At 69.0% G+C, this 228410-nt stretch carries 215 protein-coding genes, 9 tRNA genes, 1 other RNA gene and 1 pseudogene (2 of these 226 running past the window's edge); 87 read left to right on the plus strand and 139 right to left on the minus strand.

The window, feature by feature from the left end:
- Window positions 1–614 carry the 3' portion of a formate/nitrite transporter family protein gene (locus AB0269_RS04765; RefSeq protein ID WP_366210109.1) on the plus strand. It extends 283 nt beyond the left edge of the window, so the window shows 614 of its 897 coding nt (coding positions 284–897); its start codon lies off the left edge, out of view; the stop codon is at window positions 612–614.
- Window positions 615–646: 32 nt separating this feature from the next.
- Here the strand turns inward: AB0269_RS04765 and AB0269_RS04770 are convergent, their stop codons facing one another.
- From AB0269_RS04770 to nirB, 5 genes are read right to left on the minus strand one after another with little or no spacing between them, the layout of a single operon-like run.
- Entirely contained in the window at window positions 647–1336 is a 690-nt protein-coding gene (locus AB0269_RS04770) for a CbiX/SirB N-terminal domain-containing protein (RefSeq protein WP_366210110.1), read from the minus strand.
- Window positions 1333–2466, minus strand: coding sequence for a uroporphyrinogen-III synthase (locus tag AB0269_RS04775; RefSeq protein ID WP_366210111.1), 1134 nt, complete (start codon window positions 2464–2466; stop codon window positions 1333–1335). Before AB0269_RS04775 ends, AB0269_RS04770 begins: the two co-directional genes overlap by 4 nt.
- Window positions 2463–3701 (minus strand): uroporphyrinogen-III C-methyltransferase, encoded by a 1239-nt coding sequence (gene cobA, locus AB0269_RS04780; protein WP_366210112.1) that lies wholly within the window; start codon window positions 3699–3701, stop codon window positions 2463–2465. Before cobA ends, AB0269_RS04775 begins: the two co-directional genes overlap by 4 nt.
- Window position 3702: 1 nt before the next feature.
- Complete coding sequence (gene nirD / locus AB0269_RS04785; protein WP_366210113.1) at window positions 3703–4080, minus strand: nitrite reductase small subunit NirD; 378 nt, start codon at window positions 4078–4080, stop codon at window positions 3703–3705.
- Entirely contained in the window at window positions 4077–6656 is a 2580-nt protein-coding gene (gene nirB / locus AB0269_RS04790; protein ID WP_366210114.1) for a nitrite reductase large subunit NirB, read from the minus strand. Before nirB ends, nirD begins: the two co-directional genes overlap by 4 nt.
- 224 nt (window positions 6657–6880) lie before the next feature.
- Between nirB and AB0269_RS04795 the strand changes: the two genes are divergently transcribed.
- On the plus strand, window positions 6881–8233 hold the full coding sequence (locus AB0269_RS04795; protein ID WP_366210115.1) for a DUF349 domain-containing protein: 1353 nt from the start codon (window positions 6881–6883) through the stop codon (window positions 8231–8233).
- Window positions 8234–8283: 50 nt separating this feature from the next.
- On the plus strand, window positions 8284–8850 hold the full coding sequence (locus tag AB0269_RS04800) for a hypothetical protein (protein WP_366210116.1): 567 nt from the start codon (window positions 8284–8286) through the stop codon (window positions 8848–8850).
- On the opposite strand, the gene AB0269_RS04805 is transcribed toward AB0269_RS04800, so the two are convergent.
- From AB0269_RS04805 to pdxS, 11 genes are all read right to left on the minus strand, one after another.
- Window positions 8829–11078 carry a bifunctional (p)ppGpp synthetase/guanosine-3',5'-bis(diphosphate) 3'-pyrophosphohydrolase gene (locus AB0269_RS04805; protein WP_366210117.1) on the minus strand — a complete coding sequence of 750 codons (2250 nt, stop codon included), beginning with the start codon at window positions 11076–11078 and terminating at the stop codon, window positions 8829–8831. The genes AB0269_RS04800 and AB0269_RS04805 overlap by 22 nt on opposite strands.
- Window positions 11079–11146: 68 nt before the next feature.
- Entirely contained in the window at window positions 11147–12136 is a 990-nt protein-coding gene (gene secF, locus AB0269_RS04810) for a protein translocase subunit SecF (protein ID WP_366210118.1), read from the minus strand.
- On the minus strand, window positions 12136–13866 hold the full coding sequence (gene secD, locus AB0269_RS04815; protein WP_366210119.1) for a protein translocase subunit SecD: 1731 nt from the start codon (window positions 13864–13866) through the stop codon (window positions 12136–12138). Before secD ends, secF begins: the two co-directional genes overlap by 1 nt.
- Before the next feature lie 52 nt (window positions 13867–13918).
- Complete coding sequence (locus AB0269_RS04820; protein WP_366210120.1) at window positions 13919–14320, minus strand: preprotein translocase subunit YajC; 402 nt, start codon at window positions 14318–14320, stop codon at window positions 13919–13921.
- Window positions 14321–14393: 73 nt separating this feature from the next.
- A complete protein-coding gene (gene ruvB / locus AB0269_RS04825) occupies window positions 14394–15434 on the minus strand; it encodes a Holliday junction branch migration DNA helicase RuvB (RefSeq protein ID WP_227530171.1) in 1041 nt (346 codons plus the stop codon).
- Window positions 15427–16050: a Holliday junction branch migration protein RuvA gene (gene ruvA / locus AB0269_RS04830; protein ID WP_366210121.1), complete on the minus strand. Its 624-nt coding sequence runs from the start codon at window positions 16048–16050 to the stop codon at window positions 15427–15429. The genes ruvB and ruvA overlap by 8 nt, the downstream gene beginning before the upstream one ends.
- A 9-nt stretch (window positions 16051–16059) precedes the next feature.
- Window positions 16060–16644, minus strand: a complete 585-nt coding sequence (gene ruvC, locus AB0269_RS04835; RefSeq protein ID WP_366210122.1) for a crossover junction endodeoxyribonuclease RuvC — start codon at window positions 16642–16644, stop codon at window positions 16060–16062.
- Between the two features lie 61 nt (window positions 16645–16705).
- Window positions 16706–17464, minus strand: coding sequence for a YebC/PmpR family DNA-binding transcriptional regulator (locus AB0269_RS04840; protein ID WP_227530694.1), 759 nt, complete (start codon window positions 17462–17464; stop codon window positions 16706–16708).
- A 93-nt stretch (window positions 17465–17557) separates the two neighbouring features.
- Window positions 17558–18436 (minus strand): DUF402 domain-containing protein, encoded by an 879-nt coding sequence (locus tag AB0269_RS04845; RefSeq protein WP_366210123.1) that lies wholly within the window; start codon window positions 18434–18436, stop codon window positions 17558–17560.
- Window positions 18437–18446: 10 nt separating this feature from the next.
- Window positions 18447–19031, minus strand: a complete 585-nt coding sequence (gene pdxT, locus AB0269_RS04850) for a pyridoxal 5'-phosphate synthase glutaminase subunit PdxT (RefSeq protein WP_366210124.1) — start codon at window positions 19029–19031, stop codon at window positions 18447–18449.
- A complete protein-coding gene (gene pdxS, locus AB0269_RS04855; RefSeq protein ID WP_366210125.1) occupies window positions 19021–19920 on the minus strand; it encodes a pyridoxal 5'-phosphate synthase lyase subunit PdxS in 900 nt (299 codons plus the stop codon). Before pdxS ends, pdxT begins: the two co-directional genes overlap by 11 nt.
- 79 nt (window positions 19921–19999) lie before the next feature.
- On the opposite strand from pdxS, the gene AB0269_RS04860 reads away from it, so the two are divergent.
- Window positions 20000–21322, plus strand: coding sequence for an aminotransferase class I/II-fold pyridoxal phosphate-dependent enzyme (locus AB0269_RS04860; protein WP_366210126.1), 1323 nt, complete (start codon window positions 20000–20002; stop codon window positions 21320–21322).
- A gap of 29 nt (window positions 21323–21351) precedes the next feature.
- On the plus strand, window positions 21352–22203 hold the full coding sequence (gene pdxY, locus AB0269_RS04865) for a pyridoxal kinase PdxY (RefSeq protein ID WP_366210127.1): 852 nt from the start codon (window positions 21352–21354) through the stop codon (window positions 22201–22203).
- On the opposite strand, the gene AB0269_RS04870 is transcribed toward pdxY, so the two are convergent.
- Window positions 22196–22732: an HIT domain-containing protein gene (locus AB0269_RS04870; protein ID WP_366210128.1), complete on the minus strand. Its 537-nt coding sequence runs from the start codon at window positions 22730–22732 to the stop codon at window positions 22196–22198. The two genes, pdxY and AB0269_RS04870, sit on opposite strands and share 8 nt — an antisense overlap.
- A gap of 27 nt (window positions 22733–22759) precedes the next feature.
- Window positions 22760–24697 (minus strand): threonine--tRNA ligase, encoded by a 1938-nt coding sequence (gene thrS / locus AB0269_RS04875; RefSeq protein WP_366210505.1) that lies wholly within the window; start codon window positions 24695–24697, stop codon window positions 22760–22762.
- A gap of 218 nt (window positions 24698–24915) precedes the next feature.
- On the opposite strand from thrS, the gene AB0269_RS04880 reads away from it, so the two are divergent.
- Entirely contained in the window at window positions 24916–26271 is a 1356-nt protein-coding gene (locus AB0269_RS04880; protein WP_366210129.1) for a deoxyribodipyrimidine photo-lyase, read from the plus strand.
- Between the two features lie 81 nt (window positions 26272–26352).
- Here AB0269_RS04880 and AB0269_RS04885 read toward each other — a convergent pair.
- The 3 genes from AB0269_RS04885 to AB0269_RS04895 all read right to left on the minus strand — a co-directional run bounded on the left by AB0269_RS04885 (window position 26353) and on the right by AB0269_RS04895 (window position 26650).
- A tRNA-Val gene (locus AB0269_RS04885) sits at window positions 26353–26424 on the minus strand.
- A 27-nt stretch (window positions 26425–26451) separates the two neighbouring features.
- Window positions 26452–26522, minus strand: a tRNA-Cys gene (locus AB0269_RS04890).
- Between the two features lie 56 nt (window positions 26523–26578).
- A tRNA-Gly gene (locus tag AB0269_RS04895) sits at window positions 26579–26650 on the minus strand.
- A gap of 150 nt (window positions 26651–26800) precedes the next feature.
- Here AB0269_RS04895 and AB0269_RS04900 point away from each other — a divergent pair.
- The 3 genes from AB0269_RS04900 (at window position 26801) to AB0269_RS04910 (ending at window position 27577) form a co-directional block, all read left to right on the plus strand.
- Window positions 26801–26876 (plus strand) — tRNA-Val (locus AB0269_RS04900).
- 129 nt (window positions 26877–27005) lie between these two features.
- Entirely contained in the window at window positions 27006–27197 is a 192-nt protein-coding gene (locus tag AB0269_RS04905) for a hypothetical protein (RefSeq protein WP_366210130.1), read from the plus strand.
- On the plus strand, window positions 27194–27577 hold the full coding sequence (locus tag AB0269_RS04910) for a hypothetical protein (RefSeq protein WP_366210131.1): 384 nt from the start codon (window positions 27194–27196) through the stop codon (window positions 27575–27577). The genes AB0269_RS04905 and AB0269_RS04910 overlap by 4 nt, the downstream gene beginning before the upstream one ends.
- Before the next feature lie 64 nt (window positions 27578–27641).
- Here AB0269_RS04910 and AB0269_RS04915 read toward each other — a convergent pair whose 3' ends face one another.
- The 4 genes from AB0269_RS04915 to zapE all read right to left on the minus strand — a co-directional run bounded on the left by AB0269_RS04915 (window position 27642) and on the right by zapE (window position 31092).
- Window positions 27642–28031 (minus strand): SPW repeat protein, encoded by a 390-nt coding sequence (locus AB0269_RS04915; protein WP_366210132.1) that lies wholly within the window; start codon window positions 28029–28031, stop codon window positions 27642–27644.
- A gap of 86 nt (window positions 28032–28117) precedes the next feature.
- Complete coding sequence (locus AB0269_RS04920; RefSeq protein WP_366210133.1) at window positions 28118–28672, minus strand: type II toxin-antitoxin system PemK/MazF family toxin; 555 nt, start codon at window positions 28670–28672, stop codon at window positions 28118–28120.
- Between the two features lie 33 nt (window positions 28673–28705).
- Entirely contained in the window at window positions 28706–29944 is a 1239-nt protein-coding gene (locus AB0269_RS04925; RefSeq protein ID WP_366210134.1) for an ammonium transporter, read from the minus strand.
- Window positions 29945–30060: 116 nt separating this feature from the next.
- Window positions 30061–31092, minus strand: coding sequence for a cell division protein ZapE (gene zapE, locus AB0269_RS04930; RefSeq protein WP_366210135.1), 1032 nt, complete (start codon window positions 31090–31092; stop codon window positions 30061–30063).
- A gap of 120 nt (window positions 31093–31212) precedes the next feature.
- On the opposite strand from zapE, the gene AB0269_RS04935 reads away from it, so the two are divergent.
- Window positions 31213–32109, plus strand: coding sequence for a sulfurtransferase (locus AB0269_RS04935; protein ID WP_366210136.1), 897 nt, complete (start codon window positions 31213–31215; stop codon window positions 32107–32109).
- 34 nt (window positions 32110–32143) lie between these two features.
- The gene (locus tag AB0269_RS04940) at window positions 32144–32575 is read left to right on the plus strand and encodes a SufE family protein (RefSeq protein WP_175986245.1); all 432 of its coding nucleotides are present in this window, start codon (window positions 32144–32146) and stop codon (window positions 32573–32575) included.
- Here the strand turns inward: AB0269_RS04940 and AB0269_RS04945 are convergent, their stop codons facing one another.
- Window positions 32576–33730, minus strand: coding sequence for an alpha/beta hydrolase (locus tag AB0269_RS04945; RefSeq protein ID WP_366210137.1), 1155 nt, complete (start codon window positions 33728–33730; stop codon window positions 32576–32578).
- A 25-nt stretch (window positions 33731–33755) separates the two neighbouring features.
- On the opposite strand from AB0269_RS04945, the gene AB0269_RS04950 reads away from it, so the two are divergent.
- The 5 genes from AB0269_RS04950 to AB0269_RS04970 all read left to right on the plus strand — a co-directional run bounded on the left by AB0269_RS04950 (window position 33756) and on the right by AB0269_RS04970 (window position 39798).
- Window positions 33756–34337, plus strand: coding sequence for a DUF3000 domain-containing protein (locus AB0269_RS04950; RefSeq protein ID WP_366210138.1), 582 nt, complete (start codon window positions 33756–33758; stop codon window positions 34335–34337).
- Window positions 34330–35523 carry an HRDC domain-containing protein gene (locus tag AB0269_RS04955; protein ID WP_366210139.1) on the plus strand — a complete coding sequence of 398 codons (1194 nt, stop codon included), beginning with the start codon at window positions 34330–34332 and terminating at the stop codon, window positions 35521–35523. The genes AB0269_RS04950 and AB0269_RS04955 overlap by 8 nt, the downstream gene beginning before the upstream one ends.
- A 73-nt stretch (window positions 35524–35596) precedes the next feature.
- On the plus strand, window positions 35597–36802 hold the full coding sequence (locus AB0269_RS04960) for a thiolase family protein (RefSeq protein ID WP_366210140.1): 1206 nt from the start codon (window positions 35597–35599) through the stop codon (window positions 36800–36802).
- 11 nt (window positions 36803–36813) lie between these two features.
- On the plus strand, window positions 36814–38961 hold the full coding sequence (locus tag AB0269_RS04965) for a 3-hydroxyacyl-CoA dehydrogenase NAD-binding domain-containing protein (protein WP_366210141.1): 2148 nt from the start codon (window positions 36814–36816) through the stop codon (window positions 38959–38961).
- A 141-nt stretch (window positions 38962–39102) separates the two neighbouring features.
- Window positions 39103–39798 carry an SPFH domain-containing protein gene (locus tag AB0269_RS04970; RefSeq protein ID WP_366210142.1) on the plus strand — a complete coding sequence of 232 codons (696 nt, stop codon included), beginning with the start codon at window positions 39103–39105 and terminating at the stop codon, window positions 39796–39798.
- A 16-nt stretch (window positions 39799–39814) separates the two neighbouring features.
- On the opposite strand, the gene dxs is transcribed toward AB0269_RS04970, so the two are convergent.
- The 5 genes from dxs to dut all read right to left on the minus strand — a co-directional run bounded on the left by dxs (window position 39815) and on the right by dut (window position 46666).
- Window positions 39815–41755 carry a 1-deoxy-D-xylulose-5-phosphate synthase gene (dxs, locus tag AB0269_RS04975; RefSeq protein WP_366210143.1) on the minus strand — a complete coding sequence of 647 codons (1941 nt, stop codon included), beginning with the start codon at window positions 41753–41755 and terminating at the stop codon, window positions 39815–39817.
- A 143-nt stretch (window positions 41756–41898) separates the two neighbouring features.
- The gene (locus AB0269_RS04980) at window positions 41899–44730 is read right to left on the minus strand and encodes an aconitate hydratase (RefSeq protein WP_366210144.1); all 2832 of its coding nucleotides are present in this window, start codon (window positions 44728–44730) and stop codon (window positions 41899–41901) included.
- Between the two features lie 150 nt (window positions 44731–44880).
- A complete protein-coding gene (locus tag AB0269_RS04985; RefSeq protein WP_366210145.1) occupies window positions 44881–45612 on the minus strand; it encodes a DUF3159 domain-containing protein in 732 nt (243 codons plus the stop codon).
- On the minus strand, window positions 45609–46202 hold the full coding sequence (locus AB0269_RS04990) for a DUF3710 domain-containing protein (RefSeq protein WP_366210146.1): 594 nt from the start codon (window positions 46200–46202) through the stop codon (window positions 45609–45611). The genes AB0269_RS04985 and AB0269_RS04990 overlap by 4 nt, the downstream gene beginning before the upstream one ends.
- Window positions 46199–46666 (minus strand): dUTP diphosphatase, encoded by a 468-nt coding sequence (gene dut / locus AB0269_RS04995; protein ID WP_366210147.1) that lies wholly within the window; start codon window positions 46664–46666, stop codon window positions 46199–46201. Before dut ends, AB0269_RS04990 begins: the two co-directional genes overlap by 4 nt.
- 12 nt (window positions 46667–46678) lie before the next feature.
- Between dut and AB0269_RS05000 the strand changes: the two genes are divergently transcribed.
- Entirely contained in the window at window positions 46679–47152 is a 474-nt protein-coding gene (locus tag AB0269_RS05000) for a DUF3093 domain-containing protein (RefSeq protein WP_366210148.1), read from the plus strand.
- A 58-nt stretch (window positions 47153–47210) separates the two neighbouring features.
- Here the strand turns inward: AB0269_RS05000 and AB0269_RS05005 are convergent, their stop codons facing one another.
- On the minus strand, window positions 47211–47504 hold the full coding sequence (locus AB0269_RS05005) for a DUF4193 domain-containing protein (RefSeq protein ID WP_147038819.1): 294 nt from the start codon (window positions 47502–47504) through the stop codon (window positions 47211–47213).
- A gap of 198 nt (window positions 47505–47702) precedes the next feature.
- Here AB0269_RS05005 and sepH point away from each other — a divergent pair, with 198 nt between their 5' ends.
- The gene (sepH, locus tag AB0269_RS05010; RefSeq protein ID WP_366210149.1) at window positions 47703–48755 is read left to right on the plus strand and encodes a septation protein SepH; all 1053 of its coding nucleotides are present in this window, start codon (window positions 47703–47705) and stop codon (window positions 48753–48755) included.
- 29 nt (window positions 48756–48784) lie between these two features.
- On the opposite strand, the gene AB0269_RS05015 is transcribed toward sepH, so the two are convergent.
- Entirely contained in the window at window positions 48785–49912 is a 1128-nt protein-coding gene (locus AB0269_RS05015; RefSeq protein ID WP_366210150.1) for a nucleotide pyrophosphatase/phosphodiesterase family protein, read from the minus strand.
- Window positions 49913–49955: 43 nt separating this feature from the next.
- Between AB0269_RS05015 and AB0269_RS05020 the strand changes: the two genes are divergently transcribed.
- Window positions 49956–52400: a DNA topoisomerase (ATP-hydrolyzing) gene (locus AB0269_RS05020; protein ID WP_366210151.1), complete on the plus strand. Its 2445-nt coding sequence runs from the start codon at window positions 49956–49958 to the stop codon at window positions 52398–52400.
- A 23-nt stretch (window positions 52401–52423) separates the two neighbouring features.
- Here AB0269_RS05020 and AB0269_RS05025 read toward each other — a convergent pair whose 3' ends face one another.
- Complete coding sequence (locus AB0269_RS05025) at window positions 52424–54514, minus strand: DNA topoisomerase IV subunit B (protein WP_366210152.1); 2091 nt, start codon at window positions 54512–54514, stop codon at window positions 52424–52426.
- A 182-nt stretch (window positions 54515–54696) separates the two neighbouring features.
- Between AB0269_RS05025 and AB0269_RS05030 the strand changes: the two genes are divergently transcribed.
- Entirely contained in the window at window positions 54697–54915 is a 219-nt protein-coding gene (locus tag AB0269_RS05030) for a hypothetical protein (RefSeq protein WP_175986229.1), read from the plus strand.
- A 49-nt stretch (window positions 54916–54964) separates the two neighbouring features.
- On the opposite strand, the gene AB0269_RS05035 is transcribed toward AB0269_RS05030, so the two are convergent.
- A complete protein-coding gene (locus tag AB0269_RS05035) occupies window positions 54965–56014 on the minus strand; it encodes an alanine racemase (RefSeq protein ID WP_366210153.1) in 1050 nt (349 codons plus the stop codon).
- On the minus strand, window positions 56015–56719 hold the full coding sequence (locus AB0269_RS05040; protein ID WP_366210154.1) for an alanine racemase C-terminal domain-containing protein: 705 nt from the start codon (window positions 56717–56719) through the stop codon (window positions 56015–56017).
- 98 nt (window positions 56720–56817) lie between these two features.
- Between AB0269_RS05040 and AB0269_RS05045 the strand changes: the two genes are divergently transcribed.
- A complete protein-coding gene (locus AB0269_RS05045; protein WP_366210155.1) occupies window positions 56818–57843 on the plus strand; it encodes a sugar-transfer associated ATP-grasp domain-containing protein in 1026 nt (341 codons plus the stop codon).
- Window positions 57844–57864: 21 nt separating this feature from the next.
- Here AB0269_RS05045 and murJ read toward each other — a convergent pair whose 3' ends face one another.
- From murJ to AB0269_RS05065, 4 genes are all read right to left on the minus strand, one after another.
- Entirely contained in the window at window positions 57865–59448 is a 1584-nt protein-coding gene (murJ, locus tag AB0269_RS05050; protein WP_366210156.1) for a murein biosynthesis integral membrane protein MurJ, read from the minus strand.
- Window positions 59448–60140: a coenzyme F420-0:L-glutamate ligase gene (locus AB0269_RS05055; RefSeq protein WP_366210506.1), complete on the minus strand. Its 693-nt coding sequence runs from the start codon at window positions 60138–60140 to the stop codon at window positions 59448–59450. The genes murJ and AB0269_RS05055 overlap by 1 nt, the downstream gene beginning before the upstream one ends.
- The gene (locus tag AB0269_RS05060) at window positions 60140–61390 is read right to left on the minus strand and encodes an RNA polymerase sigma factor (RefSeq protein ID WP_366210157.1); all 1251 of its coding nucleotides are present in this window, start codon (window positions 61388–61390) and stop codon (window positions 60140–60142) included. Before AB0269_RS05060 ends, AB0269_RS05055 begins: the two co-directional genes overlap by 1 nt.
- Window positions 61391–61549: 159 nt before the next feature.
- The gene (locus tag AB0269_RS05065; protein ID WP_366210158.1) at window positions 61550–62494 is read right to left on the minus strand and encodes a PAC2 family protein; all 945 of its coding nucleotides are present in this window, start codon (window positions 62492–62494) and stop codon (window positions 61550–61552) included.
- Window positions 62495–62596: 102 nt separating this feature from the next.
- Between AB0269_RS05065 and AB0269_RS05070 the strand changes: the two genes are divergently transcribed.
- The 3 genes from AB0269_RS05070 to sucB all read left to right on the plus strand — a co-directional run bounded on the left by AB0269_RS05070 (window position 62597) and on the right by sucB (window position 67301).
- Window positions 62597–64072 (plus strand): leucyl aminopeptidase, encoded by a 1476-nt coding sequence (locus AB0269_RS05070; protein WP_366210159.1) that lies wholly within the window; start codon window positions 62597–62599, stop codon window positions 64070–64072.
- Complete coding sequence (lpdA, locus tag AB0269_RS05075; RefSeq protein ID WP_366210160.1) at window positions 64072–65445, plus strand: dihydrolipoyl dehydrogenase; 1374 nt, start codon at window positions 64072–64074, stop codon at window positions 65443–65445. The genes AB0269_RS05070 and lpdA overlap by 1 nt, the downstream gene beginning before the upstream one ends.
- 65 nt (window positions 65446–65510) lie before the next feature.
- Window positions 65511–67301, plus strand: coding sequence for a 2-oxoglutarate dehydrogenase, E2 component, dihydrolipoamide succinyltransferase (gene sucB / locus AB0269_RS05080; RefSeq protein ID WP_366210161.1), 1791 nt, complete (start codon window positions 65511–65513; stop codon window positions 67299–67301).
- Window positions 67302–67315: 14 nt separating this feature from the next.
- Here the strand turns inward: sucB and AB0269_RS05085 are convergent, their stop codons facing one another.
- Window positions 67316–68785, minus strand: a complete 1470-nt coding sequence (locus tag AB0269_RS05085; protein WP_366210162.1) for a hypothetical protein — start codon at window positions 68783–68785, stop codon at window positions 67316–67318.
- Between the two features lie 106 nt (window positions 68786–68891).
- On the opposite strand from AB0269_RS05085, the gene AB0269_RS05090 reads away from it, so the two are divergent.
- Window positions 68892–69602 carry a DUF4191 domain-containing protein gene (locus AB0269_RS05090; RefSeq protein WP_175986221.1) on the plus strand — a complete coding sequence of 237 codons (711 nt, stop codon included), beginning with the start codon at window positions 68892–68894 and terminating at the stop codon, window positions 69600–69602.
- 27 nt (window positions 69603–69629) lie between these two features.
- On the opposite strand, the gene AB0269_RS05095 is transcribed toward AB0269_RS05090, so the two are convergent.
- A complete protein-coding gene (locus AB0269_RS05095; protein WP_175986220.1) occupies window positions 69630–70814 on the minus strand; it encodes a RimK family alpha-L-glutamate ligase in 1185 nt (394 codons plus the stop codon).
- A gap of 17 nt (window positions 70815–70831) precedes the next feature.
- On the opposite strand from AB0269_RS05095, the gene AB0269_RS05100 reads away from it, so the two are divergent.
- Entirely contained in the window at window positions 70832–71320 is a 489-nt protein-coding gene (locus tag AB0269_RS05100) for a RimK/LysX family protein (RefSeq protein ID WP_366210163.1), read from the plus strand.
- Window positions 71321–71341: 21 nt separating this feature from the next.
- Here AB0269_RS05100 and AB0269_RS05105 read toward each other — a convergent pair whose 3' ends face one another.
- Window positions 71342–71737: an RDD family protein gene (locus tag AB0269_RS05105; RefSeq protein ID WP_227530929.1), complete on the minus strand. Its 396-nt coding sequence runs from the start codon at window positions 71735–71737 to the stop codon at window positions 71342–71344.
- Window positions 71738–71859: 122 nt separating this feature from the next.
- On the opposite strand from AB0269_RS05105, the gene glnA (AB0269_RS05110) reads away from it, so the two are divergent.
- Window positions 71860–73284 (plus strand): type I glutamate--ammonia ligase, encoded by a 1425-nt coding sequence (gene glnA, locus AB0269_RS05110; protein WP_366210164.1) that lies wholly within the window; start codon window positions 71860–71862, stop codon window positions 73282–73284.
- Window positions 73285–73338: 54 nt separating this feature from the next.
- Here the strand turns inward: glnA (AB0269_RS05110) and AB0269_RS05115 are convergent, their stop codons facing one another.
- The 4 genes from AB0269_RS05115 to AB0269_RS05130 are packed head-to-tail and all read right to left on the minus strand — an operon-like array spanning window position 73339 to window position 78833.
- Complete coding sequence (locus AB0269_RS05115) at window positions 73339–74256, minus strand: diacylglycerol kinase family protein (protein WP_366210165.1); 918 nt, start codon at window positions 74254–74256, stop codon at window positions 73339–73341.
- A 4-nt stretch (window positions 74257–74260) separates the two neighbouring features.
- The gene (locus AB0269_RS05120) at window positions 74261–77236 is read right to left on the minus strand and encodes a bifunctional [glutamine synthetase] adenylyltransferase/[glutamine synthetase]-adenylyl-L-tyrosine phosphorylase (protein WP_366210166.1); all 2976 of its coding nucleotides are present in this window, start codon (window positions 77234–77236) and stop codon (window positions 74261–74263) included.
- 4 nt (window positions 77237–77240) lie between these two features.
- Window positions 77241–78578, minus strand: a complete 1338-nt coding sequence (gene glnA, locus AB0269_RS05125; protein WP_366210507.1) for a type I glutamate--ammonia ligase — start codon at window positions 78576–78578, stop codon at window positions 77241–77243.
- A gap of 15 nt (window positions 78579–78593) precedes the next feature.
- Window positions 78594–78833, minus strand: coding sequence for an SPOR domain-containing protein (locus AB0269_RS05130; protein ID WP_366210167.1), 240 nt, complete (start codon window positions 78831–78833; stop codon window positions 78594–78596).
- A 69-nt stretch (window positions 78834–78902) separates the two neighbouring features.
- On the opposite strand from AB0269_RS05130, the gene ppgK reads away from it, so the two are divergent.
- Window positions 78903–79646 carry a polyphosphate--glucose phosphotransferase gene (gene ppgK, locus AB0269_RS05135; protein WP_366210168.1) on the plus strand — a complete coding sequence of 248 codons (744 nt, stop codon included), beginning with the start codon at window positions 78903–78905 and terminating at the stop codon, window positions 79644–79646.
- Between the two features lie 74 nt (window positions 79647–79720).
- Here the strand turns inward: ppgK and rnpB are convergent.
- The 4 genes from rnpB to AB0269_RS05155 form a co-directional block, all read right to left on the minus strand.
- Window positions 79721–80095: RNase P RNA component class A (gene rnpB / locus AB0269_RS05140), an RNA gene on the minus strand.
- A 14-nt stretch (window positions 80096–80109) separates the two neighbouring features.
- Window positions 80110–81801 carry a bifunctional 3'-5' exonuclease/DNA polymerase gene (locus AB0269_RS05145; RefSeq protein ID WP_366210169.1) on the minus strand — a complete coding sequence of 564 codons (1692 nt, stop codon included), beginning with the start codon at window positions 81799–81801 and terminating at the stop codon, window positions 80110–80112.
- Window positions 81798–82529 (minus strand): C4-type zinc ribbon domain-containing protein, encoded by a 732-nt coding sequence (locus tag AB0269_RS05150; protein WP_366210170.1) that lies wholly within the window; start codon window positions 82527–82529, stop codon window positions 81798–81800. The genes AB0269_RS05145 and AB0269_RS05150 overlap by 4 nt, the downstream gene beginning before the upstream one ends.
- A complete protein-coding gene (locus AB0269_RS05155; RefSeq protein WP_366210171.1) occupies window positions 82526–82903 on the minus strand; it encodes a YchJ family metal-binding protein in 378 nt (125 codons plus the stop codon). Before AB0269_RS05155 ends, AB0269_RS05150 begins: the two co-directional genes overlap by 4 nt.
- A 58-nt stretch (window positions 82904–82961) precedes the next feature.
- Here AB0269_RS05155 and AB0269_RS05160 point away from each other — a divergent pair, with 58 nt between their 5' ends.
- A complete protein-coding gene (locus tag AB0269_RS05160) occupies window positions 82962–83801 on the plus strand; it encodes an aldo/keto reductase (protein ID WP_366210172.1) in 840 nt (279 codons plus the stop codon).
- Between the two features lie 13 nt (window positions 83802–83814).
- On the opposite strand, the gene AB0269_RS05165 is transcribed toward AB0269_RS05160, so the two are convergent.
- Window positions 83815–83887, minus strand: a tRNA-Val gene (locus AB0269_RS05165).
- Between the two features lie 155 nt (window positions 83888–84042).
- On the opposite strand from AB0269_RS05165, the gene aceE reads away from it, so the two are divergent.
- From aceE to AB0269_RS05200, 7 genes are all read left to right on the plus strand, one after another.
- Entirely contained in the window at window positions 84043–86769 is a 2727-nt protein-coding gene (gene aceE, locus AB0269_RS05170) for a pyruvate dehydrogenase (acetyl-transferring), homodimeric type (RefSeq protein WP_366210173.1), read from the plus strand.
- Between the two features lie 31 nt (window positions 86770–86800).
- Window positions 86801–87994 carry a helix-turn-helix domain-containing protein gene (locus AB0269_RS05175; protein WP_366210508.1) on the plus strand — a complete coding sequence of 398 codons (1194 nt, stop codon included), beginning with the start codon at window positions 86801–86803 and terminating at the stop codon, window positions 87992–87994.
- 90 nt (window positions 87995–88084) lie between these two features.
- Window positions 88085–89005, plus strand: coding sequence for an ACP S-malonyltransferase (locus tag AB0269_RS05180; RefSeq protein WP_366210174.1), 921 nt, complete (start codon window positions 88085–88087; stop codon window positions 89003–89005).
- A complete protein-coding gene (locus AB0269_RS05185) occupies window positions 89002–90009 on the plus strand; it encodes a beta-ketoacyl-ACP synthase III (protein WP_366210175.1) in 1008 nt (335 codons plus the stop codon). The genes AB0269_RS05180 and AB0269_RS05185 overlap by 4 nt, the downstream gene beginning before the upstream one ends.
- Before the next feature lie 66 nt (window positions 90010–90075).
- On the plus strand, window positions 90076–90324 hold the full coding sequence (locus AB0269_RS05190) for an acyl carrier protein (protein WP_175986183.1): 249 nt from the start codon (window positions 90076–90078) through the stop codon (window positions 90322–90324).
- Between the two features lie 75 nt (window positions 90325–90399).
- Window positions 90400–91641 (plus strand): beta-ketoacyl-[acyl-carrier-protein] synthase family protein, encoded by a 1242-nt coding sequence (locus tag AB0269_RS05195; RefSeq protein ID WP_366210176.1) that lies wholly within the window; start codon window positions 90400–90402, stop codon window positions 91639–91641.
- Window positions 91641–92102 (plus strand): ASCH domain-containing protein, encoded by a 462-nt coding sequence (locus AB0269_RS05200; protein WP_366210177.1) that lies wholly within the window; start codon window positions 91641–91643, stop codon window positions 92100–92102. Before AB0269_RS05195 ends, AB0269_RS05200 begins: the two co-directional genes overlap by 1 nt.
- Window positions 92103–92211: 109 nt before the next feature.
- On the opposite strand, the gene AB0269_RS05205 is transcribed toward AB0269_RS05200, so the two are convergent.
- The gene (locus AB0269_RS05205) at window positions 92212–92715 is read right to left on the minus strand and encodes a DUF3145 domain-containing protein (protein ID WP_366210178.1); all 504 of its coding nucleotides are present in this window, start codon (window positions 92713–92715) and stop codon (window positions 92212–92214) included.
- Between the two features lie 155 nt (window positions 92716–92870).
- A complete protein-coding gene (locus AB0269_RS05210) occupies window positions 92871–93644 on the minus strand; it encodes a hypothetical protein (RefSeq protein WP_366210179.1) in 774 nt (257 codons plus the stop codon).
- A gap of 176 nt (window positions 93645–93820) precedes the next feature.
- Here AB0269_RS05210 and AB0269_RS05215 point away from each other — a divergent pair, with 176 nt between their 5' ends.
- Both AB0269_RS05215 and AB0269_RS05220 read left to right on the plus strand, forming a co-directional pair.
- Entirely contained in the window at window positions 93821–95818 is a 1998-nt protein-coding gene (locus AB0269_RS05215; RefSeq protein WP_366210180.1) for a DUF262 domain-containing protein, read from the plus strand.
- Between the two features lie 17 nt (window positions 95819–95835).
- Window positions 95836–96078, plus strand: a complete 243-nt coding sequence (locus AB0269_RS05220) for a hypothetical protein (RefSeq protein ID WP_175986177.1) — start codon at window positions 95836–95838, stop codon at window positions 96076–96078.
- A gap of 11 nt (window positions 96079–96089) precedes the next feature.
- On the opposite strand, the gene AB0269_RS05225 is transcribed toward AB0269_RS05220, so the two are convergent.
- Both AB0269_RS05225 and AB0269_RS05230 read right to left on the minus strand, forming a co-directional pair.
- Window positions 96090–96163, minus strand: a tRNA-Ile gene (locus AB0269_RS05225).
- A 13-nt stretch (window positions 96164–96176) separates the two neighbouring features.
- On the minus strand, window positions 96177–96716 hold the full coding sequence (locus AB0269_RS05230; RefSeq protein WP_366210181.1) for a gamma carbonic anhydrase family protein: 540 nt from the start codon (window positions 96714–96716) through the stop codon (window positions 96177–96179).
- Between the two features lie 140 nt (window positions 96717–96856).
- Between AB0269_RS05230 and AB0269_RS05235 the strand changes: the two genes are divergently transcribed.
- Window positions 96857–97342, plus strand: a complete 486-nt coding sequence (locus AB0269_RS05235; RefSeq protein ID WP_230102801.1) for a DNA starvation/stationary phase protection protein — start codon at window positions 96857–96859, stop codon at window positions 97340–97342.
- 63 nt (window positions 97343–97405) lie between these two features.
- Here AB0269_RS05235 and AB0269_RS05240 read toward each other — a convergent pair whose 3' ends face one another.
- From AB0269_RS05240 to AB0269_RS05280, 9 genes are all read right to left on the minus strand, one after another.
- Window positions 97406–99523 (minus strand): acyltransferase family protein, encoded by a 2118-nt coding sequence (locus AB0269_RS05240; RefSeq protein ID WP_366210182.1) that lies wholly within the window; start codon window positions 99521–99523, stop codon window positions 97406–97408.
- Between the two features lie 63 nt (window positions 99524–99586).
- Window positions 99587–100219, minus strand: coding sequence for a hypothetical protein (locus AB0269_RS05245; RefSeq protein WP_366210183.1), 633 nt, complete (start codon window positions 100217–100219; stop codon window positions 99587–99589).
- A gap of 49 nt (window positions 100220–100268) precedes the next feature.
- Window positions 100269–101579: a DUF222 domain-containing protein gene (locus AB0269_RS05250; RefSeq protein ID WP_366210184.1), complete on the minus strand. Its 1311-nt coding sequence runs from the start codon at window positions 101577–101579 to the stop codon at window positions 100269–100271.
- Between the two features lie 76 nt (window positions 101580–101655).
- Complete coding sequence (locus AB0269_RS05255; protein ID WP_366210185.1) at window positions 101656–103131, minus strand: amidohydrolase family protein; 1476 nt, start codon at window positions 103129–103131, stop codon at window positions 101656–101658.
- On the minus strand, window positions 103128–103784 hold the full coding sequence (locus AB0269_RS05260) for an FMN-binding negative transcriptional regulator (protein ID WP_366210186.1): 657 nt from the start codon (window positions 103782–103784) through the stop codon (window positions 103128–103130). Before AB0269_RS05260 ends, AB0269_RS05255 begins: the two co-directional genes overlap by 4 nt.
- Window positions 103785–103828: 44 nt before the next feature.
- A complete protein-coding gene (locus tag AB0269_RS05265) occupies window positions 103829–105307 on the minus strand; it encodes a sodium:alanine symporter family protein (RefSeq protein ID WP_366210187.1) in 1479 nt (492 codons plus the stop codon).
- 45 nt (window positions 105308–105352) lie between these two features.
- Complete coding sequence (locus tag AB0269_RS05270; RefSeq protein WP_366210188.1) at window positions 105353–106351, minus strand: DNA-formamidopyrimidine glycosylase family protein; 999 nt, start codon at window positions 106349–106351, stop codon at window positions 105353–105355.
- 1 nt (window position 106352) lies between these two features.
- On the minus strand, window positions 106353–106838 hold the full coding sequence (locus tag AB0269_RS05275; protein ID WP_366210189.1) for a ribose-5-phosphate isomerase: 486 nt from the start codon (window positions 106836–106838) through the stop codon (window positions 106353–106355).
- Window positions 106839–106858: 20 nt separating this feature from the next.
- Window positions 106859–108040, minus strand: a complete 1182-nt coding sequence (locus AB0269_RS05280) for a ferrochelatase (protein WP_366210190.1) — start codon at window positions 108038–108040, stop codon at window positions 106859–106861.
- Between the two features lie 123 nt (window positions 108041–108163).
- Between AB0269_RS05280 and pepN the strand changes: the two genes are divergently transcribed.
- The 4 genes from pepN to AB0269_RS05300 are packed head-to-tail and all read left to right on the plus strand — an operon-like array spanning window position 108164 to window position 113947.
- Window positions 108164–110722, plus strand: coding sequence for an aminopeptidase N (gene pepN / locus AB0269_RS05285; RefSeq protein WP_366210191.1), 2559 nt, complete (start codon window positions 108164–108166; stop codon window positions 110720–110722).
- A 41-nt stretch (window positions 110723–110763) separates the two neighbouring features.
- Entirely contained in the window at window positions 110764–111843 is a 1080-nt protein-coding gene (locus AB0269_RS05290; RefSeq protein ID WP_366210509.1) for a mechanosensitive ion channel family protein, read from the plus strand.
- On the plus strand, window positions 111840–112292 hold the full coding sequence (locus AB0269_RS05295; protein WP_366210192.1) for a globin: 453 nt from the start codon (window positions 111840–111842) through the stop codon (window positions 112290–112292). The genes AB0269_RS05290 and AB0269_RS05295 overlap by 4 nt, the downstream gene beginning before the upstream one ends.
- Window positions 112289–113947, plus strand: a complete 1659-nt coding sequence (locus AB0269_RS05300) for an FAD-binding dehydrogenase (protein WP_366210193.1) — start codon at window positions 112289–112291, stop codon at window positions 113945–113947. The genes AB0269_RS05295 and AB0269_RS05300 overlap by 4 nt, the downstream gene beginning before the upstream one ends.
- A gap of 2 nt (window positions 113948–113949) precedes the next feature.
- Here AB0269_RS05300 and AB0269_RS05305 read toward each other — a convergent pair whose 3' ends face one another.
- Window positions 113950–114633 carry a hypothetical protein gene (locus AB0269_RS05305; protein ID WP_366210194.1) on the minus strand — a complete coding sequence of 228 codons (684 nt, stop codon included), beginning with the start codon at window positions 114631–114633 and terminating at the stop codon, window positions 113950–113952.
- Between the two features lie 65 nt (window positions 114634–114698).
- On the opposite strand from AB0269_RS05305, the gene AB0269_RS05310 reads away from it, so the two are divergent.
- Window positions 114699–115586: an acyl-CoA thioesterase II gene (locus AB0269_RS05310; protein WP_366210195.1), complete on the plus strand. Its 888-nt coding sequence runs from the start codon at window positions 114699–114701 to the stop codon at window positions 115584–115586.
- A 9-nt stretch (window positions 115587–115595) separates the two neighbouring features.
- Here AB0269_RS05310 and AB0269_RS05315 read toward each other — a convergent pair whose 3' ends face one another.
- From AB0269_RS05315 to AB0269_RS05330, 4 genes are all read right to left on the minus strand, one after another.
- A complete protein-coding gene (locus AB0269_RS05315) occupies window positions 115596–116096 on the minus strand; it encodes a thioesterase family protein (protein ID WP_366210196.1) in 501 nt (166 codons plus the stop codon).
- Window positions 116089–117768, minus strand: a complete 1680-nt coding sequence (gene ettA / locus AB0269_RS05320) for an energy-dependent translational throttle protein EttA (protein ID WP_366210197.1) — start codon at window positions 117766–117768, stop codon at window positions 116089–116091. Before ettA ends, AB0269_RS05315 begins: the two co-directional genes overlap by 8 nt.
- Before the next feature lie 58 nt (window positions 117769–117826).
- Window positions 117827–118336: a hypothetical protein gene (locus AB0269_RS05325; protein ID WP_366210198.1), complete on the minus strand. Its 510-nt coding sequence runs from the start codon at window positions 118334–118336 to the stop codon at window positions 117827–117829.
- A gap of 62 nt (window positions 118337–118398) precedes the next feature.
- Window positions 118399–118890: a single-stranded DNA-binding protein gene (locus tag AB0269_RS05330; protein ID WP_366210199.1), complete on the minus strand. Its 492-nt coding sequence runs from the start codon at window positions 118888–118890 to the stop codon at window positions 118399–118401.
- 190 nt (window positions 118891–119080) lie between these two features.
- On the opposite strand from AB0269_RS05330, the gene AB0269_RS05335 reads away from it, so the two are divergent.
- Window positions 119081–119350, plus strand: coding sequence for a hypothetical protein (locus AB0269_RS05335; protein ID WP_366210200.1), 270 nt, complete (start codon window positions 119081–119083; stop codon window positions 119348–119350).
- A 2-nt stretch (window positions 119351–119352) separates the two neighbouring features.
- Here the strand turns inward: AB0269_RS05335 and AB0269_RS05340 are convergent.
- Window positions 119353–119424: transfer RNA gene (locus tag AB0269_RS05340), tRNA-Arg, on the minus strand.
- 53 nt (window positions 119425–119477) lie between these two features.
- On the opposite strand from AB0269_RS05340, the gene orn reads away from it, so the two are divergent.
- The 6 genes from orn (at window position 119478) to AB0269_RS05370 (ending at window position 122110) form a co-directional block, all read left to right on the plus strand.
- Window positions 119478–120104, plus strand: coding sequence for an oligoribonuclease (orn, locus tag AB0269_RS05345; protein ID WP_366210201.1), 627 nt, complete (start codon window positions 119478–119480; stop codon window positions 120102–120104).
- Between the two features lie 35 nt (window positions 120105–120139).
- A tRNA-His gene (locus AB0269_RS05350) sits at window positions 120140–120212 on the plus strand.
- Window positions 120213–120315: 103 nt separating this feature from the next.
- A complete protein-coding gene (locus AB0269_RS05355) occupies window positions 120316–120942 on the plus strand; it encodes a LysE family transporter (RefSeq protein WP_366210202.1) in 627 nt (208 codons plus the stop codon).
- Between the two features lie 27 nt (window positions 120943–120969).
- The gene (locus AB0269_RS05360) at window positions 120970–121317 is read left to right on the plus strand and encodes a metallopeptidase family protein (protein WP_366210203.1); all 348 of its coding nucleotides are present in this window, start codon (window positions 120970–120972) and stop codon (window positions 121315–121317) included.
- Window positions 121314–121610: an ATP-dependent Clp protease adapter ClpS gene (gene clpS, locus AB0269_RS05365; protein WP_366210204.1), complete on the plus strand. Its 297-nt coding sequence runs from the start codon at window positions 121314–121316 to the stop codon at window positions 121608–121610. The genes AB0269_RS05360 and clpS overlap by 4 nt, the downstream gene beginning before the upstream one ends.
- On the plus strand, window positions 121607–122110 hold the full coding sequence (locus AB0269_RS05370; protein WP_366210205.1) for a DUF2017 family protein: 504 nt from the start codon (window positions 121607–121609) through the stop codon (window positions 122108–122110). The genes clpS and AB0269_RS05370 overlap by 4 nt, the downstream gene beginning before the upstream one ends.
- 6 nt (window positions 122111–122116) lie before the next feature.
- On the opposite strand, the gene AB0269_RS05375 is transcribed toward AB0269_RS05370, so the two are convergent.
- The 6 genes from AB0269_RS05375 to gatC form a co-directional block, all read right to left on the minus strand.
- A complete protein-coding gene (locus tag AB0269_RS05375; RefSeq protein ID WP_366210206.1) occupies window positions 122117–122698 on the minus strand; it encodes a hypothetical protein in 582 nt (193 codons plus the stop codon).
- Window positions 122682–123002, minus strand: coding sequence for a hypothetical protein (locus AB0269_RS05380; RefSeq protein ID WP_175988726.1), 321 nt, complete (start codon window positions 123000–123002; stop codon window positions 122682–122684). Before AB0269_RS05380 ends, AB0269_RS05375 begins: the two co-directional genes overlap by 17 nt.
- Window positions 123003–123040: 38 nt before the next feature.
- Window positions 123041–124297: a DNA polymerase IV gene (gene dinB / locus AB0269_RS05385; RefSeq protein WP_366210207.1), complete on the minus strand. Its 1257-nt coding sequence runs from the start codon at window positions 124295–124297 to the stop codon at window positions 123041–123043.
- A 162-nt stretch (window positions 124298–124459) separates the two neighbouring features.
- On the minus strand, window positions 124460–125998 hold the full coding sequence (gene gatB / locus AB0269_RS05390; RefSeq protein ID WP_366210208.1) for an Asp-tRNA(Asn)/Glu-tRNA(Gln) amidotransferase subunit GatB: 1539 nt from the start codon (window positions 125996–125998) through the stop codon (window positions 124460–124462).
- Window positions 125998–127515, minus strand: coding sequence for an Asp-tRNA(Asn)/Glu-tRNA(Gln) amidotransferase subunit GatA (gene gatA / locus AB0269_RS05395; protein WP_366210209.1), 1518 nt, complete (start codon window positions 127513–127515; stop codon window positions 125998–126000). The genes gatB and gatA overlap by 1 nt, the downstream gene beginning before the upstream one ends.
- Window positions 127512–127811: an Asp-tRNA(Asn)/Glu-tRNA(Gln) amidotransferase subunit GatC gene (gene gatC, locus AB0269_RS05400; protein WP_366210210.1), complete on the minus strand. Its 300-nt coding sequence runs from the start codon at window positions 127809–127811 to the stop codon at window positions 127512–127514. Before gatC ends, gatA begins: the two co-directional genes overlap by 4 nt.
- A 115-nt stretch (window positions 127812–127926) precedes the next feature.
- Here gatC and AB0269_RS05405 point away from each other — a divergent pair, with 115 nt between their 5' ends.
- From AB0269_RS05405 to AB0269_RS05425, 5 genes are all read left to right on the plus strand, one after another.
- The gene (locus AB0269_RS05405; protein WP_366210211.1) at window positions 127927–128352 is read left to right on the plus strand and encodes an SRPBCC domain-containing protein; all 426 of its coding nucleotides are present in this window, start codon (window positions 127927–127929) and stop codon (window positions 128350–128352) included.
- Window positions 128330–128674 (plus strand): metalloregulator ArsR/SmtB family transcription factor, encoded by a 345-nt coding sequence (locus AB0269_RS05410; RefSeq protein ID WP_366210212.1) that lies wholly within the window; start codon window positions 128330–128332, stop codon window positions 128672–128674. Before AB0269_RS05405 ends, AB0269_RS05410 begins: the two co-directional genes overlap by 23 nt.
- A gap of 21 nt (window positions 128675–128695) precedes the next feature.
- Window positions 128696–130393 (plus strand): long-chain-fatty-acid--CoA ligase, encoded by a 1698-nt coding sequence (locus tag AB0269_RS05415; protein WP_366210213.1) that lies wholly within the window; start codon window positions 128696–128698, stop codon window positions 130391–130393.
- A gap of 48 nt (window positions 130394–130441) precedes the next feature.
- Window positions 130442–132256 carry a DEAD/DEAH box helicase gene (locus tag AB0269_RS05420; protein ID WP_366210214.1) on the plus strand — a complete coding sequence of 605 codons (1815 nt, stop codon included), beginning with the start codon at window positions 130442–130444 and terminating at the stop codon, window positions 132254–132256.
- 115 nt (window positions 132257–132371) lie between these two features.
- Complete coding sequence (locus AB0269_RS05425; RefSeq protein ID WP_366210215.1) at window positions 132372–132644, plus strand: acylphosphatase; 273 nt, start codon at window positions 132372–132374, stop codon at window positions 132642–132644.
- A 75-nt stretch (window positions 132645–132719) separates the two neighbouring features.
- On the opposite strand, the gene ligA is transcribed toward AB0269_RS05425, so the two are convergent.
- The 3 genes from ligA to AB0269_RS05440 are packed head-to-tail and all read right to left on the minus strand — an operon-like array spanning window position 132720 to window position 137368.
- Window positions 132720–135035: an NAD-dependent DNA ligase LigA gene (gene ligA, locus AB0269_RS05430; protein ID WP_366210216.1), complete on the minus strand. Its 2316-nt coding sequence runs from the start codon at window positions 135033–135035 to the stop codon at window positions 132720–132722.
- A gap of 31 nt (window positions 135036–135066) precedes the next feature.
- Complete coding sequence (mnmA, locus tag AB0269_RS05435; protein WP_366210217.1) at window positions 135067–136164, minus strand: tRNA 2-thiouridine(34) synthase MnmA; 1098 nt, start codon at window positions 136162–136164, stop codon at window positions 135067–135069.
- 34 nt (window positions 136165–136198) lie between these two features.
- Window positions 136199–137368: a cysteine desulfurase family protein gene (locus tag AB0269_RS05440; protein ID WP_366210218.1), complete on the minus strand. Its 1170-nt coding sequence runs from the start codon at window positions 137366–137368 to the stop codon at window positions 136199–136201.
- 92 nt (window positions 137369–137460) lie between these two features.
- Between AB0269_RS05440 and glgX the strand changes: the two genes are divergently transcribed.
- From glgX to glgB, 3 genes are all read left to right on the plus strand, one after another.
- Entirely contained in the window at window positions 137461–139521 is a 2061-nt protein-coding gene (glgX, locus tag AB0269_RS05445; RefSeq protein ID WP_366210219.1) for a glycogen debranching protein GlgX, read from the plus strand.
- 162 nt (window positions 139522–139683) lie between these two features.
- A complete protein-coding gene (locus AB0269_RS05450) occupies window positions 139684–141648 on the plus strand; it encodes a maltotransferase domain-containing protein (RefSeq protein WP_366210510.1) in 1965 nt (654 codons plus the stop codon).
- Entirely contained in the window at window positions 141645–143831 is a 2187-nt protein-coding gene (glgB, locus tag AB0269_RS05455; protein WP_366210220.1) for a 1,4-alpha-glucan branching protein GlgB, read from the plus strand. Before AB0269_RS05450 ends, glgB begins: the two co-directional genes overlap by 4 nt.
- Before the next feature lie 9 nt (window positions 143832–143840).
- On the opposite strand, the gene AB0269_RS05460 is transcribed toward glgB, so the two are convergent.
- Together AB0269_RS05460 and AB0269_RS05465 are read right to left on the minus strand one after the other, a co-directional pair.
- On the minus strand, window positions 143841–144788 hold the full coding sequence (locus AB0269_RS05460) for a tetratricopeptide repeat protein (RefSeq protein WP_366210221.1): 948 nt from the start codon (window positions 144786–144788) through the stop codon (window positions 143841–143843).
- A complete protein-coding gene (locus tag AB0269_RS05465) occupies window positions 144785–146680 on the minus strand; it encodes a glycosyl transferase (protein ID WP_366210222.1) in 1896 nt (631 codons plus the stop codon). Before AB0269_RS05465 ends, AB0269_RS05460 begins: the two co-directional genes overlap by 4 nt.
- A gap of 171 nt (window positions 146681–146851) precedes the next feature.
- Here AB0269_RS05465 and AB0269_RS05470 point away from each other — a divergent pair, with 171 nt between their 5' ends.
- On the plus strand, window positions 146852–147901 hold the full coding sequence (locus tag AB0269_RS05470; protein ID WP_366210223.1) for an AI-2E family transporter: 1050 nt from the start codon (window positions 146852–146854) through the stop codon (window positions 147899–147901).
- Window positions 147902–147917: 16 nt separating this feature from the next.
- Here AB0269_RS05470 and AB0269_RS05475 read toward each other — a convergent pair whose 3' ends face one another.
- From AB0269_RS05475 to rpsB, 9 genes are all read right to left on the minus strand, one after another.
- Window positions 147918–148628 (minus strand): alpha/beta hydrolase, encoded by a 711-nt coding sequence (locus AB0269_RS05475; RefSeq protein WP_366210511.1) that lies wholly within the window; start codon window positions 148626–148628, stop codon window positions 147918–147920.
- A 2-nt stretch (window positions 148629–148630) separates the two neighbouring features.
- Window positions 148631–148918 (minus strand): hypothetical protein, encoded by a 288-nt coding sequence (locus AB0269_RS05480; protein ID WP_366210224.1) that lies wholly within the window; start codon window positions 148916–148918, stop codon window positions 148631–148633.
- A gap of 9 nt (window positions 148919–148927) precedes the next feature.
- On the minus strand, window positions 148928–149614 hold the full coding sequence (locus tag AB0269_RS05485) for a transglycosylase SLT domain-containing protein (protein WP_366210225.1): 687 nt from the start codon (window positions 149612–149614) through the stop codon (window positions 148928–148930).
- A gap of 48 nt (window positions 149615–149662) precedes the next feature.
- The gene (locus AB0269_RS05490; protein ID WP_366210512.1) at window positions 149663–150244 is read right to left on the minus strand and encodes a DivIVA domain-containing protein; all 582 of its coding nucleotides are present in this window, start codon (window positions 150242–150244) and stop codon (window positions 149663–149665) included.
- Window positions 150244–151356, minus strand: coding sequence for a phosphatidate cytidylyltransferase (locus tag AB0269_RS05495; RefSeq protein WP_366210226.1), 1113 nt, complete (start codon window positions 151354–151356; stop codon window positions 150244–150246). Before AB0269_RS05495 ends, AB0269_RS05490 begins: the two co-directional genes overlap by 1 nt.
- Window positions 151357–151362: 6 nt before the next feature.
- A complete protein-coding gene (frr, locus tag AB0269_RS05500; protein WP_366210227.1) occupies window positions 151363–151917 on the minus strand; it encodes a ribosome recycling factor in 555 nt (184 codons plus the stop codon).
- Between the two features lie 70 nt (window positions 151918–151987).
- Window positions 151988–152704: a UMP kinase gene (pyrH, locus tag AB0269_RS05505; protein WP_366210228.1), complete on the minus strand. Its 717-nt coding sequence runs from the start codon at window positions 152702–152704 to the stop codon at window positions 151988–151990.
- Between the two features lie 93 nt (window positions 152705–152797).
- Window positions 152798–153625 (minus strand): translation elongation factor Ts, encoded by an 828-nt coding sequence (tsf, locus tag AB0269_RS05510; RefSeq protein WP_366210229.1) that lies wholly within the window; start codon window positions 153623–153625, stop codon window positions 152798–152800.
- Window positions 153626–153665: 40 nt separating this feature from the next.
- Complete coding sequence (rpsB, locus tag AB0269_RS05515) at window positions 153666–154547, minus strand: 30S ribosomal protein S2 (RefSeq protein WP_366210230.1); 882 nt, start codon at window positions 154545–154547, stop codon at window positions 153666–153668.
- Window positions 154548–154862: 315 nt separating this feature from the next.
- On the opposite strand from rpsB, the gene AB0269_RS05520 reads away from it, so the two are divergent.
- Window positions 154863–155435: a M23 family metallopeptidase gene (locus tag AB0269_RS05520; RefSeq protein WP_366210231.1), complete on the plus strand. Its 573-nt coding sequence runs from the start codon at window positions 154863–154865 to the stop codon at window positions 155433–155435.
- 3 nt (window positions 155436–155438) lie between these two features.
- Here the strand turns inward: AB0269_RS05520 and AB0269_RS05525 are convergent, their stop codons facing one another.
- The 3 genes from AB0269_RS05525 to AB0269_RS05535 form a co-directional block, all read right to left on the minus strand.
- Entirely contained in the window at window positions 155439–156341 is a 903-nt protein-coding gene (locus tag AB0269_RS05525; protein WP_366210232.1) for a tyrosine-type recombinase/integrase, read from the minus strand.
- A 129-nt stretch (window positions 156342–156470) separates the two neighbouring features.
- Window positions 156471–156902 (minus strand): hypothetical protein, encoded by a 432-nt coding sequence (locus AB0269_RS05530; protein WP_366210233.1) that lies wholly within the window; start codon window positions 156900–156902, stop codon window positions 156471–156473.
- 100 nt (window positions 156903–157002) lie between these two features.
- Window positions 157003–158106 carry a phosphotransferase gene (locus tag AB0269_RS05535; RefSeq protein ID WP_366210234.1) on the minus strand — a complete coding sequence of 368 codons (1104 nt, stop codon included), beginning with the start codon at window positions 158104–158106 and terminating at the stop codon, window positions 157003–157005.
- Between the two features lie 91 nt (window positions 158107–158197).
- Here AB0269_RS05535 and AB0269_RS05540 point away from each other — a divergent pair, with 91 nt between their 5' ends.
- Window positions 158198–159730, plus strand: coding sequence for a HAMP domain-containing sensor histidine kinase (locus tag AB0269_RS05540; RefSeq protein WP_366210235.1), 1533 nt, complete (start codon window positions 158198–158200; stop codon window positions 159728–159730).
- Window positions 159731–159732: 2 nt separating this feature from the next.
- Entirely contained in the window at window positions 159733–160389 is a 657-nt protein-coding gene (locus tag AB0269_RS05545) for a response regulator transcription factor (protein WP_366210236.1), read from the plus strand.
- Between the two features lie 14 nt (window positions 160390–160403).
- Here the strand turns inward: AB0269_RS05545 and dprA are convergent, their stop codons facing one another.
- From dprA to AB0269_RS05585, 8 genes are all read right to left on the minus strand, one after another.
- Complete coding sequence (gene dprA, locus AB0269_RS05550; RefSeq protein WP_366210237.1) at window positions 160404–161561, minus strand: DNA-processing protein DprA; 1158 nt, start codon at window positions 161559–161561, stop codon at window positions 160404–160406.
- Window positions 161558–163087, minus strand: a complete 1530-nt coding sequence (locus AB0269_RS05555) for a YifB family Mg chelatase-like AAA ATPase (RefSeq protein ID WP_366210238.1) — start codon at window positions 163085–163087, stop codon at window positions 161558–161560. Before AB0269_RS05555 ends, dprA begins: the two co-directional genes overlap by 4 nt.
- A complete protein-coding gene (locus AB0269_RS05560; RefSeq protein WP_366210239.1) occupies window positions 163084–163446 on the minus strand; it encodes a YraN family protein in 363 nt (120 codons plus the stop codon). The genes AB0269_RS05555 and AB0269_RS05560 overlap by 4 nt, the downstream gene beginning before the upstream one ends.
- Before the next feature lie 92 nt (window positions 163447–163538).
- Entirely contained in the window at window positions 163539–163865 is a 327-nt protein-coding gene (locus tag AB0269_RS05565) for a DUF2469 family protein (RefSeq protein WP_175988262.1), read from the minus strand.
- Window positions 163866–163884: 19 nt separating this feature from the next.
- Entirely contained in the window at window positions 163885–164544 is a 660-nt protein-coding gene (locus AB0269_RS05570) for a ribonuclease HII (RefSeq protein WP_366210240.1), read from the minus strand.
- Window positions 164541–165272: a signal peptidase I gene (gene lepB, locus AB0269_RS05575; protein ID WP_366210241.1), complete on the minus strand. Its 732-nt coding sequence runs from the start codon at window positions 165270–165272 to the stop codon at window positions 164541–164543. Before lepB ends, AB0269_RS05570 begins: the two co-directional genes overlap by 4 nt.
- Before the next feature lie 121 nt (window positions 165273–165393).
- Window positions 165394–165741 (minus strand): 50S ribosomal protein L19, encoded by a 348-nt coding sequence (rplS, locus tag AB0269_RS05580; protein ID WP_175988256.1) that lies wholly within the window; start codon window positions 165739–165741, stop codon window positions 165394–165396.
- A gap of 166 nt (window positions 165742–165907) precedes the next feature.
- The gene (locus AB0269_RS05585) at window positions 165908–166402 is read right to left on the minus strand and encodes an MFS transporter permease (RefSeq protein ID WP_366210242.1); all 495 of its coding nucleotides are present in this window, start codon (window positions 166400–166402) and stop codon (window positions 165908–165910) included.
- A 98-nt stretch (window positions 166403–166500) separates the two neighbouring features.
- Here AB0269_RS05585 and map point away from each other — a divergent pair, with 98 nt between their 5' ends.
- On the plus strand, window positions 166501–167283 hold the full coding sequence (gene map / locus AB0269_RS05590; RefSeq protein ID WP_366210243.1) for a type I methionyl aminopeptidase: 783 nt from the start codon (window positions 166501–166503) through the stop codon (window positions 167281–167283).
- Window positions 167284–167382: 99 nt separating this feature from the next.
- Here the strand turns inward: map and AB0269_RS05595 are convergent.
- The 3 genes and pseudogenes from AB0269_RS05595 to AB0269_RS05605 all read right to left on the minus strand — a co-directional run.
- Window positions 167383–167807 (minus strand): annotated as a pseudogene (locus AB0269_RS05595) (pyrimidine dimer DNA glycosylase/endonuclease V); the annotation flags it as partial.
- The gene (locus tag AB0269_RS05600; protein WP_366210244.1) at window positions 167804–168553 is read right to left on the minus strand and encodes a class I SAM-dependent methyltransferase; all 750 of its coding nucleotides are present in this window, start codon (window positions 168551–168553) and stop codon (window positions 167804–167806) included. The gene AB0269_RS05600 and the pseudogene AB0269_RS05595, both read right to left, overlap by 4 nt.
- A gap of 103 nt (window positions 168554–168656) precedes the next feature.
- Window positions 168657–170255, minus strand: a complete 1599-nt coding sequence (locus tag AB0269_RS05605; RefSeq protein ID WP_366210245.1) for an ABC-F family ATP-binding cassette domain-containing protein — start codon at window positions 170253–170255, stop codon at window positions 168657–168659.
- Between the two features lie 162 nt (window positions 170256–170417).
- Between AB0269_RS05605 and AB0269_RS05610 the strand changes: the two genes are divergently transcribed.
- From AB0269_RS05610 to AB0269_RS05625, 4 genes are all read left to right on the plus strand, one after another.
- Window positions 170418–171089 carry a DedA family protein gene (locus tag AB0269_RS05610; protein WP_366210246.1) on the plus strand — a complete coding sequence of 224 codons (672 nt, stop codon included), beginning with the start codon at window positions 170418–170420 and terminating at the stop codon, window positions 171087–171089.
- Between the two features lie 5 nt (window positions 171090–171094).
- On the plus strand, window positions 171095–172315 hold the full coding sequence (locus AB0269_RS05615; RefSeq protein WP_366210247.1) for a histidine kinase: 1221 nt from the start codon (window positions 171095–171097) through the stop codon (window positions 172313–172315).
- Entirely contained in the window at window positions 172312–172980 is a 669-nt protein-coding gene (locus AB0269_RS05620; RefSeq protein WP_366210248.1) for a response regulator transcription factor, read from the plus strand. The genes AB0269_RS05615 and AB0269_RS05620 overlap by 4 nt, the downstream gene beginning before the upstream one ends.
- 94 nt (window positions 172981–173074) lie before the next feature.
- Complete coding sequence (locus AB0269_RS05625; RefSeq protein WP_366210249.1) at window positions 173075–174439, plus strand: acyltransferase; 1365 nt, start codon at window positions 173075–173077, stop codon at window positions 174437–174439.
- Here AB0269_RS05625 and AB0269_RS05630 read toward each other — a convergent pair.
- The 7 genes from AB0269_RS05630 to sufB are packed head-to-tail and all read right to left on the minus strand — an operon-like array spanning window position 174343 to window position 180875.
- Complete coding sequence (locus tag AB0269_RS05630) at window positions 174343–175704, minus strand: MFS transporter (protein ID WP_366210250.1); 1362 nt, start codon at window positions 175702–175704, stop codon at window positions 174343–174345. The genes AB0269_RS05625 and AB0269_RS05630 overlap by 97 nt on opposite strands.
- Window positions 175701–176858: an aminotransferase class I/II-fold pyridoxal phosphate-dependent enzyme gene (locus tag AB0269_RS05635; protein WP_366210251.1), complete on the minus strand. Its 1158-nt coding sequence runs from the start codon at window positions 176856–176858 to the stop codon at window positions 175701–175703. The genes AB0269_RS05630 and AB0269_RS05635 overlap by 4 nt, the downstream gene beginning before the upstream one ends.
- A gap of 7 nt (window positions 176859–176865) precedes the next feature.
- Window positions 176866–177195 (minus strand): metal-sulfur cluster assembly factor, encoded by a 330-nt coding sequence (locus AB0269_RS05640; RefSeq protein WP_175988239.1) that lies wholly within the window; start codon window positions 177193–177195, stop codon window positions 176866–176868.
- A 9-nt stretch (window positions 177196–177204) separates the two neighbouring features.
- Window positions 177205–177975, minus strand: a complete 771-nt coding sequence (gene sufC / locus AB0269_RS05645) for a Fe-S cluster assembly ATPase SufC (protein WP_366210252.1) — start codon at window positions 177973–177975, stop codon at window positions 177205–177207.
- Window position 177976: 1 nt separating this feature from the next.
- Window positions 177977–178303, minus strand: coding sequence for a non-heme iron oxygenase ferredoxin subunit (locus AB0269_RS05650; protein ID WP_366210253.1), 327 nt, complete (start codon window positions 178301–178303; stop codon window positions 177977–177979).
- A complete protein-coding gene (gene sufD / locus AB0269_RS05655) occupies window positions 178300–179454 on the minus strand; it encodes a Fe-S cluster assembly protein SufD (protein ID WP_366210254.1) in 1155 nt (384 codons plus the stop codon). Before sufD ends, AB0269_RS05650 begins: the two co-directional genes overlap by 4 nt.
- 2 nt (window positions 179455–179456) lie before the next feature.
- Window positions 179457–180875 (minus strand): Fe-S cluster assembly protein SufB, encoded by a 1419-nt coding sequence (gene sufB, locus AB0269_RS05660; protein ID WP_366210255.1) that lies wholly within the window; start codon window positions 180873–180875, stop codon window positions 179457–179459.
- Window positions 180876–181106: 231 nt separating this feature from the next.
- Between sufB and AB0269_RS05665 the strand changes: the two genes are divergently transcribed.
- Together AB0269_RS05665 and AB0269_RS05670 are read left to right on the plus strand one after the other, a co-directional pair.
- Entirely contained in the window at window positions 181107–182204 is a 1098-nt protein-coding gene (locus AB0269_RS05665) for a heme A synthase (RefSeq protein ID WP_366210256.1), read from the plus strand.
- A 33-nt stretch (window positions 182205–182237) separates the two neighbouring features.
- Entirely contained in the window at window positions 182238–182702 is a 465-nt protein-coding gene (locus tag AB0269_RS05670; RefSeq protein ID WP_366210257.1) for a hypothetical protein, read from the plus strand.
- Here the strand turns inward: AB0269_RS05670 and AB0269_RS05675 are convergent.
- On the minus strand, window positions 182648–183553 hold the full coding sequence (locus tag AB0269_RS05675; RefSeq protein WP_366210258.1) for a heme o synthase: 906 nt from the start codon (window positions 183551–183553) through the stop codon (window positions 182648–182650). The two genes, AB0269_RS05670 and AB0269_RS05675, sit on opposite strands and share 55 nt — an antisense overlap.
- Before the next feature lie 228 nt (window positions 183554–183781).
- Between AB0269_RS05675 and tkt the strand changes: the two genes are divergently transcribed.
- From tkt to pgl, 6 genes are read left to right on the plus strand one after another with little or no spacing between them, the layout of a single operon-like run.
- A complete protein-coding gene (tkt, locus tag AB0269_RS05680) occupies window positions 183782–185878 on the plus strand; it encodes a transketolase (RefSeq protein ID WP_366210513.1) in 2097 nt (698 codons plus the stop codon).
- A complete protein-coding gene (tal, locus tag AB0269_RS05685; RefSeq protein WP_366210259.1) occupies window positions 185875–186987 on the plus strand; it encodes a transaldolase in 1113 nt (370 codons plus the stop codon). Before tkt ends, tal begins: the two co-directional genes overlap by 4 nt.
- Complete coding sequence (locus AB0269_RS05690; RefSeq protein WP_366210260.1) at window positions 186984–188591, plus strand: glucose-6-phosphate isomerase; 1608 nt, start codon at window positions 186984–186986, stop codon at window positions 188589–188591. Before tal ends, AB0269_RS05690 begins: the two co-directional genes overlap by 4 nt.
- A 26-nt stretch (window positions 188592–188617) precedes the next feature.
- Window positions 188618–190165 (plus strand): glucose-6-phosphate dehydrogenase, encoded by a 1548-nt coding sequence (gene zwf / locus AB0269_RS05695; protein WP_366210261.1) that lies wholly within the window; start codon window positions 188618–188620, stop codon window positions 190163–190165.
- On the plus strand, window positions 190162–191097 hold the full coding sequence (locus AB0269_RS05700) for a glucose-6-phosphate dehydrogenase assembly protein OpcA (RefSeq protein ID WP_366210262.1): 936 nt from the start codon (window positions 190162–190164) through the stop codon (window positions 191095–191097). The genes zwf and AB0269_RS05700 overlap by 4 nt, the downstream gene beginning before the upstream one ends.
- Window positions 191098–191102: 5 nt before the next feature.
- Window positions 191103–191882, plus strand: coding sequence for a 6-phosphogluconolactonase (gene pgl, locus AB0269_RS05705; protein WP_366210263.1), 780 nt, complete (start codon window positions 191103–191105; stop codon window positions 191880–191882).
- A gap of 66 nt (window positions 191883–191948) precedes the next feature.
- Here pgl and AB0269_RS05710 read toward each other — a convergent pair whose 3' ends face one another.
- A complete protein-coding gene (locus AB0269_RS05710; RefSeq protein ID WP_366210514.1) occupies window positions 191949–192947 on the minus strand; it encodes a DMT family transporter in 999 nt (332 codons plus the stop codon).
- Between the two features lie 61 nt (window positions 192948–193008).
- On the opposite strand from AB0269_RS05710, the gene def reads away from it, so the two are divergent.
- Both def and AB0269_RS05720 read left to right on the plus strand, forming a co-directional pair.
- Complete coding sequence (gene def, locus AB0269_RS05715; protein WP_366210264.1) at window positions 193009–193575, plus strand: peptide deformylase; 567 nt, start codon at window positions 193009–193011, stop codon at window positions 193573–193575.
- Window positions 193576–193631: 56 nt separating this feature from the next.
- Window positions 193632–194171 carry a septum formation family protein gene (locus AB0269_RS05720; RefSeq protein ID WP_366210265.1) on the plus strand — a complete coding sequence of 180 codons (540 nt, stop codon included), beginning with the start codon at window positions 193632–193634 and terminating at the stop codon, window positions 194169–194171.
- 52 nt (window positions 194172–194223) lie between these two features.
- Here AB0269_RS05720 and AB0269_RS05725 read toward each other — a convergent pair.
- The 5 genes from AB0269_RS05725 to dusB form a co-directional block, all read right to left on the minus strand.
- Window positions 194224–194299 (minus strand) — tRNA-Asn (locus AB0269_RS05725).
- Between the two features lie 95 nt (window positions 194300–194394).
- Entirely contained in the window at window positions 194395–195171 is a 777-nt protein-coding gene (locus AB0269_RS05730; protein ID WP_366210266.1) for an ATP-binding cassette domain-containing protein, read from the minus strand.
- A gap of 14 nt (window positions 195172–195185) precedes the next feature.
- Complete coding sequence (dnaG, locus tag AB0269_RS05735; RefSeq protein ID WP_366210267.1) at window positions 195186–197036, minus strand: DNA primase; 1851 nt, start codon at window positions 197034–197036, stop codon at window positions 195186–195188.
- Window positions 197036–198400, minus strand: coding sequence for a deoxyguanosinetriphosphate triphosphohydrolase (locus AB0269_RS05740; protein WP_366210268.1), 1365 nt, complete (start codon window positions 198398–198400; stop codon window positions 197036–197038). Before AB0269_RS05740 ends, dnaG begins: the two co-directional genes overlap by 1 nt.
- Window positions 198390–199544, minus strand: coding sequence for a tRNA dihydrouridine synthase DusB (gene dusB / locus AB0269_RS05745; protein WP_366210269.1), 1155 nt, complete (start codon window positions 199542–199544; stop codon window positions 198390–198392). The genes AB0269_RS05740 and dusB overlap by 11 nt, the downstream gene beginning before the upstream one ends.
- A 62-nt stretch (window positions 199545–199606) precedes the next feature.
- Between dusB and AB0269_RS05750 the strand changes: the two genes are divergently transcribed.
- Complete coding sequence (locus AB0269_RS05750) at window positions 199607–200131, plus strand: glutathione peroxidase (RefSeq protein WP_366210270.1); 525 nt, start codon at window positions 199607–199609, stop codon at window positions 200129–200131.
- 6 nt (window positions 200132–200137) lie between these two features.
- Here AB0269_RS05750 and AB0269_RS05755 read toward each other — a convergent pair whose 3' ends face one another.
- Window positions 200138–200824 (minus strand): DsbA family oxidoreductase, encoded by a 687-nt coding sequence (locus tag AB0269_RS05755; protein ID WP_366210271.1) that lies wholly within the window; start codon window positions 200822–200824, stop codon window positions 200138–200140.
- A 53-nt stretch (window positions 200825–200877) separates the two neighbouring features.
- Between AB0269_RS05755 and AB0269_RS05760 the strand changes: the two genes are divergently transcribed.
- Complete coding sequence (locus AB0269_RS05760) at window positions 200878–201009, plus strand: hypothetical protein (RefSeq protein ID WP_366210272.1); 132 nt, start codon at window positions 200878–200880, stop codon at window positions 201007–201009.
- A gap of 124 nt (window positions 201010–201133) precedes the next feature.
- Here the strand turns inward: AB0269_RS05760 and AB0269_RS05765 are convergent, their stop codons facing one another.
- Genes AB0269_RS05765 through leuA form a run of 3 tightly spaced genes read right to left on the minus strand, consistent with a single transcriptional unit; the run spans window position 201134 to window position 204462 of the window.
- Window positions 201134–201934, minus strand: coding sequence for an isoprenyl transferase (locus AB0269_RS05765; protein ID WP_366210273.1), 801 nt, complete (start codon window positions 201932–201934; stop codon window positions 201134–201136).
- Entirely contained in the window at window positions 201931–202671 is a 741-nt protein-coding gene (recO, locus tag AB0269_RS05770) for a DNA repair protein RecO (protein ID WP_227530848.1), read from the minus strand. Before recO ends, AB0269_RS05765 begins: the two co-directional genes overlap by 4 nt.
- 36 nt (window positions 202672–202707) lie before the next feature.
- Window positions 202708–204462 carry a 2-isopropylmalate synthase gene (gene leuA / locus AB0269_RS05775; RefSeq protein ID WP_366210274.1) on the minus strand — a complete coding sequence of 585 codons (1755 nt, stop codon included), beginning with the start codon at window positions 204460–204462 and terminating at the stop codon, window positions 202708–202710.
- 200 nt (window positions 204463–204662) lie between these two features.
- On the opposite strand from leuA, the gene AB0269_RS05780 reads away from it, so the two are divergent.
- Window positions 204663–205319: a hypothetical protein gene (locus AB0269_RS05780; RefSeq protein WP_366210275.1), complete on the plus strand. Its 657-nt coding sequence runs from the start codon at window positions 204663–204665 to the stop codon at window positions 205317–205319.
- A gap of 3 nt (window positions 205320–205322) precedes the next feature.
- Here the strand turns inward: AB0269_RS05780 and AB0269_RS05785 are convergent, their stop codons facing one another.
- From AB0269_RS05785 to lepA, 12 genes are all read right to left on the minus strand, one after another.
- Window positions 205323–206258 (minus strand): NADP-dependent oxidoreductase, encoded by a 936-nt coding sequence (locus AB0269_RS05785; protein ID WP_366210276.1) that lies wholly within the window; start codon window positions 206256–206258, stop codon window positions 205323–205325.
- Window position 206259: 1 nt separating this feature from the next.
- Window positions 206260–207156: a GTPase Era gene (era, locus tag AB0269_RS05790; RefSeq protein ID WP_366210277.1), complete on the minus strand. Its 897-nt coding sequence runs from the start codon at window positions 207154–207156 to the stop codon at window positions 206260–206262.
- Window positions 207149–208426 carry a hemolysin family protein gene (locus AB0269_RS05795; RefSeq protein WP_366210278.1) on the minus strand — a complete coding sequence of 426 codons (1278 nt, stop codon included), beginning with the start codon at window positions 208424–208426 and terminating at the stop codon, window positions 207149–207151. Before AB0269_RS05795 ends, era begins: the two co-directional genes overlap by 8 nt.
- Window positions 208423–208884 (minus strand): rRNA maturation RNase YbeY, encoded by a 462-nt coding sequence (ybeY, locus tag AB0269_RS05800; RefSeq protein WP_175988311.1) that lies wholly within the window; start codon window positions 208882–208884, stop codon window positions 208423–208425. Before ybeY ends, AB0269_RS05795 begins: the two co-directional genes overlap by 4 nt.
- Window positions 208878–209906 (minus strand): PhoH family protein, encoded by a 1029-nt coding sequence (locus tag AB0269_RS05805; protein WP_366210515.1) that lies wholly within the window; start codon window positions 209904–209906, stop codon window positions 208878–208880. The genes ybeY and AB0269_RS05805 overlap by 7 nt, the downstream gene beginning before the upstream one ends.
- A gap of 52 nt (window positions 209907–209958) precedes the next feature.
- Window positions 209959–210306 carry an HIT domain-containing protein gene (locus AB0269_RS05810; RefSeq protein WP_366210279.1) on the minus strand — a complete coding sequence of 116 codons (348 nt, stop codon included), beginning with the start codon at window positions 210304–210306 and terminating at the stop codon, window positions 209959–209961.
- A 192-nt stretch (window positions 210307–210498) separates the two neighbouring features.
- Window positions 210499–211227, minus strand: a complete 729-nt coding sequence (locus AB0269_RS05815) for a 16S rRNA (uracil(1498)-N(3))-methyltransferase (protein WP_366210280.1) — start codon at window positions 211225–211227, stop codon at window positions 210499–210501.
- Window positions 211228–211251: 24 nt separating this feature from the next.
- Window positions 211252–212361: a molecular chaperone DnaJ gene (dnaJ, locus tag AB0269_RS05820; RefSeq protein ID WP_366210281.1), complete on the minus strand. Its 1110-nt coding sequence runs from the start codon at window positions 212359–212361 to the stop codon at window positions 211252–211254.
- Between the two features lie 39 nt (window positions 212362–212400).
- On the minus strand, window positions 212401–213435 hold the full coding sequence (gene hrcA / locus AB0269_RS05825) for a heat-inducible transcriptional repressor HrcA (RefSeq protein WP_366210282.1): 1035 nt from the start codon (window positions 213433–213435) through the stop codon (window positions 212401–212403).
- Window positions 213436–213492: 57 nt separating this feature from the next.
- Complete coding sequence (hemW, locus tag AB0269_RS05830) at window positions 213493–214728, minus strand: radical SAM family heme chaperone HemW (RefSeq protein ID WP_366210283.1); 1236 nt, start codon at window positions 214726–214728, stop codon at window positions 213493–213495.
- Window positions 214728–215378, minus strand: a complete 651-nt coding sequence (locus AB0269_RS05835) for a DUF1990 family protein (RefSeq protein ID WP_366210284.1) — start codon at window positions 215376–215378, stop codon at window positions 214728–214730. The genes hemW and AB0269_RS05835 overlap by 1 nt, the downstream gene beginning before the upstream one ends.
- A 51-nt stretch (window positions 215379–215429) precedes the next feature.
- Window positions 215430–217295, minus strand: a complete 1866-nt coding sequence (gene lepA, locus AB0269_RS05840; RefSeq protein WP_366210285.1) for a translation elongation factor 4 — start codon at window positions 217293–217295, stop codon at window positions 215430–215432.
- Between the two features lie 232 nt (window positions 217296–217527).
- On the opposite strand from lepA, the gene AB0269_RS05845 reads away from it, so the two are divergent.
- The 5 genes from AB0269_RS05845 (at window position 217528) to AB0269_RS05865 (ending at window position 224047) form a co-directional block, all read left to right on the plus strand.
- Window positions 217528–218511, plus strand: a complete 984-nt coding sequence (locus AB0269_RS05845; RefSeq protein WP_366210286.1) for an ABC transporter permease — start codon at window positions 217528–217530, stop codon at window positions 218509–218511.
- Between the two features lie 11 nt (window positions 218512–218522).
- Window positions 218523–219443, plus strand: coding sequence for an ABC transporter permease (locus tag AB0269_RS05850; protein WP_366210287.1), 921 nt, complete (start codon window positions 218523–218525; stop codon window positions 219441–219443).
- Window positions 219440–221368 (plus strand): ABC transporter ATP-binding protein, encoded by a 1929-nt coding sequence (locus tag AB0269_RS05855; RefSeq protein ID WP_366210288.1) that lies wholly within the window; start codon window positions 219440–219442, stop codon window positions 221366–221368. Before AB0269_RS05850 ends, AB0269_RS05855 begins: the two co-directional genes overlap by 4 nt.
- Before the next feature lie 133 nt (window positions 221369–221501).
- Window positions 221502–223211 carry an ABC transporter family substrate-binding protein gene (locus tag AB0269_RS05860; protein WP_366210289.1) on the plus strand — a complete coding sequence of 570 codons (1710 nt, stop codon included), beginning with the start codon at window positions 221502–221504 and terminating at the stop codon, window positions 223209–223211.
- 83 nt (window positions 223212–223294) lie between these two features.
- Window positions 223295–224047 (plus strand): alpha/beta hydrolase, encoded by a 753-nt coding sequence (locus AB0269_RS05865; protein ID WP_366210290.1) that lies wholly within the window; start codon window positions 223295–223297, stop codon window positions 224045–224047.
- Here the strand turns inward: AB0269_RS05865 and AB0269_RS05870 are convergent.
- Window positions 223968–225263: an MFS transporter gene (locus AB0269_RS05870; RefSeq protein ID WP_366210291.1), complete on the minus strand. Its 1296-nt coding sequence runs from the start codon at window positions 225261–225263 to the stop codon at window positions 223968–223970. The genes AB0269_RS05865 and AB0269_RS05870 overlap by 80 nt on opposite strands.
- A complete protein-coding gene (locus tag AB0269_RS05875; RefSeq protein WP_366210292.1) occupies window positions 225260–226642 on the minus strand; it encodes a GH1 family beta-glucosidase in 1383 nt (460 codons plus the stop codon). Before AB0269_RS05875 ends, AB0269_RS05870 begins: the two co-directional genes overlap by 4 nt.
- Before the next feature lie 164 nt (window positions 226643–226806).
- On the opposite strand from AB0269_RS05875, the gene rpsT reads away from it, so the two are divergent.
- Entirely contained in the window at window positions 226807–227067 is a 261-nt protein-coding gene (gene rpsT / locus AB0269_RS05880; protein ID WP_366210293.1) for a 30S ribosomal protein S20, read from the plus strand.
- Window positions 227068–227125: 58 nt separating this feature from the next.
- On the opposite strand, the gene AB0269_RS05885 is transcribed toward rpsT, so the two are convergent.
- Window positions 227126–227809 (minus strand): histidine phosphatase family protein, encoded by a 684-nt coding sequence (locus AB0269_RS05885; protein ID WP_366210294.1) that lies wholly within the window; start codon window positions 227807–227809, stop codon window positions 227126–227128.
- Between the two features lie 22 nt (window positions 227810–227831).
- Window positions 227832–228410: the 3' portion of a DNA polymerase III subunit delta gene (holA, locus tag AB0269_RS05890; RefSeq protein WP_366210295.1), read on the minus strand. 480 nt of this gene lie beyond the right edge of the window; 579 of the gene's 1059 nt are visible here — the last part of the coding sequence; its start codon lies off the right edge, out of view; the stop codon is at window positions 227832–227834.

Genomic DNA, 228410 nt, shown 5'->3' on the forward strand with positions numbered 1-228410 from the left:
GCGCGACCGTGGGCGCCCTGTTCCGCAACTGGGGCCTGGTGTTCATCGGGAACTTCGGCGGCGCGTTCATGGTGGCGATCCTCATGGCCGTCTATTTCACGTACGGCTTCTCCACCGAACCCAGCGCCGTCGGCCACGCGATCGGAGAGATCGGCCACGGCCGCACCGTCGGCTACGCGGACCACGGGGCAGCGGGCATGCTGACGCTGTTCATCCGCGGCGTCCTGTGCAACTGGATGGTCTCCACCGGCGTGGTGCTCTCGATGGTCTCCGACAACGTCATCGCCAAGATGGCCGCGATGTGGCTCCCGATCATGCTCTTCTTCTACATGGGCTTCGAGCACTCGATCGTGAACATGTTCCTGTTCCCCTCCGGCCTGCTGCTCGGCGCCGACTTCACGATCATGGACTACCTCATCTGGAACGAGATCCCCACCGTGATCGGCAACCTCGTCGGCGGTCTGCTGTTCGTCGCCCTGCCTCTGTACATCACGTACGCCAGGCCGACGACGCGCCGGATCCGCGTGAAGAAGGCCAAGGCGGAAGCGCCCGCAGCCGCGGGCATCACCACCGTGCCGACGACACCGGCACGCGAGCCCGTCAGCGTCGTCTGAGGACGCTCATGTGCGCCCCGGTGAGCAGCTGCTCACCGGGGCGCACGAGCGTCGCGGAACCTCTCGACCACGACCGCCGCGATACGGGCGTCGGGGGCGAGCGGCGCGGACACCACGTCGCCGCCGGCCCCGGCGACGAGCCGGGCGAAGAAGCCGGGGGCGAGAACATGACTGGCCACGACGACACGCCGCGCACCCGCGCCGCGTGCGGCTGCGACCGCCTCGCGCACACGCGGAGTGCTGGCAGAGGCGTAGCCGATGCTCACCGGCACAGGCAGCCGGTGGCGCAGCGCCGCCGCGACCTGCGCGACATCCGCTTCAGCGGCGGGATCGGTCGAGCCGGCCGCCGCGAGGACGACGTGGTCCCCCTCTAGCCATCCTCCGGGCACGGCGCTGTGCAAGCGATCGAGGAGCACGTCCACGATGAGCGGGTGGGTGCCCAGCGGGAGCGTTTGGCGGGCGCCGGGATGTGCCTGGACGGCCTGAGCGATGTCGACCCCTGTGTGGTATCCGACGGAGAGCAGCAGGGGGACGACCACGACGTCGTCGGCGATGATCTCGCGCTGGAGCACCTCGGGGATCTGCGGCTCTTCGACGTCGACGACGGTCCCCACGACGCGGATGCCCGGCAGAAGCGAGCGCACGTCGTCGATCACCGCCCGGATCGCCTCCTGCCCCGATGCATCGGCGGTGCCGTGCGAGCACGCGATCAGTGTGGTCATCCGGGTTCCTCCACGGCCAGGCGGTATCCCCGCTTCACCACGGTCTGCACGACGTCCGCGCGGCCCAGCGCTTCGCGCACCCGCGCGACGGCCATCTCGACGGCATGGGAGTTCTGTCCGCCCCGCGGAAGGTGCCCCGCGATCTCATCGCGGGTGAGGACGCGACCGCCGCCGTCGAAGAGCGCGCCGATGAGCCCGGCTCCGGCTCGCGAAAGAGGAATGAAGGCGCCTGACAGCACCACGCCGCCGCTGCGCACCGACAGGACGCCGGCTGCGGTGTGCAGTCGTGGTGCCCCGCCGTCCTCGCCGAAGAAGGCGATCACGCAGCGGGCCAGCGATCCGAGTCGGCCTCGATCCGCAATCACCGTCCGCAGCCGCTCCGCGTGCAACGGCGCAGCGGTGATGGGTCCCACGGCTGCGATGAGGAGCCGCCCGCGCTCGGCACGTGCCCTGATCGCCTCCGTCGCGTCGAGGGCGGCGGCCGTCCGCAGCCATTCGCGCGCCGCCGGCGCCGACGTGAACAGGACGGCGTCGACCTCGCCGATCGCGGCCTGCAGCACCGAACGGCGCACGAGCTCCGGCTCCGGCGGCGGCCCCCAGCGGTAGACCGTGAGCGCGACAACGTCGGCGCCCGCGGCGATCAGCATCGAGTCGAGACCGTCAGATCCGGCACCATGATGCTGGACGGCGACGCGTGCGCCTTGCAGCGGCGTGGTCAGCAGGTACTCCCCGACCTCTGCCGCCGTCTCGGATTCGGCCACCCAGTCCGCGATGAACCCCGCCTGCTGGATCGCGCCGTGCGCTTTGGGCCCGCGCGCGATGAAGACCGCGCCGCTCAGCGCCGAGGTCAGCTGCTCGTCCAGCCCGTGCTCGTGCGCCGCATCGATCCATCCCCGGAAGCCGACGCCCGTGGTCACCACGACGACGTCCGGAGGATGCGCGATGAGCTCCTGGGTACGGCGGATCAGTTCCTCGTCGTCCGCGTTCGGGACGATGCTCAGCGCGGGTGCGCGCTGGACCTGCGCACCGCGCCGCTGCAGTGCGGAAGCCAGGTCGCCGGCACGTCGATCTGCGGCCACGATGATCGTGCATCCCGCCAGGGCTGTGTCGAGGATCCGGCCGGGGGTCACTGCAGGACGCCCCCGACCGCCGGCGCAGACGCGGGCACGAGCAGATCCGCCCGCGCGACATCACCGAACACGATGACCGCGGGATTGCGCACCTGCGCGCGCGCTGCGTCTTCCACGGCCGCTGCGAGCGTCGTGCGCGTCGTGCGCTGGCGCGCCGTGTGGCCGTTCTCGACGATCGCGACCGGCAGATCGGCGCGGATGCCGTGGCGGAGAGCCGCGCTCACCACGCGGGGAATCGCGGCCACGCCCATGAGCATCACGGTCGTGGTCTGAGCATCCCCCAGCGTGTTCAGCGTCGCCGCGGACACCTCGCCGTGGCCGCTCACGACGTGCACGGACGTGGCCGTGCCCCGGTGCGTGACGGGTATCCCTGCGGCCTGAGGCACGGCGATGGCGCTGGAGATGCCCGGGGTCACCTCGACGGTGACACCGGCACGGCGACAGGCGATGACCTCCTCACCGCCGCGGCCGTACACGAACGGATCGCCGCCTTTGAGCCGCACGACGCGCTTGCCCGTCCTGGCGTGCCCGACCAGCAGCGCGTTGATCTCCTCCTGCGGGACGGGGTGATGGTCGGGACGCTTGCCGACGTCGATCACGAGGACCCCCGGGTCGAGCTCGGCGAGCACCTCGGCGGTGGGGCCGAGGCGGTCGGTCACGACGACATCGGCCTCGGCGATGAGGCGTCGCGCGCGGACGGTCATGAGGTCGATCGGCCCTGGGCCTCCCCCGATCAGATCCACGCGACCGCTGAGACCGGGCCGGCGTCTGCGCAGCGGCAGGCTCCCGGCGTCGGCGAGCCCGGCGACCGCATCGCGGACGGCGACGACGCGACGCGGGTCGGCCCCCACTTCGCTCGCGACGGCGATCACGACGTCGCCGGCCGACGTCTGCGCGGTCATGCGCGCGGTGCCGTGGGCGCCGTCGCCGGCGTTGATGCAGAACACGCGGCGCTGCTCGCAGGCGTCCGCGACCTCGCGGTCGACAGCGGGTACCCCTGTGGCGGTGTGCACCAGCCAGGCGTCGTCGATGTCAGCGGGCTCGAACGTCCGCGGCATCCACTCGACCGCGTGCTCGACGACGAGCGCGCGCGTCTGCGGTGCGAGGTCGGGAGCCACCAGCCGCACCAGGGCGCCTTCGGCGAGGAATCCGCCGAGGCGACGTGCCGCGACGGCGCCGCCGCCGACGAGCACGACCCGTCTTCCGGTCAGCGAGAGTCCGAGAATCGTCGTCATGTCAGTTCCCTCCCCGGGACTCGGCCGGCGGAAGCACCAGGACGTCGCCGCCCTCGATCACCACCTGCCAGACCGGCAGATGCTTCGGGTCCTTGCCCTGACTTTCGAGGCATTCGCCCGTGCGCAGGTCGAAGATCTGCTTGTGCATCGGCGAGGCGATCGTCGGCACCGCTCCCCTGGTGCCGACGATGCCGCGCGAGATGACATGGGCTCCGCTGTACGGATCGAGGTTGGACACCGCGTGCACGCCGCCGTCGGCGAGACGGAACAGCGCGACCTGCTCATCGCCGACGAGTGCCGCACTGCCCCGTTCGACCACGAGTTCGTCGATCGTGCACACCCGGACGGCGATGCTGCGGGCCGCCGCGGGGACGCTCATCGCCGCACCGCCAGCGTCGAGCCGGCGATGAGCACATCGCCCGCCGCCCTCTCCTGCGCGGAGGCGGGCCGCACCTGACCGCGCGTGGCCACATAGGCGAGGGAGGGGTCCGGCGTGTCCGCCGCGTTGATGAACGATCGGAAGCGCGCGAGTTTCTCGGGATCGCGGAGGGTCGCCGCCCATTCGTCCTCGTACGCGTCCACGTGCCCGGCCATCGCGCGATCCAGATCGGCGCAGATCCCGAGCGCGTCATCGAAGATCACCGAGCGGAGTCCGTCGAGGCCTCCCTCAAGCTCCTCGCACCACGGCGCGGTCCGCTGCAGCCGGTCCGCCGTTCGGATGTAGTACATGAAGAAGCGGTCGATCGCCCGGATGAGCTCGTCGTCCGAGAGATCGGAGGCGAGCAGCTCGGCGTGGCGGGGCGAGAACCCTCCGTTGCCGCCGACGTACATGTTCCAGCCGTTCTCGGTCGCGATGACGCCGACGTCCTTCGACCGCGCCTCGGCGCACTCGCGCGCGCATCCAGAGACCCCGATCTTGAGCTTGTGCGGAGCCCGCAGGCCGCGATAGCGCAGTTCCAGGTGCACAGCCATGCCGACGGCATCCTGGACGCCGAACCGGCACCATGTCGACCCGACGCAGGACTTCACCGTGCGCAGCGACTTCCCGTAGGCGTGACCGGATTCGAATCCGGCATCCACGAGCCGTCCCCAGATCACCGGCAGCTGCTCCAGCCTCGCGCCGAACATGTCGATGCGCTGTCCGCCGGTGAGCTTGGTGTACAGGCCGAACTCCTCCGCGATCCGTCCGATCGCGACCAGGCCCGCCGGCGTCACCTCTCCCCCGGGCATGCGCGGCACGACCGAGTACGTGCCGTCCTTCTGCATGTTCGCCATGACGTGGTCGTTGGTGTCCTGGAGTGCGGCGTTCTCGCCGTCGAGGACGTGGGCGCCGACGAGGACGGAGAGGATGCTCGCCAGGGCCGGCTTGCACACATCGCAGCCGCGTCCGCGTCCGAAGCGTTCGATGATCGCGCTGAACGTGGTGAGCTCCGAGACCCGCACGGCGTCGAAGAGCTGCCGCCTCGACAGGTCGAAGTGCTCGCACAGCGCCTGCGAGACGTTCTCGCCGAGGGCCGTGAGCTCCCGGCCGACGATCTTCTTCACCATCAGCACGCACGACCCGCACGTCGCTCCGGCCTTCGTGCAGGCCTTGACCGCCCCGGCGTCCCGGCATCCCTCGTCGTGCACGGCCTCGCGGATGCGTCCGGCCGTCACATTCGAGCACGAGCACACGACGGCGTCGTCGGGGAGATCGGCGGTCGGGGCCTCCACCCCGCCCGCGGGCAGGAGGTACGCGGCGGGATCGCCGCCCAGACGCGCCCCGACGAGAGGGCGCAGCGCCCCGTACGCCGACGCATCGCCGATGAGGATCCCGCCCAGGAGCGTCTGGGCGTCGTCCGACAGCACGAGCTTCTTGTACACCCCGGCCACCGGGTCGGCGTAGACGACGTCGAGCGCCTTCGGCGTCTCGGCCATGGCATCGCCGAAGCTGGCCACCTCGACGCCGGACAGCTTGAGCTTGGCGGACTCGTCGTAGCCGGGGAACGCCGCCTCACCGCCGAGGATCCCGGTCGCCGCGACCTCGGCCATCGCGTACCCCGGCGCGACCAGACCCACGCTGCGTCCGTCGAAATTCGCCACCTCGCCGATCGCGAGGATCGAGTCGTCGCTCGTCCGGCATCTCTCGTCGATGACGACACCGCCGAGTGGATGCACATCGAGCAGCGCGTTGCGCGCCAACTCATCGCGCGGGCGGACGCCCACGGTGAACACGACCACGTCGGCGCGCTGGAAGCTGCCGTCCTGGAACTCCAAGGCGGTGACGGCGCCGGATTCGTCCGGGTCCAGTCGCGTGGTGCGGCACTGCGTCCGCACGCCGATGCCCCTGGTCTCGATCAGCCTGCGCAGCATCCCCCCGCCCGCGCCGTCGAGCTGAGCGGACATCAGACGGTCTGAGGACTGGATGACGGTGCAGTCGACGTCGAGGCTCTGCAGAGCTCCCGCGGCTTCGAGTCCCAGCAGCCCTCCTCCGATCACGGCACCGCGCAACGACCGGCCGAGTTCGGCCGAGCGCTCCTGGACGAACCGGCGCAGCGCCTGCACATCGTCGAGGGTGCGGTACACGAAGCATCCGGGAAGATCGGACCCGTCGACGGCCACGCGAGCCGCGTACGAACCGGTGGCGAGAACGAGCGAGTCGTACCCGAGCGTGCGCCGCTCGCGCGTCGTGACCGTCTTCGCCGACGGGTCGATGCGCACGACGCGCTCTCCGGCCAGGAACTCCACGCGCTCATCACGGAGGACCTTCGCGTCGAGCGCGAGCTCGTCGGGCGTCGTTCCGCCGAAGTACGAGGTGAGACCGACGCGGTCGTACGGAGCGCGGCCCTCGTCGCCGATCACCGTCACGTGCAGGGAATCGTCCGCCCGGCTCAGCAGACTCTCCACGAAGCGATGCGCGACCATGCCCGCGCCCACCACGATGATCCGCGTGATGCTCTCTGTCCGGTCGCTCATGCCGCCTCCTGCCGTCGGTGATGACCAGACACTACGAGCGCGATGTTTCGGGGAAGTCGCGGCGGCTGTTACGCGCGTCGAAAGTTCTCCTCACAAACGTGTAACGGTGTTGTGAGGAGGCGGAGGACTCCGGTGCGCTCGCTGTCGGATGCGAGGCGCGCGCATACTAGGCTGAACGAAGTCCTTTCCACCCTCACGCGGGCTGACCGCGCAAGGAGCACATCGTGTCTGCAGACGAGACCCCGAAGCCGACCCCGCCCGTCCCCGCGCCCCCGCGCGTGCCGATGCCCCCGCGCACTCCGGCGCCGGCGGCTGCGCCTGCCGCACCGGCATCTCCTGTCGCGGCCGCCGACTCCGCCGACTGGGGTCGTGTCACCGAGGACGGAACCGTCGAGGTCCGCGAGGGCGACGACTGGCGCGTCGTCGGCCAGTACCCGGACGGAACGCACGAGGAGGCGCTCGCCTACTACGTGCGCAAGTTCGACGACCTGGCCTTCAAGGTGCACACGCTCGAGCAGCGTCACCAGTCCGGAGGCGCATCCGCGAGCGACCTGACCTCGCAGGCTCAGAAGCTCGTCACCGAGATCACCGGTGCTGCGGCGGTCGGCGATCTCGCCTCGCTGCACGCACGACTGACCGGGCTCACCGAGACACTCTCCGAGGCCCGCGAGGCCGAGGCCCGCGAGGCCAAGGAGCTCGTCGACAAGGCGATCGCCGACCGCACGGTCGTCGTCGAGGCCATCGAGGCCATCGCCGCGCGCGACCTCGGCAAGGTGCAGTGGAAGCAGGTGACCGAAGAGGTGAGCGCACTCTTCGACACCTGGCAGTCCCAGCAGCAGAACGGGCCGCGGCTGCCCAAGGGGATCTCGCAGCAGCTCTGGAAACGGTTCCGCGATGCGCGCGCCGTGGTCGACAAGGGCCGTCGCGCGTTCTACGCCGAACTCGACGAGACCCACAAGGCCGCCCGCGATCGCAAGAACGCCCTGATCGAGCGGGCCGAGGCGCTCGCTCCCAAGGGCGTCGACGGCATCCCCGCGTACCGCGCGCTTCTGGATGACTGGAAGGCCGCCGGTCGCGCAGGTCGCAAGGCCGACGACGCGCTGTGGGCTCGGTTCAAGGCCGCCGGTGACGCGCTCTACGCCGCGCGCGCCGAGCAGTCCGCCGCGGAGGAGGCCGAGTCGGCGCCGAAGATCGAGGCGCGCAAGGCGCTCCTCGAAGAGGCGAAGGCCGTCGCCGACGAGGCGAACATCAAGCAGGCGCGAGCGCTGCTGACGCGGATCCAGCGTCAGTGGGACGAGGTCGGCCGCATCTTCCCACGCGAGCAGGAGCGTGCGCTCGACGACAAGCTCCGCGTCATCGAGCAGGCGCTCAAGTCGCGCGAAGAGGTCGACTGGAAGCGCAACAACCCCGAGACCAAGGCACGCGCGAACGACATGAGCCAGCAGCTCCAGGACGCGATCGAGAAGCTCGAGTCCGAGCTCGCCGCAGCCGAGAAGTCGGGGAACAAGAAGGCTGCCAAGGAGGCCGCAGACGCCCTCGAGGCGCGTCGCGCCTGGCTGAACGCCCTCGGCGGCTGAGCTTATCCACAGACGCCCCGGGGCGAGGACCCGCCGGGCACACTGAGAGTGTGCATCCGACGTTGTTCTACCGCCCCGGGGCGCTGCTGTCCGCCTCGGAGCTCAGCGCCGCGCGCATCGACGGCGTGCTGATCGAGGTCGGTGAGGGCTACATGCCCCCGGACGTCCCCGAGGACGCCGCCGCGCGCGCCGCGTCCCTGCTCCCCGTCCTCGCAGACGGATACGCGCTGTGCGGCCCGACAGCCGCCTGGGTGCACGGGGTCGGCGACGCTCCCCCGTCGTGCCACCACCTGCAGCGCATCGTCGAGCGACGGCGGCGCGTCACCGGTGAGCGCACGGTGATCCTGCACGAGCGCAGGATCGAGGCATCCGACATCCAGTGCCTCGGCGGCGTGCCGGTGACGACGCCCGTGCGCACCCTCACCGACCTCGTGCTCGGCTCCGACGCGCCGCACTCCGAATGGATGCGCGGGCTGGCAGCGCTGTCGCCGGGGCTCGTCGGTCAGGTGCGAGAGCTCATCGCCGCACGGCATCGGATGCCGGGCAAGCGCGCCGCGCTGCACCGACTGGCCGCACTCGCAGAGCAGCCGCCGGGCTACGAGGACGTCACGCGATAGACGTCGTAGACCGCGTCGATGCGGCGGACCGCGTTGAGCACCCGATCGAGGTGCACGGAGTCGCCCATTTCGAAGACGAACCGGCTGATCGCGAGACGGTCGTCGTTCGTGTTGACGGTGGCGGAGAGGATGTTCACATGATGCTCGCTGAGCACCCGCGTCACATCCGAGAGGAGCCCCGAGCGGTCCAGCGCCTCGACCTGGATCTGCACGCGGAACACGCTCTTGGTCGTCGGCGCCCACTCGACCTCGATGAAGCGCTGCTCCTGGTCGCCGAGGGCCTTGACATTCACGCAGTCCGCACGGTGGACCGAGACGCCGCTGCCGCGCGTCACGAACCCCACGATGGGGTCGCCGGGCACGGGCGTGCAGCACTTGGCGAGCTTGACGAGGATGTCGGCCGCCCCGCGGACGAGGATGCCGGAGTCACCGGCGCGCGGCACATGCGTGCGCGGCTGCGTCGGCAGGTCGATCGCGCCGGTGCTCGTGTCGTTCGCGGCGACCAGCGCGGTGACCTTCTCGAGCACGGACTGGGTCGACACGTGCCCTTCGCCGACCGCCGCGTACAGCGCCGAGACGTCCTCGTAGCGCAACTGGTGCGCGACATCCGCGAAGGAGTCCTGGCTCATCATGCGCTGCAGGGGAAGGTTCTGACGGCGCATGGCGCGCGCGATCGACTCCTTGCCCTGCTCGATCGCCTCTTCGCGGCGCTCCTTGGTGAACCAGCCCTTGATCTTGTTGCGCGCCCTCGTGCTCTTGACGAAGGTGAGCCAGTCCTGACTGGGTCCGGCATCGGGGTTCTTCGACGTGAACACCTCGACGACGTCTCCAGTGCGCACCTCGGTCTCGAGCGGCACCAGGCGCCCGTTGACCTTCGCGCCCATGGTGCGGTGGCCGATCTCGGTGTGCACGGCATAGGCGAAGTCGACGGTCGTGGCCCCCGCCGGCAGGCCGATCACGCGCCCCTTCGGGGTGAAGACGTAGACCTCCTTCGCGCCGATCTCGAACCGCAGCGAGTCGAGGAACTCGCTGGGATCGGCCGTCTCGGCCTGCCAGTCCGAGATGTGCGCGAGCCAGGTCATGTCGGTGTCGGTCGGACCGTCGACGGGCTTGCCGCCGGCCATCCGCTCCTTGTACATCCAGTGCGCCGCGACGCCGAACTCGGCCTGCTGATGCATCTCGTGCGTGCGGATCTGGATCTCGACCGTCCGCCCGCTCGGCCCGATCACGGTCGTGTGCAGCGACTGGTAGAGGTTGAACTTCGGCGTGGCGATGTAGTCCTTGAACCGGCCGGGCAGCGGCGTCCATCGCGCGTGGATGGCACCGAGGACCGCGTAGCAGTCCCGGACCGAGTTCACGATCACGCGGATGCCGATGAGGTCGTAGATGTCGTCGAACTCGCGGCCCCGGATGACCATCTTCTGGTACACCGAGTACAGCTGCTTGGGGCGGCCGCCGACCTTGCCGCGGATGCGCAGGTCGTGCAGATCCTCATTGATCGACTCGATGACCTGCTTCAGGTACTTCTCGCGCTGCGGCGTGCGCTGTGCGATGAGGCTGTTGATCTCGGCGTAGATCTTCGGGTGCAGGACCGCGAAGGAGAGGTCCTCCAGCTCCGATTTGATCGCCTGGATGCCGAGTCGATTGGCCAGCGGCGCGTAGATCTCGAGCGTCTCGCGGGCCTTCGGCTCGGCCTTCTCGGGCGGCACGAACCCCCACGTGCGGGCGTTGTGCAGCCGGTCGGCGAGTTTGATGAGCAGGACGCGGATGTCCTTGGACATCGCGACGATCATCTTGCGGACCGTCTCGGCCTGCGCGCTCTCGCCGTACTTGACCTTGTCGAGCTTGGTCACCCCGTCGACGAGCATGGCGACCTCGTCGCCGAACTCGTCGCTGAGCTCCGAGAGCGCGTAGCCCGTGTCCTCGACCGTGTCGTGCAGGAGCGCCGCGGCGATCGCGCGGGGGCCGAGCCCCATCTCGGCGAGGATCTGCGCGACTGCGAGCGGATGCGTGATGTAGGGCTCGCCGCTGCGGCGCTTCTGCCCCTCGTGCTTGTCCTTGGCGACCTGGTAGGCGCGCTCGATGATCGCGAGGTCGCCCTTGGGGTGGTTCACCCGGACAGAGCGGATGAGGTTGTCGAGGTCGTTGATGCGGGGGGCGCGCGAGAAGATGCGGGGTACGAGTCGTCTCAGGCTCGATCCCTGCGTCTGTGCGGTCGCCTCCGCCATCCATTCACCTCCGGGTCAGATCATCCTACGCGCACGGACGGGGCCTCAGCCGCGCCCCTGGCGCGGCCTCAGGCGCCGACGGCCGCACGCTCGCGCAGCTCGAGAACGCGACGGTCGCGCTCGACGATCTGCGGCTCGCGTTCGCGGAACAGCGAGTACAGCGGCGCCGCGACGAACAGCGTCGAGTAGGTCGCCACCAGGATGCCGACGAAGATCGACAGCGAGATGTCGGTGAGGGTCTCGGCGCCCAGCCAGAACGACCCGATGAACAGGATCGCGCCGACCGGAAGGGCTGCGACGATCGATGTGTTGATCGAACGCACCAGCGTCTGGTTCACGGCGAGGTTGACGGATTCGCCGAACGTCCGGGCGGAGTTCTCCCCGTCTTCCGTCGTGTTCTCCCTCACCTTGTCGAAGACGACGGTGGTGTCGTACAGGGAGTACGCGAGGATCGTCAGGAATCCGATCACAGCAGCCGGCGAGATCTCGAATCCGGCAAGGGCGTACACGCCGATGGTGATGACGAGCACGTCGAGCAGACCGAGGATGGCCGCGACGGACATCTTCCAGGTGCGGAAGTAGATCGCGAGGATCAGGAAGGTCAGTGCGAGGAAGATCGCCAGGCCCCACAGCGACTGCCGGGTGACGTTCTCTCCCCACACCGGGCCGATGAACGACGAGGTGACCTCGTCGGCGGGCACGTCGTAAGCCTCGGCGAGGGCGGCGGCGACCGCCTGCGTCTGCTCCGGCGTCATCTGCGAGGTCTGCACGCGCACATCCGTGCCGTTGACGATCGCGACCTTCGCCGCGGCCTCCGCGACGACGGATTCGACGGCTCCGGCCGCGACGGACTGGTCCGTGGACTCCGGCCCGACCACGGTGAACTGCGAACCGCCGGTGAACTCGATGGAGAACTGGACAGGACGCAGCAGCGGGACGAGGGCCGATGCGAGCACCAGCGCGATCGCGATGATGAACCACAGGCGGCGCTTCGCGACGAACGGGAAGGACGTCTTGCCCGTGTAGAGGTTGTTGCCGAACTCATTCATGGAGGCCATCAGCGCTCTCCCTCGCTTCCGGCGTCGGTGGATCTGTCGCCCGCGAGCGCCTCGGCCCGCTTGCGCTCGGCAATCGTCTGGCGGCGCTCCGCCTCGCCTCGCGAACGCGTGTTCCTGGCTGCTCGTCCGCCCTTCGCCGGCGTGATCTGCCGGAACTGCGAGCGGGTGTGGTACACGGCGCCGAGCGCGTCGGGGTCGAGCCCCGAGAGCTTGTGGCCACCGCCGAAGAATTTCGTCCTGGCGAGGATCTGCATCACCGGGTGCGTGAAGATCACGAAGATGAAGACGTCGATCAGCGTGGTCAGTCCGAGGGTGAACGCGAAGCCCTTCACCGTGGAGTCGGCGAGGATGTAGAGCACCACGGCGGCGAGGATGTTGATCGACTTCGAGATGTAGATCGTCCGCTTCGCACGGCCCCAGCCGTCCTCGACCGCGCCGGTGATGGACTTCCCGTCGCGCAGCTCGTCGCGTATGCGCTCGAAGTACACGATGAAGGAGTCCGCAGTGAATCCGATCGACACGATCAGGCCGGCGACGCCCGCGAGCGACAGGCGGAAGCCCATCCGCCACGCAAGGATGCAGATGATGATGTACGTCAGCACGCCCATCACGGCGATCGAGGCGATGATCACGGTGCCGAGGGCCCGGTAGCTGATCAGCGAGTAGACCGCGACGAGCGCAAGACCGATGAGGCCGGCGATGAGGCCGACCTGCAGCTGCTGGCTGCCGAGGGTGGCCGAGACGGTGTCGGAGCTCTCGGTGGTGAAGCTCAGCGGCAGCGCGCCGTACTTGAGCTGGTCGGCGAGCGTCTGCGCGGTCTCCTGCGTGAACGACCCAGAGATGCTGGGGCGGCCGTCGAGGATCTGCGCGTTCATCTGCGGCGCGGAGATGACCTTGCCGTCGAGGACGAAGGCGAACTGGTCGCGCGGGCTGAGCCCGTCGAGCTGGTTCTGGTACAGGCGCTGGCTGATCTCGCCGAAGACCTCGGTGCCGTGGCCGTTGAGGCTCAGGTTCACGGTCCAGGCGCCGGACTGCTGGTCGCGGCCGCTCGTGGCGTCGTCGATCGCGTCACCGGTGAGTTCGGTCGGTCCGAGGATGTACTTGACGGGCTGCTCGGCGTCGCACGTGATCAGGGGCTGATCGGCCGGAGCCCCGGAGGGGTCGTTCTCGGGATCGGCGCAGTCGTAGGCGAGGAATTCGGCCTGCAGCTTCGGCGTGATCCACGACGTGTCGCTGCCGTCGGTCGGCTCGGCCGTCGGCGTGGCCTCGAGCGTGGGGTCGGGCGTCGGGTACGGCGTCTCGTTGCCGTCCTCGCCGACGAACTGCGTGGCCGGGTCGCCCGCGTAGAGCACGGAGCGGAACTCCAGCTGCGCGCTGGCCTGGATGCGCGCCCGCGTCTCGTCGTCGGCGACCCCCGGGATCTGGACGACGATGTTGCGGCCGCCCTCGGTGGTGATGTCGGCCTCGGCGACACCCGACGCGTCCACGCGCTGGCGGATGATCGACACCGCCTGAGCGAGCTGCTCCGGCGTCGGGTCTGCGCCGTCCTCGGTCACGGCGCTGAGGACGATCTGCGTTCCGCCCTGCAGGTCGAGGGCGAGTTCAGGCGTCCAGGAGCTCTTCTGGAAGCCGTACACCCCCAGCGCATTGATGCCGAACAGGGCGGCCGTCACGAGGAGCAGACCGAGGAGCACCTTCCACGCATGGCGGACAGGAGAGGATGAGGCCACGTACGTTCAGCTTTCTGAGAGTCCGATCGAACCGAGTCGGTGCAGCGCGGGACTACTTGCCGTCGGAGTCGCGGTCGAGGCGGGCGCGCGTCTCCTCCGGAGTCTCGAGCGCGACCTCGGGTGCGGTCTCCTCGACGACGGCGTCGTGCGACGAGGCCGCGAGGTCGGCGTCCGCGACGGTGTCGGTCGGCTCGACGACGCGGAGGATCGCCTGGCTGTGCACCTCGATCACTGTGCCGGGCGCGATCTGGACGAGCGCCGGGGAGTCGAGGTCGTCGTGGTCGTAGGCGACGATCGTTCCATAGAGACCGCCCTGCAGCAGCACCTTGGCGCCGGGGACGGTCTTGGTCGCCTTCTCCTCCTGCTCGGCCTTCATCTGCTTCTGACGCTTGCGCGTGTTGAAGAACATGAAGACGAGAAGAACGGCGAGGAGGCCGAAGAGGACGATTTCCATCAGGCGGAGCCTTTCACAGTGCGCACGCCGACGATGGACGCGCTGAGGGTTCGGGGGGTGAAGTCTTCAGCGATTATAGGTCATCGAACAATGCGGCCCCGTCGGGGTGCGGGAGCCCGAGGTGCCGGTAGGCGTCGGGCATCGCGACGCGTCCGCGCGGCGTGCGGCCGAGGAACCCGATGCGGACGAGATACGGCTCGACGACGCTCTCGACGGTCTCCGCCTCTTCGCCGACGGCGACGGCGAGTGTGCTCAGGCCCACCGGGCCGCCGCGGAACCGGCGCACCAGGATGTCGAGGACGGCGCGGTCGAGGCGGTCGAGGCCGATGGGGTCCACATCGTAGAGCTCGAGGGCCGCGTTGACATCGGCCACCGCGGCGCTTCCCTGCGCTCCGTGCACCAGCGCGTAGTCGCGCACGCGTCGGAGCAGCCGGTTCGCGATCCGGGGCGTCCCGCGCGAGCGTCGCGCGATCTCGTGACGCGCATCGTCGGGGAGTTCGACGCCGAGCACGCGCGAGGAGCGGTGGATCACCTTCTCGAGATCCGTGTCCTCGTAGAACTCCAGGTGGCCGGTGAACCCGAACCGGTCGCGGAGCGGATTCGGGAGGAGCCCGGAGCGCGTCGTCGCGCCGACGAGAGTGAAGGGCGCGAGATCCAGCGGAATGCTGGTGGCACCGGCGCCCTTGCCGACCATGATGTCGATGCGGAAGTCCTCCATGGCGAGGTAGAGCATCTCCTCCGCGGAGCGCGCCATGCGGTGGATCTCGTCGATGAACAGCACCTCGCCGGGCACGAGGCTCGACAGCAGGGCGGCGAGGTCGCCCGCGTGCTGGATCGCCGGTCCGCTCGACAGCCGCAGCGGTCGCTCGCTCTCGTGTGCCACGATCATCGCGAGCGTCGTCTTGCCGAGGCCCGGAGGCCCTGCGAGCAGGATGTGGTCGGGCGGTCGGTTCTGGATGCGGGCAGCGTCCAGGAGCAGCTGCAGCTGCCCGCGCACCTTGGGCTGGCCGACGAACTCGCCCAGGCTCGCGGGGCGCAGCGCGCCCTCGATCGCGAGCTCGGTCTCGTCGATGGCCTCGGCGGGATTGCGCCCGCCCTCGTACTCGTCAGCCACGTGCCCCGCCCGTCTTCGCAGGCCCCAGGGCGGCCAGAGTCTGCCGCAGCAGCGCGGGCACCGAGGCGCGGTCGGCGTCGCTCGCGGCATCCGCGGTCTCTGCGGCCGCGTCCGTGGCCACCTTCTCCGACCAGCCCAGCCCGACCAGGGCCGCGGTGACCTGAGCGATCACGGCGTCCGCCGCAGGGCCCGAGCGGCCCGCGGGCGTCGCCGTCGGCGGCTGCAGCTTGCCGGCGAGCTGCACGACGATGAGCTTCGCCGTCTTGGGGCCGATGCCCGACACCCTCCGGAACGGGGCGTCGTCGTCATCGGCGACCGCAGCGGCGATCTGATCGACCGTGAGGTGGCCGAGGACGCCGAGTGCGGACTTCGGGCCGACACCGGTGACGCTGAGCAACTGGGTGAACACGTCGAGCTCTGCGCGCTCTGTGAAGCCGAACAGCGTGAGCGCGTCCTCGCGCACGATCAGACTCGTGTGCAGTCGCAGCTCGGAACCCGCGCGCGCCGTGTGCGCCACGTCGCCGGGCACGAACACGAAGAAGCCCACGCCGCCGACCTCGACGATCACATGGTCGGCACCGGTGGACAGCACGGTGCCGCGCAGGGAGGAGATCATTCCCCCACCCTACGTCGTGGATCGTATGTATGTTCGAGCGACACGCTCCGCCTCGGCCCAGGCACGCTGCGCGGGGGTCTGGGCGCCGCCGTCCTGCCGCGTGTCCGCTCCGCGGCGCCAGGCGTGGCACAGGGCGATCGCGAGAGCATCGGCGGCGTCGGCGGGCTGCGGCGGAGCATCCAGCCGCAGGATGCGGGCGATCATCGCCTGCACCTGCTTCTTGTCGGCCGAACCGTAACCGGTCACGGCCGCCTTGACCTCGCTGGGCGTGTGGGTCGCCGCGGGCAGGCCCGCCTCTGCCGCCAGCAGCAGGGCCACGCCGCTCGCCTGGGCCGTTCCCATGACAGTGTGGCTGTTGTGCTGCGCGAAGACACGCTCGACGGCGACGGCGTCCGGCGCGTGCTCGACGAGGACGGAGCGGATGCCCTCGGCCACGGCGGCCAGCCGCTCTCCGATCGGCGCGTCGACGGGCGTGCGGATCACGCCGACGTGCACGAGGTCGGCGCGCCGGGATCGATCCACGTCGACGATGCCGACGCCGCACCGGGTCAGGCCGGGGTCGATCCCGAGCACCCGAAGAGAAGAAGCCGCCACTCCCCCAGGCTATGCGCGCGGGGGGCGGCGGCTTCGCAGACTCGCAGGTGTCGGGTGCGACTTACTCGTCGTCCTCGAGCTCGGCCTGGACCTCGGCCGACAGGTCGAAGTTGCTGAAGACGTTCTGCACGTCCTCGCTGTCCTCGAGGGCGTCGATGAGACGGAAGACCTTGCGCGCGGTGTCGGCGTCGATCTCGACCTTGAGGTTGGGCACGAACTCCACATCTGCGGAGTTGTAGTCGATGCCGGCGTCCACGAGCGCCGAGCGCACCGCGACCACGGAGGAGGCGTCGGTGATGACCTCGAACCCGTCGGCGTGGGGCTCGATCTCCTCGGCGCCCGCCTCGAGCGCCGCCATCATGACGTCGTCCTCGGTGGTTCCCTCGCCGCTCACGACGATGACGCCCTTGCGCTCGAAGTTGTAGGCCACGCTGCCGGGGTCCGCGAGGTTGCCGCCGTTGCGGCTGAGAGCCGTGCGCACCTCGGCAGCAGCACGGTTCTTGTTGTCGGTCAGACACTCGATCATGAGCGCCACGCCGTTCGGGCCGTAGCCTTCGTACATGATCGAGGTGTACTCGACGGCCTCTCCGCCGATACCGGCGCCGCGCTTGATCGCGCGGTCGATGTTGTCCTTCGGGACAGAGGTCTTCTTCGCCTTGAGCACCGCGTCGTAGAGCGTCGGGTTGCCCGCCAGGTCAGCGCCGCCGAGCTTCGCGGCGACTTCGATGTTTTTGATGAGCTTGGCCCACGACTTCGCACGGCGCGCGTCGATGACGGCCTTCTTGTGCTTGGTCGTCGCCCATTTGGAGTGCCCGGACATATGTCTCCGCTCGTCGAATCCGCCCGAGGCGTCGCCAAGGGCATCGTCCATTCTAACGAACGGCACCGCCCGGGCGTGCGCCGCCCGCCCGCGTCACCCCTCGAGGCTGGTGCGTCCTGTGCGCGCGCGTGCCGCCCGCATGGCCTCGATGTCCGGCAGCGGCACCGGCGCATCCATCGCGGCATCCGTCATCCAGCGATCCCAGCCCTCGTCGAGCGGCCACCCTCCGTCGGCGATGAATTCGCGCGAGGCATGGTCGGCGATGGCCCGGATCGCCTCCGCCTGCTCCGCCGTGAACCGCCCCTGGACGACCACCTCATCGAGCTCGTCGGCATCCTTGAGCCACATGTCCTCCGAGCCTGCGTGCTCTGCGTCGATCCAGACATCCAGCACGAGGTCGCGCGTGAAGATCGCAGGCGCCTCTCCCCCGATCCGGCGGTGCGGCAGTTCAAGATTCACGTAGGCGCCGTCCGGCGTGCCGTCGGCGCGGCGGAAGAACCACACCGACCACGGCCGTCCTGCAGGCGCGACGCGCACGACGCCGGGCCCGCGCCACCGGTTCTGCGTCATCACCCACGGCGCGCGGAATCGCTCAGCCAGCGGGACGTCGCGGTGGCGGCGGCCATCCGCCGGCGCAGGCTCCAGGCGTGCCGATCCGGAGGGGATCCAGACCACCAGCCCTCTGGCATCGTCGCGGACGACGCGCACTGCTTCGATGTGACGCCCGTAGCGCCACAGTATCTCCTGACCCAGCGCGAACCGCGGCACGTCGTCGCCCGCGGAGAGGACGGCTGCCTCGAACGCGGGGTCGTCGTGCGCCGGTCCCTGCTCCGCCTCCCCGAGAACCGCCACGGCCTCAGCCAGCGGCATGCCGTGCGCCGCGATCCGCTGCCATCCGTCGCCTCGTCGGCCGATCAGCTCGACGCTGCCGCCGCTCGCACTGACATCCGTGGATCCGATCGGCAGGCGCATGGGTCACACGCTACAGGGCGGCGAGCAGTCTCCTGTGGAAGCGATCCTCGCCGCTGATCTCGGGATGGAAGCTCAGCCCGATGAGACCGCCCTGCTCCACGCCGACGATGCGTCCGTCCGGGAGCGAGGCGAGGACAGAGGCCGAACCGCCCACCGTTTCGATCACGGGACCGCGGATGAAGGCGGCGCGCACGGGATCGCCCTCGATGCCGGACGTGACGAGCTCCGCCTCGAAGGAGTCGACCTGCCGCCCGAAGGCATTGCGTCGGACGACGGCGTCGAGCCCGCCGAACGACTCCTGCCCGTCGATCGCATCGATCACGGTGTCCGCGAGCATGATGAGTCCGGCGCACGTGCCGAGCATCGGCATGCCGTCCGCGATGGCCGCGCGGATCGGGCCTCGGAGCCCGAACGTGCGCGACAGCTTGTCGATCACGGTCGATTCACCGCCGGGGATGACGAGCGCCTGCACACGATCGAGCTCTTCCGGGCGCCGGACGCGCAGAGTGTCGGCTCCGAGCGCCTGCAGGACGTGCTCGTGCTCTCGCACGTCGCCCTGCAGGGCCAGGATGCCGACGCGCGGACTACCAGCCACGCTCGGCGAGGCGGTGCGGGGCCGGCAGGTCCGACACGTTGATGCCGACCATGGCTTCGCCGAGGCCCCGCGAGACGTCCGCGATCACCTTGGCGTCGTCGTAGAAGGTCGTCGCCTTGACGATCGCGGCGGCGCGCGCGGCGGGGTTGCCGGACTTGAAGATGCCCGAGCCGACGAACACGCCATCCGCACCGAGCTGCATCATCATCGCGGCATCCGCGGGGGTCGCCACGCCGCCGGCGACGAACAGCACGACGGGGAGCTCGCCGGTCTCGGCGATCTCGGCGACGAGCTCGTACGGCGCCTGCAGATCCTTGGCGGCGACGTAGAGCTCGTCCTTGGACAGTGCGCCGAGGGCCGCGATCTCGCCGCGGATCTTGCGGATGTGCTTCATCGCCTCCGAGACGTCGCCGGTGCCCGCCTCGCCCTTGGAGCGGATCATCGCCGCCCCCTCGTTGATGCGCCGCAGCGCCTCGCCGAGGTTCGTGGCGCCGCACACGAACGGCACGGTGAAGTCGTACTTGTCGATGTGGTTGACGTAGTCGGCGGGCGAGAGCACCTCGGACTCGTCGATGTAGTCGACGCCGAGCTCCTGCAGCACCTGCGCTTCGACGAAGTGCCCGATGCGCGCCTTCGCCATCACGGGGATGGAGACGGCGTCGATGATGCTGTCGATCATGTCGGGGTCGCTCATGCGCGAGACCCCGCCCTGTGCACGGATGTCGGCGGGCACGCGCTCGAGGGCCATCACCGCGACGGCTCCCGCGTCCTCGGCGATCTTCGCCTGCTCGGCGGTGACGACGTCCATGATCACGCCGCCCTTGAGCATCTCGGCGAGTCCGCGCTTGACGCGGGCCGACCCGGTGGTGGTGTTCTGCTCTGCGGCCATGGTGGATCCCTTCGTGCATCCAAACGTGCTTTTGATCTATGCCAAAAGATACCACCGCGCGACCGCACCCTAGACTCGGATGACGGGAGGTGTCGTGAACGAGCAGATCACCGGGCGAACGGCCAGCGAGATCGCCACCAGCGTGCGCGAGATGCGGGAACGCGGCGTGCTCTCCCCCGGCACGGTGCTGCCACCGGTCCGCGAGCTCGCGGCTCGCCTCGGCGTCAACCGCAACACCACGGTCGCCGCCTACCGTCAGCTCTCGCAGGCCGGGCTCGTCGTCACCCGCGGCCGCGCAGGGACCATGCTCGTCGAGCACGACGCCGTGGCGCAGGAGGGATATGCGCAGGACACCGTGCTGCGCGACGTCGGAACCGGCAACCCGGACCCCGCTCTCATCCCCGATCCGTCGAACGTGCTCAGTCGTGTGCTCGGCCGCCCCGTCCTCTACGGCGAGCCCGTCATCGATCCGTCGCTCGACGCGTGGGCGCGCGAGTGGGTCGCCCCCGACCTCCAGGCGCCGGATTTCCGCGTGACGATCACGAGCGGAGCGGTGGATGCCGTCGAGCGCCTGCTCGCGCAGGCTCTGATGCGCGACGACGCGGTCGCGCTGGAGGACCCGTGCTTCCTCGCCAGCATCCACACGGTTCGTCTGGGCGGTTACCGCGCCGTGCCCGTGCCCGTCGACGACGAGGGCATGACCGTCGACGGGCTGCGCGCGGCGCTCGATGCCGGAGTGCGGGCCGTCATCTCCACACCGCGCGCTCAGAACCCGACCGGTGTCAGTCTCTCCCCCGAACGGGCTGCTGCTCTGCGCGCACTGCTCTCGGAGCATCCGTATGTCCTGATCATCGAGGACGACCACTTCTCGATGCTGTCCGAGCGGCCGTACGAGAGCCTGATCGGCCCGGAGCACCGACGGTTCGCGCTGCTGCGATCGGTGTCGAAGTTCCTCGGGCCCGACATGTGCCTGGCGATCGCGGCGACCGATCCCGAGACGGCTGAGCGCCTCGCGATGCGCCTCAGCCCCGGCACCACGTGGGTGAGTCATCTGCTGCAGAGGTTGACGATCGGCATGCTGACCGACGAGACGTCCGCCGCGACCATCCGCGAGGCCCGCGCCCACTACGCGGAACGCAACCGCGCGTTCGCGGCCCGCCTCCGAGACCACGGAATCGACGCCGAGTACGTCGACGGCATGAATCTGTGGGTGGGGCTTCCGCGTCCGGCCCGCGCTGTCTCGGAGCAGCTGATGCGTCGCGGATGGCTGGCGCGCACCGGCGACGAGTTCCTTCTCGACGAGGGCGCAGGCCCCTCCCATCACATGCGTCTCACCGTTCATGCACTGAGCGATGAGGACGCCGAACAGCTGGCGGCAGACATCAGCGGCGCTGTGCGGTGATCATGCGGCGCGGGTGAGAGGATCGAGGGATGAAGATCCTCTCGATCCAGTCCGCTGTCGCCTACGGTCACGTCGGCAACTCCGCCGCCGTCTTCCCGCTGCAGCGCATCGGCGTCGACGTTCTGCCGGTCTACACCGTGAACTTCTCCAACCACACCGGCTACGGCGCCTGGCGCGGACCGCTCATCGATCCTGCTGACGTCCGCGACGTCATCACCGGCATCGAGGAGCGCGGCGTCTTCGGGCAGGTCGACGCGATCCTCTCCGGATACCAGGGCGGCGAGGGCATCGGCGACGTGATCATCGACGCCGTCGCCCGGGTGAAGGCCGCGAACCCGGACGCCGTCTACGCGTGCGACCCGGTGATGGGCAATGCGAAGAGCGGATGCTTCGTGGCGCCGGCGATCCCCGAGCTCCTGCGCGAGAAGGTCGTCCCCGTCGCCGACATCATCACCCCGAACCAGTTCGAGCTGGGCTTCCTCACCCGCACGGAGCCGGACACGCTCGAATCGACCCTTGAGTCCGTGGATCTCGCCCGCGCCATGGGACCCCGAACCGTGCTGGTGACGAGCGTCGAGCGCCCCGACCGCGACGAGGGGACGATCGAGATGCTCGCGGTCGACGACCAGGGCGCATGGATCGTGCAGACGCCGTTCCTGCCCATGAAGGCGAACGGTTCGGGCGATGTGACCGCGGCGCTGTTCACGGCGCACTACGTCGCGACCCGGAGCGCGCAGGTGGCGCTGGAGCGCACGGCGTCCAGCGTGTTCGACCTGCTGACGCTGACTCTGGACTCGGGTGAGCGCGAGCTGGCGCTCATCGAGGCGCAGGAGTCCTACGCGCACCCGAAGATGCAGTTCGCCGCGCGTCAGGTCAGGTAGTCGGCCAGGCGTTCGCGACGGCCTCGCGGACGTCGCCGAGCAGCTGCGGCAGCGCCTTCGTCTTCGCGATGATCGGGAAGAAATTCGCGTCCGAGCGCCAGCGCGGCACGATGTGCTGGTGCAGATGCGCGTCGACGCCGGCGCCGGCGACGGCGCCCTGGTTCATGCCGAGGTTGAAGCCGTCGCAGTTCGACACCTCGCGCAGCACCCGCATGCCGGTCTGAGTCAGTGCGCCGATCTCGGCGACCTCCTCGGGGCTCGCCTCGTCGTAGGTCGCGATGTGCCGGTACGGGCAGACGAGCAGGTGCCCCGAGTTGTACGGGAACAGGTTCAGCAGCACGTACGCCGTCTCGCCGCGGGCGACGATCAGGCGCTCCGCATCGGGATGCTTCGGAGCCTCGCAGAACGGGCACTCCTCGCGCAGCGGCTCGGGCCCCGCTTGGATGTACGCCATTCGGTGCGGCGTCCACAGTCGCTGGAACTCGTCGGGAACGCCGGCGAGATGCCCGGCATCCTCTGCCTCAGTCACGAATCGGTCCCTGAGCCTGTCGAAGGGTCACGCGAGGTCCTCGACCGTGTGCACGAGCGCGTGCGAGTCGATCGCCGCGCGGATCCGGGCCACGGCATCCGCGATCGGCACGCCGTTCTGCTGCGTGCCGTCGCGGAAGCGGAACGAGACCGTCCCGGCATCCCGGTCCTTCTCACCCGCGATGAGCATGAGCGGCACCTTGCCGGTGGTGTGGTTGCGGATCTTCTTCTGCATCCGGTCGTCGGACGTGTCGAGCTCGGCGCGCACGCCGCTCTCGCGCAGCGTGCGGATCACGTCGCCGAGGTAGTCGGTGAAGTCCTCGGCGACGGGGATGCCGACGACCTGCACCGGCGAGAGCCAGACGGGGAAGTCGCCGGCGTAGTGCTCGAGCAGAATGGCGAAGAAGCGCTCGATCGACCCGAACAGCGCGCGGTGGATCATGATCGGCCGCTTCTTCTGACCGTCGCGGTCCATGAACTCGAGGTCGAAGCGGTCAGGCAGGTTCGGGTCGACCTGGACGGTCGACAGCTGCCAGGTGCGACCGATGGCGTCACGGGTCTTCAGGTCGATCTTGGGCCCGTAGAAGGCGGCTTCGCCCGGTACCTCGGTCAGCTTCAGTCCGGATGCGACGGCCACCCGGCGCAGCGCATCGGTCGAGCTCTCCCAGAACTCGTCCGTGCCGATCCACTTGGACTTCTCATCGTCCTTCATCGAGAGTTCGAGCTCGAAGTCGGTCAGGCCGAAGTCGCGCAGCATCGACAGGATGAACTCCAGGACCTTGCCGACCTCCTCCTCGAGCTGATCCGGGGTGACGAACAGGTGCGAGTCGTCCTGGGTGAAGCCGCGGACGCGGGTGAGGCCGTGCAGAGCGCCGGAGAGCTCGTTGCGGTACACCGTGCCGTTCTCGGCCAGACGCAGCGGCAGATCGCGGTAGCTGCGCGCGCGCTCCTTGTAGATGAGGATGTGCATCGGGCAGTTCATGGGCTTCAGGTAGTAGTCCTGGCCCTGCTTGGTGATGTTGCCCTCGTCGTCGCGCTCCTCGTCCATGACGATCGGCGGGAACATCCCGTCCTTGTAGGTGACGAGGTGGTTCGAGGTGAGGAAGAGGTCCTCCTTCGAGATGTGCGGCGTGTACACGTAGGTGTAGCCGCCCTCGATGTGGCGCTTGCGGGCGTGCTGCTCCATCTCACCGCGCACGACGCCCCCGCGGGGGTGCCAGACGCTCAGGCCCGAGCCGATCTCCTCGGGGAACGAGAACAGGTCGAGCTCCTTGCCGAGCCGGCGGTGGTCGCGCTTGGCGGCCTCCTCGAGGCGGTGCTGGTACGCGCGCAGCTCGTCCTTCGACGGCCATGCGGTGCCGTAGATGCGCTGCAGCTGCGGGTTCTTCTCGCTGCCGCGCCAGTAGGCGGCGGCGATGCGGGTGAGGTCCCAGCCGTTGCCGATCATGCGGGTGCTCGGGAGGTGCGGGCCGCGGCAGAGGTCCTTCCAGACGACCTCGCCGTCGCGGGTGGTGTTCTCGTAGATCGTCAGGTCGCCGGCGCCGATCTCCGCCGAGGCGCCCTCGGCCGCGTTCGCGCCCGAGCCGGGCCCGCCGGCCAGGTCGATGAGCTCGAGCTTGAACGGCTCATCGGCCATCGCCGCTCGTGCCTCGTCCTCGGTGACCACGCGACGGACGAACCGCTGGCCCTCGCGGATGATGCGCTGCATCTCCTTCGAGATCGCCTTTATGTCCTCGGGTGTGAACGGGGTCTCGACGCCGAAGTCGTAGTAGAAGCCGTCGGTGACCGGCGGTCCGATGCCGAGGTTCGCCTGCGGGTTGATGCGCTGCACCGCCTGGGCGAGGACGTGAGCGCTCGAGTGCCGCAGGATCGCGAGCCCGTCTTCGCTGTCGATCGTGACCGGCTCGACGTCGTCGGTCTCGGTCAGGGTCGTCGCGAGATCCCTGAGCTCGCCGTTCACGCGCATCGCGACGACGGATCGGTCAGAGAACAGGGCGAAGCCGTCGCGGGCGGCGGCGGCGGGCTCGTCGATTTCAGGCACAGGTCACTCCATCTGGGTCGCCCTCTAGGCTACTCGCCCTCCGAGGGCGGACCGCGCGCCCGCGGCCCTGGCGGATCACCGCGAAGTGTCGGGACTTCGCGTGGGTTCCCGGACTCAGCCGCAGCGTTCGCAACAATGGGGAGATGTCTTCCGCATCGCTTGTCTGGCTCCGCGACGATCTTCGTCTGGCCGACAACCCCGCGCTCAGGGCAGCGATCGACAGGAACGAGCCGGTCGTCGTGCTGTTCATTCTCGACGAGGAGTCCCCCGGTTTTCGCCCGCTGGGGGGCGCCGCCCGGTGGTGGCTCCACTACTCGCTCGCCTCCCTGACCGAGCGGCTGAAGAGTGTCGGCGCGTCTCTGGTGCTGCGTCGAGGACCCGCCGCCCGTGTGCTGCATGAGACGGTGACGGACACCGACGCCGGTGCGGTGTTCTGGAATCGGCGGTATGGCGGAGCAGAGCGCGCCGTGGATGCCGCGCTCAAGGATGCTCTGCGGGCGGAAGGGCGAGAAGTCACATCGTTCGCGGCCTCGCTGCTGCACGAGCCGTGGACGGTGAGGACCGGAAACGGCACGCACTTCTCGGTGTTCACTCCGTTCTGGCGCGCCTGTCTTGCGCTGCCCGCGCCGCGCGCGCCATTGCCGGAGCCACGGTCCATCGACGGGGTTCGTCGCTCACCGGCATCCGACGATCTGGACGACTGGAAACTGCTCCCGACCCGCCCCGACTGGGCCGAGGGTCTCCGCGAGACGTGGGAGCCCGGCGAACCCGCGGCACGCGCGCGGCTACGGTCTTTCCTCACCGAGGATCTGACAGCATACGACGACGCTCGAGACGTACCGTCTGCCGGCTCCACCTCGATGCTGTCACCCCGCCTGCGCTGGGGCGAGATCAGCCCGTACACCGTGTGGCAGGAGGCGATCGCTGCTGAGGGCGCCGGCGGATTCCTGTCCGAACTAGGATGGCGCGAGTTCGCCTGGCACACGACATACCACCATCCGGACCTCGCAACCCGCAACCTGCGCCGGGAGTTCGACGCGTTCCCGTGGCCGAGGATGAAACCGACGCACTTGTCCGCGTGGCAGCGCGGCGAGACCGGCGTCCCCTTCGTCGACGCCGGTATGCGCGAGCTCTGGCGAACCGGGTTCATGCACAATCGCGTGCGCATGGTCGCCGCCTCGTTCCTCACGAAGAATCTGCTCATCGATTGGCGGCACGGCGAGCAGTGGTTCTGGGACACTCTGGTGGACGCCGACGGGGCGAACAACCCGTTCAATTGGCAATGGGTCGCCGGTTCAGGTGTCGACGCCGCCCCGTACTTCCGCATCTTCAATCCGGAACTGCAGGCCAAGAAGTTCGACCCGCAGGGACTGTACACGACGCAGTGGGCGGCGGACGCTCCCCGGACGCCGATCGTCGATCTCGGCGAGACCCGCAAGGCCGCGCTCGCTGCGTATGACATCGTCAAACGGGCCGGCAGGGCTGACGCTCCCGACTGAGGACAAGCCTGATGAACGCGGGAGCGGATTCACCGCCCCGTCAAACGAAGAAACCCTCGGCGAACCGAGGGTTTCAAAGTGTGCGCGATACTGGGATCGAACCAGTGACCTCTTCCGTGTCAGGGAAGCGCGCTACCGCTGCGCCAATCGCGCCCGTTGGGGCTTGTTCAATTGTATGAGAGGTGGCGACGGGATTCGAACCCGTGTAAACGGCTTTGCAGGCCGGTGCCTAGCCTCTCGGCCACGCCACCGCGAGGTGGATTCGAACCCACATGCCGAAACCCCCTTGCGGGGGCTCCTGCACTCGAGCGGATGACGAGATTCGAACTCGCGACCCTCACCTTGGCAAGGTGATGCGCTACCACTGCGCTACATCCGCATTTCGTGTTCCGGCGTCCCGGGCACTTGTAAAACATTAGCCGATGATTCCCGACCTGCAAAACCGGACACGGATCTCGCGCGTGTCCGGCGGAATGGTCCGGAGCGGCTCGAACGTTCCGGTAGTATCGATTCTCGACCCCAGGTCATTGGGCGATTGGCGCAGTTGGTAGCGCGCTTCCTTCACACGGAAGAGGTCGTCGGTTCGAGTCCGGCATCGCCCACCACATCTTCTCATCGATCGACCAGTCGGTTGTCCCTGCCTCCGCGTAATCTCGGCGCATGCCGAACGACACCGCGCTTCCCGGTCCGTGCCAGCTCTGCGGCGGCATCCGCGGTGCGCGTCGGCGCGACCGATGGTTCTGCGTCGCATGATCGAACAGCGGCGCCACCGCGAATTCGCATCCATCCGCGAGGGCGGCGAGTGGTTCACCTTCACGCCGGATCTCGAGGCTCATATCAACGCGCTGCGACGAGGCGGTGACCCCTGGATCCTCTACGCCCGCTGGCTCAGCGCCGCGCTGCAAGCAGGTACCGTGAACGGATGATCCGACACATCGCACGGTGGGCTCTTGCACTCGGTCTCGCCTTCATGGGCGTCATGCACTTCGTGCAGACGCGCGGGTTCCGGGGTCTCATCCCGGACTGGGCCACCCGCGTCACCGGGCTCGACAAGGACGGCGTCGTCGTCGCATCCGGTGCCGCAGAGCTCGCCCTCGCGACAGGACTCATCGCCCTGCCGAAGGAGCGCCGGCGCATCGGCTGGGCGACCGCCGTGTTCTTCGTGGCCGTCTTCCCCGGAAACATCGAGCAGTGGCGCACCCACCGATCCGCTCCAGGGCTCGACACGGACACGAGGCGGCTCGTCCGCCTCTTCCTGCAGCCGGTGCTCATTCTGTGGGCGCTCTGGAGCACGCGGGCTCGCTGACGTACCACGGCGCGCACCTCACCCGTCTCATCGACGGGGAGATGCGCGCCGGGGCCCCCGTTTCTCAGGCGCGCGCGGCGGTCCGCGACGCGGTCCCCTCCGGCTGAGGCTTCGAGAAGATCACGACCACGATGACGGCGGCACCGACGACGACGTGCGGCAGCCAGACGTTCACCGCCGCGCCCGCGAACCCGAAGATCCACGGCGACAGCGCGAGGAAGAGGCTCGCGACGATGTCGAACACGAGATGCACCGGCATCGGGATGAACCCGAAGGGTCCCCATTCGTACTTCGTGAACAGGCTGTAGACGATGAGCCCGACGCCCAGGACGATCGGGATGACGACGGCGGGACCGCCGACGCCGGCGAAACCGAACAGCCAGGGGGCGACGATCAGGGCGATGCCGACGAGGTAGTCGAGGACACCGTGGACCTTGGTGGGGATGAAGCGCATGATTCTCCTCCTTGCGTGAGGCCGCGGGAAGCGGCTGACACAGAGAGTTCGGAGCGCTCGGCGATTCGGATCGGATCGCGCCGCGCTCAGCGCCTGGCCCACCCGTAGCGGCGCACCAGCGCTTCGGCCACGCGATCGTATCGCCCGTGGTCCAGGACCGCCGCCTCGCGGCGCATCCCGCTCTCGTGCACGCTGTACAGCTGCTCGATGTCGACCCAGGACTCGCGTCCCTGGGAGTCCCATCCCCCGCTGCCGATCGACAGATAGTCGCGATCTCGATCATGCGGCTTGCTGGTCATCCGCACGGCATACACGCGATCGGCGGACTCGCGTCCGATCACGAGCACTGGACGGTCCTTGCCGCGGCCGTCGTTCTCCTCGTACGGCACCCAGGTCCAGATCACCTCGCCGGAATCGGGAGCGCCGTCCCGCGACGGCGAGTACTCGACTTTCAGACCGCGAATGCCGTCCGGGTCGATGCGAACGGTCTCTCTCCCCCGCATGCGCCCCGGCTCGTCCGCGCGGACGGACGCAGCAGAACGTCCCGGCTCCTCTGCGTGGGGAGTCCGGGACGTCCTGCTGCTGAACGACTTCAGAAGGAGGTCGAGGAGCTGACCGAGGATGTTCTGGGAGGAACTCACCCCGTCACTGTATCGATCAGCATCCGGTCGCGCTCAGGCGTCGACCAGCGCGTAGCCCTCCTCGCCGTGAACCACCGAATCGACACCGGCGATCTCGTCTTCGTTCGTGACGCGGAACCCGATCGTCTTCTGGATGGCGAAGCCGATGATGAACGCGACGACGAACGAGTAGATCAGCACACCGAGGGCCGCGATCACCTGGACGACCAGCTGGCGGGCGTCGCCGCCCACGAACAGGCCGGTGCCGGTGGCGAAGAAGCCCAGGTACACGGTTCCGATGAGGCCGCCGACCAGGTGGATGCCGACCACGTCGAGCGAGTCGTCGAAGCCGAGGCGGAACTTCAGCTCGACGGCCAGGGCGCACACGATACCGGAGATCGCTCCGAGCAGCAGCGCCCAGCCGGGGGTCAGGTTGGCGCAGGCGGGGGTGATCGCGACGAGACCGGCGACGGCACCGGATGCGGCGCCGACCGAGGTGGGCTTGCCGTCCTTGATCTTCTCGATGAGGATCCAGCCGAGGATGGCCGCCGCGGTGGCACCCAGGGTGTTCAGACCGATCAGGCCGACACCGCCCATGTCCTCCGCGAGCCACTCCGCACCGGCATTGAAGCCGAACCAGCCGAACCACAGCAGAGCGGCGCCGAGGAGCGTCAGCGGCACGTTGTGGGGCTTGAGGATGCCCTTCTGGAAGCCGATGCGCTTGCCGAGGACGAGCGCGAGGGCGAGAGCTGCCGCGCCGGCGTTGATGTGGACTGCCGTTCCTCCGGCGTAGTCGATCACGCCGATTCCGCTGTCGGCGCCGAACATCGTCGTGCCGAGCTCCATGATCCAGCCGCCGCCCCAGACCCATGCGGCGATCGGGAAGTAGCCGACGGTCGCGAAGACGCCCGCGAAGATCAGCCAGCTGCCGAACTTCGCACGATCCGCGATGGCACCGGAGATCAGGGCTACGGTGATGATCGCGAACGTGGCGCCGTACGCGACGCCGATGAGCGCGACGTTCGAGCCTTCACCCGACGCGAGTCCGCTCAGGCCGAAGTCGGCGAACGGGTTGCCGGCGAACGCGGTCGGGCTGTCGACGGCACTCATCGAGAAGCCGTACAGGATCCACAGCACGGCGACGAGGCCGATCGACCCGAAGCTCATCATCATCATGCTGACGACGCTCTTCGCCTTGACGAGTCCGCCGTAGAAGAAGGCGACGCCGGGCGTCATGAGCAGCACGAGCGCCGTGGCGGTAATACCCCAGGAGATGTTGCCGGGAGCATCCATAGGAAAACCTCACATCCGAAGTAGTTGAGAGCTTCAGTGTGACGAGGCTCCGTTTCCGGAATGCGCGCTCCCCGTTTCGAGGGTGTTACAGCGCAGGCGCCCGTGTGAACATCGCGTTACGGCGCGCTTTGCAGCTGCGCAGAATGAGTCAGCGCGTTCAGCCGCGATATGGCGCGCAGGTACTTCTTGCGGTATCCGCCGCCGAGCATCTCCTCCGCGAAGACCTGGTCAAGGGATGTGCCGGTGGCGATGATCGGCACCTGCGCGTCGTACACGCGGTCGACGAACGCCACGAACCGCAGCGCCTCGGACTGGTCGGTCAGAACCTGGACGTCGCGCAGTCCCACCATCGAGACGCCGTCGATGAGGCGGATGTACCGCGAAGGGTGCACCTTCGCGAGGTGGCGGACCACGTCGGCGAACGCGTCGTCGGACGCCGTGCCTTCGGTCGCCAAGAGCTCGCGCTGATAGGCGGCGTCGTCGAGGACGACGGCCTTGCCGTCGAGCGCGCGCTGGCGGAAGTCGACGCCGTCGATGCGGATCGTCTGAAAGCTGTCCGACATCGCGTGGATCTCGCGGAGGAAGTCCTGCGCGGCGAACCGCCCCTCGCCGAGCGCGTTCGGCGGCGTGTTCGAGGTCGCCGCCAGGCGCGTGCCCGATGTGACGAGCTCGCCGAGCAGCCGGGTCATGACCATCGTGTCGCCCGGGTCGTCGAGCTCGAACTCGTCGATGCAGAGCAGATCCGCGCCGCGCAGCAGATCGACGGTGTTCTTGTAGCCCAGCGCGCCGACGAGCGCTGTGTATTCGATGAACGAGCCGAAGTACTTCCGTCGCGCAGGCATCGCGTGGTAGATCGACGCAAGCAGATGCGTCTTGCCCACGCCGAATCCACCGTCGAGGTAGACGCCGGGCTTCATATCCGGCTCCTTCTTCGCACGACTGAAGAATCCGGCCTTCTTCGCGGGGGCGCCGCGGCCGGCGAACCGCTGCAGCAGTTCCTTCGCCTCGGCCTGCGACGGATAGGCGTCATCGGATCGATAGCTGTCGAAGGTGGCGCCGTCGAACTGCGGCGGCGGCACGAGGCTCGCCAGCATCTCGGGTCCCGTGACGACGGGTTCGCGCGAGGTGAGGTGGATCGGTTCGGTCATGCGATTCCTGTGTCGAAGTCTTACGGATCCGGCGCCGGGCGCACCGAACGGCTCTAGGGTCGAGGGGACGGGTCAACACTACGCCGTCCTGCACCCCTGCCACCCACCCGAGGAGCACCCATGACCATCGAGTCCGACACGAGTGTCGCGAAGTTCGCCGAGTACGCCGAACCGGGTCGCCTGGTGAGCACCGAGTGGCTGGCCGCGCACCTCGGCGATCCCGGCCTCGTCGTCGTCGAATCCGATGAGGACGTGCTTCTCTACGAGACGGGCCACATCCCCGGCGCCGTCAAGGTCGATTGGCACACCGAGCTCAACGACCCCGTCGTCCGCGACTACGTCGACGGGGAGGGCTTCGCCGACCTGCTCGGCCGCAAGGGCATCGAACGCTCCGACACCGTCGTCATCTACGGCGACAAGAACAACTGGTGGGCCGCGTACGCCCTGTGGGTGTTCTCGCTGTTCGGGCACGAGGACGTGCGCCTGCTCGACGGCGGACGCGATCGCTGGATCGCGGAGGGCCGTGAGATCACGACCGCGCCCGCAGACCGCCCCGTGACCGAATACCCGGTCGTCGCCCGCGACGACTCGGTCCTCCGCGCGTACAAGGACGATGTGGTCGCCTTCATCGGCACCGGCCCCCTCATCGACGTCCGCTCCCCCGAGGAGTACAGCGGCGAACGGACGAGCGCACCCGCCTACCCGGAGGAGGGCGCGCTGCGCGCCGGACACATCCCCACAGCGCAGAGCGTTCCGTGGGCGAAGGCGGTCGCCGAGGACGGCGGGTTCAAGAGCCGGGCCGAGCTCGACGCGATCTACCGAGAGGGCGCCGGCATCGCCGACGGCGACGATGTGATCGCCTACTGCCGGATCGGCGAGCGGTCCAGCCACACCTGGTTCGTGCTCAAGCACCTGCTCGGCATCGAGAACGTCCGCAACTACGACGGCTCGTGGACGGAGTGGGGCAGCGCCGTCCGCGTCCCGATCGTCACGGGAGCCGAGCCCGGCACGCTGTGAGCCTCGTTCGTGGGGCCGTGGGAGGATTGAGGGGATGAGCACCACGCACGTTCCCGAGACTCTCGCGGAGATCCGCGACGACTTCCTCGAGCTGCCGGAGGCCGAGCGCCTGCAGCTGCTGCTGGAGTTCTCGAACGAGCTGCCCGCCGTCTCCGACGAGGTGGCGAGCCATCCCGAGATGTACGAGCGCGTCGCGGAGTGCCAGTCGCCGGTGTACATCCACGTCGACGTCCAGGACGATGTCGTCACGATGCACGCGACCGCACCTCCCGAGGCGCCGACCACCCGCGGGTTCGCGAGCATCCTCGTCCAGGGCATCACCGGCCTCAGCGCGGACGAGGTCATCGCGATCCCGGACGACTATCCGCAGTCGATCGGCCTGACGCGTGCTGTCTCTCCCCTGCGCATCGCCGGGATGACGGGCATGCTCCTGCGGGTCAAGCGGCAGGTCGCGCAGAAGCGCTGATCAGCCGGCGTCGGCGAATCCGTTCGCGCTCATCCACTCGGTGATGGCGGCCGTCCACCCGACCTGGTCGTAGTTCCAGAGCTTGGTGTGGCGGGCGACCGAGAAGGTCGGCATCGTGACGAGGTCGGGGCGCGCCGCAGCGAGAGCGTGCGATGCGTCGGCCGGGACGAAGCCGTCGTCGTCGCTGTGCAGGATCAGGGTGGGAACCGTCAGCTCGCCCGCCCGAGCCACCATGTCCAGCCGGTCGAAGGGGATCGCATCCTCCGCGCCGCTCAGACGTGCCGTGAGCGGCGAGGAGAGTGCATTCATCGCCAGTGCCGGCAAGGGATCGACGATGCCGGACTCGTGCGCCTGGAACTTCAGCACGGTGCGCCAGTCGACGACGGGCGAATCGAGGATGAGGCCGGCGATCGCCTGGCGGTTGCCGGAGGACAGGGCGGTCTGCAGCGCGATCGCGCCGCCCATCGACCAGCCCATCAACAGCACGCGCACGGCGCCGTGCCGCAGCGCGTACGCGATCGCTGCATCGACATCCCGCCATTCCGAAGCGCCCAGCGCGTAGGATCCGCCACGGCTGCGCGGAGCCTCGCCGTCGTTGCGGTACGAGACCACGAGGTTCGGCAGACCCAGGGCGTGGAAGACCGGGACCGCCCGGAGGCACTCGGCCCTGGTGACGCCGCGGCCGTGCACCTGGACGACCCAGGTCGACGAGTCCGCCGGGAAGAACCAGGCAGGGCACGGTCCTGCCGGCGATCCGATCAGCACCGGTTCCCATGGCAGATGCAGTTCCGTCGGCGAGGAGTAGTACCACCCGCTGAATCCGGCGGCGCGATCGATCTTCGCGCCCGGCTCGATCTGCGTGAGCAGCTTGCGCCGGACGCTCTTGGCATCCGCGCTGAGCACGGCGCCGAGCTTGACGTATCCGTACGTCCCCGTCGTGAACAGACCGTACCTGCCGGGAAGCTCGGTGTCGGGATTCCGGGTCAGCTCGATCGTCTGCGCGCCGGTGTCGACCGACAGGATCTCGGTGTCGGCGACCCGCGAGCGCGGGGTGACGACCCGGCGGCCGATCGAGAACACGAGCAGCGCCGCGCCGGTCGCGAACGCGAGCAGCGCGGGCACCAGGAATGCAACGGCGTGCCTGAGACTCTTCATCGCCTCCTGACTCTAGCCTGACACCGTGAGCGCACACCCTGACGCCGGAGCGTGGTTCGACCGCGTCGCCGACGACCTGCGCGCGACGACCTTCCGCAGCGACATCGTGGTGCACGAGATCGCCGCGCCTCAGGGCCTCGCGCCGTTCTCGATCGCCCTCGCCGCCGAGGTCAGGCCCGACGAGCACGGCACCTCGATCTACGGGAGCGGACGCTTCGTACTGCTGCACGATCCGGACGAGCCCGGAGCATGGGGCGGCCCGTGGCGCATCGTCGCCTTCGCGCAGGCCCCGCTCGAGCCCGAGATCGGCACGGACCCGCTCCTCGCCGATGTCACATGGTCATGGCTCGTCGATGCCCTCGACTCACGGGATGCCGGGTATCACTCGGCATCCGGAACGTCGACGAAGACCCTCTCGAAGGGATTCGGCGCTCTGGCGTCGGAGGGCGACGGCGCCCAGATCGAACTACGCTCGTCTTGGACGCCGGAAGAGCCGTTCCGGCCGCATGTCGAAGCATGGGCCGAACTGGTCGGCATGCTCGCCGGTCTCCCACCCGGCTCAGAGAACATCGCCGTGTTCGGCGCGCGAAAGGCAGGTCGTGACTGAGTACTCCGTCATCGACGAATTCTCCCGTTTCGAAGAGGCATGCCGGATCCTGGCCGCAGGCACGGGCCCGGTCGCCGTGGACGTCGAACGCGCGTCCGGCTTCCGCTACTCGCAGCGTGCATACCTCGTGCAGGTGTACCGCCGCGACGCCGGGGTCTTCCTGTTCGATCCCCCGGCGCTGGGCGACTTCTCCCCCTTGCAGGCAGCCATCGGCGACGCCGAATGGGTGTTCCACGCCGCCAGTCAGGATCTCCCCTCGCTGCGCGAGCTCGGACTCGAGCCGTCCGTCATCTTCGACACGGAGCTCGCGGCGCGTCTGCTCGGTCACGAGCGCGTCGGCCTCGCGGCGGTCGTCGAGGACACCATCGGCATCACGCTGAAGAAGGAGCACTCCGCGGCGGACTGGTCGACCCGCCCGCTCCCCGCCTCCTGGCTGGAGTACGCGGCCCTCGACGTCCTGCACCTCGTCGACGTGCGCGACCGGATCGCCGAGGAGCTCGAGGAGCAGCAGAAGGTCGAGTTCGCCGCCCAGGAGTTCGCCGCCATACTCGCCCAGCCCCCGCGTCCTCCCCGTGAGGATCCGTGGCGCCGGCTGAGCGGTCTGCACCAGGTCAAGGGTGCGCGCAATCTGGCCGTGGCACGGTCGCTGTGGGAGGCGCGCGAGGAGTACGCGCAGCAGCAGGACACGTCGCCCGGTCGGCTGGTCCCCGACCGCGCGCTCGTCGCCGCGGTTCTCGCCGGTCCCCAGTCCAAGCAGGCGCTGGCGGGCGTCTCCGCGTTCACCGGGCGCGCCAGCCGGACCGAGCTCGACCGCTGGTGGAAGGCGATCGTCCGCGGGCGCGAGACCGAGGACCTCCCCAAGACCCGAGTGCCGAGCGACGCGCTCCCCCCGCCTCGTGCCTGGTCGGACCGCAACCCGGAGGCCGACGCGCGCCTCAAGCTCGCTCGCCCGGCGATCGAAGAGGTCGCCGAGGGTCTGCACATGCCGACGGAGAACCTTCTGAAGCCGGAATCGCTGCGCAGACTCGCCTGGGCTCCCCCGGCGCTGACGACGGACGCGGTCGCCGCGGCACTCGAAGCACTGGGTGCTCGCCCCTGGCAGATTGAGCAGACTGCACAGAAGATCGTGGATGCCTTTGTAGAAGCTGCTCAATCGCCTGACCCGGCCCTCGCTCCCGGATCGTAGGTTCGATCCAACCGATTCCTGCCGCCCCGCACCGGCTCCTAGGCTGAGATCAATCCCAACCCTTGGAGGCAGAGTGGCCGAGATCTCGGACGTCTACTTCGTCGATGGAATGCGTACGCCTTTCGGCCGCGCCGGCGAAAAAGGCATGTACTGGAACACCCGCGCGGACGACCTCGCCGTGAAGGCGACGATCGGCCTGATGGAGCGGAACACCGCGGTCCCCGCCGACCGCATCGATGATGTCGCGATCGCCGCGACCTCGCAGACCGGCGACCAGGGCCTCACGCTCGGACGCTCCGTCGCGATCCTCGCCGGGCTCCCGAACACCGTGCCCGGCCTCGCCGTCGAGCGCATGTGCGCCGGAGCGATGACGAGCGTGACGACCATGGCCGCGTCCATCGGCATCGGCATGTACGACTTCGCCCTCGCCGGCGGCGTCGAGCACATGGGCCACCACCCGATCGGCGTCAACGCGGATCCGAACCCCCGCTTCGTCGCGGAGAAGATGGTCGACCCCGGAGCGCTCAACATGGGCGTCACCGCCGAGCGCATCTTCGACCGCTTCCCGCACTTGACCAAGGAGCGCTCGGACCGCTTCGGCATGCTCAGCCAGCACAAGGTGCAGGCCGCGTACGACGCCGGCAAGATCCAGCCCGATCTCGTCCCGGTCGCAGTGAAGGATGCCGCGGGCTCGTGGGGTCTCGCCACCGAGGATGAGGGCCGCCGCCCGCAGACCACGATGGAGGACCTCGCGGCTCTCAAGACGCCGTTCCGTCCGCACGGGCGCGTCACGGCCGGAACCTCCTCGCCGCTCACCGACGGCGCGACCATGTCGCTGCTCGCCGGCGGAGGCGCCGTGAAGGAGTTCGGCCTGCAGCCGAAGATGAAGCTCGTCTCGTTCGCCTTCGCGGGCGTGCAGCCGGAGATCATGGGCATCGGTCCGATCCCGTCGACGGAGAAGGCCCTGAAGAAGGCCGGCCTCACGATCGACGACATCGGACTGTTCGAGCTCAACGAGGCATTCGCCATCCAGGTGATCTCGCTGCTCGACCACTTCGGCATCGCCGACGACGACCCTCGGGTCAACCAGTGGGGCGGTGCGATCGCGCTGGGCCACCCGCTCGCGGCATCCGGCGTCCGCCTGATGATCCAGCTGGCGGCTCAGTTCGCCGAGCGCCCGGACGTCCGCTACGGCCTGACCGCGATGTGCGTCGGTCTCGGGCAGGGCGGTTCGGTCATCTGGGAGAACCCGTTCTACGACGGCAAGAAGCGCAAGTGAGGGATGCAGGAATGACCGACTACGACAAGATCGACTTCTCGTCCATCGTCGACCCGGCCGAGGGCGTCGAGGTCGTCACGCACTCCACCGTGCGCGACGTCCGCCTGCCCTCGGGCAAGGTCCTCGCTCTGATCACGCTCGACAACGGGCGCGACCACACCCGGCCGAACACCCTGGGTCCCGCGACGCTCACCGAACTCGGCAAGACGCTCGAATCCGTGAAGGCCAGGGTCGCCGCAGGCGAGATCCAGGCGGTCGGCATCACCGGCAAGCAGTACATCCTCGCCGCCGGTGCCGACCTGTCCGACATCTCTATGCTCAAGTCCAAGGAGCAGGCGCTGCTCATCGCGCAGCTGGGCCACAAGGTCATCGGGTCGCTGAGCGACCTCGGCGTGCCCTCTTTCGCGTTCGTGAACGGGCTGGCGCTCGGCGGCGGTCTCGAGATCGCCTTGAACTCGACTTACCGCACGGTGGATGCCTCGGCCGCGGCCATCGCTCTCCCCGAGGTGTTCCTCGGCATCATCCCGGGCTGGGGCGGTGCCTACCTGCTGCCGAACCTCATCGGCATCGAGAACGCCCTCGAGGTCGTGATCTCCAACCCGCTCAAGCAGAACCGCATGCTGAAGCCTCAGCAGGCGTTCGACCTGGGCATCATGGACGCGATCTTCCCTGCCGCGAACTACCTCGAGAACTCGCTCGCATGGGCCGACAGCGTGCTCAGCGGCAAGACCAAGGTCGAGCGCAAGAATGAACCGGGCAAGATCGAGCGGCTGACCAAGTGGCCGATCGCGATCAAGGTCGCGCGAGGCATGCTCGAGTCGAAGATCGGCACCATGCCCAAGTCTCCGTACGCGGCTCTGGACCTGCTCGACAAGGCCAAGAGCGGCACGAAGGCCGAGGGCTTCGCCCGCGAGGACCAGGCGCTCGCCGAACTCGTCACGGGCGATCAGTTCGCGGCATCCATGTACGCGTTCGATCTCGTGCAGAAGCGGGCGAAGCGTCCGGTCGGGGCCCCGGACAAGGCGCTGGCGAAGAAGGTCACCAAGGTCGGCATCATCGGTGCGGGTCTCATGGCCAGCCAGTTCGCGCTGCTGTTCGTGCGCAAGCTGCAGGTTCCGGTACTCATCACCGATCTCGATCAGGCGCGCGTCGACAAGGGCGTCGCCTACATCCACGACGAGATCGGCAAGCTCGAGCAGAAGGGCCGTCTCGACTCCGATTCGGCCAACAAGCTGCGAGCTCTCGTGACCGGCACGACGGACAAGACCCAGTACGCGGACTGCGACTTCGTGATCGAGGCCGTGTTCGAGGAGGTCGGCGTCAAGCAGCAGGTGTTCGGCGAGATCGAGAAGATCGTCGCCGAGGACGCGATCCTCGCCACGAACACGTCCTCGCTGTCGGTCGAGGAGATCGGCGCGAAGCTCGCTCACCCCGAGCGCCTCGTCGGCTTCCACTTCTTCAACCCGGTCGCAGTCATGCCGCTGATCGAGATCGTGAAGACGCCGACCACCGATGAGCAGACCCTGTCGACCGCGTTCGTCGTGGCGAAGGGGCTCGGCAAGAACGCCGTCCTCACCGCCGACGCCCCCGGGTTCGTCGTGAACCGCCTGCTCGCGAAGGTCATGGGCGAGGCCGCACGCGCCGTCTACGAAGGAACGCCGGTCGCCGACGTCGAGAAGGCGTTCGCGCCGCTCGGCCTGCCGATGGGGCCGTTCCAGCTCATCGATCTCGTCGGCTGGAAGGTCGCGGCCCACGTGCAGGACACCATGGTCCGCCACTTCCCCGACCGGTTCTACGCGAACGAGAACTTCCACTCCCTCGCCGAGCTCGACCAGGTCGTCGAGAAGGATAAGGGCGGTCGTGTGACCGGCTGGACGAAGACCGCGGAGAAGACGATCAAGGGCGCGGTGGGATCGTCCCCCGCATCGGCCGAGACGATCCTCACCCGTGTCCAGGACGGTCTCGCTCAGGAGATCAAGCTCATGCTGGACGAGAAGGTCGTGCCCGAGGTCGAGGACATCGACCTGTGCCTGATCCTCGGCGCCGGCTGGCCGTTCATCGACGGCGGGGCCTCGCCGTACCTCGATCGTGAAGGAGCATCCGAGCGCGTGTTCGGGGCGAGCTTCCACACCCCGCAGATCCGCGGCATCGGGGACTGACGCTCACACGGACGGGGCGGGGTCGGGCGTTTCGCCCGGCCCCGCCCTTCTTGCGTAACACCGGGGAAAATCATGGTGAACACCTCGTCGTGAAGGCGCCGGGCGGCATCAGCGCACCGCGGAATGGGCGAAGGTGGAGCCATGGACGCGTTCTTCTCGATCTTCAGCAACGCCGGGATGTCCACGCTCGTGAAGAGCGGAACCGCGGTTCTCACCACGCTGCTGGTCGTCCCGATGCTCCTGAAGCTCTTCCTCGTCACGGTGGACGAGGGGTGGGCGGCGATCCGGACGCGCAACGGCAAGCCGATCATCCGGCGGGCGAGCTCCCGGGCGGTGCGCACCGGACGCGGGACGGCCGGTGAGGTCGTGGTCCTGCAGCCGGGCACGCACGGCGCGTTCCCGATGTTCTACTGGTACAAGCTCATCGACGTGCGGGTGCGATCGACCGATCTGCCGGCCAGACAGCTCACCGGGGCGACGGGCCACCAGCACCTCGTGCACGCCTCCTTCGAGTGGCGTCCGATCGCCACGGGGCGCGACCTGCGCGTGTTCGAGCTCGACGTCGTCAACGTCAAGGAGCGCGCAGCGAACATCGTCAGTGCCGCGCTGCGCGACGTCATCCGCACGCTCGAGGGCGACGAGCTGCCGCACAACTCCGAGCTCGGCATCCGCGTGCTCCAGGAGTGCGCCGAGAAGACCCTGCACGCGTGCGGCGTCGAGGTGCTCTCCGTCATGATCACCGGCGACGCGCTGACCGACGGGCATCTGCTGTCGCAGGCGATGCGCGCCGGCGACCGCCACCACGAGGCCGTGGCCGCCCTGCACGCCCTGAACTGAGCGGCGCCGTCCAGCCTCAGTGGCGCTCGTGAAGCGGCAGGTCGATCGCGCCGGTCTCCCCCGCGTTGCGAGCGACCGGGATGCGGGTGCCGAGCACCTGTGCGACGACGTCCTGCGCGATCTTGGGGGCCGTGAGCCCGGCATCCGCAAGGATCTGATCGCGCGAGGCGTGATCGATGAATTCGTCGGGAAGGCCCAGCTCGTCGACGGCGGTGTCGATGCCCGCCTCGCGCAGTACCTGGCGCACGCGGGTGCCGATGCCTCCGACGCGGATGCCGTCCTCGAGGGTGATCACGAGGCGGTGCCGCGCTGCGAGCTCGACGATCGAGGGCTGCACGGGGATCGCCCAGCGCGGGTCCACCACGGTCGCGCCGATGCCCTGCGCACGCAGCCGCGCCGCGACGTCCATCGCGAGGGCCGCGAACGGACCGATGCCCACGATGAGGACGTCCTCGCTCTCACCGCGCGAGAGCACGTCCACGCCGTCGTCCAGCCGCTCGATCGCGTCGATGTCGTCGGCGACCGCGCCCTTGGGGAATCGGATCACGGTGGGTGCGTCATCCACGGCGACGGCTTCGTCCAGGGCCTCGGCGAGACGCACCCCGTCCCGCGGCGCGGCGATCCGGATGCTCGGAACGATCTGCAGCATCGCGAGGTCCCACATGCCGTGATGGCTCGGACCGTCCGGCCCGGTGACTCCGGCGCGGTCGAGGACGAACGTCACCCCTGCCTTGTGCAGGGCGACGTCCATGAGCACCTGGTCGAACGCGCGCCCCATGAAGGTCGCGTACAGCGCGACGACGGGATGCAGACCGCCGAACGCGAGGCCGGCGGCCGAGGCGACCGCGTGCTGCTCGGCGATGCCGACGTCGTACACGCGATCGGGGAGCCGCTCGGCGAACGGCGCGAGACCTGTCGGACGCAGCATCGCGGCCGTCATGGCGATCACGCGAGGGTCCCGTTCTCCGACGCGGACGAGCGCGTCGGAGAACACGTCGGTCCATCCCGTGCTGCTCGAGCCCAGAGGCTCGCCCGTGGCCGGATCGATCCGGTTGACGGCGTGGAACTGATCCGCCTCATCGTCGAGGGCCGGCTGGTAACCGCGGCCCTTCTCGGTGATGGCGTGAACGATCACGGGCGCACCGTAGGACTTCGCCAGTTCGAGCGTCTCGATGAGCGCCCGGATGTCGTGCCCGTCGACCGGGCCGAGGTACTTGATGTCGAGGTTGGAGTACAGCGCCTCGTTGTTCGTGAAGCGCGAGAGGAACCCGTGCGTACCGCCGCGGACGCCGCGGAAGAGGGCACGGCCCACCGGTCCGAAGGCGCGGAACAGCCGATCCGAGCGGTGGTGCAGGTCCTTGTAGGCCGCAGCCGTGCGCACACGGTTCAGGTACCGGGACATGCCGCCGATCGTCGGCGCGTAGGAGCGGCCGTTGTCGTTGACGACGATGACCAGGTTGCGGTCGTTGTCGTCCGTGATGTTGTTGAGCGCCTCCCACGTCATGCCGCCCGTCAGCGCGCCGTCGCCGACGACGGCGACGACGTGGCGGTCGTCGCGGCCGGTGGCCGAGAGCGCACGGGAGACGCCATCGGCCCAGCTGAGCGAACTGGACGCGTGCGAGGACTCGACGACGTCGTGCGGGCTCTCGCTGCGCTGGGGGTAGCCGGCGAGGCCACCGCGCACGCGCAGGGCGGAGAAGTCCTGGCGGCCGGTCAGGAGCTTGTGGACGTAAGACTGATGCCCGGTGTCGAAGATGATCGGATCGTCGGGCGACTCGAAGACCCGATGCAGCGCGATCGTCAATTCGACGACCCCGAGGTTGGGGCCCAGATGCCCACCCGTGCGCGAGACGTTCTCGACGAGGAACGTCCGTATCTCACCGGCGAGCGTCGTGAGCTGAGACGTGCTCAGCCGGTCGAGATCGCGCGGTCCGGTGATGCCGGGAAGAATGGGCATCAGCACCTCCTGAACGTCTTCACCGGTCGTCTTCTCGGGATGGAGGACGACCTCTCGATGCTACCGCCGGCACCCGGGAATACCCCGAGCGGGAAACGCGGAAGGGGTTCGGATGCCGGAGCATCCGAACCCCTCCTGCGGTGTCAGACCAGCGAACGCAGCACGTACTGCAGGATGCCGCCGTTGCGGTAGTAGTCGGCCTCACCGGGTGTGTCGATGCGGACGACCGCGTCGAACTCGACCGTCTGCTTGCCCTCGGGCGAGTGCTCGCTCGGCTCCGCCGTCACGCGGACGGTCTTGGGCGTGGTGCCGTTGTTGAGCTCCTCGAGACCCGTGATCGAGACGATCTCGGTGCCGTCGAGTCCCAGCGACTCCCAGCTCTCGCCGGCGGGGAACTGGAGCGGGACGACGCCCATGCCGATCAGGTTCGAGCGGTGGATGCGCTCGAAGCTCTCGGTGATGACGGCCTTGACGCCCAGCAGGCTCGTGCCCTTGGCTGCCCAGTCGCGCGACGAGCCGGAGCCGTACTCCTTGCCGCCGAACACGACCAGCGGGGTGCCCTCCGCCTGGTAGTTCTGGCAGGCGTCGAAGATGTACGACTGCGGAGCATCCGGCTTCGTGAAGTCGCGGGTGAAGCCGCCCTCGACCTCGACGCCGTCGTTGACGGCACGGACGAGCTGGTTCTTCAGACGGATGTTCGCGAACGTGCCGCGGATCATCACCTCGTGGTTGCCTCGGCGCGAGCCGAACGAGTTGAAGTCCTTCTGGCGCACGCCGTGCTCCTCGAGGTACTTCGCCGCGGGCGTTCCGATCTTGATGTTTCCGGCCGGGCTGATGTGGTCGGTCGTGACCGAGTCGCCGAGCGTCGCCATGACGCGCGCGCCGGTGATGTCGGTGACCGGGGTGAGGTCCATCGACATGCCGTCGAAGTACGGCGCCTTGCGGACGTACGTCGAGTCCTGGTCCCACTCGAAGACCGGGCCGGTCGGCGTGGGCAGGTTCTTCCAGCGCTCGTCGCCGTCGAACACGGTGGCGTACTGGTTGATGAACTGCTCGCGCGAGATCGACGAGTCGATGATGTCCTGGATCTCGGCCGGGGCGGGCCAGATGTCCTTGAGGAACACCTCGTTGCCATCGGCGTCGGTGCCCAGGGCATCCGCCTCGAAGTCGAAGTGCATGGAACCGGCCAGCGCGTACGCGACCACGAGCGGCGGCGAGGCGAGGTAGTTCATCTTCACGTCGGGGCTGATGCGTCCCTCGAAGTTGCGGTTTCCGGAGAGGACGGCCGTGACCGCGAGGTCGTGCTCGTTGACCGCGGTGGAGACCTCTTCGATCAGCGGACCGGAGTTGCCGATGCAGATCGTGCAGCCGTAGCCGACCGTGTAGAAGCCGAGGCCCTCGAGGTCCTTGTCGAGGCCGGACTTCTCGTAGTAGTCCGTGACGACCTTCGAACCGGGGCCGAGCGTCGTCTTGACCCAGGGCTTCTGCTTCAGGCCCTTCTCGCGCGCCTTGCGTGCCAGGAGGCCGGCGGCGATCATGACCGACGGGTTGGACGTGTTCGTGCACGAGGTGATGGCCGCGAGGGTCACCGCACCGTGGTCGAGGATGTAGCTCTCGCCGTCGGGCGTGGTGACCGGCACGGGCTTGGAGGTGCCGTTGACGCCGCTGGAGATGTGCACGGGACGGGTGTCGTGGTCCTCATCGCCGGGACCGGCGCCCGGGTCGGATGCCGGGAAGGAGTGCTTCGACTCGAGGTCGACGAGCGAGTCCGAGGTGGACGGCTCGGCGTAGTTGACGATGTCCTGCTCGAACTGGCTCTTCGCCTCGGAGAGGAGGATGCGGTCCTGCGGACGCTTGGGGCCGGCGATAGACGGCACCACGGTGCCGAGGTCGAGCTCCATGTACTCGCTGAAGACCGGCTCGTTGTCGGCGTCGTGCCACAGACCCTGCAGCTTCGCGTACTCCTCGACGAGGGCGACGGCCTGCTCGTCGCGGCCGGTCAGGCGCAGGTAGTCCGTGGTGACGTCGTCGATCGGGAAGATCGCGGCGGTCGAGCCGAACTCCGGCGACATGTTGCCGATCGTGGCGCGGTTGGCCAGCGGCACGGATGCCACGCCTGCTCCGTAGAACTCGACGAACTTGCCGACGACGCCGTGCTTGCGCAGCATGTCGGTGATCGTGAGGACCACGTCGGTGGCGGTGACGCCGGCGGGGATCTCGCCGGTGAGCTTGAAGCCGACCACGCGCGGGATGAGCATGGAGACGGGCTGGCCGAGCATCGCGGCCTCGGCCTCGATGCCGCCGACGCCCCAGCCGAGCACACCGAGGCCGTTGACCATGGTCGTGTGCGAGTCGGTGCCGACGCAGGTGTCGGGGTAGGCCTGCAGGACGCCGCCGTTGGTGCGGTCGTAGATGACCTTCGCCAGGTGCTCGATGTTGACCTGGTGGACGATGCCGGTTCCCGGGGGGACGACCTTGAAGTCGTTGAACGCGGTCTGGCCCCAGCGCAGGAACTGATAGCGCTCGCCGTTGCGCTCGTACTCGATCTCGACGTTGCGCTCGAGGGCGTTCTCGGTGCCGAACAGGTCGGCGATCACGGAGTGGTCGATGACCATCTCGGCGGGCGAGAGCGGGTTGATCTTGTTCGGGTCGCCGCCGAGGGCGGTGACTGCCTCGCGCATGGTGGCGAGGTCGACGATGCAGGGCACACCGGTGAAGTCCTGCATGACCACGCGGGCCGGCGAGAACTGGATCTCGGTGTTGGGCTCGGCGGCGGCATCCCAGGATCCCAGCGCCTCGATCTGCTCCTTGGTGACGTTCGCACCGTCCTCGGTGCGGAGCAGGTTCTCCAGTAGCACCTTCAGGCTGAACGGCAGCTTGTCGAAGCCGGGAACCGTGTCGATCCTGAAGATCTCGTAGTCGGTGCTGCCGACCGTCAGGGTGCTCTTGGCACCGAAGCTGTTCACCGTGGACACGAATCCGTCTCCTTCTCATCTGTGGGAGCGACAGGCGCTTCCATCTTGCTCGCCCGGGCCGCCCGCGGCTAGCAAGGGGCACCTAACAGTGTGCGCCTGAGCTGACCGCGGCGGAAGACCGTAATTTATCTTGATGTCAAGATAAATCTATCACGGCTGCGATGCCGGTTCCTCCGTCGACGCGCGGGGGTAGAGCGCGCGGACCACGAGCCAGGTCACGGCGATGAGAGGTGCGAACAGCGGAAGACCCATCACGAGTTTGAGTGTGCCGAGCGCCGTGACCTGATCGGTCAGGTACAGCGGGAGCTGCACGGCGAGGCGGGCGAAGAACAGCGCCGCCCAGGCGATCGCGAGCCAGCGGAACGCGCGGCGCTTGCGGCGGTCGGAGCGCCAGCCCGTGGCATCCCCCATGAGGAACCCGGCGGCGATCCCGATCAGCGACCAGCCGATCAGCGCGGAGACGAGGAACGCCGTGCCGTACACGGCGTTGGTGATGAGGCCGGGGACGAAGTTGTCCGCTCCGCGGCCGGTGAACAGCGCGAGCGCGGCCGCCGCGGCAGCGGCGATGAGCCCGCCCAGCGCCGCGGACGGCGGAGACTTCTGGATCAGACGCACGATCGTGAACACCGCGGCGAGTCCGACCGAGACGCCGAGGGAGAGGATGAGCGGTTCGGGGCTGATCGTGAAGAGCGTGACGAAGGCGAGGCTCGGGAGCACCGACTCCAGGATGCCGCGCCACCCGCCCATGGCGGACCAGACGACCTTCTGGGTGCTGGCATCCTCGGCAGGATCGAGCCCCGCCTTGCGCGCCGCACCGCCCAGGGCCGCCCCGATGATGTCGGACGCGGATGCCGGCGGGGGTGTCTGGTCGTCCGAGGTCACGCCGAGCCCGGAGTCGCCGGCATCTTCAGCGGGATCAGATCACGCGGCGGCATCGGAGAGCCGCCGCGGACGACGACGATCGAGCGGAACAGGTCCTCGACCTTGGCCGCTGCTTCGGGGTCCGACGCGGCAGCGCCGCCGATGACGCCGCGCAGGAACCAGCGGGGGCCGTCCACGCCGACGAACCGGGCCAGGTGCAGGTTCGATCCCTCGGAGGCGGGGCCGGGGACCTCGGCGAGGAGCTCCTTGCCGAGCGGACCCTCGCGCTCCTCGACGCGCCCGCCCTGCTGACGGACCTGGTCGACGAGCTGCATCCGGGTCTCGTGCCACAGGCCGAGCGAGCGGGGTGCCGCGAACGGCTGCACCTGCAGCGAGGAATCGGCGTAGTCGAGACCGACCGCGACGATGCGCTTGGACTGCTCCTCGACCTCGAGGCGCAGGTTCAGCCCCTCCCGGGGCAGGATCTTGATGCCGCCGAGGTCGATGTACGGCCGGACCGGGTTGGCCTCGGACTCGTCGAACGGGCCTTCGCTCGCGCGGTTCGCCGGAGCGGACTTGGAGGTCGGCTGGGTGGTCTCTTCTTCAGTCATCTCGTGGTTCCTGCCTGGTCGGCGCTCTGCGCCTGGTACCCCGTCGAGCCGAAGCCCGAAGCGCCGCGCGCGCTGTCGTCGAGTTCGTCGACCGGGATGAATCTCGCTCGGGTGACCGGCATGATGATCAGCTGCGCGATCCGGTCCCCGACCGCCACATCGTACGCGCTCGAGCTGTCGGTGTTGAGCAGACTCACCTTGATCTCGCCGCGGTAGCCGGCATCCACCGTGCCGGGAGAGTTCACGATCGTGATGCCGTGCTTGGCCGCGAGGCCGCTGCGCGGGACGACGAACGCGGCGTAGCCGTCCGGGAGCGCGATCCGCACGCCGGTGGGCACGAGCGCCCGCTCCCCCGGCTCGAGGCGCACGGCCTCGGCCGCGACCAGATCCGCACCGGCGTCGCCGGGGTGCGCGTATGCGGGCGGGACAGACGCGATAATGGGGAGATCAATGGAATCGCTCACCCCACGAGGCTAATGCAGAACCCCACCGCCGAAACCCGCATCCGCTATCGAGAGCGGCTGTCGCCGAGCCTGTGGATGCTCGTCACGGCCGCCGTCGCAGCGCCCATGGTGATGCTGACGTTCACGCCGCTCGGCTCTCTGCCGGCGCTGCTCATCGGCATCGCTGCGGCGCTCGCGCTGATCGTGGCGCTCATCGCGGGCTCTCCGGCCATACGCATCGAGGGGACCACCCTGCACGCGGGCCGCGCGAAGATCGATGCGCGCTGGCTCGGCGATGTGACGGAGCATACCGGTGAGGAAGCACGCACTGCCCGCGGCATCGGCCTTCCGGCCCGCGGCTGGCACCTGCTCCGCGGTGGCATAGACGGCGTCGTGGTCGTCGAGAACACGGACCCTGACGATCCTGTGCCCAGCTGGACGATCTCCACACGGACGCCCGACCGGCTGGCCGCGGCGATCCGCGAGGCCGAGGCCGACGCCCGCTGAGACGACGATGCGCCCTGGCCCGAGGGGCCGGGGCGCATGAACGTCAGCGCGTCTGCGGTCAGGCAGCGCACTCCTTGCAGATGGGACCGTCTGCACCTTCGTGGTCCAGCTGCGAGCGGTGCTTCACGAGGAAGCAGCTCATGCAGGTGAACTCGTCCTGCTGTGCGGGCAGCACGACGACGTCGAGCTCGAGGTCCGAGAGGTCCGCTCCCGGGAGGTCGAAGCTGGACGGGTTGTCCGAGTCCTCATCCCCGGTCGCGCCGGACAGCTTGTCCGGCACACGCTCCTTCAGGGCTTCGATCGACTCGGAGTCGTCTTCGCTCTTTCGGGGGGCGTCGTAATCGGTTGCCATGCGGTAGATCTCCACTTTCATGGTGCTAGTGGGCGGTGCGCCGTCGGGTAAGCGGCGGCCATAGTTTGCACGATGACGGCACGTTTGGCAAATGCCGCTTCGCGTCACTGATCAAACTGACGGCGCGCCCGGTGTATTCCCGTTCCCATCCGACCTTGCGTGGCACCATGAACGGACAGCCATCAGAGGGGCATTCGCATGGAAAACGTCACGATCGTCGGCACGGAAGACGACCTGCTGATCCTCGCCACCGGTTCCGGCGAGCGGTTCGCGCTCGCCATCGACGATGTGCTGCACCGCGAGATCCGCCGGGCCCGCCGCCGCGACGACGATGAGAAGCCGCGCGTCACCGTCAGCCCGCGCGAGATCCAGGCGCACATCCGCTCCGGACTCTCGGCCGCCGAAACCGCCGAGCTGCTGGGAGTCGGCGTCGAACTGGTCGAGCGCTTCGAGGGCCCCGTGCTCGCCGAGCGCGAGCACGTCGTCGGTCAGGCGCTCGCCGTTCCGGTCCTCATCGGCAGCGAGGTCGAGCCCGATGCGCAGCCGACGTTCGGCGCCGCGATCCGGGCCAAGCTCTCGGATGTCTCGGCCGAGGCCGAACGCTGGGCGAGCTGGAAGGAGGAGTCCGGCTGGATCATCAAGCTGGAGTTCACCGCGAACGAGGTCGCCCACGACGCCCGCTGGAGCTTCGATCCACGACGCAGCGTGCTCTCGCCGCTGAACGCCGATGCGACGCAGCTCTCCCGTCAGGGATCGCTCCCCGACGGGCTCATCCCGCGGCTGCGCGCGGTGGATCCGGCGAAGACGGAATCCCCGTACAAGGACGACAGCAGGTTCGACTCCGGCGCCTTCGGGCCTCGGCTGCTGCCTGCACCCGAGGCCGAGGTCGAGGAGCCGTCGCTTCCCGAGCGCTCGGACCCTGCCGCCCAGGCCGCCGCGATCAACCGGGCGCCCGATCAGACCACCACGAGCGCCGAGACTGCCGACCTGCTCGAGGCCCTGCGGCGTCGCCGCGGGCAGCGCGAGAGCGCGCCGATCGTCGACGAGTTCGACGAGGATGCCGCGCCCGCGCGCACGTCCAGCCCGATCGCGCTGTTCGACGCTCTCGACGAACCCGACGACGAGCCTGAGGTCCCCGAGGAGCGCCCGGCGGCGAATGAGTCCGCACAGGACTCCGGCGGTCGCCGCCGGCGCCGCAACGCCATGCCGTCCTGGGACGAGATCGTCTTCGGCGCGCGGACCGACGACTGACCCGCTGCCGGCGAGGAGAAACCCGCCGTTCAGGTTGCGAACGCACCCCTGCGGATGAACGGAACCTGTCGCTCCTCCGGCGTGACCGATCCGTGCTGACCGATCATGCCGCGTGAGCGCTGGTCCTGCGCTGTTCCGTCGTAGAAGGCCTTGTTGCCGCGTGCGGCGACGAGCAGGTCTCCGATCCGCTCCTGCGCGGCATCCGTCACCTCGGTGCCGAAGAGTCCGGCCGCGATCGCTTCTGAGCGGGAGACGACGTCCGCGTCGCCCTCGCTGAGGGCGCGCCAGCGCTCCAGTGCTGCGATTGGATCGGCGTCGGGCTTGAGATAGACATGGAGCATCCGGGGCTCTCCGCCGATGTGGCGGATGCCGTCCAGGCGGACGTCGCCCTCGTCGAGCACCACCTGGCGGTGCGCGGGCACGTCGACCATGCCGTGATCGGCGGTGATGAGCACGCCGACGCCCGCAGGAGGATGCGGCGCCAGCGCCTGGTCGACATCCTCGAGCGCCGCGATCCATTCCGGCGAGTCGACGCCGTACCGGTGCCCCGCCTTGTCGATCTCCGGCACGTAGCAGTAGATGAGCGATCCCGGAACGTCCGCCGCCAACTGGTAGGCGACGCTCAGGCGCTCGGCGGCGGTGGTGACCCCGACGAACTCGGCGCCGCGGAGGGTCGCCTGGGAGAATCCGCTGCGAGCGTAGGCGGCCAGTCCGATCGCGTACGCGGGGTTCCCGCCTGCCGAAGCCGTCTCGAAGATCGTGGGGCGGGGCTGCCAGGCGAGCGGGTCGATGTGATCGCTCTCCCATCCGGAGAGCAGGTTCACCAGGCGGTCGCGGGTTCGGTCGAGCACGCGGTAGCCGACGAGACCATGGCTGCCGGGGTCGGCACCCGTCAGCAGCGATGTCAGGGCCGAGGCCGTCGTGCTCGGGAAGACGGAGTGCGCGACGTCCTTCCTGCCCACCCCCGCCGTGAGCCGACGGGCATGCCCTGCATGCGCGCGCAGCTGGATGGCACCCAGCCCGTCCACGACGACGATCACGACAGAACGCGCCGGTGCGAGGGATCCCGTCCCGCCGCGCAGAGCACCGAGGAGGTCGGCCGCCACCCCGCTGATATGCCGGGCCGTGGCTGAGGTGATCGGTAGAATCGAAGACACCCGAGTCAGTCTTTCACAGGCTCCGCGACGTTCCAGGAAGTCCATGCCCCGCACCGAATCAGCCGAGCCCGTCGAGGAGCGCATCCAGGACATCGACCTGGAAGGCGAGATGCAGGGCTCGTTCCTCGAGTACGCCTACTCGGTGATCTACTCCCGAGCGCTCCCCGATGCACGCGACGGCCTCAAGCCCGTGCAGCGCCGCATCCTGTACCAGATGGCCGAGATGGGGCTGCGCCCCGACCGGGGGCACGTCAAGAGCGCCCGCGTCGTCGGCGAAGTGATGGGAAAGCTGCACCCGCACGGCGACTCGGCGATCTACGACGCGCTCGTGCGCCTGTCTCAGGACTTCGCCCTGCGCGTCCCGCTCGTCGACGGTCATGGCAACTTCGGCTCGCTGGATGACGGGCCGGCGGCGTCCCGCTACACCGAAGCGCGTCTCGCGGCCCCGGCGCTCTCCCTCACCGAGAGCCTCGATGAGGATGTCGTCGATTTCGTGCCGAACTACGACGGCCAGTTCCAGCAGCCGTCCGTGCTTCCGGCCGCCTTCCCGAACCTGCTCGTCAACGGCGCGAGCGGCATCGCGGTCGGCATGGCCACGAACATGGCCCCGCACAACCTCATCGAGGTCGTGGCCGCAGCCATCCACCTGCTCGAGAACCCGGATGCCACGACCGAAGAGCTCATGGAATACGTGCCGGGCCCGGACTTCCCGTCCGGCGGCATCCTCATGGGCCTCGACGGGGTCAAGGACGCCTACGCGAACGGCCGAGGCGCTCTGCGCGTGCGCGGAAAGGTTGCCGTCGAGCAGATCGGTCCGCGGCGCACCGGCATCATCGTGACCGAACTGCCCTACATGGTCGGACCGGAGCGGCTGATCGAGAAGATCCGGGATGCCGTCCAGGCGAAGAAGCTGCAGGGCATCAGCGACGTCAACGATCTGACCGACCGGCAGCATGGTCTGCGCGTGCAGATCGGCATCAAGACCGGGTTCGATCCGAACGCCGTCCTCGAGCAGCTGTACCGGCTGACTCCGCTGGAGGACTCCTTCAGCATCAACAACGTCGCCCTCGTCGACGGTCAGCCCCGCACGCTCGGGCTCAAGGAGATGCTGAGCGTGTACGTCGGCCACCGCCTCGAGGTGATCACGCGTCGCAGCCGCTTCCGTCTGGCGCGCCGTGAAGAGCGTCTGCATCTCGTCGAGGGGCTCCTGATCGCGATCCTCGACATCGACGAGGTCATCCAGGTCATCCGTTCCTCCGACGACTCGGATCAGGCGCGCAGTCGGCTGCGCCAGGTGTTCGACCTGTCGGAACTCCAGGCCGAGTACATCCTCGAGCTGCGGCTGCGCCGGCTGACGAAGTTCTCCCGCATCGAGCTGGAGGCCGAGCGCGACAAGCTGCAGGCCGAGATCGCCGAGCTGCGCGAGCTGCTGGCGAGCGAGCAACTGCTGCGCGCCCAGGTCGCCAGAGAGCTCGACGCCGCCGCAGAGGCGCACGGCACGCCCCGGCGCACGCTGCTCCTCAACGCCGCTCCCCCGAAGGCGCGCAGCGCCAAGGGACCGATCGACCTGCAGATCGCCGACAGCCCGACCGTCGTGGTGCTGTCCACCACGGGCAAGGCCGTGCGCGTCGATCTCGCAGACGGGCAGGTGCTCACGCCGGCGGCTCGCCGCAGCAAGCACGACGCCGTCCTGGCATCGATCGCGACGACGACCCGTGGCGAGATCGGCGCGGTCACGAGCGCCGGCCGCGTGCTGCGCTTCTCGCCCGTCGACCTCCCGTCCGTGCCGTCGTCGTCAGTGCACCTGTCGGCCGGCGTCGCCCTGCGCGACTACATCGGCCTGCTCGACAAGAGCGAGCGCGTGATCGGCCTGCTGCGCTTCGACGACGACACGCCGTACGCGATGGGCACACGCACCGGCGTCGTGAAGCGGATCGTGCCGAGCGCCCTTCCTGTGCGCCCGGAGACCGAGGTCATCGGCCTCAAGGCCGGGGACGCCCTCGTCGGCGCGGCATCCGCCCCGGACGCGGCCGAGATCGTCTTCGTCACATCGGATGCCCAGTTGCTGCACTACTCGGCGTCCTCCGTTCGCCCGCAGGGCGGGCCGGCCGGCGGCATGGCCGGCGTCAAGCTGGGCTCGGGTGCGGACGTCATCGCCTTCTCCGTCGTCGCGAGCACCGCGGACGCGATCGTCGTGACGATCTCGGGAGCGGACGGCACGATCGCCGGGACGGATGCCGGACGCGCGAAGGTCTCGGCCTTCGCGGAGTTCCCCGCCAAGGGACGCGCGACCGGCGGCGTCCGTGCGCATGCGTTCCTCAAGGGCGAGGACCGGCTGCGCCTCGCGTGGGCGGGACCCGCCGACGCACTCGCCGTCGGAACGGACGGAGCCGCGCGCACACTTCCGGAGTCCGGTGCGAAACGCGACGGATCCGGTCAGCCGCTGGACGCCGTCATCGGGTCCGTGGGGACGCAGCTCGGCGCCTGAGCGTCACGGCCTGCGCCCGCCGCTCAGGCGTCGATCGACTCGCGCGAGAGCTGGTCGGCCGATTCGATGATGAACTCGCGGCGCGGGGCGACCTCGTTGCCCATCAGCAGCTCGAAGACCCGGCCGGCGGCCTCGGCATCCTCCATCCGCACACGGCGGAGCAGGCGGCCCGACTTGTCCATCGTGGTGTTCGCGAGCTGGTCGGCGTCCATCTCGCCGAGACCCTTGTACCGCTGGATCGGCTCGTGCCAGCGCTTGTTCTGCTTGCGCAGCTTCGCCAGCAGGGCGTGCAGCTCCTGCTCTGTGTACGTGTAGATCGTCTCATTGGGCTTGGAGCCGGGGTTGATCACGATCACCCGGTGCAGCGGGGGCACGGCCGCGAACACGCGGCCCTCCTCGATCAGCGGACGCATGTAGCGGAAGAACAGCGTGAGCAGCAGCGTGCGGATGTGCGCGCCGTCGACGTCGGCGTCGCTCATCAGGATCACCTTGCCGTAGCGGGCCTGCTCGATGTCGAAAGTGCGTCCGGAGCCGGCGCCGATCACCTGGATGATCGCGGCGCACTCCGCGTTGGAGAGCATGTCCCCGATCGACGCCCGCTGCACGTTGAGGATCTTGCCTCGGATGGGCAGGAGCGCCTGGAACTCGCTGTTGCGGGCGCGACGGGCCGTCCCCAGCGCCGAGTCGCCCTCGACGATGAACAGCTCGCTGCGGGTGACGTCGCTCGAACGGCAGTCGACGAGCTTGGCGGGCAGCGACGAGGACTCCAGCGCGTTCTTGCGCCGCTGGGTCTCCTTGTGAGCCCTGGCGGACACACGCGCCTTCATCTCCGACACGACCTTGTCCAGCAGCTGGCTGGCCTGGTTCTTGTCGTCGCGCTTGGTGGAGCTGAACCGGGCGCCGAGCTCCTTGCGCAGGACCTGAGCGACGATCTGACGGACCGCGGGAGTGCCGAGCACCTCCTTGGTCTGGCCCTCGAACTGCGGCTCGGGAACCTCGACCGTGAGCACCGCGGTCAGCCCCGCGAGCACGTCGTCCTTCTCGAGCTTGTCATTACCGACCTTCAGACGCCGCGCGTTCTGCTCGACCTGGGCGCGCAGCACCTTGAGCAGCTCCTGCTCGAAGCCCTGCTGGTGCGTGCCGCCCTTCGGCGTGGCGATGATGTTCACGAACGACCGGGTCACGGTCTCGTACCCGGTCCCCCAGCGCATCGCGAGGTCCACCCGGCACTCGCGCTCGACCTCGGTGGAGACCATGTGCCCATCCGGCTGCAGGACCGGAACCGTCTCCTTGAAGGTTCCGGAGCCCTGGATGCGCCAGGTGTCGGTGATCGGCGGGTCGATCGCGAGGTAGTCCACGAACTCGGAGATCCCGCCGTCGTAGTGGAACGACGTCTCCTTCGCCTCGCCGCCCTCGGCGGTCTCGCGCTCGTCGCGGATGACGAGCTCGAGGCCCGGGACGAGGAACGCGGTCTGGCGAGCTCGCGTCTCGAGCTCGCCGACCTGGAACGCCGCGTCCTTGGTGAAGATCTGGCGGTCGGCCCAGTACCGCACACGGGTGCCGGTGACTCCGCGGGGCGCCTTGCCGACCACGCGCAGCTCGCTGCTCTTCTCGAAGGGCGTGAAGGGCGCATCCGGACGCTTCTCGCCCGAGTCCTGGAAGAGACCCGGCTCACCGCGGTGGAACGACATCGCGTACGTCTTGCCGCCGCGGTCGACCTCGACGTCGAGTCGCTCGGAGAGCGCATTCACGACCGACGCGCCGACGCCGTGCAGACCGCCGGAGGCGGCGTACGAGCCGCCGCCGAACTTCCCACCGGCGTGCAGCTTGGTGTAGACCACCTCGACGCCGGTCAGACCCGTGCGCGGCTCGATGTCGACGGGGATACCGCGACCGCGGTCGTGCACCTCGACGCTGCCGTCGGGGTGCAGGATCGTGTCGATGCGCGAGCCGTTGCCGGCGACGGCCTCGTCCACGGCGTTGTCGATGATCTCCCACAGGCAGTGCATGAGGCCCGGCGAACCGTTCGACCCGATGTACATGCCTGGGCGCTTGCGGACCGCTTCGAGCCCTTCAAGCACCTGAAGATGGTGGGCGGAATACTCGGCGGTCACAAGGATCGATTCTATTCGCGCATGCACCTGCGCGCCCGCAGACACTCCCCGGTGCGCCTGGACCCGGAGCCGGCGCGTACGCGGTGAGCGAAACACGCCGTCTTCCGGGCATGACTCCCAGCCCGGCGTGGTTGTATTGAGCACATTCCCGAACGGAAGCCGATACCCGAGGAGGCACCGAGATGAACGCGACAACCGAACGTGAGACCTCCACCGTCGAGTACCGACTGACGGCCATGGACCGTTGCGACTCGTGCGGCGCACAGGCGTACATCGCCGCAGAGGTCAACGGCTCGGAGCTCCTGTTCTGCGCTCACCACGGGCGCAAGTACGAGGAGAAGCTCCGCAGCATCGCCACGTCGTGGCACGACGAGACGGCTCGTCTCGTCGATGCCGTCTGACAGACGCCGTCGATCGCAGATCCGACGCCCGGGCCGCAGGCTCCGGGCGTCAACTGTATCTGCGGGGAACCAGCGGCGACACCCGGGTGAGGATCTCCTCACCGACCGTGTCGATGCGCTCGGCCAGGTCGGTCGCGCTCGGACCGTCTCCGCCGAACACGGTGACGCTGTCGCCTGTTGAGGCCCCTGCCCACCTGCTGAGGTCCGTCCAGGTCCCGTCCACGTGCAGGATCCGCGGCGCGTCCGGTCCGCCCAGAGCCGCACTGCCCAGGACCGCACCGCCCAGGACCGCACCAGCCAGATTCGACGGCAGCCCGTCCAGCGCTCCCACGTCGATCCTCACGCGATCGTCCTGCACGTCCACGGTGTCGGCACGAAGCGACGCGGCGGGCCTGATGCCGTCGAGGTCGGGGCCGTCGGCAGAGCGGATGCCGTAGCAGAATGCGCCGATCCGGCTCAGCGTGCCACGCAGCTCGGGACGCGCCCAGGAGGCGGCGGATGCGGTCAGGTGCAGGTGCTCCGGTGTCCCGCCGGCATCGCGGAGGACATCGACGGCGTGGGCGAACTCACCCCTCGCGGCGTCGTCCTCGTCATCGCTCGCCTCCGCGAGATGACTCCACACTCCCGCGACGTGGAGCAGACCGGCATCCTCGGCGCGCCGCGCCTCGGTGACGGCATCCGCCCAGTCCTCGGGGCGGATGCCGTTGCGGTGCAGCCCCGTGTCGATCTTCAGGTGGACCAGGGCACGGCGCCCGGTCCGCTCCGCCTCGGCGATGACGCGTCGCAGATACCCGGCTGTGCCGACACCGAGATCGACGCCGGCCCGGATCGCCTCGGCGACCTCATCCGCCGACGACGTCTCCCACGCGAAGATGCGGACGTCGGGCAGAAGGGCCCGGACCCGCAGCGCCGACGGCACGTCGTAGGACCCGATCCAGCGGGCGCCGACGGCGTACGCCTCCCGCACCGCCCACTCCAGCCCGTGCCCGTAGGCGTCGTCCTTGGTGACGAGCATCATCTCGCCCGGCGCGACGCGCCCCATGACGGCCCTGACGTTGTCGCGGAAGATGCTCGTGCTGATCTCGAGGCGCGCGGGCATTCAGTTCTCCTCGGTCCTCGTGGCGTGGAGCCCTGCGGCGCAGGCGAGTTCCGCCGCGGTGAGCCCGGTCGCCGACACCCACTCCGCGAGGAAGCCGCGCGCGGGTCCTGCTCCCCCGAAGTAGGTCACCTCGTCGCCCTCGACAGCTGCGGCATCCGGCGACTCCAGGTCGATCACGCACACGTCCATGGCCACGCGCCCGACGATCGGGTGCGCGCGCCCGTTCAGTTCGACATGAGCGCGGTTGCCGAGCGCCCGCACGACCGCCTGCGCGTATCCGCCCGTCACGAGCGCGACCGTCGTGTCCCGCTCCGCGCGGTGCGTGTAGCCGTAGGAGACGGCCTCGCCCAGGCGCAGCGGCTTGGTGGACATCACCCGCCCGGTCAGGCGCATCGCCGGGCGCTGGTCCGTGCCGGTCGCGGCCGGGAAGCCGTACAGCACGGCCGGGTCCATGTCCGGCTCGGCGGTCGCGCTCGCGCTGAGGCCCTCGGCGCTCAGCATCCGCACGGCGTCCTCGTCATCGACGCGCACGCCGTCCGCACCCGCGAGAAGCACTTCTCGCGCCACGGTGAGCAGGCCGTGCCCGTACGCGTCCCTGCGCAGATCGGCGACGCGGCCGCCGTCCTCGACGAGGCTCTTCGCGTGTGCGGCCAGGGCAGAGCGGGAGATCACGGCGCGAGTCGCCGTGCTGCGAGGAATGACCACCCGTCGAGTCTACGGGCCCTCGGCCGCGCGGCCTGTGAAGCGGTCTCGCAGGAGCGGCCCGCCTAGAATGAAGAGTCCGCGACGAATCTGGAGAATCCATGCCTGCCCAGGGCCTCGGCGTCATGCCCCGCCTGCGATACCTCATAGACCGCGCTCGCCGCATCGATGTCGGATCGGTGTTCGAGCGCGCCGGCGAGGTGCGCGATCAGCACGGCAAGGCTGTTCCGCTCGTGGTCGTCGACATGCTCTGGAGCGCGGCATCCAAGAACGTCGGGTTCCAGGACTACGTCGACTACGACTTCGCGATGCTCACCGCCGCCGAGCGCGCGACGTACATGACGCATCCGGTGTCGAACCAGCTCTCGCAGCGCTACGACGCCGAGCCGTACCGTCACATCTTCCACGACAAGCTCGAGTTCAACCGCCGCTTCGACGCGTACCTGCGCCGCGAATGGCTCGAGGTGACCGCCGGCAACGCCGCCGAGCTCGAGGAGTTCACCCGCAAGCACGGCACGATCATCGCGAAGACCCGGATGGGCCAGGCCGGCAGCGGCGTCAAGCGCTACCACGCGGCCGACGTCTCCGACTGGGCCGGGTTCCACAGCGGACTGTTCGAACGCGGCGAGGTCGTCATCGAGCAGGTCATCTCGCAGCACGCCGATCTCGCGGCCGTCTGCCCGGGAACCGTGAACACCACTCGGGTGACCGCGTTCTTCGACGGGCAGAAGACCCACATCCTCGCCGTCGCGCAGAAGTTCGGCCGCGGCGAGGTCAGCGACCAGATGTCCTTCGGCGGCTTCTACACGATGCTCGATCCCGAGACCGGGCACGCCCGCTCGGCCGGCTACGACTCGCACGGCCACGTGCACGTCGACCACCCCGACTCCGGGTTCCGCATCGCCGACTTCCAGCTGCCGCTGTTCGACGAGGTGGTCGCTTTCGTCGACACCGTCGCGCGGGTCGTTCCGCAGATCCAGTACGTGGGCTGGGACATCGTCGTGGGTCCGGACGGCCCCGTGCTCGTCGAGGGCAACTGGGGTGCGGGCGTGTACGAGAACAAGCCCTCCGTGTCGGGCATCCGCACCGGCAACAAGCCCCGCTACCGCGCCGCGATCGGATTCTGACGCGCCGGACGGGTGCGGGCGTCAGCGGCGCCGCAGCATCCGGATCGCGGTCGTCAGCTCCGGCACGCGGAACAGCGCCAGCAGCGCGACGAACACGATGCCCGTGACGACGGCGATGAGCGCGGCTCCCAGCGCGCCCTGCAGCATGCCGCCGAGCATCCAGCCGTCGACACTCCCCATCAGCAGGAAGAGCCCCCACCCCGCGCCTGCGGCCGGAATCGCGAGCAGGACGAAGCGTCCGAGGGCCAGCATCGTGCCGCCGAGACCGAACGAGCCGAACTTCCGCCTGAGCATCACCGCCGCGATGACGGTCTGAACCGTGCTCGCCACCGATTGAGCGAGCGCGACCATCGCCGCACGCTGTTCGAGCGGCGTCGTCACGGCGACCACGAGAGTCAGCACGACGAGCAGCGCCGCCTGGATGAGGGTGTAGACGAACGGAGTGCGCGCGTCGCCGTAGGCGTAGAACGTGCGCTGGACGATGAAGAGGACGGCGAGGGGCAGCAGGCTGACCAGGTAGGCGAGGAGGACGGGCGCGATGAGCACCGCCTCGTCGGCCGAGCTGCTGAAGATCCGCGCCGCCGGGACCGAGGCGACCGAGATCGCGGCCGTCGCGACGATCACCAGCAGCCCGAGGATCCGGATCGCCTGCCGGGCCGTCTCGCGCAGCTCCTCATGCTTCTCGGCGGCCGCGTGCTCGCTGATCCGGGTGAAGTACGGAGTGCCGATTGCGAGGACGATCGTGGAATAGGCGACCATGAAGACGAGCCAGGTGTATTGGGATGCCGCGACAGACGCGTTCTCGCCGGACGCGGGAGTGATCACCCTGGACTGCACGAGCCCGACCACCTGACCGGCGAGCGTGGTCAGGAACGTCCAGAACGCGAGCTTGCCCATGTGGCCGAGGCCCATGCCGCGCCATTGGAAGTCGAGTCGCAGCGGGATGCCGATCCGGCGCCAGAACAGGAGCAGCACCACGGTCTGCGCGACCACGCCGAGGGTCGCCGCCCCCGCCAGCAGCGTGATCATCTCGGTGCTCCAGCCATCGAGACCTGCACGGCTCTGGCCGAACAGGACCATGAACAGTGCGAATCCGGCGATCGAGACGATGTTGTTGATGATCGGCGCCCACGCGTACGGGCCGAACACGCGGCGGGCGTTGAGGATCTCCCCCAGCAGTGCGAACATCCCGTAGAAGAACAGCTGGGGCACGCACCAGTACGCGAAGCGGACGGCCAAGGCCGACTGCTCAGGGCCGAAGCCCGGGGCGTACAGGTCGATCAGCAGCGGCGCGCCGATCGTCGCCACGAGGGTGATCGAGCCGACGATGAGCGTGCCGAGGGTCAGCAGTTTCGCGAGGAAGGCATGACCGCCGTCCTTCTGCGCGCTGGCCCTGACCACCTGAGGCACGATCACACCGGTCAGGACTCCGGCGGAGATGACCTGGTAGATGCTGTTGGGCAGCTGATTCGCGACCGCGAACGCGTCGGACGCCATACCGACGGAGCCGATCGCCGCGACGAGCACGACGGCGCGCAGCAGACCGGTGAGCCGGGACACCAGGGTCCCGGCTGCGATCACAGCGCTGGCGCGTCCGATCCCCATCAGGCGGCGCGGATGATGCCCATCGGGGTCGACTGGTGCCCCTGTCCGAGCGGATTGTCCTTCAGGATGCGGACCAGGCGATCCTCGCCGGCACGATCGAGCGTCGAACCCAGGATGTTGCCGCCGAGATCGTTGATGTCGACGACGGCGACGTCCGCCTTCCCGCCGATCAGCGTCTTGACGTGGGCGGCGACGCCGTTCGGGTCGGTCGGACCCAGGACGACGGCCTGGTTGTAGGGCGGGATCGTCCCGGAGGTCGGGCCGTCGATCGCACGGGCCTTGTCGCCGGCGATGCGGTAGAAGTCGCCCTTGCGGCCGAACGCCTTCGTGACGGCGGCCACTGCGGCGGCGAACAGGATGCGCGGCGTGCCGCACTCCCGCAGCGCCATCTCCATCGTCTCCGGCATCCCGAGGCCGATCCCGTGCGGCGTGCGCGTGACGTACTTCGAGAGGAACAGCGCCAGCCTGCGGGGCTGGATCTCGTCGAGGCGGTAGGAGCGCCCCTGCGTGATCGCGACGATCTTCTCGGTGACGAAGAGGATGTCCCCCGGCTCGACCGCGTCCGCGGCGTACTCGGTGATCACGGCATCCAGGTCGTCATCGGGCATGACGACCCTGGTCTTCAGCGGGATGCGCGCGTAGCTCGTGCCATCGACGCTCGCCTCGAGCGCCTTGCCGTCGTTCGGCTGCATCACTCGAGGTAGTCCCGCAGCGACTGCGAGCGGCTCGGGTGGCGCAGCTTCGCCATCGTCTTCGACTCAATCTGGCGGATGCGCTCGCGCGTGACGCCGAACGTGTCGCCGATCTGGTCGAGCGTCTTGGGCTGGCCGTCGCCGAGGCCGAAGCGCATGCGGATCACGCCGGCCTCGCGCTCGGAGAGCGAGTCGAGCAGCTGCTCGAGCTGACGCTGCAGCATCGTGAATCCGACGGCATCCGCCGGGACCACGGCCTCCGTGTCCTCGATGAGGTCACCGAACTCGCTGTCGCCGTCCTCGCCGAGCGGGGTGTGCAGCGAGATGGGCTCACGGCCGTACTTCTGCACCTCGACGACCTTCTCGGGCGTCATGTCGAGTTCGCGGCTGAGCTCCTCGGGGGTGGGCTCGCGCCCCAGGTCCTGCAGCATCTGCCGCTGAACGCGGGCGAGCTTGTTGATGACCTCGACCATGTGCACCGGGATGCGGATCGTACGGGCCTGGTCGGCCATGGCGCGCGTGATCGCCTGACGGATCCACCAGGTCGCGTAGGTCGAGAACTTGAAGCCCTTGGTGTAGTCGAACTTCTCGACGGCGCGGATGAGACCGAGGTTGCCCTCCTGGATCAGATCCAGGAACTGCATGCCGCGACCCGTGTAGCGCTTGGCGAGCGAGACGACGAGGCGCAGGTTGGCGCCGAGCAGGTGGCTCTTGGCGCGCTGACCGTCGCGGGCGACCCACTGCAGGTCGAGCCCGAGCTGGCCGGTCTTCTCGGCCGCCGACATCGCCGACAGCTTCTCCTCGGCGAACAGACCCGCCTCGATGCGCATCGCGAGCTCGACCTCTTCGGCCGCGTTCAGCAGCGCGACCTTTCCGATCTGCTTCAGGTAGTCCTTGACCGGGTCGGCCGTCGCGCCGGTGATCTGGGTCGAGTAGACGGGAACGTCGTCCTCGTCCTTCGAGGTCAGGACGATCGCGCCGGTGGGCAGCGGCTCGGTGAAGACCGGCTTCTTGTCCTCTTCCTCGGAGTCCTCGGGAACGACGTCGGCCTCGGCCTGGGCCTGATCGACGATGTCGTCCGCCTTCTTGCGGCGTGCGGGAGCCTTCTTGGCCGCCGGCTTCTTCGCCGCGGCAGGCTTCTTCGCGGCCGTCTTGTCGGCAGCGGCCGTCTCTTCCGCGGCTGCGGCGTCGACGTCGGGCTCGGCCGTCGTCTTCTTCGTCCGGGTGTTCTTGGTCGCGGCAGGAGTCACGTTTCGCCTTTCACGGGGCGGGCGCGCAGCCCCGGGACATTTCGGACACTAGTAAGACCCTTGTCAAGTCCGCAGCGCAAGCGCGGGCCATTGACAATGGGTCGGATAACCAGTATCGCACACGAATCGGGCGCAGGACGCATCCGACCGGAAGTCGGCTCAGGAGCGGGGGCGCTTGTCGTCGTCGCCGGGCGGACGGGTCGCGAGATAGCGTTCCAGTTCGGCCGCGAGCTCGTCGGCGCTGGGCAGGTCCCGCTCGTCGAATCCGCCCTCGTCGAAGCGGTCGGCGTCCTCCGGATCGCGACCGGCCATGTAGGCGTCGTAGCGGTTCTCCAGGGTCTGCACCATCTGACGCAGCTCGTCGTTGCCGGCGACCTGCTCGTCGACCTTGGTGAGGAAGTCCTCGCGGCTCTCGCGCAGGTCGTCGAGCGAGAGGACCAGGCCCGTCGCGCCCATGACGCGATCGGCGGCCGCGATGACGGCTTCCGGGTTCTCGGTCTCGGCGAGATAGTGCGGCACGAGGAGGACGAATCCGACCACGCGGTCGCCGCGCTCGGCGAACCGGTACTCGAGGAGATGGCCCGCCGTACCGGGGACCTGCGTCCGCGGGCGCCATACCGACAGGCTCGCCGTGATCTCCTTGCGATTGCCGCTGACGGTCGTGCTGATCGGTCGGGTGTGCGGCACCGGCATCGCGATCGAGTGCACCCAGCTGACGCCGGACACCTCGAACTCGTCGGCGAAGTCGAGCACGCTCTGCGCGAAGGCGTTCCACGCGAAGTCCGGCTCGTACCCCGACAGGAGCAGGAATCTCTGCCCGAGAGCATCGTGCGCGATGGAGAGTTCGAGCCGGGCGGGGCGAAGCTCGGTGAGGTGGTCCTGCTCGAACACGAAGATGGGCCGACGCGCCCGGTAATCCAGGAGCAGGTCGTTGTCGTACACCGCGACCGGCTGCGGGTCCGCCACGTCGCGCAGGTGGTCGATCAGACCGGATACGGCGCTGCCGGCATCCGTGAATCCGGTGAGCAGGATGACCAGGGGCAGTCCCTGCGGGACGGCGGGCGCGTTCGCGACGCGTTCGTACAGCTCTCCGGAGACGGGCATGCCTCCATGCTACGAGCCGGAGCGGATGCGGGGCGCGCCGCGGTCTTGCTCACAGCGAACAGGCCTGGGGGCCGCACCCGCGGCGGTGCCTAGGATGGAGGCATGACGCTTCCTGCGCTCTCGCACACCGACAGTCCATTTCCCGGGAGCGCTGCCGACGCCGCAGTGCTCGTCGTCCCGGATCTCGAGGCGTTCCCCGACGCTCTGGACGCGTTCCCGGGCCTGAAGGACGTGCTGCAGGCCATCGGCTTCACGGGCGCCGCATCCTCGTTCACCCGCGTCCACGCCCCCGAGGTGACCACGCTCCCGTTCGCCGTCGTCGGCGCGGGCAAGACCGCGGACGCCGCATCCGTGAGGGATGCCGCCGGCACGGCGCTGCGCTCGCTCACCGGGTTCGCCGATGTCGCCCTGGCGGTCGCCGCACCGCTCGACGATTTCGCTCCTGCCGCGGCCGAGGGGGCTGTCTACGGCGGCTACCGCTTCGACGGCTACCGCGCGAAGCCCGGCAAGAGCCGCGCCGAGTCCGTCACCGTGCACAGCTCCTCGATCACAGCGGCCGACATCGAGCGCGCCCGCGTGCTCGGGGACGCGCTCGGGCTCGTGAAGGACCTCGTCTCGGTCCCCGCCGAGTGGCAGAGCCCGGCTGATCTCGCCCAGAGCGCGGTGGATGCCGTCGCAGATCTCGACGTCTCCGTCGACGTCCTCGACGAGCAGATGCTCGCCGAGCAGGGATTCGGCGGCGTGCTCGGCGTCGCGCAGGGCTCCGACCGCCCGCCGCGGGTCGTCCACCTCGACTACTCCCCTGCCGGCGCCACGACCCACATCGCCCTCGTCGGCAAGGGCATCACGTTCGACACCGGCGGGCTCTCCCTCAAGCCCGCAGCCTCCATGGTCGGCATGAAGTTCGACATGGCGGGATCGGCGACCGTCCTCGCCGCACTGCGCGCGATCGCCGAGCTGAAGCTCCCCGTCCGCGTGACGGCGTGGATGTGCATCACCGACAACATGCCCTCGGGCAGTGCGACCAGGCCCGGTGACGTGCTGCGCATGCTGGACGGCCAGACCGTCGAGGTGCTCAACACGGACGCCGAGGGCCGGCTGGTCCTCGCCGACGGGCTCGTGTCGGCCAGCCGCGAGAATCCCGACGTGATCTTCGACGTCGCCACCCTCACCGGCGCGATCCTCGTGGCCTTGGGACACCGCCACACCGGTGTCATGGGCGACGACGATGCGGTCGCCGAGTACCTGGCAGCCGCTGAGTCGGCCGACGAGCTCGCGTGGGCGCTGCCGCTGCCGGAGTACATGGAGGACTCGCTCGAGAGCCCCATCGCCGACATGATCAACGCCAACATGGGCGACCGCTCCGGCGGCTCGATGTTCGCGGGCCTCTTCCTGCGGCGCTTCGTCGGCCGCACCGGTGAGGCCGAGGACGCCCCGCGCATCCCGTGGGTGCACCTGGACATCGCCGGCTCGTCGGAGCACGCCGGCTCCCCCTACGGATTCACGGACAAGGGCGCGACCGGCGCGACCGTCCGCTCGCTCGTCGCGTTCGCCGAAGCACGCGCCAAGGAGGCCTGATGACCACGCACACCTTCGATCTCGTCGTCCTCGGCGGCGGCAGCGGCGGGTACGCCGCAGCGCTCCGGGCCGCCGAACTCGGCAAGAGCGTCGCCCTGATCGAGAAGGACAAGGTCGGCGGCACGTGTCTGCACCGCGGCTGCATCCCGACCAAGGCGCTGCTCCACGCGGCAGAGGTCGCCGATCATGTGCGCGATGCCGCTTCGGTCGGCGTCGGCGCGACGTTCGACGGAGTGGATGCCGCCGGGGTCCGCACCTACCGCGAGAACATCGTCGCCAAGAAGTACAAGGGACTCGAGGGCCTCATCAAGGCGCGCGGGATCACGACCGTGTCCGGCACCGGTCGGTTGAACGCCGACCGAACGGTGTCGGTCGGCGACGACGTGTACTCCGGCACCGACGTCGTGCTGGCGACGGGGTCGTACAGCCGCTCGCTGCCCGGGCTCGACATCGGCGGGCGCATCCTCACCAGCGAGCAGGCCCTGGCCCTCGACGTGGTCCCCGAGCGCGTCCTCGTACTCGGCGGAGGCGTCATCGGCGTCGAGTTCGCCAGTGTCTGGCGCTCGTTCGGCGCCGAGGTGACGATCATCGAGGCCCTGCCGCACCTCGTCCCCAACGAGGACATCGCCCTGAGCAAGGGGCTCGAGCGGGCGTTCCGCCGCCGCGGCATCCAGTACTCGCTCGGCACCCGCTTCCAGACCGCGACGCAGGACGACCAGAGCGTCACGGTCACGCTGGAGGACGGCAAGACGTTCGCCGGCGACTACCTGCTCGTGGCCGTCGGGCGGGGCCCCGCGACCGCGGACCTGGGCTTCGAGGAGGCGGGCGTCACGCTCGACCGCGGCTTCGTGATCGTCGATGAGGAGTTGCGCACCGGCGTCCCGAACCTGTGGGCCGTCGGCGACATCGTGCCGGGCCTGCAGCTCGCGCACCGCGGATTCCTGCAGGGAATCGCGGTCGCCGAACGCATCGCCGGCCTCTCCCCTGCGCCGATCCCCGAGTCGCAGATCCCGAAGATCACGTACTGCAACCCGGAGGTCGCCTCGGTGGGCGTCACGGAGCAGGCCGCCGTCGACGAGCACGGCGCGGATGCCGTCGTCTCGTACGAGTACAACCTCGCCGGCAACGGCAAGAGCGAGATCATCGGAACGGCGGGCCTCGTCAAGGTCGTCCGCCTCAAGGACGGCCCCGTCCTCGGCGTCCACCTGCTCGGCGATCGTGTCGGCGAGCTGATCACCGAGGGTCAGCTGGCCGTCGCGTGGGAGGCCCACCCCGAGGACATCGCTCCGCTCGTCCACGCGCACCCGACCCAGAGCGAGGCGCTCGGCGAGGCCTTCCTCGCCCTCGCCGGAAAACCACTGCACGCCCTCTGACACCAACCGGTGCCAGGGTCACTAAGCTTGAACACGTCATTCACATTCTTGAAGGAGACTCCGTCATGAGCACATCCGTGGTCCTCCCCGCTCTCGGAGAGAGCGTCACAGAGGGTACGGTCACCCGCTGGCTGAAGCAGGTCGGAGACACCGTCCAGGCGGATGAGGGCCTGCTCGAGATCTCGACCGACAAGGTCGACACCGAGATCCCCTCGCCTGTCAGCGGCGTGATCGAGGAGATCCTCGTCGCCGAGGACGAGACCGTCGAGGTCGGGGCCCTTCTCGCCCGTATCGGCGACGGCAGCGCCGCTGCCCCGGCTTCGGATGCTCCGGCCGCCGCTGAGCCGGCCGCCGAAGAGGCACCTGCCGAGGCCGCGCCTGCGCAGGAGGCGCCCGTTGAGGCGGCCCCCGCCGCGGAGGCACCTGCTGCGGAGGCGCCCGTGCCTGCCGCCGCGCCGTCCGGCGACGCGACCGACATCCGCCTGCCGGAGCTCGGAGAGAGCGTCACCGAGGGCACCGTGACCCGCTGGCTGAAGCAGGTCGGCGATGAGGTCGCTGTCGACGAGCCGCTGCTGGAGATCTCGACCGACAAGGTCGACACCGAGATCCCCTCGCCGGTCGCAGGCGTCCTGCAGGAGATCGTCGCTGGCGAGGACGAGACCGTCGAGGTCGGCGGCGTTCTGGCTCGCGTCGGCTCCGGCGCGGCACCCGCGGCTCCCGCCGCTGAGGCTCCGGCGCCCGCTGCCGAGGCTCCCGCCGCTCCGGCGCCCGCTGCCGAGGCCGCCCCGGCCGCCGAAGCTTCGCCGGCTCCCGCAGCCGAGCCGGCTCCTGCACCCGCAGCGGCCGCGCCCGCTCCTGCACCCGCCGCGCCCGCTCCTGCACCCGCCGCGCCCGCGGCACCGGCCCCAGCGGCTCCCGCCGCGGAGTCCGCTTCGTCGGGCGACGACAAGGGCTCGCTCTACGTGACGCCGCTCGTGCGCCGCCTCGCCTCCCAGCAGGGCGTCGATCTCGCAACCGTCACCGGTTCGGGCGTCGGCGGACGCATCCGCAAGGAGGACGTCCTCAAGGCCGCCGAGACGAAGGGAGCCGCGCCCGCTGCCGCAGCCGCAGCGCCCGCTCCGGCCCCGCTCGAGGTCTCGCCGCTGCGCGGCACGACGCAGAAGATGTCGCGTCTGCGCAAGGTCGTCGCCGAGCGCGCCGTCGCCTCGATGCAGCAGACGGCGCAGCTGACGACCTTCGTCGAGGTCGATGTCACGGCCCTCGCGAACTACCGCACCAGCGTCAAGGACGACTTCCAGAAGAAGACCGGCGACAAGCTGTCCTTCCTGCCGTTCTTCACGCTCGCGGCCGCCGAGGCGCTGCAGGCATTCCCGATCATCAACGCGACCGTCGACGGCGAGAACATCGTCTACCCGGCGACCGAGAACATCTCGATCGCCGTCGACACCGAGCGCGGCCTGCTCACTCCCGTCGTCCGCGACGCGGCGACGAAGAACCTGGCCCAGCTCGCGCACGAGATCGCCGATCTCGCTGCCCGCACCCGCGACAACAAGCTCAAGCCCGACGAGCTCGCCGGCGGCACCTTCACCGTGACGAACACGGGTTCGCGCGGCGCGCTGTTCGACACGCCGCTGGTGTTCCTGCCGCAGTCCGCGATCCTCGGAACCGGAACGGTCTTCAAGCGTCCCGGTGTCGTGACGGTCGACGGTGTCGACGCGATCGCGATCCGCTCGTACGTGTACCTCGCGATCTCGTACGACCACCGGATCATCGACGGTGCGGACGCCGCTCGCTTCCTCGGTGCGATCAAGCAGCGTCTCGAGTCCGCGGACTTCGCGGGCAACCTCGGGGCCTGATCACAGCTCAGCATCTATTCCGGCTGGTGCGCGACGTCGTAGACGTCGCGCACCAGCCATTTCTCGTCCCGGCGCTCGAGCACGAGCATCTGCTCCGCTGCTGAGGATCCGGCCGCGGTCGCGGTGAGCCGCACCACGGCGACATCCCCGTAGTCGTCGACCAGTGTCGCCGTGCTGGCGTCCGCTCCCTGCGCCGCCAGCCCGTCCGTCGGCGCGGCGACCCCGTCGCCCAGCGCTGACGGACATGTCTCAACCTCAGCCGCAGCGCAGGTCTCGAGCGCATCGAGGATCGCGGGGACGGCCGACAGCGCGTCCTCGGGGTCGTCGACCGGTTTCGGTGCTTCGGAGTCGTCCGTCTCGGGTTCGTCCGTCTCGGGTTCGCCTTCAGGCTCCGCGGTGTCCGGAGCGGGACCAGCGCTCGGCTCGGGTGCCGTCCCACCGACGTCCGCCGAGTGCTGGGCGGCTTCCGCCGCCCCGGTGTCCTCTCCCTGCGGCCACATCAGGCCGGCGATCAGCACGACGGCCGCGAGGGATACAGCGAGCATCAGCGGGCGTCGATGAGATCGCCGCGCAGGGGCAGGAGCCCTACCGCGCGTCCGCCAGCCGGGCCGGGGGAAGCGAGTGAAGAGCAGAGACAGCCGTTCGACGACGCCCAGCGCGGCGGCTCGCGCCGTCTCGACGAGGCGGCGGTACGGCGAGGGATGCGCGCGCGTCGGCCGGTGCCGAACCCGCACGGCGCTCCTCCCACCCGTCGCCGGGCCGGCATCCCTGCGCGCTCCGACGTCGAGGGCGCGTTCGGGGGCGAACACATCCAGACGCAGCGCACGGGGCGCCGCCTGCGCGAAGAGCTCCTGTTCCCAACGGATCTCGTCGTCTGCGTGATGACGACGTTCCCGCAGCGCACCGGCCATCTCGTCGATCACCCTGATCGTCGGGCGATCTGCGGTGTGCTCCCCGACGCGGTCGAGGAGCGCGGCCGTCTGCGCCCTGGCCGCACCGCCCTCGCCCTGCACGAACAGCGGCCGTCCTTCGCCGGTCAGCCACCAGTCGCCGCAGATGCCCTCCGCGTCGGATCCGAGTTCGCGGATGCCGCGCAGAAGGCTCGCCACGAGCGTGGCGATCTCGCCGGGTGACAGCTTCTCGCCTGCCGCCTGCCTCTTGCCGAGGAACGCCTCGACCCGCTGCGTGCACCATGGCAGAAGCGCTTCGTGCCCGTCGCGTGTGCGGCGCACGTCAAGCACTCCGCACACGTGATCGGCGCCGGAGCGGGCCCACCCGTCCCACCCCGCCAGCTCTGCGACGTCGACGCTCACCGCGACGCCGTCCTCATGCCCCACGAGTGCGCCCTCGAACGGCCCCTCACTCCCGCGGAGCGCACGGATCAGTCGGTGCGCCCCCGGTACGAGGCCGGTGCGGTCGGCGTCGGCATCCATCTCGGTCATCGCATCATCGAACCGCAGCCCGCCGGCGGCCACGACGCCCACCCCCACGAATGTGGACAGCGCACATGGCGCGGCGCCCGGTGCAGAACGAGTGCGCCGCCCGCGAACGCGCGCGTGGGCCGGCCCCGGACTCGGTATCCTGGTCGGTATGGCTAAGCGTGCTCCCGAACCCGAAAAGCGTCCTGGGTTCTTCTCCCAGATCAAGTCCCTCTTCCGGTTCACACGTGAGGTCTACCCCTGGCTGCCGTGGGTGCAGATCGCGATCCTCGTCGCCGGCATCCTGCTCGGCCTCGTCGTCGGCTACCTGATCCCGCCGTTCCAGATCTGGTCTCTCATCCTCTGGGCGATCACGGGTCTGATGGTCGGCGTGCTCGGCGCGCTCTTCCTCATGACACGTCTGTCGACGACGGCGATGTACCAGAAGATCGACGGAATGCCCGGCGCGACCGGTCACATCCTCAGCACGAGCCTCGGCCGCAAGTGGCAGGCCTCCGACACTCCGGTCGGCATCAACCCGAAGACGCAGGAGGCCGTGTACCGCGCGATCGGCCGCGGCGGCATCGTCGTCGTCGGCGAGGGCGCCCGTGGCCGCCTGACCCGCCTCATCAACGAGGAGCGGTCCAAGGCGCAGCGCGTGGCGAACGGCGTGCCCGTGAACGTCTACTACGTCGGTCACGGAGACGACGACGTGTCGATCTCCGACCTGTCCAAGACGATCAAGAAGCTGCCGAACGCCATCGACAAGACGACCATGGCGGCCGTCATCCGCCGGATCGACTCGGTGTCGCAGTCGGTGAGCTCCCTCCCCATCCCGAAGGGCATCGACCCGACCAAGGTCCGCGCTCAGCGTCCGCGCTGAGCCTCGACGGGCCCAGCGAGACTGCGCTCAGCTGAGCGCTTCCTTGGGGAGCCTGCGCACCTTGGCGCGGCGGCGCCTGCGCTCGGGGATCATCGAGCGCATCTCGTCGAGCTTGCCGAAGCACAGCAGGCGGTCGTCCGCCTCCAGCACCACGTGCTTGCGCGGGTTCGGGATCACGCTCACGCCGCGGTGCAGCGTCAGCACCGTGATGTCCCGCTCCCACAGCCCTGACTCCCCCAGCGTCTTGCCGACGAGTTCGGCGGCGTTGTGCACGAGCAGCTCTGCGACGCCGTACCCGGTCGACACCGTCAGCCGTTGCCGGACATCGATCTCGGGGAAGGCGACCTGGTTCGCGATGTAGTCGATGATGGCGCCGGCGACGTCGAGCTTGGTCGCCTGCTCGATCCCCTGCAGGCCGGGTGAGGAGTTGACCTCCATCACGAGGGGCCCGTCGTCGCCTTCGAGCATGTCGACGCCAGCGACGCGCAGACCCATGATCTGCGCCGAGCGGACGGCCGCCTGCTCGTAGACCGGGTCGAGCTGCACGGCCTCGACACTGCCGCCGCGGTGGACGTTCGAGCGGAACTCGTCTCCGGCCGCCACCCGGCGCATGGCTGCAACGACGCGGTCACCGACCACGAGCGCGCGGATGTCGCGGCCGCGGCTCTCGGAGATGAACTTCTGGATCAGCACGTTCTGCTTGGTCGAGTGCAGCGTCTCGATGATCGCCTCGGCGACCTTCACCTGCGGGGCGAGGATCACGCCGATGCCCTGGGTGCCCTCGAGCAGCTTGATGACAACAGGAGCGCCGCCCACGCGTTCGATCGCCGGGCGCACATCGGCGCGGTTGCGGACGAAAGCCGTCGCCGGCATCGCGATGTTGTGCCGGGAGAGGATCTGACTCGCCCGCAGCTTGTCGCGTGCGCTGGAGATGCCGTTGGCCGTGTTCGGAGTGTAGACGTCCATCTGCTCGAACTGCCGCACCACCGCCGTGCCGAAGTACGTGATCGAGCTGCCGATGCGGGGAAGGATCGCGTCGTAGTCGCTGAGCGGCTTGCCGCGGAAATGCAGATCGGGCTCATCCGCGGTGAGGTCGATCGCGAACTTGAGCGTGTTGAGCACCTTCACGTGGTGTCCGCGTTGCAGTGCGGCTGCGCGCAGCCGCTGCGTGGAGTATGCCTGGGGGGCGCGGGAGAGTACGGCGAGCTTCACGTGGTTTTCCTGCCAAGATGTATCGCGTGGTTAAGACATCTCATTCAAACACTCTTACGGGGTGGCGTGAATGGGTGAGCCTGCCCGACGCCGGCGTCGATTGGATCAAAGCGAAGATCGACACCGGCGCGCGCACCTCATCGCTGCACGCGTTCGACGTGGTCGAGTTCGAGCGCGAGGGCGAGGCCTGGGTGCGGTTCCGCGTGAACCCCTGGCAGGACACGAACGCGGACGCCACGATCGTCGAGTGCCCCATCCACGACCGCCGGGAGGTGCGCAGCTCCTCGGGGCATGCTCAGGAGCGCCTGGTCGTGCTCCTCGCGATCCGCATCGTCGACCAGCTCGTGGTCTCGGAGGTCACGCTCAGCAAGCGCGACGAGATGGGATTCCGGATGCTCATCGGTCGCGAGGCGCTCCGCCGCGGATTCATCGTGGACCCCGCCCGTTCGTTCCTGGGCGGACGCGCTCCGAAGGAGATGCGCCGCCGGAACCGCGGACGCGTGTGAGCCCCTCGACAGGCTCAGGGATCACGCCCTGATGAGGGCCGTTCCGACGGCCTTGTCGTGCAGGCCCCGCTGATCGGCGTCCCAGATCACGGCCGGGATGACGAGGGCCAGCAGGACCGTGCGCACGATGGGCCGCCAGAGCCCCACCCAGGCGCCGTTGACAAGCACCAGTCGCATGCCGAGGATGCGGTGACCGGGGCTGCCGCCGAGTGTCGGGATGAAGAGGATCTGCACCACGACGAAGATCAGGAGCGTCGCCAGCGAGTCGTACTGGAAGAACGCGATCGAGATGACCACCGCAGCGGCCCAGTCGATGGCCAGGGCGCCGATTCGGCGACCGATCCGAGCGATGCTTCCCGGGCCCTCCGCGGGGTAGCCGAGACGCTCTCCTGGGTACGTGTTCACCGGGTCAGCCACAGATCGATCCTATCGGCGGTCTGTAACATGGCCGAAACAAAGCGGACACGGGAGGGAAATCCCCTCGCCCTACTGTTCAGGCAGGCCTGAAGGCCCCGATCCGCGTCATCCAGGAGTGATACATGTTCACCGATTCGTCCGAGGTGCTGAGCTACATCAAGGAGAACGACGTCAAATTCCTTGACATTCGTTTCACCGATCTGCCGGGGGTGCAGCAGCACTTCAACATCCCGGCATCGACCGTCGATGAGGCGTTCTTCACCGATGGTCAGCTGTTCGACGGCTCCTCGATCCGCGGCTTCGCCAGCATCCACGAATCGGACATGCAGCTGATCCCCGACGTGTCGACCGCCTATCTCGACCCGTTCCGCGAGGCGAAGACCCTCGTGATGATCTTCGACATCTACAACCCGCGCACCGGTGAGATCTACTCGAAGGACCCGCGTCAGGTCGCCAAGAAGGCCGAGAAGTACCTCGCATCCACCGGCATCGCCGACACCGCGTTCTTCGCCCCCGAGGCGGAGTTCTACATCTTCGACGACGTGCGCTATTCGGTGACCGCCGGCGAGAGCTTCTACAAGGTCGACTCCGAGGAGGCCGCGTGGAACACCGGCCGCGAGGAGGAGGGCGGCAACCTCGCCAACAAGACCCCGTACAAGGGCGGCTACTTCCCCGTCTCCCCCGTCGACAAGACGGCCGATCTGCGCGATGACATCACGCTGAAGCTCATCGACGCCGGTTTCGTCCTGGAGCGCTCGCATCACGAGGTGGGAACGGCCGGTCAGCAGGAGATCAACTACCGCTTCGACACGATGGTGCACTCGGCGGACGACATCCTGAAGTTCAAGTACATCGTCAAGAACACGTGCGAGCAGTGGGACAAGGTCGCGACCTTCATGCCCAAGCCGCTCTACGGCGACAACGGCTCCGGCATGCACACGCACCAGTCGCTGTGGAACGACGGCAAGCCGCTCTTCTACGACGAGGCCGGCTACGGCCAGCTCAGCGACATCGCCCGCTGGTACATCGGCGGCATCCTCAAGCACGCCCCGGCGCTGCTCGCCTTCACCAACCCGACCCTGAACAGCTACCACCGTCTGGTGAAGGGCTTCGAGGCCCCGGTCAACCTCGTCTACTCAGCCGGAAACCGCTCCGCGGCCATCCGCATCCCGATCACCGGCTCGAACCCGAAGGCCAAGCGCATCGAGTTCCGCGCTCCGGATGCCTCGGGCAACCCGTACCTCGCGTTCGCCGCGCAGCTCATGGCCGGCCTGGACGGGATCAAGAACCGCATCGAACCCCACGAGCCGGTCGACAAGGACCTCTACGAGCTGCCGCCCGAGGAGGCCAAGAACATCCCGCAGGTGCCGAACTCGCTGCTGGACTCCCTGGAGGCCCTGCGCGAGGACCACGCGTTCCTCACCGAGGGCGGCGTGTTCACCGAGGAGCTCATCGAGACCTGGATCTCGTACAAGATCGAGAACGAGATCCTCCCGATCGCCCAGCGTCCGCACCCGTTCGAGTACGAGCTCTACTTCGGCGTCTGACGCCCGATCAGCGCAGAGGCCGCCCCGGTTCGATCGGGGCGGCCTCTGCGCGTCTCAGAGCACGCGCAGCGCGCCTGCCTGCACCCGGACCTCGAACGCCGAGACCTCTCCGACCTCCTCGCCGTCGATCTCGAACTGCTGAGGCCGCGCCAGCTCGACCCGCACGCGCTCGGCCGTGTGGAAGTGCGTCGAGTCCGTGCTCACGGCGGACTCGCCCCCGGTGAGAAGGCGGCGGATGCCGTTCTCCCACACGACGGAGCGGACCGTATCGATCCACTGGAGCGCGCCCTCCGAGCTCACCAGCAGCAGATCCAGGCGGCCGTCGTCGAGCTTCGCATCCGGCAGCAGGCGCAGACCGCCCTGGACCATGCCGCAGTTCCCGATCAGCATCGTGTGTCCGCGCACCTCCCGCGGCTCGTCGTCGTCGATCGTGACCGACACGTCGGTCATCTCCGTGCCGGCCATCGCGCGCCCCATGGCCTCGACGTACGCGAGCCAGCCGGCCTTGCTCTTGAGGTCGTCGTCGGTCTCGACGAGCATCTGCGCGTCGACGCCGAAGCCGACCATGACGGCGAACGCGCGCTCGTCCTCGTCGCCGTGACGCACCCACCCGAGGTCGATCCGACGCTCGTCGCCCTGTGCGATCCGCCGCAGGGCGGCCGGGATGTCATCCAGCGGCACCTCGAGGTTGCGCGCGAGCAGGTTGCCCGTTCCCTGCGGGACGATGCCCAGCGCCGCGTCCGTCCCGGCGAGGGCCTCGGCGACCGCGCGCACGGTGCCGTCGCCGCCGACGGCGATCACCGTGGAGCATCCGTCCGCGGCGGCGTACTCGGCCATTCCGCGTCCCGGGTCCTCCTCGCTGGTCTCCCACCAGCGCACGTCATCGCCGAGATGATCGGCGACCGCCGCCCTGAGAGTGTCCTCGTCGATCTTCGAAGGGTTCCACACGATGCCGTAGGAGTGCGCAGTCATGTGCTCAACCGTAGAACAACTGCTCGAAGACACGGCGCGCACGGCGCGTCGTCCCGAGATAGTCCTCCTCCACGGCGCTCGCCGAGCGCTCGGGATACCCGAGCAGCCGTCCGAGCGCATCGAGCTCCCGCCGGTCCCAGGGGAGGACGTCGCTGGTCCTTCCCGTCTGCAGCGTGATCGCCGAGCGCAGTCGCGACGCGAGGCGCCAGGCCTCACGCAGCAGCTCCGCATCCGTCTCATCCATGAGCCCCGCAGCGACGGAGGCCTCCAGAGCCCCGAAGGTGGACGTCGTGCGCAGCGCGGGAACACTGTGCGCATGCTGCAACTGGATGAGCTGCACGAGCCACTCCACGTCGCTCAGGCCACCGGGCCCGAGCTTGAGGTGCCGATGCGGATCGGCACCCTGCGGCAGGCGCTCGCCCTCGACGCGTGCCTTGATGCGCTTGATCTCGCGCACGCCCTGATCGTCGACCTCGGCGGGATAGCGGATGCTGTCCGCCATGGCCATGAACCGCGCGATGAGTCCTTCGCTGCCGGCGACCCCTCGCGCGCGCAGGAGCGCCTGGGCCTCCCACGACACCGACCACCGGCGGTAGTACTCCGTGTACGCGCCCAGAGAGCGCACGACGGGCCCGCTCCGGCCCTCCGGCCGCAGGTCGGCGTCCAGGTCGAGCGGCACGCGGTTGTCGGTGAGGTGCTCGCGGAGCCCTGCGACGATCTGCGTCGCGAACTGCTGCGCCCTCTCGGGCGCCACATCCGCGGCGTCGTAGACGAAGAGGATGTCGGCATCCGACCCGAATCCGAGCTCGGCGCCACCGAACCGGCCCATCCCGATGATCGCGAACTCGAACGCGTCGTCCTCGGGCGGGACGACCTCGCGACGCACGGCTCGAAGCGCCGCCTGGATCGTCGCCTCGGTGATGGAGGTGAGGGCCGCAGCGACCTCTTCGATCGTGATGACGTCGAGGACCCCGCCCATCGCGGTCCGCAGCAGCTCACGCCGTCGCAGTGCCCGCACCGCCTTCAGGGCCGAGGTCACCGAGGCGTGCCTGGTCTGGATCGCGCGCGCCTCCTCGTCGAGCTTCTCGGGGCTCCTGGGCCGCAGCCGATCGGTGCTGTCCAGCCAGGCGACCGACTCGGGGATGCCCTCGAGGAGCTCTCCGATGTACCGCGACGACGCCAGCAGCATGGTGAGGCTCTCGGCCGCTCCGGCGGAGTCGCGCAGCATCCGCAGGAACCACGACGTGTCGCCCAGGCGCTCGCTGATGCGGCGGAACGCGAGCAGCCCGTAGTCGGGGTCGCTGCCGTCGGCGAACCAGCGGACCATGACCGGCATGAGATGCCGCTGGATCGTGACCTTGCGGCTGATCCCGGACGTGAGCGCCCCGATGTGCCGCAGCGCGCCGGCGGGATCGCGGAAGCCGATCGCGGCGAGGCGGTCGTGCGCCTGCTCGGTCGACAGGGTCCTCTCCCCCTCCGGCAGAGCCGCCACGGCGCTGAGCAGCGGCCGGTAGAACAGCCGGGTGTGGATGTCGCGGACTTCGCGGCGCACCTGCTCCCACAGGCTCCAGATGCCTTCGGCCGTGTCGGCCAGGCCCGTGGCACGCGCGAGCTCCCGCTGTCCCTCCGGCGTGCGCGGCATCAGGTGCGTGCGCGTGAGGTCCTTCAGCTGAGCCCGGTGCTCCATGAGACGCAGCGTGCGGTAGTCGGCCGCGAACGTCGCGGCGTCCGCGCGGCCGATGTACCCGCCGGCGACGAGCGCGTCGAGGCTCTCGAGCGTGCCGCGGGTGCGGATCGTCTCGTCCGTCAGACCGTGGACGAGCTGCAGCAGCTGCACGGTGAACTCGATGTCCCGCAGCCCCCCGATGCCGAGTTTCAACTGGAACGGGGCATCCTCGGGGTCGACGTGCTCGGTCACGCGCTCGCGCATCCGCTGCACGCTGTCGACGAAGTCCTCGCGCGCCGCGCTCGACCAGATCTTGGGCTGCACCGCTTCGAGGTACGCCGCTCCCAGCGCCTCGTCGCCTGCGATCGGGCGGGCCTTCAGCAGCGCCTGGAACTCCCAGCTCTTCGCCCAGCGGTCGTAATAGGCCAGGTGCGAGCCGAGCGACCGGACGAGTGCGCCCTGCTTGCCCTCCGGGCGCAGGTTCGCATCGACTTCCCACAGCGGCGGCTCCACCTCGATGCCGGAGATGCCCTTGATCGTCTCGCGGGCGAGCCGTGTCGCGATGTCGATCGCCCTGCCCTCCTCGAGGGCCTCTTCGTCGACGCTGCCCCCGACGAAGATGACGTCCACGTCGCTGACGTAATTGAGCTCTCGCGCTCCGGCCTTGCCCATCCCGATGATCGCCAGCTGCGTGCGCGCGACGTCCTCGGCCGGGTACGCCGATGACACCCGGACGCGGGCCACGGCCAGCGACGCCTCGAGCGCTGCGCCCGCAGCATCGGCGAGGGCCGCCGAGATGGCGGCGATCCGGGATGCCGGCTCCGGGGTGCACAGGTCGATGGCCGCGATCTCGGCGATCGCGCGGCGGTAGGCGATCCGCAGGGCCACCCACGCCGACTCGTCACCGGAGGATGCGACCCCGTCTACTGCGCCCACCGCTGCCAGCATCCGCTCGCTGAGCGCGGGCGCACTGGGCACGAGCGAACCCACCTCGGCGAGGATCGAGAGCTCGTGCGGATGCCGCAGGAAGAAGTCGGCCAGGCCGTTCGAGGCGCCGAACACGCGCCACGCGATCGGACGCGTGCGTCCGTCAGCGAGCAGCTCCGCGAGCGGACTCGTCGCACGACGCGCGATCCGCAGCATCCGGGCGACCGCCGCATCGGGGTCGGCGGCGACTGCACCGTCGATGAGGTCGGCAGGTTCCACGCCCAGCGTCGTCGACAGGTCGTCGATTGCCTCGGCGCCGGTGCTCAGCCCGGTGAAGCCGAGCCTGGCCAGCGCAGACCGCGACAGCGCCGATTCCGAGCGAGCCATCCTCTCAGAGCAGCTCGAGGTTGCTCTTGAGCTCGAACGGCGTGACCTGCCCGCGGTAGGCCTCCCACTCCTTGCGCTTGTTCAGCAGCACGTAGTTGAAGACCTGCTCGCCGAGAGTCTCGGCGACGAGCTCCGACGCCTCCATGTACTCGAGCGCGTGGTCGAGGCTGGCCGGCAGCGACGAGTATCCCAGCGCCCGGCGCTCGGCATCGCTGAGCGACCACACGTTGTTCTCGGCTTCTGCGGGCAGCTCGTACTCGTCCTCGATGCCCTTGAGGCCGGCGGCCAGCAGGAGCGCGTAGGCGAGATACGGGTTCGCAGCCGAATCCAGTGCGCGGTACTCGACACGCGAGGACTGGCTCTTGTTCGGCTTGTACATCGGCACGCGGACGAGCGCGGAGCGGTTGGCATGACCCCACGTGACGAAGCTCGGCGCCTCGTCGCCGCCCCACAGCCGCTTGTACGAGTTCACGAACTGGTTGGTCACGGCCGAGATCTCGTGCGCGTGCCGGAGGAGACCGGCGATGAAGTGTCTGCCGACCTTGGAGAGCTGGTACTCGGCGCCCTCCTCCCAGAAGGCGTTCTGGTCGCCCTCGAACAGCGACATGTGCGTGTGCATGCCGCTGCCCGGCTGGTCGCTCATCGGCTTGGGCATGAACGTGGCGTAGACGCCCTGCTCGATCGCGACCTCCTTGACCACGGTGCGGAAGGTCATGACGTTGTCGGCCGTCGTCAGTGCGTCGGCGTAGCGGAGGTCGATCTCGTTCTGACCGGGCCCGCCCTCGTGGTGGCTGTACTCGACGGAGATGCCGAGGTCCTCGAGCATCCGCACCGAGCGGCGGCGGAAGTCGTGCGCTGTGCCGCCTGGCACGTTGTCGAAGTAGCCGGCGGAGTCGACGGGGACGGGGCCCTCGGGGCCGATGACCGACGACTTCAGCAGGTAGAACTCGATCTCGGGGTGCGTGTAGAACGTGAACCCGGCATCCGCGGCCTTCGCGAGCGTGCGCTTGAGCACGTTGCGGGGGTCGGCCACCGCGGGCTGACCGTCGGGGGTGGTCAGGTCGCAGAACATGCGCGCGGTCGGGTCGATCTCGCCCCGCCACGGCAGGATCTGGAACGTGGTCGGGTCGGGCTGGGCGAGAAGATCGGACTCGTACGTGCGCGTCAGACCCTCGATCGCCGAGCCGTCGAAGCCGATGCCCTCCGCGAAGGCGCCCTCGACCTCGGCCGGGGCGATCGCCACCGACTTGAGCGTGCCGATCACGTCGGTGAACCAGAGTCGGACGAACTTGACGCCGCGCTCCTCGATGGTGCGGAGAACGAAGTCCCGCTGCTTGTCCATGCTCATGGGGCGCTGCTACTTCCCGTCCACATCGGTGGCCTTGCGCCAGTCGTCGTCGATGCGCTCCTCGACGGCCCACGCCTCCGAGCGCTCGCGCAGGGTCTGCATCGCGTTCGCCGCCGCCTCGGCGGTGTCGAACGGACCGACACGGTCGACGGACGGCGAGATGTACCCGTACTCGACCTCGCCCGAGGTCGTGTTGTACCAGTACTTGCGCTCACCGCTCGACATGTACGAATCTTCTCCCCGAGTCATGGCAAATCCCTTCGTAAAGGCTTCGTCACGATCCTAGTGGCGCCGCCGGCTCTGGCTAGGCTATTCACCATGGCAAAAGCGATTGGCGTCGACATCGGCGGCACAGGCATCAAGGCAGGAATCGTCGACCTCGAGCACGGCACGATGGCGTCGGACCGCGTGCGCGTCCCCACCCCTGAGGGCGCGTCCCCAGAGGACGTGCTCACGGCCGTGAAGACCGTCCTCGAGAAGCTCGACGTCAAGACCGCGATGCCGCTCGGCGTCGCCTTCCCCGCGATCGTCAAGCGCGGCAAGACGCTGTCCGCGGCGAACGTCTCGAAGCAGTGGCTGGACTTCGACGCCGAGCGCTTCTTCCGCGACGGCCTCGAGCGCAACATCGTCTTCGTCAACGACGCCGATGCGGCTGGAGTCGCGGAGGCGCGGCACGGCGCTGCGCGGGATGTCCGCGGCCTGACCCTGATGACGACGCTCGGCACGGGCATCGGCTCGGCGTTCATCTACGACGGCGTGCTCCTTCCCAACACCGAGCTCGGACACCTCAACTTCCGCGAGTTCGAGTCCGTCGAGCAGTGGGCGGCGACGTCGGCGCGCGAGCGCGAAGGCCTCAGCTGGGCCGAGTGGGCGGAGCGCCTCCAGGCGTTCTACTCGCACATCGAGTTCCTGTTCAGCCCCGACCTGTTCGTCGTGGGCGGCGGCGTCTCCAAGAACGCCGACGACTTCCTGCCGCTGCTGGAGCTGAACACTCCGATCGTGCCGGCCATCCACCGCAACAACTCCGGCATCATCGGCGCAGCCTCCCTCGCGGGCGACTGACCCTCCAACCTGCAAGGCCGCGCCGAGACTGCGCCGATTCGGCGCAGTCTCGGCGCGGCCTTGCGGTGTGGGTGCGAATGGGGCGGCCTGTACGCCGGGTTCTGTTCCGGGGCCCCTCTCGGGGCATCCCTTCGACGGCCATCTCTCTCGGCGACACGTTGCCGTGCCGCTCCAGCGGTCTACCCGAGGACTCGGCGAGCCGCGTCATCATCCTCTGTCTGACCTTGCTCCGGACGAGGTTTACCTGGCAGGCCGTGTCACCACGGCCCCCGGTGGTCTCTTACTCCACCCTTTCACCCTTACCCCGCGCGCCGAAGCGCGGAGGCGGTCTGCTCTCTGTGGCACTTTCTCGCGGATCACTCCGGGTGGGCGTTACCCACCGTCCTGCCCTGCGGAGCCCGGACGTTCCTCGGTGCGGTTGCCCGCAACGCGACCGTCCAGCCGCCCCATTCGCACAGCCAGTCTACTTCTCGGCGGTCCGCACGATCTTCAGATCGAGGGGCACATCGATCGGGAAGTCGCCGAACAGACGGCGAGTCGCGACGGCCGCCGCCTCGCGCACGGCGGATGCCGCGGCATCCGCCTGTTCCTGCGGCACATGCAGGATGACCTCGTCGTGCAGGAAGAACGCCAGATGCGCCTGCCGCGCGAACGGCCCGGATGCCGGCACCGGCGACGCCGCATCGGGGAGCTGTCGCAGCCGATGCCGGATCTCGGCGAGCCAGATCAGAGCCCACTCCGCAGCCGTTCCCTGCACGACGAAGTTGCGGGTGAAGCGACCACGATCACGAGCCCTGGCCCGGGCGCGCTTCACGTCGCCGAGAGCCGCGTCGGCCGCCGTGGCCGCGGCCTGCTGAGCCTGCCAGCCGGCATCCGGCCGCGGTGACGACCGACCGAGCCAGGTCGAGACGACGCCGCCGTCCTCGCCGATGCGCGCGGCCTCATCGACACGGTGCATGGCTCGCGGGTAGACCTTGCGCAGCCGCGGCACGAGCCTGCCGCTGTCCCCCGTGGTCGCGCCGTACATAGCGCCGAGCACGGCGTACTTGGCCTCTTCACGGGTGGCGACCGCTCCGGACGCCACGACGCCGGCGTAGAGATCCTGTCCCCGCGCTGCCTCCGCCATCGCACGGTCGGACGACATCGCCGCGAGCATCCGGGGTTCGAGTTGAGCGACATCGGCGACCACGAGCGTCCATTCGGGGTCGGCGCGGACGGCGGGCCGCAGGATGCGCGGCACCTGCAGCGCTCCCCCGCCCGACGACGCCCAGCGACCGGTGACGACGCCGCCGGGGATGTATACGGGGCGAAAGCGTCCGTCGCGCACCCATTCGGCCAGCCACGCCCAGCCGTTCGCGCTCATCAGGCGCGAGAGCTTCTTGTAGGCCAGCAGCGGGGCGATCACCGGATGCGAGATCTCGCCGAGCTCCCACTGGCTCGTCGACTCGACGTTGACGCCGACGCGGTGCAGGGCACGCAGGAGCTTCGGGTGGCTGTCGAGGTGCAGGCCGGGGGCACCGAGATGGAACCGCACCGCCTCGGCGTGCGCGAGCATGTGCGCGGGCATCCCGCCTCCCGCGGGTCGCGCACCGAGAACCTCGGTGAGGATGCGGTCGTGCTCGTCGGCGTCCCAGGGCAGACCCGCCGCACGCATCTCCTCAGCGATGAGGCCACCGGCGGATTCCGCGGCGCACAGCAGCGCGAGCCGGCCCGTCCGATCGGATTCGATCACCCGCACCTGCTCCCGGTACTGCGCCACGAGTTCGGCGATCGGCATCGGCCCGCCTCGCTCATCGGCATCGAACAGGGCCGGCTCCGCCGTGTCCGGCTCGCGCGGGATCCAGTCCTCGGACGGGGCGAGCGGGCGGGCGACGACGTCCGTGTCGCGGAGGATCGCGTGGCACAGCACGAGGTCGTGCGTGCGCGTCAGGCGGACACCGGCCGCGAGCAGTCGCGGGTAGAGGTCGCGTGCGCTGCGGATGACCCATCGCGGACGCCGGAGCTCCTCGACCTCGGCGACCCACCCCGCGGCGTCCGTTGCGGTGAGATCGGTGCTCTCTCCCTCCGCACCGCCCGAGGTCAGGGGCACGGCGACGAAGCCCGTCTCGGTCTGTGCCAGCAGGATCCGCTGATCGGCTGCCGGCTCGCCGCTCACAGCCCGGATTCGTCGGTGCGCACGAGGATCGCGCCGCACTCCGGGCACGAGATCACGGCGTCCGCGGCGGCCTGGCGGATCTCGCCCAGGTGCGTCCCGGAGAGCATCATGCGGCAGCCCTCGCACGTGCCGCGCCGGAGCAGTCCGACGCCGATGCCGCGCGAGGCACGGCGGGTGTACTCGGCCAGGAGATCGGCGGGCACATCCGCCGTCACGGCCTCGCGGTCCCGCGTGAGCTGCTCGATCTCGGTGGTGGCGGCGGCGATCTGCGCCTTGGCCGCCGCGGTGAGCTGCTGTCCCTCGGCGGTGGTCGTGTCGATGAGGGCCTGCTGGGCGGCGACGGCCGCATCGGCCTCCTCGAGGCGTCCCATGACGTCGAGCTCGGAGTCCTCGAGGTCGCTGATGCGGCGCGCGAGGCTGGCGAGCTCGTGCTCGAGCGCCTGCGCGTCCTTCGGATTCGTGGATGCCGCCAGGCGCTCGGTGTCGCGCGTGCGCCGCTGCTCGGTGACCTTGACGTCGGACTCGAGCCTGGTCAGTTCCGTGCGGATGTCTTCGCGGCTGCCGGTGAGGGCTGTCAGCTCGCGCAGCTGCTCCTGACGCTCCTTGGCGAGTTCGTTGATCCTGGCGCCCTGCGCCGGGGTCGTCCGCTGCTTCTCGGCCTGCTCGAGGCGTCGGTCGAGTTCGGCGACGTCGAGGAGGATGCGCTGGTGCTCGGGGCTGGCGTTCACACGTCCAATCTACCGTCCAGGTACAGCCACGTCCTGTTCTCGCGGACGAAGCAGCTCCGCTCGCGCATCGAGCCCGGCGCGCCGTCCTCACGGAAGAACGCTTCGAACTCCACGATCCCCTCCGCGTCGAAAGGACCTCCGGCGACGGTGTCGAGGATGTCGAGCCGTCTCCAGCGCATCTCGGGGTCGAGATCGAGTCCGGCCGGCCTCGTCGAGGGATGCCAGGAGCGCAGCAGATGCTCGGCGTCGCCGGTCGCGAACGCCGTGAAGCGCGAGCGCATCAGGCGTACGGCTGTGGGCGCGGCGATCGCGCCGGACAGGATCGGGCCGCAGCATCCGTCATAGGTGTCACCGGACGTGCAGGGGCAGCGCATGCGTCCATCATGCCCCGTGCGGACATGCCCCGTGCGGACGGGGCCGTACGCTGTGAGGATGACCGCTCTCCCCCTCCGCACCGCGCACAACGGCTTCACCCTTCCGGCGATCGGCCTCGGCACCTACAGGCTCAACGGCGACGCCGGGGCGGCGGCGATCGCGGCCGGCATCGACGCGGGCTACCGTCTGGTCGACTCCGCCTTCAACTACGAGAACGAGGGCACGGTGGGACGCGGCGTCGCGGATGCCGCCACCGATCGTGCCGAGGTGATCGTCACGACGAAGCTGCCAGGGCGCCACCACCCGTCCGAGAAGGCGCGCTGGAGCATCGAGGAGAGCCGCTTCCGTCTCGGCCTGGATGCGACGGACCTGCATCTGATCCACTGGCCGAACCCGATCCAGGACGAGTACGTCCAGGCGTGGGCCGCTCTCGTCGAAGCACAGGAGCGCGGCACCGTGCGCCAGATCGGCGTGTCGAACTTCCTCCCCGAGCACCTCGAGCGCCTCGAGCGCGAGACGGGCGTGCTGCCGGTGGTCAACCAGATCGAGCTGCACCCGTACTTCCCGCAGACCGAGCAGCTGGAGTATCACCGCGAGCACGGCATCATCACCGAGGCGTGGAGTCCGATCGGTCGGGCGAAGGCACTGCTCGACGAGGCGGTGATCGTCGAGGTCGCACGCGCACACGACATCGCCCCCGCTCAGGCAGTCCTCGCCTGGCATGTGGCACGGGGCAGCGTCGCGATCCCGAAGGCGTCGTCACTCGAGCACCAGAAGGCGAACCTCGCCGCGGCATCCGTCGTGCTGGGCGACGCGGAGGTCGAGGCGATCACCGCGCTGGGGCGCCCGGACGGCCGTCTGTTCGACGCGGATCCGCGCACGCACGAGGAGTCCTGAGGATCCGAAGAGGTGGGCCCTGCCGGGATCGAACCGACGACATCCACGGTGTAAACGTGGCGCTCTACCAGCTGAGCTAAAGGCCCTGACCCGTCCAGTCTAGCGGCGCGTCTTCGTGCGCGACGCGAGCGGCGAAGAGGGATAGGCTGAGAACAGCGCGCGTTGTGCGGAGACGACAACACTCCCCCGCGTCGCTTCCCGTTTCCTTGGCAAGACCTGCCAGCTTGACGAAAGGCTCCACGTGACCGTCCACGATCAGGATCCGTACTCCCAGGGCCCCCTCGACAGCGATCCGGAAGAGACCGGCGAATGGCAGCAGTCGCTCGACGAGCTCGTCGACGCGAAGGGCCATGGCCGTGGCCGCGAGATCATGCTCAGCATGCTCAAGCGCTCCAAGGAGCTGCACCTGAACGTCCCGATGGTTCCGACCACGGACTACATCAACACCATCGCATCGGAGAACGAGCCCGAGTTCCCAGGCGATGAGGAGCTCGAGCGCCGCTACCGCCACTGGATCCGCTGGAACGCGGCGATCACGGTGCACCGCGCCCAGCGCCCCGGCATCGGGGTCGGCGGACACATCTCCACGTACGCGTCGGCTGCCTCGCTGTACGAGGTCGGCCACAACCACTTCTTCCGCGGACAGGACCACCCCTCCGGCGGAGACCAGATCTTCTACCAGGGCCACGCGTCCCCCGGCATGTACGCCCGTGCGTTCCTCGAGGGCCGCCTGACCGAGGCTCAGCTCGACGCGTTCCGCCAGGAGAAGTCCGGTGCGCCCAACGGCCTGCCCTCGTACCCGCACCCGCGGATGATGCGTGAGTTCTGGCAGTTCCCGACCGTGTCGATGGGCCTCGGCCCCATCAACGCGATCTACCAGGCGATGACGAACAAGTACCTCGCCAACCGCGGCATCAAGGACGTCGCCGACTCGCACGTGTGGGCATTCCTCGGCGACGGCGAGATGGACGAGGTCGAATCGCGCGGCCAGCTCCAGGTCGCGGCCAACGAGGGCCTGGACAACCTCACCTTCGTGATCAACGCCAACCTGCAGCGCCTGGACGGACCGGTCCGCGGCAACGGCAAGATCATCCAGGAGCTCGAGTCGTACTTCCGCGGCGCGGGCTGGAACGTCATCAAGGTCGTCTGGGGCCGCGAGTGGGACGAACTGCTCGCCCGCGACACCGAGGGCGCGTTGCTGAACCTCATGAACGTCACCCCCGACGGCGACTACCAGACCTACAAGGCCGAGAACGGCGCGTTCGTGCGCGAGAACTTCTTCGGTCGCGACGAGCGCACCGCAGCCCTGGTCAAGGACTACACCGACGACCAGATCTGGAAGCTGCGCCGCGGCGGCCACGACTACCGCAAGGTGTACGCGGCGTACAAGGCCGCGATGGAGCACAAAGGCCAGCCGACGGTCATCCTCGCCAAGACCGTCAAGGGCTACGGCCTCGGTCCGCACTTCGAGGGCCGCAACGCGACCCACCAGATGAAGAAGATGACGCTGGACGACCTCAAGCTCTTCCGCGACACCATGCAGATCCCGATCACGGACGCGCAGCTCGAGGAGAACCCGTACCAGCCGCCGTACTTCCACCCCGGTGCGCAGGACGAGACGATCCAGTACATGCTCGAGCGTCGTCGCGAACTCGGCGGGTTCCTCCCAGAGCGCCGCTCCACGCACGTGGACCTCGCCCTCCCCGAGGACAAGGACTACGCGTTCCCGAAGAAGGGCTCGGGCAACCAGGAGGTCGCCACGACGATGGCGTTCGTCCGGATGCTCAAGGACCTCATGCGGGTCAAGGGCTTCGGCGAGCGGATCGTCCCGGTCATCCCCGACGAGGCGCGCACGTTCGGAATGGACGCGTACTTCCCGACCGCGAAGATCTACAACCCGAACGGCCAGAACTACACGGCCGTCGACCGCGAGCTGCTCCTGGCCTACAAGGAGAGCCCGCAGGGCCAGATCATGCACGTCGGCATCAACGAAGCAGGCGCCACGGCCGCGTTCACCGCGACCGGCACCGCGTACTCCACGCACGGCGAGCCGCTGATCCCGGTCTACATCTTCTACTCGATGTTCGGCTACCAGCGCACCGGCGACGCCTTCTGGGCCGCCGCCGACCAGATGGCCCGCGGCTTCGTGATCGGAGCGACGGCAGGCCGCACGACGCTGACCGGTGAGGGCACGCAGCACGCCGACGGCCACTCGCCGCTGCTCGCATCGACGAACCCGGCGACGATCAGCTACGACCCCGCCTACGGCTACGAGGTCTCGCACATCGTCCAGGCCGGAATCGAGCGGATGTACGGCGGATCGCACCCCGACCCCGACGTCATGTACTACCTCACGGTGTACAACGAGCCCCTCAAGCAGCCGGCGGAGCCCGAGGACGTGGATGTCGACGGCATCCTCAAGGGCATCCACCGCGTCTCCGAGGGCACCGGCGACGGACCCCGCGTGCAGCTGCTCGCGTCCGGTGTCGGCGTGCCGTGGGCGATCGAGGCCCAGGAGCTGCTCCAGAGCGACTGGGGCGTCGTCGCCGACGTCTGGTCCGTCACCAGCTGGAACGAGCTGCGCCGCGACGGCCTCGCCGCCGACGAACACAACTTCCTCCACCCGGAGGAGGAGCCGCAGGTCGCGTACCTGACGCAGAAGCTGCAGTCGGCCGAGGGCCCGTTCATCGCCACGAGCGACTACATGCACGCTGTGCAGGACCAGATCCGTCAGTGGGTTCCGGGCGACTTCTACACGCTCGGCGCCGACGGTTTCGGTTTCGCCGACACGCGTGCGGCCGCCCGTCGCTTCTTCAAGATCGACGGTCCGTCCATGGTCGTCCGCGCCCTGCAGGGTCTGGCCGATCAGGGCAAGGTCGACCGCTCGGTCATCGCTCAGGCGATCGTGAAGTACGACCTGCACAACGTGAACGCCGGCACGAGCGGAAACGCCGGCGGCGAAAGCTGAGCCGGGTGTGACCGCATCGTCTCCGGCGTCGATGGACAAGGCTGCGACGCTCGCCTGGCTCCGACGCATCTCGGGTGATCTCGCGACGGCCACGATCCAGCGCCTCGAGGACACGCTGCCCTGGTACGCCGACATGCCACCGGCCCGCCGCTCCGCGGTCGGGCTGGTGGCTCAGGCCGGCATCACCTCGTTCATCCAGTGGTACGACGACCCGACGTCGACGCCGTGGATCGCCGCCGACATCTTCGCCGCGGCTCCTCGTGAGCTGCTGCGCAGCGTCAGCCTGACCCAGACGCTTCAGCTCATCCGCGTCACCGTCGAGGTGACGGAGGAACGGGTCGCCGGCAAGGGCGAGTACCTGCGCGAGGCGATCCTGCTGTACTCGCGCGATGTGGCCTTCGCCGCCGCCGATGTCTACGCCCGCGCCGCCGAGGCGCGCGGTCTGTGGGATGCCAGGCTCGAGGCCCTCGTCGTCGACTCCATTCTCACCGGCGAGGCCGACGAGGAGCTGCCCAGCCGAATCGCCGCCCTCGGGTGGCACGGTCACGGCGAGGTGTGCGTGCTGGTCGGCACGACTCCCCCGCAGTTCGATGTCGATCACGTCCGCCGCACCGCACGCAAGCTCGCCGTCGACGTCCTCATCGGCGTGCAGGGGTCGCGCCTGGTGCTCGTGCTCGGCCGCGCTCAGGCACCCGGCAAGGAGGATGCGGACGACGAGCTCGCGTTCGACGAGATCGCGACGCGGCTCGAGCCGTCGTTCGGACCCGGATACGTCGTGCTCGGGCCCCCGGTCGCAGCTCTCGTGGATGCCGGCCAGAGCGCCCGCGCGGCGCTCGCCGGATTCGCCGTCGCCCGGGCATGGCGCACGGCGCCACGGCCCGTCGAGGCCGACGATCTGCTGCCGGAGCGCGCTCTCGCCGGCGATCCGCTCGCCAAGCACACGCTGATCGAGCGGATCTACCGTCCGCTCCAGGCCCACTCGACGGACCTCGTCACGACGCTGTGGAGCTATCTCGACAACGGACGATCCCTCGAGGCGACCGCCCGCGAGCTGTTCGTGCACCCGAACACCGTCCGCTACCGCCTCAAGCGCGTCAGCGAGGTGATCGGCTGGGATGCCACGGGACCCCGCGAGGCGCTGATCCTGCAGACCGCGCTCATCCTCGGATCGATCGGAACCGCCGACACCGTCCGGCGCCGGCCGGCGGCCCGCCGGACGCGCTGATCGCGACGATGTACGCCACGCACAAACGAATCCACGAATCTTGTGAGGGTGCATCCACCGTTTCGGGCTGATCGTTGGCAGACTGGGGAGGTGATTGTCGCCGCCTGCCCCGGACAGGGCTCTCAGACCCCCGGCTTCCTGACACCCTGGCTCGAGCTCGACGGCGTCGAGGAGAGCCTCCGCCGCTACTCCGAAGCCGCCGATGTCGACCTGATCCTGCACGGCACCGAATCGGACGCTGACACGATCCGCGACACGCGCATCGCTCAGCCCCTCATCGTCGCAGCATCGCTGATCGCGCTGCAGGCCGTCGTCGATCGAGCCGGCCGCACCGCGGACGGGATCGCCGGGCACTCGGTCGGCGAGCTCGCCGCCGTCGTCGGCGCGGGCGTCATCCCGGCCGAGGAGACCATGCGTCTCGTCGGCATCCGCGGCCGGGCGATGGCGGATGCCGCAGCCCAGACCCCGACCGGCATGTCGGCGGTCCTGGGAGGCGACGAGCAGGCGGTCCTCGACCGGCTCGCCGAACTCGACCTGACACCTGCGAACTACAACGGCGGCGGACAGATCGTCGCCGCAGGTTCGTTGCCGGCTCTGGCCTCCCTCGCGGAGGAGCCTGTCAAGGGCACCCGCGTCATCCCGCTCCAGGTCGCCGGCGCGTTCCACACCTCGTACATGGCGTCCGCCGTCGAGGCGCTCCGCGACGCGGTCGCCGGGACCACGCCCTCCGACCCCGGAGTCACGCTCTGGACGAACCGCGACGGCTCCGTCGTCGCATCCGGCGCACAGGCTCTCGAGTTCATCGTCGAACAGGTCTCCTCCCCTGTCCGCTGGGATCTCTGCATGGCCTCCTTCGCGGATGCCGGCATCTCCGGCATGATCGAACTCGCACCTGCGGGCGCCCTCGCGGGCCTCGCGAAGCGCGGACTGCGCGGCACGCCCGTCGTCGCCGTGAAGACCCCCGATGACCTCGATGCGGCCGCAGCGCTGCTGAACGGAGCCGCAGCATGACCCCCGCACTCAAGCAGACGAGCGGCCCGCAGTACACGCGCATCCTGTCCTACGGCGCCGCGCGCGGCGAGATCGCCGTTCCCAACGAGGACCTCATCGGCCCTATCGACTCGAGCGACGAGTGGATCCGTCAGCGCACGGGCATCGTGACGCGCACGCGCGCCGTCAAGGAGACCGACGCCATCGACCTCGCAGCCATCGCGGCCGCCGAGGCGATCGAGAAGTCCGGAGTCGCGGCATCCGACGTCGATCTCGTCATCGTCGCCACCATCAGCAACCCGAAGCAGTCTCCGTCCGTCTCGGCGATCGTCGCCGACCGCGTCGGCGCGAACCCCGCAGCGGCATACGACGTCAACGCCGCGTGCGCGGGCTACGCCTACGCGATCGCGCAGGCCGACGCGCTGATCCGCGCCGGTGCCGCCAAGCATGCTCTCGTCATCGGCACGGAGAAGCTCTCCGACATCGTCGACCCTGCCGACCGCAGCATATCGTTCCTGCTCGGCGACGGTGCAGGCGCCGCCCTCATCGGTCCCAGCGACACGCCCGGCATCGCGCCGGCCGTCTGGGGCTCCGACGGGTCGAAGGCGGATGCCGTCGGCATGAACCACACTCTGACCGACTACCGCGACGGCGACGGCGACGTGCCGTGGCCGACCCTGCGCCAGGAGGGTCCCACGGTCTTCCGCTGGGCCGTGTGGGAGATGGCCAAGGTCGCCCGTGAGGCGCTTGAGGCCGCCGGCGTCGAGGCTGCGGACCTCGCGGCGTTCATTCCGCACCAGGCGAACATGCGCATCATCGACGAGTTCGCCAAGCAGCTGAAGCTCCCCGAGACGACGGTGATCGCCCGCGACATCGAGACGACCGGCAACACGTCGGCCGCCTCGATCCCGCTCGCCAGCCATCGGCTGATGGCCGAGCACCCCGAACTGTCCGGCGGTCTCGCCCTGCAGATCGGATTCGGCGCCGGACTCGTCTTCGCCGCTCAGGTCGTCGTCCTCCCCTGAACTCCGCATGCCGTTCCCTAGACTGGGCACGGTTCCGAACCCAACCGCAAGAAAGAGGAAATCCACATGGCTTTCACCAACGATGAGGTCCTCGCCGGCCTCGCCGAGCTCGTGACCGACGAAACCGGCATCGACAGCTCCGAGGTCGCGCTCGAGAAGTCCTTCACGGACGACCTGGACATCGACTCGATCTCCATGATGACGATCGTCGTCAACGCCGAGGAGAAGTTCGGCGTCACGATCCCGGACGACGAGGTCAAGAACCTCAAGACCGTCAAGGACGCGGTCGACTTCATCGTCGCCGGCCAGGAGTAACACCTGACGGATGCCACCCCCGTACCCGCGGGGCGTGGCATCCTCCTGCCCCCTCACCTAAGGAACCACACGCACATGACCAAGCGCATCGTCGTCACGGGCATCGGCGCCACCTCCGCCATCGGCGGCACCGCGCCGGAGAACTGGACCAACCTGCTCGCCGGAGTCTCCGGTGGCCGCTCGCTGGAGCACGACTGGGTCGCCGAATACGACCTCCCCGTCACGTTCGCCGCCGAGGCCATCGTCCGCCCGGAGACGGTGCTGGCCCGCCCGCAGGCGAAGCGTCTGGATCCGTCGTCGCAGTTCGCGATGGTCGCGGCCATGGAGGCCTGGGAGGACGCTGGCTCCCCCGACGTCGACCCGGAGCGCCTGGGCATCGACTTCGCGACGGGCATCGGCGGCGTGTGGACCCTGCTGGACGCGTGGGACACGCTCCGCGAGAAGGGACCGCGTCGCGTCATGCCGATGACGGTGCCCATGCTCATGCCGAACGCGGCAGCGGGCAACCTCTCGCTGCACTTCCAGGCGCGCGCGTTCGCTCGGACGGTCGCGTCGGCCTGCGCCTCGAGCACGGAATCGCTCGTGAACGCCTACGAGCACCTTCAGGCCGGACTCGCCGACGTCGTCATCGCCGGTGGCACCGAGTCGGCCATCCACCCCATCACGGTGGCTTCCTTCGCGTCCATGCAGGCGCTGTCGCGTCGCAACGACGACCCGGCCACCGCGTCGCGCCCCTACTCCGTCGATCGCGACGGGTTCGTCATGGGCGAGGGCGCCGGAGTGCTCATCCTCGAGACCGAAGAGCATGCCAAGGCGCGCGGCGCGAAGATTTACGCCGAACTCGTCGGCGGCGGCGTCACCGCCGATTCCTACCACATCACCGCGAACGACCCGGAGGGCCGCGGCGCCGAGCGCGCCGTGCGCCTGGCACTCGAGGTCGCCGGCCGCACTCCCGACGAGATCACCCACGTCAACGCGCATGCGACCTCGACCCCGGTCGGCGACCCGAGCGAGTACATCGCGCTGAAGAACGTGATCGGCGACCGCGTGCACGAGATCCCGGTGTCTGCCACCAAGGCGTCGACGGGCCACCTGCTCGGCGGCACGGGCGCTCTGGAGGCGATCTACACGATCCTCGCCATCCGCGACCGCGTCGCTCCCCCGACGATCAACATCACCACGCAGGACCCCGAGATCCCGCTGCGGGTCTCCGGCGATGCGCAGCCGCTCGGCGACGGACCCCAGCTCGCGATCAGCAACTCCTTCGGCTTCGGCGGCCACAACGCCGTGGCGGCGTTCACGGACTACGAAGGCTGATGGACGCGGTCCCCGCGCACGCCGCCTTCTGGGAGGAACTGCGGCGGGGTCGTCCCGACCTGCCCGAACCCGTCCCCGAGGCATGGGCGTTCGGTGCGACCCCTGAGCACGCCGACGGTCTCCTCGAGCTCGTCCTCGCCGGAACGAAGACCGGGACGGCATCGTCGATCTGGGACTACGAGGCCACCGGGGATCCCCTGCCCGTCGTTGGCGAGTTCAGCATCATCCTCGACGGCTCTGGTGTTCCGCGTGCCGTGATCGAGACGACCCATCTGCAGACCGTGCCGTTCGACCGGGTGACCGAGGAGCACGCACACGCCGAAGGGGAAGGCGATCGGACGCTGCGGCACTGGCGCGCGGTCCACGAGCGCTTCTGGCGCGAGCACTCCGAGAACCCGCGCGGTTTCGAACCGGACATGCCGGTTCTCTGCGAGCGATTCCGGCTGGTTCATCCGAACTGATGGCGGGGCGCGGGCCGAACTGATGGCGGGGCGCGGGATTCGCGTTCTCAGCCGCCGGGATGAACACCGGCCGCCGATACTTGCGCCTCCCTGCGCCCCGAGCTGTGCGTCAGCCGACCTTGTGCAGCCAGACGACGCTGGCGTCGTCGCTGGCGTGGCGGAACGGCTCGAGCTCCTCGTCCCATGCGGAGCCGAGGGCGACGTCGAGTTCGCGCTGCAGTTCGATCGCGCTGCCCGCTGCGATCTCCATCGCGTAGCGGATGCGGTCCTCACCGACGACGATGTTGCCTGCGGCGTCGGTCTGCGCGTAGTGGATGCCGAGATCAGGCGTGTGCAGCCAGCGCCCGCCGTCGCTTCGGGGCGTGGGGTCCTCGGTGACCTCGAACCGGAGGTGCTCCCAGCCGCGGATCGCGGTCGCGAGAGCGGCGCCGGTGCCGACCGGGCCGTCCCAGTAGAACTCGGCCCGACGAGAGCCCTCGAGCACGGGCTGTTCAGCCCAGTCGAAGTTCACCGCACGACCGATAGCGCGTCCGACCGCCCATTCCAGGTGCGGGCAGAGCGCGCGAGGTGCGGAGTGGATGAACACCACTCCGCGTGCGTATGCCGTCGCCATGATCTCTCCGTTTCATCAGGTGCGTCTTCCCCTACGACCTGATCCACGAGAGCGGCGTTTCTGTGCGGTTATACGGCGATTATGACGCAGAAACCGCCGAATCACAAGCGTGTGATTCGGCGGTTCCGTGTCGTTCCCTGAGCCTGTCGAAGGGGTCAGGCCTCGCTCATGGCGAGCTTGGCCTGCTGGCCCTTCGCCGCGTAGTACGCGGCGCGTGCGGCATCCTTGCGTGCCTGCTCGGCGTAGCCGGCCTCGAGGACGTCCTGCGGGACCTCGACGTTCCTGACGTCATCGGTGCCGTTGTACTTCTCGATGTAGGCGTCCAGCTCGGGGCCCGAGGTCCACGAGGTGATCAGGCAGTAGCGCGGCTCGGTGCCGACGTGCGTGGCGGCGTGCCACAGACGCTGCGTGTCGACGATCAGCTGAGCGCCGGCGGGCAGAGCGATGCGGTACTCGATGCTCGGGTCGGTGCGGTTCTCACGGAGGACGAAGAAGCTGTCCTTGTCATCGGTGAGGTTGAAGAACCCGCGGACGACCCAGCCGGTGCCGTCGGGGTTCAGACGGTTGTTGTCGTCCTGGTGGAGGTTGTAGAGGCACTCGCCGTACGGCGTCGGCTGCAGCTCGATGACGCGGCAGCGACCGACGTTGGCGCCGGGCTCCTGCGCGCGACGGGTGAGGTTGGGCGCCTTCTCGGTCTGCGAGGGGATCCAGACGCCGTCCTTGTCGGTGCGCGGCGGCTTGTGGTTCCAGAAGCCGTTGCACTCGATGTCGCCCTTGGCGCTGGCCAGCGGCGCGAAGCGGGTGTCACCGGAGGACTTCCAGTCGTTGTACTCGATGTCGAGCCATTCCTGGGGGTCGAGCTCCTGGTTGTAGCTGTCGAGGACGACGAAGCCCTTGTCCTCGAGCGCTGCGGACTTGATGTATCCCATGATCGAGTCATGTCCTTTCATCGGGGGCCAGCACGTTTTAACAGGCCCTGATAAGGCAAGCCTAACAGCGGGCTCCTGCGGCGCCCCTGGACACGGCCGTGAAAATCCGCCGCCGATTAGACTCGTTCACGGCGGAGCGTCCGCAGCCGCCGATGTGAGGAGCTGAAGCGAACAACATGGCAACCGCCACGAATGTCGAAGCGAACGCGGTGAACACCATCGATTGGCTCTCCGCTCCCGGCACCACGATCGTCGTGCCGGTGTACCAGCGCCAGTACCGCTGGGACATCGGCGGATGCGAGCGGCTGCTCGCCGACATCCGCGCCGTGGCAGGGGCAGGAGATTCGCATCGCCACTTCATCGGCTCGATCCTCTCGGCCGCGGACGACGCCGAAAGCGACCTCATCCTCATCGACGGGCAGCAGCGCCTCACGACGATCATGCTGCTGGTCGCAGCCCTCCGCCACACGGTGCGGGACTCCGATCCGACGATGGCAACTGAGCTGGAGCGCGTGCTCGTGCGCGCCGATGACGGCACCCGCACCAAACTGCGACCGCATGATGCCTGGGCCGATCTGTACGAGTCGGTCGTCCTCGACCGCCGGGACGACACCGAGCGGGAGTCCCGTTTCGACGACAACTACGCGTTCTTCCGCAGCCAGGTGCACGCGGACGAAGCGCCGGATATCTGGCGCGGTCTGCAGCGGCTCGAGCACGTCTCGATCACCCTGGGCGCTCAGGCGAACGCGCAGCAGATCTTCGAGAGCCTGAACTCCACCGGCGAGCCGCTGCGCGATCACGAGCTGATCCACAACTACGTCCTCATGGGGCTCACGCACGCGGAGCAGCTCGATGTCGAGGAGCGCTTCTGGCTGCCGATCGAACACCACACCGGCGAGATGATCGGCGCCTTCTGGCGGCACTACCTCGTCATGACGACCGGCCGTGAGGTGTCGGCGGACGGCGAGCACGGCGTGTATGCGGCGTTTCGGCGCTCGTTCCCGAGCGTCGACGTCGCGCATCTGCAGGCGGATGCCGAAGTCTGGCGCCACTACGCCGAGATCTACGGCATCCTGCTCGATCCCTCGCGCGAGAAGGACGAGGAGATCCGCCGGCAGCTCGGGTACATCAACACGTTCGGACGCGCCGCCTACCCCCTCGCGATGAGCGCGTACAGCGACCACGCCCGGGGGCTCATCGCTCGCGAGGAGCTCATCGAGACGCTCGAGTGGACGCAGGCGCTCTACCTGCGCCGAGCGCTCGTCGGGCTGCCGCCCGAGCGCCTGATCGCCCGCCTCTGCCGCGCGCGCGCTGAGGGTCGCGACGCCTTGATGCGCGCCTTCGCGCGCATCACCCCCTCGGACGAGCGCGTGAGTGCGGTGCTCAAGTACGTCGAGCTGCCGCACGCGGCGTACGTGCTCGGGCGCCTCGAGGGCGTCGATGACACTTCCGAGGTCGACATCGAGCACATCGTCCCCCTGATGCCGAGTGAGGCGTGGTCCGGAGACGGCAAGCGCCGGTGGAGCGAGTACTCCGAGGACGAGCAGAACAGTCATCGCGCTCTGGCGCCGACGCTCGGGAACCTGACCCTGCTCGAACAGGGCCTCACCGAGCGCGTGTTCGGGGCGTCGTTCGCCGACAAGCAGCGCGACGCCTATGCCCGCAGCTCCGTCGACGAGACGCGCTCTCTTGCCGATGCGGCCGGTTGGGGCACAGCGGCGATCACGGAGCGCACGGTGCGGCTCGCGGCATCCCTCCTGCGGATCTGGGCGCGCCCCGCGCTGCCCGAGATCGACGACGACGGCCTGACGCCCGTCCTGGATGCCGTACGCCGACGCGGGTGGCCCGCCGGATGGGACCGCGAATTCGACTACGTCGAGTACCGGGGCGAGCACTGGGAGATCAAAGACGTCCGCGCGCTGTTCAATCGCGTCTTCCGCCGGGCCTGGACGGACGATCGGGACTCGGCTCTGGCCTACAGCGCTGCTCACGGCGGGCCGATCTACGCCGGCACGGCATGGAAGGGCCACTGGGATGCGCTCGACGAGACGCACTTCCTCTACATGGGGTGGGACTCGAACTACATGATGAACGCGCTGCAGGGTGTTCTCGAGGAATCCGGGATCGCCGCCGAGGTGTTCGTCAAGTACTCCTATATCGGGAACGTGATGTGATGCGGCAGGATGCTCCTATGGACCTGGAGTTCGCCGACCTCGCCCTCGGCTGGGACGAGGACGTGCCCGTGGAGTGCGAGTGCGATCACGGCGATGAAGAGGCGTACGCTCCGTGCGGGCGCCGGGCGAAGTGGCGCGTGACGATCGACTGCACGTGCGGCGAGGACCATCCGCGCACGGTCGAGCTGCTGTGCACCAAGTGCCTGCGCACCGCGCGCAAGGACCTCGGGAACGAGGCCATCACGGCGCGGCCGCTGTAGCGGACGTTCGGTAGGGCGGGTGGGACTTGAACCCACGATCGTCGGGTTATGAGCCCGCTGCCTTGACCAGCTTGGCCACCGCCCCTAGCGGATCCACTCTATCCGAGCGGTGCGGCCTGCTCGTGCGTCCGCAGGTGCTCATGGTAGATCTCGGCGTTGCGGAAGAGATCGGCCCGCTCATCCTCGCTCAGCTCCCGCCTGACCTTCGCCGGCACGCCGGCGACGAGCGAGCCGTCGGGGATCTCGGTGCCGCCCAGGACGACGGCCCCGCCGGCGATCAGGCATCCGCTGCCGATGACCGCGCCGCTGAGGACGACCGACCCCATTCCGATGAGGGACCCGTCTCCGATCGTGCAGCCGTGCACGACCGCGTTGTGCCCGATCGAGACGTTCTCGCCGATCACGACGCCGTGGCCGCTGTCGACGTGCACCGAGACATTGTCCTGGACGTTGCTCCCCCGCCCGACGACGATGCCCGCCGAATCGCCACGGAGGACGGCGTTGTACCAGACGCTGGAACCGGCCTCGAGTGCGACCTCGCCGACGATGCGCGCTCCGTCTGCGACGAACGCGTCATCCGCGACCTTCGGAGTCCTGCCGGACAATGCGAGTACGGATGCCGACGACGAGATGCTCATGAGGTGAGACTACCCTGACTTCCGCGTGATTCCGGGGATTTTCGGGCCGATAAGCCGAGCCTCAGCTTGCTTGCGGAATGTCTGAGGCTGAGTACCGTTAGATCCATCAGGCATCCGAAAGCCGTACTGGAGGCAGAAAAATGAGCAAGGCGCAGACCGTTTCCACCACAGCCAGCGACCCGACCGTTGCCGCAGCGGCGGCCCAGTTCCTCTCCCCCGTCGTCCTCGGGCTGCAGGCGCTGACGATCAGCGGAAAGCAGGCCCACTGGCACGTCCGCGGCGCGAACTTCATCGGCGTCCATGAACTCCTCGACTCGGTCGTCGCGAATGCCGGCGGCTTCGCCGACACGGCCGCGGAGCGCATCGTCGCCCTCGGTCTCCCGATCGACGCCCGCGTCAAGGCCGTCGCCGAGAAGGGCGCGTCGTCCGCTGTTCCCGCCGGCTTCACGCAGTCAGCAGAATTGATCCGCAATGTCATCGCGGACATCGATGCGATCCTCGTCGACACCAAGGCGGCCATCGACGGTCTCGACGAGGTCGACCTGACCAGCCAGGACGTCGCGATCGAGATCATGCGCGGTCTCGAGAAGGACCGCTGGTTCCTCCTCGCGCACATCGCTGAGTAAGCACCGCGCTTCACTGTCCGCAGAAAACGGCACCGGTTCTCCGGTGCCGTTTTCTGCTGTCGCTCAGCCGACGCCGTTCTCGATCGCAGCCTTCAGAGCTGCGGTGTACTGCGGCGCGAGAGTGTCGACGAACGTCACGGTGAGGTGATCCTGGTCGCGGTAGAGGCTCGCGCCGCCCACGACCGGGAAGCACGTGTCGTCATCGCAGTACACGTCGGTGAAGTCGAGCAGCGTGACGCCTTCGGCGCCCTCGGCGGCATCCCGGATCGGGTCGTGCTCGACGAGCACGTCGGAGCGCGCACCGTTGCAGTCGGCCTGCGCGCGCGTACGGAGGCACTTGTTCGGGTCGGTCTCCCACCCGGGGTTGTCGACGACGGTGACGACCGGGATGCCCCGGTCCGTCATCGACGACCATGCCTCGCGGTATCCCGCGACGGCGGCGTCGAACGCCGAGTCGTGGCCGGCGGCCGAGTACGGCGTGTTGGAGATCGCTGCAGTGAAGACCGCGTCGAACTCGCTGTCTGCGAGCTTCGACTCGACGCCGGCGCGCCAGTCGGCGCAGGCGGCGCCGAACGATCCGGCGGTCGACAGCGGCGTCGTGTTCCAGGGGCACGCGCCCTTGAAATACGTCGTCAGGTGCCAGCCCTCACGCTCCGCGATGCTCTCGAACGTGGACAGCAGCTGATAGGCGTGGCTGTCGCCGACGAGCGCGATGCGCGGCGCATCCGGGGCGTCGGAGCCGAACTCGCACGACACGGGCCGTGAGTCGTTGAGCTGGATGAAGCACTGCGGCTCGTCCGGGCGGTCCGCGCCGGCGAACCCGGGTGCGGGCAGGATCGTGTCGGGCGCGTCTCCGGTGCAGGATTCGTCCAGAATGCTCGCCGCTCCGAAGCACGCAGGCGGGTTCTCGCGCACGTCCTGGATCGCCTGGACTCCCTGCTGGTACGTCGGGGCGTTGACAGCCCAGCCGCCGGCGGCGACGGCCGCGACGAGGACCATCGCACCCAGCGAAGCCCAGAGCGTGACACGCGGCCTGCGGGAGGTCAGCGGCTTCCAGGAGCGGACAGGATCCTCCACGAACCTCTTGGTCAGCCAGGCGAGCACGAAGCAGATGACCAGCAGCGCGACGCGATGGTAGATCGTCAGGCCCCAGAACGGCACGGACGGCGCGATGATGATGAGCGGCCAGTGCCAGAGGTACAGGCTGTACGAGATGTCGCCGGTGAACCGCATGGGACGGATCGCGAGGAGCCGGGTGGGATACCACCAGCGCTCCGTGTTGGATGCCGCGATGATCGCGGCGGCGCCGAGGGTCGGCAGCAGCGCCATGTAGCCGGGGAACGGCGTCTGACCGTCGAAGGTGAAGGCGGTGTATAGCAGGACGAGGATGCCCGCCCAGCCGAGCACGAAGCTGACGATCGCGTTGCTGACGCGAAGCCTCGGCACGAGCGCGATCAGCGCGCCCACTCCGAACTGCCACATGCGCCCGAACGTCACGAAGTACGCCGGCGCCGGGTCGGTGATCGTGTAGACCACGCAGAAGATGAAAGACGCCGCCGAGACCACGCCGATCGCGATGATCGCCGCGCGCAGACGGGAACCGCGGAAGAACTTCACCGCGATCCATGCCGCGAGCAGCATGATGAGCGGCCACAGGACGTAGAACTGCTCTTCCAGCGAGAGCGACCAGTAGTGCTGGACGGTCGTGGGCTCGCCGGTGAGCGCGAGGTAGTCGGCGGAGTTGAACGCCAGGTACCAGTTCTCGACGTAGAACGTCGAGGCGAGGATCTCGCGCACCTCGGCGGGCATCGCCGACGTCGGAGTCAGCAGCGGCGTGGCCGCGGCCACAGCGCAGAACAGCAGGACCAGGAGCGACGCCGGCAGCAGACGCCGGGCGCGGCGCGCCCAGAACTGGCCGAGGTTGACGGTTCCCGTCGAGGTGAGCTCGCGCGCGAGGTGCGCCGTGATCAGGAAGCCCGAGATGACGAAGAAGATGTCGACCCCGACGTATCCGCCGCTGAGGCGCCCCGGCCAGAAGTGGTAGAGCACCACGAAGAGCACCGCGATCGCGCGGAGACCCTGGACATGCGGGATGAAACGGCTGGATGCGGCGTGCTCCGGAGACCGGTCACGTCGGAGCCGGGCGCGGGCGGGCGAGGGCGTCTGCGGGGCGGATGTCACCTTACGACGGTACCTGGTGCATCGCGGAACGCGTGACGCCGCCCCGCGTCGTTCCGCGACCGCTCAGAGCCTGCTGATCCAGGCGTGGCCGGGGATCGTGCGTTCGAGCGCACCGCGCAACCAGTCCCGCCGACGTCCGTCCAGGTGCGGAGTCGTGGCGGAGAAGTCGGCATCGTCCTTGGGCCGCTGGCCCCTCGCCTTGTACAGGAGTTGGATCTCGGGCTGGAGATAACGGATTCCGTCGCGCTCCCAGAGCGCATCGCCCAGCGGCATGCGGATGCTCGGGTCTCGCCGATAGATCCACTCCTGGGCTGTTCCCGGCGAGAGGAGGATGTCGTACTCCCACGGATGCTCGGCGGTGCGTCTCGTCCAGAGCTGGTGCGTGCCGTCCGGGAGCACGTCGTCCGCGTCGGCATCCGGTCGGTCATCAGGAAGGAGAGGCCACAGTGCCCCGGATGCGGCCGTCCACACGTGAAGCCGCTCGGCGAGGTGACGACGCAGCAGAGGCAGCTCCGCGCTCAGAACGCTGGGGTCGAGATCCTCATGGTGCCGCTCCACGCCGGTGAAGGCCTGCAGCGCCCACCCGCCGGCGATCCACCAAACTCCGCGGTAGCCGTCGAAGAGTCCGGCGGCATCCTGCGGCGTGCGTGAGGCCCAGCGGCCGTAGACCGCCACGAACTCGGAATCGCTCAGCATCGCTCCAGGCTACGGTCAACGCGATCCCGCATGGCGCACGCGACCGTGTTCAGAACGGCGCAGGTTCGGGGATGCGTTCCTGCATATCCTCGAAGGTCACGCTCGTCACCATGCCAGGGGGCCGGTCGACGTGGATCCTGCCGGTGGGGCTGGTCCATTCCAGACTCCCACCGCCGAGTTGTCGGACCTTCCACGGGGTGCAGTGCTTCGTGACGTGATGTCGCCGGCACAGGTCGGAGAGATTGCCGACCTCTGTCGCACCGCCCAGCGCGTAGTCGATGGTGTGGTCGCCGTCGCACAGTCGCGCGAGCATCCGGCACCCGGGGAACCGGCAGCGACGATCCCGCGCTCGCAGGTACCGCCGCATCTCGGCGGACGGCCGGTACCGGTCGACGGCGAGAACCGATCCGGTGCACGGATCCGTGAGCACGCGATCGAAGCCCGGCGCATTGCCCGTGAGGATCCGCGCCGTCGCAGGATCGATCGGACCGACGCCTTCGAGATGCGCTGCCGCCGCGTGGTCGTCGGCATCCGTCAGCGTCAGCACCGGCACGGTCACGTCGATATGCGCTGTGATCTCGCCGAGCAGGCCGTCTTCTGTGCTGTGCCCCGTCGGCGTACCCGTGAGCACGAGATCGGCAAGAAGATCGAAGCGGAGCTGAGCGGTGGTGCGCTGATCGGCGAATTCGTCCGCCGGGATCCCGTCGGCGGTCTTCGCGTTCTCTGTTTTCACGGCCGCAGCCATCTGCGTCAGCCGATCGTGCTCTGCGTGGATGATGGCGCTCGGCCCGTACTGCACGAGTTCGGCCATGCCGTCTTCACGCGAACGGACCCACGCGCCCCGCTTCTCGCGCGCCTCGCGATGCCGCTCGGTGAACGAGAGCTCGCGCATCTGCTCCGCAGTCTGCTTGACGAAGGGGCGAAGCCGATTCGGCGACTCCGCCTCGGCCCGCGGCACGACCGCCGACTCGAACCGCGCCCGCGCCTCGGAGGTTTCGATCGGGACTCCGGCTTCGAGGATGATGCGCACATGCGACAGCGAGATGCGCCCGGACCCGAAGGACGCTGCCGTGCGCGGGAAGTCGCGCACGAGCAACGCAGCATCGCCCATCTGGCCCTCGACGACGCGGTCACTGATGCGCAGGACGGCGGCGATCTCGGCTGCCACCGCCCGATGCGCCAGCTCACGCGAATCGACGGAGTCGAAGGGCTCGTCGTCGGCGATCCGCGCGGCCGTCGCGAGCATGGTCGTCTTGACCGCGACCAATTGGTTGATGGTCTGATCGACCGACGCGATCGTGCCGACGAGGTCGTCAAGGAGAGCGTTGAGCTCCGGTGACGTCATCGCTTCGGTGGCCATGCATCCATTCAACTCGGGGCCACCGACATTCGAATACAGATTCGACTCCAACCTTCAACCTCAGGTTGAAGTCGGTTCACCCCGAGTGCGTGACCCGCCCGCCGAGCAGAGTCGCCACCACCGGCATTCGGCGCACAGTCCCCTCCGATGCCGTGCGCGGATCCGCAGCGCACACCACCAGATCGGCGCGCTCCCCCGGCCTGACGGCGCTCCGGACACTCGCACGGATCGCCTCGTCGAACGAGAGACGCTCCTCGGCATGCCATGCATCCCGTTCATCGTCCGTGCGGTGCACGGCCGCGGCGATCGCGTGCCACGGATCCAGAGGCGCCACGGGGGCGTCAGACCCCAGACGCAGCTCGACCCCCGCTCGGAGCAGAGTGGCCATCGGATAACCGAGTGACGTCTGCTCCGCCCAGTACGCGCCGGCGACGTCGCGGTCGTCCAGGGCGTGCTGGGGCTGGATGCTCGCCGAAAGTCCGAGACGCGCGATCCGCGCGACGTCCGCGTGGCGGACGAGCTGCGCGTGCTCGATGGTCCCGGTCGCTCCGGTCGTCGTCACCGCGTCCAGCGCCGAAGACACGGCACGGTCTCCGATCGCGTGCAGAGCGACGCCGAGCCCGCTCCCGGTGGCGCGGGTGAGCAGATCCACGAGCTCGTCCGGCGAGACGTTGAGCACGCCGTGGTCGGCCTCCTCGCCCGGGTACGGCTGCGAGCACGCCGCCGTGCGCGTGCCGAGCGATCCGTCCGTGATCACCTTGAGCGAGCCGATGTGCACGAGCCCGTCGCATCCGTCCAGGGCCTCACCGGTGCGGAGCCCCTCCGCGATCGCCCGCGAGAGGTCCGCGGGGTACACGGCGAACTCGACGCGCTGCGAAGCGAATCCGCCGTCGACGCGCCGCCGCCAGGCGTCGGCATTCCACGCCAGGTCGAAATCCACGAGACCCGTCACGCCGCGCGAAGCCGCCACGTCGCCGGCCGCCGCCACCGCCCGATCGCCGCGGGCTGGATCGACGGCGTTCAGCCGCTTCGAGATCTCGAAGGCATCGTCCTCGCGCAGCATCCCGTCCGGCGAGTCGAAGCCCTCGCGCGCGAGGGCGGCCGAGTTCAGCCAGACGCTGTGCACGTCGGCGTTGATGAGGTACGTCGGCGCAGCGCCTGTCGCGGCATCCAGGACCGGCAGCGACGGCGCGTCCGGCCACAGCGCATCACGGAATCCGACGCCGATCCGGCGACCGTCCGCGAGCGGTGCCGCCGTCGCCATGCGCGCCGCGGCATCCGCCGCCGACGCCGTCTCCCGCAGCGCGACACGCTCGGACGCGAGTGCCCACTGCAGCGTGTGCACATGGTTGTCCCACAGGCCGGGTACGACCCAGGAACCCTGTGCGTCGATCGCCTCGCCTGCGACCGGAAGCGCTCCGGCAGGAGCGATGTCGACGATGCGCTCCCCCGCCAGGTGGATGTCGACGGGCTCGTCGCTCGGCAGATGCTCCTGCCCCGGGCCGACGATCCGCGCGTTTCGGATCGCGGACACTCCGTCGGATGCCGTCATGCCTGCTGCGCCCGTGCGGCCAGGCGAGCATCGTGCGCGCGCCGCATCTCGGCCGCCAGCGCGGGATTCGGATGGGACTCATCGCGCGACAGCTCGAGGATCACGTTCTCGATGATCTCGTCGGGCTTGTTCTGGCTGAGCTTGCGCTTGGCCGTCACCCGCGTGGGCGTCAGACGGAACCCGATCGTCCCTCCTTCGAGCCGGCGCACGAACGCCTCGTCGTTGGGCGGCGTCCACATGCCGCGCGGAGACGGGAAGCGGTTCTCGAAGTGGTCGACGAGATGCTCCAGGACCCGGAGATTCTCCTCGGCATCCAGCACCTCGGGGACCCCGGACAGGTGCACGGCCACGTAGTTCCAGGTCGGCACGGCGGCCACGTCGCCGTACCAGCCCGGCGAGATGTAGCCGTGCGGGCCCTGGAAGATCACCATGAGCTGCTGCTCGGGACGGCCCAGACCCAGCACCAGGTCGTCCGGGCGCCCGACGTGGCCGACGACCGTGAGGTCGTCGCGCTCCGGGTCGAGCAGGATCGCGTAGTGCGACGCGGTCATGCCGTCGGCATCCCGACCGACGAGCGTGGCCCACGGGTTCTCGCCGATGACACGGCGCAGCTCGGCCACATCGGTCATCGCGAAGCTCGGATTCTGGCGCATGGCTCCAGCCTAAGCGCCCGGCGAGGGCGAGCGCCGAGCGGGGCTCAGCGCTGCTTCGGCAGCGGGATGGCCTGCGTCTTCCACTCGTCCCAGCCGGGTGTGCCGGCCATGAACGCGTCGATCTGCTCCTGCGACGCCTCGAGCTTCGGATCGTTGCGCAGATACTGCTTCGTCTCGCGCGCGATCAGTCCCGACAGCACGAGCAGGCCGATGAGGTTCGGCAGCGCCATCAGTCCGTTCATGACGTCCGAGAACGCCCACACCACGCCGAGCTGGACGGTGCAGCCGATGTAGACGACCAGGGAGAACACGATCCGGAACGGCATGACCGCGCGGCGTCCGAACAGTCGCTCGACGTTGCGTTCGCCGTAGTACGACCAGCCGAGGATCGTGGAGCCGGCGAACATGACGAGACCGATCGTGACGATGTAATGGCCCCATTCACCGGGCAGCCCGTGCGAGAAGGCCTCACCGGTCATGAGCGCCGCACTGATCTGCTCGCCCGTCTCGGGATCGGTCATGTTCCAGACGCCGGTGGTGACGATCACCAGACCCGTGCACGTGACCACGATGATCGTGTCGATGAACGTCTGCGTCATCGACACGAGACCCTGGCGGACCGGATGGCTGGTCTTGGCGGCCGCCGCCGCGATGGCGGCCGAGCCCATGCCCGACTCGTTCGAGAAGATTCCGCGTGCGACGCCGAACTGGACGGCGATGATGATCGCCGAGCCGGCGAAGCCGCCGATCGGCGCCGTGCCCGTGAACGCGTCGGTGAAGATCAGACCGAACGCGGCCGGCACGTCGCCGATGTTGGCGATGAGGATGTACAGCGCGCCGAGGACGTAGAAGATGATCATGATCGGCACGAGACCCGCGGTCACCCGGCCGATGGACTTGATGCCGCCGACGAGCACGATCAGCGCGAACGCGGTCAGCACGAGACCGGTGACCCAGGTCGGAACGCTGAAACTGTTCTCCATGTTCGTGGCGATCGAGTTGCCCTGCGTCATGTTGCCGATGCCGAAGCAGGCGAAGACGGCGGCGATCGCGAAGAACAGGGCGAGGACCTTGCCGAAGCGGTTCGGGATGCCGCGTTCGAGGTAGTACTGCGGGCCACCGCTCTTCTCGCCCGCGTCGTCCGTCTTGCGGAACCGGACGCCGAGGAACGCCTCCGAGTACTTCGACGCCATGCCGAGTAGGCCTGTGATCCACATCCAGAACAGCGCGCCGGGGCCGCCGATGCCGATCGCCGTCGCGACGCCGACGATGTTGCCCGTGCCGACGGTCGCTGCGAGGGCGGTCGTGAGCGCCTGGAACTGCGAGATGTCGCCGTCCGAGCCCGGGTCCTTGCGCTTGATCAGCCCGAGACGGAGCGCCGCGCCGAGCCGGATGAACTGCAGTCCTCCCAGGCGGATAGTCAGGTACAGACCGGTTCCCAGCAGCAGCGGGATGAGGAGCCACGGGCCCCAGATCCATCCCGAGAGCGTTTCCAGAGCTGTCTGAAGGCCGGTGAGATCCATGAGGCTCCTGTCAGTGCCGCGGTGCAGAGAACAGGCTCCACCTAATCACGCCTGGCAGCGGGGACACCAGTACAGCTTGCGCGCGCCGAGTTCTTCGAGAACGATCTCCGTGCCGCATGTGCGACACGGGAGCCCTGCCCGGTGATACACCCAGTGGCGGTCATCGCGGCTCGCCATCGCGGCGCGGTAATCCTGCGGCGAGAGGTCGTCCATCGTCATCATCTGGCCGGTCTCGACGCCGATCGGCAGCAGGCGCGCCCAGTCGCGCCAGAGCTCGCGGACGATCTCCTCCGGCACGTGCTTGCCCGGCGTGTGCGGGTTCAGCCGCGCGCGGTAGAGCATCTCGGCGCGGTACACGTTGCCGATGCCGCTGACCACCGACTGGTCCATGAGCAGCAGCGCGATCGGCACGCCGCGGCGACGCACGGCGCGGACGAAGCGCTCCTCGTTCTCGGCCGGATCGCCCACGAGCGGATCAGGACCGAGCTTGGCGACCGTTGCGAGCATCTCGTCCGGTGTCTGGAGCTCGCACGCGGTGGGCCCGCGCAGGTCGGCGGCCGTGATGTCGGTCATCAGCCGCAGCCGCACCTGGCCGACGACCGGGGGCGGCCACTCGGCGCCCTCGTCGGCGAGCCCCTTGGTCTGCTCCGACATGCGCACGTGCACGCGGGTGCGGCGCGGTGCGCCGATGGATGCCAGCGAGTTCTCGCCGGCGTCGTCGAGGATCGCGGCATCCAGATCGGTTCCGCGCTGGTTCGTCTGGCCCATACGGCCGTTGGCGGAGGCGATCGTCGGATCGAGCAGGATCTCGCCGGCGAAATCCCACGCTCCGTAGAGTCCGAGGTGCACGCGCAGCCAGAGGTCGCCCTCGGCCTCGAGGAACATCTGCTTGCCGACCGCCTTGACGCCGACCGCCGTCCGCCCGTCGAGCACCGCGGCACCCTCGGCGAAGCGGCCCTGCGGACTCGAGGCCGACATCGTCCTGCCGACGAAGTTGCGATCGAACTGCCGGGCGATCCGGTGGACGGAGTGACCCTCGGGCATGTCAGGCTCGCGGGTCGGGCAGCAGGGATCCGTCGCGCTCGAAATCAGCGATCTGACCGATCCGTCGCACGTGGCGCTCGTCGTTCGAGAACGGCGTTCTGATGAACCGCTCGATGAACGAGACGACCTCCTCGAAGGTGTGCTGGCGCGCACCGATCGAGATCACGTTGGCGTCGTTGTGCTCGCGGGCGAGCTCGGCCGTCGAGAGGTTCCAGACGAGGGCGGCACGGATGCCCTGGACCTTGTTCGCCGCGATCTGCTCACCGTTTCCCGAGCCGCCGAAGACCACACCGAGCGCCTCGACGCCCGCGGACTGATCGGCGACGACGGCCTGCGCTGCGCGGATGCAGAACGCCGGATAGTCGTCGAGGGCGTCGTATTCGACGGGTCCGTGGTCGACGACCTCGTGGCCCAGCGAGCGCAGGTGGTCCTGCAGCCGGGTGGAGAACTCGAGCCCTGCGTGATCGGTGGCGATGTGGATGCGCATGCAGACCATCCTAGGAGCGGTCAGGGCACGAGCCCGGAGGCTGCGGGCTTGAACCCGAGCCGCACGTTCTCGCAGTCGCCGGGGCGCGCGATGTCGTACCAGGGCCCGAGTGCGCTCACGTGCGGACGCTGCGCCGCAGGCGTTCCCTCCACACGCTCCAGCACGAGATCGATCAGACCTGATACGAACGCGGGGTGGATGCCGGGCGTCGGCGTGCGCACGGCGAGCAGCCCCGCCTCCTGTGCGCTCTCGATGGCCTCGGTGTCGAGATCCCAGAGCACTTCCATGTGGTCGCTGACGAAGCCGAGAGGCACGATGACGACAGCCTTCGCGCCCGCGGCCGGCAGCTCCGCGATCACGTCGTTGATGTCGGGCTCGAGCCAGGGCTGGGTGGGCGGGCCGGAACGCGACTGGAAGACCAGCTGCCAGGGGACGGTCGTGCCCCCCGTCACAGCGCCGAGCTTCTCGACGATGTGCTCGGCGACGGCGCGGTGCTGCGCGACGTATGCGCCGCCCTCGCCCCAGTCGACATCGCGGGGACCGGAGCGCTCGGCATCCGCCGTCGGGATGGAGTGCGTCGAGAAGAGGACGTGGATGTCGGATGCCGCGATGCCCTGCTCCAGGAACGACGCGACTGCGGCATCCACGCCTTCCTGGAAGGGAGCGACGAAGCCGGGGTGATCGAAGAACAGCCGCACCTTGTCCGCGGTGACCCGGTCTTCGAGGCCGGCATCCGTGATCGCGCGCGCGATGTCCTCGCGGTACTGACGATCGCTGGAATACGAGCTGTAGGCGCTGGTGGCGAGCACGAGAAGCGTGCGATGCCCGTCCTCCGCAGCCTGCGCGAAGGCGTCCTCGAGGTAGGGAGCCCAGTTGCGGTTGCCCCAGTAGACCGGCAGATCGATGCCGCGCGAGGCGAGTTCGGCCTCGAGCGCGGCCTTCAGCTGACGGTTCTGCTCGTTGATCGGGCTGACGCCCCCGAAGTGCCGGTAGTGATGGGCGACCTCTTCGAGCCGCTCGTCGGGGATGCCGCGGCCACGGGTCACATTGCGCAGGAACGGGATGACGTCGTCCTGGCCCTCCGGGCCGCCGAAGCTCGCGAGCACGACAGCGTCGTAGTCGACCGGGGTCTCGACGAACTCGGCACCGCTGGCGGCGGCGGGCGAGGCGAAGGGAACAGGACTCTGATCGGGAGCAGTCACTCCCCCATCCTCGCATCTCCGCGCGCACCCCCGCGCAGTCCTGGCGTAGGCTGTCATGGTTGCCGTCGGCGCCAGCAGCGTCGACCCGAGGCGACACCCCCCGAACCCCTGGGAGAAACAGCTGTGCCTGGAGAGAACCTCACCCGTATCGAAGCGCAGGAGCGCCGCGAGCTCATCGAGACTCAGTCTTACGAGATCTCGCTCGATCTGACCAAGGGCGCCGAGGTCTTCGGCTCGCGCAGCGTGGTCCGCTTCACCGCGAAGCCCGGCAGCTTCACCTTCATCGACCTGATCGCCCGCGACGTGCGCGAGATCTCGCTCAACGGCGAGCTGCTGGATCCCGCCGAGGTGTTCGCGGAGTCGCGGATCGCGCTGACCGACCTGCAGGCCGAGAACGTGCTCGTCGTCGATGCCGATTGCCTCTACACCAACACGGGCGAGGGCCTGCACCGCTTCGTCGACCCGGTCGACGGCGAGGTCTACCTCTACTCGCAGTTCGAGGTGCCCGACTCCCGGCGCGTGTTCGCTGTCTTCGAGCAGCCCGATCTGAAGGCCACCTTCCAGTTCACGGTCACCGCACCCGACACCTGGAAGGTCGTCTCGAACTCCCCGACCCCCGAGCCCATCAATCACGACGAGAGCAGCACGGCGACCTGGGGCTTCGAGCCCACGCCGCGCATCTCGTCGTACATCACCGCGATCATCGCCGGCCCGTACGAGTCGACGTTCTCCGAGCTGACGAGCGCCGACGGCCGTGTCATCCCGCTCGGCGTGTACGGCCGCAAGAGCCTGTGGGAGCACCTCGACGCCGACTACATCTTCGACAAGACCCGCGAGGGCTTCGCGTACTACGAGGAGAAGTTCGGCGTCCCGTACCCGTTCGCCAAGTACGACCAGCTCTTCGTCCCCGAGTTCAATGCGGGCGCCATGGAGAACGCCGGTGCGGTGACCTTCACCGAGACCTACGTGTTCCGCAGCAAGGTCACCGACGCCGTCAAGGAGCGCCGCGTCGTCACGATCCTGCACGAGCTCGCGCACATGTGGTTCGGCGACCTCGTCACCATGAAGTGGTGGAACGACCTCTGGCTGAACGAGTCGTTCGCGGAGTGGGCGTCGACCATCGCCACGGCTGAGGCCACCGAGTGGACCGAGGCGTGGACGACCTTCAACGCGATGGAGAAGACCTGGGCGTACCGCCAGGATCAACTCCCGTCCACCCACCCCATCACGGCCGAGATCAACGATCTCGAAGACGTGCAGGTGAACTTCGACGGCATCACGTATGCCAAGGGCGGATCCGTCCTCAAGCAGCTCGCCGCCTGGGTCGGCATCGACGCGTTCTTCGCCGGCGTCGGCCAGTACTTCCAGAAGCACTCGTGGGGAAACACCGAGCTCAGCGACCTGCTCACCGAGCTCGAGGCCACCAGCGGCCGCGAGCTGACGACCTGGTCGAAGAAGTGGCTCGAGACCGCGGGCGTCAACACCCTCTCGCCGGTCATCGCCGACGACGCGGACGGCGTGATCTCGCGCTTCGCGATCACGCAGACCGCCCCGGCCGACTACCCGACCATCCGACCGCACCGTCTGGGCATCGGCTTCTACAACCTCACCGGCGGCGCGCTCACCCGCACCCACTACGTGGAGATCGACGTCGACGGCGACCGCACCGAGGTGCCGGAGCTGCAGGGCCTGAAGCGCCCGGACCTCGTCCTGCTCAACGACAACGACCTCGCCTACGCGAAGATCCGCCTCGACGAGCGCTCGCTCGAGACCGCGATCGCGCACCTCGCCGATGTCTCCGACCCGCTCGCCCGCTCGCTCGTGTGGGGCGCCGCCTGGGACCAGACCCGCGACGCCGAGAGTGCGGCATCCGACTACATCGACCTCGTCCTGGGCAACATCGGCCGCGAGACGGAGTCGACCACGGTCCGCACCACTCTCGCCCAGCTGCGCACGGCCGCGAACCTGTACGTCGCCCCCGAAGCCCGTGGCGCCGCGCGTTCGAAGATCGCGGACGGCCTGTGGGAGCTCGCCCAGGGCGCGCAGGCCGGTAGCGACAGCCAGCTGCAGTTCGTCACCGCGTTCGCCTCGTCCCTCGTCAGCGCCGAGCACGCCGGCATCGTCGGACGCCTGCGCTCGGGCGAGGAGACGCTGCCCGGCCTCGAGATCGACACCGACCTGTCATGGCAGCTGCTCGTCGGCCTCGCGTCCGTCGGAGCGACGGACGCGGCAGCCATCGACGCCGCACTCGCAGGTGACAACACCTCGAAGGGCGCCGAATTCGCCGCCCAGGCCAGGGCCGCGCTCCCCACGGCCGAGGACAAGCGCACGGCATGGGCATCGCTGGTCGACAACGCCGACCTCCCGAACACGATCATCCGCTCAGCCGCGCTCGGCTTCGTGCACCCGAACAGCACCGAGGTCCTCGGCGAATTCGTGCAGCGCTACTTCGACATGCTCGTGCCGGTCTGGGAATCGCGCACCTATCAGATCGCGAACTACCTGATCGTCGGCCTGTACCCCACGCCCCTCGCGAACGCCGAGCTGCGCGATGCGACCCGCGCGTGGCTGTCGGCGAACAGCGACGCGGCACCGGCGCTGCGGCGCCTGGTCAGCGAGGGTCTCGCAGACGTCGAGCGCGCGCTGTCGGCGCAGGCACGGGATGCCGAGGACGCGTCCTGACTCAGGGTTCGCAGACCTCCGATCAGTAGGATCGAAGGGTGTTGGACATCCCGTTTGAGACCGCGCCCGCACCTCAGCTGCCGTCGTGGCTGGTGGACTTCTGGTCGCGCACGCTCGCCTGGCTCATCGAGGCCGGCGGGAATCTGCTGAACGTCCTGCTGATCATCGTGATCTGCGTCGCGATCGCGTTCGCTCTGCGCTTCGTGATCCGCCGGGTCGTGCACCGCATCGTCGACAGCGCGAAGTCGAAGGCCAACGTCGAGGACACGCAGGCGCTGGAGCGCTCGCCGCTGTCGGACATGCGGCTCGTGCAGCGCACCCGGACGCTCGGGACCATCCTGCAGAACATCGTGAACGTCACGGTCGGCATCGTCGGCATCGTGCTGATCACGAACGCGCTCGCACCGGACCTCGTCGGCTCGCTCACCCTGCTCACCGCCGCGCTGGGCGCCGGCCTCGGCTTCGGCGCCCAGAACATCGTCAAGGACGTGCTGAACGGGCTGTTCATCGTCGCGGAGGACCAGATCGGCATCGGCGACATGGTCGACATGGGCCTCGCCTCAGGCGTCGTCGAGTACGTCGCCGTCCGGATCACGCACGTGCGCGACGTCAACGGCACGCTCTGGTACGTCCGCAACGGCGAGGTCACCCGGATCGGAAACATGTCGCAGGGATGGGCGCGTGCCATCGTCGACATCGGCGTCCCCGTCGACGCCGATGTCCCGGTCGTCGAGGAGGCTCTGCTGGAAGCCGCGCAGGGGCTTGCCAAGGACCCGAAGTGGCGCACCCGCATCATCGAGCGCCCCGAGGTCTGGGGTCTGGAGTCCATGGACGGAGATGCTCTCGTCATCCGCGTCGTCATGAAGACGCGGGCGACCGCGATGGACGACGTCGCGCACGAGCTGCGGATGCGCCTGAAGGATGCCGTCGAGAAGCTCGACCTCGCCGTCCCCTCCCTGGCATCGGTCGTGCCCGAGGGCACCGCGGGCGCACGGCGGGTGCGCGGTGCGAACCCGCCCAAGACCCGCCCGAATGCCGTGACCGGTGTGCCCCCGGCACGGGGCATCTGGCGCAAGAAGAACCCGAAGCAGCAGCCGGAGCCACCGGAGTCGAAGCCATGACGTTCTACGACGAGGTCGGCGGACACGCGACCTTCGAGCGGATCGTCGACGTCTTCTATCGCGAGGTCGCCCTCGACCCCGTCCTGAAGCCGATGTACCCGGAAGAGGACCTCGGACCCGCCGCCGAGCGGCTGACGATGTTCCTTGTGCAGTACTGGGGAGGGCCTGCGACGTACGGTGAGCGGCGCGGGCATCCGCGGCTGCGCATGCGGCACATGCCGTTCCGCGTCGACCCCGACGCCCGGGACCGCTGGCTGCGCTGCATGCGCATCGCCGTGGACGAGGCCGAGCTCTCGCCGCTGCACGAGGCGACGCTCTGGGACTACCTCGAGCGGGCCGCATATGCCATGGTGAACACCATGGAGCGGTCCGGCATCGGCCCTGCTCCCGGCGGGCGGCAGACGCTCGAGACGCGAAGCACCAGTCAGGATTCAACGGAGAACGCATGACGACCACCCCCGTGTCCGCAGACGTCCTGGTCATCGGATGGGGGTTGTCGGGCCTTGTCGCGGCGGCTGAGGCGACCGCTGCCGGCAAGACCGTGATCATCCTCGACCAGGAGCCCCGCTCGAACCTGGGCGGACAAGCCTGGTGGTCCTTCGGCGGCCTGTTCTTCATCGATTCGCCCGAGCAGCGCCGGATGGGCGTGAAGGACTCGCTCGAGCTGGCGTCCCAGGACTGGTTCGGCAATGCGGGCTTCGACCGCGAGGAGGACGAGTGGCCGCGCCGGTGGGCGCAGGCGTACCTCGAGTTCGCAGCGGGCGAGAAACGCGCATGGCTGCGCGAGCGCGGCGTCGGTTTCTTCCCCGTCGTCGGCTGGGCCGAGCGCGGCGGCTACGGCGCGATGGGCCCAGGCAACTCGGTGCCCCGGTTCCACATCACGTGGGGCACCGGACCCGGCATCGTCGCGCCCTTCGAGGAAGCCGCACGGCGCGCCGAGGATGCCGGGACGCTGACGATCCTCCCCCGCCACCGCGTCACGGAGCTGATGGTCGCAGACGGCGCCGTGGTGGGCGCTCGCGGCGACGTCCTCGCCGACAGCGGGGCCGAGCGAGGCGTGACCTCATCGCGCGATGCCGTCGGCGACTTCGAGGTCACGGCGGGCGCGACGATCGTCGCCTCCGGCGGCATCGGCGGCAATCACGAGCTCGTCCGCTCGGCATGGCCGGAGCAACTCGGCGCCCCGCCCGCGCACATGCTGTCGGGCGTGCCCTCGTACGTCGACGGCTCCATGCAGACGGTCTCAGCGGCAGCCGGCGCCCGCCTGATCAACGGCGACCGCATGTGGCACTACGTGGAGGGCATCCAGAACTGGAACCCGGTCTGGCCGATGCACGGCATCCGCATCCTGCCCGGTCCGTCGTCACTGTGGCTGGACGCAACCGGCAGACGGCTCCCCGTTCCGCTGTTCCCCGGCTTCGACACGCTCGGCACGCTCGAGCACCTGCGCACGACCGGCCACGACCACTCGTGGTTCATCACGTCGCGGCAGATCGTCGAGAAGGAGTTCGCTCTCTCGGGCAGCGAGCAGAACCCCGACCTCACCGGCAAGGACGTGAAACTGCTGCTGAAGTCCCGCCTGGCGAAGGGACCGACCGGACCCGTTCAGGCGTTCCTGGACGAGGGGGCGGACTTCATCGTCGAGAACGACCTCGAGTCGCTGCTCGAGCAGATGCGGCGGCACGACGGCGGCGACGTCCTCGACGTCGACCGGGTGAGGCGCGAGGTCATCGCGCGCGACCGGGAGATGGACAACGACTTCACGAAGGACGCCCAGATCGGGATGCTGCGCTCCATGCGCGGGTACCGGGGCGACAAGCTCATCCGCACCGCGGCGCCGCACCGTCTGCAGGACTCGGCTGCCGGGCCCATGATCGCCGTCAAGCTGCACGTGCTCACCCGCAAGTCGCTCGGAGGCATCAACACGGATCTGGAGGGTCGCGCCCTCGGCTCCGACGGCGCGGTCATCCCCGGACTCTTCGCCGCGGGCGAGGCGAGCGGATTCGGCGGCGGCGGCGTGCACGGCTACCGCGCGCTCGAGGGCACCTTCCTCGGCGGATGCCTGTTCTCGGGGCGTCAGGCCGGCCGCGCCGCGGCGCGCTGAGCCTACTGCCCGGTCGCGGGGCCGGTCGATGCGCCGGTGGGCCGCACAGCGGTCAGACCGCTGGCGACGGGACCGCGTGCCAGGACGTGACCGCGGCGGAATCCGAGCCGGGTCCACCGACCGGACCGCGTCACGGGCACCTGCTCCTCCCCCGAGATGAATCCGAAGGCGTGGGCTGCGAATGCGACACCGCGCGGCAGTCCGTCGAGGTGCTCATCCGGCTCGCCCCAGATCGCCGCGCGCAGCGCGCGGACGGCCTCTTCACCGGAACCGGGGGTGGCGCCGCGTGCGACGGCGGAGATGCCCCACTGCGCCCGCTCGGCCACCGTGGCGGCGCTGACGGCTGCCGCGCGCTCCCAACCGCCGCGCGGGGGTGAGACTCCGGCCCAGGCCGGTGATCGCCCCGTCTCAGGCAGACGCAGCATCCGCTCGTCGTCGTCACGGGTGAGCTCGTCGACGACGATGTCGCATTCGAGCTCGGGGTCGGCATGCACGATGCGCATCGCGAGGATCGTGGGCGTCTGGTCGAACAGTCCCTGCGGCGCGAGCGCCGCAGCGGTCAGCGCGAGAACACCGCCGTGCGCCTGCAGACGGACACCATCGTCCGAGATCTGAGCTGCACGCCCGACGAAGGTGAGCACATCGCTCGCGGTTCCGGAATCGGCGAGGACGAGGCGTGGCTGCACACGTTCCAAACTACCGGGTTCTCTAGACTGGGAGGGTGCGATGGACGTCGCGGGGAGGAGCGCCGATGAGCGCAGAGGCACAGGCTCGGGCATCCGTCGATCAACTCCTCGACGTGCTGGATCTGGATGCGAGTCGGGCCAGGACCACGGAGGACATCTTCACCGGCCGCTCGCACAGCATGCCGACCGGTCGCATCTATGGCGGCCAGGTACTCGGGCAGTCGCTCCTCGCCGCCGAGCGCACGATGCCGCCCGACCGCGCTGCCCATTCGATGCACGGCTACTTCCTGCGCCCCGGTGACTCGGCGCAGGGCGTCACGATCTCGGTCGATCGCATCCACGACGGCCGCTCCTTCTCGACGCGGCGCGCCCAGGCTTATCAGAACGGCGTGCCGATCTTCTCGATGATCGCCTCATTCCAGGACGAGGCTCCGGGGCTCGAGCATGCGGCGCCGATGCCGACCGGCATCCCGGAGCCTGAGGACCTTCTCCCCGATGAGGACCTCGTGAGCGGAGCGGGAGCGACGGCCCTGCGCATGCTCACCGAACGGCCGGTCGACACGCGGCACGTGCAGTCCCCGATCTATCTCACCGCCGATGGGGAGCGCGCGGCACACCAGGCGGTGTGGATGCGGATGCGCGCCCCGATGCCCGATGATCAGCGGCTGCACAGGGCCGCGCTCGCGTATCTCAGCGACATGACGATCCAGGAGTCGATCCTGCGCGCGCACGGCATCGCATGGGCCACGCCCGGCCTGAAGGTCGCGAGCCTCGACCACGCGATGTGGTGGCACCGCCCCGTGCGCGTGGACGATTGGATGCTGTTCGTGCAGAAGTCCCCGAACGCACGAGGCGGCCGGGGCCTGGCGACAGGGCGCATCTACTCCCGCGACGGGGTTCTCGCAGCCAGCGTGACGCAGGAGATCATGATCCGCGTTCCGGAGGCCGGCTGACCGCTGCCGCTATCGGCGGTGGGTGTAGACGATCGGTTCGCCGAGGTAGGGGTCCCACGCCTCGCGCATCTCGTCCGTCAGGCGCGTGGGCCGGCCGGACTGCGCGTCCACGAGGACGACGACAGCCGTCGATCGGGCGTAGAGGACGCGTTCGGGGTTCGACGGGTCGTTGAACACCTCGTAGCAGACCTCGATGCTCGAGCCACCGAGCTTGCCGAACCACATCTGCACCTCGAGCGGGTGCCGCTGGTAGGGCACCGGGGCGAAGTACTCGATCTCCTGACGGGCGATCAGCGTGAGCACACCCTGATCGATACCGGATTCCAGGACCGCCGTCTCCGGAGCCTCCTCCCCCGGGCCCGCCTTCCAGAACGCGCGCACGCGCGCCTCCTCGAGGAGTTTGAGCATCGAGGTGTTGTTGACGTGGTTGAACGCGTCCAGGTCGCCCCATCGCAGGTGGATGGGGATGTGCAGGCGGTTTCCGGCGCCTGCGGTCGAGGCTTCAGTCACGGGTCAGCTTGCGGTGCGTGGAGCGGTGCGGGTTCGCGGCGTCCGGTCCGAGGCGCTCGATCTTGTTCTTCTCGTACGCCTCGAAGTTACCCTCGAACCAGTGCCACTGCGCCGGATCCTCGTCAGTGCCCTCGTAGGCGAGGATGTGGGTCGCGATGCGGTCGAGGAACCACCGGTCGTGGGTGATGACGACGGCGCAGCCGGGGAACTCGAGCAGGGCGTTCTCGAGCGAGCTCAGAGTCTCGACGTCGAGGTCGTTGGTCGGCTCGTCGAGCAGCAGCAGGTTACCGCCCTCCTTCAGGGTGAGGGCGAGGTTGAGACGGTTGCGCTCACCACCGGAGAGCACGCCCGCCTTCTTCTGCTGGTCCGGCCCCTTGAATCCGAACTTCGACACGTACGCGCGCGAGGGGATCTCGGTCTTGCCCACCGTGATGAAGTCGAGGCCGTCGGACACGACCTCCCACAGCGTCTTCTCCGGGTCGATGTTCGCGCGGGACTGGTCGACGTAGCTGATCTTGACGGTCTCGCCGATCTTCAGGTCGCCGCCGTCGAGAGGCTCCAGGCCCACGATCGTCTTGAACAGCGTGGTCTTGCCGACGCCGTTGGCGCCGATGATGCCGACGATGCCGTTGGGCGGAAGGCTGAAGCTCAGGCCGTCGATGAGAACCCGGTCGCCGAAGCCCTTCTTGAGGTTCTTCGCCTCGATGACGACATTGCCCAGGCGGGGCCCCGCCGGAATCTGGATCTCCTCGAAGTCGAGCTTCCTGGTGCGCTCCGCCTCGGCAGCCATCTCCTCGTAGCGGGCCAGGCGCGCCTTGGACTTGGTCTGGCGGCCCTTGGCGCTCGATCGCACCCAGTCGAGCTCGTCCTTGAGTCGCTTGGCGAGCTTGGCGTCCTTCTTGCCCTGGATGTCGAGTCGCTCGGCCTTCTTCTCGAGGTAGGTCGAGTAGTTGCCCTCGTATCCGATGAGGCGCCCGCGGTCGACCTCGGCGATCCACTCGGCGACGTTGTCGAGGAAGTACCTGTCGTGCGTGATCGCGATGACCGCGCCCTTGTACGACTTCAGGTGCTGCTCGAGCCAGAGCACGCTCTCGGCATCGAGGTGGTTGGTGGGCTCGTCGAGCAGCAGCAGGTCCGGCTTCTGCAGGAGCAGCTTGGCGAGGGCGACTCGCCGCTTCTCACCACCGGACAGCGGGGCAATCGCGGCATCCCCCGGCGGGGTGCGCAGCGCGTCCATGGCCTGCTCGAGCTGGGAGTCGAGGTCCCATCCGTCCGCGGCGTCGATCTCCTCCTGCAGCACGCCCATCTCGGCCAGGAGCGTGTCGAAGTCGGCGTCGGGGTCTGCCATCTGCGCCGAGATCTCGTTGAAGCGGTCGAGCTTCGCCTTGATCGCGACGCCGTCCTGCACGTTCTCGAGCACGGTCTTGGTCTCGTCGAGCTCCGGCTCCTGCATGAGGATGCCGACGCTGAATCCGGGCGTGAGCTTCGCCTCGCCGTTGGACGGAGTGTCGAGCCCCGCCATGATCTTAAGGATCGTGGACTTACCGGCTCCGTTCGGGCCGACCATGCCGATCTTCGCCCCGGGGAGGAACGACATCGTCACGTCATCGAGGATGAGCTTCTCGCCCACCGCCTTGCGCGCACGAACCATCGAGTAGATGTACTCAGCCACCGAGAACCGCTCCTTCTGTCAGCGTCGAGAATCGACTCTCCAGCCTACCGGCTCCGCGTCACCAGTCGATCGGGCGGGTCTGCCCCACCAGGCACCGTCCTTCGGCGAGCTGATCCATGACCATCGTGACCGGTTCTCCCGTGGAGGGTCCGACCTGCCCGACCAGGCACTGACGGTCACCCCATCGGACGGAGAACTGGATGCTCTCGGCGGCGTTGCCGACGGTCGTGAGATCCTCGGTGACCTGCATCGCGGCCTTGTCGAAACCGGCGTCGACGAGAGCATCGATGTACGCGCGCCCGGACGAGCTGCCGGTCTGAGCCCACACGCCTGCCGTGACCTCTGCGAACAACGGCAGATTCTCCTCGGCCGTGCCGTCCGGGTGCAGGACGGGCGTGTCCGGTGTCGCCGCCGGCTCGTCCGTCGCCGCCGGGGCTTCCGTCGCCGTTCGGGTCGGCGACGGGCTGGGGGCGACGCTGGGCGTGCACGCTGCGAACCCCCACGATCCTCCCGCGAGAAGTGCGACGACGGCGATGCGCGCGCGGAGGACGGCGGGTCGACGGGTCACGCTCCGATCCTATGCGCGTCCCGTCGACCGGGGCTGACCGCACGCGCCTGCACCGCGCGCGCTCAGACTGTGACGTTCCACACCTCGGCGCGCTCTTCGGACGTCGGCTCGATGAAGTCGTCTTCGAGCGGACCGGCGTCCTCGTCCTGTGCGGAGGCAGCAGCATCCGCGCGGGCCGGAGTCGGCTTCGAGGCGTTCGCCGTCGGCGCCTTCGCGAAGGCAGCCGTGCCCCAGCGCAGATCGTGTCCGATCGCGTCCGCCTCGATGTCGGCGCTCATCCCCTTCTTCCCTCCGCTCTCCCACTCGCGCAGCTTGAGGCGCCCGGTAACGATCACGGCATCGCCCGAGCGCAGCGACACCTTCGCGTGCTCGGCGAGACGCCGGAATGCCGAGACGTTGTACCAGTTCGTCCCGGTCTCGACGAAAGTCTGGTTCTTCGCGTCGTACCAGCCCTGCGGGCTCGCGACGCGGAAGTTCAGGACGGGCACGCCGCCCGCCGTTCCGCGGTTGGGGTCGCCGCCGACGCGGCCATGGATCGTCACAGTGTCGTTCATCTTTTCTCCTTCGTGGTCCGGGTGAGCCCGGGTCACCTCAGAGTGCTACGGGTCGCCGACCTGCATTGCGCCCGATCCCGCTGCCAGTGGAGAAGTTGCGTCCCTACCCCATCGGTGCAGGGCGGGTGAGTGATGCCCGCAGATCGAATGTCCGTGGTCGGTCATATGTTCGAATCGAAGGGAGAAGATGATGATCACCACCCAGAAGCACCCCGTTCCCGAGATCCCCTATGCGGCGCCGCGACTCGCCTCCGATCGTGAACATCTGGTGCGCGCAGCCGACCATCTGTGGCGCGTGCAGAACGACGCAGGCCGCATCCTCGGCCATCTGCGCATCGTCGCCGATCCGCTGGGCCTGCACTACCGCGCCGAGCGCCTCCATCTCGCGACCGGCGCGTTCCGGCTCGTCGGCGACTTCTGGCGTCCGGACGACGCTGTACAGGCCCTCCGCAACGGGTGAAGCGCCCCCGGCAGGAATCGAACCTGCGACCAACGGATTAGAAAGCCGATGCTCTTCCTCTGAGCTACGGAGGCGTACCTTCCTACGGTACCAAAGCCGGTGTCGGCACCCTCACTACAATGAGGGCATGGTATCTGCGTCCGAGAACGACCGCCTCGTCTGGATCGACTGCGAGATGACGGGACTCGATCTCTCGGTCGACGAACTCGTCGAGATCGCCGTCGTCGTGACCGATTTCGAGCTCCGTCCCCTCGACCCCGGGTTCCAGGTCGTCATCAAGCCGAGCGAAGCCGCGCTGGCGAACATGGGCGAGTTCGTCACCGACATGCACACGACGTCCGGGCTCATCGACGAGATCCCGCACGGCGTGTCTCTGGCTGATGCCGAAGAGCAGACCCTCGAGTACATCAAGCGGTTCGTCCCGGTCGAGCGCAAGGCTCCCCTGGCCGGCAACACGATCGGCACCGACCGGATGTTCCTGGCCAAGTACATGCCGCAGATCGACCAGTGGCTGCACTACCGCAATGTCGACGTCTCCAGCGTCAAGGAGCTCTCGCGACGCTGGTACCCGCGCGTGTTCTTCCAGGCTCCCGCCAAGGACGGCGGTCACCGAGCGCTCGCCGACATCCTCGAATCGATCCGCGAGCTGCAGTACTACCGTGAGGCCGTCTTCGTCCCCGAGCCCGGCCCCACGAGCGACGAGGCGCGGGCGATCGCAGAGCGCACCGTGTCATCGTTCGCCTCCGACGTGTAATACACTTGAGGGGTTGTCCGCTCAACGGACACATGGTGGCTGTAGCTCAGTTGGTAGAGCACCGCGTTGTGGTCGCGGGGGTCGCGGGTTCAAGCCCCGTCAGCCACCCGAAGCGAGTGAGGCCGCGGATGCTCGCATCCGCGTGCCGAGCGAGCGAGGGTAGAAGCGCCGAAGGCGCGACACCCCACTTCCGAGATCGAGGTTCCGATCCGTGTCCCTGACGGTCTGGCTCTCCCTGCTCACAGCATCCGTCGTGATCAGCTTCACGCCCGGCGCCGGCGCCATCAACACGATGTCGAACGCGCTCGCGCACGGGTGGCGCCGATCCGTCTGGGGCGTGATCGGCCAGCAGCTCGCGCTCATCGTGCACATCATCATCGTGGCCGCCGGCGTCGGACTGCTCGTCTCCCGCTCCCCGATCCTGTTCGACATCGTGCGCTACGCCGGTGCCGCCTATCTTGCATTCCTCGGCATCCGGATGATCCTCGCCCGCGTGCCCGAGCCCGCCGCGTCCGACGGCACTCCTCCGCCCCGCGAAGGCCGGTTCGCGATGATCCGCCGCGGCTTCTGGGTCAACGTGCTCAACCCCAAGGCGATCGTCTTCTTCCTGGCGTTCGTCCCGCAGTTCATCCGTCTCGACCAGCCCGCGCTCCCGCAGTATCTGATCCTCATCGGCACCGTCATCGTCGTCGACGTGATCGTCATGTGGGGGTTCTTCGCGACCGCTGCCAGACCGTTCCGCGCGCTGACCCGGACCCGGCGCGGAGTGCGCACCCTGAACATCGTCTTCGGGGCGCTGTTCCTGTTCGTGGCTGCGCTCCTCCTGTTCGTCCACTGACCCGTCACGGGCCGTAGGCTGGACGCGATGGAGATGGATGCCGCGACCTTCGAGAAGCTCGTCGTCGACGAGCTCGACCTGCTGCCGGAAGAGATGGTCCAGGACCTCGACAACGTCGTCTTCGTCGTCGAGGACCGGCCCGAGGACGGCAGTCTCGACCTGCTGGGCTTGTACGACGGGCTCGCCCTCACCGAGCGCGGCCACTACGGCATGGGCGAACTGCCCGACCGCATCATCGTCTATCGCGAGCCGCACCTTGCACAGGCCGAGAGCGAGGAGGATCTCCGCGACGAGGTGCACACCACGCTCGTGCATGAGATCGCGCACTTCTTCGGCATCGACGACGACCAGTTGCACGAACTGGGGTGGGCATGAGCACCCCGGTCGCACTCCCCGATCTCGACGAGACGCTCGACCTTCAGGCCGCGCCCCTCGAGCCGTGGCAGGTCGTCGTCTGGAACGATCCCGTGAACCTCATGAGCTACGTCGTGCGGGTGTTCCGCACCTACTTCGGCTACACGGCGGAGCACGCGACGACACTCATGCTCGCTGTGCACCACGATGGACACGCGATCGTCGCCACCGGAGCGAGGGAGACCATGGAGGTGCATGCGCAGGCCATGCACGACTACGGCCTGTGGGCGACCGTGCGGAAGGCACCGCAGTGACCGCACGCACGATCTCGTTCCGCCTCGCGCCGATCGAGGTTCAGCATCTCGCCGCTCTCATCGACCAGCTCACCGCGGTGATCGCCGCGGCTGACGAGCATCCCGATCCCGCCGTCGACCGGCTCGTCCCGGCACCGTATCCCGACGATCCCGACGCCGCCGAGGAGTTCGCCGCAGCGACCCGCGACGACCTGCTCGACCGCCGCACCGCCGACGCCGCGACCGTTCGAGGAGCGCTCTCACCGTTCATCGACGGCGACGACGACCCCGACGACGAGCGTGAACACGTCGATGTCGCGATCCGCGTCGTCGACATCGATTCCTGGCTGCGCACGATCACCGCGCTGCGCCTGGTCATCGCCGGCCGCCTCGGCATCACGACCGACGACGAGCACGACCTCGATGATCCGCGGTTCGGCGTCTACGACTGGCTCGCGTACCGCCTCGACGGCCTGATCGCGATCGCCGACGGACTGGACGATGCCCGCGACCTGGGCTGAATCGCCTTACGGGATGGCGACGGTGAGCGTCGCAAGCGCGCGCGGATCATCACGCTGCAGATGACGCTCCTCTTGGGCCGCCCAGCGGTCCCAATGCGGGCGGAATCCGTCGCCGTCGCGGTCCAGCGCGCGGCGCTTGCGCGACGGCGTCGGCGACTCGACCCACACCCGCACATCCGCCACGCGGGCGGATGCCGCATTGAGAGCTCCGCAGCCCTCGAGGATCACCCCGAGCGCGGGCGTGACGGCGTAGGCCTCCGCCTCCACCTCGTCCTCCCAGTCCCAGCGCCGCCACGTGCTCAGCAGACCGCGTGCGTGCGGGCGCAGGATGTCGTGCAGCGCACGCTCGGCACCCGCGTCGAGACCGTCCCAGCCCGGGTACAGCGAGTCCAGGGCGATCAGCTGAGGCCGCCCGGCGACAGGCCAGTTCGCGGCGACCATGCGCGACAGGGTCGTCTTCCCCGCCCCCGCTCGTCCGTCGATCAGCACGACCGGATTGGATGCCGCAACGGCGACGACGGCTTCGATGACCTCTGCGGCGCCGCGGCGGAGCGCCTGTTCGACGGGGTCGTTACTTCTTGAGGGCACGGATCACGCGCGAGAGAGCCCGCCCGGCGACCCAGACGAACGGAATGCCGACAGCGAGCAGCGCGACGATGTTCGGCTCGAATCGCAACCCTTCTTCGCGACGGACGTATACGCCGAGAGGAATGGAGACGCCGCCGCCTCCTCCGCCGCCGTTCTGGTCCTGGTCGGCGCCGCCGCCGAACCCGGCCCAGGTGAGGGCGACAGGGGTGATGCTCACGCCGTCGACGTCCTGCGGCTCGCCGTAGGCGGCCTTCACGCCGAAGGCGGAGATCTGCTTTCCGAGGTCCAGTGCGATGTTCGGCATGACTCCACGGTACAGGGCGAAACGCCGCACCGGGGAGTTCAATCGACCCCGTGATCCTTGGGATGCCGCGCGGCGCCCCGCCCGTCGCCGCGGCCGATGTGCCGGGCGCGGGTGATCGTGGCGTTGCCGAACCGGGCCCGCGCGTCATCCAGCGCTCCCTCGACCTTGCGCCAGTGCTCGTCGTCGTCCCACAGGGCGAAAGCGGCGCTGCCCGCCGGCCGCAGCTTCTCGGCGCGCACCCCGATCAGGCGGATCGGATCGCGCCGGTCGATCGACTCGTAGAGGCTCTGCGCGGCCTCGCCGATGCGCTGCCCGACGGAGGTCGGCTCCGCGAGGGTCTGCGACCGGCTGAGAGTGGTGAAGTCGTCGAAGCGCACCTTGATGGCGACCGTGCCGCACTCCCATTCGGCTCGGCGCAGCCGCACCGCCACCCGATCGGCGAGTCGCAGGAGCTCGGCACGGAGGAACTCGCGGTCGGTGATGTCGACGTCGAAGGTCTCCTCATGACCGACGCTCTTCTCCACCCGCTCCGTCTCGACCTCGCGCGCATCCATGCCGCGCGCGAGCTGCGCTATGCGCGCGCCCAGGGCAGGTCCGACGGCACGGTCGAGCATGTCCTGCGGCGAGTTCCTGATGTCACCGATCGTGCGGATGCCGCGTGCCTCCAGCGCCTCGGATGCCTTCGGACCCACGCCCCACATCGCACGGACCGAGCGCGGCGCGAGGAAGTCGAGCGTATCGGCCGCTGCAACGATCAGCAGGCCATCGGGCTTGGAGAGCGTCGAGGCCATCTTCGCGACGTGCTTGGTCGCGGCGACGCCGACGCTGCACGTGATCCCGACCTCGGCGTGCACGCGCTCGCGCACCATGCGCGCGATCCGTCCTGGGCTCCCCCACAGCCGGCGCACCCCCTGGACATCGAGGAACGCCTCGTCGACGGACAGCGGTTCCACGAGCGGTGTGATCGACTCGAACACCGCCATCACCTGCTTCGAGACGGCCTGGTAGCGCTCGAAGTGCGGCATCACGATCTTCGCCGTCGGACACAGACGCATGGCCTGGCCGACCGGCATCGCTGCGCGCACACCGTAGCGACGAGCCTCGTACGAAGCGCTCGAGACGACCGAGCGGCCGTCCGGCGCCCCGATGATCAGCGGCAGTCCGCGCAGCGACGGGTCATCGAGCACCTCGACGGCCGCGTAGAAGGCGTCCATGTCGACGTGCAGGATGCGCGTGCCGCTGTCGTCCGCACCGTCGGGTGAGACGATGCGGCCACGTCCGTCACCGCGCCCCATGGGTCCATTCTCGCCGAGGCCACCGACATCCGCGCGACAGTCCGGGGGCCGAAGCGACGAATGTCGGACCGATCGCGTGAATCGGTCCGACATTCGTGCCGGTGGCCCCCAAAGTGTCGGGGCACGAGGCGACGCTCCTGCGCGGCGCGCTCGAGACTTCGCCTAGGCTTCTGGCTCCGCTGCGCGGGCCAGAACGAGCTCGCGAACGCGCGCGGCATCCGCCTGCCCCTTCATGGCCTTCATCACGGCGCCGATGATGGCACCTGCGGCCTGCACCTTGCCGTCCTTGATCTTGGCCATGATGTCGGGCTGAGCGGCCAGCGCCTCGTCGATAGCGGCGATGAGGGCCCCGTCATCCGAGACGACAGCGAGCCCGCGGGCATCCACGACCTCCTGCGGCGTTCCCTCGCCGGCGATGACGCCCTCGAGGACCTGGCGTGCGAGCTTGTCCGTCAGGGTTCCCTCGTCCACGAGCTTCTGCAAGGCGGCGACGTTCTCAGGGGTGACCAGTGTCGCGGCATCCTTCTCCTGCGCGTTCGCCAGACGGGTGATCTCGCCCGTCCACCACTTGCGGGCCGCGGCAGGCGTCGAACCCGCGGCGATCGTCGCCTCGACGACGTCGACCAGATCGCTGTTGCGCACGTCCTGGTATTCGAGGTCGGTGAATCCCCACTCGGCCTTCAGACGCCGACGACGCGCCACCGGCTGCTCGGGCAGTGCCGCGCGCAGCTCCTCGACGAGCGAGGCGGCCGGCTGCACTGGGAGCAGATCCGGCTCCGGGAAGTAGCGGTAGTCGTCGGCATCCGACTTCGGGCGACCGGGCGAGGTCGTGCCGGTGTCCTCGTGCCAGTGACGGGTCTCCTGCGTGATCGAACCGCCATCGGCGAGGATCTGCGCCTGGCGCTGGATCTCGTAGCGGACTGCGCGCTCGACCGACCGCATGGAGTTGACGTTCTTCGTCTCGGTGCGGGTGCCGAGCGGTGCCGGCTCCTCGCCCGGGGCCGTACGCGGCCGCAGCGACACGTTCGCATCGCAGCGCAGGTTGCCGCGCTCCAGGCGCGCCTCGGAGATCCCGAGACTCCGGACGATGTCGCGGATCGTCGACACGTAGGCCTTGGCGACCTCCGGCGCACGGTGATCGGCGCCGAAGATCGTCTTCGTCACGATCTCGACGAGCGGCACGCCGGCGCGGTTGTAGTCGACGAGAGAGTACTCCGCTCCCTGGATGCGGCCGGTGGCGCCGCCCATGTGGGTGAGCTTGCCCGCATCCTCCTCCATGTGCGCGCGTTCGATCGGAACGGTCACGAGCGTGCCGTCCTCGAGCTCGACCTCGACGGAGCCCTCGTACGCGATCGGCTCGTCGTACTGCGAGATCTGGTAGTTCTTGCCGAGGTCCGGATAGAAGTAGTTCTTACGCGCGAAGCGGCTGGACTCGGCGATCGAGCAGTTCAGCGCGAGGCCGAGGCTGATCGACGACCGGATCGCCGTCTCGTTCACGACCGGCATCGCCCCGGGGAGTCCGAGGTCGACCGGCGCGATGAGCGTGTTCGGGTCTGCGGCGTGATACTTCTCGTTGGCCGGGTTGGGTGCGGCCGAGAACATCTTGGTCTCGGTGTTCAGCTCGACGTGAACCTCGAACCCGAGCACCGGCTCGAACAGCTCGAGCGCCTTGTCGAAATCCATCAGCTTTGCCGCGGCCATCAGCGGTTCCCTCCTGCGAGCTCCGGGGCTCGGGTGAGCAGCGGCGCTCCCCACGAGTCGACGAGCAGTGTTTCGAGCGCGGCGCCGACCCGGTACAGCCGCGCGTCTTCGCGTGCGGGCGCGAGGAACTGGATGCCGACGGGCAGACCGTCATCATCGGCGAGGCCCGAAGGGATCGAGATGCCGGGGACGCCCGCGAGGTTCGCCGGGATCGTCGTGACGTCGTTCAGATACATCTGCAGCGGGTCGTCGATCCGCTCGCCGATCTTGAACGCCGTGGTCGGAGCCGACGGCGTCGCGATGACGTCGACCTGCTCGAACGCGCGGTCGAAGTCCTGCTGGATGAGCGTGCGGACCTTCTGCGCACTGCCGTAGTACGCGTCGTAGTACCCGGCCGACAGCGCGTATGTGCCGAGGATGATGCGGCGCTTGACCTCGTCGCCGAACCCGGCGTCGCGCGTCGCGGACATGACGTCCTCGACGGTCGCATTGCCTTCCGGCGTGACGCGGAGGCCGAAGCGCACGGAGTCGAACTTCGCCAGGTTGCTGGATGCCTCGGCCGGGAGGATCAGGTAGTACGCGGCGACACCGTATTCGAAGTGCGGTGTGGAGATCTCGACGATCTCGGCGCCGTGCTTCTCGAGCAGGTCGAGCGAGGCACGGAAGGATGCCGCGACGCCGGACTGGAATCCGGAGTCCGGGAGCTCCTTGATGACGCCGACTCTCAGACCCGTCAGCACGTCTCCGCGCGCGCCCTCGCGGGCAGCATCCGCGAACGACGGCCAGGCGTCGGTGAGAGAGGTCGAATCGTGCGGATCGTGCCCGGCGATGACGTCGTGCAGGAGACCCGAGTCGAGCACCGTGCGCGTGACGGGGCCGACCTGGTCCAGGCTCGAGGCCAGCGCGATCGCGCCGTACCGGCTGACGCCGCCGTACGTCGGCTTGACACCCACGGTCCCTGTGACGTGCGCCGGCTGCCGGATCGACCCGCCGGTGTCAGAACCGAGCGCGAGGGGTGCTTCGAACGCGGCGACCGCTGCCGCCGATCCGCCGCCGGATCCGCCGGGGATCCGGTCGAGGTCCCAGGGGTTGCGCGTGGGGCCGTAGGCGGAGTGCTCGGTGGACGAGCCCATCGCGAACTCGTCCATGTTCGTCTTGCCGAGCGGCACGAGTCCGGCGGCGCGGGAGCGGGCGACGACCGTGGCGTCGTAGGGCGACATGTAGCCCTCGAGGATCTTCGAGCCGCTCGTGGTGGGCTGATCGGTCGTGACCAGCACGTCCTTGATCGCGAGCGGGACGCCTGCGAGCGGGTGCAGCTGCTCTCCCGCCGCGCGGGCCGTGTCGATCGCGTCCGCGGCGGCGAGAGCACCGTCGTTGACGTGCAGGAAGGCGTGGACGTCGCCGTCGACGGCGGCGATGCGGTCGAGGTGGGCCTGCGTGGCCTCGCGACTGGAGACCCCGCCCGCGGTCAGCTTGTCGGCGAGCTCGGCTGCGGTCATGCGGATGATGTCGCTCACTGCTCCTCCCCGAGGATCGCGGTCACGCGGAAGCGGCCGTCGGAGGCATCCGGCGCGTTCTGCAGCACCTGTTCGTGGGTGAGCGTGTCGCCGACCTCGTCGGGTCGGAACACGTTCGCCAGCGGAATCGGATGGCTCGTGGCCACCACGTCGGGCGTCGCGACCTGCGAGACCTTGGCGATGTTGTCGACGATGGCGTCGAGCTGGCCCGTGAGCCGCGTCACCTCGTCGTCGTTCAGCTGGATGCGCGCGAGCACGCCGAGATGGCGCACGAGATCAGGGGTGATTTCAGACACTCCCCAAGTCTAGTTCCACCCGCGCCCGCACCCGGATCGGGATGCGGATCGCTTGCGCGTCATCTGACTAAACAGTAAGGTATGGGCAATGGAGCACAACGACAGAGGAGTCATCATGCCCAACATCGCCCGCTCGCTCGACATCGCCGCACGCCCCAGCCAGGTGTGGCGCCATCTGGCCGATCAGGAGGGACTCCGACGGTGGATGCTCCCCGATCTCGAGATCGATCTGCGACCCGGCGGTGCGTACCGCGCCACGGGCGCCGACGGCACCGGCATCACCGGCACCGTGCTGGAGATCGTCCCGGAAGGGCGCCTGATCCTGTCGTGGTTCGAGCAGGATGCGGGCTGGGTCCACCCCGCGCGACTCGTCGTGTCCCTCCAGGCCATCTCCACCGGATGCCGGGTAGAGCTGGTGCACGACGGTTTCGCGGGCATCGGCACCGACCGCTGGCAGCAGACAGAGGCTGCATACGAGCGCGGCGCCGACGCCCATCGCATCCTTCCCGCCCTGGCCGATGTCGTCGAATCCGCCGCCTGACGCGACCGATGACGCGTTCCGCGCGCTCGCGGACCCGACGCGACGCCGGATCCTGGACCTCATCGCGGAGCATGATCGGCTGTCGGTGGGAGAACTGGCCGCGCACTTTCCCGCGCTCGTCGAATCGGGTATCTCCAAGCATCTGATGGTGCTGCGTGCAGCGCATCTGGTCGTCGCGGAGCGCGAGGGCCGGCGGCGCATCTACCGACTCGACGGCGAGGGCCTGGCACGCGCTCTGCAGCCGTGGATGCGACGGTACGAGAACCTGTGGGATCGCCCTCTGGCGCTGCTGCAGTCCCTCGCCGAGGACACGAGCACCTGACGTCGGGAATAGGCTGAGACCATGACGACGTACGTGCCTCCGCGTCCCTGGATCGCCAGCTATGCGGACGGTGTTCCCGAAGACCTGTCCCCCGTCAGCGGCTCGCTCATCGACATCGTGGCGGCCTCTGCGCGGGACTACCCGGATGCCCCGGCGCTGGAGTTCTTCGGACGGACGACCTCGTACGCGCAGATGCAGGAGGCTATCGGCCGTGCGGCATCCGGCCTCCACGCTCTCGGCGTGCGCGCCGGCGATCCCGTCGCCATCGTGCTTCCCAACTGCCCGCAGCACATCGTCGCCTTCTACGCCGTGCTGCGTCTGGGCGCGGTCGTCGTCGAGCACAATCCGCTGTACACGGCGCGCGAGCTGCGCAAGCAGTTCGAAGACCACGGCGCCAAGCACGCCATCGTGTGGAGCAAGGTCGTGAAGACCGTGCAGGACTTCCCTCAGGATCTTGCGGTGACCTCGCTCATCTCCGTCGATGTGACCACGGCCATGCCGACGCTCACCCGTCTCGCCCTGAAGCTGCCGATCGCGAAGGCCCGCGAGTCGCGTGAAGCGCTCACCGAGAAGGTCCGCGGGGCGATCTCCTGGGAGCAGATCGTGCGCTCCGAGCCGCTGCCGGCATCGCACCCGCGTCCGGCCACCGACGACCTCGCGATCATCCAGTACACGTCCGGCACGACGGGCACGCCCAAGGGCGCCGCGCTCACGCATCGGAACCTGCTCGCCAATGCGGCCCAGGCCCAGTCGTGGGTCCCCTCGATCACCCGCGGCAACGGCTGCGTGGTGTACGCCGTGCTGCCGATGTTCCACGCCTACGGGCTCACGCTCTGTCTGACGTTCGCGATGTCGATGGGTGCGCGGCTCGTGCTCTTCCCCAAGTTCGATCCGGATCTCGTCCTCGACGTCGTGAAGAAGCATCCGCCGACGTTCCTGCCCCTCGTGCCCCCGATCGCCGAGCGTCTGCTGGCTGCGGCCACCGCGAAGGGCATCTCCTTGGCGGGGACCGAGGTCGCGATCTCGGGCGCCATGGCGTTGCCGCATGAGCTGGTCGTTCCGTTCGAAGAGGCCAGCGGCGGGTTCCTCGTCGAGGGCTACGGGCTCAGCGAGTGCTCCCCCGTGCTCATGGCGAATCCCGTGGCCGAGAACCGCGTCGCCGGAACCGTCGGGCTGCCGCTCCCCGGAACGGAATGCCGGGTCGTCGACCCGGACGAGCCGACGAAGGATGTCGAGCCCGGCACCCCCGGCGAGCTCGTCGTCCGCGGGCCGCAGGTGTTCTCCGGGTACTACGGCAAGCCCGAGGCGACGGAAGAGGCGTTCGTCGACGGCTGGTACCGCACGGGCGACATCGTGACGATCGATGACGCCGGCTTCGTGCGGATCGTCGACCGGATCAAGGAGCTCATCATCACCGGCGGCTTCAACGTCTCGCCCACCGAGGTCGAGAACGTGCTGCGTCAGCATCCGTCCATCGAAGACGTCGCCGTCGTGGGCCTGCCCAGCGGCCACTCGGGTGAAGAGGTCGTCGCCGCCGTCGTGCTGGATGCCGGCGCAGAGCTCGACGAGGACGCCATCCGCACCTTCGCCCGGGGCATCCTCACCCCGTACAAGGTCCCGCGGCGCATCTTCGTCGTCGACGAGCTGCCCAAGTCGCTCATCGGCAAGGTGCTGCGCCGCCAGGTCAAGGAGAAGATCACAGCCCTCACCGGCAGTTGACGCGCGTTCTCCCAGACAAGCGCGGGTGCGGGGCGCTACCTTTGATCAGTGACCCCTGAAGACGCACCCCGCACCGAGCCCGCCGACGAGTCGAACACGACCCCCGGATTCGAGGAGCTCGGCATCACCGGGCCCGTCCTCAAAGCCATCCGCGACCTCGGCTACGAGACGCCCTCGCCGATCCAGGCGGCGACCATCCCGCTGCTGATCCAGGGCCGGGACGTTCTCGGCACCGCGCAGACCGGAACGGGCAAAACCGCCGCCTTCGCGCTGCCCGTGCTCGAGAACCTCGACCTGTCGCAGAAGACTCCGCAGGCGCTCGTGCTCGCGCCGACCCGCGAGCTCGCACTGCAGGTGTGCGAGGCGTTCGAGGCCTACTCGTCGCGCATGAAGGACGTCCGCGTGCTGCCGGTCTACGGCGGTCAGGGCTACGGCGTGCAGCTGTCGGCGCTTCGGCGCGGCGTGCACATCGTCGTCGGCACGCCGGGGCGCATCATGGATCACCAGGCCAAGGGCACGCTCGACCTCTCCGAGCTGAAGTACCTCGTCCTCGACGAGGCCGACGAGATGCTCAAGATGGGCTTCGCCGAGGACGTCGAGCAGATCCTCGCCCAGACTCCGTCGGACAAGCAGGTCGCGCTGTTCTCGGCGACGATGCCCGCCGCGATCCGGCGCCTCGCCCAGCAGTACCTGAACGCGCCGGAAGAAGTCGCGATCACGGCGAAGACCACCACCAACCAGAACATCACGCAGCGCTACCTCGTCGTCTCGTACCAGCAGAAGGTCGATGCCCTCACCCGCATCCTCGAGGTGGAGAACTTCGACGGGATGATCGTGTTCGTCCGCACCAAGAACGAGACCGAGACGCTCGCCGAGAAGCTGCGCGCCCGCGGATACTCGGCGGCGGCGATCAACGGCGACGTACCCCAGGTGCAGCGCGAGCGCAGCGTCAACCAGCTCAAGGACGGCAAGCTCGACATCCTCGTCGCCACCGATGTCGCCGCGCGCGGGCTGGACGTGGAGCGCATCAGCCACGTCGTGAACTTCGACATCCCGACCGACACCGAGTCGTATGTGCACCGCATCGGCCGCACCGGCCGTGCGGGCCGCTCGGGAGATGCGATCAGCTTCATCACCCCGCGCGAGCGCTACCTTCTCAAGCACATCGAGAAGGCGACTCGCCAGCAGCCGGCGCAGATGCAGCTGCCGACCACCGAGGATGTCAACACCACGCGGCTCGCACGCTTCGACGATGCGATCACCGCTGCCCTGGGCGAAGGCGACCGCATCGAGAAGTTCCGTGACATCATCGCCCACTACGTCCGCAACCACGACGTGCCCGAGGCCGACGTCGCCGCGGCCCTCGCCGTCGTCGCGCAGGGAGAGACCCCTCTGCTGCTCGACCCCGAGAACGATGAGCTGACCGCCGCTGTCGCCCGCGACAACCGTCCGCCGCGCGAGGGCCGTGACCGCGACCGCCCGGCACGCGAGCCGCGCGAGCGCCGCAGCCGCGGCGACTACGCGCCGTACCGCATCGAGGTCGGTCGCCGTCACCGCGTCGAGCCCCGCCAGATCGTCGGCGCGCTCGCGAACGAGGGCGGCCTCGGCCGCGACGACTTCGGCGCGATCAACATCCGGCCCGACTTCTCGATCGTGGAGCTGCCGTCGAACATGCCGGCATCCGTGCTCGAGAAGCTGCGTGACACCCGCATCTCGGGACGCGCGATCGAGATCAAGCCCGATCGCGGTCCGCGCGGAGGCGGCGCGCGCCGCCCGCGCGAGGATCGCGACGGCGGCTACGAGCGCCGCGACCGTCCGTCGTACGACGACCGCCCGGCGCGCAAGCCCCGTCACAAGGGCTGATCCGCGCCCCCGCCGCACGTGTGAAACAGGTCTTGTCGCCCGAAACACGGCGTGCCACGGCCTGTTTCGACGGGCTGCACCTGTTTCGCAGATGCAGACGAGGCATGCTGGAGGCATGACATCGGTGCGGCTCGTCGTTCGGGGGCGCGTGCAGGGCGTCGGCTTCCGCTGGTTCGTGCGGGATGCCGCGGACGCTCAGGGCGTCACAGGCTGGGTGCGCAATCTCCGCGACGGCTCGGTCGAGGCGGAGCTGCACGGTTCGGATGCCGCCGTTCAAGCGGTCCTCGACGCGATGGCCGCGGGACCGCTCGGTTCACGCGTGGACCGCGTCGACGTCACGGCAGCCGCGGCACAGCCGGGGGCGGGCTTCAGCATCCGCTCGACCTGACCTCGAGAATCGCCTTGCACGTCGAGAATCGGAATCGCAGAGCAATTCTCGGCGCGTAACACAATTCTCGCGATGTCAGTCGAGCGCTGCCGGGCCCTCGGTCACGAGGATGTGGAACTGTGCGGCATCCAGGATGCGGATGCCGAGTTCCTCCGCCTTCGCGAGCTTGGAGCCGGCCCCGGGGCCCGCGGCGACGAAGTCGGTCTTCTTCGAGACACTCGATGCAGCCTTGCCGCCGGCCTTGATGATCGCCTCCTGCGCGCCGTCACGCGTGTAACCGTCGAGGGAGCCGGTCGCGACGACCGTGAGTCCGTCGAGCACTCCGCCCTCGACCGTCGCAGCACCCGGCCCCGGATGCCCCGGCGTCGCCCACTGGACGCCTGCCGCAGCCCACTGCTCGACGATGTCGACGTGCCAGTCGACCTCGAACCAGTCCCGCAGCGAGTCGGCGATGATGCCGCCGACGCCCTCGACAGCCGCAAGCTCCTCGCGGGATGCGGCCCGGATCGCATCCAGCGACCCGAACCACTGTGCGAGCGCACGCGCGGCCACGGGCCCGACGTGCCGGATGTTCAGCGAAACGAGCAGGCGCCACAGCTCCTTGGTCTTGGCCTTCTCGAGCTCGGCGAGCAGCGTCTGCGCCTGCGACGACGGCTGGGGCCCCTCGATCCCGCGCTTCTTCTCCGCAGCGGTGGGATTGCGTCGGAACGGCGCGCGCGTCTTGACGACGCCCTCGTCGTCCTCCTTCGGCAGCCCCGTCTCGGCATCGCGCACCACGACCTCGATGGGCACGATCTGCTCGAGCGTGAGGGTGAACAGACCTGCCTCGGTGTCGAGCGGCGCGACGGCGGGCGGTTCGGCCTGGGTCAGAGCGGCAGCGGTCACCTCTCCGAGCGCCTCCACGTCGAGGGCGCCCCGCGAACCGATGTGCTCGACGCGGCCGCGCACCTGCGCAGGACACGAACGCGCGTTCGGGCAGCGCAGGTCGATGTCACCCTCTTTCATGGGCCGCAGCGGCGTACCGCACTCGGGGCAGTTCGCGGGCATGACGAACTCGCGCTCGGTGCCATCTCGGCGTTCGACCACGGGGCCGAGCACCTCGGGGATGACATCCCCCGCCTTGCGCAGGACGACGGTGTCGCCGATCAGCACGCCCTTGGCCTTCACGACGTCCTTGTTGTGCAGGGTGGCCTGCCGGACCACGGACCCCGCGACGTGCGCAGGCTCCATCACCGCGAACGGCGTGGCGCGCCCGGTGCGACCGACGGAGACGACGATGTCGAGCAGCTTCGTCTGCACCTCTTCCGGCGGGTACTTGTAGGCGATCGCCCACCGCGGCGCCCGCGAGGTCATGCCCAGTTCATCGTGCAGGGCGAGTTCGTCGACCTTGACGACGATGCCGTCGAGCTCGTGCTCGATGTCGTGACGATGCTCGCCGAAGTACGCCACGAACTCAGTGACCTCATCGATCGACGTGCAGACCTTCGAGTGCGGACTGACCGGGAGCCCCCACGACGCGAGGAGGTCGTACACCTGGCTCTGGGCGGCGACGGGCGGGTTCGTCCATGCGCCGATGCCGTGCACGTACAGGTCGAGCGACGCGATCCGCAGCAGCCCTGCCTCGAGTTCGAGCCCGTCCTTCTTGTCGATCTGCTGGCGCAGGCCACCGCTGGCGGCGTTGCGCGGATTCGCGAAGGCCGGGAACCGGCGAGCCGCAGCGCTGCGCGCCTTCTCCTCCTCGAAGGGACGCTTCGCACCGCCACGACCCTCCCAACGGGCGAGCGCATCGGAGTACGCCCGTTCGCGGAACTCGGCCTGTGCGGCATTGAGACGCTCGAACGCCGCGACCGGGATGAACACTTCTCCGCGGACCTCGACGATCTCGGGATGCCCCTCGCCGCTGAGCCGCTCGGGGATCATCGGCAGCCGCAGCGCGTTCTCGGTGACGATCTCGCCCACGCGCCCGTCGCCGCGCGTCGCGGCCGAGGTGAGCACGCCGTTCTCGTAGCGGAGGTTGATCGCAAGACCGTCGATCTTCAGTTCGGTGAGCCAGGCGACGTCGCGCCCGGCAGACGCGCGGGTCTTCGCGGCCCACTCGCGGAGCTCTTCGATCGAGAAGACGTTGTCGAGGCTCAGCATCCGCTCGGCGTGCTCGATGGTCGCAAGTCCCGTCGCCTGCGCAGCGCCCACCATCTGGGTCGGCGAGTCCTGCCCCTGCAGCTCGGGGTGCAGACGCTCGAGTTCTTCGAGCCGGTGCATCCAGCCGTCGTACGTCGCATCGTCGACCAGCGACGTGTCGCGCCCGTAGTACGCGTCCTTCGCTTCGAGGATGCGTGTGGTCAGCTCTTCTGCCTCGACGCGGGCGTCTTCCAGCGAGATGTTCTCCGGCACTGTCTCAGTTTAGGAGCGCACACCGACATTCTCAGGCCGAGACGGGAACCGCCGACACGGTCCGGTCGATCGTGAACTGGCCGAGCACCCGGGTGCCGACGTAGAGCACCGCTGTCTGGCCCGGGGCGACGCCGTCCAGCGGCACATCCGGCACCACCGTCACCCCGACGGCCGAGACCGACGCGTGCGCGGGGACGGGTTCGGAGTGCGCACGGATCTGCACCTCGCAGTCGAACTCGTCCGACGTCGGCGCGGCGCCTGCCCACGAGTGCCGCTCCCCCGAGATCTCGCCGATCGCGAGCGCCTCCTTGGGGCCGACGACGACCGTGTTCGACACCGGGCGCACCTCGAGGACGAAGCGGGGCTTGCCGTCGGGTGCGGGGATGCCGAGCTTGAGGCCGCGTCGCTGACCGACGGTGAACGCGTGCGCGCCGTCGTGCGATCCGACGACCTGACCGTCGCGGTCGAGGATCTCGCCCTGTTCGGCCCCGACCTTCTCTGCCAGCCAGCCGCGCGTGTCGCCGTCGGGGATGAAGCAGATGTCGTGGCTGTCGGGCTTCTGCGCGACGCTGAGGCCGCGCTCGGCGGCTTCGGCGCGCACCAGCGCCTTCGAGGGCGTCTCGCCCAGTGGGAAATAGGTGTGCGCGAGCTGCTCGGCCGTCAGCACGCCGAGAACGTACGACTGGTCCTTGGCGTCGTCTGCGGCACGGTGCAGCTCGAGCCCCGTCTCGGTGGAGACGAGGTTGGCGTAGTGCCCGGTGCACACCGCGTCGAAGCCGAGTTCCAGCGCCCGCTCGAGGAGGGCTGCGAACTTGATCTTCTCGTTGCACCGCATGCACGGGTTGGGGGTCCGGCCGGCCTGATACTCCGAGATGAAGTCGTCGATCACGTCGTCGCGGAAGCGCTCGGAGAAGTCCCAGACGTAGAAGGGGATGCCGAGCAGGTCGGCGGCACGCCGGGCATCCATGGCGTCCTCGATCGTGCAGCAGCCGCGACTGCCCGTCCGCAGCGTCCCTCCGGCCCGGGAGAGGGCGAGATGCACGCCGGTGACGTCGTGGCCCGCCTCCACGGCACGTGCAGCCGCGACGGCGGAGTCGACGCCACCGCTCATGGCCGCAAGAATCCGCATGACTCCAGTCTACGTTTCTCGCGCTTCGACAGGCTCAGCGAGCGTTCAGCCGCCCGGACGCCCGCGCGTAAGCATCGGCGATGGCATCGAGCACGGCGTCGACATCCGCGTCGGTCGACGTGCGGCCGAGCGTGAAGCGCAGGACGCTCCTCGCGTCCTGCTCGCTGCCGCCCATCGCCAGGACCACGTGCGAGGGCTCGGCGACGCCTGCCTGACAGGCGGATCCCGTGGATGCCGCGACACCGGCGACGTCCAGGAGGAAGAGCAGGCTCTCCCCCACGGCCCCCGGAAACAGGAAGTGCGCGTTGCCCGGGAGCCGGTGTCTGGGATCGCCGAGCAGTCGGGCTGAGGGCACCGCCGCACGGATGCCGTCGATGAGCCGGTCGCGGAGCCCGGTGAGCCGCACGTTCTCGACGTCGAACTCGGACCTGGCCGCCACGAGCGCGGCCGCGAACGCCGCAGCACCCGGAACGTCCTGAGTGCCGGCGCGAAGACCGCGCTGCTGCGCGCCGCCGTGCAGCAGCGGAGCCATCCTGGCCGTCCGAGCCACCACGAGCGCCCCGACCCCGACCGGCGCACCGATCTTGTGCCCGGCGACGCTCATGGCCACCAGACCCGCACCGGCCGCGGCATCCGACCGCAGATCTCGGAAGGAGAGCGGAACGTGCCCGAGGGCCGCGACGGCGTCGAGATGCAGCGGTACGCCGGCAGCCGCTGCCGCTGCCGACAGCGCGCGCGCGTCGTTGAGCGTTCCGACCTCGTTGTTGGCGACGAGCGCGGTGGCCAGCGCGGCACCGGGGAGCGCGTCGGCGAATGCCGCCGGCTCGATCCCCCCGAGCGGCGTCAGTGCGACCGGGCGCACCGCCGCGCCCGAGGCCGCCAGCGCCGTGACGGTGTCCATGGTCGCGTGATGCTCCCCATCGGGGAGGACGACGGCATCGGCATCCGCTGCCCGCGATGTCCACATGCCGTGCAGGGCCGTGTTGATGGACTCGGTGCCGCCCGACGTCAGCACGACCTCGATCGGGTCGCACCCGAGCGCCTCTGCGATCGTCTCGCGCGCATCCTCGAGCAGTCGGCGGGCGTCCTGGCCCGCCCCGTGCGTCGACGCGGCGTTGCCCACGACGTCAGCGGCCGTGAGCCATGCCTCGCGCGCCTCCGGACGCAGAGGGGTCGTCGCCGCATGGTCGAGATAGAACCGCATCCCTCAACTCTCCCCCATTTCGACCGGCGCGGCATCTGGAACCGGGTCCCGGATCCGGCGAGACCCCAGCGCATCGCCTCTATTCTTTACTCATGCCCGATTTCACAGCTCCTGGCGGTGCTGCCCTCGATCACCTCGGCGTGCACCTGCACGACGGCGTCGCGACCCTGCGCGTCTGGTCGCAGAACGCCTCGTCCATCGAGCTTGTCGTGTTCGACGAGACCGACCTGGACTGGGTCACCGACGAGGCGGCCCTCGAGCGCCGACCCGGAGGGGTGTGGGAGATCACCACTCCCCTGCTGCAGCCGGGCACCCGGTACGCGCTGCGGGTGGGCGGCCCGCACGGGCCCGGCAACACGTTCAATCCCGAGACCCTCCTGCTCGACCCCTACGGACGCGGACTCGCGCAGGGCACGGGCTACGAGGACTGGCGCTCGGTCGTCATCGAGGACGGCTTCGACTGGGGCGGGATCCCGAAGCCCCGCGTCCCCCTGGACCGCACCGTGATCTACGAGGCCCATCTCAAGGGCGTCAGCAAGCGGCATCCCGACATGCCGCCGGCACTGCACGGCACGTACGCGGGCCTCGCACACCCCGCGATGATCGAGCACTTCCGCTCACTCGGGGTCACGTCGATCGAGCTGCTGCCGGTGCACGCCTTCGTGCCCGAGCCGCGCCTGCTCGAGCGGGGCCTGACGAACTACTGGGGCTACAACACCCTCAACTTCTTCACCCCTCACGCCGCCTACGCCACCGACGAGGCGCGCAAGCAGGGCCCCGAGGCTGTGCTCGCCGAGTTCAAGGGCATGGTGAAGCTGCTGCACGAAGCCGGCCTCGAGGTGATCCTCGACGTCGTGTACAACCACACCTCCGAGGAGGGCATCGGCGGACCGCGGTCGAGCCTGCGCGGCATCGACAACGCGAGCTACTACCGCCAGCAGCCCGACGGCGCGTACATCGACACCACGGGATGCGGCAACACCCTGAACACCGCGACGGATGCCGGCGCACGTCTGGTCCTCGACTCGCTCCGCTACTGGGCGAACGAGATGCAGATCGACGGATTCCGCTTCGACCTCGCCGCTGCGCTCGGCCGGGATGCCGCGCACGAGTACTCCCGCGAGCACCCGTTGCTGCTGGCGATCCGGGACGATCCGGCTCTGGCAGACGCCAAGCTGATCGCCGAGCCCTGGGATGTCGGGCTCGGCGGCTGGCAGACCGGCAACTTCGCGCCGGGCTGGCACGAGTGGAACGACCGCTACCGCGATCGGGTGCGCAACTTCTGGCTCAGCGACATCGACTACGCGCGGCGGGCATCGGCACCGGTCGGCATCGGCGGATTCGCGACGCGCCTCGCCGGCTCGTCGAACACGTTCAGCAAGGAGCGCGGACCGCTCGCCGGGGTCAACTTCGTCACCGCGCACGACGGCTTCACGTTGCACGACCTCGTGAGCTACGACATCAAGCACAACGAGGCCAACGGCGAGGACAACCGCGACGGTGCCGACACGAACAGGGCGTTCAACCACGGCGTCGAGGGCCCGACCGACGACCCCGTGATCGGCGCCGCCCGGCGGAAGGCCATGCGCAACCTCCTCGGCACGCTGCTGCTCTCGGCGGGCATCCCGATGCTCACCGCCGGCGATGAGACGGGGCGCACGCAGCGCGGCAACAACAACGCCTACGCGCAGGACTCCCCCATGACCTGGCTGAGCTGGGAGCTCGAGCCCTGGCAGGAGGACCTGCGCGCGCACGTGGCAGCGCTCACGCGCCTGCGGCGCGAGAACCCCGCGCTGCGGCCGTCGCGGTACGCGCGGCGCGACGTGCACACCCCCAACGCGTCGGTCATGGACTGGTACAACCAGAGCGGCGAGACGATGGATGAGACGCATTGGACGGATCCGGGAAGCCGGACGCTGCAGTACGTGGCCGAGTCCACGCCCGTCGATGAGCCGATCAACCGCATCCTGCTGATCGTGCACGGCACGGAGTCCGCCACAGACGTCCGGCTGCCGGAGATCGAGGGGGCGACGTCGTTCGTCTCGCTGTGGTCCAGCGCCGATGAGCGGCCGAGCGACGCGATGGAGAAGTTCGCTCCGGGTGATGTCGTCCCGACCCCCGGCACGTCCATGCGGCTGTTCCGCGTCGAGTAGCCGGCGCGCGGCCGCCGACGGGTTCTGCACGGCACCGCGGCACGGTACATTCAGGGTGTGGCAGCACGTTCTGGCAAACGTCCCGCGGCGCTTCGGAGCCCCGCTCAGATCCCTCTGCGGCCCCGGGCCGCGACACCGTCGCCGGGAACACTGACCGGTCGCATCCCCCTCGCGGATGCGCGACCCGCCGTCCCCGGTGGTTTCGCGGCGAAATCCTTCGCAGGAGAGGTCGTGCCGTTCAGCGTCGTCGCCTTCCGGGAGGGGCATGACCGGATCGGCGTGCACGTGCGTCTGACTGCACCGGACGGCGAGAAGTCGCTGCACCGCCTGACGGCGCTGGCCGACGGCACCGACCGCTGGTCGACCGACATCGCCCTCGACGCGCAGGGCGCGTGGCGCTACCGCTTCGAGGCATTCGCGGACGACTTCGCGACATGGGCTCATGCAGCGGCGGTGAAGATCGCCGCCGGCGTCGACGCGCCGGTGATGGCGGCGCTCGGACGCGACCTTCTCGCCGGCGCCGCGACCGACAGGACCCGCCCGGCGGCCGAGCGGGCGACACTGGCCAGGTTCTCCGCGTTGCTCGACGATGCGGATGCCGCGACCGCCCTGGCCGTCGCCACGGATGCTGAGCTGGCGACGTTCTTCACCGAGCGGCCGCTGATGTCGCTGTCGTCCCAGACGAAGGAGCACCGCCTCATCGTCGAGCGCACGATCGCCGGAGCCGCCGCCTGGTACGAGTTCTTCCCTCGCTCAGAGGGCGCGAAGCGGGAGAAGGACGGGAGCATCACGAGTGGAACGTTCCGGACCGCCGCAGCCCACCTCCAGCGCGTCGCCGACATGGGGTTCGAGGTGCTGTACCTCCCGCCGATCCACCCCATCGGACGGACGCACCGCAAGGGTCCGAACAACACGCTGAACGCCGGCCCCGGCGATCCGGGCTCGCCCTGGGCCATCGGCGCCGCGGAAGGCGGGCACGACGCCGTCCATCCCGATCTCGGAACGCTCGCCGACTTCCGGCATTTCGTGGAAGAGGCCCGCCGCAGGGGCATCGAGGTCGCCCTGGACCTCGCGCTGCAGGCATCCCCGGACCATCCCTGGGTCCTCGAGCACCCGGACTGGTTCACTGCCCTCCCCGACGGCACGATCGCGTATGCGGAGAACCCGCCGAAGAAGTATCAGGACATCTATCCGCTGAATTTCGACGGCGATCCGGACGGCCTCCGCCAGGAGGTGCTGCGCGTGGTCCAGCACTGGATCGCGCAGGGCGTGCGGATCTTCCGCGTCGACAACCCGCACACCAAGCCGCTGCAGTTCTGGGAGTGGCTGATCGCCCGCGTCACCGAGACCGATCCTGACGTCGTCTTCCTCGCCGAGGCGTTCACCCGTCCCGCTCCGCTGCGGGGGCTGGCCGCAGCGGGATTCCAGCAGAGCTACACGTACTTCACGTGGCGGAACACCAAGCGCGAACTCGAGGAGTTCCTCACGGGACTGGCCGTCGACACCGCCGACTATCTGCGCCCGAACCTCTTCGTGAACACACCCGACATCCTCACGGAGTACCTCCAATTCGGCGGGCGCGCCGCGTACCGGATCCGCGCGGCCATCGCGGCGACCGCCGCCCCCACGTACGGGGTGTACGCGGGCTACGAGCTGTACGAGAACGTCGCGCGACCCGGTTCCGAGGAGAACATCGACAACGAGAAGTACGAGTACAAGCTGCGGGACTTCGCCGGAGCCGAGGCCGCCGGCGATTCCCTCGCACCGTACCTCCGCCGACTGAACGAGATCCGCCGCGCCCACCCGGCGCTGCGCCAGCTGCGCAACCTCAGCGTGCACTGGAGCGACGACGACGCCGTTCTGGTGTACTCGAAGCATCTGGACGCGGCATTCACGGGCACCGGCGCCGCCGACACGCTGATCGTGGTCGTCAACGTCGACCCGCACTCCGTCCGTGAGACGACGATCCATCTCGACACGCGGGTGTGGGGGGTCGAACCCGGTGAGCCGTTCGAGGTCGAGGATCTCATCACCGGCGCGACCTGGACCTGGACCGATCACGACTACGTCCGGCTCGACGCGTTCGCCGAGCCCGTGCACATCCTCCACGTGAAGGGTCGTCCATGAGCGCCATGACGAACTCGCATGTGCCCGCCGACTGGGCGGCGGTCGCCGCGGGCGCCCACCACGCACCGCATGACGTCCTCGGTCCCCACCCGACCACCGATTCCGCCGGTCGCACATCGACGAGGATCCGAGCCCTGCGGCCGCTGGCCGACAGCGTGGTCGCCGTCCTGAAGAACGGCACACGCGTCTCCCTCGAGCATGTCGCTGACGGAATATGGCAGGGCGACCATCTCGGTGCGCCGGTGCCGTATCAGCTCGTGACCGTCTACGACGGCGGAGACGAGCAGACGGCGGGCGATCCATACCGTCACCTGCCATCGATCGGCGAGCTCGATCTGCACCTCGTGAGCGAGGGCAGGCACGAACGACTGTGGGAGGTGCTGGGCGCGGGCGCGCACCTCCTGGACGGCGAGATCGGCGTGGCGTTCGCCGTGTGGGCCCCGAACGCGCGGGCGGTCCGCGTCGTGGGAGACCACAACGGCTGGAACGGCCAGGGGCACAGCATGCGCTCGATGGGCTCGAGCGGCGTCTGGGAGCTGTTCATCCCCGGTGCGAGCCCCGGAATGACCTACAAGTACGAGATCCTCACACCGGACGGCGCGTGGATCCTCAAAGCCGATCCGATGGCGCAGCGCACTCAGGTGCCGCCCGAGACGGCCTCGGTCGTACCGTTCTCCGCGTACGGCTGGAAGGACGGCGCCTGGATGACGCGCCGCGCGGCGACGCACGCGGTCGCCCAGCCGATGAGCATCTACGAACTCCACCTCGGATCCTGGCGTGAGGGACTCGGCTACCGCGAGATCGCGGATCCGCTCATCGAGCACGTCACCGAGACGGGATTCACCCACGTCGAGTTCATGCCTCTCGCGGAGCATCCGTTCGGGGGGTCGTGGGGCTACCAGGTCACCGGCTACTACGCCCCGACGGCCCGGTTCGGAACGCCGGACGACCTGCGGTATCTCATCGACCGGCTTCATCAGGCCGGGATCGGCGTCATCCTGGACTGGGTTCCCGGCCACTTCCCCAAGGACGACTTCGCGCTGGCACGGTTCGACGGGCGGCCGCTCTACGAGCACCCGGACCCCCGCCGCGGCGAGCACCAGGACTGGGGCACTCTGATCTTCGACTACGGGCGCCCCGAGGTGCGCGGTTTCCTCGTGGCGAACGCGTTGTACTGGTTCGAGGAGTTCCATATCGACGGACTGCGTGTGGATGCCGTGGCATCCATGCTGTACCTCGACTATTCGCGCCGTGACGGCGAGTGGGAGCCGAACGTGCACGGCGGGCGCGAGAACCTCGAGGCGATCCGGTTCCTGCAGGAGGTCAACGCCACCGCGTACCGCACCCACCCCGGGATCATCATGATCGCCGAGGAGTCGACGAGCTTCCCCGGCGTCACAGCCCGCACCGATCAGGCCGGCCTCGGGTTCGGGTTCAAATGGAACATGGGCTGGATGAACGACTCGCTCCAGTACATCGCCCGCGATCCGATGTACCGCTCGCACCACGAGGGCGAGATGACGTTCTCGTTCGTCTACGCCTTCGGCGAGAACTACCTTCTGCCGATCAGTCACGACGAGGTCGTGCACGGCAAGGGCAGTCTGCTCTCGAAGATGCCGGGCGACCATGCGCACAAGCTCGCGAACGTTCGCGCCTATCTCGCGTACATGTGGGGCCACCCCGGCAAGAACCTGCTGTTCATGGGTCAGGAGTTCGGGCAGCTGTCCGAATGGTCCGAGAGCCGCCCGCTGGACTGGTGGCTGCTCGATCAGCCGTCGCATGCGCAGCTTCAGCGGTTCGTCGGCGCCATGAACGCCGTCTACCACGGCACCGCGCCGCTGTGGGAGCGAGACGGCGACAGCACGCGCTTCCGCAGGCTCGGTGCCCCGAGCTGGGACCCAACGGTGATCGTCTTCGAGCGGCGCGACCTGCACGGCGGACGCGTCGTCGTGGCCAGCAACTTCGCCGGCGTCGAGCGCGCGAACCTCGAGATCGATCTGCCTGTGGCCGGTGTGTGGGAGGAGATCCTGAACACCGACGCCACCGAGTACGGCGGATCCGGAATCGGCAACTACGGGCGCGTCGCCGCGCACAGGTCGGGCGACCACGGCACGCCCAGGGCGAAGATCACCCTCCCCCCGCTGTCGACGCTCTGGTTGCGGTATCGGCCGGAGCGTGGCTGACGACCGGCGTCAGAACAGCAGCGACGAGAGCCTGTTGCGGGCTGCGGTGACGCGCGGGTCGTCCGCGCCGATGAGGCCGAACAGCTCGACCAGACGCTCGCGCACGGGTGCGCGCTGGTCGGACGGCAGTGCGGCGAACAGGTCGAGGAGCCTGCCGAAGGCGTCGTCGACGTGCCCGCCCGAGATGTCCAGGTCGGCCACAGCGAACTGAGCCTGCACGTCCTGCGGTGCTGCCGCCGCGGCTGCGCGGGCCTCCTGCAGATCCAGGCCCTGCACGCGGTCGAGCAGGCGGACCTGTCCGAGCCCTGCACGGGCATCCTCGTCGCGCGGATTCTCCGCCAGCGCCTTCTCATACGCCGTGATGGCAGCGGCGTAGTCGCCGCGCTCGATCGCGGCGAACGCCTCCGCATGCAGCGGAGGAAGCGGAGCCTCCTGAGGCTCGTCGGCGCCCTGCGCGTCCGCCTCGCCCGTGACGTCGACGCTGCCCGTCACGCCGTTCTGCGCCGCGACCTGAAGGAGCTGGTCGAAGACCTGCCGCACCTGCTCCTCGGGCACGGCTCCCGTGAACATCGGCACGGGCTGCCCGGCGATGAGAGCCACGACCATCGGGATCGACTGCGCCCGGAAGCTCTGGGCAAGCTGCGGATTGGCGTCGACATCGACCTTGGCGAGCACGACGCGTCCGGAAAGCTCCGTGACGACCTTCTCGAGGATGGGGCTGAGCTGCTTGCAGGGCCCGCACCACTCGGCCCACAGGTCGACGACGACGGGGACGGTGCGCGAGAGCTCGAGGATCTGGCCGAATGTGGCATCCGTCACATCGACGATCAGCCCGCCCTGCGCAGGATCCTGGCCGCTATCGGGCGCGGATGCCGGATTCGCCGGGGCCGCCGGCCGATTGCGCAGGGACGAGAGGTCGACGGCGCCTCGCAGGGCGGCCGGGGAGATGTCGCTCACTTGATCACTTCCACGTCGAGGATGTCCTGGTGCACGGCGAGCAGGCGGACCTGCTCGGTCGAGCCCTGGCTGGGCACGGAGAAGAACAGCTGCAGGCCGTAGGTCGTCACGACGCCCTTCGACGCCTCCTCGGCACCGGTCAGCGTCTTCGCCTCGGGGTTGTCGCCGAAGCGGATCACCGCGTCTGACGTCTTCGGCGTGATCTTCTCCTGATCGACGAGCGAGACTGCGACGATCGCGCCGCTGTCGAGAGTCGCCATCGCGACGGCGGGATCGTCGCTCGGAGCGACGTCGAAAGCCGCCTGCGACGTCTCGGTTGCGCCGCTGTCGGCCAGGGCCTGCGTCACGGCATTGCGGCTCTGCACGATGGAGTCGGCGAGCGAGAGCGCGACCGGATCGAACGAGTCGTAGTACTCGCTCTTCTCCCCCGCATCGACGACGTCGGCGAACGCCGCCGCGAGTTCGTCGGGCGCGAGGGTCAGGAAGGCCGCAGCGTTCTCGGTGATCAGGCTCGTTCCGAGCCACGCCGGCGCGAGCTGCGGGATCTCGGTGGACGCCTGCATCTCGGCAATGTTCGTGACCGTGTAGTTCGACCACGGATCGGCCTGGGTCATCGTGAGGATGGTCGGCGGGATCGTGTCGTCGCTCTTGCTCTTGCTGAGCACGAGCACGGTGCGCGGCCACTCATCGGTGGCCTGTGGGAGCAGGACTTCGATCGCCTCGGTCGGGATGGCGGCCGGCGGCTCACGATCGGTCAGGGTTCCGCGCAGCGTGTAATCCGTGCTGCGGGCGTCGAGCGCCATGCCCGAAATGCGGGTTCCCGCGAGATCGATGTCGCGGTCGGCGTCAGCCTGCTCGATCGTCGCGGCGACGCTCTGCAGGATGCGAGAGGCCTGCGCCTCGGTCACTGCCGGCGGCTTCTGGTTCTCGGGAGTGATGACCGTCTGGGTCGGTGTCGGCGTCGGCGTCGCCGCGTCGAACTGCGGCCAGGAGTCGCTCGAGCACCCGGCGAACATGAGGCCCGCCAGGCCCAGCGCGGGCAGCACCAGCAGTCGGCGGCACTTCAGCGCCCGTCGCTCCGTGCGCGTCCCCTTCGCATCGGCCGCCGGCTCGGACTCCGGTTCGGATGCGGCATCCGCGCCCTTCGGCTCCTCCAGCGCTTCACGAACCGGTGCCGGTTCCACCGAGAGGTCGATCGGCTCGGTGGCAGGCAGCGGCCCTGGTCCCTTGCGGCGCGGGCCGCGTCCGCGTCGCTGATGACGGATCGCGAGCACGTATAGCACGAGGCCGACCAGAAGCACGATGCCGCCGGCGGTGATCAGCGGCCCGACCAGCGGGGTCGAGCGGTCGACGGGCCACGAGACCATGATGTCGGACGGCGCGGGCTCTGTGCCGTCCTTCGCGATCAGGATGCTCATGCCCTCGGGCAGCTGCATGTCGGTGATCAGCTGATCGGATTCGCTGAAAGAGTCCAGCCACAGGTCGGATCCGGCCGGGTTGCGCCCCGCCTGCTCCGTCTCGCCCTCGGTCGTCTCGCCCTCCGTCGACTCGCCCTCGTCGGGCTGCACCGTGGGCTCGACGACCGTGCTGGTGGGTTCGCCGTCGGCGTCCAGATCGATCGCCGTGTAGGTGGCGTCCGAGAGCCAGGCCTGCATGTCGGCCGTGCGCCCGTACGCGGCGAAGAGATCGCCGTCGCCGCGGACGAGCAGCGTCTGCTGGCCCGGGTTCTCGCGCAGAACGGCGCCGTCGACGAGCACGAACGGGGTCGAGTCTTCGACGCTCAGCTCGACCTGTTGAGCCGCGGGGCCCATGAAGATCGTTCGCTGAGCGATGCCCGCTCCGATGAGAAGCGTGGCCAGGACGAAGGCCACGACGGCCCAGACGAAACGCACGAAAAAGTCTCCTTACGCAACCCGGACTCCCAGTCCGCGTCACCGCTCGACGTTTCAGACTATCGAAACAGCCTGAGTGTTGACTACGAGGGCCGCCCGAGCCCCGGCACGTCGGCGCTGCGGCGGCAGGTCAGCCCACTAGCCTGAGATCAGTCTTCCGGAGGAGAGCAGATGAAACTCCACAATCCGTTCCGCACCGCGCTGGTCGCGACGCTCGGCGTCGGGCTGGGCATCCTGCTGATCGGCAGCATCCAGTCGTTGTCGACGGTGCTCCTGTACGTGGGCACCGCTCTGTTCATCAGCCTCGGTCTGGATCCGGTCATCTCATTCCTCGAGCGCCGCAAGCTCCCCCGGTGGCTCGCCGTCCTCATCACCCTCATCCTCGTCCTCGGCGTGTTCGCAGGCATCGTGCTGATCGTGCTGCCGGTGCTCGTCTCCCAGGTCACGCAGCTCATCGAGCAGATCCTCGATCTGGTGACGCGGCCGACGTTCGCGTCGGATATCGAGGAGTGGATCACCGGGATCTTCCCCAACCTCGACATCGAGCGCGTGCTGACCGAGGCCCAGGACTGGCTGATCGCAAATCTCGGCGACATCACCGGCGGGGTCATCAACGCCAGCGTCTCGATCGTCGGCGGACTGTTCGGGGCGTTCATCGTGCTCATCCTGACGATCTACCTGACCGCCTCCACGCCGTCGCTCAAGCGCTCCGTCTACCAGCTCGTCCCCGCTTCGAAGCGACCGCGGTTCATCGATCTCGCGGAGCAGATCACGGACTCGGTCGGGTACTACGTCATGGGCCAGGTCACGCTCGGCGTGATCAACGGCATCCTCAGCGCGATCTACCTCAACATCATCGGCGCCCCGTTCGCCGCCGTGCTCGCCGTGATCGCCTTCTTCTTCTCGCTCATCCCGCTCGTGGGAACGCTGACCGGGTCGACGATCATCGTGCTGGTGTGCCTGATCCCCGGGCTCGGCTCCCCCGCGACCGCCCTCGCCGCCGGGATCTACTACCTCATCTACATGCAGATCGAGGCATACGTCATCTCGCCGCGCATCATGAGCCGAGCCGTCTCGGTCCCCGGCGCGGTCGTCGTCGTCGCCGCCCTCGCCGGCGGGTCGCTGCTCGGACTGCTGGGCGCGCTGATCGCGATCCCGGTCGCCGCGAGCATCCTGATCATCTACCGCCAGGTGCTGATCCCGCGGATGAACGAGCGCTGACGCCGCGCCGCGCCCGTCAGGCCGGCCACTCCGTCGGCAGAGGGAGCGCGTCGGGGTTCACCGCCGCGACGATCTCGGTGAGCACGCGACGGGTCTGCGTCTCGCCGACCCAGAGATGCTTGCCGCCCTCGACGTCGATCTGCGTGAGATGCGGGACGGAGGCGAAACGCCTGCGCGCCTCGTCTGGGCGCAGATAGTCGTCGAACTCGGGGATCAATGCGATGATGCGTCGCGATTCACCCGCCCAGGCCGCGACCTCCGCCTCGGTGGCGCGATGGAGCGGCGGCGAGAGCAGAATGACGCCCTCGACATCGTGGTCCCGTCCGTACTTCAGGGCGAGTTCCGTCCCGAACGACCAGCCGATCAGCCAAGGCCGGGGAAGGGACCGCTCGTGCACGGCATCCATCGCCGCCGCGACATCGAACTGCTCCGCCGCTCCCCCGTCGAACCGGCCCTGGCTCGTGCCCCGGGGTGAGGACGTGCCCCGGGTGTTGAACCGCAGCACCGCGAGCTCGGCGATGGCCGGGAACCGGGCGGCGGTCTTGCGGAGGATGTGCGAATCCATGTTCCCGCCCGCCGTGGGCAGCGGGTGCAGCGCGACGAGCGTCGCGACCGGATCGACGTGCAGAGGCAGAGCGAGCTCGCCGACCAGGGTGAGGTCGTCGGCTGTGGTCAGCTCGATGTCCTCGCGACGCGCGGGCAGCTCCAGCGGCCCGCGGATCTGAATCGTCACGCCGCGCCCCAGCACTGTGTATGCCAGTGCCTGCGGGCGGCGAGGTCTGCGGCATCCCCGAGCACCCCGTCCGCGCGCCAGACGACCTGGTGCGGCGTGCCCGGCGCGATCGTGCGGTGGCAGCCGGGGCAGGTGTACTCCTTCAGCGCCTGCCGGGCCGAGACGGGCTGCACGGTCCATTCGCGGCCCCGGCGCACCTCAGTGCGCTTCCACCCGGCCAGGAGCCGCTGGAACGAGTCGTCAGTGTCCTGGCGCTCCGGACGCCGTCGGTTCGAGCGGGGCATGGCGGAGCATTACCACCAGTGATTCGCGGTCCAGAACGCGTACGCGTTCGCCCAGCTGCCGTAGCGACCGGTCGCGTAGCCGTTGCCCCAGCGCAGGTTGTCGACCGGGTCGTAACCGTTGCCGGGCACCTTGCTGCACGGGAGCGCCTGGACCAGGCCGCACGCGCCGGAGGACGCGTTCGTCGCGTTCGGGTTCCAGCCGCTCTCCTTGGAGACGATGTAGTCGACGTAGCCCCAGTCGCTCGAGGCGATACCGGCAGCGGCCATCCATTCCGCCGGAGCGCCGCCGCCGGTGTAGAAGACGGGGCCGGGCGCACTCGACGAGGACTGCGTCGACGTCGACGCGACAGCGGGGGCCGGCTTCGGCTTGGGCTTCGGTTTCACGTACACCTCGAAGCTACCGCGCTCGACGGGAGCGATGGTCGCGCCTTCGACGGTGACCGTCAGGTCCTGGGTGTCCTCGACCGCGAGCGAGAACGCCGTCGCGGTGTCGGCCTCGGGCTGCTCGGCAAGCGCCATACCGGTCGGTGCGATGACGGCAGCGGCCATGGCGACGACGCCGAACGCCGCGAGGGCGCCGGTGATGCCGCGCCTGCGGATCCAGGGTCGCTTCGTGGTGGTCGGGAGCTTCGGGGCTGCCGACGCGACCTGCGCGGAGGCACCGCTGACGGGGTCGATCTCAGTACCGGGAGTCACAATGGAGTCGATTCTAGCGCGAGCCGCCTGAGTTCACCATGAGAGCACTCACCGGACGGCGAGCATGACCTCGATGGCGGCGTCGAGCAGGGCATCGACCTGCTCCTCGCGATAGCCGTGGCGCTGCATGCGGAATGCCGCCGATCGCAGCTGCTCAACGCTCAGCGCGTCGCCGTCGCGCAGGAAGCGGACGATGCGGTTCGCGACGTGGTCGACCTCGTCGACGCGGTACCCGAACGACAGGAAACCCGCACGGGCGAATCGCTGGCGGCGGGGACGTGCGAGATGGTCGAGGATGATCTGCGCCTCGGATCGCGCGTGCTGCACCCACTCCTCGGCACGGCCGTCGCGGATCGCCTCCTCACGCCGGCGCGCGGCGAAGGCGTCCTCGATGCGCCCGAGAGCGGCATCCACGTCGCCGATCGCGTACCCGCCTTTGACCAGAGGGAACGATGCGATGCGCACGTCCTCGGCCGAGAGCTCTCCGGAGTCGGACTCGAAGCTCTCCCTGGCGGCAGCAAGGAACGTGTCGACCGCAGCGCGATGATAGCCGCGCTCGCGCCCGGTGGCGATGCGGAAGGACGGGGCGCCGGCCTCGGGGGCCGCCTGCTCCGGGGCGTCCGTGGTCATCATGCGAGCACCGCCCATGGGGAGAGGAGGAAGTACAGGGTCACAGCGGGGACGGTCGATGGCAGGATGCTGTCGACCCGATCGAGGATGCCGCCGTGTCCCGGCAGCCACGAGCTCATGTCCTTGATGCCGATGTCGCGCTTGATCATCGATTCGCCGAGGTCGCCGACCGTCGCGGAGACGAGGATCGCGATGCCGAAGACGAGACCGGCCCACCAGGGCAGATCGAGCATGAACAGCGCAAGGAGCACGCCGGCGGCGGCAGCGGCGACAACCGCACCGCCGAAGCCCTCCCATGTCTTCTTGGGGCTGATCCGCGGCGCCATCGGATGGCGGCCGAAGGCGAGTCCGGCCGCATACGCGCCGGTGTCCGACGCGACCGCGACGACGATGAACGCCAGCACCCACCACTGTCCGCCGTCCTGGCGCAGCAGCATGAGGGCGAGACTGGTGAGGAACGGCACGTAGATCTGCACGAACCCGCCGACGAGCGCGTCGGTGAGGACGTCGCCGTACGTGCGGCCGTCCTTGGCGATCATCTGCGCGACCAGGCGCCAGACGATCACGAACGATACCGCGAACAGGAGCGTGACCCAGCTGAGCCAGGCGGGCGCGAAGTAGCCGGCCAGCACCAGCAGGACACCCGCCGCGACCTGGGGGACGATGTCGACGCGGCGCTGCGCGGTGCGCAGCGCACGGGTCAGCTCGAAGATCCCGAGGACGGCGACCGCCAGGGCGATGAGGAGGAAGAGCTCCTTGACGAACAGCAGAGACCCCAGCAGCACGGCGCCGAAGGCGAGGCCGACGAGGATCGCGAGGATGAGGTCGCGACCCGTGCGCGCCTTGATGCGCTCGTTGGCCTGGTCCAGGTGCTCTCTGGCCTGATGCGCGCGGATCTCGAAGTCCCCGCGCGCCTGGCGCAGCTGCTCTCGCATCGCCGACCCGGTGTCGGTCGGGAGCTCCGCGGACTTCGGGAGCGGCGGGATGACCGACTCGTCGATCGGCACGCTCTGCGCCGGCGCCGGCTCCGGGGCCATGTCAGGGGTCGCCGCTTCGCGGGCCTCTCGCCGCGTCAGCGGCTGCCCTTCGGCGTCTCCGACCTGATCGTCCATGCGCTCTCAGACCTCGAGGAGCTCGGTCTCTTTGCGCTTGAGGGCGTCATCGATGAGGTCGACGTGCTGACGCGTGAGAGCGTCGAGCTCCTTCTCGCCGCGCGAGACCTCGTCCTCGCCGACCTCGTCCTTCAGCGCGTCCAGCTCGTCCTTGGACTTGCGACGGATGCCGCGCACGCGCACCTTCGCGTCCTCGCCCTTGCTGCGCACGAGCTTGACGTACTCCTTGCGGCGCTCCTCGGTCAGCTCCGGCATCGTGACGCGCACGATGTTGCCGTCGTTGGTCGGGTTCGCGCCGAGGTTCGGCATGTCGCGGATGGCCTGCTCGATCGCCTTGAGGGCCGACTTGTCGTACGGCGTGATGATGAGCGAGCGCGCCTCGGGGTTGGCGAGCGACGCGAGCTGAGCGAGCGGAGTCGGCGAGCCGTAGTAGTCGACCATCACCTTCTGGAACAGCTGCGGGTTCGCACGTCCCGTGCGCACAGTGGCGAAGTCCTCCTTCGCGGCCTCGACGGCGCGCGACATGCGAGTGGTGGTTTCAGCGAGGACGTCCGCGATCACGGTGGCTCCTATCATCAGGGGGTTCGTGCAATTCTATCCGGGCACGGCCTTCGCACCCTGGCAAGCGGCGTCACGCGGTGACGAGCGTGCCGATCTGCTCGCCGAGCAGGGCGCGGGTGACGTTGCCTGCCGGCTCCATCCCGAACACGCGCATGTCCATGCCGTTGTCCATGCAGAGGCTGAAGGCGGTCGAATCGACGACCTTGAGCCCCTGCTGCAGCGCGTCGCGGTACGTCACGGTGTCGATGCGGGTCGCCGTGGCGTCCTTGTTCGGGTCGGCGGTGTAGATGGCGTCGACGCCGTTCTTGGCCACGAGGACCTCGTGCGCACCGATCTCCAGCGCGCGCTGGGCGGCGACGGTGTCCGTGGAGAAGTAGGGCAGGCCCGCACCGGCGCCGAAGATGACGACGCGGCCCTTCTCCATGTGGCGCTCAGCGCGCAGCGGGATGTACGGCTCTGCGACCTGCGTCATCGAGATCGCCGACTGCACGCGCGTGGGGGCGCCGGCCTGCTCGAGGAAGTCCTGCAGCGCTAGGGCGTTCATGACGGTGCCGAGCATGCCCATGTAGTCCGCTCGGCCGCGGTCCATGCCGCGCTGGCTGAGCTCTGCGCCGCGGAAGAAGTTGCCTCCGCCGACGACGATGGCGACCTCGACGTGCTCGACCGCCGCGGCGATGTCGCGCGCGATCTGACCGACGACGTCGGGGTTCACCCCGAGCTGTCCCCCGCCGAAGGCCTCTCCGGAGAGTTTGAGAAGGACGCGACGGCGTCCGGTGCGTTCAGTCATGGGTGGATGTCCTCTCGTCCCGATTCAAGATAGTGCCTTCTGGGCACGAAGAAGGGGTTCGGACCCTGGTGGATCCGAACCCCTTGAGAACTGCTAAGCGCCGACCTTGAAGCGCGCGAAGTCCGTCACGGTGATCCCGGCGTCCTTCGCCACCTGGGCGACGGAGAGCTTGTTGTCCTTCGCGTAGTCCTGCTCGAGCAGGGCGACCTGCTTGATGAACGCGGACACGCGGCCCTCGACGATCTTCGGCAGGGCCGCCTCGGGCTTGCCCTCGTTGCGGGAGATCTCGGTGACGATCTCGCGCTCCTTCTCGACGGCCTCGGCCGGAACGTCCTCGCGGCTCAGGTACGACGGGTTGGCGAACGAGACGTGCTGCGCGATGCTGCGCGCGGTCGCCGCGTCGTCACCCGTGTAGGCCACGACGACGCCGATCTGCGGGGGCAGGTCCTTGCTCGTGCGGTGCATGTACACCTCGAGAGCGTCACCGGTGACGGTGCGAACCTGGCGCAGCTCGATCTTCTCGCCGATGATCGCCGCCTCGTCCGAGATCAGCTCGCCGACGGTCTGAGCACCAGCGGAAGCCGCAAGCGCGTCCTCGACTGAGTCCGCCTTGACGGCGGCGATGGCGTCGGCGACCTTGTCGGCGAGGGCGATGAAGCGCTCGTTCTTCGCGACGAAGTCCGTCTCGCAGGCCAGCTCGATGAGCGTGACGCTGCCGTCCTGCTCGCGCGAGACGACCAGGCCCTCGCTGGTGGAACGGTCAGCGCGCTTGGCGTTGCCCTTCGCGCCCTTCAGACGCAGGATCTCGGTGGCCTTCTCGACGTCGCCGTCGGCCTCCTCGAGCGCCTTCTTCGTGTCGACCATTCCGGTGCCGAGCTGCTCACGCAGCGCCTTGATGTCGGCGATGGTGAAGTTGGCCATGTGTGGTGGCTCCTTGCCTCGTTAGGTGTGTGTACGCGGATTACTTGGCGTCAGCGGCCTCGGCCGGAGCCTCGGTCTCCGGTGCGGCCTCAGCGGCGGGCGCCTCCTCGGCGGCCGGCTCCTCGGCGGCCGGCTCAACGGCGGCTTCCTCGGCAGCGGCGCCCTCGGCGGGAGCCTCGAGAAGCTCCTTCTCCCACTCGGCCAGCGGCTCGGCGTCGCCCGACTCGGGGTTGTGCTTCTGCTGCAGGCCGTCGGCCGCGGCGTCGGCGATGATGCGGGTCAGCAGCGAGACGGAGCGGATCGCGTCGTCGTTGCCGGGGATCGGGTACTGGAAGTCGTCCGGGTCGGCGTTGGTGTCGAGGATGCCGATCACCGGGATGCCGAGCTTCTTGGCCTCGTCGATCGCGAGGTGCTCGCGCTTGGCGTCGACGACCCACAGGGCGGACGGCGTCTTGGTGAGGTTGCGGATGCCACCGAGCGACTTGTGCAGCTTGTCGAGCTCGCGCTTCTTGAGCAGGAGCTCCTTCTTCGTGAAGCCGGAAGCAGCGGGGTTCTCGTAGTCGAGCTCCTCGAGCTCCTTCATGCGGGCCAGGCGCTTGGCGATCGTCTGGAAGTTCGTGAGGAGGCCACCCAGCCAGCGCTGGTTGACGTAGGGCTGGCCGACACGGGTCGCCTGCTCGGCGAGGATCTCCTGCGCCTGCTTCTTGGTGCCGACGAAGAGGATCGTGCCGCCGCGGGCGACCGTCTCCTTGACGAAGTCGTAGGCGGCGTCGATGTAGCCGAGCGACTGCTGCAGGTCGATGATGTGGATGCCGCTGCGCTCGGTGAGGATGAAGCGCTTGACCTTCGGGTTCCACCGGCGGGTCTGGTGTCCGAAGTGAACGCCGCTGTCGAGCAGCTGGCGAATGGTGACCACAGCCATGGTCTTCTCCTGGTTCTGACGCTTGCGCGTCCTTGAGGTTGTTCTCGCCGGTCAGGCGACCGGTGATCCTGGTGCCCGGCTCACGCCCACCCGCTCTGGAGAGCGGGACCTGAGGGAGTGGATGCCGCAACCGGTGTCCGTGAGGACGATGATCGCTTTGGGCACGCGTAGTCACCCCGGAATCGAGGTGCGACCTCAAGTGTACAGGATCGGAGCCTTCCCACCGGCGCTGCACAGGCGCCGATTCCCGCGTGTTCTGCACGGTTCGCGCCCGCCCCTCCGGCGGGGCGTGCGCCGACGTCGGATCATGGACGGATGTCGACAGCGAATCCCCACAGACGCCGCTCGCGCGGAGCAGGGCGGACCGCCCTCATCGCGGCGCTCGTCGCCACGGTTCTGACGCTGCCGCCGTCCGCGGCCGCGGCCGACCCCGCATCGCCGTCCGACCCCGCACCGCCGTCCGATCCGGCGTGGTCGTGGCCGACGGCGGGAAAGCGTGAGGTGGTCGAACCGTTCCGCGCCCCCGCTCACGACTACGGTCCAGGGCATCGCGGCATCGACATCGGAGCCGGTCAAGGCGCCCCGATCACGGCGCCCGCGGACGGCGTCGTCGCGTTCCGCGGAGTCGTCGTGGATCGCCCGCTGCTGACGATCGATCACGGCGACGGCCACGTGAGCACGTTCGAGCCGCTCGCGTCCGACCTCGCTCCGGGCGCCGTCGTCCGCGCCGGAGACGAGATCGGCACGGTCGCCGTCGGCGGGCATGCGCCGGCCGGGACGCTGCACGTCGGCGTGCGCCTGAACGGCGTGTACATCAATCCGATGCTGCTGTTCGGCGGGGTTCCGCGTGCGGTCCTGCTCCCCTGCTGCGCGTCGCCTCCGCGGTGAGCCTCAGGCGCGCGGGTGCGCCAGCCGATAGGTCGCAGCGAGGCGTTCGGACGAGACGTGCGTGTAGATCTGGGTCGTCCCCAGGCTCGCATGCCCGAGGATCTCCTGCACCGCGCGCAGATCGGCACCGCCGTCGAGCAGATGAGTGGCGGCGGAGTGGCGCAGCGCGTGCGGACCGACGGCATCCGAGCCGATGATCGGGCCGAGGGCGGACGCGACGAGTGCGTACACGGCGCGCGGCCCGATGCGCGCGCCGCGGGCGCCGAGGAAGACGGCGGGAGACGTCGTCGCGGCCCGTGCGATCAGCACCGTACGGCCCCGCGTGAGGTACGCGCCGATCGCGGCGGCCGCGGGCGTGCCGAACGGGACGACGCGCTCTTTTGAGCCCTTGCCCCACACGCGTGCCGTGCCTCGGTCGAGGTCGAGATCGTCCACATCGAGCCCGCACAGCTCGGACACCCGCATCCCCGAGCCGTAGAGCAGCTCGAGCATCGCGTGATCGCGCAGAGCGACGGGATCGCCGCCCGCCGCGCTGCGGGCGCGTTCGTCGAGCATGTGGCGCAGGCCCTCCTTCGAGGCGACCGCCGGCAGCGTCCGACCGCGCTTGGGGGCGATCAGGCGCAGCGCCGGATCCACGACGATGAGCTCCTCGTCCTTCGCCCAGGCGAAGAACGACCGTGCCGCCGCAGCACGACGCGCGAGCGTCGAGCGCGCGTCGCCGCGCTGCGTGGCGCGCCAGAGCCAGTCCCGCAGCGCTTCGAGGTCGACCTCTCGCAGCGGCACGGCGCCGACGGCGTCAGCCAGATCGCGCAGATCGGACCGGTACGCGCGCACGGTCGCAGCGGACAGGCGACGCACCTGCTCGAGGTGCGTCGTGAACGCGTCTGCGGCGGACGGAAGATCCATGGATACAGCTTGCCGCGTCCCGCAGGCCCGGCGCAGATGCCCCGCCGACACGCAGCCGCCCCGGCGTGGGACCGGGGCGGCTGCGCCTGGGGCTGGATCGCTGGGGAGGCGACCCGTAGGGGGCTTTGTTCAGTCGGATGCCGCGCTGGCGACGGACGCGGCGCTCGGAGCCGACGCGGGGCTCGGGGCGGAAGCAGGGCTCGGGGCGGGCGCGGGAGCCGGTGCCGGGGCGGACGGCGCGCTGGCGACGCTCTGCGGGCTGGGGGCGCTCTGCGGAGTCGGCGCGCTCTGCGGCGTGGGGGCCGACTGCGGCGTCGCCGCGGACTGGACCGTGGCTGCCGAGGGGGTGCTCACGACCGTCACCGACGAGTTCGTCTCGCGCATCTGGATCGCCTTGCCGGTGAGGACGCCGCCGCTGTTGGTGATCGCCCCTCCGGGAACGACGGTGCCGTCGGTGGTCCTGAGGTCCATCGTTCCCGCTGCGGCGGCAGCGCCGCCGGCGACGACGCCGAGACCTGCGAGTCCGGTGATGCCGTAGACGATCCACTTCTTGCTGTTCATGTCATCTCCTGTCTGTGCGCCGGCGTTGCGGCTTCGGTGAGGATGTATCCATCGTCCGCGTCGCCGCTAAGGGCATTCGAAACCGTCCATGAGAGCGTTCTTAGCCGTGTGGAGCCGACGGACGGCCACCGTTCACGATCGCGGAGGCCACGGCGGTCAAGCCCCTCGCGTACGCCTGGTCGCCGCGTTCGGCAGCGGAGATGATGTGTCCGGCGAGATGGACCACGACGAGGCCGCGCACGCGCGCGGTGCCCCAGCGTTCCGCGGCGAGATCGGCGAGCTCCCATGCCCGCGACTGCGCCGGACCGTGCGTGAGGAGGGCGCTCGCGGTCGCGTGCGAGAGGAAGGCGGCGGGATCCTCCGCCGGGTCGCCGACCGCGAGCGTGTCGATGTCGATCATGCCGCTGATGAGGCCCGCGCCGAGAAACAGCTGCCCGAAGTGCAGATCTCCGTGGACCACTGCCGGCGCCGCCGCCTGCTCGGACTCGATCAGGCCTCGTGCGGCAGTCAGGAGCGCCCGGGTCCCGTCATCCGCGCGTTCGGCGTACCAGTCCAGACGCGCCGCGATCCCGGGGGCCGCGTGCGTCCACTCCACTTGCGCGAGAAGCGCGCGCAGGTGCTCGACCCGGTCGATGAGATCGGCGGGGTCCCACTCCACGTCCTGCGCGGGGGTGCCGGACGCCTGCGCCATGACGATCAATCCGTCGCCCGACCACGCGTGCAGAGGCGGCACGGGCAACCCGCCCCTCTCCGCAGCGGCGTGCGCGCGGACGATCCGGTCCACGCGCGATGGTCTGACCACCTTCAGCCAGACCCGCGCCGCACCCGAGCCGATACGCAGGACCGCCCGCCGCCCGGGCCGGTAGGCGACGATCTCGGGCCGCGCGTCCGTGTGGATCCCCAGCCGAGCCAGCAGGGTCTGCGCGGCCGAGTCGAACGCGACGGGTGCGAGCGCGGGAAGGTGCGGGTCGGCGGGGTGCTGCCAGATGCGCACTGCTCCCGCGTCCTCGCTCGAGCGCAGCCCCGTCTCGGCGGGGACCTCGAGCCCGGAGGTGTCGACGTAGTACGGCGCCGGCTCGTCAGCAACCTGGAGTCCGGTCACCGAGCCCGCGCCGAGCGGCTCGCGGGAGTGGAACCCGATCGTGTCGGCGGGGACCGCGAGCGCGGATGCGAGCATCGACACGTCTGAGTCCGGCTTTCCCATCCTTCGATCGAAGCACGTCGCGGGCGCCGGGCGGATGAGATCTCTCTTAGGGAGACGACGTCGGCGCGCCCGGATCGGGATACTGGGTGCTGTGAGCGAACCGGATGCCGTCAGCGCGCGCCGCCGCCGGCGGTGGCCGGCGATCTCGGTGCGCACCCGGATCGTCGCCGCCATCACGCTCGTCGCGGCGGTCGGGCTGCTCGCCGTGGGTCTGTCGGTGTACTTCGTCGAGCGGCAGGTGATCCTCGAACAGGTCGACGCCCGCCTGCACGACAACCTCGACTCGGCCCGCTTCATCGTCGGCGAAGGGGACGAGGGTGCCGCGTGGTCCTCGTCGTCGGCCGCACTCGCCGCCGTCGTGCAGCGCATGAGTCCGGACGACAACACCGGTGCCATGGGCATGACCGCGGGGGTCATCACCACGGTGCCCGGCATCCAGCTCGACCTCGATCTGCAGGATGCCGCGGAGTTCGCCGCCCATGTCGATCGCCTTCTCTCCGGCGAGCAGCCGCTTATCGGCACATACGCCGAGGACGGCTCGACATGGCGCTATCTCGCGGCCCCCATCATTGTGGAGGGCTCCCCCGATCCCGCCGAGGTCGTGTTCGTGCTCGTCTACGACCTCGAGGCCGAGCTCGCCGAGATCAACGACTCGGCGGTCATGTTCCTGTGGGCCTCGGCGATCACCCTCATCGTCATCGCGGCGACGGGATCGATCGTCGCGACCCGCCTGCTCCGGCCGCTGCGCCAGATGCGTCAGACCGCCGAGCGGATCTCGGCGCAGTCCCTCGACGAACGGCTCCCCGTCGACGGGAACGACGACGTCGCGGAACTCTCCGAGACCATGAACGACATGCTCGATCGGATCGACGCTGCGCTCGAATCGCAACGGCAGCTGCTCAGCGACGTCGGCCATGAACTGAAGACGCCGATCACGATCGTGCGCGGGCATCTCGAGGTGATGGACCCCGCCGATGCGGAGGACGCCACGCAGACCCGCGACCTCGCCGTCGACGAGCTCGAGCGGATGGGACGCCTGGTGCAGGATCTCGCCTCGGCCGCCGCGCTGCACGGTCCGAGCCCGGTGCAACTCCAGCCCGTCGACGCCGCCGAGCTGCTGACCCAGATCGTGCGGAAGGCGCAGGGCATCGACGGTGCGGACGTGACGCTCGGACCCGTCGCCGGACGCACGGCGATGCTGGATCCGGCACGGATCACGCAGGCGATGCTCCAACTCGCCCAGAACGCCGTGACGCACGGCGGCGGGAGGATCGAGATGGGCAATGCGGCCGTCGCCGACACGGTGGAGCTGTGGGTGCGCGATCACGGACCCGGGGTGGCTGATGAGGCGAAGTCGCAGGTGTTCGAGCGGTTCCAGCGCGGCACGGAGGCGCAGGTCCGCAGCGGCAGCGGGCTGGGTCTGCACATCGTGCAGGTGATCACCAGGGCGCATCACGGGGCCGTCCGCGTCGAGGACGCCCCCGGGGGTGGAGCGCTCTTCATCCTCAGCGTGCCCGCGCCCCCGGCGGTGCAGCCGCCGCAGGACCCGGCAGGTGACGTGGTGATCCCGCCTCGCCCGCCGCTCCCCCATGACAACGAGACCTCGAGTGCCGGAAGACGATGACCGTGGCATCCATTCTGATCGCCGACGACGAGCCGCGCATCTCGGGGTTCATCGAGAAGGGACTGCGCGCAGCGGGGTTCGCGACACGGGTCGCCGCGACCGGGCCCGACGCGCTGGAGCTCGCGCAGACGGACAAGTTCGACCTGCTCGTGCTCGACGTGAACCTTCCCGGGTTCGACGGCTTCGAGGTGCTCGAGCGGTTGCGCGGCTCGGGGTCGAGGCTCCCGGTGATCATGCTGACGGCCAGGGTCGAGCTGCATGACACGATCGCCGGTCTCGAGGGCGGCGCGGACGACTACCTCGGTAAGCCGTTCCGCTTCGACGAGCTGCTCGCCCGCATCCGGATCCGGATGCGCCGGGAGGAGCAGGTGGCGACGGGCGATCTGTCGCACGGGGAGCTGCACCTCGACATCCGCACGCGCAGGGCCAGAGTCGGCGATCACGCCGTGGAGCTCTCGGCACGTGAGTTCGCGCTCGCGGAAGAGCTCATTCGGCATGCCGGGCAGGTCCTGAGCCGCGAGCAGCTCCTGAGCCGAGTGTGGGGCTACGACTTCGACCCCGGCTCGAAGGTCGCCGACGTGTACATCGGGTATCTGCGGCAGAAGATCGGCGCCGAGCGGATCGAGACCGTCCGCGGGGTCGGATACCGTCTGACCTGACCGCCCGCCGCTGATCAGGTGCGCGCACGTCGCCACCCGTTCTCGACCTGCTCCACGGTTCCTTCGAGGCTCAGCGTCCCGAGCAGCGCGCGGGTGCGTTCGACGGACAGGCCGGACAGACGCGCGAGTTCGAACGGCGGATGCGCCGTACGGGCGCTCAACGCGTCGAGCAGCCGGATCTGCTCCGGGTCGGTCCGGTAGGTCTCGGCAGCCGGCGCGGCGTCGTTCCCGAGCAGTTCACGGACCTCGGCCGCAGTGGTGACGCACACCGCATCGTACTCCCGCATGAGCCGGTGGCAGCCGGCCGACGCCGCGCTCGTCACGGGCCCGGGAACGGCGCCGAGAGGTCGGCCGAGCGATGAGGCGTGCCCGGCGGTGTTGAGCGAGCCGCTGCGCCACCCGGCCTCGACGACGACTGTCGCCGCGCCGAGGGCGGCGATGAGCCGGTTCCGGCTCAGGAAACGGAACTTCGTCGGAGCGGCACCGCACGGCAGCTCGCTGACGACCGCCCCGGACGAGCGGATGCGTTCGAAGAGCTGCTGGTGACCTGCCGGGTATGCGCGATCGACGCCACCGGCGAGGAACGCCACGGTCGCTCCCCCGGCGCCCAGCGATGCCCGGTGCGCGGATCCGTCGATCCCGTAGGCTCCGCCGGAGACCACCACCGTGCCGCCCGCCGCGAGATCGCCCGCGAGCTCCGCCGCGACGGAATCCCCGTACGCCGTCGCCGCACGGGCACCGACGATCGCGACCCGACTCGTGGCAGCCAGATGCGACGCCTCGCCGCGGACCCACAGCATGGTCGGGGCATGGTCGCCGAGATCGTCGACGGCGGACGGCCAGTCCGCATCCCCCGGCAGCAGAACGTGCGCGCCGACCTCCGCAGCTCCCCGCAGGGCGTCGCGGACGGCGCGCGGATGCGCCCGCGGCATCCACCGGCGCCTCCCGTCCTGCACGGCCTTCTCCGCCAGTCCGAAGCTCTCGTCGGACAGCCCGAACCGCAGCGCCTCGGACGCACCCAGTTGCGCGATCAGGGCTCCTGCGACACCGTCTCCCGGTTCGGCGATCACGCTCCAGGCGGCCCGCGCCAGCGTCTCAGCGGGCTCGTCGCCCGGCCGCGCGCTCGCCGCGGCCCGTCGGATCTCGCGGTCGTTCATCAGCGCATCGATCATGCGATCAGTCCTCTCTTCAGGAACAGCGCCCGCCCGAGCTCATCGCCGCCCGGGGCGTCCGCGCCGGCGAGATCCGCCATGGTCCAGGCGAGACGCAGCACTCTGTCGTAGCCGCGCAGGGTGAGCTGCCCGCGCTCGAGCGCACGATCCAGCGGCGCCCGGACAGCAGGAGCGAGCCTCCGGTCGCCCTGGCGCAGCCATGCGCCGGCGACCTCGGCGTTCAGGCGCCACGGCGTCCCCGCCCATCGCTCGGCCGCCCGGCCGCGTGCCGCGGCCACCTGCGCAGCGGCCTGGGCGCTGGTGGTGCCCGCCCGATCCACGGAGGTCGCCCTGGATGCCGCGACGCGGGCGACTTGGAGATCGATGTCGATGCGGTCGCGGAGCGGCCCGGACAGGCGCGCCCCGTACCGGCGGATCGCCACGGGCGGACAGATGCACTCCGCGCCGCGCACGCCGTAGTTGCCGCACGGGCACGGGTTGGTCGCCAGCACGAGCTGGAAGCGCGCGGGGAACCGGGCGCGGAATCCGGCGCGATCGATCTCGATCGCCCCGGACTCGAGGGGCTGCCGCAGCGCATCCAGGGCCACGCGCGAGAACTCGGCCGCCTCGTCGAGGAACAGCACGCCGCGGTGGGCTCGGACGATCGCGCCGGGCCGAACGGCGCGCGACCCTCCGCCCACGAGCGCCGCGACCGATGCGGAATGGTGCGGAGACTCCAGCGGCGGCAGGTCGTCGAGCGCGTTCACGACCGCCCCGGACAGAGAGCGGACGGCGGCGACCTCGAGGGCCTCCTCCTGCGTGAGCGGCGGCAGGATGCCGGGCAGTCGGCGCGCGAGCATCGTCTTCCCCGCGCCGGGCGGGCCGCTCATCAGCAGGTGATGCCCACCGGCCGCGGCGGCGATCAGCGCCTCGACCGCCTCCTCCTGTCCGACGACGTCCGCCAGGTCGAGCGGCTCCGCCACCGGCGCCGGTGAGATCTCGGCTCCGACAGGTTCGACCTCGGCAACGGCGAGATCGGCGCCGTGCCACATCGCGACCTCGGCGAGTGTGGTGGCTGCCTGCACCTGCATTCCCGGCACCAGGCGCGCCTCCGCCTCATTGGCGTGCGGCACGATCACTCGGTCGAAGCCCGCCCTCGACGCCGCGAACACGGCCGGCAGGACGCCCGGGACGGGCCTGACCCGCCCGTCGAGGCCGAGCTCGCCGATGTGCACGGTCCGCGCGATGGATGCGGCATCCAGCACCCCGCCCGTCGCCACCGCTGAGACCGCGATGCCGAGGTCGAATCCGCTGCCGTGCTTGGGCAGACTGGCGGGTGAGAGGTTCACCGTGAGCCGGCGACGGGTGAGCTCGAGCTGCGCGTTCGTGACCGCGTTGTGCACGCGCTGCGCCGCCTCGCCCAGCGCCTTGTCGGGCAGCCCGACGATCTTGAACCCCGGCGTCTGATTCGACACGTCCGCCTCGATCTCGACGAGGTGCCCGTCGACGCCGGTGAGCGCTACGGCCCACGTGCGCGCCGTCTTCATCGGAGATCCACCAGATGCTCGAGCACCGCGTCCACCGGGTCTGGGCCGACGATGCCGATGACCTCGAGCCGCAGCATCCGGTTCCCGGCCAGTTCGGGGTGCGTCCGACACCAGGCGTACCCGAGCCGCCACAGCCGCTCGCGCTTGCGGTCGTCGACGGCCTCGAAGGGGTGGCCGAACGCGATGCTGCGCCGGGTCTTGACCTCGACGACGCAGATCGTGCCGGCGGTCTCCGCCACGATGTCGATCTCGCCCTGGGAGCACCGCCAGTTGCGGTCGAGCACGCGATAGCCGTGCGTGCTCAGATGAAGGGCGGCACGGTCCTCACCGGCTCGTCCGAAGTCGTCTTTCGCTGCCATGCCGACAGCCTGCAGTCAGCAGGCCGTGCCATGGGTCCCGATTCGCGCGACTCGTGCACACCTGCCCAGACCGGAGCAATTGTGCGCTCTAGTCAGTTGCCGTCGAGCGAGAGCTCCTCGGGGAGTTCGAATTCGCGGCGCTGCAGCTCCTCGACGTTGACGTCCTTGAAAGTCAGCACGCGGACGGCCTTCACGAACCGATCGGCGCGATAGATGTCCCACACCCAGACATCCGCCATCGAGATCTCGAAGTAGAAGTCGTGCTCGGTGTCGCGGCGGACGACGTTGACCTCGTTGGCGAGGTAGAACCGCCGCTCGGTCTCGACGACGTACTGGAACTGACCCACGACGTCGCGGTACTCGCGGAACAGCGCGAGTTCGAGTTCGCGGTCGTAGTCGTCGAATGCCTCTTCATCCATGATGAGTCCATCCTATGAGTCAGAAGAGGGTCGGGGCGTCCGCGATCGCCCACGACGAGCGGTGGAACGGCGACAGCCCTCCTTCGCGGATGGCCGCGCGATGCTCGGAACTCGCATACCCCTTGTTGCGATCCCACTGGTATGCCGGGTGCTCGACATGCAGGTCGCCCATGTGGGCGTCTCTGGAGACCTTGGCGATGACGGATGCCGCCGACACGGATGCGCAGTCGCGGTCGCCCTTGATGACCGAGCGCACCTGCAGCGGCGTGTGATGGACGCGCGAGACGTAGTCGTGGTTGCCGTCGAGGATCACCAGCGCCCCGCCCAGCGCGGCGCCCTGCGCCACCACCGCGTCGATCGCCCTGGACGCCGCGAGACCGAGCGCGCGCATGATGCCGACCTCGTCGATCTCCGCGGCGCTCGCCCAGCCGACCGAGGACGCCTGCACCCATGCCGCCGCGCGGGCGGCGACCTCCGGGCGGCGCCTCTCGGTCACGAGCTTCGAATCGCGCAGGCCCTCCGGCACGCGGCGACGGGAGCCCGCGGCATCCATGACCGCGGCTCCGACCGCGACCGGGCCCGCGAGGGCTCCTCGTCCGACCTCGTCGAGCGAGATGATCAGGTCGTACTCGGCCAGGAGCTTGCGCTCCAGGGTGAGGCGGGGCGCGACGACGGTCATTCTTCGGGGTCCGGCACGCCGTTGAAGACGTCGTGTTGACCGTCGATCGTGCCGATCCTGGCGAGCGGCCACGTGGTCAGGAACGCCTTGCCCACCACGTTGTCGAGCGGCACGAAGCCGCCGCTGGGCAGGTCCTGGTGCGCGCGGGCGTCCTGCGAGCGGTCGCGGTTGTCGCCGAGCACCCAGATCGAGTTCTCGGGAACGGTGACGTCGAACGGCTCGTTCGACGCCGCCGTGTCGCCGTCGGGAAGATTCAGGTACGACAGCTCGTCGATCGGCGCGTCGTTGATCGTGATCTGGCCGAGCGAGTTGCAGCACACGACGTGGTCTCCGGGCAGGCCGATCAGCCGCTTGACGAGGTGGTCCTCGCTGTCGGACGAGGAGAGCCCGATGAGCGTGAGCAGGCCGTCGACCCATTCCAGGACGACCGGTCCCCGCGGAGCCTGCGGCTGCACCGGGAGCCACCCGCCGGGGTCCGCGAACACGACGACATCGCCCCGTTCGTAGCCGGTCCACCGCGGCGTCAGCTCATCGACGAGGATGCGGTCGTTGACGAGAAGGGTCTTCTCCATCGACGCGGACGGGATGTAGAACGAGCGGACGACGAAGCTCTTGACGAGGAACGAGACGAGCGCGGCGATGACGATGATCACGAGCACATCGCGCAGGAAGATCCAGAACCCGCGCCTCGGCTTGTTCGGGGCGTCCGCGGCGGATTCAGTGGTCATCGCATTCCTTCAGTGGGTCTCATCACCGCACGGCGACGGCAGCTTCAAGGTTCGCACACTCCGGATGAAACGAAGCACCCCGGGACGCTGTGTCCCGGGGTGCTTCGTGTGGAAGACGCGATCAGTTGTCGCGCTTCTCCTTGATCTTGGCCTTCTTGCCGCGCAGGTTGCGGAGGTAGTAGAGCTTCGCGCGGCGCACGTCACCGCGGGTGACGACCTCGATGTGGTCGATCACCGGGGAGTGCACCGGGAAGGTGCGCTCGACGCCCACCTGGAAGCTGATCTTGCGGACCGTGAAGGTCTCGCGCACGCCGTCGCCCTGGCGGCCGATGACGACGCCCTGGAAGACCTGGATACGAGAGCGGCTGCCCTCGGTGATGTTGACGTGCACCTTGACGGTGTCGCCGGGACGGAACTCGGGAATGTCGGAACGGAGCGAAGCCGCGTCGACGGCGTCCAGGATCTGCATGATCGTCTCTCTCTGCACTCGCCACAGGTCGGGATGCAATGGATGGAAGGAATACGTGAAGTATGTGCCGAACGGCGCATGATGCGAACGCGGGCTCCCCTGAGGCAGAGCCGGTCACGGCACAAGGAACCATTCTGCCATGGATCCGGCTGCCGGCCAAAACACGTCAGCGCTCGGAGGCGGGCTTCTCCTGGATGACGAACACGTCGCCGTCGGCCGGCGCGCGGCGCGGGGCATCCGGCTGCGCATCCGGAGTGACCGAAGAGGGGAAGCGGATGCCGACGCCCGCGGTGCCCGCCTCGCTCCACAGCTGCCGCAGCACCAGCCAGAACAGCCCGAGGCCGACGACGATCGCCGCCGTCAGCAGCAGCGGGAACCATGTCTGCGGGTAGCATCCGATCGCGATCGTCAGCGCGTGCCACACGCCGAAGCCGAGCACGTCCCACCAGGACGCGGCTCCGGTCTCGCGGGCCGAGGGCCGCGCGCGCTGCAGCAGCGTGAGTGCGAGCTGCCCGACGAAGACCGAGGGGATGGCGATGAACAGGACCCACAGGAATGCCCAGCCGCCCGCATTGAAGATGCCCCAGCCGACGAGCAGCCACAGCGGCAGCACGACGACGGCCGGGAACATCCAGCGGTAGAAGGCTCGTCGCAACCACATACTCCGATGGTAGGCGCGCCCGCTCCGCGCAGGCGGGATGTTCGCTGTGAGCGCTCCTCGGCGATCTCGGGGAGAATGGGAGGGACGAGAGGAACACCATGATCGAACTGCGCACCCCGGCCGAGATCGACGAGATGCGAGCTGCGGGACGTTTCGTCGCCGAGACCCTGGCGACGCTGCGCGACGAGACGAAGGTCGGCACGAATCTGCTCACGATCGACCGCAAGGCGCACGATCTGATCCGCAAGGCCGGCGCCGAGTCCTGCTACATCGATTACGCCCCCTCGTTCGGCAACGGCCCGTTCGGCAAGGTCATCTGCACGTCGATCAACGACGCCGTGCTGCACGGACTCCCCCACGACTACACCCTGCGCGACGGCGACCTCGTGTCGCTCGACTTCGCGGTCGCCGTCGACGGCTGGGTCGCGGACTCCGCCGTCTCGTTCGTCGTCGGAACCGCTCGCGATGAGGACCTGCGCCTCATCGACACGACCGAGCGGGCGCTGGATGCCGCGATCGCCGCGGCCACCGTCGGGAACCGCATCGGCGACATCTCGGCCGCAGTGGCTGCGATCGCGCACGGCGAGGGCTACTCGATCAACACCGATTTCGGCGGCCACGGCGTCGGCCGCACGATGCACGGGGACCCGCACGTCGCCAACGACGGGCGGGCCGGCCGCGGCTTCCCGCTGCGCGACGGCCTCGTGCTGGCGCTCGAGCCCTGGTTCCTGGCGACCACCGACGAGCTGCGCACCGACGAGGACGGCTGGACTCTGCGCAGCGCCGACGGCTCGCGGGGCGCGCACTCCGAGCACACCGTGGCGATCACCGCGGACGGCCCGATCGTCCTGACCGACCGCAGCTTCCTCGGCGTCAAGTAGTTCGCCTCCCTCCTTACCTCCGCGAAACAGGACGTGCCGCCCGAGACAGGCCCCGGCACGGCCTGTTTCAGCGGGCAGGGCCTGTTTCGGGGGAATCGCGCGCTCCCAGCTCGCCACCGGGCCGGGGACGACCCGGAACAGCGGGTGCGGGTCCGGCGCGGCCAGGTTCTGCCACCGGGCGAGGACCTCGGGACTCCGCGCCGCCAGCTTGGCGCGCAGATGCGCCCATTCGAGCGCGAGCTGGCCGTCCGTGACGTCGATCCGCCGAACCTCGGCGCCCGTCACGGGGATGCGGGTGCGGTCGAACCGTAGCCACGGGCGTCGGCCTCGTGGGCGAGACCCTCGAGGTACACGCCGACGGATGCGACGGGGTCTGCCTGCGCCTGGAACCGCTCCAGCTGCGGATGACGCGTGTATCCGCGGGTCTCGCCGGCGAGCACCTTCTGCGCCAGCAGCGTCTCCCGCCAGCAGGCGATGAGCGCCTGACGGTCGAGGTGACGCGGATGGACCGACCATATCCTCATGCGGCGTCCGCGCGATAGACGAACACATCGGTCACCATCGGCAGCGTGAAGTCGTCACGACCAGCCGTCGCCGGATCGGCGTCGAGGATGCTGTCGAGTTCCGCGACCATGCCGGCGCGGGTGTCGTCATCTGCAGTGAGGAAGCTGCTGACCGTCAACCACCGCCGGATGTAGTCCTCCCGCGTTATCCGTTCGGACCAGCCGAGCTCGGCGCGGTGGTCGAAGACGAACCCGGGGAGCTCGTCGGCGGCGGACTCCGTCGTCGCGTCCGCGGAGTCGCTCACGGCGGGGTGCGCGACGCGATGGCACGCGCGGTCCCAGGAGCATTCCGGGTCGGAGTGGTTCCACAGCAGGCCGAGCGTCCCGCCCGGCACGAGCACCCGCCGGATCTGGGCGCACGCGGCATCCCGATCGAACCAGTGGAACGCCTGCGCGACGGCGACGGCATCCATCGATCCGCCGGGCAGAGGGATCTGCTCCGCACCGCCCTCCAGCGCTTCGACGGTCGGCAGCTTCGCCCGCAGCACGTCGAGCATCGCGACCGACGGCTCGACCGCGATCACGCGGTCGGCACGACCGACCAGCAGCTCGGTGAACTTGCCCGTCCCGGCGCCGAGGTCGAGGACGGCATCCACCCGGTCCGGCAGGATCGCGTCCGCCGCGGCGACGGGGAACCCCGGCCGGTAGCGGTCGTAGTCCTCGCCGATGCCCTCGAACGACTTCGCGAGTTGCTGATGATCCGCCATACTCCGACGCTACCCCGCCCGAGACAGGTCCTACGCGACGAAACAGGCGGTGCCACACCATGTTTCAGAGGGCAAGGCCTGTTTCGGGGTGGGCGCCTGCGCGCTACGCGAGCTCGATGAGCTCCTGGTACTCCTGGCTCCAGATGTCCTCGACGCCGTCGGGCAGGATGAGCACGCGCTCGGGGTTCAGCGACTGCACGGCACCCGGGTCGTGCGAGACGAGCACCACGGCGCCCTCGTAGTGCGCGAGCGCGCCGAGGATCTCCTCACGGGACGCGGGATCGAGGTTGTTCGTCGGCTCGTCGAGCAGCAGCAGGTTCGCCGACGACACCACGAGCGTCGCCAGCGACAGGCGGGTCTTCTCACCGCCGGAGAGGACGCCTGCGGGCTTGAGCACGTCGTCGCCGGTGAACAGGAACGACCCCAGGACCTTGCGCGCCTCGGTCTCGGTGATGTGGGGCGCTGCCGAGACCATGTTCTCGAGCACCGAGCGGTTCACGTCGAGGTTCTCGTGCTCCTGCGCGTAGTAGCCGACCTTGAGTCCGTGCCCCGGCTCGAGCTGACCGGTGTCGGGCTGGTCGACGCCCGCAAGCATGCGCAGCAGCGTCGTCTTGCCGGCACCGTTGAGGCCCAGCACGACGACCTTGGAGCCGCGGTCGATCGCCAGGTCCACATCCGTGAAGATCTCCAGCGATCCGTACGACTTCGAAAGGCCGGATGCCATGAGCGGCGTCTTGCCGCACGCGGCCGGCTTCGGGAACCGGAGCTTGGCGACGCGGTCGGCCTCGCGGACCTCCTCGAGACCCGACAGCAGCTTCTCGGCGCGCGCGACCATCTGGTGCGCCGCTGCCGCCTTGGACGCCTTCGCGCCGAACCGCGCCGCCTGCATCTGCAGCTGCGTCGCCTTCTTCTCGGCGTTCGCGCGCTCCTTCTTGCGGCGCTCCTCGTCGGCGACGCGCTGACGCAGGTAGTTCTTCCAGTTCATGTTGTACGTGTCGATGAGCTGACGGTTCGCGTCGAGGTAGAACACCCGGTTCACGGTCTCGCCGACGAGCTCGACGTCGTGGCTGATGACGATGAGTCCGCCCTTGTATCCCTTGAGGAACTCGCGCAGCCACACGACGCTGTCGGCGTCGAGGTGGTTGGTCGGCTCGTCGAGGATCATGGTCTGCGCGTCCGAGAACAGGATGCGCGCCAGCTCGATGCGCCGGCGCTGACCACCCGAGAGGGTCTTGAGCGGCTGGTCGAGGATGCGGTCGGGCAACGAGAGGTTGTTGGCGATGGATGCCGCCTCGGCCTCGGCCGCGTAGCCGCCGAGCGCCTCGAACCGCTCGGTGAAGTTCGCGAACTTCCGCATCGCCTTCTCGGCCACCGCCGCGTCGTCGGATGCCATGTCCTCGGCGGCCTTGGCCATGCCGAGCTGGATCGAACCGAGCCCGCGCGCGTCGAGGATGCGGGTCCTGGCGAGCATCTCGGGATCGCCGGACCGCGGATCCTGCGGCAGATAGCCCAGCTCTCCGGAGCGTGTGACCTTGCCTCCCGAGGGCAGGACGTCTCCCGCGAGCACCTTGGTCAGGGTGGTCTTGCCCGCGCCGTTGCGCCCGACGAGGCCGATCTTGTCGCCGTCGGCGACGCGGAACGACACGTTCTCCATGAGGAGGCGCGCGCCCACGCGAATCTCGAGGTCCTGCACGGCAAGCACAGCGGAAGTCCGTTTCTTCAGGGGGATGCGGCCGAACGGCCAGCCTCCCAGTATAGGTCGACCCGCCGGGACCGACGGCGCACCGAAGACCCCTCTGAAGTATGACGCGGTCGATACCTCAGGGTGATGCGCCCGCATCCGCCCGATACGTAGGTTCTCCCCGTGGACATCATCAACGAGCTCATCATGCAGGCCGTGGCATCCCCGTGGCTGTACCTCGTCATGTTCGCGACCGCCGTGATCGACGGCTTCTTCCCGCCGATCCCGAGCGAGACGGTGCTCGTCGCCGCGGCGGCGGTCGCGGCATCGACCGGCGGCACCGACATCCTCCTCCTGTGCGCCGTTGCGGCCCTGGGCGCCCTGATCGGCGACAACATCGCGTATGCCATCGGACGTTCGGTCGGCACGACGCGCTTCTCGTGGATGCGGCGTCCGCGTGTCGCCGCCGCCTTCGACATGGCACGGCGAGCCCTGACCCGCAGCGGCGCACCTCTGATCCTCGGCGCGCGCTACATCCCGGTCGGCCGCGTGGCGGTGAACATGACCGCCGGCGCCCTCGGCTATCCCTGGCGGCGCTTCCTGCCGCTGAGCGTGCTCGCCGCGATAACGTGGGCCGCCTACAGCGCCGGGATCGGTCTGCTCGCCGGCCAGTGGTTCGAGGACCAGCCGCTGCTGAGCGCCGTGATCGGCATCGCCGCGGCCCTCGTCATCGGGCTCGTGATCGATCGTGCGACCGCCTTCCGTCGCCGCAGGCGAACCCGCGCCGCCCACGATGCGACCCCGCACGACGAGAGCGAGGTCGCCGGGCACGCATCCGTGGAGGTGGCAGGATGACACCCATGCGGATCAAGAAGGCGCGTGAGCCGCGGCCGCCGGGACGACTGCGGCTGTGGCTGACCGACCGCACGCGGGTCATGGTCGTGATCCTCGCCGCGATCGCCGTCGTCCTGTACTGCGTGCTCGTGCCGCTGCATGCGGCGGCCTACGGCGCACCCGTCGCCGTGACGATGGCGCTGGCCGTCGCCGCGGTCGGCTCCCCCGCCATCGGCGTCCGCTATCCGAACGTGTCGATCATCCTCTTCACGGGTTCGGTCGTCCTCATCCCGCTGATGATCTCGCGCGACGCCGTCGCGGGAGCACCGTGGCCGTGGTCGGTGCCGATGCTGATCGCCTTCGCGGTCCAGGTCGCGGCGATCACGATCCGGCAGGGGTGGCGCTCCGGACTCATCCAGTTCGCCATCGGCAGCGCGGCGGGCGTCACCGCTGCCGTCATGCTCCCGTCGGTGCCGAGCGGGAACTCGCTCATCGTCACGACCTCGGTCGTGGGCGGGATCTACCTCGTGGCGGTCCTCTTCGCCGGGCGTCTGCGCCTGGGGGACGAGCTCACGCGCGAACGCGCGCACACCGCCCAGGAGCAGGCCCGCCGCGAGCTCGTCGAGGAGCGCACGCGCATCGCACGCGAACTCCACGACGTGGTCGCCCACAGCATGTCGCTGATCCAGGTCCAGGCGTCCACCGCACGGTACCGGGTCACGGAGCTGCCGGAAGAGGCGGCGGCAGAATTCGACGACATCGCAGCGTCCGCCCGCGGGGCCCTGACCGAGATGCGGCGGATCCTGGGCGTGCTGCGCACCGAGGACCACGCCGCCGAACTCGCCCCGCAGCGCGGGATCGACGATGTCCCCGCGCTGGTGGAGACCACCCGGCGCGCAGGAGCTGCGGTGTCGCTGAGCCAGGCGGTCAGCGACGAGGTCTCGACGGCGACGCAGCTGGCCGTGTACCGGATCACGCAGGAAGCGCTGAGCAACGCCGTGCGTCACGCCCCGGGCTCGGCGATCTCGGTATCGTTGACCGCGGATGCCTCGGACGTGCACCTGCGGGTCCGCAACGACCATGACGGAACGACCCGCACGACAGGCGGACACGGACTGCGCGGCATGAACGAGCGGGCGGCCCTGCTGGGCGGGACGGTGTCGGCAGGACCGACGACGGACGGAGCGTGGCTCGTGGAAGCGATCGTCCCGCGGCATCCGGCGTCGGCCGCGGAAGGATCCTCATGACCATCGAAGTGCTCATCGCCGATGACCAGGCGATGGTGCGGGCCGGATTCGCCGCGCTGCTGGACGCGCACGACGGGATCACGGTGACCGGTCAGGCCGTCGACGGGCTCGAGGCCGTGTCGCTGGCGGCCAGGGTCGATCCCGACGTGATCCTCATGGACGTCCGCATGCCGCAGCTGGACGGCATCGAGGCCACGAGGCGCATCCTCGGCCCCTCGTATCCTGCGGCCAAGGTGCCGCGCATCCTCATGCTCACGACGTTCGACATCGACGACTACGTGTACGACGCGCTCCAGGCCGGCGCCAGCGGCTTCCTGCTGAAGGACGCGCTCCCGGAGGAGCTCGTCCACGCCGTGCGCGTGATCGCGGCCGGTGACGCCCTGTTGTCGCCGAGCGTGACCCGGAGGATGATCGCGCAGTTCGCGGCGCAGAAGCCGAGGACGACGGCATCCGCCCATCTGCTCTCCGGTCTCACCGATCGCGAACGCGAAGTCCTCGTGCTGATCGGTCAGGGCCGATCGAACGGCGAGATCGCCACGGCGCTGTTCATCGCCGAGCAGACCGTCAAGACGCACGTGGGCAAGGTGCTCGCGAAGATCGGCGCCCGCGACCGGGTGCAGGCGGTCATCTTCGCGTACGACACAGGCCTCGTCGAGCCCGCCTGACGCTACCCGGGTAGGGGTCGCGTCGGCACCACGGGGTGATGTGCGCGCGACCACCGCATCCATAACCTCCTCGAACACCCACCGAGGAGGACTCATGACCATCGCGCTCCCGCGCCCCGCCGGCACCCGGCAGCACGGCCGTCCCGCCAGGAACACCGGTATCGACCTCGTACGCGCATGGTGCGTGGTCGGCGTCGTGACGCTGCACGCGCTCATGGTCGGTGTGACCGTGACGGATGCCGGTCCGCTGTTCGCCAACGCCAGCGACGGCTCCTGGTGGATCACGACGCTGAGCTGGGTCCTGCAGGTCATGCCGCTGTTCTTCGTGATCGGCGGCTTCGCCGGATTCACGGCCTACCGGCGGGCGCGGCAGCGCGGCGGCTCGGCGGCGGGCTTCGTGGCATCCCGCATCCATCGCCTGCTGCTGCCGGCGGTGTGCACGATCGGGGTCGTCGCGATCGTGCTGCTGGCGCTCCTGGCGAGCGGGGTGGCCGGCGAGCTTGTGGGCATCGCCGGCTACCGGTTCGGGCAGCCGCTGTGGTTCCTCGGGGTCTTCCTGCTCTGCCAGGTGCTGCTGCCGATCATGGTCGCAGCTCACGAGCGAGCGCCCTGGGCCGCCCTCGCGCTCCTGGTGCTCGGGGCGGTCGTCGTGGATGCCGTGCGCATCGCGACCGGCGCGGACGCCGTCGGCATCCTGAACCTCGCCGTGATCTGGCTCGCGCTGCAGCAGGTCGGATTCTTCCTCGCCGACGGCCGCATCGCGGCGCTCACCCGGCGCACCCGCGCGGTGGTCGGGCTCGTCGCCGCGGGAGCGCTCGTGCTGAGCTTCGTCCTCGGCATCCACTCCCCCGACCTGATCGCGAACATCAACCCGCCCACGACCGCGCTGCTGCTCGTGGGCGTCGCGCACACGATGCTCGTCTCGCTCATGAGCCGGCGGCTGACCTCCTGGAGCGAGAACCGGTTCGGCGCCGCGCTGCGCGCGTTCATCACCCCTCGGGCGATGACGATCTACCTGTGGCACATGCCCGTGCTGCTGGCCATGGCGGGTGCCTGTGCGGTGTTCGCGATCGCCTCCGGGTTCGCGCTCCCGGCACCGAGCAGCCCCGAATGGTGGATCACACGGCCCCTCTGGCTCGCCACGGCCTTCGGGCTCACCGCCCTGGTGGCCGCGGCGCTCGCGGGCGTCGAAGCGCGCACCGCCCCGCCGGCGACGACCTCGATCAGACGGCTGGTCTCGGCGTCTGCGCTGGGTGTGGTGGCCGTCGCCCTGCTCCTGGTCGTCGGCGCCTCCCCTGCGACGGCGGCACTGGCCGTCGCGATGATGCTCCTCGCCCTCAGGCTCGCCGGGGAGACTCCCGATCACCCGCGTTCGGCGCCGTGGCCGATGCGGAGCGCAGGGATCGACGCCAACAGGATCAGGGCGATCGAGAACGCGAACACGACGGGGAACGTCTGAGCACCGCCGCCGAGGGTCGCAACGCCCAGCCCGGCCAGCGCCACGGACACAGCCGACCCGGTGGAGTCCGAGATCGACAGCGCGGACGAGTTGAACCCCGCCCGGCCCGGTTCCGAGTACGCGAGTGTGAGCACGGTGAGCCTCGGATACAGCAGCCCCATCCCGCCCCCGGCGAAACCCCAGCCGATCACCACGATGAGCGGGGATGCGGCGGTGAGGGCGGTGATGAGGACGCTGATGATCGCCACGAGGAGGAGCCCGAGGCTGATGGCCGCGATCCGGCGATTCCCGAGCGCCTCGCCGTACCTGCCCTGCGCCGCGGATCCGCCGGCCCACGCGAAGGCTGCGAGCATCAGCGCGATGCCGGCCCAGGTCGGACTGAAGTCGAACTCCTCCATGAGCAGGTACGGGATGTAGGCCTCGGCAGCGAAGAACGCTCCGGCGACGAGGCCGCGCATGAGGATGACGCTGGGCAGACCGCGGGCGGCGCGCAGGCTTCCCCTGGGCAGCAGCGGCACGATCGCGAACCCGATGACGAGCACCGCGACGAGGGCGATCGGCCATCCTGTCGCCGGTGGGGCATCCGCCGAGAAACCGACGACGACGGCGCCGACCGCAACGGCTGTCGCCAGCAGCAGCCGTCGACCGAGACCGGTGGCGGCGGCCGGGCCGCCGCCACCGAGGTCGAGGGCGCGCAGGCGCACGGCGATCATGGCGAAGGCGATCGCGGTGAGCACCGCGACGCCGAGGAACGCCCACCGCCAGTCGAGGAACTCGGCCACGGCGCCGGCGAGGAACGGCCCGATCATCGCCGGGACCACCCAGGCGGCGGCGAAGGCCGCAAAGATCCGGCCGTGCAGATTCGGCGGGTACAGGCGGGCGACGACCACGTACAGCGCGACGGTCTCGCCGCCGGCGCCGAGTCCTTGCACGAGACGGCCTGCGAGGAACTGCTCCATCGTCACGGCGAAGCCCGAGATCAGCAGGCCCACGATGAACAGCGACACCGCGGCGTAGAGCGGACCGCGCGGACCCCTGGCATCCGACCACGCCCCGCACGCCACCATCCCGATGACGCTCGTCGCGAGCGTGCCGGCGAAGGCCACGGCGTAGAGCGCCTCGCCGTCCAGCGCGTCGCTGACCACCGGCATGACTGTCGTGACCGCGAGGGACTCGATCGCGGCGAGGAAGATCAGCGCGACGGCCCCGACCGTGACCCAGATGCGCTCGCGATCCCAGATCGACGGGGTGGTCGCGACGCTCATGCGCCCGGCTCGTCCAGCGCTGCGATGCGCGTGATCGCCTCGGTGACGATCTCAGGACTCGTCCCGAAGTTCAGCCGGACGTGGCCTGCACCTTCGGCCCCGAACGCCGGTCCGAAGTGCAGCGCGACTTTCGCCTCGCGCAGAATGCGCTTGGACGGGTTGGTCCCCCAGCCGAGATCGGTGAGGTCGATCCAGGCGAGATAGCCGGCATCCGGCATCCGGTAGCGCGCCGCAGGCAGATGCGCGGCGAGGAGATCGCCCAGCAGACGCCGGTTGTCGTCGAGTGTCGCGAGCAGTCCGTCCAGCCAGGCGTCGCTCTGCTCGGCGAAGGCGGCGGTGGCCGCGAGCATCCCGAACTGGCCGGTGCGCCACTCCACCTCGACGGGCAGGCCGCGAACCAGACGCGCGGTCTCGTCGGATGCCGTCACCATCAGCGCGCACTTGAGGCCCGCGAGGTTGAACGCCTTGCTCGCGCTGACGACGGCGTAGCCGATCGCGCGGGCGGCGTCGGAGACGTTCAGGAACGGAGTGAAGGCCGTTCCGGGCTGAACGAGCGGTGCGTGGATCTCGTCGGAGACGACGGCCGCGCCGTGTGCGAGCGCGATCTCGGCGAGAGCGTCGAGGGATGCGGCGGAGTGCACCGTGCCGGTCGGATTGTGCGGGTTGCACAGCAGCAGGGCGCGCGCCCCGGCCTCGAACGCGGCGCGGATGCCGTCGAGGTCGAGTTCCCAGCCGTCGCCCGTGTCGCGCAGCGGCACCCGCTCGACCACGGCCCCGACCTCCTCGACGAGGTCGAAGAACGGCGGGTACACGGGCGTGGTGACGATGACGCGGTCGCCCGGGCTCGTCACCCGGCGCAGGATCTCGACGACGCCCATGCTGACGTCGGCGGTCGACCGCATCCGCGCGGGGTCGGGCGACCAGCCGTACCGGCGCTCAGCGAATCCCGTGAACGCCTCGGCGAGCGGGGTGCGCGATGCGACGTACCCGGTGTCGCCGGTGCGCACCGCGCGCTCGAGCGCCTCCGTGATCGTCGGGGCGAGCGGGAAGTCGGTCTCGGCGACGAACAACGGCAGCACGTCGGGGGGATACTCCCGCCACTTCTCACTCGTCCGCTCGCGGAGCTGCTCGAGCGGAAGCGCCCTGACCTTCACGGCCGTGTCAGATGGCGAAGCCGAGCGCGCGCATCATGTCGCGCCCGTCGTCGGTGATCCGCTCGGGACCCCACGGCGGCATCCACACCCAGTTGATGCGGAAGCGGTCGACGACCGAGTCCAGTGCCTGCGCCGTCTGCTCCTCGAGCACGTCGGTCAGCGGGCATCCGGCGCTCGTGAGCGTCATGTGGATCACGAGCGCGTCGTTCTCGTCGTCCCAGGCCAGGTCGTAGATGAGGCCGAGGTCGACGACGTTGATCCCGAGCTCGGGGTCCATGACGTCCTTGAGAGCTTCGGTGACCTCGTCGTACTTCTCCGGGGCAAGAGTCGCGGTCATGCGATCAGCCTACGCCTCGATGGGAGCCGAGGGGTCGAGGAAGCGGTCGTAGCCCTCTTCCTCGAGGCGGTCGGCGAGCTCGGGCCCGCCCTCCTCGACGATCTTGCCCGCGACGACGACGTGCACGTGGTCGGGGCGGATGTAGCGCAGGATGCGGGTGTAGTGCGTGATGAGCAGCACGCCCAGACCCGTGGCCTCCTTGGCGCGGTTGACACCCTCGGAGACGATCTTCAGCGCGTCGACGTCGAGACCGGAATCGGTCTCGTCGAGGATCGCGAACTGGGGCTTGAGCACCTCGAGCTGCAGGATCTCGTGGCGCTTCTTCTCGCCGCCCGAGAAGCCCTCGTTGACGTTGCGCTGCGCGAACTTCGGGTCCATGCGCAGGTTCGACATGGCGGTCTTGACGTCCTTGGTCCAGGAGCGGATCGAGGGAGCCTCGCCGTCGAGTGCCGTCTTGGCTGTGCGCAGGAAGTTCGTCACGGTGACGCCGGGGATCTCCACCGGGTACTGCATCGCGAGGAAGAGCCCCGCGCGTGCACGCTCGTCGACGGACATCTCGAGCACGTCCTCGCCGTCGAACGTGATGGTGCCGCCCGTGACGGTGTACTTCGGGTGACCTGCGATCGTGTAGGCCAGCGTCGACTTGCCCGAGCCGTTCGGGCCCATGATCGCGTGGGTCTCACCGGTCTTCATGGTGAGGTCGATGCCGTTGAGGATCGGGGTCGTCCCCGCCTCGGTCTCGACGGAGACATGCAGGTCGCGGATCTCGAGAACAGACATTTCAGACTTCCTTCGTGACGTTCGGGTCGATGAGCACGTCGTCGCCGTCGATCTCGACGACGTAGACCGGGACGGGCTCGAAAGCGGGGAGGTTGAGGGGCTTGCCGGTGCACAGCGAGAAGGCGGAGCCGTGAGCCCAGCACTCCAGCGTCTTGCCCTCGACGAAGCCCTCGGACAGCGAGATGTCGCCGTGGGTGCAGGTGTCTCCGATGGCGTGGATCTCACCGTCGGAGTCGAGGACGAGCGCCATCGGCACGCCGTCGAGCTCGACGCGCAGCGGGGTGTCCTGCTCGAGGTCGCTCACGCCGCACGCGCGCTGGGCGCTCACGCGTTCACCGCCGCGAGCTCCGTCTCGATCGCGGCCATCAGCTCCTCCTCGATGGCCGGGATGCCGAGGCGCTGCACGATGTCGCTGAGGAAGCCGAGCACGACCAGTCGACGCGCCTCTTCTTCGGCGATGCCGCGGGCCTGCAGGTAGAACAGCTGCTCGTCGTCGAAGCGACCGGTGGCGCTGGCGTGACCGGCGCCCTGGATGTCACCGGTCTGGATCTCGAGGTTCGGGATCGAGTCGGCGCGCGCGCCCTCGGTCAGCACCAGGTTGCGGTTGGCCTCGTACGAGTCGGTGCCCGTGGCATCCGGTCCGATCAGGACGTCGCCGATCCACACGCTGCGTGCGCCGTCGCCCTGGAGAGCGCCCTTGTAGAGGACGTCTCCGGTCGTGTGGGCGCCCTTGTGGTGCAGGTACACCTGGCTCTCCAGGTGCTGACCGGCGTCGGCGTACGACAGGCCGTACAGGCGGCCCTCGGAGCCGGTGCCTGCGAGCTCGACGTTCGGGTTCACGCGCACGACGCCGCCGCCGAAGCTGATGACGAAGTGCTTCAGGAAGGCGTCCTTGTCGACGCGCGCCTGGTGGGAGGCCGCGTGGACGGCGTCGTCGTCCCAGCGCTGGACCGTGATGACGGTGAGGCGGGAGCCGGCGCGTGCGATGATCTCGACGTTCTGCGCGTACTGGGCGGAGCCCCGGTGGCGCAGGACGACGGTGGCCGAACTGTTCTCGAGCGCCTCGATCACGATGTGAGCGTCGGCGCGCTTGCCTGCGCCCTGCCCGGTGATCGTGACGAGGACGGGCTCTGCGACCTCCTCATCGCGAGGGATGCGCACGTGCATGGCGCCGTCGGTTCCCTGCCATGCGGCCGCGGCCACGACGTCCTCCGGGACGAAGATCTCGCCGCGCGGCGCGTCACCTGCTGCGAGGGGCGCGGCGATGAACTGCTCGCCGCTCTCGACGTCGTAGACGACGCCGTCGTTCTCGCCGGCAGGTGCGAACAGCCGCTCGAGCTGCGCGACGGGCGTGTGCTTCCAGTTGACCTCGCGACCGTTCGGGGCGCCGAAATCGTCGGGGTCGAACGAACGCGGCCGCTCAGAACGGGTCTGGACCGGCACGAAGGCAGGCTCGACCTCGGTGTATGCAGTCGTCATGCTCAGCCGACCGATCCTTCCATGCCCATCTCGATGAGCTTGTTCAGCTCCATCGCGTACTCCATCGGCAGCTCGCGTGCGATCGGCTCGATGAAGCCGCGCACGATCATCGCCATCGCCTCGGTCTCCTCGAGCCCGCGCGACATCAGGTAGAACAGCTGCTCCTCGCTGACCTTCGAGACCGTGGCCTCGTGGCCGAGCTGGACGTCGTCGACCCGGATGTCGATCGACGGGTAGGTGTCCGAGCGCGACTGGGTGTCGACGAGCAGCGCGTCGCAGACGACGGAGTTCGCGGAGTGGTGCGCCGAGGGGTCGACGCGGACCTCGCCGCGGTACCCGGCGCGTCCACCGCCGCGCGCGATCGACTTGGAGACGATCGACGACTGCGTGTACGGCGCCATGTGCACCATCTTCGCGCCGGCGTCCTGGTGCTGACCGGGGCCGGCGAAGGCGACCGAGAGCGTCTCGCCCTTGGCGTGCTCGCCCATCAGGTAGATCGACGGGTACTTCATCGTCACCTTGGAGCCGATGTTGCCGTCGACCCATTCCATGGTCGCGCCCTCGTGGGCGACGGCGCGCTTGGTGACGAGGTTGTAGACGTTGTTCGACCAGTTCTGGATCGTCGTGTAGCGCACGCGGGCGTTCTTCTTCACGATGATCTCGACCACGGCCGAGTGCAGCGAGTCGGACTTGTAGATCGGGGCGGTGCAGCCCTCGATGTAGTGGACGTAGCTGTCCTCATCGGCGATGATCAGCGTCCGCTCGAACTGACCCATGTTCTCGGTGTTGATGCGGAAGTACGCCTGCAGCGGGATCTCGACGTGCACGCCCTTGGGCACGTACACGAACGATCCGCCCGACCAGACGGCCGTGTTGAGGGCGGCGAACTTGTTGTCTCCGGCGGGGATGACCGTGCCGAAGTACTCCTCGAAGAACTCGGGGTGCTCGCGCAGCGCCGTGTCGGTGTCCATGAAGATGACGCCCTGCTCCTCCAGGTCCTCGCGGATCTGGTGGTAGACGACCTCGGACTCGTACTGCGCGGCGACACCGGCGACCAGGCGCTGGCGCTCGGCCTCGGGGATGCCGAGCTTCTCGTAGGTCTCCCGGATCTCGACCGGGAGCTCCTCCCAGGACTGTGCCTGCTTCTCGGTGGAGCGCACGAAGTACTTGATGTTGTCGAAGTCGATCTCGCTGAGGTCTGCGCCCCAGGTCGGCATCGGCTTGCGGCCGAACAGCTGCAGGCCCTTCAGACGGGTCTTCAGCATCCATTCGGGTTCGTCCTTGAGCGCGGAGATGCCGCGGACGACATCCTCGGAGAGGCCGCGCTTGGCGACGGCTCCTGCGGCGTCCTCATCGTGCCAGCCGAATTCGTACACCCCCAGACCTTCGAGCTCTGGGCGGTCGATCAGCACATCCGACATCACACTCTCCTTGCTGGGCCTCAACGGTGTCATCCGCCCCGGCATGCGGGACCTCACTGATGGGAGTGGGGTTCGCTGCCGCTGGTGGGCCTCATCACGGACGCATTCTTCGCGCCTAAACTGTCAGTGATGCGCTTCGCGCTCAGCGCGCACATCACCACAATCCGATTCTACAGGTTCCCCCTGACAACCGGGCCGCGCCCGCGTACTCAGGCGCGAGCCGGAGGACGCATGCCCGACACCATCGCACCCCGTGCCTCATCGACGCGATCGGATCGGCTGCAGCCGATGTTCGGCAGGCCGCTGCGCGTGCTCGCGTGGCTGTCGTTCCTCGCCGAGGTCATCATCATCGGCACGGGCGGTGCTGTGCGTCTGACCGGTTCGGGACTCGGATGCTCGGAGTGGCCGCTGTGCACCCCGGAGTCGCTCGTGCCGATCTACGAGGTGCAGGGCGTCCACGGCATCATCGAGTTCGGCAATCGCACCATGACCGGCGTCGTGGGCCTCCTCGCCCTCGCCGTGCTGCTCCTCACGCTCGCGGCCGTGGGCGGCCGGGCGCTCGTCATGCGTGCGGTCTGGTTCGCCGTCGGCGGCATCGCAGCGGGGCTCGCCGCGTACTTCATCACCGATCCGTTCGGCCTGCCGGCGTTCGGGTTCCTCTCCGGCGCCCTCCTCGTGGCCGTCCTCGTGGCGACTGCCGACTCGGTGCGACGCACCCAGCGCCGACGCGATCTCGTCGTGCTCGCCTGGATCGTCCTGGCGGGCGTCATGGCGCAGGCCGTCGTCGGAGGCCTGGCCGTCATCACCGACCTGAATGCGTTCATCGTCGGCTTCCACTACGCCTCCTCGCTGCTGCTCGTGTGCGTCACCGCCGCCTATCTCGTGCGCCTGTACGACTCGGCAGGGCCCCGCGTTCGCGCAGTGCCCCGCTGGTTCGCGATCCTCTCCCACGTCACCGGCCTGGCGCTGGCCGCGACCATCTTCTTCGGAGTCCTCACGACCGGCTCCGGGCCGCACTCGGGCGACGCGAACGTCATCCGCGACGGATTCGACGCCACCGTGCTCGCTCACGTGCATTCGTGGCCGGGGTACATCCTCGCCGCGCTCGTCGCCGCTCTGACGCTCTCCGCGTGGATGCTGCGCCTCGAGCCCCGACGCTGGTTGCTCGTGCTGGCGATCGCGATCGCCGTGCAGATCGCCGTCGGCGTCTGGCAGGCCCGCGAAGGACTGCCGGAGATCCTCGTCGGCATCCACATGGTGCTCGCCGCGCTGTCCGCCGCGGCGTACACCGTCGTCGTGCTCCGGTTGAAGCGCCCAGCCCACGCATAGCCCGCACATCGTGCGCGCATCAGAAGAGTGTGGATGCTGGCACGCATGTTCAACAAGTCACTGACCCGAAGCATCCCGTACTGGCTGCTGATCGTCCTCTCGCTCGCATCGGCGGCCGTCGGCGGCTGGCTCGTGTGGGACAACGCGACGACCATGCAGACGACGCTGCTCGACGGCACCGCGACGAACGTCGAGGTCTATGTCGGCCAGGCATGGATCACGGCCGGTGCGGCGATCCTCGGCGCCGGCGTCCTCGGCGTGCTGCTCGCACTCGTGCTCGCCGCAGCGAAGAGCCTGATCCCGGCCGCCCCCGTCGTCGTCGAGCCGATCGACTGGACGGCGGATGACGAGGGTCCGGCCTCCGACGACGCCTCGGAGCCCGCGCCGGAAGCCGACGAGGCACCGATGGACACCGAGCCTGCGACCGAGGACGGATCAGAGGATCAGAACGGAAGCAGCGGATCGATCGCGACCGCGAGGAAGATCAGCGTCAAGTAGCTGATAGACGCATGGAACACGCGCATCGGGCGCGGATTCGAGCCTCGCACCGCCTGGTCGTACAGGCGGTGCGACTCGTAGACGAACCAGCCGCCGAACACCAGCGCGGATGCCGTGTACACCAGCCCCATGCCGGCGACGGGGATCAGCAGCAGCGAGCAGGCGACCGTCGCCCATGCGTAGAGGATTACCTGCAGGCCCACTTGCGACGCGTTGCGCGTGACACCCAGCATCGGCACATCCGCACCCGAGTAGTCGTCGCGGTACTTCATCGACAGCGGCCAGTAGTGCGCGGGCGTCCACAGGAAGACGAGAGCAAAGAGGACGATCGCGGGCCACGCCAGATCCTCTGTGACGGCCGACCATCCGATCACGACGGGGAAGCAGCCGGCGATCCCGCCCCAGATGATGTTCTGCTCGGTGCGGCGCTTGAGGATCAGCGTGTAGATGACGACGTAGAAGAAGATCGCGGCGACCGAGAGCGTCGTCGTCAGCCAGTTGGTGGTGAGCCACAGCCAGACGGTGGATGCGACGGCGAGGACCCAGGAGAAGATCAGCGCTGCGCGGGGTGTGATCTCCCCCGTGACCAGCGGCCGGTTCTCGGTGCGGTGCATCTGCGCGTCCATGTCGCGGTCGATGTACATGTTGAACGACGCGGCGGAGCCGGCGCTCATCGCGCCGCCGATCACGGTCGCGAAGACGAGCCAGAGGTCGGGCATGCCGCCCTGCGCCAGGAACATCACCGGAACGGTGGAGACGAGGAGGAGCTCCATCACGCGGGGCTTCGTCAGAGAGACGTACGCCTTGATCGTGCTGCCGATCGTCCGCTTCACCGCCGTCGTCTGCGACATCGTAGAGATATCGATCGCCTCCTCCGCGCACACTCCGACTACCCCACCAGTCTAGTGCAGGGGCGCTCGCTGAGATCGCGCGGCAACGGAATGAAATGTCGTCGCCCTGGGACCGACGCGGGTCTAAGCTGAAAACACTCGCGCGCCCGGCGCTGTGCACCTGTCCGTGACGATGCGGATGCGCCAGGGAATCGGGCGCCCTCGTACGTCGTTGGAAAGGGCATGACCGTGACCGAACTGCAGTGGGCCGAGATCGATCGACGCGCGGTGGACACCGCGCGGGTTCTGGCGGCGGATGCCGTCGAGAAGGTCGGCAACGGTCACCCCGGAACCGCGATGAGCCTGGCTCCGGCCGCGTATCTGCTGTACCAGCGGGTGCTGCGTCACGACCCGAGCGACGTCGACTGGGTGGGCCGCGACCGCTTCATCCTGTCGGCGGGCCACTCCTCGCTGACGCAGTACGTGCAGCTGTACCTGGGCGGCTTCGGTCTCGAGCTCGACGATCTGAAGGCACTGCGCACGTGGGGTTCGCTCACTCCCGGCCACCCCGAGTACGGCCACACCAAGGGCGTCGAGATCACGACCGGCCCCCTGGGTCAGGGCCTGGCCTCCGCGGTCGGCTTCGCCTATGCCGCCCGGTACGAGCGCGGCCTGTTCGACCCGGAGGCGGCGGCGGGCACCAGCCCGTTCGACCACTTCGTCTACGTGATCGCCGGTGACGGCGACCTGCAGGAGGGCGTCACGAGCGAGGCGGGCTCGCTCGCCGGGCACCAGCAGCTGGGCAATCTGATCGCGATCTACGACTCGAACCAGATCTCGATCGAGGACGACACGAACGTCGCATTCACCGAGGACGTCGCGAAGCGCTACGAGGCGTACGGCTGGCAGGTGCAGACGGTCGACTGGAAGAAGACCGGCGAGTACGTCGAGGACGTCGCAGAGCTGCACGCGGCTCTCGAGACCGCGAAGGGCGAGACGTCCAAGCCATCGCTGATCATCCTGAAGACGATCATCGGCTGGCCCTCGCCCGGCAAGCAGAACACCGGCAAGATCCACGGCTCCGCCCTCGGCGCCGATGAGCTCGCCGCGACCAAGAAGGTGCTCGGCTTCGACCCGGAGCAGAGCTTCGTCGTCGCCGACGACATCATCGAGCACACCCGTGCGCTCGCCGACCGCGCCGCGGCGGAGCGATCCGAATGGCAGAAGTCGTTCGATGCGTGGGCCGCGGCGAACCCCGAGCGCAAGGCGCTGCTGGACCGTCTCGAGGCGCACGCGCTGCCCGACGGCATCCAGGGCGCCCTCCCCGCCTTCGAGGCCGGCAAAGACGTCTCGACGCGCGCGGCCTCCGGTCAGGTCATCAACGCCCTCGCCGCCGAGCTCCCCGAACTGTGGGGCGGATCGGCCGACCTCGCCGAGTCGAACCTCACCACGATCAAGGACGCGCCCTCGTTCATCCCGTCCGAGTGGTCGACCCACGAGTGGTCGGGCAACCCGTACGGCCGGGTGCTGCACTTCGGCATCCGCGAGCACGCGATGGGCGCGATCGTCAACGGCATCGTGCTGCACGGCCCGACCCGCGCGTTCGGCGGCACGTTCCTCATCTTCAGCGACTACATGCGCCCCGCTGTGCGCCTGGCAGCTCTCATGAACATCCCGAGCATCTTCGTCTGGACGCACGACTCCGTCGCCCTCGGTGAGGACGGCCCGACCCACCAGCCGATCGAGCAGCTCGCCACGCTCCGCGCGATCCCGAACTTCACCGTCGTGCGGCCCGCGGACGCGAACGAGACCTCGGTCGTCTGGCTCGAGCTGCTCCGCCGCCACGCCGGACCGGCCGGAATCGCGCTGACCCGTCAGAACATCCCCGTGTTCGAGCGCGGCGACGGCACGGCATCCGGTGAGGTGTTCGCCTCTGCAGAGAACGCCACCAAGGGCGCCTACGTGCTCGCGGAGGCCCCGAACGGCACCCCGGACGTCATCCTCATCGCCACCGGCTCCGAGGTCCAGCTCGCCGTCGCCGCCCGCGAGACCCTCGCGGCAGAGGGCGTGAACGCCCGCGTCGTCTCCGCTCCGTCGCTGGAGTGGTTCGACGAGCAGGATGCCGCGTACCGCGAATCGGTGCTGCCGGCCGCCGTGAAGGCGCGCGTCTCGGTCGAGGCGGGCTCCGCCCTGACCTGGCGCGGCATCGTCGGCGACAAGGGACGCTCGGTCGCGATCGACCACTTCGGCGCCTCGGCCGACTACAAGACCCTGTTCCAGAAGTTCGGCATCACCGCCGAAGCCGTCGTCGAGGCGGCCCGCGAGACCATCAAGGAGAACGCATGAGCACCCCCACCTCTGAGCTTCACGACGCCGGCGTCAGCATCTGGCTCGACGACCTCTCCCGCACTCGCATCAACTCCGGCAACCTCGCTGAACTGATCGAGTCGCGCAACGTGACCGGCGTCACCACGAACCCGACGATCTTCGCGAACGCGATCACCGACAAGAACGACACCTCCTACGACGCTCAGGTCACCGAGCTCGCAGCATCCGGCGCCAGCGCCGAGGAGGCCGTGTTCGCGGCCACCACGCAGGACGTCGCCGCAGCGCTCGACGTCTTCCGACCCGTGTGGGAGGCATCAGGGCACGTCGACGGCCGCGTCTCGATCGAGGTCTCCCCCGACCTCGCGCACGACACCGAGGGCACCGTCGCGCAGGCGAAGGAGCTGTGGGCGAAGATCGACCGCCCGAACCTCCTCGTGAAGATCCCCGCCACCAAGGCCGGGCTCCCCGCGATCGCGCAGGCCATCGGCGCCGGGATCAGCGTCAATGTCACGCTGATCTTCAGCCTCGAACGCTACGCCGAGGTCATCGACGCCTACCTCACGGGCCTCGAGACCGCGAAGGCGGCCGGCATCGACCTGTCGACGATCCAGTCCGTCGCCTCGTTCTTCGTCTCCCGCGTCGACACCGAGACCGACAAGCGTCTCGCCGCGATCGGCACCGACGAGGCGCTCGCGCTCAAGAGCAAGGCCGGGCTCGCCAACGCCCGACTCGCCTACGAGCTCTTCGAGAAGACGTTCGCGGGCGACCGCGCCAAGGCTCTGCTGGACGCCGGCGCGAATCTGCAGCGCCCGCTGTGGGCGTCGACCGGTGTCAAGGACCCGGCCCTCCCCGACACCCTCTACGTGACCGAGCTCGTCGCCCAGGGCGTCGTGAACACAATGCCCGAGAAGACGCTCGAAGCCACGTTCGACCACGGCGTCGTCACCGGCGACACGATCACCGGCGGCTACGACGAGGCCCGCGAGGTGTTCGCCGGGCTCGAGAAGGTCGGCGTCGACTTCGCCGACGTCACCCAGGTGCTCGAGGACGAGGGCGTCGCGAAGTTCATCGACTCCTGGCACGACCTGCTCACCCAGGTCGCAGGCGGTCTCGAGGCCCAGCGATGACCTTCTCGATCCACGCATCCGGCGCCGCGAAGGCCGCGATCGACGCGGTCGTCCCGCAGCTGGTCAGCGATCTCATCGCGTCGCGCATCACGGCGTTCGACTCCACCCTGTGGGGTCCTGCGGCCGAAGAAGAGGCCGCCAAACGGCTCGGCTGGATCGAGGCCGTCTCGGTCTCGCGTCCGCTCGTCGACGAGATCCTCGCGCTGCGCGACGACCTGCGCGGTAAGGGCGTGAGCCAGGTCGTTCTGGCCGGAATGGGCGGATCCTCGCTCGCGCCGGAGGTCATCGCCCAGACGGCCGGCGTGCCGTTGACGATCCTCGACTCGACCGCCCCCGGCCAGGTGCTGGCCGCCCTCGACGACGACCTCGCCGCCACCGTGCTCGTCGTGTCGTCGAAGTCCGGCTCGACCGTCGAGACTGACTCGCAGCGCCGCACGTTCGAGGCCGCGTTCCGCGACATCGGCGTCGACCCGGTCGAGCGCATCGTCGTCGTCACCGACCCCGGCTCCCCGCTCGATGCGTCCGCGCGCGAGGCCGGCTACCGCGTCTTCAACGCCGACCCGAACGTCGGCGGCCGCTACTCGGCGCTCACGGCGTTCGGACTCGTCCCGTCCGGCCTCGCCGGCGTCGACATCGCCGAACTCCTCGACGAGGCCGAGGCCACGCTGCTGCAGGTCGCCGTCGATCAGGCCGACAACCCGGCGCTGCGCCTCGGTGCGGCGATCGCAGCAACGGACCCGCGTCGCGACAAGCTCGGGCTCGTCACCGACGGCACGCACATCGTGGGCCTGCCGGACTGGATCGAGCAGCTCATCGCCGAGTCGACGGGCAAGGACGGCACGGGCATCCTTCCCGTGGTCCTCCTGCCGGTCTCCCCCGAGCTCGACGACGTCCCGGCAGACCTGCAGATCGTGCGGCTCGTCGACGACGCGAACGAGTTCCACCTGCGCGAACGCCACGAGGGCGAGATCCTCGTGAGCGGCTCGCTGGGCGCCAACTTCATCGTCTGGGAGTACGCCACCGCGATCGCCGGCTACCTGCTCGGCATCAACCCGTTCGACCAGCCCGACGTCGAGTCGGCGAAGGTCGCCGCACGCGGCCTTCTGGACGCGCGTCCCGAGCCGACCGAGCCCGCGTTCGTGCAGGACGGCATCGAGGTGCGCGTCTCGGATCCGGCGCTGGCGGAGTCCGGGAACATCGAGGCCGTCATGGACGCCCTGTGGGCGCGCCTTCCCGAGGACGGGTACGTCTCGATCCAGGCGTACGTCAACCGTCTCGAGCTGCCGCAGCTGCAGGGCCTGCGCGAACTGGTCGCGGCCGACTCCGGCCGCCCGACCACGTTCGGATGGGGCCCGCGCTTCCTGCACTCGACCGGCCAGTACCACAAGGGCGGGCCGGCTCAGGGCGTGTACCTGCAGATCCTGGAGCGCACCGATGTCGACCTCGAGATCCCCGAGCGTCCGTTCACGTTCGGGCAGCTCATCCAGGCACAGGCCGCCGGCGATGCCGGCGTGCTCGCAGAGCACGGCCGCCCGGTCGTGTCGCTGACCATCACGGACGACTCGGCAGACGTGCTGGCGCTGTTCGAAGCCGCCCAGAAGTAATCCACGACCAGGAGCATCCCCCGCCGATGACCGTTCCCGTCTCACGCGGCCACAACCCGCTGCGCGATCCCGATGACCGCCGTCTCAACCGAATCGCAGGGCCCAGCGCGCTGGTGATCTTCGGTGTGACCGGCGACCTGTCCCGCAAGAAGCTCATGCCGGCCGTGTACGACCTCGCGAACCGGGGGCTCCTGCCCCCCGGCTTCGCGCTGGTCGGCTTCGCCCGACGCGACTGGGAGGACCAGGACTTCGCCCAGGTCGTCTACGAGGCCGTCAAGGAGCACGCGCGCACCGAGTTCCGCGAGGACACCTGGAAGCAGCTGCTCCAGGGCATCCGCTTCGTCTCGGGCGAGTTCGACAATCCCGAGTCGTTCGCGAAGCTCCGCGAGACCGTCGAGAAGCTCGATGTCGAACGCGGCACGATGGGCAATCACGCGTACTACCTGTCGATCCCGCCGAAGGCGTTCCCGCTCGTCGCGAAGCAGCTGAAGGAATCGGGGCTCGTCGGCGAGGATCGCGGCGACGACCAGTGGCGCCGCGTCGTCATCGAGAAGCCGTTCGGTCATGATCTCGAGTCGGCCAGGGCCCTGAACGAAGCGCTCGAAGTCGCGTTCCCGGCGGACTCGATCTTCCGCATCGACCACTACCTCGGCAAGGAGACGGTTCAGAACATCCTCGCGCTGCGCTTCGCCAACGCGCTGTACGAGCCGATCTGGAACCGCAACTACGTCGACCACGTGCAGATCACGATGGCCGAGGACATCGGCGTCGGCGGCCGCGCCGGCTACTACGACGGCATCGGCGCCGCGCGCGACGTCATCCAGAACCACCTGCTCCAGCTGCTCGCGCTCACCGCGATGGAGGAGCCCATCAGCCTCTCCGCCGAGAACCTGCGCGCCGAGAAGGAGAAGGTGCTCGCCGCCGTCACGCTGCCCGAGGACCTGTCGACCGCGACGGCTCGCGGACAGTACGCAGGCGGCTGGCAGGGCGGCCAGGAGGTGGACGGCTTCCTCGAAGAGGACGGGATGAACCCCGAGTCCATCACCGAGACGTACGCCGCGATCAAGCTCGAGATCGCCAACCGCCGCTGGGCCGGCGTGCCGTTCTACCTGCGCAGCGGCAAGCGCCTTGGCCGGCGCGTCACCGAGATCGCAGTGGTGTTCAACCGGGCGCCCGAGCACCTGTTCGGCCGCGGGAACGCCGCGGAGCTGGGCCAGAACGCTCTGGTGATCCGTGTCCAGCCCGACGAGGGCGTGACGATCCGTTTCGGGTCGAAGGTCCCCGGCACCGGCACCAATGTCCGCGATGTGACGATGGACTTCGGGTACGGCCACGCCTTCACCGAGGCGAGCCCCGAGGCGTACGAGCGGCTGATCCTCGATGTTCTGCTCGGCGACCCGCCGCTGTTCCCCCGACATGAGGAAGTGGAGCTGAGCTGGAAGATCCTCGACCCCGTGGAGAAGTACTGGGCCGCGCAGGGCGGGCCGCTCGAGCAGTACGCCCCCGGCTCCTGGGGCCCGGCATCCGCCGACGCCCTCCTTGCCCGCGACGGACGAGTCTGGAGACGACCGTGATCATCGACCTTCCCGACACGACCGTCAGCCAGGTCGCCAAGCAGCTCGTCAAGGTGCGCGAAGAGGGCGGCGCCGTCGCCCTCGGCCGCGTGCTCACCCTCGTCATCTCGGCGCGCAACGGCGTCGCCGAGGCGGCGATCGACGCAGCCAACGACGCCTCGCGCGAGCATCCGATGCGCGTGATCGTGCTCACCACCGGCGAGGGCGAGGCGCACCTCGACGCGCAGATCCGCATCGGCGGGGACGCGGGCGCGAGCGAGGTCGTCGTCCTCCAGGCCTATGGGGATGCCGCGAGCAACGAGGAGAGCCTGATCACCGGGCTTCTCCTGCCCGACGCCCCCGTGGTCGCCTGGTGGCCCGATGAGGCGCCGTCCGACCCCGCTTCGTCGCCGCTGGGGCGCATCGCCCAGCGTCGCATCACGGATGCCGCGACGACGCCCGATGTCCGCGACCGGCTGGCCCTGCGCGGCCGGACGCACGCACCCGGCGACACGGATCTCGCATGGACGCGGCTCACGCACTGGCGAGAGCAGCTGGCCGCCGTACTGGACCAGCCGCCGTTCGAGTCCGTCACGGCGGTCGAGGTGCGCGGCGCCGCGGACTCCCCGTCGACCGCGCTGCTCGCGGCCTGGCTGAAGCTCGCGCTCGAGGTCCCCGTGCACTGGGTGTACGAGTCGCCGTCCGCCTGGTCGGACGGCATCAAGTCGGTGCGATTGACGCGTGCCGCCGGAGACATCCTCCTCGAGCGTCCTGTGCCCGGTGTCGCCGTGCTCACGCAGCCGGATCAGCCCGACCACGACCTCGTGCTTCCCCGGCGCACGCTGCGGGAGTGCCTGGCCGAGGAGCTGCGGCGTCTCGACCCCGACGTGCTCTACGGCCGGGTCATCACCGAGGGTTGGGAGCAGCTCGGGCCGCCCGAGACGGTAGCGTAAGGCGCATGGAAGCATCGTCCGCCGACAAGGTCGTCGTCATCGAGCAGACCTCGGCAGCCGTCGTCGCGCGGGTCGCCGATCGTTTCCTCACACGGGTGAAGGCGCGCACGCGCAACGGCAGGATCGCCCACGTCGCGCTCAGCGGCGGCACCACGGGCGCGGCCGTGCTGCAGGCTGTCGCCGAGCACCCGAAGACCCCGCAGATCGACTGGTCGCTGGTGCACTTCTGGTGGGGCGACGAGCGGTTCGTCGCGCACGACGACGATGACCGCAACGCCGTGCAGTCCCGCCGGGCACTGCTCGATCACATCGAGGTGCCCGCCGAGAACGTGCATGAGGTCGCCGCATCCGACAGCGGGCTCACGCTCGACGAGGCTGCGACGGCGTACGCGGCCGATCTCGCCCGCTTCGGCGGCGAGGGCGAGGCGTGGCCGTCGTTCGCCGTGTGCTTCCTCGGAGTCGGTGCGGACGGTCACATCGCCTCGCTGTTCCCCGACCGCGCGGAGGTGACGGCGACGGATGCCGCGGCGCTCCCCGTCCGCGACTCCCCCAAGCCGCCCGCCGAGCGCGTCACCCTCACCCGCCCCGTTCTTAACGCGTCCAAGCGCGTGTGGCTGGTGCTGACGGGGGCCGACAAGGCTTCGGCGCTCGGGCTGGCGCTGGCCGGCGCGAGCTACACTAACGTGCCCGTGGCAGGGGCGAAGGGCCGCAAGCGCACGGTGTTCTTCGTCGACGAGGCCGCAGCGGCCGAGGTCCCGGAGGACCTCATCGACCAGTCCTACTGAACGTCAGCGTCCGATCGCTGAACGTCAGCGTCCGATCGCTGAACGTCAGCGTCCGACCCGTGAGCGTCAGCGCCCGATCCCTGAGCCCGTCGAAGGGTCGCCGGCCTCGCCGTCGCTGCCGCGCGTGATGCCGAGCTCCTGACTCTCGCTGAGCACCTGCGGGTGGTAGCGCGCGAGTCCGACGACGCCCCACACGGCGACCGCGCCGATGGCCACGAACGCGATCAGCGCCCACACCGGCGCGGCGGCGGCTTCGCCGAGGACGACGATGCCGATGACGACCGCGACGATCGGGTCGACGACGGTGAGGCCGGCGATCACCAGATCGGGCGGGCCGGAGCTGTACGCCGTCTGCACGAAGTAGGCGCCCACGGCGGCGGCCGCGATCAGCGCGATCACGCAGACGAGTGTGAGCCAGTCGAAGTTCTCCGCCTGCAGGCGCTTGATGATGACCTTCGCGAGCGTGGCGACGAAGCCGTACAGGACGCCCGCTCCGATCACGTAGAACAGCGCGCGCATGCGGTGGCGCAGGATCAGCCAGCACGCGCCCAGGACGATGATCACGACGAGCAGCGTCGTGAGGATCACGAACAGGTTCTCGGTCGTGACGTCCTTCTCTGTGGCGAAGATCGCGGCGAGGAAGACGAACAGGAAGATCCCGCCGACGCAGGCGAAGATCGACGTCAACGAGCGCTTGGTCGGCGTGTGTCCGGAGACGCGGGCGTTGAGGAGCGTCGTGATCACGAGGGCGATCGCGCCGAGCGGCTGCACGACGATGAGGGGCGCGATCGCGAGCGCGGACAACTGGCAGACGATCGCGAGCCCGAGCATGAGCGTGCCGAGGATCCAGGACGGGCGGGTGAGCAGCCCCTTGATCTGATCGAAGCTGAGCCCGCTCGTGCCTGCCGAGCCGCTCAGGCGCTCGACCTTGGTGACGCCACGGTGCTGGTACTGCGCTCCGAGAGACATGAAGACGGCACCGGCGAGAGCCAGCGGGATGCCGAGGAGCAGTGCCGGGTTCTGGAACGCCCCGACCAGCTGATCGCTGACCTCCTCCACCGACATCCACACCCCCGCGCTCACAGTAGAACCTTACCCGGCGATGCGCGGCCAGTAGGGTTGTGGCGTGGCTGTTCTACCGATTCGCATCATGGGCGATCCTGTCCTGCACTCCCCTGCATCCGCCGTCGAGGAGATCACCGACGAGATCCGCACGCTCGTCGCCGACATGTTCGAGACGATGGATGCCGCTCCCGGCGTCGGCCTCGCGGCCCCGCAGGTCGGTCAGCCGCTCCGCATCTACACGTACTCCTATGTCGACGACGAGGACAACCCGTGGCGCGGTGCGATCATCAACCCGGTGCTGTGGATGTCGCCTCCCGAGCCCGGTGCGCCTGACCCCGACGAGGAGTCCGAGGGGTGCCTGTCGTTCCCCGGTGAGCGCTTCGCGCTGCGGCGCGCGGATCGGGTGCTCGTCACCGGGACCGATCTCGACGGCGCCGGCGTCCGCATCGAGGTGGACGGATGGCGGGCGCGCATCATGCAGCACGAGTTCGACCACCTCGACGGCATCCTCTACGTCGATCGACTCTCCGACGGCGACTGGAAGACCGTGCAGAAGATCGCCCGCAAGCGCGGCTGGGGGCGACCGGGCGCCAGTTGGACGCCCGGAATCGACGATCTCGAGGGATAGGCTGTGCACGGGCGATTCACAGCTTCGCCTGTCACACACTCCGGAGGGGATCGATCATGAAGATGCGCACCAAGCGCTCACTGGCGCTCGCAGGCTCTGCCGTGGCGCTGAGCCTCGCGCTCACCGGCTGCAGCGCGCTCAGCGGCATCCTGGGCGGCGGCAACGACGCACAGCGCGATGACGACGGCAACGTCACCGAGGGGGCGAACATCGACGTCTTCTCCCTCAAGGTGGGCGACTGCATGCCCGCCACCGACACGACCGGCGAGATCACCGATCTCGACGTCGTGCCGTGCTCGAAGCCGCACACCGACGAGGTGTTCTACGAGTTCGAGCTGGAGGACGGCGACCTGCCGAGCGACGACGAGATCACGGCCGCGGTCGAGGCCGAGTGCGTTCCGGCGTTCGCGGACTTCGTCGGCGTGGAGTGGGCGGATTCGACCCTCGACTTCTGGTGGATCACCCCGACCGAGGAGACCTGGACGCAGGCCAACGACCGGATTGTCCAGTGCGTCATCTACAAGCCCGACCCCGAGGACTCCACGGGCCAGACCCAGCTCGAGGTCACCGGATCGCTGAAGGATGCCGCGGTCTGATCCGACCCGAGGAATGCAGAAGGCCCCGTCGTGACGACGGGGCCTTCTGCATTGGCTCCCCGGCTTGGACTCGAACCAAGAACCTGCCGGTTAACAGCCGGCTGCTCTGCCAATTGAGCTACCGAGGAATGTGCTCCGCTGCGCGGGGCAACTCGACTAGCTTAGCAAACTCCGAACCGTGCTCGTGACATCGGCGGCCCCGGTCGGGCGTGTCCGCTCGCGCTCACCCGGCACGCGAATCCGCCTCCGCGTTCGGCACCCACAGCAGGTCCTTGCCGACGCCTCTGGCGACGACGTGACCGCTCTTGAGCATGAGCGTCTCGGCATCGAGCTCACGGATGAACGCCGCGTCGTTGGTGACGAGCAGAGCGCCCATCCCATGCTCCTTGCGGCGCCGGGTGATCGCGTCGAAGACGACAGGGCGCACCTCGAGGTCGAGGTTCGCAAGCGGCTCATCGGCGATGAGCACCTTGGGCTCGAGCACGAACGCCCTGGCGATCGCGACGCGCTGGCGCATCCCGGCGCTGAGCTCGTAGGGGAACTTCGCCGCCACACCCAGCGGCAAGTGCAGCTCGTCGAGCAGGGTCGCGATGCGGATCGACAGCGCCCTGCTGTTCACGCGCTTCTCGCGGATGAGGATGGGCTCGGCGATCACATCGCTGACGGTGAGCGTCGGAGGCAGATTCGCACCGGCGCCCTGCGGGATGTATCCGGTGAGGTAGGTGAGCTCCCGGTGCCTGCGGCCGGGCTTGCGGACGTTCACGCCGCAGACCTCGGCGCTGCCGCCGGCGATCCGCACCGACGGGTCTGTGGAGCCGGCGAGTGCGGCCACCAGAGTGGACTTTCCCGAGCCTGTCGGGCCGGCGACGCAGATGAGCTCGCCCGGAGGGAGCACGAAGGTCACCCCGTCGACGGCGCGCGTGGGTGCGCTGTGCCCGATCCTGTCGATGACGAGATCCGAGCAGTCGATCAGATGGTCCGGAGCGGGATGGCGAGCCATCCCCCCATCCTCCCCTACGACTCGGCGAAGCGCTGTCGTTCGGCGTCGATGTCGCGCAACCGCACGCGCAGCGCACGCCCGCCGTCGGAGTCCGCCGGCACCCGCTGGATCGCACCGAGCAGTTCGTGCTTCTCGCGCTCCAGCCCGCGGACGATCATGCGGCGCGACAGATCCGCCGTCGACGCGACGGCGCCCGCCTCGTCCTTCGCGGGGAAGGGACTCATCAAGAGCTCCCCCGCCAGGGCGCGATACGGCTCGCGGACGCTGTTCACGGCATCCATGGCCCAGCCGACCCGCGTGCGGTCGGGCACGGCGGCGATCGTCTCGCGGATCGCCTCGAGCGCCGGATGCCTGAAGGGCGCCTCCAGCGCTCGTGCCAGCATCGACTGATCGACCTGATGGCCGTACTGCAGCGCACCCATGATCATGCCGCGCTCGACGGCGACGTCAGCGGTGCGCGGCAGGCTCGCCAGCGTCACCGTCGGCACCGCCGGTGCGTCCGTCTGCTCGCGGGGAGCCTCCTGCTTCGGCTTGGCCGCGCCGGCGCCGCGCGCGGCGCGTTCGACCTCGGCGTGCACTTCGGTGGGGTCCATGCCCAGCCGACGCGCGAGCACGCGCTCGTAGCCGGGCCGCAGGAGCCGATCCCGGATCTCCGCCACGATCGGGGCCGCAGCCCGAAGCGCTCCGACCTGCCCCTCGACGGTCGCGAGGTCGAAGCCCTGGAGCTTGCGATCGATCGCGAACTCGAACATCGGCACCTTCGCGTCCATGAGGCCGCGGACGGCGGCATCCCCGCGCTGCAGGCGCAGGTCGCACGGGTCGAGACCGTCCGGCGCGACGGCGACGAAGGTCTGGGCGTTGAAGCGGTCGTCTTCGCTGAATGCGCGCAGCGCCGCCTTCTGTCCCGCCTCGTCGCCGTCGAACGTGAAGACGACCTCGCCCGAGCTGGAGTCATCCCCCATCACACGGCGCAGCACTTTGATGTGCTCGGCGCCGAATGCCGTGCCGCATGTCGCGATGGCCGTGGTGACACCGGCGAGGTGGCAGGCCATGACGTCGGTGTATCCCTCGACCACGACCACGCGACGGGGTTCGCCGCGCGAGATGTCCCGCTTGGCGAGGTCGAGCCCGTAGAGCACCTGCGCCTTCTTGTAGATGATCGTCTCGGGCGTGTTCAGGTACTTCGGCCCCTGGTCGTCGTCGTAGAGCTTGCGGGCGCCGAACCCGATGGTCTGCCCCGTCACGTCGCGGATCGGCCACACGAGCCTGCCGCGGAACCGGTCGTACACCCCGCGCTGCCCCTGCGAGACGACACCGGCGCCGAGCAGCTCATCACGGCTGAATCCCTGAGCGGTGAGGGCCTTCAGCATCCCGTCCCAGCCGCGCGGCGCGTATCCGACGCCGAAATGCGCCGCGGCCCCGGCGTCGAAGCCGCGCTCCCCCAGGAAGCGCCGTGCGGTCTCGGCCTCGGCCGTGAGCAGCTGGCCGCGGAAGAACTCCGCAGCCGCCGTGTTGGCGGCGTACAGCCGGCTGCGGCCGCTCGTCTCGGGCGCCGCTCCGCCGTCCTCGTAGTGCAGCGTGTAGCCGAGGCGCCCGGCGAGGCGCTCGACGGCCTCGGTGAAGCTCACGTGGTCCATGGCGCGCAGGAACGAGTAGACGTCGCCCGACTCGCCGCATCCGAAGCAGTGGTAGTACCCCGCCTGCGGGCGCACGTGGAAGCTCGGGCTCTTCTCGTCGTGGAACGGGCACAGCCCCTTCATCGATCCGACGCCGGCCGACTTCAGGGCGACGCGTTCTCCGACGATGTCGGCGATGTTCGTGCGCGACTTGACCTCGTCGACGTCGGCCTGGCGGATGCGGGGCATCAGTGCGCGCCTTCGACCAGCCGAACCGGCGCATGCGGGTGCGGGCGCGATCCCGAACGCGCCGTGCGCGGCGTCCAGATCCCGACCTCGGCCGGATCGATGTCGCCGACCAGCCTGCTGTGCCAATCCAGCGCCGTCTGATCCGTGAGGCTCGCGATCTGATCCACGACCACCCTGGCGCGTTCGGCATCCGTCTCGGCGGCCACGAAATCGGCTGCGAAGGCCGGCTCGAGCACATCGGCGCCCGCGTTCCACAGGGCGTCCGTCGACCAGAGGGCATCCGCGAGGCGCCGCAGCACCCGGCGCTGCTCCTTGTACACGCCCTTCCGGGCGTCGATCGTGACGATCGCCTGTCCCATGATGCCCTTGAGCACGGCGATCTCGGCCTCGACGACACGGGGAACGACGACGTGCGCGTTGTAGCGGACCAGCGACGGCCCGGGGTACGCCTCGCGGGTCGCGGTCACCGCGGCCCGCGCGAACCGGCCGATCAGGTCGCTGGTGAGGTTCTTCAGCCGGGCGAGATCCTGTCGGGAGCGGTCGAACGACTTCAGCCACATCGGCTGCCGGGTCAGGCGGTACAGACCGTCGGCGAGCTCTTCGCGGGTGAAGTCGTAGCCGACCCACTGCTGAACGCGGCTGACCAGCGCGTGATGCTCTGCAGGGTCGGACAGCTGGGCGACGTCGAGGTAGCCGTTGACGATGGCGTCCTCGAAGTCGTGCACCGAGTAGCCGATGTCGTCGGAGAGATCCATGATCTCGGCCTCGATGCAGCGCAGGCGCCCGGGGGCGCCCTCGCGCATCCAGCGGAACACCGCCTCGTCCTCGGGGTACACGCCGAACTTCAGGCGCCCGCCGGGATCGGGCACCGGGCTGTCGACGGTCCAGGGGTACTTGCACGTGGCGTCGAGGCTCGCCCTGGTGAGGTTCAGCCCGACGGAGTGGCCGTCGTCATCGAGCACCTTCGCCTCGAGCCGGGTGAGGATGCGCAGGGACTGCGCATTGCCCTCGAACCCGCCGATGGGCTCGGCCCAATCGTTCAGCGCACGCTCGCCGTTGTGACCGAACGGCGGGTGACCGAGGTCGTGGCTCAGGCACGCGGTGTCGACGACGTCCGCCGAGACGCCGAGCGCTGCGGCGAGTTCGCGGCCGACCTGGGCGACCTCGAGCGAATGGGTCAGCCGGTTGCGCGCGAAGTCGGCGGTGCTGGCGGGGCTGAGCACCTGGGTCTTCGCGGCGAGGCGCCGCAGGGCGGCGGAGTGCAGGACCCGCGCGCGGTCGCGCGCGAAGTCGTCGCGCTCGGATCGGTGGGTCTGGGTGAAGAATCGCTCGGCGTCGTGCGCGCCGTAGCCCTCAACCGCCACTGTTCTCGATCTCCGCACCTCGCAGCATCTCACCGGTCTCGGCCGCGACCTCGCGCGACTCCAACCACTTGTCCGGCAGCGCCGGACGCTTGGGCCTGCCGGCACGTCCGCGCTGCCCCTCGGCATCCGCGCCGGGATACGGCGCATCACGGTCGAGCTGCCCGAGCAGCTCGTCGATGTGCGCGAGGCTCTGTGCCGTGGCGAGCCCCGTGCGGATGTCGCTGCCGACCGGGTAGCCCTTGAAGTACCACGCGACGTGCTTGCGGATGTCACGGCATCCGTGGTCCTCGTCGTCGAAGAAGTCGACGAGCAGCTCGGCGTGCCGGCGGAACGCGTCGGCGACGAATCCGAGGGTCGCGTCGACCGGGTGGGCCTCGGCGCCGAACGCTGTCGCGAGGTCTCCGAACAGCCACGGACGGCCGAGGCATCCGCGTCCGACGACGACGCCGTCGCAGTCGGTCTCGGCCATCATGCGCACCGCATCGTCGGCCGACCAGATGTCGCCGTTGCCGAGCACCGGGATGCTGGTGACCGCCTGCTTGAGCTCGCCGATGGCGCTCCAGTCGGCGTGCCCCGAATAGAACTCGCTCGCCGTCCTGGCGTGCAGCGCGACGGCTGCGGCCCCGGCGTCCTCGGCCGCGCGGCCGGCGTCGAGGAACGTGAGGTGATCGGGGTCGATGCCCTTGCGCATCTTCACGGTGAGCGGCAGGGGACCCGCGGCCTTCACAGCCTGGTAGACGATCTCGGCGAACAGGCTGGTCTTCCACGGCAGCGCCGCTCCCCCGCCCTTGCGGGTGACCTTGGGGACGGGGCATCCGAAGTTCAGGTCGATGTGGTCTGCGTGGTCCTCGGCGACGATGATGCGGACTGCTTCGGCGATCGTCGCAGGATCCACGCCGTAGAGCTGGATCGACCGCGGGGTCTCGGACTCGTGGTGGCGGATCAGACGCATCGTCGTGTCGTTGCGCTCGACGAGCGCGCGCGAGGTGATCATCTCGCTGACGTAGAGGCCGGCGCCGTACTCGCGGCATAGGCGCCGGAACGCCGTGTTCGTGATGCCCGCCATGGGTGCGAGGACGACCGGCACGTCGAGTTCGATCGGGCCGATCTTCAGGGCGCGGGCGGGGGCTGCGGCAATAGTCATTTCCATACCATTCTCCCATCCTCGCGGCGCCCGGTGCCGCATGGCGGACGTAGTCTGTGGATATGACCGAATCCTCTGCTCCCGACACCGCTGTCTCTGAAGTCAACGTGCGCCAGATCCCGTTCACGGATGCTGACGGATCCGAGAAGACCCTCGACGACCTCGGCGCCGACGTCGTGCTCGTCGTCAACGTGGCGTCCAAGTGCGGTCTGACCCCGCAGTACGAGCAGCTCGAGCAGCTGCAGCGGACGTACGGCGACCGCGGATTCAGCGTCGTCGGCTTCCCGTGCAACCAGTTCATGGGCCAGGAGCCGGGATCGATGGAGCAGATCCAGGAGTTCTGCTCGACGACCTACGGAGTCACGTTCCCCCTGGGCGACAAGGTGAAGGTGAACGGCCGGGGGGCCGTGGACCTGTACAAGGAGCTCAAGCAGACGCCGGACGCCGGCGGCAAGGCCGGACGTGTGGAGTGGAACTTCGAGAAGTTCCTCGTGATGCCCGACGGCTCGGTCAAGCGCTTCCGGCCGAAGCAGAGGCCGGACGCCCCCGAGATCGTCGAGGCGATCGAGGGCGCCCTGACTCGCTGACGCCGGTCAGCCCGCCGGCTGCTCCTCGGCGGGCGCGCCGCGCTTGGACCACAGGTCGCGGAGGACGTTCGCGAACGCCTCCGGCGGCTGGGCGCCGGAGATGCCGTACTGCCCGTCGATGACGAAGAACGGCACACCCTGGATGCCGTAGGCGCGGGCCTGCGCCTGGTCCTGGCGCACGGCGGGCAGATGCCTGTCGTTGTCGAGCGCGTCGCGGGTGGCGTCGGCATCGAGCCCCACCTCGACCGCGAGCTCGACGAGGTCGTCGATGCGGCCGACGTGCTTGCCCTCGGTGAAGTACGCGGACATCAGCCGCTCCTCCATCTCGTGCTGCAGCCCTTCGGACTTTGCGTGGTGGAGCAGTTCGTGCGCCTTCACGGTGTTCGTGTGCTTCAGCAGGTCGAAGCGGTACTCGAGGCCCGCGTTCTTCGCGACGTTCGTGACGTTGTCGAGCATCTGGGCGACCTGCTCGCGGGGCATGCCCTTGTGCCCGGCGAGGAAGTCGAGTTCGTCGCCGTCGAAGTCGACGGGGGTGTCGGGCGAGAGCTCGAACGAGTGGAAGGTGATGTTCACCTGCGGGGCGTCATCATCGGATGCTGTGGCCGCGAGGCCGGCTTCAAGATTGCGCTTGCCGATGTAGCACCACGGGCAGGCGATGTCGGACCAGATGTCGATGGAGATGGGTTCGCTCACAACAGATGCAACGCTCGCACAGGCGCGACGTATTCCGTTGATAGCATCTTCGGATGCTCACCGCCGACGATCCGCTGCCGTTCCGGCCCGAGCGGGTGCCGGAGAAGCAGGAGCAGTTCCCGCATCTCACGATCGTGCGCCTGCGGCATCCCCGCGAGACCGAGCGGTGGCTGCGCAACTCGTAGCCGCACGCACTCTTGCAGGGCGATCGAACGGATGCAGCGGCATCCGACGGCGTTTCACCCTGCATTCGTGAAACCTCCCTGCATCCGTGCCGCAGTGACGGCCCCGGCGAGGCGGCGGCAGAGCTCAGGCGGGATCCGGGGCGTCCACCGCGCCGCCGAAGCGGCGGTCGCGCGACAGGTAGATCTCGATCGCCCGCCACAGCTCCTCGCGCGAGAAGTCCGGCCACAGGGTGTCGAGGAACACCATCTCGGCGTACGCGGCCTGCCAGAGCAGGAAGTTCGAGGTGCGCTGCTCCCCCGACGACCGCAGGAACAGATCCACGTCCGGCATGTCGGGGACGTACAGGTTGCGGCGGATCATCTTCTCGCTGATGGCGTTGGGCTTCAGGCGCCCTGCGGCGACCTCACCCGCCAGAGAGCGCATGGCGTCGACGAGCTCGACCCGCCCGCCGTAGTTCACGCACATCGTCAGCGTCAGCACGTCGTTGCCCTCGGTGAGCTTCTCGGCGTACTGCAGCTCCTTGATGACCGATCCCCACAGCCGCGGCTTGCGTCCCGCCCAGCGCACGCGCACGCCCCACTCGTTGAGCTGATCGCGGCGGCGATGCAGCACGTCGCGGTTGTATCCCATGAGGAAGCGGACCTCCTCGGGGGAACGGGCCCAGTTCTCGGTCGAGAAGGCGTAGACCGACAGATGCTTGACGCCCGCCTGGATCGCCCCGGCGACGACGTCGAGGAGCACCTCCTCCCCCGCCTTGTGCCCCTGGATGCGCGTTAGTCCCCGCTTGTTCGCCCAGCGCCCGTTGCCGTCCATGACGATCGCTACGTGCTCCGGCACCTTCGGGAACGCCGGCGGGTGGATGTTCGTCCAGTCCAGCGGGCGGTAGGCCACGGCATCCTTGTGCGTGTACGGCTTCGGGCTCAACGGGTTCCCTCCCGGTCGGATCCGACGTGCGCGAGCGAGCGGATGCCGCGCTCGAGGTGGAACTGCGTGTACGCCGACACGAGGCCGGATGCGGCCGCCGTGTCGGCTGCGGGCGCAGCATCCACGGCATCCCAGTCGCCGCGGATCAGCGCGCGCAGCAGAGCCAGCGTCGATTCGGCGACCCGCGGCGCACCGGCGGCCGCGCAGTCGCCGCACACCAGTCCCCCCAGCTGCACGACGAAGTTCCGGTGCGGCCCGGGAGCTGCGCACCGGGCGCAGTCCTCCAGAGCCGGCGCCCAGCCCGAGAGCGCCATGACGCGCAGCAGGTAGGAGTCCAGGATGCTGCGCGCGTCGTGCTCGCCGCGCGACAGCGCCCGCAGCCCTCCGACGAGCAGCAGGTACTGCTCCGGAGTCGCCTCGGCATCGCTCAGACGGTCTGCGGTCTCGACCATCGCACTGGCCGACGTGAACCGCTCGTAGTGCGCGGCGATCTCGCTGCCGTAGGCGCCGAGCGACTCGGCCTGCTGGACGATGTCGAGCGAGCGCCCCTGGTACAGCTGCACGTCCGCCACCATGAACGGCTCGAGCCGCGAGCCGAACTTCGACGACGTGCGCCGCACGCCCTTCGCGACCGCACGGATCTTGCCGTTGCGGCGCGAGAGCATGGTGACGATGCGATCCGCCTCACCGAGCTTGTGGGTGCGCAGGATCACCGCTTCGTCTCGATAGGTGGGCACCCCTCGATTATCCTCCGCCTGGCGGACACCCGGGGCTCACACGGCGGCGAGCTGCTGCTCCCGGGTGCGGATCGCACGGTTCACGCCCGACACGAGCGCCTTGAGCGACGCGGTCGAGATGTCGCCGTCGATGCCGACGCCCCACAGGCGCTGGTCGTCGACCTGCAGCTCGACGTAGGCCGCCGCCTGCGCGTCGCCACCCGCACTGAGAGCGTGCTCGACGTAGTCGTACAGGGTGATGTCGAAGCCCTGGCCGCGCAGCACCTCGATGAACGCGGCGATCGGGCCGTTGCCCTGGGCCGTGACGCTGTGCTGGTCGTCGCCGTCGCGGACGACCACGTCGAGCGCGACCTCGCCGGACATGTCGCTGCGCGTCTGCGTGGCCAGCAGCTCGAACCGGCCCCACTTGGCGTCCACGTCCTCGGCAGGCAGGTACTCGTCGTGGAAGATCGACCAGATCTGGTCGCTCGTGACCTCGCCGCCCTCGCTGTCGGTCTTGGACTGCACGACGCCCGAGAACTCGATCTGGAGCTTGCGGGGCAGATCGATCGCATGGTCGGTCTTGAGCAGGTATGCGACACCGCCCTTGCCGGACTGGGAGTTCACGCGGATGACGGCCTCGTACGAGCGACCCAGGTCCTTCGGGTCGATCGGCAGATACGGCACGGCCCATTCGATCTCGTCGACGGTCCTGCCCTCGGCGGCTGCCCGGGCGTCCCTCGCCTCGAAGCCCTTCTTGATCGCGTCCTGGTGCGATCCGCTGAACGCCGTGAACACTAGGTCGCCCGCCCAGGGGCTGCGCTCGGGAACAGGCAGCTGGTTGCAGTACTCGACCGTGCGCTTGACCTGGTCGATATCGCTGAAGTCGATCTGCGGGTCGATGCCCTGCGTGAAGAGGTTGACGCCCAGGGCGACCAGATCGACGTTGCCGGTGCGCTCGCCGTTGCCGAACAGGCATCCCTCGATGCGGTCCGCGCCCGCCATGTAGCCGAGCTCGGCGGCGGCCACGGCGGTGCCGCGGTCGTTGTGCGGGTGCAGCGAGAGGATGATGTTCTCGCGGTGGTTCAGGTGGCGGCCCATCCACTCGATCGAGTCGGCGTAGACGTTCGGCGTCGCCATCTCGACGGTCGCCGGCAGGTTGATGATCACCTTGCGGTCGGGCGTCGGCTCGAAGATCTCGATCACCTGGTTGCAGATGTCGACCGCGAACTCCAGCTCGGTGCCGGTGTACGACTCGGGCGAGTACTCGTAGTACACCTCGGTGCCCGGCACGGTCTTCTCGTACTTCCTGCACAGCCGCGCGCCTTCGAGGGCGATGTCGATGATGCCCTGCTTGTCGGTGCGGAACACGACATCGCGCTGCAGGATGCTCGTCGAGTTGTACAGGTGCACGATGGCCTGCTTGGCCCCGGCGATCGCCTCGTAGGTGCGCTCGATCAGGTGCTCGCGCGCCTGCGTCAGCACCTGGATGGTCACGTCATCAGGGATGAGGTCGTCCTCGATCAGCTGGCGCACGAAGTCGAAGTCGGTCTGGCTCGCCGACGGGAAGCCGACCTCGATCTCCTTGTAACCCATGCCGACGAGCAGTTCGAACATCACCCGCTTGCGCTCGGGGGACATCGGGTCGATGAGGGCCTGATTGCCGTCGCGCAGGTCGACCGCGCACCAGCGGGGTGCTTCGGTGATGCGCTGGGCGGGCCACGTGCGGTCGGGCAGGTCGACCGCGATCTGCTCGTGGAACGGCCGGTACTTGTGGATCGGCATCGCGGACGGGCGCTGGTGGTTCTTCATGATGGGCTTCTTCTCTACATCTCGGATCTGAATGATCGGGCCAGCACAAGCGCCGCGACGAGGAAGGCCCTAGTTTGAGGACTCGTCGCGGCAGCTAAGAAGAAGCAGACCGCCGAAGCGCATGGACTGATCGTAACAGGGTCGAATGCCGTCGCGCACACCGGTCTGAGACGATCGGATGCCGGGCGACACTGTTCAGTATGAGCAGAAAGCGCATCCTCGGCGCCGCGGTCGCCGCATCCCTTGTCGGAATGCTCACTCTGAGCGCCTGCGCGGGCGGGCCGGCAGCGGCGCCGCCCACGAGTTCGGATGCTCCGGGCAGCGCCCTCGAGACGGCGAATCCCGCTCCGCCGGACGGCGAGGTTCAGGCATCCGGGACGGTGATGGACATCGGCGGCTCCATCGAGCTGTGCCTGGGCGCCGTCGCGGAGTCCTATCCCCCGCAGTGCTCCGGCATCCCGATCTCCGGATGGTCGTGGGACGGAATCGAGGGATCAGAGAGCAGCGGCGACGTCGCGTGGGGCGCCTACGCCATCACCGGCACGTACGACGGTGAGACCTTCACCGTGACCCAGCCGCCCCTGCTCCTCGCGCTGCACGACCCGATCGCACCCGAGGATCCCACCGGCGGTGAGCCCGGCAGCACGCCCGAATCGGAGTTGATCGCGATCCAGGACGGCCTGCCCGCGGTCTTCGGCGACGACGGCAGCGTCTATCTCGGCTCATTACCCGAGAAGGGCCGCCTGTGGGTGGATGTCGTCTGGGACGACGGCACCCTCCAGGCCGCGGCCGACGAGGACTACGGCCAGGGCGTGGTGATCATCCGCTCCGCTCTCCACGAGATCGTCGCTGGCTGACCCTCAGGGGATCAGCGCGATCTTGCCGCCCGGGTGCCCCGCCGCGACGACGCGCAGCGCCTCGCGCGCATCGGCGAGTGGATATGTGCCCGCCATGGGCACGACGAGGTCTCCTCTCGCGGCGAGTCCGATGAGCTCCGCACGCACCTCGTCGCGGAATCGGGTGCTCTCCGGCTGCGAGCCGACGATCCACGAGAACCCCTCCGCCTGGGCGCGCGCTGCGGCCGCGATCGTCACGATGCGCGAGCGGTCGTGCACAAGGTCGAGCGACACGTCCACCGCCTCGTCGGTGCCGACTGCGTCGAGCGCCGCGGCGACGGGCCCGCCGGCGATGTCGCGCACCCGCTGGGCGAGCCCGTCGCCGTAGAGCACGGGGACCCCTCCGAACCGTCGCACCTCGTCCGCTCTGGTTGCGCTGGCTGTGCCGATGACGCGGATGCCGCGCAGCGCCGCCTGCTGCAGAACGCTGACTCCGACCGCCCCGGACGCGCCGTGCAGGAGGATCGTCTCGCCTTCGGCCGCTTGCGTGACGGCCAGCATCTGCGCGGCCGTGGTTCCGGCGAGCAGCAGGTTCGCCGCCTCAGGATGCGTCAGACGCGCCGGTTTGTGGAACGCTTTCTCGGCCGGGATCGTGACCTCGTCGGCGTATCCACCTCGTACCCGGAAGGCCAGCACCTCGTCGCCGACCGCAACGGCACCCGAGCCGATTTTCGTGCCGGGTCCGACCGCGGTGACGACGCCGGAGATCTCGTAGCCGATCGGCACGGGCAGCTGCATCCCCGCGCGCGGAGCGGCGACGTGCTTGGCATCCGCCGGGTTCACCCCGGCCGCGTGCACGCGGACCGTGACCTCACCGGCACCCGGTAGCGGCGGTTCGTGCTCGAGGAGATCCCACTGCTCGGGGCTCCCCCACTGCGTCGCGACCCAGTGCACGGCCATGTCAGAAGCCCAGGCGACCCAGTTGCTTCGGGTCGCGCTGCCATTCCTTTGCGACCTTGACGTGGAGCCCCAGGAACACCCGGGTGCCGAGCAGCTCCTCGATTCCGACGCGGGCGCGCTTGCCGACATCCGCGAGCCGCGATCCCTTGCGACCGATGATGATCGCCTTCTGGCTGTCCCGCTCGACGACGATAGAGGCGTGCACGTCGGTCAGATCGCTGTCCTCGCGGGGCGCGACATCATCGACGACGACGGCGATCGAGTGCGGCAGCTCGTCGCGCACGCCGTCGAGGGCTGCCTCGCGGATCATCTCGGCGATGCGGTCCTCGACGGACTCGTCCGTGACGACGCCGTCCGGGTAGAGCGCCGGGCCCTCGGGCATGAGCGCGAGCATCTCGTCGGTCAGGATGTCGAGCTGGTCGCGGGTGAGCGCCGAGAGCGGGATGACGGCAGCCCAGTCCTCGCGCAGAGCGTCGACCTCGATGAGGCGCTCGGTGATCTGGTCGCGCTCGGCGACGTCCGTCTTCGTGACGATCGCGATCTTCTTCGCACGGGGGTAGCCGTCGAGGGACGCCGCGATCCGCCGGTCGCCCGGGCCGATCTTCTCGGTCGCGGGCACGCAGAATCCGATCACGTCGACATCGCCGAGCACCTGCTCGACCAGGTCGTTCAGACGCTCGCCGAGCAGTGTGCGCGGCTTGTGGATGCCGGGGGTGTCGACGATGACGAGCTGGCCTGCGGGCCGGTTCAGGATGCCGCGGATCGCGCGCCTGGTGGTCTGCGGCTTCTCGCTCGTGATGGCGATCTTCTCGCCGACGAGAGCGTTCGTGAGCGTCGACTTGCCGACGTTCGGGCGCCCGACGAAGGTCGCGAACCCGCTGCGGAACGATTCAGTCATCCTCGATCTCCTCTGCTGGTACCGCGGCGCGTTCGACGAACACCGTGGCGATGCCTCGTCCGCGTCCGCGGGATGCGCCGCCGGTGAGTACGAGCCCGTCGATCGTCGCGGTGACTCCTGGTTGCGGGATCTGATCGACCGCCTTGCCGAGCAGACCGCCGATCGAGTCGACGTCCTCATCCTCGAGCTCGATGCCGAACAGGTCGCCGACGTCGTCGAGCGAGAGCCGGGCGCTGACGCGGTAGCGCCCGCCGCCCAGGTCGACGACCTCGGCGGCGGCGTGGTCGTACTCGTCGGAGATCTCGCCGACGAGCTCCTCGATGAGGTCCTCGAGCGTCACCAGGCCCGAGATCCCGCCGTGCTCGTCGATCACCATGCACACGTGCACGGCATCCCGCTTCATCTGCTGGAGAAGGGTCTCCGCCCGCATCGACTCGGGAACGAAGGTCGCGGGCCGCGAGATGGGACGGATGGATGCCGCACGCCAGGCCGAGTCGTCTCGGTAGGCGAACTGCACGAGGTCCTTGAGGTACAGCACGCCGACCACGTCATCGGCATCGTCGTCCACCACGGGTGCGCGCGAGATGCCGCGCCCGAGGAACAGCGCCATGGCCTCGTCGGTGGTGGCCTCGGCATCCACCGTCACCATCTCGGTGCGCGGAACCATGACGGCCCGGACGAACTGGTCGGTGAAGTCGAACACGGAGTGGATGAGGTCGCGGTCGTCCTCTTCGATGAGGTCGTTGGATGCCGCCTCATCGACCATGCTCAGCAGCTGGTTCTCGCTCGTGAACGAACTGCGGCCGGTGCCGGGGGTCACCTTGTCGCCGAGCACGACGAGTCCCTGGGCGAGCGGGCCCAGGATGATGCGCACACCGCGGACGATCCCGGCGGTGCCGCGGATCATGCCCTCGGAGCGCTGACGGCCGACCGCGCGCGGGCTCGCACCGACGAGCACGAATGTGATCCCGGTCATGAGGACCGCTGCGGCGAGCATCGCCCACCAGATGTTGTCGAAGAGCAGCATGAACGCCACGGTGACGAGCACGGCGGCCGTCACCTCGCCGATGACGCGGATGAACGAGACGGCGTTGACGTGCGCGTCGAGGTCGTCCGCGATGCGGCCGAGAGCGGTCGCGTTCCGCCCCTCGGCGGCCATGACCGACAGATCCGCGCGCGAGGTCACGCTGTATGCGGCATCGATGGCGGCCATCAGGCCGCCGAACGCCACCAGGAGGACGGCGACGATCAGCAGGAGGATCTCGGTCATCGGCTGCGTTCAGCGCGCGCGAAGCCGCTGATCAGCTCCTTCTGCAGCCCGAACATCTCACGCTCCTCGTCGGGCTCTGCGTGGTCGAAGCCGAGCAGGTGCAGCAGCCCGTGCGTGGTGAGCAGGATCAGCTCGTCCATCAGGGAGTGACCGGCTGCCTGCGCCTGCGTCTCGGCGACCTGCGGGCACAGAACGATGTCACCGAGCAGACCTGGAGCGGTCGGGCGGTCCTCGGTGCCGGGGCGCAGCTCGTCCATGGGGAAGCTCAGCACGTCGGTCGGGCCCGGCTCATCCATCCACTGGACGTGCAGCGCCTCCATCGCGCCCTCGTCGACGAGGACGATCGCGACCTCGGCGTCGGCGCTCACGTGCAGCTGCGCGAGGTTGAAGTCGGTCAGCCGCTGCAGCACCGTCTCATCGACGGCGATCGCGGACTCGTTGTTGATCTCGATCATGATGAGTGTCCTCGTCTGGGCATGCGATCGCGGGGGCCGGGGCGCTGCCCCGCTCGCCGCTCGGCTCGATTCGCGAACTCCGCGGCCTGCTCGCGTTCGTGGCGTGCGGCCGTGCGCTGCTCGTCGTACTCGCTGTACGCGTCGACGATGCGACCGACCAGCGAGTGACGCACCACGTCCTCGCTCGTGAGGCGGGTGAAGTGGATGTCGTCGATGTCGTTCAGCACGCGGGTGACCAGTCGCAGGCCCGATGCGCCCTGCGGCAGGTCGACCTGGGTGATATCACCGGTGACGACCATCTTCGTGCCGAAGCCGAGCCGGGTCAGGAACATCTTCATCTGCTCGGGCGTCGTGTTCTGCGCCTCGTCGAGCACGACGAAGGAGTCGTTGAGCGTGCGACCGCGCATGTACGCCAGCGGTGCGACCTCGATCGTTCCGGTCGCCATCAGGCGGGGGACGATCTCGGGGTCCATCATCTCGTTGAGCGCGTCGTACAGCGGACGCAGGTACGGGTCGATCTTGTCGGTCAGGGTGCCGGGGAGGAAGCCGAGCCGCTCGCCCGCCTCGACGGCAGGGCGCGTGAGGATGATGCGGTCGACCTCCTTGCGCTGCAGCGCCTGCACGGCCTTCGCCATCGCCAGGTAGGTCTTGCCCGTGCCGGCCGGACCGATGCCGAAGACGATCGTGTTCTCGTCGATCGCGTCGACGTAGTCCTTCTGCCCGGGGGTCTTCGGGCGGATCACCTTGCCGCGGGTCGACAGGATCGCCTCGCCGAGCACCTCGCTCGGGCGCGGACCGCCATCGTGGCGGAGCATCCGCGCCGAGGTCTCGACATCCGAGGGCGCGAGATCCGCACCTTCGCGCGTGATCGTGATGAGCTCGTCGACCAGCGCCTTCGCGTCGGCGACGAGGGACGGCTCGCCGGTCAGCGTGATCTCGTTGCCGCGGACGAGCACCTCGACGTCCGGGTGCTGCTTCTCGAGCATGCGCAGCAGGCGGTCCTGCGGACCGAGCAGCTGCACCATGGCGACGCCGTCCGCGTAGATGCGCTCTGTCACGGACGGGGTGGTCGAATCGTCAGAAGCCAACGAGCTTGTTCTCCTCGAGATTGCCGAGCACATGGGCGTGCACGTGGAAGACGGACTGCGCGACGCTGGGTCCGTTGTTGAAGATCAGACGATACTCGCCGTTCGCGTGTTCATCGGCGATCTGCTTCGCGACGGCCACCATGTCCGCCAGCAGCCCGGGATCTCCGGCTGCGAGCTCGGTGACGTCGCGGTACTGCTCGGTCTTGGGGATGACGAGCATGTGCAGCGGAGCCTGCGGATTGATGTCGCGGATCGCGAACACCGTGCCGGCGTCGACCACGATCTCACCGGGGATCTCGCCGGTGCGGATGCGAGTGAAGATCGACGGTTCGGTCATGCTCTCATTCTACGTGGGCGGGTGTCTTCAGGCCCGGCTGCCGTCAGGCGCGCGCCTCACCGCAGCATCCACAGACCTCTCCTCAGCGACGAAACCTCCTCGGAATCACGTAATTCAGGTGGGGTCTCGTAGGCAACGAGAGGTCTGTGGATGCTGGCGCGGGTGCTGGAGCGGGAAGCGCGCCGAGGCGGGCTACCAGCGACCGAGGGCGACGGAGAGGACGGCGATGGCCGCGGGGCCGGCCGTCGACGTGCGCAGCACGGTGTCGCCGAGTCTGACGCGTTCTGCGCCTGCCGCCTCGAACGCGGCCAGTTCCTCAGGTGAGATCCCGCCCTCGGGGCCGACCACGAGCACGAGGTCGCGGTCATCGGCTGCGATCTCGGACAGCGGGGTCGTCGCGGTCGGGTCGAGGATCAGCATCCGTGCATCCGCCGCACGCGCAACCAGCTGCTTGGTCGACGCGGGCTCGGTGACGGCAGGAACCCACGGCCGGTGCGCTTGCTTGGCGGCCTCGCGGACGATCGTCGTCCAGCGCGCGCGACCCTTCACGGCCTTCGGGCCCTCCCAGCGCGAGACGCTGCGGGATGCCTGCCAGGGCACGACCTCGTCGACCCCGAGCTCGCAGGCGGCCTGCACCGCGAGCTCGTCGCGATCGCCCTTCGCGAGCGCCTGCGCGAGGATCAGCCGCACTGGCGGCGCTTCCGTCGCCGAACGTCCGGTGATAAGGACATCGACACGGGAGGGCGACGCATCCCGCACCTCGCCCTCGAGCCACACGCCGCGGCCGTCGCCGAGCGTGACCGACTCCCCCACGCGCACCCGCCGGACGACGGCCGCGTGCTTCGCCTCGGCACCCATCAGCTCCACGATGTCGCCGACGGCGGCACCGGTGCAGCTCTCGACGAGGAAGTGCAGGGCCACGGGGATCTCCGATCGATCGGACGGTCAGTGCTTGAAGCGGTCGCGCAGCTTCGAGAACAGCCCCTGCTGGAACTGCGCGAGCTGGGGACCGGGAGCCTTCTGCTTCTTCGCGAAGTCCTCGATGAGGGCGCGCTGCGCGGAGTCGAGCTTGGTGGGCGTCACGACCTGCACGCCGACCCGCAGGTCACCGCGCTGGTTGCCGCGCAGGGGTGTGATGCCCCGGCCCTTGATCGTGAGGACGTCACCGGACTGCACACCCGGCCGGATCTCGAGGTCGACCTTGCCGTCGAGGCCGTCGATCGAGGTCTCCGTCCCGAGGATGGCGTCGGCCATCGACACCTCGAGCGTCGCGAGGAGGTCGTCGCCGTCGCGGCTGAACGCGGCGTGCGGTGAGACGGTCACCTCGACGTACAGGTCACCGTTGGGTCCACCGGCCTGTCCGACCTCGCCGGACCCCGGCAGCTGCAGGCGCAGCCCGGTCTCGACGCCGGCGGGGATGTCAAGCGACACCGTGCGGCGCGAGCGCACGCGCCCCTGGCCGTTGCACGTCCCGCACGGATGCGGGATGACGGTGCCGTAGCCCTGGCAGCTGCCGCACGGCTGCGAGGTGACGACGTTGCCGAGCAGGCTGCGCACCTGGCGCTGGACGTGGCCCGTGCCGTGACAGATGTCGCACGTGACAGGGGACGTGCCGGGCTGCGTGCACGATCCCTGGCACGTCTCGCACAGCACGGCCGTGTCGACCTCGATGTCGCGATGCGCGCCGAAGACGACGTCGCCGAGGTCGAGCGTCACGCGCACCAGCGCATCCTGGCCGCGCTCCCTGCGCGACCGGGGCCGCCCGCCGCGTCCGCCGCCCTGAGCCGCTCCGAAGAACGTCTCGAAGATGTCGCCGAACCCGCCGAAGCCGCCGAAATCGCCGGCGCCGTCTCCGCCGCCCATGTCGTAACGGCGACGGGAGTCCTCGTCGCTGAGCACGTCGTACGCGTGCGTGACGAGCTTGAACCGCTCCGCCGCATCCTCACCGGGGTTCACATCCGGGTGCAGCTGACGCGCCAGCTTCCGGTACGCCTTCTTGATCTCATCCGTCGACGCGTCTCGCGACACCCCGAGGACCTCGTAGTGGTCCGCCACAATCACCTTCCTGCGTGTGCGTGCTTCCGGCAGAGCCGCTCAGCGGCTCGCCTCGTCCTCGTCGAGCAGCCTGGACAGGTAGCGGGCCACGGCCCGCGCCGCCGCGAGGTTGCTCGGATAATCCATGCGGGTCGGGCCCATCACGCCGACACGAGCCGTCCCGCCGGGTGCCAGGTAGTTGCTCGCGACGATCGACGCCTCCGGAAGTCCGAATGCCTCGTTCTCGGTGCCGATGCTCGCCGCGAGGCCCTGCTCGTCCGTGACCATCTCGCTCATCAACCGCAGCAGCGTCACCTGCTCCTCAATCGCTTCGAGCAGAGGGTGGATGCTGCCGCGGAAGTCCTGCTCGCGCCGCGCGAGCGTCGCCGCCCCGGCCATGACGAGCCTCTCCTGGCGGAATTCCGCGAGTTCCTCGCCGATGATCCCGGCGAGCAGCCTGATCGCCTGATCCACGCGCGTGCCCTCGGAGCCCTCGCCGAGCGTCTGGACGCGGTCGGTGGCCTCCCGAACGGTCTGCCCCGTCAGCTGCGCGGACAGCCGCGCCCGCAGCACCGCGACGTCGGACTCGTCGAGATCGGCGGGCAGCACGGCGATGCGCTGCGAGACCCCGCCCGCGTCGGTCACGAGCACGACGAGGAGCCTGTTGGGTGCGAGCGAGACGAGTTCGATGTGCGTCAGATGGGCGCGGGCGAACGACGGGTACTGCGCGAGGGCGACCTGACCGGTCAGCTGCGTCAGCACGCGCACAGTCCGCACCATGAGGTCGTCGAGGTCTGCCGGGTCGGTGAGGAAGGATTCGATCGCGGTGCGCTGGGCGCCCGAGAGCGGACGCAGCTGCGCGAGGTGGTTGACGAAGACCCGGTAGCCCTTGTCTGTCGGCACCCGGCCCGACGACGTGTGCGGCGCTGCGATGAGCTCCTCGTCCTCGAGGAGCGCCATGTCGTTGCGGATCGTCGCGGCGGAGACGCCGAACGAGTGCCGGTCGACGATCGACTTGCTGCCGACGGGCTCGTGCGTCTCGACGTAGTCCTGCACGATCGCCCGGAGCACCTGCAGCCCGCGTTCGGTGACCATCATGCACTCCTCTCCGCTGGCACTCGTACAGTTCGAGTGCCAATTCTACTCGCTGAGCTAATCGGTCAGCTCGCGCACCACCGCGTCGGCGAGAAGACGCCCCTTCAGGGTCAGTCTGATGCGGCCGCGGATGGCGGCTCCAGCATCCACCAGGCCGTCAGCGATGAGGCCTGCGACACGCGCACGATTCGCCTCGGGAAGATCGGATGCCGCCATCCCCTCCGCCAGGCGCGTCTCGAGCAGCACGCGCTCGAGCAGGTGGGCCTCGCGGCCGGGACGCTCGGTGCCCGCCGCCGGCGATTCGGATGCCGCGAGCCGCTGCGCATAGGCCGCCGGGTGCTTCACGTTCCACCACCGCAGCCCCGCGACGTGACTGTGCGCCCCGGGGCCGAAGCCCCACCAGTCGCTCCCCCGCCAGTACGCGAGGTTGTGCCGCGAACGGTTGTCGATCCCTGAGCCTGTCGAAGAGCGACGCGCCCAGTTGCTCACCTCGTACCAGTCGAAACCTGCTGCCGCGAGCCGCTCGTCCGCAAGCTCGTACATGTCGGCCTGGAGGTCGTCGTCGGGGGCCGGCACCTCACCCCGACGGATCTGCCTGGCGAGCTTGGTGCCATCCTCGATGATCAGCGCGTACGCCGAGATGTGATCGGACTCGAGTGCGGTCGCGGCATCCAGAGAGGCCTCCCAGTCGGCGAGCGACTCGCCGGGGGCGCCGTATATGAGGTCCACGCTCACGGCGAGGCCCGCCTCCCGCGCGGCGTCGACGGCCGTCCGCACGTTCTCCGGGCGGTGCGTGCGGTCAAGCGCTGCGAGCACGTGCGGCACGGCGGACTGCATGCCCACCGACAGCCGGGTCACACCGGCATCCGCGAGGGTGCGGGCGACCTCGGGCGTCACGGTGTCGGGATTCGCCTCGACCGTGACCTCGGCGCCGTCGGTGATTCCGAATGCCGATACGGCGGCATCCAGCATCCGCGCCAGGTCGCCCGGTGGCAGGAGCGTCGGCGTGCCGCCGCCGAAGAACACCGTGTCCATCGGGCGCAGGGCGCCGGCGTCGCCGAGCACGCGCCCGGCCAGCGCGATCTCCCTGATCAGCGTGTCGGCGTACTCGTCCTGACGCGCTCCGCGCAGTTCCCCTGACGTGTACGTGTTGAAGTCGCAGTAGCCGCAGCGCACGCGGCAGAACGGTACGTGGAGGTAGGCCGAGAACGGCACATCCCGATCGACGGACAGGTCGGCGGGCAGCGCACCGTCGCGGGGTGCCGGATCGCCGATCGGCAGTGGTCCCGCCATCACAGAGGCGTGGTGTACAGCGGAGAGATCGCCCGCAGGTACCGGGCGAACAGCTCCTTGCGACGCCGCCCGAGCAGGCCGGGCACCATCCGGTACAACACGGAGTTGGGCGCATCGAACGCGCGCACCGTGAACCAGACCGAGTCGTCGTCGCGCCACTCGATGTCGAAGAGCTCCTCGCCGCTGACGACGGAGCCGCCCACGGTTCCGAGCACGAGGCCGATTCGGCGTGCTTCCTCGGTGACCGAGATCACGCGCAGTTCGGCATCCGCGCGCATGCCGGCCACGCGTCCGCGCAGCCGCAGCGTCATTCCGGGGCCGGCGAAGGGCGTGCCCTCCGCGTCGAAGCGCTGCTCGACCTCGCGCTTGCTCGGCGCGACCGGATTGCCGTCGGCGTCGAAGCTCACTCCCGCGTACGCGGGGCCGGATGCCGGGCGCACGTCCTCGACGGTCAGACCTGCGGCGCGCTGCGCCGTCCACGACAGCAGAGCGTCTCCGGCGGTGCGGAATCGCTCCTCGCCGCTGCCCAGCCGCCAGGTCTCCTCGGCCGGGGTGCTGCGCTCCGGCGGATACTGCATGAGATCGGGCGCGTGCGTCGCCCCGACCGCCGCATAGTCGACCGTGTCGTCTCGGAAAGTCCCGCGCCGCATGAGATCCAGACTACTTCCGTTACCTGAACGATGCCCCGGACGGGGCTCGTCCTACTTCTTGTCCTTGCCGTCGACGTCGCCGGACAGCGCTGCGATGAACGCCTCCTGGGGGACCTCCACCCGTCCGACCATCTTCATGCGCTTCTTGCCCTCCTTCTGCTTCTCGAGCAGCTTGCGCTTGCGGCTGATGTCGCCGCCGTAGCACTTGGCGAGCACGTCCTTGCGGAGCGCGCGGATGGTCTCACGGGCGATGATCCTCGCGCCGATCGCGGCCTGGATCGGGACCTCGAAGTTCTGCCTGGGGATGAGCTTGCGCAGCCGCTCCGTCATGAGCGTCCCGTAGGAATAGGCCTTGTCGCGGTGCACGATCGCGCTGAACGCGTCGACCTTGTCGCCCTGCAGCAGGATGTCGACCTTGACGAGGTCGGCGGTCTGCTGGCCGGCGGGCTCGTAGTCGAGACTCGCATACCCCTGCGTCTTGGACTTGAGGTGATCGAAGAAGTCGAACACGATCTCGCCGAGCGGCATCATGTACCGGAGCTCGACGCGCTCCTCGGAGAAGTACTCCATGCCGAGTAGCGATCCGCGCCGCGACTGGCACAGTTCCATCACCGTGCCGACGTAGTCCTTGGGCAGCAGGATCGCCGTCTTGACCATGGGCTCGGCGACCGACGCCACGCGCCCGTCCGGGTACTCGCTCGGGTTCGTGACCGTGACCGTGTCGCCGGTGTCGGTGGTCACCTCGTAGATCACGCTCGGCGCCGTCGTGATGAGGTCGAGTCCGAACTCGCGGCTGAGCCGCTCGGTGATGATCTCGAGGTGCAGGAGCCCCAGGAACCCGCATCGGAAGCCGAAGCCGAGGGCGACGGAGGTCTCGGGCTCGTACTGCAGGGAGGCATCGGACAGCTTCAGCTTGTCAAGCGCCTCGCGCAGCTCGGCGTAGTCGCTGCCGTCGATCGGGTAGATGCCGGAGAAGACCATGGGCTTGGGGTCGGTGTAGCCCGCCAGTGCCTGCATCGCGCCGTCCCGGCTCGTCGTGACGGTGTCGCCGACCTTCGACTGGCGCACGTCCTTCACGCCGGTGATGAGGTAGCCCACCTCGCCGACGCCGAGGCCCTTCGACGGGATCGGCTCCGGACTCGACACGCCGATCTCGAGGAGCTCGTGGTTGGCGTGGGTCGACATCATCTGGATGCGCTCGCGCGGCTCCAGCTTCCCGTCCACCATGCGCACGTAGGTGACGACGCCGCGGTAGGCGTCGTACACCGAGTCGAAGATCATCGCGCGGGCCGGTGCGTCGGCATCGCCGACCGGAGCCGGGATGTCTGCGACGATGCGGTCGAGGAGCTCCTCGACGCCGACACCGGTCTTGCCCGACACGCGCAGCACGTCGTCGGGGTCGCCGCCGATGAGGTCGGCGAGCTCCTTGGCGAAGCGGTCGGGGTCAGCGGCGGGCAGATCGATCTTGTTGAGCACGGGGATGATGTGCAGATCGTTCTCGAGCGCCAGGTACAGGTTCGCCAGAGTCTGGGCCTCGATGCCCTGGGCGGCGTCCACGAGCAGGATCGCGCCCTCGCACGCGGCCAGGGAGCGCGAGACCTCGTACGTGAAGTCGACGTGTCCGGGGGTGTCGATCATGTTCAGGGCGTATACCTGGTCCGGTCCCTGAGCCTGTCGAAGGGCCCACGGCATCCGGACGGCCTGGCTCTTGATCGTGATGCCCCGCTCGCGCTCGATGTCCATGCGGTCGAGGTACTGCGCCCGCATGTCGCGGTCGGAGACGACACCGGTGATCTGCAGCATGCGGTCGGCGAGGGTCGACTTGCCGTGGTCGATGTGGGCGATGATGCAGAAGTTCCGGATCTGCGCCGGCGGCGTTGCGGCAGGCGAGAGCGGGGTGAGGGCGCGTGGTGACATGTCTCCAGCAGTCTACGGTCAGGCGCACCTAATGCTCGATTCGCCATGACCGGTGATAGTCTCGCGAGGTTGCCCTGTACAGATCGGCGACACCGAGTGTCAGTTGCAACCCGACTCCGTACCAGACGCTGTCCGGATCGGTCGCACAAACGAGCCCGAGATGTTTGAATACATCCGACTCAGCGTTGCGTCGGCCGATCCCGAGCGCGCCTGCAAAGAGAAAGACAACACCTTGATCAAGTATCTCCTGCGCCGATTCCTCGGCTGGCTGCTGATGATCGTGGTGGCGACCAACATCACGTTCTTCCTTGCGTGGGGCTTCCTGAACCCCCGGAACAACTTCGTCGGTCGACGCCCTCCGCTCAGTGAAGAGCAGATCGTCAACCTCCTCGAGCCGCGCAACCTCAGCGACACCGTGCCGATCTGGGAGCGGTGGTGGAACTGGTTCAGCTCCATCCTGTTCCGCTGGGACTGGGGCGTGAGCCCGACCGGCGGCTCGATCAACGAGCAGATCGCCTACCGCATGTGGGTGAGCGCGGAGCTGGTTCTCGGCGCAACGGTGATCATGACCGTGCTGGGCATCGCGCTCGGCGTGTACACCGCATCGCGTCAGTACAAACTCGCCGACCGCATCGGCCAGGCGACCTCGATCATCACGATGAACATCAACGTCATCGTCGCCGCTCTCGGCCTGGTCCTTCTCGCCATCGCGATCAACGACCTGTTCGGCGCCCGGATCTTCTTCGTCACCGGGGCGGCGAGCAAGGGGGTCGAAGGGTTCTTCCCCGTGCTCATCGACAAACTGCAGCACGTGACCCTGCCCACGATAGCCCTGGTCATCACGGGCTACGCGGGAACCCACTTCCTGCAGCGCACGCTGCTCCTGGACAACATCAACGCCGACTACGTCCGCACCGCGCGCGCCAAGGGCCTGACCAAGCAGCAGGCGATCCGCAAGCACGCGCTGCGCACCTCGCTCATCCCCGTCGCGACGCAGGTCGCGTTCAGCATCCCCGGCATCTTCACCGGCGCGATCCTGACCGAGACGATCTTCGCCTGGAACGGCATGGGCAAGTACTTCATCGAGACCATCGTCAAGAGCGACATCAACGGCGTCGTCGCGGTCGCGGCCTTCAGCGCCGTCATGGTGGCGATCGGTGCGATCCTGTCCGACATCATCGTCGTGGTCCTCGACCCGCGAGTGAGGGTGAGCTGAGCATGAGTGAAATGATCGACCCCACCACCACGGTCGCCGAGGCCCCTGCACCCGCGAAGAACGCGGGCGGCAAGCCGATGTCGAAATGGACGCTGTACACCCGTCGCTTCATGCGCAACAAGCCGGCCGTCGGCGGCATCATCATCTTCGTGCTGCTCGTGCTCTTCGCGATCGTCGGACCGCTGATCGCGAAGTGGGACCACGTCGAATTGGACTTCCTGAACCTCGGCACTGCCCCGTCGGCTGATCACTGGTTCGGCACGACGGCCTCCGGCAACGACACGTTCGCACAGGTCGCCGTCGGCCTGCAGCGCTCGCTCATGATCGCCGTCTCGGTCTCGCTCGGCACGACGATCCTCTCGGCCATCATCGGCACCGCAGCGGCGTACTTCGGCGGGCGCACCGAGAAGCTCACGCTCCTGGTGATCCACTTCATGATGGTCGTCCCCAGCTTCCTGATCCTGTCGCTGCTGTCGAACCGCTCCGGTGGCGACTGGCGCGTCATCGCACTGATCATGATCTTCGTGACGGGCTGGTACTTCCCCGCCCGCGTCGTCTGGACCACGGCGCTGTCGCTGCGCGAGCGCGAGTACGTGCACGCCTCTCGCTACATGGGCGTCGGCGGCTTCCGGATCGTGCTGCGCCACCTCATCCCGAACATCGGCTCGCTGCTCGTGATCAACTTCACGCTCGGCATCGTCGGCGCCGTGATGGCCGAAACGGGCCTGTCGTTCATCGGCTTCGGAGTGAAGATCCCCGACGTGTCGCTGGGCTCCCTCATCGGCTCCGGCGCGAACACGATCACCAGCGCGCCATGGCTGTTCTACTTCCCCGCTGCGGCGCTGACGCTGCTCACCGTCTCGATGGCACTCGTCTCGGACGGTCTGCGAGACGCCCTCGATCCCACCTCTGCTGCAGGAGGCCGCGCATGAGCGCCATCATCTCCGTTCGCGACCTCAAGGTCAGCTTCGCCTCCGAGGCCGGGCGCGTGGACGCCGTGCGCGGCGTCTCGTTCGACCTGGAGGAGGGCAAGACCCTCGGCATCGTCGGCGAGTCCGGCTCCGGCAAGTCCGTCACCTCGCTGGCGATCATGGGCCTGCTCGACGAGAACGCCAAGGTCACCGGTTCGATCATCTACGACGGCCAGGAACTGCTGGGCAAGTCCGACAAGCAGATGTCGGTGATCCGCGGCAACGGCCTCGCGATGATCTTCCAGGACCCGCTGACCTCGCTGACCCCGGTGTTCACGATCGGCGACCAGCTGATCGAGGCGCTCACGGTGCACCGCGGCCTGACCAAGAAGCAGGCGTGGGATCGCTCGATCGAGCTGCTGACCCTCGTCGGGATCTCGCAGCCGGAGAAGCGCATGAAGGGCTTCCCGCACGAGTTCTCCGGCGGCATGCGCCAGCGCGTCGTCATCGCCATCGCGATGGCGAACAACCCGAAACTGATCATCGCCGACGAGCCGACGACCGCGCTCGACGTCACGATCCAGGCGCAGATCCTCGACCTGATCGAGAAGGCGCAGCAGGAGACGGGCGCCGCGACCATCATGATCACCCACGACATGGGCGTCGTCGCGCGCATGGCCGACGACGTCATGGTCATGTACGCGGGAAAGCCCATCGAGCACGCGCCCGTGGGCGAGCTCTTCCACCACACGCGGATGCCGTACTCGATCGGACTCCTCGGAGCGATTCCGCGCGTCGACAAGGCCGAGAAGGAGCCGCTGGTACCCATCAAGGGCAACCCGCCGCTGCTGATCGATCTCCCCGACGCCTGCCCGTTCGCCGACCGCTGCCCGATCGCGATCGACGCGTGCCGCACGCGCGAACCCGACCTCGTCGACGTCTCGACCGGCACCGGTGCGCCGCACCAGGCCGCCTGCATCCGCGCCGATGAGATCTCGGACGGCGGGATGATCGGCGGACTCCCGGTCTATCCCGTGCACGAGGCGCCGGAGAGCGACCTGACGCGCACGCCCCGCGAACAGCGCCCCGTGACCCTCGACGTCCGGAACCTGAACAAGACGTTCCCGCTTCTGAAGGGCGCGTTCCTCAAGCGCAAGGTCGGCGAAGTCCACGCCGTCAAGAACGTCACGTTCGACGTGCGCGAGGGCGAGACGATGGCCATCGTCGGCGAGTCCGGTTCGGGCAAGACGACGACGCTGCTGCAGATCATGGATCTCGTCAAGCAGGACGGCGGAGACATCGTCATCAACGGAACGAGCGTCAACGACATCACGAGCCGAAAGATCGAGCGCAAGGTCCGCCGCGACATCCAGATCGTGTTCCAGGACCCCATGGGCGCACTGGATCCCCGCATGACCGTCGCCGACGTCATCGCCGAGCCGCTGCACGCCATCGGCACACCCAAGGACGAGGTGCACCGCCGCGTGCGGGAGCTCATGGATCTCGTCGGCCTCAACCCCGCCCACATCGACCGGTTCCCCGGAGCGTTCTCCGGCGGTCAGCGCCAGCGCATCGGCATCGCCCGCGCCCTGTCCACGAACCCGAAGATCATCGTGCTCGACGAGCCCGTCTCGGCGCTGGACGTGTCGATCCAGGCCGGCGTCATCAACCTGCTCGACGAGCTGAAGGTGAAGCTCGGCCTGTCGTATCTGTTCGTCGCGCACGACCTGTCCGTGATCAGGCACATCGCCGATCGCGTCGCGGTGATGTATCTCGGCGATTTCGTCGAGCACGGCGACGTCGACGAGATCTTCGAGAACCCGAAGCATCCCTACACGAAAGCGCTGCTCTCGGCCATCCCGGTGCCCGATCCCGATATCGAGCGCGGGCGCGAAAGGCTGATCTTCAACCCGGAGACGATGCAGGCCGAACCCGTCGGCCGGTGATGCTCTGTTAACGGCCGGTAACAGAGGGTCACCGTCCGATAACAGTTAGGCGCCATTCACTCCGAGCGCGAGAATTCCGCCGTGGTGCGAACTATTGTCGCAATATGACACGCCGAAAGGCGAAAGGAGCACCATGAAGCAGCACAAGCTGATGGGGGCGATCGCATTCAGCGGAGCCCTCGCACTTGCCCTCGCGGGCTGTGCGTCGTCCGGCGACGGCGGAGACAGTGGCGACGGCGGCAACGAGCCGACCGAGACCGCGTTCTCCGACTACAACCCGCAGCCCCGCGAGAACCTGCAGACGGGCGGAGAGGTCCGCTTCCCGATCAACGAGATCCCGGAGCAGCTGAACGCGTTCAACGGAGACGGCTCTGCTGACACCGCACGCGTCGCCGCGTGGTACATGCCCCAGGTCCTCCTGCAGGAGGACGACGGCACGCCGTACAAGAATGACGCGTACCTCGACGAGTGGAAGATCGAGACGGTCGACGGCAACACCCAGATCACCTTCACCTTCACGGATGAGGCGCACTGGAACGACGGCACCGACATGGACTGGACGGCCATCGAGGCGACCTGGAAGGCCAACAACGGCACGAACGAGGAGTTCAACCCGAACGCGACCGACGGATACAAGTCCATCGTCTCGGTCGAGGAGGGCGACACCGCCAAGACCGCCATCGTGAAGTTCGACGGCGAGTTCGCCTGGCCGGAGATGCCGTTCCTGACCGGCATCCTCCACCCGGCTCTGGCCGACCCCGAGACCTTCAACACGGCCATGATCGACAACCCGCACCCCGAGTGGGGCGCCGGCCCGTACAAGGTCGACGAGTTCGACGCCAACTCCGACTACATCTCGTTCGTCCCGAACGAGGAGTGGTGGGGCAACGAGCCGCTGCTCGACAAGGTCTCCTTCCAGGGCATGGAGGCCTCGGCCTCGATCAACGCCTTCAAGGCAGACGAGGTCGACATGGTCGGTGTCAACACCAAGGACCGCCTCGAGCAGGTCAAGGACATGGAGGACATCACCATCTACCGCTCGACCCAGACGGCGAACACGCTGATCCAGGTCGACGCGGAGAAGCCGCAGTTCTCGGACGTCAAGGTCCGTGAGGCGTTCTTCAAGGCCATCAACATCGACCAGCAGAAGCAGATCGCGTGGAACGGCCTGGACTACGAGGAGGAGCCGGCAGGATCCCTGACGCTGTTCCCGTTCCAGCCCGGCTACTCCAACGCACTGGCTGAGGCCGGCTGGGAGTACAACCCGGACGACGCGAAGGCTCTCCTCGACGAGGCCGGCTGGGCCGAGGGCGAAGACGGCATCCGCGAGAAGGACGGCGAGAAGCTCTCCGTCGTCTACCCCGTCTGGAGCGACGACGCCACCCAGGAGGCGCTCGCCAAGGCGCTGCAGCAGCAGATGAAGGAGGTCGGCATCGATCTTCAGATCGACGTCCGTCCGTCGACCGACTTCTCGGCTGACTACACCTCGAAGAACTGGGACGTCTCGTCGCTGCGCTTCACCTCCTCCGACCCGTTCGGTGCGGCCTGGTTCTGCCAGCTGTACTGCATGGACATGGGCCTGAACCTCTCGGGCGTCCAGAACGAGGAAACCGACCAGCGCATCCACGACGAGGTCGAGTCCCTGCCGACCGCTGACGAGCAGACGGCTGCTGCCATGAAGCTCGAGGCGGAGATCTTCCAGGAGTGGGGACTCATCCCGCTCTACAACGGTCCGTCGATCTCGGCAGTCAAGACCGGTCTTGCGAACCTCACCCCTGAGCCCTACGTGGGCCTGGACGGCTTCGGCGTCCAGCCGGTGGAGAACGTGGGCTGGGAGAAGTAATTCCCTGACGGGCCATTGAGCCTGTCGAAATGAGCGGGGTCGGTGGTTCATCCACCGGCCCCGCTTCTTCGTATGCTGTGACCATGAACGTCCAGGTCGTCCTCGTTCACGGCATCCGCACGTCGCGCACGATGTGGCGCGCGCAACTGGAGCACCTCGCCGGGCGCGACGTCCCCGCCGTCGCCGTCGATCTGCCCGGGCACGGGTCGCGCATGGATGAGACGTTCACCCTCGAGGCAGCGTTCGCGACGATCGACGAGGCCGTGCGGGAAGCCGCGAGCCGCGGGCCGGTGCTGCTGGCCGGGCACTCCATGGGCAGTCTGGTGTCCGTCGCGTACGCCGGATCGGAGGCCGCTCCCCCGGTGTCCGCGTTCATCGGCGCGTCGTGCACGGCGTTCCCCCGCGGTGCAGGGCTCGCCACGTATCGGACGCTCGCGCGAGCCTTCGACGCCCTGCCCGACCGGGGCATGTGGCTGACCGAACGCGTGCTCGCAGCGACGATTCCCGAGGAGACGCGACCGGACTTCGCCGCCGGTGGTTACGCGCTCGACACGCAGGACATCGCACTCGCGAGCCTGGGGGCTCTGGACCTCGCCGCTGACCTCACCCGGCTCACGATGCCGGTGTGGTGGATCAACGGCCAGTTCGATCAGCTGCGGATGCAGGAGCGCCTGTTCCGCAGGCTCACCCCGCACTCCGAACTCATCGTGGTGCCGCGCACCTCGCACCTGGTCACCGCCATGCGGCCGCGCGTCTTCAACGCCCTGCTGGACGTGGCGATCGCGACGCTGCATGGGAGCGAGGCGTCACAGGAGCCCGCACGGCGATCGTCATGACCGCCCCGAGCACCGAGAGGATGCCGGCGGCCAGGAACAGCAGCCAGAATCCAACGACCAGGGCCACCAGACCCGCCCCGAGGAGCGGCCCGAGCAGCTGACCGAGGTTCGCTGCGACGTTCACGACCCCGAGGTCGCGGGCGTGGTGCTCCGGACGCGGAAGCAGATCCGTCGCTAGCGCCAGACTGACCGCCATGTACGCGCCGTATCCGACGCCCATGACCGCGGCGGCGATCGCCGTCCCGACGAAGGTGGGCGACATGAGGATCAGCACAGCCGACAGCGCCTGGACGAGCGCAGCGATGATGACGATCGGCTTGCGCCTGCCGGTGCGATCCGAGATCGACCCGGCGATGAGGGATGCCGCGACCACGAAGACCGTGTAGATCACGATGAGCACGAGCAGGTCGTCCTCGGCGCTCTCGGCCGGCGAACCGACGCCGTAGAGCAGGAAGAACAGCAGCAGCGCGGTTCCCAGTGCGTTTCCGAGGTTCACCGTCAGGCGGCTGGCGAGCACCCAGCCGAAGTCCCTGTCCTGCAGGGCGCCGAGTCGCTGCCGCCACGTCGGTCGCTTCCCGCCGGGCGCGACGGACCTCCCGAGTCCTGCGACGTGCGGATCCGGGAGGATGAGCGCCGTGCCGACGCCGATGACGAGGATGAACCCCGCCAGGGCGACGTAGCTCGCGCCGATGCCGAGCCCGAGGAGGACGACGGCCCCCACGCCCACCACGATGCCGACGGCCTGGGCCGAGCTCACCAGGGCGGATGCCGTGCCCCGCTGCTCGAGCACCTGGTCGGCGATCATCGCCGTCAGCGCCGCGGAGAGCACGGCGATACCCACGGACACGCCGACCCAGGCCGCTCCGACGCCGACAGGATCGCCCGCGACGCCGGTGACAAGCAGCGCTGCGGCGGTCAGCAGCGTTCCCCCGATCGCCCAGGGGCGCCGTCTCCCCCAGCGCGAGGTCGTCCGATCCGACAGCATCCCGGCCAGCGGACCGGCGATCACTCCGGCCAGACCTCCGATCGAGAGGATGAGCCCTGACCAGATGACGCCGGTGATCCAGTCCGTCTTCCCACCGGGGGTGTCCAGCTGCAGGGGCAGCAGCAGTTGGACGGGGGTGAGCTGCACCGTCCAGACCGCCAGCCAGGCGATGCCGAACAGCGTCAGCCACAGGCCGCCGACGCGACCGCCCCGGGGCCGGAGGGCGTTCACCGGGTGCTCGCGATCCGGTCGCGGTACCAGGCGAATGATGCCTTGGGCGTGCGACGCGAGGTCTCATGGTCGACATGCACCAGTCCGAAGCGCTGGGTGAAGCCGTCCGCCCACTCGAAGTTGTCGAGCAGGCTCCACACGGTGTACTCCTCGACGTCCACGCCCTGGTCTACGGCATCCGCCACGGCGGCGATGTGGCCCTGCAGGTAGGCGATCCGCCGACGATCCTCGATCGCCTCTGTCGGGTGGTCCGGTTCCGGGAACGATGCGCCGTTCTCTCCGATGACCACGGGAGGAAGGGCATCGCCGTAGCGCTCCTTCGCATCCACGAGGAATGCCGTGAGACCTGTGGGAACGATCGGCCACAGTTCGCCGAAGCCGGTGTGCTCGGCATCGGGCGTCGGCACCTGGACGAACGGCACCGGCGCGCCCGCGGGAGCTGCGGCGATCGTCGTCGGGTTGTAGTAGTTCACGCCGTAGAAGTCGCTCGTCACCGTGATGGCGTCCATGTCGCCGTCGCGGATCGGCATTTCGGCCCCCAGGGGCGCGAGATCGGGATACCGACCGGTGAGGACGGGGTCGGCGAACAGCCGGTTGTGGATGAGGTCGTACACGTGAGCGGCCTCGCGGTCGGCCTCGGATGCGGATGCCGGGATCACCCAAGTGTGGTTGTTCACGATGCCGACGGATTCGGCTCCGCGCTCCCGCAGCGCTGCGGCCGCCCTGCCGTGCGCGAGGAGCTGATGGTGGACGGTGGGCAGGCAGTCGAACAGCAGCTGCCTGCCCGGAGCGAGCTCCCCGATCGCATAGCCCTGCAGCGACGTCGAGACCGGCTCGTTGATCGTGTACCAGTGCTTGACCCGGTCGGCGAGGGCCTCGGCGACCACTGCCGCATAATCGGCGAAGCGCCCGGCGGTGTCGCGGTCGAGCCATCCTCCCCGCGCTTCCAGGGCACTCGGCAGATCCCAGTGGTAGAGCGTCGGGAACGGCGTGATGCCCGCATCCAGCAGACCGTCGACGAGACGGTCGTAGTAGTCCAGGCCCGGTGCCGATACGGCGCCGGTGCCATCGGGCTGCACGCGCACCCACGAGATCGAGAACCGGTACCGGTCCACGCCGAGCCCGCGCAGCAGGTCGATGTCCTCCGCAGCCCGGTGATAGCTGTCCGGTCCCGGCTCGGCGGTCGAGCCGTCGCGCACGCGGCCCGGCGCATCCACGAAGTCGTCCCAGATCGAGCGTCCCCGACCGTCAGCGGTGCGGGCCCCCTCGATCTGGAAGGCCGCCGTCGCGGCCGACCATCGGAGGCCGGCGGGCATGCGCGAGAATGGGGTGCCGGCATCGGTCATCCGCCGCTCCTTCGGGTCGAGTACGCCCAGCATGCCGCATCCGCACCCCCTCGCGGGAGCGACGCGCAATGGATCCCTGCCAGACCTGGTAGACTCGATTCTTGGCTTGCGTGTGGGTTCGTCCCTCACGACCGCCGGAGGCAGCCCTCTTCCTGCTCACGGCACTTCCCATCAATCACTGAACGAAAGCGTCACGCGTGGCAAACATCAAGTCGCAGATCAAGCGCAACAAGACCAACGAGAAGGCTCGCATCCGCAACAAGGCTGTGAAGTCCGAGCTCAAGACCCTCGTCCGCGGTACCCGCGAGGCCATCGCCAAGGGCGACAAGGCCGCTGCCGAGGCTTCGCTGAAGGTCACCTCGAAGAAGCTCGACAAGGCCGTCAGCAAGGGCGTCATCCACGAGAACCAGGCTGCGAACCGCAAGTCGTCGATCGCCAAGCAGGTCGCCGCTCTCTGAGCCGCTCGGTTTCACGAAGGCCCGTCCCGTTCGCGGGGCGGGCCTTCGTCGTATCGTGTCAGCGCCCCTCGGCGATCACCTCTTCTGCGTCCTCGGGCTCCCCGGTGACGTCGTGCGCGAGCCTGTCCTCCAGGTCCGTGCCCCCGAGGGGCTCCTCGCGCCAGTCCTCGAGCAGCCAGCCGCGCTCGGGGTCGCCTTCGAGCACGCACATGCCGGTGTTCTGCAGCCGTCGTCGTGCGGCCTCGGCCGACGGGATGTTCGCCGAGCGGGTCGCGGCCCACACACGGATCGCCGCGCCGTGGCTCACGACGACGGCGGAATCGTGCGACCGTGCGATCTCGGCGATCGCCGCGTCGAAGCGGTCGAAGAAGTCGTGGCCGCTCTCGCCGCCGGCGATGGCGTGGTCGAGGTCGCCGTTCACCCAGCGCCATCCGGCCTCGACGTACGCCTGCACGGCACCCGCGTCCGTGTGCATCTCGTAGTCTCCGGCCGAGATCTCCTCCAGCCCCTCCCGGACGACGATATCGAGTCCGCGGACGTCGGCGAGGGGGCGACCCGTGAGCTGGGTGCGGATCAGCGGCGAGGCGTAGACCGCGTCGAGCGACTCCGCCGCGAGCACCGTGGGGATCGCGGCCGCCTGCGCACGCCCGAGCGCGGTCAGCGGGGCGCCGGGACGCGCCGTGTCGAGCGCGCCGGCGACGTTGCTGGGGGTCTGGCCATGACGGATCAGCAGGAGTCTCATGCTCCCAGCCTACGAGCGGAGCCTATGCCTGTTCGCCGAACGGCGCCCGGGTAGCGATCACGGTGACCATGCGCTCGAGCGCGAAGATCGGATCGCGGGCGGCCCCTTTGACCTCGGCGTCGGCTCGTGCGGTCGCCTGGATCGCCAGTCCCAGGGATCGTTCGTTCCAGCCGCTGAGGTCGCGCCGGGCGCGGTCGACCTGCCAGTCCTTCATACCGAGGCGCTGGGCAAGGCTGCGGCTGGGCTCGCGGTGACCGGCGACCCTGGCCATGGTGCGCAGCTTCATCGCGAAGGCAGCCACCATCGGCACGGGATCGGCGCCGGAGTCGAGCGCATGCCGCAGCGCGATCAGCGCCTCCCCGTACCGCCCCGCGATCGCGGTGTCGGCGACGACGAAGGCGGAGACCTCGACGCGCCCGCCGTAGTAGCGGGTGACCGTCTCTTCGGAGATGTCGCCGTCGACGTCGCGGATGAGCTGCTGGCAGGCGGAGGCGAGCTCGGTGAGGTCATCGGCGAAGGCCGAGACCAGGGCGCGCAGCGCGCTCGGCGCGATCCGGCGCCGCGCCGCGGCGAACTCGCCCGAAGCGAAGTCGACCCGGTC

The organism is Microbacterium sp. NPDC077644 (genome assembly GCF_040702785.1).
GTDB lineage: Bacteria > Actinomycetota > Actinomycetes > Actinomycetales > Microbacteriaceae > Microbacterium.

Bases quoted from the DNA above. Each gene is read 5' to 3' on its own strand.
- AB0269_RS04770 (WP_366210110.1), bottom strand. From the start codon at position 1,336: ATGACCACACTGATCGCGTGCTCGCACGGCACCGCCGATGCATCGGGG.
- cobA (WP_366210112.1), bottom strand. From the start codon at position 3,701: ATGACGACGATTCTCGGACTCTCGCTGACCGGAAGACGGGTCGTGCTC.
- nirD (WP_366210113.1), bottom strand. From the start codon at position 4,080: ATGAGCGTCCCCGCGGCGGCCCGCAGCATCGCCGTCCGGGTGTGCACG.
- nirB (WP_366210114.1), bottom strand. From the start codon at position 6,656: ATGAGCGACCGGACAGAGAGCATCACGCGGATCATCGTGGTGGGCGCG.
- AB0269_RS04805 (WP_366210117.1), bottom strand. From the start codon at position 11,078: ATGGCGGAGGCGACCGCACAGACGCAGGGATCGAGCCTGAGACGACTC.
- secF (WP_366210118.1), bottom strand. From the start codon at position 12,136: ATGGCCTCCATGAATGAGTTCGGCAACAACCTCTACACGGGCAAGACG.
- AB0269_RS04820 (WP_366210120.1), bottom strand. From the start codon at position 14,320: ATGGAAATCGTCCTCTTCGGCCTCCTCGCCGTTCTTCTCGTCTTCATG.
- ruvA (WP_366210121.1), bottom strand. From the start codon at position 16,050: ATGATCTCCTCCCTGCGCGGCACCGTGCTGTCCACCGGTGCCGACCAT.
- AB0269_RS04840 (WP_227530694.1), bottom strand. From the start codon at position 17,464: ATGTCCGGGCACTCCAAATGGGCGACGACCAAGCACAAGAAGGCCGTC.
- AB0269_RS04845 (WP_366210123.1), bottom strand. From the start codon at position 18,436: ATGCGCCTGCCGATCGGATCCACGGATGTCAGTGCGAGCGGCGGCAGC.
- pdxS (WP_366210125.1), bottom strand. From the start codon at position 19,920: ATGGCCGCAGAGCAGAACACCACCACCGGGTCGGCCCGCGTCAAGCGC.
- AB0269_RS04860 (WP_366210126.1), top strand. From the start codon at position 20,000: ATGACGGGAGGTGTCGTGAACGAGCAGATCACCGGGCGAACGGCCAGC.
- pdxY (WP_366210127.1), top strand. From the start codon at position 21,352: ATGAAGATCCTCTCGATCCAGTCCGCTGTCGCCTACGGTCACGTCGGC.
- thrS (WP_366210505.1), bottom strand. From the start codon at position 24,697: ATGCGCGTGAACGGCGAGCTCAGGGATCTCGCGACGACCCTGACCGAG.
- AB0269_RS04880 (WP_366210129.1), top strand. From the start codon at position 24,916: ATGTCTTCCGCATCGCTTGTCTGGCTCCGCGACGATCTTCGTCTGGCC.
- AB0269_RS04905 (WP_366210130.1), top strand. From the start codon at position 27,006: ATGGTTCTGCGTCGCATGATCGAACAGCGGCGCCACCGCGAATTCGCA.
- AB0269_RS04910 (WP_366210131.1), top strand. From the start codon at position 27,194: ATGATCCGACACATCGCACGGTGGGCTCTTGCACTCGGTCTCGCCTTC.
- AB0269_RS04915 (WP_366210132.1), bottom strand. From the start codon at position 28,031: ATGCGCTTCATCCCCACCAAGGTCCACGGTGTCCTCGACTACCTCGTC.
- AB0269_RS04925 (WP_366210134.1), bottom strand. From the start codon at position 29,944: ATGGATGCTCCCGGCAACATCTCCTGGGGTATTACCGCCACGGCGCTC.
- zapE (WP_366210135.1), bottom strand. From the start codon at position 31,092: ATGACCGAACCGATCCACCTCACCTCGCGCGAACCCGTCGTCACGGGA.
- AB0269_RS04935 (WP_366210136.1), top strand. From the start codon at position 31,213: ATGACCATCGAGTCCGACACGAGTGTCGCGAAGTTCGCCGAGTACGCC.
- AB0269_RS04940 (WP_175986245.1), top strand. From the start codon at position 32,144: ATGAGCACCACGCACGTTCCCGAGACTCTCGCGGAGATCCGCGACGAC.
- AB0269_RS04945 (WP_366210137.1), bottom strand. From the start codon at position 33,730: ATGAAGAGTCTCAGGCACGCCGTTGCATTCCTGGTGCCCGCGCTGCTC.
- AB0269_RS04965 (WP_366210141.1), top strand. From the start codon at position 36,814: ATGACCGACTACGACAAGATCGACTTCTCGTCCATCGTCGACCCGGCC.
- AB0269_RS04970 (WP_366210142.1), top strand. From the start codon at position 39,103: ATGGACGCGTTCTTCTCGATCTTCAGCAACGCCGGGATGTCCACGCTC.
- dxs (WP_366210143.1), bottom strand. From the start codon at position 41,755: ATGCCCATTCTTCCCGGCATCACCGGACCGCGCGATCTCGACCGGCTG.
- AB0269_RS04990 (WP_366210146.1), bottom strand. From the start codon at position 46,202: ATGACTGAAGAAGAGACCACCCAGCCGACCTCCAAGTCCGCTCCGGCG.
- AB0269_RS05000 (WP_366210148.1), top strand. From the start codon at position 46,679: ATGCAGAACCCCACCGCCGAAACCCGCATCCGCTATCGAGAGCGGCTG.
- AB0269_RS05005 (WP_147038819.1), bottom strand. From the start codon at position 47,504: ATGGCAACCGATTACGACGCCCCCCGAAAGAGCGAAGACGACTCCGAG.
- sepH (WP_366210149.1), top strand. From the start codon at position 47,703: ATGGAAAACGTCACGATCGTCGGCACGGAAGACGACCTGCTGATCCTC.
- AB0269_RS05020 (WP_366210151.1), top strand. From the start codon at position 49,956: ATGCCCCGCACCGAATCAGCCGAGCCCGTCGAGGAGCGCATCCAGGAC.
- AB0269_RS05030 (WP_175986229.1), top strand. From the start codon at position 54,697: ATGAACGCGACAACCGAACGTGAGACCTCCACCGTCGAGTACCGACTG.
- AB0269_RS05035 (WP_366210153.1), bottom strand. From the start codon at position 56,014: ATGCCCGCGCGCCTCGAGATCAGCACGAGCATCTTCCGCGACAACGTC.
- AB0269_RS05045 (WP_366210155.1), top strand. From the start codon at position 56,818: ATGCCTGCCCAGGGCCTCGGCGTCATGCCCCGCCTGCGATACCTCATA.
- murJ (WP_366210156.1), bottom strand. From the start codon at position 59,448: ATGGGGATCGGACGCGCCAGCGCTGTGATCGCAGCCGGGACCCTGGTG.
- AB0269_RS05055 (WP_366210506.1), bottom strand. From the start codon at position 60,140: ATGCAGCCGAACGACGGCAAGGCGCTCGAGGCGAGCGTCGATGGCACG.
- AB0269_RS05065 (WP_366210158.1), bottom strand. From the start codon at position 62,494: ATGCCCGTCTCCGGAGAGCTGTACGAACGCGTCGCGAACGCGCCCGCC.
- AB0269_RS05070 (WP_366210159.1), top strand. From the start codon at position 62,597: ATGACGCTTCCTGCGCTCTCGCACACCGACAGTCCATTTCCCGGGAGC.
- lpdA (WP_366210160.1), top strand. From the start codon at position 64,072: ATGACCACGCACACCTTCGATCTCGTCGTCCTCGGCGGCGGCAGCGGC.
- sucB (WP_366210161.1), top strand. From the start codon at position 65,511: ATGAGCACATCCGTGGTCCTCCCCGCTCTCGGAGAGAGCGTCACAGAG.
- AB0269_RS05090 (WP_175986221.1), top strand. From the start codon at position 68,892: ATGGCTAAGCGTGCTCCCGAACCCGAAAAGCGTCCTGGGTTCTTCTCC.
- AB0269_RS05100 (WP_366210163.1), top strand. From the start codon at position 70,832: ATGTATCGCGTGGTTAAGACATCTCATTCAAACACTCTTACGGGGTGG.
- glnA (WP_366210164.1), top strand. From the start codon at position 71,860: ATGTTCACCGATTCGTCCGAGGTGCTGAGCTACATCAAGGAGAACGAC.
- AB0269_RS05115 (WP_366210165.1), bottom strand. From the start codon at position 74,256: ATGACTGCGCACTCCTACGGCATCGTGTGGAACCCTTCGAAGATCGAC.
- AB0269_RS05120 (WP_366210166.1), bottom strand. From the start codon at position 77,236: ATGGCTCGCTCGGAATCGGCGCTGTCGCGGTCTGCGCTGGCCAGGCTC.
- glnA (WP_366210507.1), bottom strand. From the start codon at position 78,578: ATGGACAAGCAGCGGGACTTCGTTCTCCGCACCATCGAGGAGCGCGGC.
- AB0269_RS05130 (WP_366210167.1), bottom strand. From the start codon at position 78,833: ATGACTCGGGGAGAAGATTCGTACATGTCGAGCGGTGAGCGCAAGTAC.
- ppgK (WP_366210168.1), top strand. From the start codon at position 78,903: ATGGCAAAAGCGATTGGCGTCGACATCGGCGGCACAGGCATCAAGGCA.
- AB0269_RS05155 (WP_366210171.1), bottom strand. From the start codon at position 82,903: ATGCGCTGCCCCTGCACGTCCGGTGACACCTATGACGGATGCTGCGGC.
- AB0269_RS05160 (WP_366210172.1), top strand. From the start codon at position 82,962: ATGACCGCTCTCCCCCTCCGCACCGCGCACAACGGCTTCACCCTTCCG.
- AB0269_RS05175 (WP_366210508.1), top strand. From the start codon at position 86,801: ATGGACAAGGCTGCGACGCTCGCCTGGCTCCGACGCATCTCGGGTGAT.
- AB0269_RS05185 (WP_366210175.1), top strand. From the start codon at position 89,002: ATGACCCCCGCACTCAAGCAGACGAGCGGCCCGCAGTACACGCGCATC.
- AB0269_RS05190 (WP_175986183.1), top strand. From the start codon at position 90,076: ATGGCTTTCACCAACGATGAGGTCCTCGCCGGCCTCGCCGAGCTCGTG.
- AB0269_RS05195 (WP_366210176.1), top strand. From the start codon at position 90,400: ATGACCAAGCGCATCGTCGTCACGGGCATCGGCGCCACCTCCGCCATC.
- AB0269_RS05200 (WP_366210177.1), top strand. From the start codon at position 91,641: ATGGACGCGGTCCCCGCGCACGCCGCCTTCTGGGAGGAACTGCGGCGG.
- AB0269_RS05205 (WP_366210178.1), bottom strand. From the start codon at position 92,715: ATGGCGACGGCATACGCACGCGGAGTGGTGTTCATCCACTCCGCACCT.
- AB0269_RS05210 (WP_366210179.1), bottom strand. From the start codon at position 93,644: ATGGGATACATCAAGTCCGCAGCGCTCGAGGACAAGGGCTTCGTCGTC.
- AB0269_RS05215 (WP_366210180.1), top strand. From the start codon at position 93,821: ATGGCAACCGCCACGAATGTCGAAGCGAACGCGGTGAACACCATCGAT.
- AB0269_RS05220 (WP_175986177.1), top strand. From the start codon at position 95,836: ATGGACCTGGAGTTCGCCGACCTCGCCCTCGGCTGGGACGAGGACGTG.
- AB0269_RS05230 (WP_366210181.1), bottom strand. From the start codon at position 96,716: ATGAGCATCTCGTCGTCGGCATCCGTACTCGCATTGTCCGGCAGGACT.
- AB0269_RS05235 (WP_230102801.1), top strand. From the start codon at position 96,857: ATGAGCAAGGCGCAGACCGTTTCCACCACAGCCAGCGACCCGACCGTT.
- AB0269_RS05245 (WP_366210183.1), bottom strand. From the start codon at position 100,219: ATGCTGAGCGATTCCGAGTTCGTGGCGGTCTACGGCCGCTGGGCCTCA.
- AB0269_RS05250 (WP_366210184.1), bottom strand. From the start codon at position 101,579: ATGGCCACCGAAGCGATGACGTCACCGGAGCTCAACGCTCTCCTTGAC.
- AB0269_RS05255 (WP_366210185.1), bottom strand. From the start codon at position 103,131: ATGACGGCATCCGACGGAGTGTCCGCGATCCGAAACGCGCGGATCGTC.
- AB0269_RS05260 (WP_366210186.1), bottom strand. From the start codon at position 103,784: ATGCGCCAGAATCCGAGCTTCGCGATGACCGATGTGGCCGAGCTGCGC.
- AB0269_RS05265 (WP_366210187.1), bottom strand. From the start codon at position 105,307: ATGGATCTCACCGGCCTTCAGACAGCTCTGGAAACGCTCTCGGGATGG.
- AB0269_RS05270 (WP_366210188.1), bottom strand. From the start codon at position 106,351: ATGCCCGAGGGTCACTCCGTCCACCGGATCGCCCGGCAGTTCGATCGC.
- AB0269_RS05275 (WP_366210189.1), bottom strand. From the start codon at position 106,838: ATGCGCATCCACATCGCCACCGATCACGCAGGGCTCGAGTTCTCCACC.
- AB0269_RS05295 (WP_366210192.1), top strand. From the start codon at position 111,840: ATGACGTTCTACGACGAGGTCGGCGGACACGCGACCTTCGAGCGGATC.
- AB0269_RS05300 (WP_366210193.1), top strand. From the start codon at position 112,289: ATGACGACCACCCCCGTGTCCGCAGACGTCCTGGTCATCGGATGGGGG.
- AB0269_RS05310 (WP_366210195.1), top strand. From the start codon at position 114,699: ATGAGCGCAGAGGCACAGGCTCGGGCATCCGTCGATCAACTCCTCGAC.
- AB0269_RS05330 (WP_366210199.1), bottom strand. From the start codon at position 118,890: ATGAACGACACTGTGACGATCCATGGCCGCGTCGGCGGCGACCCCAAC.
- AB0269_RS05335 (WP_366210200.1), top strand. From the start codon at position 119,081: ATGATCACCACCCAGAAGCACCCCGTTCCCGAGATCCCCTATGCGGCG.
- orn (WP_366210201.1), top strand. From the start codon at position 119,478: ATGGTATCTGCGTCCGAGAACGACCGCCTCGTCTGGATCGACTGCGAG.
- AB0269_RS05360 (WP_366210203.1), top strand. From the start codon at position 120,970: ATGGAGATGGATGCCGCGACCTTCGAGAAGCTCGTCGTCGACGAGCTC.
- clpS (WP_366210204.1), top strand. From the start codon at position 121,314: ATGAGCACCCCGGTCGCACTCCCCGATCTCGACGAGACGCTCGACCTT.
- AB0269_RS05380 (WP_175988726.1), bottom strand. From the start codon at position 123,002: ATGCCGAACATCGCACTGGACCTCGGAAAGCAGATCTCCGCCTTCGGC.
- dinB (WP_366210207.1), bottom strand. From the start codon at position 124,297: ATGGGGCGCGGTGACGGACGTGGCCGCATCGTCTCACCCGACGGTGCG.
- gatB (WP_366210208.1), bottom strand. From the start codon at position 125,998: ATGGCCGCGGCAAAGCTGATGGATTTCGACAAGGCGCTCGAGCTGTTC.
- AB0269_RS05405 (WP_366210211.1), top strand. From the start codon at position 127,927: ATGCCCAACATCGCCCGCTCGCTCGACATCGCCGCACGCCCCAGCCAG.
- AB0269_RS05410 (WP_366210212.1), top strand. From the start codon at position 128,330: ATGTCGTCGAATCCGCCGCCTGACGCGACCGATGACGCGTTCCGCGCG.
- AB0269_RS05415 (WP_366210213.1), top strand. From the start codon at position 128,696: ATGACGACGTACGTGCCTCCGCGTCCCTGGATCGCCAGCTATGCGGAC.
- AB0269_RS05425 (WP_366210215.1), top strand. From the start codon at position 132,372: ATGACATCGGTGCGGCTCGTCGTTCGGGGGCGCGTGCAGGGCGTCGGC.
- mnmA (WP_366210217.1), bottom strand. From the start codon at position 136,164: ATGCGGATTCTTGCGGCCATGAGCGGTGGCGTCGACTCCGCCGTCGCG.
- AB0269_RS05440 (WP_366210218.1), bottom strand. From the start codon at position 137,368: ATGCGGTTCTATCTCGACCATGCGGCGACGACCCCTCTGCGTCCGGAG.
- glgX (WP_366210219.1), top strand. From the start codon at position 137,461: ATGCCCGATTTCACAGCTCCTGGCGGTGCTGCCCTCGATCACCTCGGC.
- glgB (WP_366210220.1), top strand. From the start codon at position 141,645: ATGAGCGCCATGACGAACTCGCATGTGCCCGCCGACTGGGCGGCGGTC.
- AB0269_RS05470 (WP_366210223.1), top strand. From the start codon at position 146,852: ATGAAACTCCACAATCCGTTCCGCACCGCGCTGGTCGCGACGCTCGGC.
- AB0269_RS05480 (WP_366210224.1), bottom strand. From the start codon at position 148,918: ATGCCCCGCTCGAACCGACGGCGTCCGGAGCGCCAGGACACTGACGAC.
- AB0269_RS05490 (WP_366210512.1), bottom strand. From the start codon at position 150,244: ATGACCACGGACGCCCCGGAGCAGGCGGCCCCCGAGGCCGGCGCCCCG.
- AB0269_RS05495 (WP_366210226.1), bottom strand. From the start codon at position 151,356: ATGGACGATCAGGTCGGAGACGCCGAAGGGCAGCCGCTGACGCGGCGA.
- pyrH (WP_366210228.1), bottom strand. From the start codon at position 152,704: ATGACTGAACGCACCGGACGCCGTCGCGTCCTTCTCAAACTCTCCGGA.
- tsf (WP_366210229.1), bottom strand. From the start codon at position 153,625: ATGGCCAACTTCACCATCGCCGACATCAAGGCGCTGCGTGAGCAGCTC.
- rpsB (WP_366210230.1), bottom strand. From the start codon at position 154,547: ATGGCTGTGGTCACCATTCGCCAGCTGCTCGACAGCGGCGTTCACTTC.
- AB0269_RS05520 (WP_366210231.1), top strand. From the start codon at position 154,863: ATGTCGACAGCGAATCCCCACAGACGCCGCTCGCGCGGAGCAGGGCGG.
- AB0269_RS05525 (WP_366210232.1), bottom strand. From the start codon at position 156,341: ATGGATCTTCCGTCCGCCGCAGACGCGTTCACGACGCACCTCGAGCAG.
- AB0269_RS05530 (WP_366210233.1), bottom strand. From the start codon at position 156,902: ATGAACAGCAAGAAGTGGATCGTCTACGGCATCACCGGACTCGCAGGT.
- AB0269_RS05535 (WP_366210234.1), bottom strand. From the start codon at position 158,106: ATGGGAAAGCCGGACTCAGACGTGTCGATGCTCGCATCCGCGCTCGCG.
- dprA (WP_366210237.1), bottom strand. From the start codon at position 161,561: ATGATCGATGCGCTGATGAACGACCGCGAGATCCGACGGGCCGCGGCG.
- AB0269_RS05555 (WP_366210238.1), bottom strand. From the start codon at position 163,087: ATGAAGACGGCGCGCACGTGGGCCGTAGCGCTCACCGGCGTCGACGGG.
- AB0269_RS05560 (WP_366210239.1), bottom strand. From the start codon at position 163,446: ATGGCAGCGAAAGACGACTTCGGACGAGCCGGTGAGGACCGTGCCGCC.
- AB0269_RS05565 (WP_175988262.1), bottom strand. From the start codon at position 163,865: ATGGATGAAGAGGCATTCGACGACTACGACCGCGAACTCGAACTCGCG.
- AB0269_RS05570 (WP_366210240.1), bottom strand. From the start codon at position 164,544: ATGACCGTCGTCGCGCCCCGCCTCACCCTGGAGCGCAAGCTCCTGGCC.
- lepB (WP_366210241.1), bottom strand. From the start codon at position 165,272: ATGACCACTGAATCCGCCGCGGACGCCCCGAACAAGCCGAGGCGCGGG.
- rplS (WP_175988256.1), bottom strand. From the start codon at position 165,741: ATGCAGATCCTGGACGCCGTCGACGCGGCTTCGCTCCGTTCCGACATT.
- AB0269_RS05585 (WP_366210242.1), bottom strand. From the start codon at position 166,402: ATGTGGTTGCGACGAGCCTTCTACCGCTGGATGTTCCCGGCCGTCGTC.
- map (WP_366210243.1), top strand. From the start codon at position 166,501: ATGATCGAACTGCGCACCCCGGCCGAGATCGACGAGATGCGAGCTGCG.
- AB0269_RS05600 (WP_366210244.1), bottom strand. From the start codon at position 168,553: ATGGCGGATCATCAGCAACTCGCGAAGTCGTTCGAGGGCATCGGCGAG.
- AB0269_RS05615 (WP_366210247.1), top strand. From the start codon at position 171,095: ATGCGGATCAAGAAGGCGCGTGAGCCGCGGCCGCCGGGACGACTGCGG.
- AB0269_RS05620 (WP_366210248.1), top strand. From the start codon at position 172,312: ATGACCATCGAAGTGCTCATCGCCGATGACCAGGCGATGGTGCGGGCC.
- AB0269_RS05625 (WP_366210249.1), top strand. From the start codon at position 173,075: ATGACCATCGCGCTCCCGCGCCCCGCCGGCACCCGGCAGCACGGCCGT.
- AB0269_RS05630 (WP_366210250.1), bottom strand. From the start codon at position 175,704: ATGAGCGTCGCGACCACCCCGTCGATCTGGGATCGCGAGCGCATCTGG.
- AB0269_RS05640 (WP_175988239.1), bottom strand. From the start codon at position 177,195: ATGACCGCGACTCTTGCCCCGGAGAAGTACGACGAGGTCACCGAAGCT.
- sufC (WP_366210252.1), bottom strand. From the start codon at position 177,975: ATGTCTGTTCTCGAGATCCGCGACCTGCATGTCTCCGTCGAGACCGAG.
- sufD (WP_366210254.1), bottom strand. From the start codon at position 179,454: ATGACGACTGCATACACCGAGGTCGAGCCTGCCTTCGTGCCGGTCCAG.
- sufB (WP_366210255.1), bottom strand. From the start codon at position 180,875: ATGTCGGATGTGCTGATCGACCGCCCAGAGCTCGAAGGTCTGGGGGTG.
- AB0269_RS05665 (WP_366210256.1), top strand. From the start codon at position 181,107: ATGCCCGACACCATCGCACCCCGTGCCTCATCGACGCGATCGGATCGG.
- AB0269_RS05670 (WP_366210257.1), top strand. From the start codon at position 182,238: ATGCTGGCACGCATGTTCAACAAGTCACTGACCCGAAGCATCCCGTAC.
- AB0269_RS05675 (WP_366210258.1), bottom strand. From the start codon at position 183,553: ATGTCGCAGACGACGGCGGTGAAGCGGACGATCGGCAGCACGATCAAG.
- tal (WP_366210259.1), top strand. From the start codon at position 185,875: ATGAGCACCCCCACCTCTGAGCTTCACGACGCCGGCGTCAGCATCTGG.
- AB0269_RS05690 (WP_366210260.1), top strand. From the start codon at position 186,984: ATGACCTTCTCGATCCACGCATCCGGCGCCGCGAAGGCCGCGATCGAC.
- zwf (WP_366210261.1), top strand. From the start codon at position 188,618: ATGACCGTTCCCGTCTCACGCGGCCACAACCCGCTGCGCGATCCCGAT.
- pgl (WP_366210263.1), top strand. From the start codon at position 191,103: ATGGAAGCATCGTCCGCCGACAAGGTCGTCGTCATCGAGCAGACCTCG.
- AB0269_RS05710 (WP_366210514.1), bottom strand. From the start codon at position 192,947: ATGTCGGTGGAGGAGGTCAGCGATCAGCTGGTCGGGGCGTTCCAGAAC.
- AB0269_RS05720 (WP_366210265.1), top strand. From the start codon at position 193,632: ATGAAGATGCGCACCAAGCGCTCACTGGCGCTCGCAGGCTCTGCCGTG.
- AB0269_RS05730 (WP_366210266.1), bottom strand. From the start codon at position 195,171: ATGGCTCGCCATCCCGCTCCGGACCATCTGATCGACTGCTCGGATCTC.
- dnaG (WP_366210267.1), bottom strand. From the start codon at position 197,036: ATGCCCCGCATCCGCCAGGCCGACGTCGACGAGGTCAAGTCGCGCACG.
- dusB (WP_366210269.1), bottom strand. From the start codon at position 199,544: ATGACTATTGCCGCAGCCCCCGCCCGCGCCCTGAAGATCGGCCCGATC.
- AB0269_RS05750 (WP_366210270.1), top strand. From the start codon at position 199,607: ATGACCGAATCCTCTGCTCCCGACACCGCTGTCTCTGAAGTCAACGTG.
- AB0269_RS05760 (WP_366210272.1), top strand. From the start codon at position 200,878: ATGCTCACCGCCGACGATCCGCTGCCGTTCCGGCCCGAGCGGGTGCCG.
- leuA (WP_366210274.1), bottom strand. From the start codon at position 204,462: ATGAAGAACCACCAGCGCCCGTCCGCGATGCCGATCCACAAGTACCGG.
- AB0269_RS05780 (WP_366210275.1), top strand. From the start codon at position 204,663: ATGAGCAGAAAGCGCATCCTCGGCGCCGCGGTCGCCGCATCCCTTGTC.
- AB0269_RS05785 (WP_366210276.1), bottom strand. From the start codon at position 206,258: ATGGCCGTGCACTGGGTCGCGACGCAGTGGGGGAGCCCCGAGCAGTGG.
- era (WP_366210277.1), bottom strand. From the start codon at position 207,156: ATGACTGAATCGTTCCGCAGCGGGTTCGCGACCTTCGTCGGGCGCCCG.
- AB0269_RS05795 (WP_366210278.1), bottom strand. From the start codon at position 208,426: ATGACCGAGATCCTCCTGCTGATCGTCGCCGTCCTCCTGGTGGCGTTC.
- AB0269_RS05805 (WP_366210515.1), bottom strand. From the start codon at position 209,906: ATGGTGCAGCTGCTCGGTCCGCAGGACCGCCTGCTGCGCATGCTCGAG.
- AB0269_RS05810 (WP_366210279.1), bottom strand. From the start codon at position 210,306: ATGACCGAACCGTCGATCTTCACTCGCATCCGCACCGGCGAGATCCCC.
- hrcA (WP_366210282.1), bottom strand. From the start codon at position 213,435: ATGGTCACCGAACGCGGGCTGCAGGTGCTCCGGGCGATCGTGCAGGAC.
- hemW (WP_366210283.1), bottom strand. From the start codon at position 214,728: ATGGCGGGACCACTGCCGATCGGCGATCCGGCACCCCGCGACGGTGCG.
- AB0269_RS05835 (WP_366210284.1), bottom strand. From the start codon at position 215,378: ATGCGGCGCGGGACTTTCCGAGACGACACGGTCGACTATGCGGCGGTC.
- lepA (WP_366210285.1), bottom strand. From the start codon at position 217,295: ATGTCACCACGCGCCCTCACCCCGCTCTCGCCTGCCGCAACGCCGCCG.
- AB0269_RS05850 (WP_366210287.1), top strand. From the start codon at position 218,523: ATGATCGACCCCACCACCACGGTCGCCGAGGCCCCTGCACCCGCGAAG.
- AB0269_RS05855 (WP_366210288.1), top strand. From the start codon at position 219,440: ATGAGCGCCATCATCTCCGTTCGCGACCTCAAGGTCAGCTTCGCCTCC.
- AB0269_RS05860 (WP_366210289.1), top strand. From the start codon at position 221,502: ATGAAGCAGCACAAGCTGATGGGGGCGATCGCATTCAGCGGAGCCCTC.
- AB0269_RS05865 (WP_366210290.1), top strand. From the start codon at position 223,295: ATGAACGTCCAGGTCGTCCTCGTTCACGGCATCCGCACGTCGCGCACG.
- AB0269_RS05875 (WP_366210292.1), bottom strand. From the start codon at position 226,642: ATGCTGGGCGTACTCGACCCGAAGGAGCGGCGGATGACCGATGCCGGC.
- AB0269_RS05885 (WP_366210294.1), bottom strand. From the start codon at position 227,809: ATGAGACTCCTGCTGATCCGTCATGGCCAGACCCCCAGCAACGTCGCC.